Origin of the sequence: Candidatus Poriferisocius sp. (genome assembly GCF_965208475.1) — a bacterium.
Lineage (GTDB): Bacteria > Actinomycetota > Acidimicrobiia > Acidimicrobiales > Bin134 > Poriferisocius.
In genome coordinates this window covers 2,282,717-2,513,402 of sequence record NZ_OZ242338.1, presented here as the reverse complement: position 1 = coordinate 2,513,402, position 230,686 = coordinate 2,282,717, and the positions used below count along the sequence as shown (strand labels likewise).

Genomic DNA, 230,686 nt, shown 5'->3' with positions numbered 1-230,686 from the left:
AGGCTCTCAAAATATATGTGGTAACACATGTTCCTGGTCCGCGCTTTGTCCACGTTGTCGACGAGGTCCTCGTGGTTCGGATTCCAGGTGGTGTCCACCACCGCCACCGTCACCCCGGCCCCCATCGTCGTGGACCACACATCGCCGATGTTGATATCGATCCTCGGATCGCTGACTCGCACCGGCACCCAATACGGGGAAAACCGGTAGTCGCCCGACGCGTCCAGGTGCCACTGGCAGCTCGACAGCTCGTCGGGCCAGGGGTCGGTGTATGCGTTGCATCGGCTCCTCGCATCCGCCGTGTGCCAGGTACAGCCCTGGTAGGCGACCGAACAGTCTCCCGAGGCGACCGACGAGACCTGCCCCATCTCGAACGGCGTGAACGTGTTGGGAACCGCGGCCTCCACACCCGGCTCGGCCGACAACGCGTCGGCCAGACGCAGCGACTCCGCGTCAGAGACCGTCTTCACCAAGAACGCGTTGGGCAGCTCGCCCAGCGGCGACACCCGTTCCGGCGCGACGCCGTGGCGGCGCCACACCGCGTCGATTGCCGGCCCGCCCACATGCGGACCGAACAGCACGTTCACTCCGCCCACCAAAAGATGCGGCTGCCCGGTGTCGGACACGAACCAGGTGTCGGGCCTCGCGGCTGCTCCCGCTCCCGACGCTGAGGCCCCCGACGCGTTCCCAGCCGCTCCCGGCGCATAGGCGGTGGCCGCCGACGACGCGGCCAACGACCGGGCATCGCCCAGCTCCGCGACCTCCGACTCACCCAACAGGCGCAGCGGAACCGCGCGGCCACCGTCTTGCATGGTCCAAACACCGTCGGGGCCCACCAGATCCAAAACCCCCAACTCATGCACCGCCTCGCCCAGCCCCGGACCGCCCAACCCGTCCTCAGGCGCCAGCCCGTCGCCCAAACCGAACTCCCCATCATCCCCAGGGGCAGGCCCGTCGCCTGAGCCCAACTCCCCGCCATCGACCGCCGGCGACTCCACCCCCACCACAGCCCCGCCCCCAGCGGCGAACGCCGACTCGAACTGCGCCGGCTCGCCCACCGCCGGCGCGCTGTGGAGCGCCCCGCCCAAAAGCGCCAACACCAAACCCCCAGCCCCCAACCGCAGCACCAAAAGAGACCTGAGGCTCCGCCGACTCCTCACCGCAAACACCCTAGACCAGCCACAACACCCCTATCTCAAAGACTGCCTGGGTTCGCACCCACCTAGCGGCGTGTCGGGTACCCGGGGTGCCGAGCCAATGGGGGTTAGGGGGTGATGGTGGCTTTGGCTTTGGCGGTGTTGTTGGCGGCGCCGATCGGCGCGGTTCGCGACGCCTGTTGTCCGATGGTGTAGCCGTTGTCGGCCAGCACCTGTGCCGATACCGTTCCGTCCATATTCGCCCTCGACAAGTTGGCCGGGCGCGACCGCCCTGGGCCAGGGGCGGTTCGGGCTTTGCGGTTGCGGCGGGTTAGTCGTCGTCGATGATGGTCATGGTTCCCTGGGTTCTGCTTTCGAAGAACCTGCCAGGGAAGTGGGCCTCGACTGCGAAGTACTCGTCTGGTTCGTCGTGGCTGTCTTGTCGTAGCCATACTTCTGCGGTCTTGGTGGTTTCTCCTGGAGCGAACACCAGCGTGCCGCCCCCGTAGAAGTAGTCGGTCGAGTGGGCCCGGGCGTCCATAAGGTGCCATGCGGTCATGGAGACCCAGTTCACGGTTACCTCGTGGTTTGACGCCTCGGAGAGCGTCACCGTGAACTGCACTTCGCCGCCCTCGGTGCCCGAGGCGTCCTCGACCGTTATGGTGGCCGTGGTCTGGGGCGGCGGCGGGTCGTCGTCGTCGGCGATGTCGACGGTGGCGGTTTTGGCGGTTCCGAGGTCGTAGTCTGCGCCGTCGATGAGGGTGGCGGTTACCGTTCCGTCGGCCTCGTCGGTGTTGTCGTTGGTGGTGGGCACGGTGAACGTGGTGGTGCCGCCGGTGGGTATTGTGACTGTTCGGGTGCCGGTGGTGGCGCCGTAGTCGCCGGTCTGGGTTATTTTGACCTGCACCGAGAGGTTCGAGGCAGGCGGCGGGCTCGCGGTCACCGTGAACGACGCAGAACCGCCCTCAGTCACGCCGCCGCCGCCGGTTATCGACACCACCGGGATCACCGGCGGCGGATCGTCATCGTCGGCGATGTTGACCGTCGCCGTGGCAGTGCCAACGTCGTAGTCGGCGCCGTCGGCCACCGTCACCGACACCGAGCCGTCGGCCTCGTCGACCGAGTCGCCGACCGTCGCCACCGACAGGACCTTGCTGGTCGTGCCCGCGGCGATCGTCACAGTCCGAGAGCCCGTCACGACGCCGTAATCACCCGACGCAGCAACCGTGACGCTCACCGGCAGGTCCGCAGCCGGCGCCGCATCGGCGCTCACGGTGAATGACGCAGAACCGCCCTCGGTCACACCGCCGCCGCCGGTTATCGACACCACCGGGATCACCGGCGGCGGATCGTCGTTGTCGGCGACGTTGACGGTTGCGGTTTTGGTGGAGGCGAGGTCGTAGTCTGCGCCGTCGATGAGGGTGGCGGTGACAGAGCCGTCAGCTTCGTCGGTGTTGTCGTTGGTGGTGGGCACGGTGAACGTGGCTGTGCCGCCGACGGGTATTGTGACTGTTCGGGTGCCGGTGGCGGCGCCGTAGTCGCCGGTTTGGGTTATCTTGACCTGCACCGAGAGGTTCGAGGCAGGCGGCGGGCTCGCGGTCACCGTGAACGACGCAGAACCGCCCTCAGTCACACCGGCGCCGCCGGTGATCGACACCACCGGGATCACCGGCGGCGGGTCGTCATCGTCGAGCACCTGCACTGTTTGCGACGACAGCGAACCGACGGTGTAACCGCCGCCGCTGTTCAACGTCAGCGTCACCGAACCGTCAGCCTCATCGACCGAATCATCCGACGTCGACAAAGTCACCGTCTTGGAAGACTGCCCCGCCGGGATCGTCACCGTCCTCGTGCCAGACGACACGCCGAAATCGCCCGACACCGACACCGACACGCCCACCGCCAGATCCACAGCCGGCGGCGGAACCGCGCTCACCGTGAACGACACATCAGAACCCTCCGTACCACCAACAGAACCGGTGATGTTCACCTCCGGCACACTGACCGGCTGCGGCGCTGCCAACAACGCCTGCACCTTCGGCAGCGTCGTGACACCATCCTGCCAGCCATACCGCCGCGACCTCTCAAGCCACACAGCGATATCCGCATCGCTCATACCCGTCCGACCCTCAAGCCGATCCAAGATCAGATTCCAATCACGGACCCGTTCGCATGGTTCCGGCTCGTGAAATCCGCGATATGCGCATTCACCTCCGCAATCAACGCCGATTCGCCAAGCGGCGGGTCGTCGTCGTCAGCGACGCTGACCGACGCCGAGGCGGTGCCCACGTCGTAATCCGTGCCGTCGACCACCGTCACCGTTACCGACCCGTCAGCCTCGTCGGTGTTGTCGTTGGTGGTGGGCACGGTGAAGGTGGTGGTGCCGCCGGTGGGGACTGTGACTGTTCGGGTGCCGGTGGCGGCGCCGTAGTCGCCGGTCTGGGTTATTTTGACCTGCACCGAGAGGTTCGAGGCGGGCGGCGGGTTCGCGGTCACCGTGAACGACGCAGAGCCGCCCTCGGTCACACCGGCGCCGCCGGTTATCGACACCACCGGGATCACCGGCGGCGGGTCGTCGTCGTCGGTGATGTCGACGGTGGCGGTTTTGGCGGTTCCGAGGTCGTAGTCTGCGCCGTCGACGAGGGTGGCGGTGACAGAGCCGTCAGCCTCGTCGGTGTTGTCGTTGGTGGTGGGCACGGTGAAGGTGGTGGTGCCGCCGGTGGGGACTGTGACTGTTCGGGTGCCGGTGGTGGCGCCGTAGTCGCCGGTCTGGGTTATTTTGACCTGCACGGGGAGGTTCGAGGTGGGCGGCGGGTTCGCGGTCAGGGTGTATGAGGCGTTGCCGCCCTCGGTCACGCCGGCGCCGCCGGTGATCGACACCACCGGGATCACCGGCGGGTCGTCGTCGTCGGTGATGTCGACGGTGGCGGTTTTGGCGGTTCCGAGGTCGTAGTCTGCGCCGTCGATGAGGGTGGCGGTTACCGTTCCGTCAGCCTCGTCGGTGTTGTCGTTGGTGGTGGGCACGGTGAAGGTGGTGGTGCCGCCGGTGGGGACTGTGACTGTTCGGGTGCCGGTGGTGGCGCCGTAGTCGCCGGTCTGGGTTATTTTGACCTGCACGGGGAGGTTCGAGGTGGGCGGCGGGTTCGCGGTCAGGGTGTATGAGGCGTTGCCGCCCTCGGTCACACCACCGCCGCCGGTGATCGACACCACCGGGATAATGTCGTTGTCGGCGACCGTGACCGTCGCGGTGCTTGCGGTGGCTGAAAGCGTGTAGCCGCTGCCGGCCAGCACCTGTGCCGATACCGAGCCGTCAGCCTCGCTGATGTCGTCATCGACCGTGGGAACCGAGAACGACACCGACCTGAAACCATGAACGCTCGGTGCCATCGTTAGCGTTTTCAAACCTGTCCGCGTCGCGAATTCGCCCGACTGCGCGACCTTCACTTTTACCGTCAGCGGCGCGGCAGGTGCAGGTGATGCCGTCACCGTGAACACCGCGCCGCTGCCCTCGGTAACCGGTGGCCCGGCGGTGACCGACAGCTCCGGCACGTCGTTGTCGGTGACGCTGACCGACGCCGAAGGCGGTGTGCCGACCGTGTAGCCGGCGCCGTCGACCAGGGTCGCGGTGATGGAGCCGTCGGCCTCGTCGGCGCTGTCGTCGGTGGTGGTCACGGTGAACGACGTCGAGCCGCCGGTGGGGACTGTTACCGTTCGTGTTCCGGTCGCCGCGCCGTAATCGCCTGACTCCGCGACCTTCACCTTCACCGTCAGCGCCGAGGCAGGTGGCGGTGATGCCGTCACCGTGAACACCGCGCCGCTGCCCTCGGTAACCCCCGGCCCGGCGGTGACCGACACCGCCGGCGCATCCGGCGTCGACAAGATGTCGTCGTCGGTGACGCTCACCGATGCCGAAGGCGGTGTGCCGACCGTGTAGCCGGCGCCGTCGACCAGCGTCGCGGTGATGGAGCCGTCGGCTTCGTCGGCGCTGTCGTCGGTGGTGGCCACGGTGAACGACGTCGAGCCGCCGGTGGGGACTGTTACCGTTCGTGTTCCGGTCGCGGCGCCGTAATCGCCTGACTCCGCGACCTTCACCTTCACCGTTAGCGCTGAGGCAGGTGGCGGTGATGCCGTCACCGTGAACACCGCGCCGCTGCCCTCGGTAACCCCCGGCCCGGCGGTGACCGACACCACTGGGATCGGGTCGTCGTTGTCGAAGACTGGGACCGACGCCGAAGACGGCGTGCCGACCGTGTAGCCGTCGTCCGGCATCACCTGTGCCGATACCGAACCGTCAGCCTCGTCGATGCCGTCATCGATCGTGGGAATAATGAACGTCACTTGGTTATGGATGTCAGCGTGCCGCCATATCCTTACCGTCCTCAAACCTGTCCGAGTAGTGAAATCGCCCGACTGCCCCACCTTCACCTGAACCCGTATATATTCCCTCGGCCCAGGCGAAGCCCACAGCGTGAACCACGCGTACGCGCCCTCGGTTGTACCGCCCCTACCCGACAAAGTCACCACCGGCGGCGGGCTGTCGTTGTCGGTGACATTGACCGTCGCAGACTTGTTCGTGCCCAGGTCGTAGCCGGCGCCGTCGACCAGCGTCGCGGTGATCGAGCCGTCGGCTTCGTCGGCCCTGTCGTCGACGGTGGCCACGGTGAACGACGCCGAGCCGCCGGTAGGCACTGTCACCGACCGCGTGCCGGTCGCCGCGCCGAAATCGCCTGACTCCGCGACCTTGATCTGGACGGTCAGCACCGAGGCGGGTGTAGGCGATGCCGACACGGTGAACACCGCGCCGCCGCCCTCGGTCACCCCCGGCCCGGCCGTGATCGATACCGCGGGCACATCGTTGTCGGCGACGTTCACCGATGCCGTCGACGGTGCGCCGACTCGGTAGCCGCTGCCGGCCAGCACCTGCGCCGAAACCGAGCCGTCGTCTTCGTCGGCGCCGTCGTCAGCGGTGGGCACGGTGAACGACGCCGTGCCGCCAGTAGGCACTGTCACCGTTCGCGTGCCGGTCGCCGCGCCGTAATCGCCCGACTCATCAACGTTTATCTGGACGGTCAGCGCTGAGGTGGGTGTAGGCGATGCCGACACGGTGAACACCGCGTCGGCGCCCTCGGTCACCTGTGGCCCAGCCGACACAGACACCTTCGGCAGGTCGGGGTCGTCGTCGGCGACGTCCACCGATGCCGTCGACGGTGCGCCGACTCGGTAGCCGCTGCCGGCCAGCACCTGTGCCGTTACCGAGCCGTCGTCTTCGTCGGCGCTGTCGTTTGTGGTGGCCACGGTGAGCGACGCCGTGCCGCTCGGGGGGACTGTCACCGTTCTCGTGCCGGTCGTGGCGCCGTAATCGCCTGATGCTGCGACCTTGATTTGGACGGTCAGCGCTGAGGTGGGTGTAGGCGATGCCGTCACCGTGAACACCGCGCCGGCGCCCTCGGTCACCTGTGGCCCAGCCGACACAGACACCTTCGGCAGGTCGGGGTCGTCGTCGGCGACGTCCACCGATGCCGTCGACGGTACGCCCACCGTGTAGCCGCTGCCGGCCAGCACCTGCGCCGATACCGAGCCGTCGTCTTCGTCGGCGCTGTCGTCGACGGTGGGCACGGCGAACCACGTCGAGCCGCTGGTTGGCACTGTCACCGTTCGCGTGCCGGTCGCCGCCCCGAAGTCGCCCGACTGCGCCGCGACCTCAACGTTCACCGTCACCGCTGCGGCGGGTGCAGGCGATGCCGTCACCGAGAACACCGCGTCGTCGCCCTCGGTCACCCCTGGCCCGGTATGAATCGATACCGCGGGCACATCGTTGTCGGCAACGCTCACCGACGCTGACGACGCCGAGCCCACCGTGTAGCCGATGTCTGCCAGCACCTGCACCGTCACCGAGCCGTCGTCTTCGTCGACGGTGTCGTCGACAGTGGGCAGTTCGAGCAACACCGAGCCGCTCGGGGGGACTGTCACCGTTCGCGTGCCGGTCGCCGCCCCGAAGTCGCCCGACTGCGCCACGCTCACCTTCACTGTCACCGCCGCGGTGGGCGGGGGAGATGCCGTCACCGTGAACACCGCGTCGCTGCCCTCGGTCACCGGTGGCCCGGCGGTGACCGACACCTCCGGCGGCGTCACATCGTCATTGGTGATGGTGACGGTTGTGGCGACACCGAGTGCTTGGTAGCCGTCGGGCGGGGTGCCCAGCCCGACGGTGAAAGTCTCGTCGCCTTCGTCGTCTTCGTCGTCGGTGATGGCAATGAGCCCGATTCCGCTGGTGGACCCGGCTGGGATGGTCACCGTTGGCAGAGCGCTGTAGTCGGCGGCCGCGTCGGTGGGTCCTGAAGCCGAAATCGGCGTCACGCTGACGGGCACTACCAAGTCTTGTGTCAAGGCGCCGTTGTGGAGGGTGGCGGTCACTTGCAGCTTTCCGCCCTCGGGCACTGCTGTTTCGATCGAGTCACCGCCTGCGCTCAGCGTCAGCGACGGCGCCAGCACCGCCGCCTCCGAGGTGTGGCCGTACACGGTGATGCTCCACGACCTCAGCAGGGGAAGCGAAGCTGCCGTCGAGTTCTTGTCAATCGTGCCGCGGTATACCAGACGCAGCGTCCAAGTACCGGAGGGGTCCTCGCCCAGATGGCGGGCGGTGCCGAAAGTGAAACTCCCGTCCAGCCCGCATGCAATTTTGCAGGTCGGCGCGTAGGTGGTGATCACCGACTCTCGTCCCGTCGGCGAGACCAGCACGACGTCGAAGTCGCGGAACTTGTCGGCCCTCATGTCGATCTTGAAGTTCACGTGCTCGACGAAATCGATCGGGCTCTGCACGTCCAGCGTGAACTCGTTGTTCTTGGTGTTGATTGATGAGTCGAGGCTCGGCGACGACACCGTGGTGTTCTTTTCCGCCGGGAGCAGCGGCCACGAGAATGCCGCGTCCACCGCGGCCTGCGCGTCGACCACGCCGAACCCGTACTTGTGACTGAAGCTGTAGTTCTGGGTGCTGTTCGAGTACTTGGCCGCGCCCGGCAGCCACGAGCTGTCGCCGGCATCATTCTTGAACGCAGTGTCGGCCAGCAGCAGCTTTATGTCGCGCCACGTCAGATAGGGGTTCACACTGCGCACCAGCGCCGCGACCCCGCTGACCTGAGGCGCCGACCCGCTCGTCCCGCCAAAACCCAAGGTGTACTGGTCGTTGCTCTGCGGGGCGACGAGGCCCAAGCCGGAAGTGCCAGTCGACGGGGCGCACAGCCACAGGTTGGAGCCCTCGCTGGAATAGTGCGAACTGGTGCCGTCGGCCCCGACAGCGCAGACCACCATCAGGCCCCGGTGGTTAATCCGCTCCTGGAGCGTGGCCAGCCCGGAATACGGCATACGACTGAGATTCTTGGCGTTGCCCGCCGCTGCTACGAACACCGTGCCCAAGCCCCCGTAGCCGCTGCTCAAAGCGCCATCGACTGCGCTTACCCATGCGCTGTCCACCCGGCTGAGGCCTGGTCTGGCAGATTTGCCGTAACTGTGGTTCGACACTCCGACAACGTCGCTGTGGCGGGTCCAGGCCGCCAAGAAGTTCGCGGCAGTCTGACTATCAACGTAATCGAAATTGGTCAGCGCGGCGCGCGGTGCCACGCCCCGCCCGCCCACTAGGTTGTCGCGGGCCCCGACAATCCCCGCCACATTCGTTCCGTGCGGGATCGGTCCTGTAACAAGCCAAAGAATCGAACCAATCTGGATCGCGTTTGGCTCGCCGGACCACCGACTCCAGTTCGAATCGAGCGAGGTGTTGACGTTGTCTGCGAGGTCCTCATGGCCACCGTTCCAGTGACGGTCCACGATGGCCACCGTCACGCCTTGGCCCTTGGTCTTGTTCCACGCATCCCCGATATTGATATCGACCTGCGGGTCAGCCAGTGACGATCGGGCGCGATACGACGTATCCGCGTCGAGATGCCACGAGCAGGGCAACAATTCATCAGACGTCGAATCCGACGCATACGACTTGCACCAATTCACCTCCGCCTGGCTTACGTTTTCGACGACGTCGGGCGAGTGCCAATTGGGTGATGCCGAGTCCACCGCCGGGTCGCGGGGCAGAGCCGCGGCCAGCCGCAGCGAGTCGACAGCGGAGGCTGTGATCAAGTACCCGTTGTGAAAGCCGTCAATCGGAGCCGCGTCGGCGGCTGCGATGCCGTGGCGGGCCAGAGTGGCGCTGACCTCGGCCGCAGACGCCTCAGAGCGGAACACGACAACGACTCCGTCACTGAGATACAGCGTCTGGCCGGTGTCATCGACGAACTCGCGCGGCAGGTTTGCTTCGGTCAGCGCCGCCGACGAGCCCGCACCGGCAGACACCCCGTCAGCACCGACGACGACTGGGCGAATCTGCACCACGCGGTCCCCGTCGACCCAGTGGTACACGCCGTCGTCGTCGAACAAATCCGACACGCTGAACCCGTTATCGGGTGCCGGCCCGAGCGGTTGTCCCCCTAGGTCGGGGCCCCCGACAAGCCCAGGGCCCTCAAAAGGAACCGGCCCTGCGGGCTCTGCGGGAACCGGCTCAGCGCTCGGAAGGCCGGGAAGATCGCCGACGGTGCCACCACCAGCAGGCACCTCCGGCGCGGAGGGAGGAACCGGCGCTTCCGGGGCGGCGGTCGCCGGCGAGGCCGCCAACGCCGCTGCCAGCACCACAGCCGCCAACACCACAGCCGCCAAACTTTTGGCACCCACACCACCGATCCTCATAAACAACCTCTCAATGACTAGGGGGAAGCAGACTGCACCGCCACAGCCCCGCTGATGCTGCTACACTAGAACTGCCCACACCACCACTGCAAGGAACGCGAAACCGGCGCTACCTCGGCTTTTGCGCCCCTACGCGCAAAGTCCGCGGGCCGGGGGCCGGTGGCCGCCCTTGGCGAATTACCTCACTTCACTCGGGGAAACCCTGGTCTTGGAACTGCTTCCAAGTCGGCCAGGCGTGGGGAAGCTCGTGGGCCGTCAGGCCTTGGTCTTCGAAATCGATCCTCGTTCTGACGACCTCGTCCACCACCCCCCAACGGTTGTAGAGACGCCGAACGAAGTACCACCGTCCACCTCGCCGCTCGTAGGTATCCCAGTATTGAAGGTGTCCGACAATCCAATACCCGTCACGCTCCACCTCGTCGCGGCAGTAGACGACGCCGGTTGCATGGTCGGCGTCGCTGAAGCTCAAGATGTGATTGGCCACCAAATGGATGGTCCGACCGAGTTTGGCCAGGGTCGTGGTCATCCAGCGCTTGAGCTCGTCTCGCCCATAGAGCCGCTTTCCGACCCGGACGTCCTCCACGAAGAGCTCGGCCAAGGCGTCCATGTCGCGGCTGTCGATGGCAAGCGCGTAGCGCATCGGCAGCTGTTGGATCTGCTGGGCCGATCGCAAATGGTCCAGCTTCTCATCGGTGGTGGAGGGCTGCCATTCCTGATCACCAGCGCCTGGGAAGGTCGATGTCATGAGAGCTTCTCACCATCGGTAGCTTCCTGTTCTGAGGGCGCCGAAGACACGGCAATCGCATCGCCGAGCTGTTCTCGCACCCGGATCAGGGCATCGATGAATTCGGCGCCGCGCCCATCGCCGAGGCCTACCGTGGCGTGGGTCCCCCCGGCCTCAGCCCAGGCCTCGACCTCGTGGCCGAGGTCGCCGGCTTCGCCGAGGTTGGCCTGGAACCCGATTGTGCCGGGGTCGCGGCCGGCCTCGGCGGCCCTGGTCCTGATGAATTCGTTGCCCGCTCGCGACAGCCTGGTGTTGCCGGCCCACATGAATCCGTCGCCGATCCGAGCGCAGCGATCCTGCTGAACCCGAGCGAACCCGCCAAACCAAATGGGAACGGGCCGGTCGAGCAGGGGGTTTAAACCGGCGCGGTCGATCCGATGGTGGTCTCCAGCGAATTCAAGCACCGGCTCGCTCCAAAGGCGGCGCACAACCCTAACCTGTTCTTCCAGGCGAGGTCCCCGGGTGTGGTAGTCGGTGCCCAGGGTTTCGTACTCGATGTAATTCCAACCGCTGCCGACGCCCATCCGCAGCCGGTGATTGCTGAGAATGGCCAGCTCGGCCGCCTGCTTGGCGACCAGTGCGGTCTGGCGCTGGGGCAGGACCAGCACCGAGGTGACCAACTCGATGCGCGTTGTAACGGCAGCCCAGTAGGCGAACAGCGTGAAGGGTTCATGGAAGACGCTGTTCTCGTCGTAGATTCCGAGTTCGTGGAAGGGGGGATCCCGCCGGTCGTGCGGCGTGCCGAGAACGTGGTCCACGCACGTGATGTAGTCAAAGCCGAGCTCCTCGGCCACCACTGCGAAGTCTCGCACCACGCCGGGGTCAAAGCCGATCTGCTGCTCGGGCAGGTGGATGCCGATCTTCATGCGCTCGTTGCCTTGTGACGGGGGAAGCTCTCCAAATCAGGCCCTTCTGGCCGCCGCGGATCCTCGGGAAGGAGCTCTTCGACGAGGAATGTCGGAATGGGAAGTGCGTTCGGATCCAGAAACGTCATTCCCGCAATCTGGGCTGCCGGTCGGACACCATGTGGTGCCAGCTTGGCCACGGAATCAGCCAGGTTGGCCACGCGCAAACCCTGGGCATGGAACCGATTGCGGGCGATGTGGCTGCCCCAAACTTCCCGAGATGTGCCTTCGGGGGGCATCGGGAACAGCAATAGCAGGCAATCCTTCAGCGACACGATTGCGCCGATCTCGTCAACGGCGGCGTCCTCGGAAACTCTCAGCACCTCGGTAGCGAACAAGTCGGCCAGCCGGGCGGCCACTTGGGGAGGGTTGTCCACCACTGCGGTGACGAATGCGTATTGCAGAGCCGGAGTCAGCGGCGCCTTGATACCGGGCTTGAGCGGGTAGCCCCAGCGAGGATCGTCGTCGGTGTGCCGGCTGGCCCATTCAAGCAGCAGGCCAGCGGTCTGTTGGGGCTTGGAAAAGAAGATGTGGTCGTCGAGCCAGACTTGCGGGGTTGCGTGGTGTCGGGCAAGCCGCTCAGCGGTGGCCTTGGCGTCGTCGACTTGCACTGCGATGGAGTGCATCCCCCCGCCCCACTTTTCCACGAAGTTCCTGACCGGTGATTGCTCCCCCGCGGGGGCGCCCAGCTCAAGGGAGTTGTCGCCCAGCCATATCATCCCGCCGTGACGGCCGACCCCAGGCTCCACAGAAGTGGTCTCGTGCATCACTGTTGCCCCAAACAAGCGCTGAAGCGGTTCCAGGCATGTGCTGTAGTCGGCGACCATGGCCGTCGTGTGCCAAAGCATGCTGATTCCAGTCACGAGCAACGCTCCCTCGCGGTCACCCTTTGAACAGGCTCGACTCGATGGCGCCTAGAGCATCGTCGCTCGGACCCTCCCAGACCACTCGCCCGTGGTCGAGCACGACGATCCGATCGCAGAGGCTCAAGGCATGGGTGGCGTGTTGTTCAACCACCAGCAACGAGGTTCCGGCTTGGCGAATCGAATGGAGAACCTTGTACACCTCTTCGATGATGATGGGGGCGAGACCCAGGGAGAGTTCGTCGGCGATGAGCAGGCGGGGCTCTTCTACCATTACCCGGGCCAGCGATAACATTCGCTGCTCGCCGCCGGAGAGCGTGCCCGCGAGCTGACTCTTTCGCTCTCCCAGCCGGGGAAATATCTCGAAGGCACGGCTGAGGCCCGACTTGACTCCCGAGCGGCCCAAGGCTCTTCGGAATGACAGGGCAAGGTTCTCTTCCACCGTGAAGGTAGCGAACACTGATCGCCCTTCGGGGGCATGGGCCACGCCGGCGCGGGCAAATTTGTAGGCGTTCTCGCCGCCCATGTCCACGCCATCCACCACAACGGTTCCCGCCGTAGGGGGCAGCAGCCCGCCGGCAATCCGGGCCACTGCGGTCTTGCCCGCCCCGTTTGCGCCGAGGAGGCCGATGGCCTCGCCCGGGCCGATGCGGAAGGACACGTCGAACAGGGCGCGGAAGGGCCCATAGGAGGCTTCAACCTCGGTCATCGCGAGCACCGGGGGCGGGGAGACTTCGGCGCTCATGCTTCCAACTCGTAGGTGCCGAGGTATGCGGCGCGCACCGCGGGGGAGGCGAGCACCTCAGCGGTGGTTCCGGATGCAATCAAGGTGCCGAACTCGAGCACGTAGCTGCGCTCTGTGAACTCCGCGACAAGCTCTATGTCGTGCTCTACCAACAGCACAGAGAACCCGCGCTCGGCCTGAATTGCCTGAAGCGTTGCCGACAGTGAGGCAGTCTCCTCCAGATCCAGACCTGAACTCGGCTCATCTAGGAGCAAGAGGTCGGGGTTGGTCATGAGCGCCCGCCCCACCTCCACAAGCCGACCCTGGCCAAGGCTGAGCGTCTCAATGGGCTCATTGCCCAGGTGGAGCAGCCCAAGGAGTTCGAGCACCTCGTTGCACCTTTGAATCTCGGCAGGCCTTGGTCGCCCGAGTCCCAGCAAGTCCTTCCAGAATGCCCCAGAACCATTGCAGATCCGCTCGGCGATCAAGAGGTGTTCCATCACCGTGGTCTCGTCGAACAGCTCGATTCGCTGAAACGTCCTCCCTATGCCGGCGCGGGCGCGGCGACTCACGGGAAGCCCTTCAAGATTCTGGCCGTCGAACCACACCGCCCCCTTGTCGATCGGGAGGACGCCCAAGAGACAGTTGAAGAAGGTTGTCTTGCCGGCGCCGTTGGGGCCTATCAGCCCAACCCGTTCGTTCCGGTCCACGGTGATGTTCACGTCGCTTAGGGCTTGGATGCCGGCAAAAGCCTTGGAGATCCCCGTGGCCTCCAGCAAGGAGCTCACGAATCCGCCTCCAGCTTGTCGTCTGCGGCTTGTGGCGCAGAGTCTTCGGCGGCGTCTTGGCTGTTCTTCGGCGCAGGGTCTTCGGCGGTGAGGCCTTGTGATCCGCTTCGTTGGGCAAGCGGATATTTCTCGAAGAGACGGGCATCGAGTCGTGCCGTGGATCGCCGCTTGCCGAACTCAAGCAGCCCCTCTGGATGGCGGGCGAACTGAATGGAGGCCAGCCCAAACAGCACGAATCGCCATTTCGGGGAGATGGGGAAGAGCCCGGGGATGCGGTCCTCAGACCGCAAGATCCATCCGAGGAAGGTTCCTTGGAGGATGACCGGAGGAAATAGCGAGAACGCCGCGCCGGCTTGGATGGCCCCTTCAACGGTTCGAGCGCTCAAAGAGACCACCAGCACCAGCCAGAACAGCGCGGTGGCGGGCGCAAAGTTGTTCGAATAGTTGACGTTCTCCTGATGCATCGAAAGCATGGCGCCGCCGAGTCCGGCGATGAAGGCCGAAACAGCAAAGGCTGCGATCCTTGCCTTCGCCGAGGAAATGCCGATGGACTCTGCGGCGACCTCGCTTCCCCGCAGCACTCGCAGTGTACGCCCGATGGTTCCCTCGCGAAGTTGGATGACGAAGAACGACATGATGATCAACACGATGACCGCTAGCACGAGGAACGACTTGTCGTCGCCGAAGTCCCAGGGGCCGAGTTCGGGGCGGGGCACGCGGGTTCCCTGCAACAGCGACGTATCGCCGCCGCCCACCCACGAGAACTTGACGACCACCGAGTCGAAGAAATAGGCGAAGGCCAGCGTGGCGATGGCCAGCCATACCCCGGCCAGGCGCAACACTGGTATGGAGACGAGTACCCCCACCCCGCAGGCGATTAGCGCGCCGACAATGGCGGCCAATAGCACAGAGGTGTCCCAGCGGTCTGCCATCTGGAAGACGGTGAAGGCGCCGATAGCCGCGAATGTGCCCTGGCAAAGCGATATCTGCCCCGCGAATCCGGTGATGACGGTGATCGAGAGATAGATGGTGGACAAGATGACCGCTTGGGTGATGAGGAAGAGCCATCGAATGTCGGCCTGGGTGAAGGCCACCCAGCCAAAGAGAATGAGGAAGCACACGGCGAATGCCCGAACCCCGATGGTCAAGTAGGGGTGTCTGGCGTGGTTGGCGGGCACCGGCGGCGGTGGGTCTACCCCTGCCATCGGGTCGGGAACATCGCGGGCCCGCCGAATCTCGGGCCACAGCACCAATATCCCGAATAGCGCCACGAACGGTATCGCCGGTGTGAGGTTGTCTGAGAAGGGTTCTAGCCAGGTGAACGTCTCGGCCCAGTCGGGCACGAAGGTGTTGAACACCGCAGTGAACCAGCCCAATGCCAGTCCGCCGACAAGGGCGCGGGGCAGGCTCACAAGGCGGCCAATCGCAGCGGCGGCCATGGCCACAACCACCAGGTTGAAGAAGTCGGGGGCGATGAGGGTGTTGAAGCGGGGGGCGATCAGCACACCGGCCATGCCGGCGAAAGCGCTCGAGAGGGCCCAGGCGAATGCCGATACCCAGTCTGCCCTGATTCCTGCCATCTCGGTCATGCGGGGGCTCTCCACCACTGCTCGCATAGCCAAGCCGATGGATGTGTAGCGGAATAGGGCGCCCAAGAGCAGCACCCCTGCGAGTGCCACAGCCATCTGAGTCAGTTCGTCGCGACTGAAGGGGTAAACGCCAAAGGGGTCGTAGAAAACGCTGGCGCCGCCCGAGACGATGCCGGTCGGAGTGCGTCCCGCCACGGGCTCATACCCAACGACGAGTTCGAATATGGCGGGTAGAGCCACATTCAACCCGATGGCAACCACGAGTTTGGCAACTGCGCTAGCGGTGCGAAGGCTCCGGAAAATCGCCCGCTCCAGGATGAGGCCGATGAGCGGGGCGACCACGAAGACTGCTAGCAGCAACGCCGGAGCAGCGTGCCAACCCCATTCATTCTTGGCCTGGAAGTAGAGCGCGGCTGAGATGTAGGCCTGGGCGCCGAAAGCCAGGTTGAAGACTCCCGACGTTTTGTACGTCAGGACGAAGCCGAGCGCCACCAGGGCGAACACCGTTCCCGGAGGTGTGCCCTGGAGAATCGCCCTGAAGAAGTCCTCACCGGCTGAAGCAAGGATCACTTATGCATCCTTAGTCGGGAAGGGCACTGCTGCCAGGGTTCAAAATCAGCCGAAGTTGGTCGGCTCGGGCTCGGCCCAGTCAGATGTCGAATTGTCCCAGCACAGGAAGGGCGAGTCGGACTCTGTCGCCAATTCGAATGCACCCGACTGCATCCACACCATGGACACGCATTCTTGCGGTGGACCGTTGGTGAGACGATCCTCGGCAGTGGGGGCCAAGTGCTGGCGAGACCAATCGATGGGACTGACCAGGCCGCCGGCGGAATACGAAGTCAGCTGGGTGTTTGTGGCCTCAATCAACGACTCGCGATCGAATTCGGGCCCTGCGGCCTTCAAGCCCTGTACGAACAGGTCGGCGTTGACCCATCCGAATATTGTCTGTTCAGCTACTGGACCGCCGTGCCTCTCCGTCCACTCTAGAAAATCGTCCACTGCTGCTAAGCCACTGGTTTCCAATGGCGCGAAGGTTACGGAGACAAGGTCTCCGTCGAATATGTCTCCCGCTTCGGCCGCGAAGTTGTGGTCATAGCTGTTGGGATGGTGCATGGTAATCTGATCGCGTACGCCCTGTCTCACCAGTTCCTGGGCAATGGTCTTCATGGCGTTCAAGTCCAAGCATGAAGCGATGAAGTCAACACCAGCTTCAATCATCTCGGTGACTTGAGGCCCGACACCGTTTGGCACGCCGAATGCTATTTCGTCATTGATGTATACCGTCTCAGCCCCGATGTCGCCGCCGTAAAGGTCGATTGACGCTGCATAGGTGTTGGCGCAAACCTTGGAGTTCTCGGATATGCCGTACCCCAGTGCTGCCACCCGGGTAGCGCCGGAAATCTGTGCCATGTAGGGAATATGGCGAACGGTGCAGTTTGGGCATGAGGGAGCAGGAACAGGGAAATTAGACATCAGGCCGTTTGAGACAGAGGCGTGAATACCCCAGTTGTAGGCCGGCACTCGTGCTTCGTCGAGGCTTTCGAATCCGCTGGCCAACAGGGTGGACACGAATGCGGCCAGGGAGTCCTCTTCGGCGATTACCTCCAGGGAAGTGGCCTGGTTGTTGAACAGCTCATCGTCGAGATGTTCTCCGATCACCAGTTCACGGCCATAGAGCCCGCCTTGGCTGTTCATCATGTCGAAGTAGGCCTCGATGCCGGTGGTGTAGCAGTCAAGGATGCAGGTTCCCAGTGGGTTGTTGGACTTGGTGCCGATCACGGCCACGCTGATCTCATCGTCATTCACACCAGGCACACCCTCGATCGGGATGAACACATGGCTGTCATCCGGCTCTTCTACTTCGACTGGTTGTCCATCGGGGGTGTCGTCTGAGCTGTCGTCGGTTGACGGTGCGGGGGTGTCCTCTGCGGTGTTGTCGGTTGACGGTGCCGGCGCGTCGTCTGAGCTGTCGTCGGTTGACGGTGCGGGGGTGTCCTCTGCGGTGTTGTCGGTTGACGGTGCCGGCGCGTCGTCTGAGCTGTTGTCGGTTGACGGTGCCGGGGCGGTGGTGCTTTGTTCGTCACCGGAGTTGCCGCATGCGCCGGCGACAAGGGTGAAAACCAGCAGCAGCCCAAGCGTGTGGCGAATCCACTTCCCCATATTCATATTCTCCTCCCGCGACCATCTATAGAGCTTGCAAACCCTACTCAGGACTCGAAATTAATGTCAAAAAACACCAGGCCGTAACGGTTTTGGTATAGCCCCTGGCCCAAGCAGGCGACACGCCATTAGCGGGCCCCGGCCATTCTCTCCGCCAGCGTCACGGCTGTGACGATTCCGTCGTCGTGGAATTTCCCGGTGCCGTAGCTCACCAGGCTGATGTCGACGTCAGTGGCCTGGGCTCTAAGCGCCCCGACCGTGCAATCCTCCTGGGGGATGTGGGCAAACGGGTCGAACGAATAATTGCGCATCGCGTTGAGATGGGTGATGCGGTTGACATCGTCGTCGGGAAGGTTGGAGAGATAGCTCATCACTTCTTCGGGAGCATTCGGCCACGTAGAGTCAGAGTGCGGATAGTCGCACTCCCAGTGGATGTGGTTGAGATTGAGATGGTGGCGTATCTCCATGCCGACGGCATCGTCGATGAAACAGGTCAGAATCTGCTCGTTGAACACTTCGCTTGGTAGCTGATCGCCGAAATCCTGGTTGGTCCACCGTTTGTGATGGCGATACGTGTAGTCGATGCGTTCCAAGAAGTACGGGATCCACCCGATCCCGCCCTCTGAGAGGGCAAACCTCAGATCGCGGAACTTGCGCAGCACCGGCGACCACAAGAGGTCGGTCGCGCAGAGCACGATGTTCATCGGTTGCAGGGTAATCAAGGTGTCTATCGGAGCATCTGACGCCGTGCTGACCAGGGTGGAAGAGGAGCCGATGTGGAGGTTCACCACCGTGCCGGTGTCGCAGCAAGCGCTCCAGAATGGGTCCCAGTGGTCGGTGTGGAATGAGGGCAGGCCCAGCTTCTCGGGGTTCTCCGAGAAACTCACCGCGTGACATCCCTTGTCTGCGGCCCGGTGTACTTCGGCAGCCATCAAATCCGGGTCCCAAAGCGGGGTGATCACCATGGGAATCATCCGACCGGGATGGCGGCCACACCAGTCGTCGATGTGCCAATCGTTGTACGCTCGGACGAGCTCCAAAGCGATGTCTTTATCGGGACACGAGTAGAAGAGCTGGCCGCAAAATCCGGTGAGGCTCGGGAAATTGAGGGAGCTGAGCACACCGTTGACGTTCATGTCCCGTATGCGCTCATCGATGTCGTAGCAGCCGGCGCGCATCTGGTCGAACGAAGTGGCATCGAGTCCGTACTCCTCGGGAACTCGGCCCGCGACGGCGTTCAGTCCGACATTGGGGAGTGCCTGGCCTTCGAACATCCAAACGTCTCGCCCGCTTTCCATCTGGGTCACGAACGGAGCGCTTTCGCCGGCTCGTTTCGAGAGCCGGCCCTCGAAGAGATCAGGAGGCTCGACAACATGGTCGTCCACACTGATCAGGATTAGTTCGTCGATGTTCATTGTCCGCCCTCTGCGGGCTTGTCTGCGGTGGGCTTCACCACTCGCCCTCCATGTCTCACTTCCATGTCTCAAATGCCCCAGCGATGCCGAAACCCTAACATTGGAGCATCAGAGCCGCGCAGGGTGAACCATCTACAATCACGCCAGCACCACTAGAGCCTGCCCGGGATTGAGCAAGGAGAAATCATGTCCGACTACGACTTCATCACGTATGAGCAGCTCGATGGCGGGAGGGTCGTGCGGATATTGCTCGACCGTCCAGACACCCGAAATGCCCAGAACCGCGGGCTGCTCGTCGAGCTCGACGACGGGTTCCTTCGGGCCGAGCGGGATGACGATGTCCGAGTGGTGATTCTCGGCGGAAACGGGCCGATGTTCTCGTCTGGTCACGACATGGGCTCGTCCGTGGCCCGCGAGGAGTTCGCCTCCCACCCCACGCGGTTCATCCACGGCGGCAGTCGAGCCGGGGCCGAGCGAATGATGCTCCAAGAATGGCACTACTACTTCCAGAACACGTTGCGATGGCGAAACCTTCGCAAGATCACCATTGCCCAGGTCCATGGGCCAGTGTTCTCTGCGGGACTGATGCTGGCTTGGTGTTGCGACTTGATCGTGGCAGCCGACGATACGACCTTCGCCGACGTCGTCGGCACACGGCTCGGGATGGCCGGGGTCGAGTACTTCGCCCATCCCTGGGAATTCGGCCCCAGAAAGACCAAGGAGCTGATGCTCACCGGGGACTCGCTCGATGCCGATGAGGCCCACCGCCTCGGCATGGTCAGCAAGGTATTCCCACGCGACGAGCTCTTTGATCGAACCGTCGAGTTCGCCGAGCGAATCGCAGTTGTCCCCACCATGGCCGCGATGCTGGTCAAAGAGTCCGTCAACCAGACGATGGATTCAATGGGATTCACGAACGCGCTGCAATCCTGCTTCTCGATACACCAGCTCAATCACGCCCATTGGGCCTCGATGTCCAACGGCAAGCGGCAGGTCGGCTTCGCCGAGTTCGACGAGGGGATCCAGGATTGGCGCACGGCGCCGCCGGTGCAAGCAGCCCAGAAATCAGCGGTCGGCGGCGCAGCCCAGGGCTGAACAGCCTGCGGAGGCCGCGGTCGCCGGCATCGCCTCAGGTCTCCTGGTTGGTCGGGAGCGTGAACGCGGCCGGCGCATCGAGCAGCTCTCGCATTCGGGAGAAGACGTAGTGCTGGCCGATGATGTCCATGGTGATGTCGCTGGCGCTCTTCGCCTGGCGCAGCGCCACTGGATCTTTGGCGGCGACCTCCCGGGCGAAAGCGAAGGCCTCTTCGTGGAGTGTGTCGACGTCTGGGTAGATCCGATTGACCTGCCCCAGGGCGTGCAACCGCTGAGCGGGCAGCCGGCCGCCGCTGTAGATCATCTCCTTTGCCAGTCGGGGCCCGTAGAACCAGGTGTGCAGATGTGATTGGATTCCGCCGATCCCCATGTTCGCCGTCGGATCCATGAAGAATGCGTCTTCGGCGCAGAAGATGATGTCGCAGGGCCACACCATCCTCTGGCCTCCGCCGATGCAGCCGCCGTGTACTGCGGCGATGGTGGGCTTCATGGTTTCCTTTATCAGCCGCATCTCATCGGGAGGCGACAACTCGGCGGCGCCTTCGGACGCAGGCACCCGGTCGCCCATGTTGGCCCCAGCGCAGAAGTGCTTGCCCATGGCCCGCATGAGCACGGCTCTGGTCTGGTCGTCGCGGCGAGCAGCCTGCCACGCGTGTTGAAACTCCACCAGGAAAGCAGCGTCGTATACGTTCAGCGGCCTGCGGTCGAGCGTGATGATCGAGACGCCCTCACGGGCTTCGTAGGAAACGAGCTGGCCGCTTTCAGGAGAGGACATCAGGCCAGGCAGGGGGCAAGATAATCCTCCATGTTGTCCCTCATGATGCGGCGGGTGATGTCGTCGCTGAAGCTCGAGAGCTGCGAGCCCGCATACTCAGCCGGGCGAGCGAGACCCTCGCCGTGGGGGAAATCGGAGCCGAACACCAGCGACTCGACACCGATCTCGGAGGCGACACGCTCGACGTTTTCCTCTGGGAACGGGGCGACATAGAAGAACTGCTTGAAGATTTCCGACGGCCGGGCATCGAGCCGACCCGTCTCATGCCAGCGGGCCTTCCGGCCCATCATGAAGGCGTGGTCCATCTTGCGGAGGGTATAGGGAAGCCACACAGTGCCCTGTTCGGCCAAGAGCACCTTCATGTTCGGGAATCGACCGAAGAAGTTGTGGAGCACCAAGGCTGCCGTCAATTCGGCTGCTGGGCGGTCTCCCCAGTACATGACCCACTGAAACGCATCGAAATCGCCGAACGTGGTCTCGGGGTCGTATGACCAATCGGCCCCGTACTTCTGGTAGTCGGTACCGCCCAAATGGGCCGCATACCGGACCCCGGCCTCATTCGCCATCGACCAGAACCGGTCGAAGACGGGGTCGGCGACTGAACGACCGCCGAATGGGTTCTCGGCGCCGCCGTGAGCGTGTCCAGACTTGGTCTGGATCATCATGGCGCCTTGGCCGATAACGGTCTCGAGTTCTTTTACCGCCAAGTCGGGGTCGGCCAGCGGGATGTAGGGCGGAAGGAACATGCGGTTCTCCGCGTTGAAACCGGGCTCCTCGTGCATCCAGCGGTTGAAGGCCCTGGCATTGGCGTACAGGGCCGGGATGTTGTCGGCAAACTCGTATTCGATGTTGTGAGCAGCCGCTGGGAACATGACGGCCTTGTCGATCCCCTGCTCATCCATGAGCGCTAGGCGGAGATCGCGATTGCCGTAGGCCTCGGACTTGTTCTTGAACTCGGCCATGAACTCCTGGCGCTCTTGCTCTGAGAGGCCCTTCAGGGGATTCAGCCGGTTCAAAAGCATGCCTGGCATGATGTTGACCCCATCGCCCGCCTCGCCCTCGTCGGGCCGCGAGCTCGAAGCCTCAATCGCCGGCTCGTCCCCCAGCATCTTCTGGAGCTCGTCCTTGGAGAAGGTTATCTGATTGGTGTTGAACTTCGAGGGTGCCCCCGCGAACAACTCGATGCGCTCGCCGTCGGGGCCGGTCACGAGCCGGATGGCCAGATCCCGGTGCTCGGGATCGATGTAGCGCTCGAAGCAGTCCTTGGGCTCGTTGAAGTGGTTGTCGGCGTCGTTGATCGGATAGTCCAAGACACGAGGAGAAGGTGCGGTGGTCATGTTTGCCCCTTGCGGCCAATTTTCGCTATACAAAGTATAGTAAAACTACTATACGAAGTATAATAGACGCAGTGCAAGGTCGATTCCAGTGTCGCTGACCCGGGCGCGGCCCGCAGCAGCGGCAAGCCCCTCCTCCAACGGGTTGGCCGCCCTTCTGCTGGCCATACTTCTGCTCAGCGCGGGGCCGTCGATCCTGCGCAGCGCGGAGTCGGCTGGGCTGGCGTTTGCGGCGTGGCGGATGGTTCTCGGCGCGGCCGCCTACTTTGTCGTCTTGAAGATGCGAGGCGGAGGTCTGAGCCGCACCGCCCTGCGCAGCGGGTTTTGGGGCGGGGTGGCGTTCGGCGTCAGCATTGCCCTGGGATATTCCGCTATTGCCAACACCAGCATTGCCAACTCTCAGATCATCCTCGCGCTGAGACCAGCCGTGGTCCTATTGGTCGTGGGTCCGCTGTTCAGCGACAAGATCCGCATGACGTCGCTGGCCTGGACATGTCTTGCCATCGGCGGGGTAGCCATCATGGTGACTGGCGCGGGCGACAACAGCGGCAACTCCCTCTTCGGAGACATGCTGGCCCTGGGGGGCATGCTCGCGGGCACGGCTTTTTTGGTCTTCAGCAGGAAAGCGAGAGACCATCACGACGCGTTGACCTATAGCACGGCCATGACCATCGTGGCTGGGGCCGTGCTCCTGCCGGCGGCGGCGGTGGCGGAAAGCACGCTGGCGCCCCTGCCGGCGGCGTCGGACTGGCCGCGCGTTGCGTTGATGACCGCACTGCCCGGACTCGGCCACGTCCTCATTAACTACAGCGTCGGATATGTAAAGCTGCATGTGGTGAGCAATGTGAATCTGCTCCAGCCTGTGCTCACTGCGGTCGTGGCATGGCTGACGGTGGACGAGCCCCTGGTGGCCGCACAGATCATCGGTATGGCCGTAACCGTCGCCGCGCTGTTCCCGCTGGCCCGTGAAGAGCAGATGAGGCTGCGCCAATGACCCGAGGGGCCAAGTCAGCGCAAGGGGATTCGGCCACTGCGACACCCCCTCTGGCGGGAGTGCGAGTCTTTGATCTCAGCTCGCCGATCGGCCCCTACTGCGGGCGCCTGCTGGCCGATCTTGGGGCCAGCGTGACGCTTGTCGAGCCGTCCGAAGGCGATCCATATCGGCGCTTGGGCCCGTTTCGAGATGGCTTGGCCGACCCGGAGTCCAGCCTGGCGTTCGGGTACTACCACGCAGGCAAGACGAGCATGGTCCTGAACCTGGAATCAGAAGCCGAACAGTCGAGGCTGGTCGCCCTGGCCGCCGAGGCCGACGTCATCTTGATTTCTCCAAGCGCTCGACGGCCCCTGTGGGGCTTCAGTCCCGAGACATGTGATCTGGCATGGGCGCCGCAAGACGCAATCGTGTGCTCGATCACCCCTTTCGGCATCGGCGGGCCCTACTGGCACCGGCCCTTCACCCATGCCACATCGTTCGCCGCAGGCGGGCAGATGGGCGAGATGGGGGTGGCGGATTCGCCTCCCGCCGCCATTCCGGCGGAGATCCACTGGCATGGCGCGTCGGCTCACGCCGCGGTGGCGATCCTGGCTGCCCTGGCGGTGGACAAGGCCGCCCGAGGCCGGTTCCTCGACATCTCGGCCCAAGAGGTGGAGGCGTTCCAACTCTCCGCCATATGCGCGTATCACGCGCAAGGGATAATCCCGGGCCAACGCCATTCAGGCAAGGTCATCCCGCCCAGCGGATTGTGGGAATGCGCGGACGGGCGCATCGACATCGCGGCCTACGCTGACCACCACTGGCCGGCCTTCCTGGAGATGCTGGACCACCCTCCCGAGCTGTCCGAGCCCTCGCTGGCCGATATGGCAGTACGACGCCAGATCTTCGACGGCCTGATCCCGGTGATCGAGGGAATCGTGGCCGGCTGGGATCGTGAGGATCTGTTCGAGCGGGGCCAGCGGGCGGGCCTCCCCGTGTGCCTGCGCAACACCCCCTCGGAGTTTGTGGACGACCCTAATCTGGCCGAACGCGGCTTTTGGGCTGACAACTGCCGGGCCGGCGGTGCGCCATTCACCGCGCCGGGCGCGCCGATTCTCGCCGATCCCTGTTTGTTCCGACCCGCTGAACCGGCGGTGCCGCGAGCGGGGCAGGGCGCTGAAACGGCTGCCGGCGGGGCGACCGGGGTGGCCGCAGCCTCTTGTTCGGGCAACGGGCACGACAGGCCCCTCGAGGGCTTTAGGGTCCTGTCGCTGGGCGCCTACGTCGCTGGAAACGTGTGCGCTCAGATCCTCGCCGGAGTGGGAGCAGACGTGGTCAAGGTTGAAAACCCAAGTCGGCCAGAATCGCTGCGCGGCGGGGGGTACAACGACGGTGCGAATTTGGCGCAAGAGCCGTCGGGGTTCACCAACACCCCTTTGAACGCCTATCTGTCGAGGGGCATGAAGAACGTCGGCTTGGATCTGTTCAGCGAGGAGGGGCAGCAGACGCTGAAAGACCTGGCGGCCAACTGCGACGTGATCATCGAGAACTTCGGCGGCACCGTGATGGCGGAATGGGGTGCCACTTTCGATGAGCTGCGCAAGCTGAACCCGAAGCTGATCATGGTCTCCATGTCAGGGTACGGACGCACCGGGCCGAGGGGGTCCAGCAAGGCCTACGCCTCGAACATTGCCAGCCACACCGGCCTCAGCGAGGCCTGGTGGAACTCCGGCACCTTCACCGACTATGCCGCCGCCGTTCACGCAGCCCTCGCGGTGCTCGCCGCTCGAATCCATGTGGCGTCGTCTGGAGGGGCCGTTTATGTGGATGCCGCCCAAACCGAGATATTCGCGGCCATGGCAGCCCGCATCTACCTGGATCCCCTGGTCAACGGCGCAGAATCAGCCGTGCAGGCAAGCCCCGCCGAGGGAGCGCTGATGACCCGCCTGGTGCGTTGCGAGGGCGACGACCGATGGGCGATCGTCGAGATAGAGGACATCGACCAGTGGAACGCGGCGTGCTCAGTGGTGGGTCGCCAAGACCTGGAAAGGGACCCGTCGTCGAGTGCCGGATCAGACGCCGGGGAACTGGCCGAGGCGATCGACGAGTGGGCCCGGCGACGCACTCCCCGATCGGTGGGACATGTGATGGCCAGGGCGGGTGTGCCCGCGGCCAGCGTCGCCAACGGCGAGGAGGTCTATGACGACCCCCAGCTTCACAGCCGCGGCTTCTTCGAGGACGTCCACCACCCCGATCTCGGCCACCTAGTGCTGCCCGCCCCCCCGCAACGGCTGTCGGAGGCACCGGGAGCGTTCCTTGCTGCCCCGGCACGGCTCGGCGAGCACTCAAGCGAGATTCTCGGTGGATGGGCGGGTTTGTCCTCTAGCGAGATCGACGATTTGATCGCAACCGGGGCAGTGTTCGACGCGGGCGCCGTCCAGCGTTGAGCAGGGTATTCTGATCGCCGTGCCAGCTCCCTCAGAAGGCCAAAGGGCGCCGCTGTCGCGCCAGGCGATCGTCGAAGTGGCCATGCGGCTGGCGGCAACCGACGGCATAGACGGGGTCACAATGAGGTCGGTGGCCGCAGAACTCGGCGTCACGCCGATGGCGCTCTACTACTACGTGCAGAACAAGGAAGAGCTCATAGCCTTGATCGCCGCGGAAGCCAGTGCTCAGGAGCAGGCGCTCTGCCTAGGCGATGCCGGCTGGGAGGATGCCCTGCGCCGATACTTGACGTCGCGCTGGTCGAAGATGCGCTCATATCGCGGTCTCGGGGCGCATGTGATCTCGCTGCCCAACCTGGGAACAGAGCGGGAGACCTATATGCGGGGGGTGAGGTTCTTCGAGGAAGCCGGTTTCCCGCCGCGACTGGCCCGGTTGGCGTGGCCGTGGGCCCTCACATACCTTCATGGCCGCCTCAGCGTCGACGCCAACTTGGACCGGGAGGAGGCTCGCTCCATGGGGATCGGCGACATCTCCGCCAGCGAACATGTTGAGTTCGGCGTCGACGCCGTAGTGGCCGGCCTCCGCTCTATGCTTGATGGAGCGACGGCCAACGATACGCCGCCAGGGTCGGGCTGACGGCGCCGCCCCCGATCACACCAGCTTCGTCGAAGCGTCCACGCCCAGGAGTCCGGCCAGGTTGCCGCCCATGATCTTGGCGACCTCCTTGTCGTCGAATTCGGCGAGGTCGTCGACATAGCTGATCGGATCGGCCATGCCCTCCGGGTGGGGGAAGTCCGAGCCGAAAAGGACGTTGTCGACGCCCACCAGATCGGCCAGCTCCCTGGGATCCTCCTCGTGGAACGGATGCACATAGACGCATCGCTTGAACACGTCAATGGGATCCTCTTCGAACGATTGCGGATGGAGTTTGAAGGCGTTCTCAAGAGCAGCCAGCAGAGGGCGGACCCAGTTCGCCCCGTTCTCCACCGGCGCGATCCGAATCCTCGGAAATCGGCTGAGCATGCCGTGGCCGATCGCCGATGCGACGGTGTCGAATACCGGCCTCCCGGCCTCCTTGACGATGGCGGCGAACCCTGTTGACTCGGCGAAGGGAAGGAACTCCGAGCTTTTCTGGCCCTCCCAATCGTTGACATAGCGGGCATACCCGCTGTCGGAGGAGTGGAAGCCCACTAGGACCCCCGCTTCCTGCACCAGCTCCCAGAAAGGGTCGTATTCGGGCAGCGCGAATGAGCGGGGGCCTTGGAATCCGGGCACCGGCGCCGGTCGCACCAAGATGACCTTGGCACCCCGCTCAAGTACCCATTCCAGCTCGGCGATGGCCCGGTCTAGGATCGGCAGGGTGATGACCGGGGTGGGATATACCCGGTTGTCGAAGTTGAAGCTCCACGTCTCGTACATCCAGCGATTCAGCGCCTCAATGGTGGCGTGGGTGGCCAGCGGGTCGTCGCGAAGTCGCTCCTCGATGAGGCTGGCCAGCGTCGGCCACATGAGCGAGCGGTCGATCCCCAGTTCGTCCATGAGCTGCACGCGGGGCGCCGGTTCGCGGTATGCGGGCAGCGCGTCGATGGCCTTGCCCAGTATCTGACGGCGGGTCTTGTTGCCTGTGTTGCCGTTTCTGAACCATTCCTCTTGGGCGCCGGGCGCTGCGACCTTCTCGAAGGTGGGATTCGGGATGTAGTCGCTGATCTGGCCCTTGACCGCGATCTTGGTCCGACCCTTCACCTCAACGTATTGAATGACTCCGTCGTAGGCGGGGTCGAGGTGCTTGGTGAGGGAATCGGTCGTCTCGTAGAAGTGATTGTCGGCGTCGAACACGGGAAAATCAAGCTGTCGCGTTGGCATGATGGCACCTTGCTTTAGGCTGAAGGACTAGGCAACTATAACCGACGCAGGTGTGGATATCCGAGGGTGACTGAGGCGGCGAGGGGCCGAGCGGAGGAGCGTTCATGAGAATCGATTTGGTCGTGCCGAATCACGCCTCATTCGGGCCGGATGCCATCATGTCGGCGCCCGATCTCGAGGAGATGGGGTACGACGGGCTGTGGTTCACCGATCACGTCGTTGGCTACGAGTTCTTCAAGCCCGTATACGGCTCCTACTGGCTCGAGGTGTTGGCGGCGATGACCCATGCTGCTGCGATCACGGAGCGAGTCCGCATAGGCGCCGGGGTCCTTGTGCTTCCGTACCGCGACCCTGTATATGCCGCGAAGGTGCTCACCACCATCGACGTCTTGTCCGGTGGCCGGGTTGATCTCGGCGTGGGAACCGGCTGGTGTCGGGCGGAGTTCCAAGGCCTGGGGCGGGGTCACGCATTTGAGAGAAGAGGGGCGTATACCGACGAGGCGCTCGAGGTGATGCGCCTGTGCTGGGCCTGCGACCGCGACGAGGAACTGGCTTTCGAGGGCGAATTCTCCAACTTCCGAAAGCTGCGGTTCAACCCGGTGCCGGTGCAGGGCTCGCATATCCCGCTGTGGATCGGCTCACGAGGCCATGGCAGAGCGCCGCTCAGGCGGGCCGCGAAGCACGCCGACGTATGGCACCCGACCGGCCTCGACCCCGATGAGCTGAAGGAGGGCAGCGGCAAGCTCGACGAGATCGCCGGCCGGCACGTTCCCGTCAGCGCCCGACTGAGGAAGGCGGAGAGAGGAACCGCCGAGCTGGCCGAAGCAGTGGCCGCTTACGCCGATGCGGGGTGCATCCAGATCGCCATGGACCTCCAGAGCAAGGCTCTGCCGGATTTCATGAGCGACGCCGCGGAGTTCCTCGACTCCGTTGCCCACCTCCAAGGCGCCGCCTAGCCGGATTCGACGAAGAGGTCCTGAACCGCGGGCATGCTGACTTTCAGCGAGGAGGTGCGGGGGAGATCCTCCACGACGCGGAACTCTGCGGGGACCATGTAGGCGGCCAGCTCGGCGCGGCAGTGCGCCTCCAGTTCCCCGGCAGTCGGCGCTGCTTGCATGGAGTATGGAATCACTGCGGCCACGGGAACGGCGCCAAGCCTCTCGTCGGGGAGGCCCACGACCGAGGCCTCCTTGACTTTTCCGTGTTGCTCCAAAACCCTCACCACGTCGGTGGCCAAGATCTTGAACCCGCCGCGGATGATGGCCGAGTCGGCCCGGCCGGCAATCCACAAGAACTCATCCTCGTCGAGCCAGCCCAAATCGGCGGTGCGCTGCCAGTCGGGCTGCTCGCCGGGCGGTGTGGCGGGGGTGCGAGCGAGTATCTCCACCAGTCCGACCCCGCCTGCGGGGACAGGCTCGCCCGTGGACTGGTCGACGACGCGTATCCGCACTCCGGGCCGCGCTTTGCCCACGCTCCCGATCTTGGAGGCGCCGAAGCGCTCGTGGTCGGCAAGGGTCCACCCGGCGCCGTTGCCGGGAAACTCAGTGGCGCCGTAGGCCGGCAGCACCGGAATCCCGAAGGTCTCCTCGAACTCCCGCTCCAAGTCGACCGACAGCGGCGCGGTGCCCGCCGTGACACCCTTCAGGCTGGCGAGATCAACAGGGGTGACTTCTGAGTCGAGGAGCATGCGCATGGTGGTCGGCGCCAGCATCGCCATGCGAACGCCGTAGGTCTTTACGACCCGCGCCCATTCAGACGGCTCGAAGGTCTCGAGCAGGCACAGCCGGCGCCCCTCGGTCATGTGCTCGATGGCCCGCCACATTCCGCTCACGTGCTCGACCGGAGCCCAATTGGCGATGATGCCGCGGCGCAAAAGGAGCTCCGGCTCTTCCCCGGCTCGCCGGTTGGATGGACCAGCCATCAAACGGGCAGCACCCAAGACCGAGTCTTTGAGGCTCTGGGCGCCGAACGCGATTCGCTTCGGTGGACCCGTGGTCCCGCTGGTCAGCATCTTCACCGCGATGCCCCCGTCGCCGGTTGCCGCCGGAGGATCGAAGCTAGGGTTTGCGAAAGTGCTGAGTTCGGCCCGGTCGATGGCGATTCCAAGTGCCCCGCTCCGGCCGATTGCGGTCGCCAACTCGGGGCTGGCCAGATCGCTGCGGTCGACGATGACCGCGGGGAGGCGCAATTCGGCTATCTCGGCCTCGGTCCGCGCCGCCGGCTGCCGGGCGTTCATGGTGACGATGGTGCCGCTGCTGGCAAGAACGGCGGCCATGGCGTGGATGTGGTGGGGGCGGTTGCGAAGGAGCATGCCGAACTCGGTGCCCGGCCCAAGCCCCGATTGCCCGATGATCTCCTCGAGTTGACTGATGCTCGTCGCCATCTCCTGCCAGGTATGCCAGGCACCTCCTTGCTCTATCGCTTCGGCGTCCGGTTGGAGAGCCGCCACGGAGCGGATCCGCTCGGCCAGGGTGAGTGGTGGGCTCAATGGTCTTGTCTCCTTCACCTGCTTCTGAATGTTTCAGCTATACAGCATATAATGACGTGTGCGCGAGAAGGGCCAGGAGCCAAGCGGCGCTGGCATCACGACGATTCCCGAGTTGATTTCGCATGTCGTATACCGACATGGCGACACAGCGCTCATAGAGAGCTCGAGTCAGTCGTTGACCTACCGCGAAGTAGATACGATGTCGGCAGGCGTCGCCCGAGGTCTGCTGGCCGAGGGAGCAGGCAAGGGAACCAGAGTGGGGCTGCTGATGCCCAACTCGCCGGAATGGGTCGTGAGCTGGCTCGGCGCCCTCCGGGTTGGAGCTCTGGTATCGGGAGTAAGCACTTTCCTGAAGCCGCCAGAACTCGAGTGGGCCCTTCGCTATGGCGACATCGACACCCTGTTGATGGTTGAGGGCTTTCTTCGCCAGGATTTCGCGGCATCTCTTGAGCAGTCGTTTCCTGAGCTGCGAAGCCGGTCAGGGGCAAGGCCCCTCCGGATGGCCAGTGCTCCGTACCTCCGCTCCATCTGGGTCAACGGCAACAGGCGCCCATGCTGGAGTCGAGGATCAGTGGCAGAGCTGACCGACCGGGGCGATGCCCTCAACGATGCGGATGAACAGTTTCTGCGGAGTGTCGAGGCTGAGGTGAGTCCGGCGGATCAGGCCATCGTCATCTTCACCTCGGGGAGTTCGTCGCACCCCAAAGCGGTGGTTCACACCCAAGGATCAATGGTGCGGCACGCCGACGCGATCAAGTCGTACTGCACATGTGAGCCCGGCGAGCGGGTGGGCGTCATCTCTCCGTTTTTCTGGGTGGGCGGCATGCTCACCGGCTTGTTGAACACGATGCTCTCCGGCGGCACCGTGGTTCTTGCCGACGCTCCCGATCCCACCTCCGTGCTGGAAATGATCCGCACGCGAGACATCGACTACCTCATCTCCGCAGCCGGGGCAGTTCGGGCCATCGCCAGCCATCCCGAATTCCGGCCCGAGGACTTCCAGCGGCTGCGCCCCTCGCGGGCCCGTCAGGCCCGCCTGGCGTTTTTCGGACCGCAACCCGACCACTCCCTCGACCTGGTGCCCGATTCCCTCGGGATGACGGAGACATTTGGCCCTCACAGCGCGGAGCTGCCCGGCACGGTGCTCCCAGAATCGCTGGCCGGTTCCTTCGGCCGGCCCGTCGGGCTTGCCGGAGGGGGCATCGAGCGCCGAATCGTCTCACCGGAAACGGGTGAGGAGGTCCCGGCGGGCGAGCAAGGGGAGCTCTTGGTACGCGGGTACTGCATGATGCAGGGGTACTACAAGAAGGAGCGGGAGGAGACCTTCGACCGCGAGGGATTCCTCCACACCGGCGATCTGGCTTCGATAGACGCGGCCGGGCATCTTTTCTTCGCCGGGCGGCGCGATGAGGTGATCAAGACCTCCGACGCCAACGTGTCGTCCCTCGAAGTGGAGGCGGCGCTGGAGGAGCTGTCGGAAGTAAAGGAGGCCGCCGTTGTCGGCCGGCCCGACGAGATCGCCGGCGAGATCGTGGTGGCCTTCGTGGTCATGGCCTCCGAAGGCGCCATCGACGAAGGCGCGATGCGCGAAGCTCTGCGGGAGCGTCTCTCCAGCTACAAGGTTCCCCGCAGGATTTGTCGGATTCCAGCCGAGGAGGTTCCCCGAACCGATGCCGGCAAGATCGCCAAATCACAACTGGCTGAGCGCATGGGCGAGTTGCTTGAACCGGTCTCGGGTGAAGCCGCGCCTCGATCATGACTTGGCCTTCTCGGCCTCGAGCATGGCGGCAAGGCGGAGCCGATGGTCTCGAATGGTGCCATGGGTAACGGCCCCGAGGGTGACGCGCCGCAGGTAGAGGTGGAGATCGTGTTCGAAGGTGACGCCGAGTCCGCCGTGGATCTGGACGCAGTCCTGGCAGAGTTCGGCGCCATGGTGGGCGATGTAGGATTTCGCCGCGCTCACGAGCTCGGCGGCATCGGGCAGTTCGCGCTGAACGGCCCGGGTGGCCGCGTTGGCGAGCCCGTGGCTGGCTTCCAACCAGCACTTCATGTCGGCGAAGCGATGCTTCAGCTCTTGATACGACGCCAGAGGGCGACCGAACGAATACCGGTCAAAGGCCCATTCAAGCGTCATCTCGAAAGACCTCTCCATCGCCCCCACCATCTCGTTCAGCTGGATCGCCAGCGCGACCTGAAGCTGCCACTCGAGGTCGTCGCCGACGGCGCCGGGAGTCCCGACGACTCCTGAGCGCGGCACCGGGGTGTGGTCGAAAACGACTTCGGAGAAGCGCCGGGTCAGGTCGACGCTCTCAAGCGGCGTGACAGTAATCCCTCCCGCGTCCCTCGGCACCAGTACCTGGGTGATCCCGGCGTCGGCCCGAGCGGAGACCAGGAAGTGCTCGGCGTCGCAGCCGTGCTCCACGGGTGATTTCCGGCCGACCAGGGCAAAGCCACTGCGGTGAGGGACCAGCCGAGCGGCCACGGCGCTGAAGACATGGTTGGGGGCCGGCTCAGCATGGCACCATGTGGCAATCCCGCCGTTGAGAACTTCGGACACGACCGTGTCCCGTTGCTCGGTGGTGCCGCGGCGAGACAGCGCGGCGGCCACCACGTTGGCCGACAGGAGCGGCCCGGGCGACGCCTGTCGCCCGAACTCATGGGCGATCAAGGCGAGGTCGCTGAGGCCGTCGCCGCTGACGCTCCCGCCGCCTGCCGCCTCGTCGGCCAACAGCGCAGTCCAGCCCAGCTCGGTTCCTTTGCGCCAGTAGCCCGGGTCGTGGCCGCGAGGGTGGTGCCGCCATTGTCGAAGCTGGGCGGGCGCGGCCTGCTCGCTCAAGAAGCGGCGAGTGGTGTCCCTGAGGAGCTCCTGTTCATCACTGAGGGCCAGCTCCACGGGACTCCTACTGGGAGGTCTCGTTGCGGGGCACGTCGCGAAACGCGACGTCTCTGGCGATGCTCGGCTCACGGGGCATTCCCAAGACCCGCTCGCTTACCACGTTGCGGGCCATTTCGGTTGTTCCTCCGCCGATGCTGCCCCGCTGGCGCATCAAGAAGCCGACTCCGGGGCTTGTCGAAGCTGTGCCCGGCGGCCAAGTCGCCGCGGCGGCCCCCGCAATCTCGAAGGCGATGCTGGCCCGCCGCGACTCGACCACGCCGCCCATCAGTTTGACCAGAGACGCCCCCTGGTCATTTAGCGCTCCGCACGAGATGGCTTCAGCAACCCGTTGGCGCAGGTGATGGACCGCCAGCGCCAAGCTCTGGTCCTCACCGACCAGCTCCCGGGCGGCGCCGTCGTCGAGTAGCCCGACTTCTCGCGCCAGGTCCAGCAGCGTTGACCGTTGCAGCCCTCGGCGCGTGCCCGAGGGCCGGATGACATAAGGCGTCGACCCGAGGCTCCGCTCGTGGAACATCCACCGGCGACCCACGGTCCAGCCGTCGTCGATTTCGCCCACCCGGTTGGCGTCGGGAATCCTCACATCGGCCAGGAACTCCTGGCAGAACTCCCTGGAGCCGTTGAGCATCTCGATCCTGTGGATTTCAACACCGGGATGGCGGAGGGGGACGATGAACACGGTCAGCCCCCGATGCTTCGGCACATCCCAGTTGGTGCGGGCCAAGCAAAGGCCCCAGTCGGCGAACCAGGCGCCGGAAGTCCAGATCTTCGAGCCGTTCAGCACCCATTCGTCTCCGTCTCGGACCGCGGTGGTCAACGCGCCTGCGACGTCTGAGCCTCCGGACGGCTCTGACAGAAGCTGCATCCACACTTCCTCGCCCCTGAGCATGGCCGGGATGTGCCGGGCCTTTTGGGCCTCGGTCCCGAATTCCAAAAGAACGGTGGCGCAGGGGCTGAAGGTGGGAATCTGGATTCGGTTGGGATACTCATAGGCATCGAGTTCTTTAGTGAACGCCTCTGCGTGATCCGGGGTGAGGCCGAGCCCGCCGTACTCGACCGGAAAGCAGATGCCGGCAAAACCGCCGTCGAAGAGCCGGCGCTGAAGCTCGCGATGGTGATTCACCAGGGCCAGTTCCTCTTCGTCGGTGGGGTCGTGGCCGGCCGCCGACGGCTCAGGCCGGGGAGGCATGTTGTCGGCCAGCCAGGCCCGGGCGCGCATGGCGAAGCTCTCTACTCCCTCGCTGTCCATGGCGGTCATGGACCCTCCTCGGCATCGACTGCGGGTCGGCTCATCTGACCTCGAAGTCGCCTCCGCGTCCAGGTTCGAAGTCGGCCTGATCGTCGCGGGTGAGCTGGGCGTAGTGCAGAGGGATCGCCCGACTGGCGCTCACGCTCATCTCCAAGGAGTCCCAGATGGCCTTGACGGTGCCCTGGACGGCGAGCGGCGGCTTCGAGGCGAGACGCCGGCCGAGCTCGTGCGCCCGAGGCCATAGCGCGCTGCGCTCCACAACCTCGCTCACCAGCCCCATCTGGTGGGCGCGCGGCGCGCTCATCCGCTCGTCCAAGCCGAACAGCGCCATGCGCATCACCTCGCCGAATGGAAGGCGGCGAAGCAGCGCGGCGGGCTCGAGTGCGGCGATTTTGCCGTACGACGTGTGGGTGTCGAAGAATGTGGCGTCGTCCGAGCAGATAATCACATCCACCTCGTTGAGCCAATAAAAGGCGCCGGCGGCCGCCATCCCGTGTACGGCGGCGATCACCGGCTTCCAGACGCGGTTCTGTCGGGGACCGAGCGACAAACCGGGATCCTCCTCTGCCCACATATTCGGATGGCGCTCGCGGCCCGCCTTGCGGTCGACCCCGGTGGAGAAGGCGCGGTCGCCCGCGGCGCGCAGAACGACCGCTCGGATGGAGTCGTCGGTGCGACACCGATTCCAGATATCGGCAAATTCATCGAGCATCGTCTGGTTGAAGGCGTTGAGCGCATCGGGGCGATTCAGGGTGATCGTCGCGACGTGATCGTCGGCCACCTCGAACAGCACAGTCTTGAATTCGGCCCTCATCTTTATGGCTTCCCCGCGTTGCCCACTGGAGATTCCCACGGCACAGTCGCCCTTGTCCAGACCACAACTGTACAGTGTATAGTAACCGATGTGAAATGTGTTCTAGCCTTTCGCTCCGTCGCGCCGTAAGTATCCACATGACGTTCTCGCTCACCACCGAGCAAGAGGCCATTCAGGCATCTGCCCGTGCTGTTTTCAAGGACAAGTCCCGCACCCGCGACTGCTTCGACGGCGGTTCCTCCCTCGACCGCGACCTGTGGGATGCGCTGATCGCGGTGGGAGTGTCGGGGTTGGGCCTCGGAGAATTGGGGGGCGGACTAGAAGCAGGGCTCATCGAGATGGCCTTGGTTGCCGAGGAGAGCGGCCGTGTGGTTGCCGCGGTGCCGTTCCTGACCACAACGGTCATGAGCGGCACACTTCTAACCGAGGTGGCGAGCCCACCCGCGATGGAGTTGGCCCAGTCGATAGGTTCGGGAGACAAGATCGTTGCCACTGCGGTGTCGGGCCGCAGCGATGCCCCGAGTGCTTTGACCGCGGACCGGACACACGGCGGCCAGTGGACCCTCACCGGCGAGATTCCCTTCATCGTGGGCGCTGAGCTTGCCGATCAGCTCATCGTGCCCGCACCGGTGGACGACGTCCCTGCCCTGTACCTCGTTGATGCAGCGGCCGAGGGCGTTGTGGTCACTGAGCTCCCGACACTCGATCCCACCCGGCGGGCCGCCTCCGTCGCAATGGATGGCGCTGCGGCCCTGCGCCTCGATGAAGGCGTCGACATTGCCGAGCTGGCCGATCGGGTCGTCATGCGCGCCGAGGTGATCCTTGCGGCCGAGGCGTTGGGCGCCGCATCCGCGGCACTGGAGAGGAGCGCCGAGTACGCGCTCAACCGATCGCAATTCGGGAGGCCCATTGGGCAGTTCCAGGCGGTCAAGCACACTCTGGCCGACATGCTCGTCGATGTCGAGAACGCGCGGTCGGCGACCTACAACGCGGCGTGGGCGTTCGACGAGCTGGGCTCAGGGGCTGGTCTCGACGTGGCTATGGCCAAGGGATTGGCCACCGAGAACGCGGTATCGGTGATCAACCGCGCCATTCAGATCCACGGTGGCTTGGGGGTCACCTGGGAGGACGACTTGCACATCCTGCTGCGCCGGGCGAAATCGTGTTCTCTGCTGCTGGGCGATCCGGGGGAGCAGTTCGAGCGCATCGCGGCTGCCCTGTTGGACGGCGACGGCATCGCCGATGGCTCGCCATGACCCGCGAGATCTACTCCGAGCAAGACGAGGCTTTCCGACAGGAGATCCGCTCTTGGCTTGGGGCCAACCTTCCTGAGGGCTGGGGCACGAGAGACTTTCGCCTGCCGCGAGATCGCGTTGAGCGAAGGGAGTGGCTCCGGTGGTGGCAGGCCAAAATGGCGAAGGATCGCTGGGTCGCCATCCACTGGCCGGAGGAATTCGGCGGCCGCGACGCAACCCTGACGCAGCAGATCCTGTATCACACTGAGATGGCGGAACATCGCGTGCCGGCCATGATCGGCCGGCGGGGTTTGAACATGGCGGGCCCGACGCTGATCGTCCACGGGACCCAGGAGCAGCAAGAGCGATTTCTCGAGAGGATTCGGTTTGCCGAGGACTTGTGGTGTACCGGGTTTTCAGAGCCCGACGCCGGGTCTGACCTGGCCAGCCTCCGCACTCGCGGCGAACTCGACGGCGATTCGATCGTCGTCAACGGGCGCAAGATCTGGACTAGCGGCGCCCACTACGGTGATTTGCTGTACACGCTTGTGCGCACCGACTCAACCGGGGACAAGCATGAGGGAATAACCTGCGTGGTGATCCCGCTGTCGGCCGACGGCGTCGACGTGCAGCCGATCCGCAGGAACAATGGCACGTCGGAGTTCAACGAGATCACCTTCGACGACGTGCCGGTGCCGGTCGGCAATGTGATCGGGGAGATTGGAGACGGATGGCGCGTGGCCCGCACCTCGCTCGCGCACGAGCATTACACCCATTTCGTGCCGTCCCAGCTGAACTTCGCCAAAACGCTGGAGGAGATCATCAAGCTCGCCAAGTCGACGAAGGACGCAAGCGGGCGGCCCCGCAGCGAGCTTCCCTGGCTGCGAGAGCGCATCGCCCGCGCCTGGGTTGCCACCCGCCTGGTGCGCATCAACGGAATGCGCAACATCGCCAAGATCGTAGAGAGCGGCGTGCCGGGGCCTGAGGGCTCCATCATGAAGCTGTTCGGGCAGGAGGAGGAGAAGAAGCTCTACGAATTGGCCCTAGACGTGGCCGGCGAGCGAGGGATCTTCGACCGCGGCGCGCCGCTGGCTGCCGACCGCGGAAAATGGGGGTTCGGCTACCTGGGAAGCCGGGCGGCCACCATCGGCGGCGGGACGAGCGAGATGCAGCGCAACACGATCGCGGAGCGAGTGCTGGGCTTGCCCCACGATCCGTAGCTTCCCCGCGACCAGGAAAGGCAGGACACCATGGCTGAGCCCGGCAACGACGCTCAAGACCGGCCGGTATTCGGGAAGATAACCGACTATGACATCGAGCGCCTCCGCTCTGAGGTGGGGGTCCCCCGTCATGGCCGCACGACCCGCCACGACCCGAAGCCGACCGAGGCGGGCATCTCGCACTTTGCCTTCAGCTACGGGGACGATAACCCCCTCTGGCACGACCCCGCCTACGGCTCGCTCACTCGGTGGGGAGCGACGATCGCCCCGCCGACATACATGAGCATCACCGGCCAGTGCGACATACCCAAGCCGCCCAAGCACACGCGAACCGAGCCCGCTCCGCTCAAGGGTTGCGGCGAGTACGCGTCCGGGTTGAGCTGGGAGTGGTTTCGGCCCGTATACGCAGGCGACGAGATCTGGTACGAGCCCAGTATTTGCGGGGTGGAGGTCAAAGAGGGGAGCAGGTTCGCGGGAGGCAGGACCGTGGTCCGCACTGGCCGGGAGCATTACGTCGACCGGGCAGGGCAGACGATCTCCAGCCATGAGAACACCTTTGTCATTGCGGAGCGTGGCGGGTCGCAGAACAAGAACGAGCACCGCGACGTGGTCGCGGCCACCTACACCGACGAGGAGATCGCAGAGATCGACGCCCTGTATGCCGCCGAGGCCCCACGGGGAGCGGAGCCGCGCTGGTTTGAAGACGTGGAGGTCGGCGAGCGCCTTCAGCCGCTGGCCAAGGGACCGCTAACGGTCACCGACATCATCGCCGAGCACCTTGGGAGGGGCATGGGCCACTACGGGCACGGCCCTCTCAAGTACTGGTGGTTGGGACGCCAGAGGATGGCGGGGTTCTACACCAACAATTCCCAGGGCATCCCCGACGTGGTTCAGCGGCTGCATTGGGAGGATGAGCGCGCTCGGGAGATCGGCCTTCCGCTGGCCTACGACTACGGCGACATGAGGGTCAACTGGCTCTGCCACCTCGTAACCAACTGGATGGGCGACGATGCCTGGCTCTGGAAGCTCTCGTGCAACATCCGCCGATTCAACTTCCTCGGCGACTGGCACAAGATGGAGGGAAAGGTGACAGCCAAGCGGATGGAGGCCGGTCGGCCGGTGGTCGACTTGGAGCTCACCGGAACCAGCCAACGCGGCTGGGTGACGTGCTCTGGTCAGGCGACGGTGGTGTTGGCGTCAACCGGACACGGCCCGGTGAGGCTGCCGGACCCGCCTCGGCCGCTGTCTGAGCGGGCGGCGGCCGCCGCAGTTGAGCGCAGCGCCCGACGCAGGGCCGCGACGCCCTAGCGCGGCCAAAGCGCGGGCGGATACGGCTAGGTCGGGGCGTTCCAGGCGTCGATGATCGCCTGTGTGGTGGTGACGGTGGCGAGCATCTTGAGGGTGTTGCCCACCATCACATCGGTATAGCCGGCGGGTGTTCCGGCGATCGCGTCTTGCGGCACGACGACCTCGTAACTCCGGTTGACCAGGTCCATCACGGTATTGGGGATAGCGACGTTGGCGGATATGCCGACGACGATCACGTTCTCGACCCGCAGGGTGCGAAGAACCGGGTCGACTCCGCCGTCAAAGATGGCGCTCATTCCGTGTATGCGGGTGAAGGTCAGATCTCGGGGGTCCGGCCCGAGGGCGGGGATCAGCTCGGCGCCCTCCTGAAGCCGGTCATCAGGAGGCAGTGGAGCGTCGGGGACGACTCCTCTCAGCTTGTAGAGCGCCACATTCGTGTTTTGGCCCAGCAAATCCCGCCGGGCCAGCTTCAGGCAATGGGCTACGGGAACCTCAGCCCGGCGCGCCGCGGCAACGAGCCGCTCAATCTCCGGCAAGACCCGTTGGGCTGATTCGGCCAGCGGCCCTTTGGCCAAGTCGCCGACCCGGTTGCGTTGCAGTTCTATGGTGAGCAGGGCTGTAGATTCGGGATTGACAACGCGGCGAATGTCCATCGGCATGGCGGGTTCCTATCCGGGTGAAGTGGGCTGATCTGCTGAGTGCTCGTTGATGGCTGTCCACACCCGCTGGGGGGTGTAGGGGGGGTCGAGATGAACCACTCCGAACGGGGCCAATGCGTCGTTGACCGCGTTCTGAACGGCGGCCCAAGAACCGGTGGTGCCGACCTCGCCTATGCCCTTGGCGCCGAGTGGATTGTTGTCGGTGGGGGTCACGGTGTGGGCTGTTTGGAACGACGGGAACTCAGCCGCGCTGGGAAACGCATAGTCGGCGAACGTGGTGGTCAGAGGGTTGCCGTCATCGTCATACAGCATCTCTTCGAACAAGGCCTGGGCGATGCCGCCCAACATGCCGCCGTGGACCTGTCCTTCGGCCAGCATCGGATTCAGAATCGTTCCGCAGTCGTCCACCGCCACGATCTGGCGGAGGCCGACGGCGCCGGTTTCGGTGTCGATCTCGACCACTGCTATGTGGCTGCCGAACGACACCGTCCCATCTTTGGTTTGTTTGAAGCCCGGAGCGGCGGCGAGTCCGGGATTGCCGAGGCCGGGCCGGTTGGCGAACTCGGCCAGCTCTTTCCAGTTGACGGCCGAGGAAGGAGACCCGCGAAGGCACAGGCCCAGCCCGCTTCGGTCGGGGGTGATGTCTGCTGGGCTGGCTTCCAGCATCTCGGCGGCGAGCCCTGTGGCCTGGCTGAAGACTGCGTGGGCCGCATTCAGCACCGCGCTGCCGCCGATTTGGGCTGATCGCGAGCTTCCAGTGCCGCGCCCCCGGGCGACGCTGGCCGTGTCGGCGTCGACAACCGTCACGATGGCCGGCTCGATGCCGAAGACTTCCGACACGATCTGGGCATAGACGGTGTGGTGGCCCTGGCCGTGGGCGGCCGTCCCGACCCTGACTTGGAAGCGCCCGTCGAGGTCGATTTCCAGCGACGCATTGTCGGAGTTGAAGCCGGGGACTGAAGCCGACAACTCGATGTAGCAGGCGACGCCGATGCCGATTTGGCGGCGCGCGGAGCCCTCTCGACGGTGCTGTTGCTCCCTTCTCAGCGCCTCGTAGCCGATGAGGCTGGCCGCTTCATCGAGCGCGGCTACGTAGTTGCCCGTGTCGTAAATCGTTCCGACGAGATTGTCGTAGGGAAAGGCATCCATCTCGATCAGGTTGCGGCGCCGGAACTCGACCGGGTCGATGCCGAGGCGGTTGGCCAGCAAGTCGATGCTCCGCTCGATCAACCCGGCCGCTTCGGGGCGCCCTGCCCCGCGGAAAGCCCCAACCGGTGCGGTATTGGTGCAGACGCCGCGGTGCCGGTAATCGACATGGGGAATCTTGTAGGGGCCTGGAGACAGCCTTCTCGTGGTGGCCGCGATGCCGAGATTCACTCCTGGGTATGCGCCGAGATCAGCGAGGGCGTCAACGCCGAAACTGGTGATGCGTCCTTGGTCGTCGGCCGACAGGGAGATGTCGAACACCTGGCTCCGAGCGTGCATTTCGAGCAAGTTCTCGGTGCGGGACTGCACCCATCTGACGGGCCGTCTGAGCCTGAGCGCCGAAGCGGCGGCGATCACATATTCGGGAATGGCGGTTGTCTTGCCGCCGAAGCTGCCCCCGACGTTGGTCGACACAACCCGGATCTGCTCAGGTTCGAGCCCGAGGTGGCGGGCGAGGCCATCTCGGACCATATGGGGCATCTGCGTGGCTGCCCACAGGGTGAGCGTGTGCTCTCCGGCCACCTCGACGGTGACCGATGCTCCCTCCATCGGCGCGCCGGCCATGCGGTGGTTGCCGAGACGGGCCCTGACGGTGGTGTGCGTGCCCGACTCTTGGCCTGCGGCAAGGTGCTGGTCGATGACGATGTTCGTTCCCGCCTCGGGGTGTATTGCCAACGCGCCAGGGCGCGCCGCCTCCCCGGGATCGATGATGTGGGGGAGGGGCGCATAGTCAACCTCTATTAGGGCGGCGGCATCGATGGCGTTGGCCTGAGAGTCGGCAATGACGACCGCGACCGCCTCGCCCACGAAGCGGACGACATCTCGGGCCAGCGCGGGCCGGAGCCAAAATTCGCTCAACATCTGGTCCATCCCCGGAGGCGACACTGGGTCTAGGTCTAAGTCGCCGGCGCAGAAGACCGCGACCACCCCTGGAGATGCCGCGGCCCACGAGGTGTCTATGGCCGAGATCTGAGCGAAGGGATAGTGGGATCGGCAGAAGGCGGCATACAGCAGGCCTTCCACCGCAACATCGCCCGAGAACCGGGCCTCGCCGGTCAACAGCGCTTGGTCTTCCACCCGGCGAGGCGATCCCCCGATGCCCAAATCACGATCCTGGCCGGTCATTCAGGCACCATACAGCGACGGCACCGGGAACGAACTGCCTCGTCGGCGGCCGGAACTCACGCTTGCCGGCTGCCCTCGAGGGCGTTGAGCACCTTGTCGGGAGTGAAGGGAATGTCGCGGAGCCGGATGCACGCGGCGTTGTAGATGGCGTTGCCGATGGCGGCCGGAACTCCGACGATTCCGAGCTCGCCGATGCCCTTGGCGCCGGTGGTGCCGTACCAGGGATCGAACTCGTCGATCCAGATGGCCTCGATGCTGTGGATGTCGGCGTGGGCGGCAATGTGGTACCCGGCAAGGTCGCCGTTGACAATGTGCCCGTAACGGGTATCGAGGTACGCCTCTTCGAACAGAGCAGCTGAAATGCCCATCGTGGTGCCGCCGATCAACTGGCTGCGGGCGGTCAGGGGGTTGATGATCCGACCGGCAGCGTAAACGCCGAGCATCCGGTCAACCCTGACCTCGCCGGTGACGGTGCTGACCCGCACTTGGCTGAAGTGCGCTCCAAAGGCGTGGCGCGATTTCTTGCGCCCCCCTCGAGGGGCAAAGCCGGTGGCCTTGGCCCTGGCCCCGTCATTGGGGTTTGCCCCATGCTTGCTGCGGAATCTCCGTGCCGCCGCTTCGACGGCCGCCCCCCATTCGCTTGTGCCCATGCTTCCTCCCGCCGCGAACGCGAACGGTCGCTTCGAGTGGCCGATGTCGGCATCGACGATGTCGGCAGACACGCCAAGGGCATCAGCGGCGATCTGGGGCAGAACGGTCCACGCCCCTGTTCCGAGGTCGGCACCTTGGAGTTCCACGGTGTAGCGGCCGTTTCGATACTCGATGGCCGCCCGGGAGGGGATCAGATGGTGATTGGGATACGTCGCGCTGGCCACACCCATGCCCAAGAGCCACTCCCCGTCGCGCTTGCTGCCCGGTGAGAGCCGGGCACCCCAGCCGAACTCGTCGGCACCCTTCTGGAGGCAGGCAACCAGATTACGGGTGCTGAAAGGGCGACCGGTCTCGGGATCGACCTCAGGCTCGTTTCGAATGCGGAGCTCGATCGGGTCTTCGTCGACGGCAATGGCCAGCTCGTCCATTGCCGTCTCAAGGGCGAACATCCCCGTGAAATCGCCAGGCGCCCGCATGAACATGGGAACGCCCACGTCGAGCTTCACGGCATGGTGAACAGTCCGCCGGTTGGGGGTGGCGTACATCGAGCGCGTCGGCGTGACGGTCTGCTCGATGTATCTCCGGATTCTCGCCGTCGGCGCCCAGCTCTGGTGGTCGATGGCAGTGAGCTTGCCGTGCTCGTCGGCGGCGAGTTTGACGGACTGGTGGCTCGGCGGTCGATAGCCCACGGTGCGGAACATCTGCTGTCGGGTCAACGCGTACTTCACCGGTCGCCCCCGGAGCTTCTTTGCGGCCAGGGCGGCCAGCACAATGTGAGAGTGGGGCAATCCCTTGGTGCCGAAAGACCCGCCCACGTAGGGGCTGATGATCTCAAGCTGATTGGGCAGGAGTCCCAGCATGGGGGCGAGCGTGCCGATGTGGACGGGCGCCGCCCCCTGATTCGAGTCGTAGAGCGTGAGCCTAGGGGCGCGGGGGCTCAGCCGGCGCGGTCGATGCCAGATGGCGATTATCGGATGGGGCTCGATGGGGTTGTGGTAGTGGGCTGAGCTCGTGTACACGGCCTCATGGACGTGGGCAGCCTCGCTGACCGCAGTCTCGACATCGCCGATTTCCTCTTTTCCGGGGCCAACTGTGGGGAGGCGCCGGGGCACAAAAGTCTCAGGATGATCAGGGGAGAAGGCGGCGTCGAATGCAGCTTCTTCGTAGGCCACCTCCACGAGGCTCGCGGCGTGGCGGGCAATGGCGGGGGTCTCGGCCACCACTGCTCCGATGAACTGCCCCCAATAGTGGACTTTGCCGGATTGCAGTATCCACAGGGAGGGGTCTGTCCGCAATCGAAGCCGAGGGGCGTTCTCGTGGGTCATGACCATGAGCACCCCGGGAAGCGATTCGACTGCGGTGGTATCGAACGACTTCACTCGACCCTTGGCGATGGTGGCCGAGAGGGGAAACAGGTAGGCCGGGTTGTCCACGGGCTGTTCGTAGGCATACGGCGCAGTGCCGGTCACCTTCAACGGCCCGTCCACGCGGGCTCGCGCCTCGCCGCCAGGACCGCCGAATACTTGGTCGCGGGCTGGTTCGGACACGCCGGCGGACGGGGCGTTGACGGTCGCCGCTGGGGGGCGATCCTCGGTGAGCTCGGAGAGGACCGCAACGATGGTGTTGCGGAGTTGCGGAATCTTGTACGAGTTCTGGCGCCCGGGTCGGGCTGCCGCCAGTTCGGCGTCGGCCGCGGCCCGAAACGAGTCGGCGGTTGCGGGCGCGCCCCGCAGGGCCTCTTCGGCGACGCGGGCCCGGAACGGCCGATGCGACACCATGCCCAGCCCCAGGCGCACGTCTCGCACGATCCCGTCGGCAACGTCGATGGCGGCAGCCACCGACACCATGGCGAACGCGTAGGACGCTCGTTCTCTGACTTTTCGATACCGGGATCGAGTGGTGAAGGGCAGGGGAGCGATCTCCACCGCCACTATGAGCTCCCCCTGTCCCAGGTTGGTGTCCAGATGAGGGGTGTCGCCCGCCGGACGGTGGAAGTCGGCAAACGGAATCCTGCGCTCTGCGCCTGAGGAGACGGCGACCACGGTGGCGTCGAGCGCGACCAGCGCGGTGCAGAGATCTGATGGGTGGGCGGCCACGCAGTGTTCAGTTGTCTCGAATATGGCGTTGTGCTTCCCAAACCCCTGCACCGCGGCACAGCCGGTGCCCGGGCTCCGCTTGTTGCACGGGGTAGTGAGGTCTTGGAAGTAGACGCAGCGAGTGCCCTGCATGAGGTTTCCGGCCGTGGTCGCCATGTTCCGCAGCTGACCCGAGGCCCCCGCGGCAATCGCTTGGCTGAGAAAGGGGAACCGCGATCGGACGAGGGGGTGGGCCGCCATGTCGCTGTTGCGCGCCAACGCCCCCACGCTGATCGAGCCGTCGGGCAGTTCCGTTATCTCGTTTAGACCAAGACCGCCTATGTCGACCAGCTTCCCGACGGATCTGACTCCCAGCCGCAGGTGGTCAACGAGATTTGTTCCCCCGGCCAGGAAGACCCCGTCGTCGCCCACCAGCTCGAGAGCCTCCCCAATGCTCGCGGCCCTCTCGAACTGGATCGGCTTCAAGGCCGCATTCCCCCTTGGTCGGCCACCATGGCGATGGCGGCAGCGATGTTGGTGTACGCGCCGCAACGACACAGGTTCCCGCTCATTAGCTCGCGTATCTCGGCATCGGTGAGAAGAACCCCAGTTTCGGCCACGTCGATGGTGACGTGGCTTGGAGCACCTTGCCGAGCCTCTGAGAGCATGCCCTCTGCGGAGCAGATCTGCCCTGGCGTGCAGTAACCGCACTGGAGGCCGTCGCATTCGACGAATGCGGCCTGGAGGGGTGAGAGGTTACCGACCGCGCCGAGTCCCTCAGTTGTCGTCACCTCGGTGCCGTCGCAGGAGGCGGCGAGCGCCACACAGGAGAGGATCCGGCGCCCATCCACCAGTACCGTGCATGCTCCGCACTGACCGTGGTCGCACCCCCTCTTGGCCGAATTGACGCCCACTTCGTTGGTGAGCGCGTCCAGCAGGGAGGTGCGGGCATCGAGCGTCCCCTCCCACCTCTCGCCGTTTATGGTGAGACGGACATCCGCCGTCCATCGGGGCCTGTCCGCATCCTCCCCCATCTGAGATGCCGGCTGCGGGTGATGCATAAGGTGGAAGTGTAGTTTGAGCTGAGTTTGGGCCACGCTACGCGCGTTGTTCTGGGCAAAACTGTGCTTCGAGCACAGCGGTAACTTCGGCGCGGTTCACCTTGCCGCTTCCAATCCACGGAAGCTCGTCCAAGTCGTCGACGAAGAGAAGATGGCGGGGAACCTTGTAGCTGGAGAGTTCTCGCCGCGCGTGTTCCCCCAGGCTGGCATGCGACACTCCGCTCTCTGGGGCGCGCACAACGAGTGCAGCGACATCCTGGCCGCGCTCGGGGTGGGCCACGCCGTGAACGAGCGCCATCTGCACTCCTGGGTCGGACTCCAAAACGAGCTCCACCTCGCGAGGCGACACGTTCATGCCCGATGTCTTGATCATCGTCCCCAGCCGGCCCTGGAAGTAAATGTGTCCGTCGGCGTCGATCGAGGCGCGGTCACCGGTTGGGTACCACCCACCGGGCAGAAAGGTGGCCTCCCGCTCCACCTTGTACAGGCCCTGCATGACCCCATGGCCGCGAACCAACAGCTCGCCCCACTCGCCGGGACTGGCTTGGATACCGGTTTCGGGGTCGACAATTCTTCTCTCGAATCCCGGGACCGCCGGCCCATACGACCCCCGCTTTTCCGGGGGGAGCGCCTTTCCCTCCATGTCGAGCGAGTGGGGTCCAAGCGTTTCTGTCATGCCGAGCCCTTGGGCCTGAAACTCTGGCTGGGCGCGTTGGCGCTCCGGCGACAGCAGGCGCTTGTCGCCGACGCGGCGCAGCGGCGAAAGGTCGAAGCTCTCAGACTCGGGGGCCTCGGCCATGGCCGAGCTCACATGGGCGAATCCAAGCACATGGGTACAGCGTTCACGCTCCAGCGTGGCCAGGGCGGAGAGTGGGTCGAAGCGGTCTTCGAAAACCAGCGTGGCCCCGGCATGCATCGCCACGCCAAGCGAATAGACGAACCCCCCGACCCAGAACAGCGGCATCGACGTGTAGATCACATCTGAGCGACGCACATCCCGCCGCCCGGCGATGCGGTGGCCCTGGGTAACGATGGATCCCTGGGTGTGCAAGGCGCCTTTGGGCTCGGCCGTGGATCCAGACGTGTACAGCAGCACTCCGGGGTCCGCCGGGCATACTTCCCGCTCGACCGCGTCGAGGTGAGCATCAGAAGTCTCGTGTCGGAGGGCCAAGAGGTCGTCGACAGTCCCGGCCCAAGGGCGAGAAGTCTGGCCTAGAACCCAGACCGAGCGAAGGTAGGGGTGCGATTCCACCCTGATTCGAGCACCGGAGCCGCCGAGCTCTGGTGCTGATTCTTCGAGATAGTCAAGGTAGTTGTGGCCAAGGTGCTCATCGACGGTCAAAAGGACCTGAACGTCGGAATGCCGCAGAAGCGCTCCCAGCTCACGGGACTTCAGGTAGGTGTTGAGGAGAACCGCAATCGCGCCGACCCGGCTCGCCGCCAGCCAGCTCACCACCCACTTCGGAGAGCTGGAGGCCAAAAGCCCCACTCGGGAACCCTTGCCCACACCGGCTGAGATCAGGCTTCGCGCCAGTTCCCGGCTGGCCTGATCGGCCTCTGCGTAGGTGATGCGCTCATCGCCCAACACCACAAAAGCCTGGTCGGTGTGTTGGGACACGCAGTGCCCCAACAGAGACCCAACCGTTGGTCGAAAAGCCAGTTCGCCGGGCCGCTCCTCGGTCATCGGCGAGTCCTCCCCTCAGCCCCGCCTAGTCCCGCACCGCAGCACCCGCAGGGTCGCATCCATGTCTAGTTCCATTATCGTCCAACGGCTGTGCCTTCCCCTGAGGGCGTCGAGAACTACTCCACTGTCCGGTTCTCGGTCCAGTCGATGTTGAGCTCCCTGACGGCGAAGCGCCACCCCTCGTCGAGGCGGGTGAACTGGTCTAGGTAGCGGATGTACATGACAAGGTCGGTGGTGGAGCCGCCGTCATCGGGGACGCTCAAATGGTGGGCGATGCAGTAGGTCTCCCCGGTGGCCGAATCGCCGTTGACGGCCGTCTGCTGCTGGCCGATGAAGTGAAAGGTGGACTTGTACCGCAATCTGGAGATTGTGCGGGCAATCTGCTCGCGTCCGATCAGCTCTCCGCGGACATTGTCGCCAGCCGAGCGATCCACCATTCGAAGCACCCCGTTGGGCGCATAACAAGCGGCAACCCCGTCGGGATCCTTGCGATCGACGCATCGGGCGTACTCGGCAGCGAGGTGGGCCAGCGCATCCTGATCCCTCATGCCCGAAACCTACCACCCGCCACAGATCAACTGGACCCAAGAACGGGTCCGGCCACGAGAGCTTTGGCGCCGAGTTGATCGCCGCCCGACCAGTGCCGACAGATCAACGCAAAGGCACACCGGCCAGTCAAAAGCAGGGTCAGACACCAGCCGGACGACCCCCACATCATGCTCACAGTCCAAAGCGTTGCCGGTTCTTCCTGTGGACCGGGAGAAGAAGTTGAGGATTTCCTCTTTGGTGGCATCTGCCTCGGGCGGCGGATGGGGAGTCGCGGCCAGAGCCATCGCCTGATTCTCACGTTCTGCCGTTCACCTCGCCGAGTAGCGATGCTGGCCGCTGTGGCCTTTGGGGAGGCAGCAGTCCTTTCTTGAGCGAGGGCCGCGAAACCCGCAGATCGTTCCATCGGCGTTGTCTGACGCTCTGAACTGGGGCCGCGCCAGCCCGCCGTCGGGTCCCATTTGCCTGAGGCTGTCCACTAACTCGGGAACCGCAAATCGACGGTTCCGCGCTCCCCCCGTTCGATGCACGATACCTGCGCTCTCAAGAGAGCCAAGCGCCTCCCTTGCCGCCCGCTTGGCAACTCCCAGCCGCGTTGACACCATGTCGGCATCCAGCACTGGCATCGCAGGCAGAGCCTCTAGCAACTCCGCCGCCGCGCTTCCTCTCCTGAACCGCTTGGATTGCCGCCATCGGGAAACCATCATCTCGGCACTACGAGTCGCCGAGAGTGCCTGTCTGTGGGCTTCTCCGCAGGAATCAGACAGCACCTCCAGCCATCGACTCAAAGCGACGCTGCGAACAGCGTGTTCACCAATCCCGCAGACAACTCGTGTGTCGTTGAGCGCCTGGTAGTACCTCTGCCTGTCGTTGCTCAACGCCGTGCTGATCGGAACGGCGCCGTCCGCCGCGCCCGACGCGTTCAACACAGTCTGTATGAGTGCCCTTCCTGTCCTGCCGTTACCGTCCTCGAATGGGTGGATGGTCTCGAACTGGGCGTGGGCTACTGCCGCCTTCAGCACGGGGTGGTGGCCGCTTGCGTTCACATAATCCGCCAGGTCGTCCAACAGCGGTGGCACTTCCTCTGGCGGTGGCGGGACGAACGACGCATCCTCGATCAAGCAGCCGGGAGGGCCTATCCAGATGGGCGAGGTCCGCACAGCGCCGCCGATATCCCTCTCCCGGGTGCCCTCGAAGAGAAGATTGTGGAGGGCGAGAATGTCGTCTGCGGAGCAAGTGCCGCCTGTCCGCATTTTCGCCCCCAACTCGGCCGCCGCCGCTATCTGTTGGGCAGCTCCCAAAGTCAGTGCGTCGTTCTCGTCGGAGACTGGCTTGCCAGCTTGGACCATGTACCGCGCCCAGGCGAACCCCGATTCTGTAGCGTCCACCCCCTCAATCAAGCTAGACCTGATGCTCTCGTCACGTGCCATCATCCATTCGGCTATCGTGCTGCCGAGCGCGCTGGCCGGCAGGGTGCTTGTGGCGGACAGCGCCCTGTCGGCCGCTGTCACCGCACTCAGGTCGGCAGCGCTGAGGGCTGGCTCCCACCCCGACAGCGGATGCGGCACATAAGAGCGGTAGGCTCTGCGCCCGTAGCCTGTGGCAGTCGCCATCCAGCCTTCAGCCTCAACGTATCTCCCCACACCGCGAGCATAACGCGTCGCATGGGCTATAACTCTTGTGTTCAGGACGCGATACGCCCGCTAAAGCGTCGCATGGGCTACATGTTGGTCTCGCTCCCAAGCTTGTCCTCGAACACCGCTGGAGCCACGCGGCACGATGCCCGATTTACCGTTGGGCATGGACGAGACCGCAGATCCGGGCATTGAGGTTTCCTCAGGCGAGGCGGCCGACAGGGTGGCTGCCGACCTGAACGAGAGGTTCGGCGCTGGCATCGGCAAAGCTGATCGGCTGCACTTGGAGCAGCTGCTCCTCGACGCCATGGGCGATGACAGGATCGTCGCCGATGCCATCGCCTACCGCTTCGGCGACCATGAGGAGGACGACGACGGCTTCCACAGGTGGATGGCCACCTATCTGCGCGCGCTCTATGCACAGTACATAAGCACAGTACAACAGCCTGAGGTGGCAGAAACCCTCGTTACGCTGGGGATTTAGGGCACACTTGGGAACACCCGGCAAGGGCTAAGAACCTTGATTTGTACCCCCAACGGGATTCAAAGGCGAATTGTTTCCCCAGGTCAGTCGCCTGAAATGAGCCAATCTGCCTTTTCGTCCCACAATCGGTCCCACACGAGCAACGGCGGGCTAAGCCGGTCCAAGCGCGGTCCGCGACTGGCGGGGGCTTGTGTACTCTACCCGCGTGCTGGGTGGTCTGATCCATTTGTATTTACACGCATCGTCGGTTGCTGAGGCGGATCGAGTCGATTATCCGTGTCGAATCCCAGCGCTAGTGCCGCAAGAGGCGGTCAAGGGCTAGGCTGTGGGGTGAGCAGGCAGCGGCAGCCGCCAACAGGGAGACAGTCGGATATGGGCGTGAGGCACTCATCGGCGCAGCGGAAGCGCTTGGCGTTGAAGGCAAAAAAGCGCGGCGTTGAAGCCGTGGCCAAGCAGGCTGGCGTCGAGCCCGGCACTGTGCGGGGCTGGTGCGCCGAGTTCGGCGTGGGCATTGGAACCAGGGGCAGCAGCCAGGCTGCGACCGCTCCTGTTCGCGAGGTTGACTTGCTTGGGGCAGCGACTTCCGGCCTCGACGACTTCGCGGATTCCAGTAACATCCAAGAAATGGACGGTTTGGTCAAAAAGGCGGGGGACGCGCTGTCTTGTGAGCTGTCGGCTTGGCTTGGCGATGCCGGCAGCAGGGAGCTTGCCTCAAAGAGGCTGGGAGAAGTGATCTCCGACTGGGAGGCTGAGCACGGCACGATTACCGCCGAGGAGCTTGACGAGGCGCGAGCCCAACTCTTTGGATGACGGTCTTCGTATTGGACGCCGGTGAACTGATCGGACTCGAGAACGACAGCCGGGCTGCTTGGGCGAGGCTCCATGCGGCCCGCAGGAATTCCGATGGTCTCATTGTCCCGACCGGGGTGATCGGGCAAGTCTGGCGCGGCACTCCTCAGCAGGCACGGCTCAATCAGGCACTCAAGCAATGCAGGCCAATACCGCTGGACGAGGACACGGCACGCCTGGCCGGCTATCTGTGCGGGCGTACCGGTACCTCCGATGTGATTGATGCCGTCGTCGCTGTTGTTGCGCACAGTGCTGTGAGACACGGCGAGGCGTCGGTCCTAACCTCAGATCCCGAAGACATCGGCGCGCTGCTCGCGATTCTGAACTCAACGGTGAAAGTCGTGCCGGTCTGACGCGAAAGCGGACGGCCTACCAGACACGGGCGCTCAAGACGAGTCACAAGGGCCATCCAAGAACCTTGCGCCTGGCGATTCCAAGGCAGAATCAGGTGTCGTGGCGTGGGCCCGGTGGTTTGCTCCGGCGTTCCCCGCTCTTTTCCCCTGGGGGCCTCGGCGCTTCAGGCAGTGCGGGTCTAGTCGGCGCTTGGTTCTTCGGGTGTGCCGTGGGTGTGATCGCCCAGCTCCGGGGTCTGCTGGCACCGGGGATATTCGCTGGCGCGCTGGTTGTCGGAGGTGCGACGGTGGTCTGATGGGCAGGTGGTACACGTCCGATCACCATTTCGGGCACGACAACATCATCGGGTACTGCGGGCGCCCGTTCGCCGATGCCGGTGCCATGGACAAGGAGATGGTCGCCCGATGGAACGATGCGGTGGCCGACGAGGACGAGGTGTGGATCCTCGGTGACCTGGTGATGGGCGGCAAGGCGCAGGGCCTCGCCGGGCACGTCGCGCGCCTCAAGGGGCGCAAAATCCTCGTGCCCGGAAACCACGACCGGTGCTGGCAGGGCCACAGGGACCACCGCTGGGAGCGGGCCGACTACTACCGCATCGGCGGCGTAGACAAGATCATCGACAACCCCGAGCCCCACACCATCGCCGGGCACACCGCCCGCCTCAGCCACTTCCCCTATGTGCTCGACGCCCGCCACGACATGAAATACGACCAATGGCGCCCCAAAGACGACGGGGACTGGCTTCTTCACGGCCACGTCCACGAGAAGTGGCGCCAACAGCACCGGCAGATAAACGTCGGCGTCGACGCCTGGCGCTTCGCCCCCGTCGCCGAGCAAACCATCGCCGACCTCATCAAGGGTGGCCCCTCGAACACCCCCATCCCCGACCACACGTGAGATCGACGCCATCAGCGGCTTACCGATTGCACTTGAGCCGCCGACCGGCCGAACCCGAACTACCCCGCGAGATCAACGGTACAAGAGCCCCGGTCTGGCCGGCCGCCACGGCCCACAGCCCGCGATGGCATCGACGGGAAAGCAGACCGCCCGGCAGGCCTAGACGGACTGCCCTTCCCGGTCGAAGACGCGGTGGCCACCTGATCATCGCAGCCGCCCAAACAGGGGACACAAAGGGGCTGCGACCGCTAGCGGCCGGTGTTCGGGCGGTTGGCGACCGCTAGCGGCCGGTGTTCGGGTGGTTGGCGACCGGTTGCGACCGGCGGGGTGTCGCATAGTGGCGGGCATGGAAACCAACATTGGAGAACAGCACGACACTTTGTTGACCCGACCGCAGGTCGAGGCCCGTTGCGGGCTGTCCACGAGCTCGGTCTACCGGCTTATGCGCGAGGGGCTGTTCCCCGAGCCGATCCGCGTCGGCCGGCGCGCCGTGCGCTGGCCCGCGTCGGAGATCGACGAATGGCTAGCCACCCGGCCCCGGGCCACCGGCGACCGCCCTGCCGCCTAGACCGCCGGACAAACACACAAGGTCTCGCTTCCGACCGGCGGGCGCCTCCAAGACCATGGCATGGCTAGCCTCCTGCTAGTCGTGGAGAGGCTGGTCTTGAACCCTACGGGCCTGGGGCGGGAGCTGCTGGTCGATTTCGGCGCATCGTCGGAGGGCTTGTTGGGCTTGGGCGGGCCGGTGGCCGAGGGCTTGTTCGATGAGCGAGATGGCGGCGGCGGCGAGTCTCGCGGCGGCCTTGGCCATCTGCGCCGCGAATTGGGGGGTGGCTGTGTCGGGGTCGGCACCGGGCAGCGGGGTGGCGGGGTAGGTACTGGTGTGGCGCCATATTGATATCTGGTCGGGGGTGAGCGGCCCCAGGGCGGCTTCGATGGGGGCAACTTGGGCGGGGCCGAGCAGGTCGCGGGCCGCGTCGATGAGGCCGCGGATGTCGCGGGCGTTTTCGGGGTGGGGTGCTTGGCGGGCGCAGACGAGGGCTTGCAGCGAGGTTTCCATGGCGATCTGGGCGTGCTCGCACACGCCGAGCAGCCGGGCGCGGCGAAATCTGCGGGCGGTGGCGGTGTCGCCTTCGGCTGCGGCGTCGGCCTCATAGGACGACGGGGACAGGCTGGCGAAGATCGTGGTGAGCGAGTGGGCGGCGGCGGCGAGGGCGGCGGCGGCTTGCTGCTCGTCGGTTGCGGGTTTGCCGATCTTTTTGTCCCAGTCGATGGGCGTCTTGGGGGGCCGAGACGTGAGGGTGAGGGCACAGGAGGCGATATGGGCCTCGAAACTGGAGCGGCACCGAGTGGTCCGGACACACCACTCTGCCCGGTCGGTCACCCGCACATCGCACGGGAACCCGGTGGCCTGCTCCGCGGCGGTACGGGCCTGGTGTGCGAGGTAGCGGCGCTGTGTGTAGTCGCCGAGGTCGTCGAACACCACCACCAAGTCCACGTCTGAGCCGCCAGTCGAACAGCCGCGCGCCACCGAGCCGAACACGAGCACCTCCGCGGGATCCAAGTCCCGGCTGATGCGCTCGGCGGCCTTGCGGGCATCGCCGACAGAAGGCGATGGGTGATCGGGGGCAGCCACAGCGCCAGGCTACGCCGCCTAGAGACAGACTCAACGCTGGTTTCGGGGGCGATGCCGGCTGTTTTGGAGGCCAGACGACGACCAACGCGGCGGCGAGTCAGGTGGTTAGACCTGTGGCCGCGCTCGGCCACCTGTTGGGTCCGTGGGGCGGGGTCGATGCCGGGGTTTCAGGGGGCGGCCAGGTAGTCGGTGTCGTCGCGCACCCGGTCGAAGCAGGTTCGGTCGAGGTAGTGGTTCCACAGGCTGCGCTGTTTGATGCGCAGCGGGCCGCGGTTGTCGCCGGGGCCTTGCCAGGTGGCGGTCTCGACGCGCTTGCCGATGTCTGTCGCGGCCTCAAGCGCCGGCAGCAGGTCGGTGTCGGCTGAGAACACCACCGCGGTGTCGTAGGCGTCGGTGCGGGCCATGTCCACCACGTCCACCGCCAGCATCACATCGACGCCCTTCTCCTGAGCCCGCCAGGTGGTGTTCCCCCTCCTGGTCGTCTCGTGGTAGGCCAGCGGCCTGGTTTTGACCAATACGCCCTCCGAGCGCTCCCAGCCCGCGATCTGCCGGGTCACGAACCGCACAAGGACCGCGCCGCTTCTGATGTCAGGCAGGCCCTGGTACACCCGCACACCGAACAGCTCGCGGGCTGGGAGCGCAGACCTGCCCAGCTCGCACAACAGCTCCCCGATCCGGCGGGGATGGACATGGCCGAGGTTCTTGTCCGGGTCGCCCTCGAAGCCGAACGCGGCCCGCGCCAAGTGGTAGACGTTCTGGTAGTCGATGAACACCACGACCCGATGAGCGGACACGGCCCCAAAAAATAGCCCCGCCATGCCCTGTTGAACAGGACAGGCGGGGAAAAACAAGGCCACCCTACCCGCCCGAACCACCGGGCCACAACCCTTACAGTTCTCGACAAACGTCAACGGTGACAGCAGCGACCGGGCCCAACCGGCCAACAGGGCAGGTTCGACCGCGTCCGATCAGCCTTCGCCGGCGGTCGCGGCCCCTTGCGACCGCAAGCGACCGGTGTCGAGGGGGGTTGCGACCGGTTGCGACCGGCGGGGTTTCGCAGGATGGCCCCATGACTAAGAATCCTGCAATCTTTGAGAACAGGCCCTCAGCGCCGCCTGCGGCGGCGGGCGGGCTGTTGATGGCGCCGGAGGCGGTGCCCGACCAGAGGCTGGGGTGGTGCCGGCACCTGCCGCCGATGCCCGCCGCCTTCGGGCTGCCCGCGGTGCGCCAGCGCTGCGCGGGGTCGTCGCAGCCGCTGGTGGAGGTGCGCGGCATCGACGTGTTGGACGCCTATGAGCACCTGGGCATCTTGGGGGCGCGGCGCATGCTGGTGCGCTCAGATGTGGCCAAGCGCCTGCTGCTGGCCGAGCGGCTCTTGCCGAGCGGATTCTCGCTGGTGGTGCTCGACGCGTGGCGGTCTCCCGACGAGCAGCGGGCGCTGGTGTGCCACTACGGCGACGGCGCAGCCGAAGACGGGTTCGTCGCCCCGGTGTCAGACCACGGGTGCCGCCCGCCGCACACCACCGGCGGAACGGTCGATCTCACCTTGTCGTGGCTGGATCAGCCCCTGGCGCTGGGCACCGACTACGACGCGTTCGACGCCAACGCCGCCGTCCACGCCTTCGAGGCCCCTGGCGCCGATGCCCGTGTGCGCCTTTTGCGCCGCGGGTTCGCCTACGCCATGGCGACCGCGGGCTTCGTGCCCTACGAAAAGGAGTGGTGGCACTGGTCCCACGGCGACGACGTGTGGGCCCAAGCCACAGGACGCGCCGCCCTGTACGACATCGTGGAGCACCCGCCTCTCGACGGAACCCGCTCAGCGGGAATCTGCCTGGACTGAAGCCGCCCTGATGGGCGGCGCGCACCCCCTGCCGGGCACCCGCGCCTTGGCGCCGTCTGGGTGAGAGGTCGCTGGGCGTGGTGGCGGGCGGTGTGTCTGTGCTGGGCGCGCGGCGAGCCTGCCGTGTTGGAGATTTGGGGTGGTTCGGACGGTGTTCGGCGGGAATTGTCGCAGCCGGATGCGATTATGGAGGGTTCAGCCGCACTACGTTCGTGGGCAGCGGTGCTTTTTGGCGATTGGCCCGGAGGAGATGGCGTGAACGAGGTGTACCTCGACTACAACGGTTCCGCGCCGTTGGACCCGCGGGTGGCCGAGGCTATGGTGCCGGTGCTGCGCGATGGGGTCGGCAACGCTTCGTCGGCTCATCGCTTCGGCCAGCGTCAGGCGGGTTTGGTGGAAGCGGCCCGCGAGCAGGTGGCCGAGCTGGTGGGCACCGGCGCGTCGGGGGTGGTGTTCTGCTCGGGGGCGACTGAGGCCAACAATCTGGCTCTGGCCGGGTTGGTGGAGGGCGCGCCGGCGGACCGGAACAGGGTGGTGGTCTCGGCGGTGGAGCACGCGTCTGTGGCCGGCACGGCCCGGTGGCTGTTCGAGCAGGGCCGGGCGAAGGTGGATGTGGTCGGCGTCACCGAGGGCGGCTTCGTCGACCTTGAAGAGTTGGACCGGTTGCTGGGCCCTGACGTGCTGGCGGTGTCGGTGATGGCCGCCAACAGCGAGACGGGGGTCTTGAACCCCGTCGAGGAGATCGCGGAGCTGGCCCATTCCGCTGGGGCGGTGTTCCATTGCGACGCTGTGCAGATGGCGGGGCGTTTACCGGTGTCGGTGGGCGGGTCGGCTATCGACTTGTTGTCTTTGAGCGGCCACAAGATGTGCGGGCCGGCGGGGACGGGCGCGCTGGTGGGCACCCGCCGCGCCCTGTTGGCGCTGCGGCCTTTGGTGCATGGGGGCGGCCATGAGCGGGGGCTGCGGTCGGGATCTTTGAACGTTGCCGGGATCGCCGGGTTCGGGGTTGCGGCGAATTTGGCATTGCAGGAGCGCGGGAGCGAGTCGGCCAGGGTGGGGGTGCTGAGGGACCGGCTTGTCGAGGGACTGAGGGCCGGGCTCAGCGGCGTGTCTGAGAACGGCAATAGGGCCCGGCGGCTGCCGAACACGGCGAATGTGCGATTTGAGGGGGCGGACGCGGAGGCGGTGGTGTTCAACATGGATCCGGTGGCGGTCTCTGCGGGGTCGGCGTGCAGCTCTGGGGCTGTGGAGCCGTCGCGTGCGCTGTTGGCGATGGGGTTGTCGCGCGATGAGGCGTTCGAGTCGGTGCGCTTCAGTTTGGGCAGGTTCACCACCCGACACGAGGTGGATGTCGCCATCGCCAAGGCAATCGAGGCGGTGGAGCGCGTGAGGGCCTTGACTCAGGGCGGCGGCTGATGCGGCTTGTGGATGCGGCTGCGCCGGTGTTCGCCCGCCATGAGACGTTCCATCCCCGCTACGGGTGGTTCCGAAAGGCGTTCGACGCGGCTTGCGAGAACTCGGCGGCGTTCACCGACCCGAATGCCACTGTGGAGCTGGGCGTGGGCAAGAACATGGTCAAGGCCATCCGCTTTTGGGGTTTGGCGGCCAAGCTGATCCAAGACGACCCGGATTCGCCCAACCAGCGGTCGCCCGGTGTGGTTCCCACCACGTTCGGCAAGCTGCTGTTCGACCCCGAGGGCGGCTGGGACCGGTATATGGAGGATCCCGGCACGCTGTGGCTGTTGCACTGGAAGCTCTTGTCGCCGCGTTGTGTGCTGCCGGTGTGGTGGGCGACGTTCAACGAGTTCCACGCCGTGGAGTTCGACGCCGCAGAGCTGGAGTTGGCCTGCGCAGGGGGCATCGCAGTCGCCGCGGAGTGGCAGGCTCCGCATCATTCCTCGCTCAAAAAGGACGTGACGGCGCTATTGCGGACCTACGCTCCTGCTGACCGCTCTGCTCGGAGCAGCATCGACGACTTGTTGGACTGCCCTCTGCGGGAGCTGGGGCTGATTGCCCGGTCTCAGGCCACCGGCAGGTACCGGTTCGCGATGGGCGCAAAGCCCACATTGCCGTCGGCAATCGCCGCCTATGCGGTGCTGGACTACATCGCGTGCCGCGATCCGAAGGCCAGCACTGTGTTGTTGAGCCGCATCGCGGATGAGCCCGGAGCGCCGGGGCGGGCCTTCCGGCTCAGCGAATCGGAACTGGCCGACGCGCTTCGGCCCGCGGCGGAGTCCCTCTCCGGCGGCAAGCTGGCCTTGGCGTCGCCTGCGGGGGCCGCGCAGCTGGGGTGGAAGGGCAGCCCGAGAAGGCTGGCCGACAAGATACTGGCCGCCTACTACTTCGCCGATTTGGACACCGCGAGAGCCCAGATGGACGCCGGGCTCGTGGGCGCGGTGATGGCGCGGTGACGGTACTCGCCGACGTTGTCGCGGTCGCGGACCGGTTCGCCCGGTCGGCCAGCCTGGAGCGGGACGCCTCTTTGGCCGAGCCATTGGAGGGCTATGTGCTCACTGCCCGAGCCCTCGATGTCGTCCAGCGCATCGCCTCTGCGGCCGAGTCTGGGTCTGCGGGAGGGGCGTGGTCTCTCACCGGGCCATACGGCTCGGGCAAGTCGTCGCTGGGGCTGCTGCTTGACGCCGCCTTCGGCCCCGCGGGCGACACCCGCGACATCGCGCTGGGAATGCTCGGCGCGGCCCCGGACGCGGCCGAGCTGATGCGACAGGCACACAGCGCACATCAGACCGAGCAGCGCGGCTTCCACCGCGGGCTGGTGACCGCGGGCCGCGAGCCGCTGGCCCACACGGTGCTTCGGGCGCTGCACACAGCGGTTGTCCGCAGCTTCGGCACCATCCCCCCGGCGGACAGCTTCGCCGCGGCCGGAGTGCTCGAACAGGCGCTGGACGACGCCGAGGCGTCGGCCCGCGATCCCCGCCGCACCGGCCCGTCGCCGGCCGGGCTGTTGGAGATTGCCCGCTGCGTGGCCGACGACGGGCCGCTTCTGTTGCTGATCGACGAGTTCGGCAAGAACCTCGAAGCGGTAGCCGACGGGGCGTCGCCCGCCAGCGCCGACCCCTATCTTCTCCAGCAGCTCGCCGAGGCCGGCCAGGGCCAAGGCCTGCCGATCTTTCTGGTCACCCTCCAGCACCAGTCCTTCGACGACTACCTGAGTGGAGTGGACGCCACGAGGCGGCGCGAGTGGGCGAAAGTGCAGGGCCGGTTCGAGGACATCGCCTACGTGGAGTCCCCGGCGCAGACCCGCGCCCTCATCGGCTCGGTGTTCGCCGTGGGCGACGACAAGCTCCGGGCTCGCATCCAGCGCTGGGCCCGCCCCCAGGGCCAGGCCATGCACCAGCTGGGCGTGGCCGATCTCTCCGACCCGTCGGCCGTGGCGTCGTGCTGGCCGCTCCACCCGGTCACCGCGGTCGTTCTGTCTGAGCTGTGCCGGCGCTACGGTCAGCACGAGAGGACGCTGTTCTCGTTCTTGGCCGGCCAGGAGATGGCCGGCCAAGACGGGTTCTTGTCGACAGCGGTTCTGCCGGAGCGGGGGCCGGTCCCCGTTTTGGGACTGGACGCGGTGTACGACTACTTCGTCGGCACCGGCAGCCTGTCGTCGGTGACCGCCGCGTCGAACAGCCGGTGGATCGAGATCGCCACCCGCCTGCGCGACGCGCACGGCCTGTCACCGCAGCAGATGAGGATCGCCAAAGCGGTGGCCATGTTGAATCTGGTGTCCACATCGGGAGCGATCCGGGCGTCTGAGCACATGATCGAGCTCGCAGAGCCCGGCTCGACAGCCGCGCTAGGAGAGCTAGAGGATGCCGGGCTGGTCACCTACCGGTCGTTCGCCGACGAGTACCGCATCTGGCAGGGCACAGACGTGGACATCCGGCTGCTTCTGGAAGAAGCCCGAAAGCAGGTTCAACAGCAAGGCGACTTCGAGGTCGTGGCGTCGATGCCGGACCTGCATCCGGCGGTCGCAGCCCGCCACAGCGCCCAGCACGACTGCCTGCGGGTGTTCCGCCGGAGGTTCGCGAGCTGCAACGACAAGGCCGAGCCCCTCGACGCGTTCTCCCCATACGACGGGCAGGTGCTCCTCGTAGTCGACGGCGACGTGCCGCCCGCGATGGCCGGCGTTCCCGTGGGCGGGGCCAAACCCACCGCAGCCGCCATCGCGAGCCCCGAGCACCGCGACAAGATTGGCGCATCGGCGCGGGAACTGGTCGCGCTGCAAAAGGTGCTGCAAGACCCGTCGGTGAAGTCGGACTGGGTGGCCCGCCACGAGATGAGCGAGCGGCTGGCCGCAGCCCACGCTGCGTTCGAGCGGGCCGTTTTCGCGGCCTACGCCAGCAGCACGTGCCGATGGGTCCTGCTCGACGGAGACCGGCACATGGAACTGGCAGCGGGCCGCGGCAGCTCGGTGCTGTCGGATGCCGCGGATTGGGCCTACCCCGACACTCCCTCGGTGCCCAACGAGATGCTCAACCGCACTCACCTCACCTCGCAGGGCGCGAAAGCCCGGCGCGTCCTGATAGAGGCGATGACCGAGCACGCCGCCGAGTCGCAGCTGGGACTTGAGGGCAACGGGCCCGAAGTCGCCATGTACAAGGCCGTGCTGGCCCACCCCCGTCTGCATGTGCGCGACAAGGAGAGCGGGCACATGGTATTCGGCCCGCCCAAGGGCCCGGGAGCCGCCGCCAAGCTGCGCCCAGCCTGGAAGGCGCTGGAGGCAGAGTTCGAGCGGGCGAAGAAGCGCCGGGTGAGCCTGAGCGACATCTACGCCGCGCTCCAATCGCCGCCGCTGGGAATGAAGGCCGGGGTGGTGCCGGTGTTCGTCACAGCCGCGCTGTTGGCCTGCGAAGACGTGATCGCCATCTACGAGCACGGCACGTTCCGACCGCAGCTCACCGCCGACACCGCAGAGCGCATGGCCAAGAACCCCGGCTTCTACGAGATCAAGCACTTCGCCAGCACGAAAGGGGCTCGATCCCAAGTGATGAGCGCGCTCGCCGGGCAGATGGGCATTCACGAGTCGCCGGGCAGTCCCCGAAGGCCGGCTCTGCGGGTCGGGAACGTGCTGGGCGTGGTCGGCAATCTCGTGGCCCGGGTGCGGAGGCTGGATAACTTCACCCAGCAGACCCGGACCCTGGCCCCCGAAGTGCTCGCCGTAAGAGATGCCGTGCAGCGAGCCGTGGAGCCCGACGAGCTGGTCTTCGCGTCGCTCCCCGAGGCCCTGGACTTCCCGCAGGTCCCAAGCGGCACAGCCGACTACCCGAAGGCCGAGGAATTCGCCGCGCAAGTCGCATCGGCGATGGAGGCCCTTGAAGCCGCTGAGAGCCGGCTGATGTCCGACTCGCTCAGCCTGCTGGTCGCATCAAGCGGTGGCGCCAGCCGCCAATCGGTAGTCGAGCGCGCCGGCGCGGCGGATGCCGACGTGTTGGACCCGGCGGTTCGCCCGTTCATACTGGCGCTCGCCAACACCGGCACCGACGATGACCTCGCCTGGATGAGGACCGTCGCCACCGTGGTCGCGCAGAAGTCGCCCGCCGAGTGGGCCGACGAGGACGCCCGCCGTTTCCGCCGCGTCCTGGCAGGGCACATGGCCGCGTTCGAGCGTCTGCTGGCCCTGTACTCCGACCTCGCCGTAATCGGGCGCGCACCGCGGGCCGGCACCGACGAGGACTCCGCGGCCACCGGGCAAGCAGGCGGCTCCGAGGGGGCGGCCTGTGCGCTCAGGGTGACCGTGACCCGTCCCGACGGGCGAGAGCACGCCCGGCTCGTGGACCTAGACACCGCACACAGCGGCGGTCTGCCCGCTGTGCTGGACGAGGCCATCGCTAAGGCCCAGAAAGCAGCCGGCTCCAAAGAACAGGCCGAGCACTTGCTTCTGGCGCTGCTGGGCGACCGAGTGCTGGGAGAGACAGCCGATGAGTGAGCCTGCCAATTTCGAACAACTCGGCGTGCGCCACATCTGCGGCATCTCAGGGGGCAAGGACTCCAGCGCCCTGGCGGTGTACTTGAAGGACCGGGTGCCGGAGATGGAGTACTTCTTCTGCGACACCGGCGCCGAGCTGCCCGAGACCTACGAGTTCTTGACCCGCCTGGAGGTGATCTTGGCCAAGCCCATTGCCCGGCTGAACGCGGACCGGGGCTTCGACCACTGGTTCGAGATATTCAGGGGCGCGCTGCCGTCGCCGCAGATGCGCTGGTGCACCAAGAACATGAAGATCAAGCCGCTGGAGAAGTGGATCGGCGACGACCCGGCGGTGTCGTATGTGGCGATCCGCTCCGACGAGTCGAACCGCAAGGGCTACGTCTCCACCAAGGCGAACATCGAGAGCCGCTTCCCGTTCGTCGAGGAAGGCGTCGACCACGACGGGGTGATGCGGATACTCGAAGACGCCGGGATAGGCCTTCCCGCCTACTACGAGTGGCGTACGCGCTCGGGATGCTATTTCTGCTTCTACCAGCGCAAAGCGGAGTGGATCGGCCTCGCCGACCGCCACCCCGAGCTGTTCGAGCGGGCCGTCGCCATCGAGCAGAAAGTGCTCCAAGACGCCGGAGTGGGCGGCGACGCCGACTTCTCCGATCAGGCCATGAAGGGCCGCCAGTACACCTGGTCGGGCGGCGAGACCCTCGTGCAGCTCCGAGCCCGGCGCGACGAGATACTCGAGCGGCACGAAGCGGCCATGGCCCGCACCGCCCGAACCCGGCCGAACCTGCCCTTGGTCGAAGCCCTGGCCGGCGTGCTAGACGATGACGACGGTACCGAACCCTGCACCGTTTGCGCCCTATGACCCCACACGAGCCCGCCGAGCAGACGGGCACCAACAGCAACGGCGAAACCCCCCACCAGCCCGAAGCTTATCGCCAGCCGGCTGCGGCCCCGCTCGGCGCATCGCCCGGCCCGCTCGCGCCGTGGGGCAACCCTCCTACGCCGGTCCTTCCCCGCTGGCACTTCGAGACGCTGTACGCCGTCGAGCTTCCCGCTCCCCTCAGAAAGATCGCCCGCCCCGAAGCTGATCTGCGACTACTCGGCGACCTGGCCGACCTGTGGCAGCACCGCACACACCCCCTGGGCAAGGACGAGCACAGCGCCCTGGTCCGTATGGCCTACCGGATAGTCCGCCCGCCTGACGATTTCGTCGCGATCCCCGAAGGAATCGACACCGCCGATCTGTTCAAGTGCCCGCTGAGAGTGCGGACGCTGAACTGCCTCCGACAAGCGCTCAACGCCGACATGTATGGCCAACTCAAGCCGATGACCGTAGGCCAGCTCTTCAAGCTGAGGAACTTCGGCCTGGTATCCCTGCTCGATCTGATGTGCGTGGTCGAGGCCGCCCTCGACCGTGGGCTCATTCGAGATCCGGCCTTCACTCCTCCGCTCCACATGTCCCCGACAGGCGCTGCGGGGGCTTCGACCCTGCCGGAACCGGAGCCGCCAGACCCCTCATCGACAGCGTGGGGATCGGCTGTTCCCGTGCTCAAGAGGCTCTTGGCCGCATCGAGCGCAGCTGATGGGCGCGGGACGCTGGTCGACGGGCTCAACAGCAGTCTGGGAGCACTCGCGGTCGAGCTGGGAATGGGCGATTCGCTCGCGGACATCGCAATCTCCGACCTGTGCGGAAAGCAGCCGCTCGCGGAGGAAGTGCTCGCGTCGATGAGCGCGCTTTGGGAGTCGCTGGAACCACTTGACAAGGCCATCCTCAGAGAACGCCTCCTGTCACCGGAGCCGCAGACACTCGAACAACTGGGGCAGGCGGCAGGGTTGACACGCGAGCGAATCCGCCAGATCGAGAACATAGTCAAGAGCCGCCTCCGCCATCCCTCAGCGTCGGGGCCAGCAGTGTTGTGCTGGATAGCTGCTTTGGGGGTGCTGCTCCGCAACCAGCTCGGCCCGATCACCGACAAAGAAGCCCTCGAATCCCGTATCTCGGCAACATTCCCACTGGGCGAGCACAGCGACGAAAACGGGCGGGCGGCAGCGGAGATGGCCCGCCACCTGCTCCGAGAAGACTCCGGCTATTCGACTGCCGATGGCTCCTGCCTCAGCCAAACAGCAAGCGATGCAATCTCAGAGCTCAAAGCAGTAGCCCAAGACCTCGCCGACGAAGTGGGCCTCGTCGCCGAGTCCGATCTCATGGCCCGCCTGCCCGACGATTCGTGGCGGCGCCACTGGGACCAGTTGATCGCCCTGTGCGGTTTGCACCGCCTCTGCGGCCATCTAGCCCTTCGCGACACCGCAAAGGCCAAGGCCAAGGCCGCCGTGTTGTCCATCGGGCACCCAGCCACCAAAGAAGAGATCGGGGAGGTCTGCGGGCTGGAGCCGAACCGGCTCGGCGCGCGGCTGTCGGCCATACCCGGAGTGATCCGGGCCGACAAGAAGCGGTGGGGCCTCGCGGAGTGGATCGAAGACGAGTACGAGGGGATTCCCGCCGAGATCATCCAGCGCATCGAAGAAGACGGCGGCGCCACCCGCTTGGAGCGGCTCCTGGAGGAACTCCCCCGCTTGTTCGACGTTGCCGAGGGCAGCGTCGAAGCGTACGCCAAGTCCGCCCGGTTCCGGATTAGCGACGGCTACGTCAGCGTGGCAGACCCTTCCTCGATCACGCTGCGGGCCCTAGAGGATGTAATCCACGGCCGCACCTACGACGGACTGCCGTTTTGGAGCTTCAAGGTCGAAGATCGCTATTTCGAGGGCTACAGCCTCGCCGGCCTGCCCCCGGAGATCGCCGACGCCCTGGGCTGCGAGCCCGACGGCAGCCTGCGGGTGCCGGTGCTCGCGCCCGAGGGCTGCGGGACAGTTTCGGTGCGCTGGCCGCTCGCATCGCTGACCGGCGCGACGCTCGGCTACCTCGCCGAGCCGCTGAGCCTGCTCGAAGCCCGACAGGGCGAGCGCATCCACCTCGTCCTCGAATCCCCCGCCAGCGTCTCGCTTCGCCGCCCCGGCCCTCCCCAGCCCGACACCGCGACGGCTGCCCAGCGGGAAGGCAACGACGACTCGTCAGAGCGGGCCAAAGACCTGCTTGAGCGTATGAAGGAACGACGGCGGGGATTTTGAGGATGCTTGCCGACGAGTCCAGCCTCCAGCCCGGCCTTTACCGGCTCCCCGAAGCACCGATAGGCCCCAAAGTGCTCATCCCCGGGTTCCGGTCGGCCACATCGGTTCGAGGCGCTTTCGGCTGGTTCACCGCAGGATGGATCGAGCGGCTCGCCCCCGGCCTGGCCGAGTACCTCAGCCGCCCAGATACCGCCCCGATCCGCTTCACCGTCGCCCCAGTATTCTTCCCCGAAGAACGCCGCGCCGTTGAGCAAGGCTCGGCCATGACCGTCGAAGAAGCCGCGCAGCGGGTGGCCGACGTGTTCGTGGAGGGACGGGTGGACGCCACGGCCCTAGGACAACACGCCCTGGATTGCCTGGCCTGGATGGTCGCAGCCGACCGGCTCCGGTTGCGGGTCGCCGTGCCGAATCCCGACTCCAACTACCACCCCAAGATCTGGCTGTTCGACGACGGCTCCGATCAGGTGCTGGTCAGGGGCTCGGCGAACGCCACCGGGCGCGGGCTGAGCGGCGGGGTCGAGCACATGGACGTGGACGTGTCATGGAACGAGCCGGGACACAACCGCGTCGCCACCGGCATCGGCATCCTCGACGACTGGGAACAGGGGATCAGCATGGGAATCGAGCAAACAGTGGACCTGCCCGACGCGCTGCGAGACGACATCATCAAAACAGCCCCCGCTGCTGCCCCCACCCCAGACCACTACCTGCAAGCAGCCGGAAAATCTTCCGAGCCGCCATGGGCCGTCGAAGCCCGCGACCCCCTGGAGGAATTGCGAGATCGGTTCGCCCGCCGCCCAGCGGGCCAAGACCGGCCCCGGCTGGCCATCCCCGCATGGCTCGAATGGCAAACCGGCGACTACTCCCATCAAGCAGAAGCCGTCACCGCTTGGGAATCAGAACCCGATCCCGAAAGCGGCACCATCTCAATGGCCACCGGAGCCGGCAAGACCCTCACCGCTCTGGTCTGCGCCACCCGAGCGCAGGACCGACTCGGAGACACACCCCTGCTGATCGTGGTGTCGGCCCCTTCAGTTCCCCTCATCACCCAATGGGAACAAGAGATCAGGCGCTTCGGCGTCAACGCCGCGACCCCCACCCTGGCCCCTCATACCAACACCGCCATATCCCGCTTGTTGCAGTCCCTCAGCGGCGGCGGCACCCACATCGCAGTGGTCACCAACAATCTGCTCTGCGACGCCGCATTCCAGAACACCGTGGCCAGCCACATCGACAACGCCTCTAGGCCGCTAGCCACAATGCTGATCGGCGACGAAGCCCACACGCTGGGGGCTGCGAGCTTCATCGCAAACAAGCCCGAATTCTTCGAGCGCCGGCTCGCCCTGTCGGCAACGCCGGAGCGCCAGTACGACCCCGACGGCACCGAGGAAATATTCGAGTTCTTCGGCCCGCCGGTCTACGAGTTCGGCCTTGACAGGGCCATCGGCTTCTGCTTGGTGCCCTACGACTACTACGTACACGCCACCACCCTCGACGGCGACGAGCTCGAGCAGTTCAAAGAACTCACCGACCGAATCCGACGCCTAGCCTTCCGCCTGAACGACAAAGACGACGACCGCGACCTCACCAGCCTGCTCATCAGGCGGCGCCGGATCATCGAGACAGCCGAATCAAAGATCCCGCTGCTATCAGCAGTCCTGCGCCACCGCGGACCGCGGTCGCTTACTCAAGCCCTGGTCTACGCATCCGCCAAGAACCCCGAGCAATTCGACAACATCGGCGGCACGCTGACCGGGCTCGACGTGCGCTGGGCGCCAGTCACCCAGAAGACCACCGCCAGCACCGCACAGCTCGACAAGACTCTGGCCACGTTCGCCGTCGGCGGCTTTCAGGTGCTCTTGGCCAAGAAAGTCCTCGACGAAGGGGTGGACATACCCAGCATCCGAGAGGCGTTCCTGGTCGCGTCGTCCACCGTCGAGCGGGAGTGGGTGCAGCGGCGCGGCCGGGTGCTGCGCCGCCACCCCGGCAAGCCGTGGGCCGTTCTCCACGACTTCGTCGCGCTCCCACCTGCCGACCTGTTCAGAGACGCAGGGAGACCGGACGACGACCTAAAGAAGATCGTCCGGAGCGAGTTGTCAAGGGCCTACTCGTTCGCGGCCCACGCCAGAAACGCAACTGGCGCCGATGGCGTTCTCGCCCACCTCGACCGCGTCGAGAAGAGTTACTGGCCGACGAACGGGGCCGCTCCGGTCCTAGAGTCTGCGGGCGACCATATAATCGCGCCTGCAACACCGGAAGGAAGTCGATGGTAAGCAACTACGACAGAATCCTTGACGAGATCACCACCGAAGCCGTCCGTGTCGCCACCGAGAACGGCCTGCGCGCCGAACCGCTCATCGAGCTGGTCATGAAGATCGTCGACACCGAGGACCGCCACCGCATCAAGCCCATCGAGGTGAGGAAAGACATTGAGAACATGATCACAACTGCTGCACTGGACCTCTTGCGGAGCTAAGGAGCCTGCCGTGCTGATACTGCAACGCGTAGAGATCGAGAACTTCGTCTTGTTCGAAGACATCGTGGTCGAGCCGTCCACCGATCCCGAGCGCCCGCTGACCGTCATCCGAGCGGAGAACGGCTCGGGCAAGACGACGTTTCTTCGCGCACTGCGCTGGGGCATGTACGGAGAAAAGGGCCTGCCGGGTGAAGTACCGTCGCGTTTTCCGATCCACCCGGCATGGTGGCACCCCGATGTGAAGGGCATAGAGACTCGAGTGTCTATCGAGTTCGAGGCCGACGGCTCTAGTCGTTACTACACCAGCACCGACAACGACACCGCGCTGTACCGGCTGGACCGAATCGTCAAGACCATCGGAGTCGACACCGCCAAAGACGATGAGCAGGACTTTCGCCGCGTAGAGGAACACGCCAATCTCATGGTCAGAGAGCTTGACGGAACCTGGAATCCGCACGACAAGGGACCAGATGCCGTGATTGAAGAACTCCTGCCGTGGAGCCTTCGAGACTTCTTTGTGATGGACACCGACGAGGCGACCGACTTCGTGGGCGGCAGCGAGAACAAGACCATCCCCCGCCAACAAGTACAGGTAAAGACCACCGGTGCGATCACCAGCTTGCTTGGGATCGACGTTTTCAAGGGCGCGAGGAACCGCGTCGAGGATGCTGCCCGCAGATTCAGCAAGAGAGCAACCAAGGCAATCGGCGACCAAAGCCTCATAAACCTTCAAGATGAACTGAACCAAGCACATGCCGCAAAGACAGAGCTGGATTCGAAGATAAGAAATGAGACTGAACGAGAAACAGAACTGAACGACCTGTTTGAACAGCTAGAGGAGGAGCTCGTGGCGGAACTCCAGCGATCAGGCTCTCACGGCGACCTAAAGAAACGGCTCAAAGCGAGCAAAGACCAACACGACAACGCTGTCAAGAGCCGGAACGACTGCGCCGCCCAACTCGCCGAAGACCTGGAGTCAACCGATCTGCTGGCCTCACTTGCGACTACTGCGATCTCTTACACCCGCGGCATCCTCAAGCCCTTGCACGACGAGGGGAAGATCCCCGTTGCCCATCTCTCCTTCGTCCAAAGCCTCATGGAGTCCGGGCGCTGCGTCTGCGGGCAAACCCTCCTAGAAGACAACGAGCACGGGGTGAGAGTCCAAGAGAGTATCGACAAGGCGGCCGCCCAAGCGGAGCGGGCAGGCTTCTTGTATCAGCTCCACGAAGCCGCCCGGTCGCTTGAATTGTCGGCAGACAACTCCACATGGAACGACAGACGAGAGAAGAATGCGGCCAACCTGGCTCAACTCGCCATCAATATTTCAGACCTCAAGAACGAGGAAAAGGACATCAACGCCAAACTAGACAGCATCGACGACGACAAGATACAGCTAATCAGAGAAAAGCGAGACTCGGTGCAACAGCAGCTCAAAACCTGCACCGGGAACCTCCACCTCCACAGAAGCCGGCTTCCCGCCCTAGAACAGCAGATCAAATCGCTCGCCAACACCATCCACCAAAGACAGCGCAACGAGCGAGCGGCAGCCGACCTCCGGGCCTCCGAAGAAATAGCCGGGTACGTCATCGAAATCCTCGACAGCGGCTATTCAGCGATAGAGGACAAACAAGTCAACGAGCTGTCGGACAGAATGGACCGCCTGTTCCATCAGATAGCCGCCAACGTCTCCGACGACGACTTCACAGACTCCCAGCCCAACAAGGCCACCCTCCGCATGATTTCCCAAGTCGGAGTCCGCCCAGTAGACGGCAGCACAGACAAGTTCGAGATATTCGCCCTCAACAACCGCAACCGCTCAATGCAGCCCGTGCAGATCAACGGCGCGTCACGTCGAGTCATGGCACTGTCGTTCGTGCTCGCCCTGTGCATCGAATCGCAAACCCGCGCCCCGCTTATCGCCGACTCCCTGCTCAACTTCATGTCGGGAACAGTCCGGCGCAATACGTTGCAGGTCACCTCCGAGCACTCCAACCAGCCGATCCTGCTGCTCACCGGTTCCGACCTCGAAGCCTTCTCGGAGGTCGAGACCGTGGCCCAAAGCGCCGGTGCCACATACACCCTCACCGGCCAATGGGACGCCATCGAGGCCGGCGCCGGCGGCGATGTCGTGAACTGGACCCAACAGCGCCAAGTCTCCCTCCTTTGCCACTGCGGCCCACGCCAACACTGCAACGTCTGTGAGCGCACTGGACAGGCAGGAGCACCCGGATGGACACAGCGGGCCAACGGAAAGGAAGGCTGACGTGGCCTACTTCGCCCAGCTCCTAACCCAGAAGGCCCACACCCTGAGGCTGCCCAACAACTCGACAGACGACATACAGCGCCTCGTGCGAATGCACCAGTCCACCAGCGTCGAGCGGGCCCCGTTCCGCCGCCAGCTCGATTTCTGGGCCTTCAGCATCGCCACCGCCCTCACAGAAGACCTCGAACCCCTCGACGGGCCGTCCAGCAATTGGGGAAGGAAATTCGTGGACACCCGGGATGTCGAGATGCCAGAAGCGCTGTGCGACGTGCTCGCCGTCGCCGCCTTCCACCACCTCGGCTACAAGCACGACGGAATCGACGACCCCGCCCAGATCATCGAAGTCGGCAACTGTCTCGCCGGTGCAGGCTGCCCAGTAGTGCTGGATCAACTGAACAGCCGAGACCTGCGACTCAACCCCCTCGACAACGTGCTCAATTTCGCCGCCCGCCTCTACAACCACGCCCGACTCGCCCGCAACTAGCCTCTAGGAGCGTCGAATCTAGCTCGCTACTCGAAGGGGCTCTCCTAGAGCAGCTTGCACCATCTGCCGGATCTCGCTACTGGTCCGAGCAGATGTCGCCGGGGCGGTCAAGGGCGGCGGAGGGTGCTATGTGGGATTCGTCGAGGCGGTGGCGGATGTGTCGGGCGGTGTCGGCGATGTCGGCGGCCAGTGTTCGGGAGTCGTGGGCTGTGTGGAAGTGTCGGGCTAGGGCTTGGGCGGTGTCGCAGGCGATGCGCGCCGCCTCGGCGGCGGTGGCCTCGATCTGGTCCAAGGCGAACTGGGGCCGCTGCTCCATTCCGGGGCCGGCGCGGCTCCATAGCGAGATCTGCTCGGGCGCGGCGCTGTTGGGGGGTTTCATGGCCGGGCGCGCCACGTCTTGGTACCGGTCGGGGATGTTCGAGGCGAGCTCGGCCAGCGAGCAGGCCCGCTCGGAGCGCCCGCCTCCCAAGCAGACCACGGTCTTGAGGGCGCTCTCGATGGTCTTGTGGGAGTGAGAGCAGATGCCGGCCATCCGCTCATAGCGCGCCTGGCTGCGGCGCCGGTCGTCGCCCGCCGCTGCGGCCCGCTTCTCCCGGGCGCTGTCGACGAGGCAGTTCTCAACCTCGCCCAAGGCGTTGACGGCGTCTCGCAGCCTGCGAAGCGCCTCAGACCTGTTGTCTGGGGGCATCCCGATGGGCTTTTGCCAATCCACAACCGCTTCCGCGTGCCCGCCGCGTTCGGCCACCACGACCGCCTCGTCGGCGATGGCCGCCTCCAGCGACGAGGAGACCACCGTGGTGCGCCGGGCCCACTCGGCCCGGTCGGTGACCCACACGTCCACTTCGCATTCCGACAACTCGCCGGCCCGTCTCAGCAGGCGTCGCTGGATGTCTGGGCGGCACCGGTAGTCGCCCAAGTCGTCGAACACCGCAACCAGGTCGATATCGCTGCCGACCGACGCGTCGCCCCGCGCGACCGACCCGAACGCCAACACGCGCACCGCCTCCAGCTCAACGAACCCCGCGGCCACCAGGCGGGCGTCGTCGAGGTTCGGAGCCCCCGACCCCTGAGCGGCCGCCGAACCCACCTCGCAACCCTACCCCCGGCCCCGGAGCTTGATCACTCCGCGTTTTGTGGGGGCATGGCGGTCCCCGGGTTTCGCGCGGTTCGGGTGGGGTTAGGTGGAGATGAGTTGGGCCAGTCCTTCGAATGTGGTGTTCCAGATGACTTTCCGGGCTTGGTCTGTGTCTCCGGTTCTGGTGTCTCGGGGCACCAGCTTTATGGGCCGGTCGCTGGAATCGGCTGAGGCGGCGGCGTTCGCCCAGTCGGGGTCCACGTCGTATCCCTCGGTTCTGGCGGTTTCGGATCGGCCCAGTTTGTCTGCGATAGACGACAGCCGCCGCAAGCCGGCCCGCCAGCCGAGCGTGTTGGCCATCTCAACTACTTCGGCGGGACCGCACACGTCGAAGCGGTTGGCCAGCATGCGCCCGAGGTATTCCTCGTACCGGTGGTAGCGGTCCGGGTGCTGGGCGCATTCCAAGACCGCCCTCGCGGGGGTCGATACCCATGTGTGCTCGGTCAGCTGGAAAGCCCCGACGAAAAGGGTGCGGGGGCTCTCCCGCCTCGATGCGAACCCGAAGCCGGAGGTGTCTGCCGCGATGCGGGCCTCGACTGCGACTTCGGGCTCGCAGATCAACGCCGCTCCCGCCATCGCGAACGCGGCCAGCCCGGAGATGCGCCGGGGACAATCCCCGTAGACCGCTTCGAGCATCATCTCCCAATCGACTGACCACAGGTGAGACACCGCACCGGCCTCGACGAGCAACTCCGGCCTCGACGGCACATCAGCAGAGTACACAGGCAAACCCTACGGCCCCGCAGACCCTTTAGATCCCCATAGGCAACTCGGGCCGTGCGGTCATCTGCTCCCGACCGAGACGGGCTGGCCGCCCACGACGATGCTGGAGGCCAACAGCACATCGGAGTCCGAGACTTGCAGGCCGACCTGCTTGCAGCCCTCGCGGATCAAGTTCGCCAGGTCCACGACGTTCTCGGCGCAGAAATGGACCGGCACCGCCAAGGCGGTTACTTCGCCTTCTGGCATGGCGGCCGCCTCCTGATCACCTGACGGCTGGTATTCGGCGGGTTGGTGCCCGCCAGCCCTTTCCACACTATCGGCGTTGTGGGGAGCCTTTGGGGCGCGGGCGCGGCGCGGCCAGATGAGCGGGGTTTTCAGACCCAGGTGACGAACGAGGGCTGGTTCGGCAGCTTGGTGGTCCATCCCCAGCATTCGACGGTGCGGTCCTCGCGTATCCCGCACGAGAGGCCCTCTCCGGCTGAGATGGCGGTGAACCGGCCCTGGGGCGCATCGGTCTCGCCGAATCGGTCTTGTCCACAGCACGCGACGGTGCCGTTCTCGCGTATCCCGCACGAGTGGTAGTGCCCGGCTGAGATGGCGGTGAACCGTCCGTCGGGCGCGTCTAGGCGCGGGCTTCTGAGCGTGAAGCCCGGAGGAAGGAATGCTTCTAACCTGTTGTCGCCTTGCCAGCATTCGACGGTGCCGTCTTCGCGTGTCCCGCACGCATGGCCGACCTCGCCTGCTGAGATGGCGGTGAACCGCCCCTCGGGGACGCTCCACCAACCGAACGAGTAGCTGCCGCCAGTACGTCCCAAGCATTCCACGGCCCCACCGACGCGTATCCCGCACCAAAAGAAACCTCCCGTCGAGATCGCGGCATAGGCTCCTTGAGGCACTGTCACTGGAACACCGCGGTGGGCGGGGGTGCCGTATTCGAGGCTGCCCCAGCATTGGGCGCCGCCGTCTACGCGCAGCGCGCATGAGACCAACTCGTCTGTTGAGACGGCGGCGAACCGGCCCTCGGGGACGTCGTCTTGCAGTCCGGCCCCACCAATCCCTCGCCGGCCTCACCCCCGCCGCCTACGCTGACCACTGGACCCAACAACACAAACCAACACACCCATAACGCCTGGACTCACAACCGGGTCCCCCTCACCACCCACTTGCCGTCGTCGCGGCGGCGGGCCACAAGGTCAATTCCGACATCGACGGGAGGCGTGCCCTCGGGCATCACATCGTCTCGGTCGGGCCACTCAGACCAGCGCCAACAATCGCTGATATTCCAGTCCCGGATGTGGGGGGCGACTCTCGCAGTCAACTCCTCCAGCCATATTCCGTCTGTCTGCTCTGGGGCCTTTGCTTCGAGCTCTGCCCGCGCCTCGTCAAGAAGAGAACCACTCTCGCCGTTCGGCTCAGCGGTTGAGTTTTCGGCCACTGGTCCAGCCACTGGTTCGTCATCAGGCGAAGTCATGCCTCTCCTCGCTGGCATCCTGCCTAGTGACGGGGGCAGTGCCGCCGACAATACTGCCCCAACGCGACGAAGCAGGGCACCAGACAGGGCAAGGTGCAGACCAGCTGGCGGCCCGTCGATCCCCACTGCAAGCCAATCAGCGCCCTGGCCATGCTCGTGCTTGTCGTCAATTCTGTACTGGATGGCTGAAATCAGCTTGTCGTCATCCTTCGGCGTCAACTCGCCACCGATAAGCACGGTGGCTTTGATTCTGCCCTTCTCGCCGTCGTCTACGGCGTGGATATCGGTCACCCGCCAGCCCCGCCCCTGTCCCAGAGATGGTGTGCCGCCGCCGAGACGGGGTCCCTGCGAACGGGAACGCCCCGTTTTGGCCGGAGCAGTCCGAGTAGATGACCGAGGGCCGCTAGCAGGGCTGGTGCGCCTCCTACTTGAAGGTCTCATAGTCGGCCCGGACCCGTCGAGGCGAGTCCATCGGCGGGGACGGCGAATGGGACGTGCGAGTCGCGGACAACCGCGCGGCCAAGGAGTGGGATGAGTTGTCCTGGCAGTTTCGGGACAACGCTGAGAGGGCGCTGGTGGCGATCCAGGCAAACCCCCCACCGGCGCAGCAGCCGGCAGGGCAGGCTCATCGGGAGAAGCCTCGCGGCGAAGACCGTCAAGGGCAAAGTACTGGACCAGTGGCAGTACAAGGTCGGCGCCTCAGCCGGCATTTGGTACTGCATCGACGAAGAGGAAAAGACCGTCTGGGTGGCCTACGCATCCACCAGGCACCCCAAAGCCACCGAATAACCTGAAAGCGCCGAATCGGACAGGCTGGCCACCCCCACAACGAACCCGGCGATGCCTGCACACCGCCTGACAAGCTCCGACTTCATTTCTGGCCCCGACGCGTTGACAAGACCAGCCAGACGGCACCCCACATCATGCTCACAGTTGGTCTGCTCTCTGGTCGGGCGCTGAGGGAGACAGAATGAGCGAGCTTCGGGAGAGCACTCGGCCGGGACAACAGGCATGACGCGGCGTGTGTGAAGTCGAATGCGCTCACTCGTAGCCTGTTCAGCGGCCAAAACCCCAGGACGTACCGGCCGCGGCCGGTCTCAGGGGTTTGCGACCGGTTGCGACCGGTGGGGTGTCGCATAGTGGCGGGCATGGAAACCAACATTCGAGAACAGCACGACATCTTGTTGACCCGCCGGCAGGTGGAGGCCCGCTGCGGTCTGTCAACGAGCTCGATCTACCGGCTCATGCGCGAGGGCCTGTTCCCCGAGCCGGTCCGCGTCGGCCGGCGGGCCGTGCGCTGGCCCACATCGGAGATCGACGAATGGCTCGCCACCCGGCCCCGCGCCACCGGCGACCGCCCCGCCGCCTAGACCGCCGGTTGCGCGCGGCAGGTCGTTTGCCCGACCGCCGGGCATCTACAAGAATCCGCCACGGCGAGCCTTCTGCTAACCGCGGAGAGGATGCTCTCGACCCTCACGGCCCTGGGCCGGTAGCTGCTGTTCGATGCTGGCGCATCGTCGCAGCGCCTGTTGGGCTTGGGCGGGCTGGTGGCCGAGGGCTTGTTCGATGAGAGAGATGGCGGTGGCGGCGAGTTGGACGGCTGCTGCGGCCATCTGCGCGGCGAACTCGGGGGTGGCGGCGTTGGGGTCGGCACCGGGCAGCGGGGTAGCGGGGTAGGTGCTGGTGTGCCGCCATATTGAAATCTGGTCGGGGGTGAGCGGTCCCAAGGTGGCGTCGATGAGGGCGGCTTGGGCGGGGTCGAGATGGCGGCGGGCGGCGTCGATGAGGCCGCAGATGCTGCGGGCGCTTTCGGGATGGGGTGCTCGGCGGGGCAGATGAGGGCTTGCAGCGAGGTTTCCATGGCGATCTGGGCGTGCTCGCAGACGCTGAGCAGCCGGCTGTGTTGCATTTGGTGCGCGAGGTCGGTGTCGTCTTCGGCGAGGGCGTCGGCCTCAGAGGGAGACGGGCGCAGGTAGGCCAGGATTGTGATGAGCGAGTGAGTGGCCTTCGCGAGGATCGCGACCGCTTGCTGCTCGTCGGTTGCGGGCTTGCCGATCTTCTTGTCCCAGTCGATGGGCGACTTGGGTGGCCGGGACATGAGGGTGATGGCACAGGAGGCGATATGGGCCTCGAAGCTGGAGCGGCACTGTGTGGTACGGACGCGCCACTCGGCTCGGTCGGTCACCCGCACATCGCACGCGAACCCGGCTGCTTGCTCCGCGGCAGTGCGGGCCTGGTGGGCGAGCTCGCGGCGCTGCGTGTAGTCGCCGAGATCGTCGAACATCACCACCAAGTCCACGTCTGAGCCAGCCGTCGCACAGCCGCGCGCCACCGAGCCGAACACGAGCACCTCCGCTGGGTCCAAGACCCTGCTGATGCGCTCAGCGGCCCTGCGGGCGTCTCCCACAGAAGGCGACAGGTGATCGGGGGCAGTCACAGCGTCAGGCTACGCCGCCTGCCAGCGGGCCCGGCTCGGGTTTCAGGGGGCGGTCAGGCAGTCGGTGTCGTTGCGCACCTGGTCGAAGCGGGGCCGGTTTGAGGCCGGTGTGGTGTGGTCTGACATTGTTGGTTGGTGCGGGTAGGGTGTTTGCACCGCGTACCGCGCATGGAGGCTGGCAATGGGCACAAAGCACGCCCGAAAAGGAGCTGCGGCGTTCCGCTCCCAGACCGAGGAGTTCATCGAGTCGATGGACGGGCTGCGCTGGCTGGCCCACCTCGACGAGGACGACATTGACGCCATGCTCAACGAGGTGGGCGAAGCGCTCGCCGCCCACACCGGCGCTGAGTGCCGAGCGCAGTTGGCCTATGCGCTGTGGGACTGGAAGGCGACCGCCGAGGCCCAGGCCGATCCCGAGTTGCGCCGCCGCCTGAGCGAGCCCATTGCCGCGGTGTCGGGAGAGCCCGTTCCCATTCCCGCCGCCTGAGCGCGGATGGCAAAGCGCAAAGACCGGGTGGCCCCGCCCCCGGAGAAGGGCGGATGGGACATCCGCTTCGCCAGCAACCAGGCCGCCCGCGAGTGGGACGAGCTGTGCAACACCGCTTCGGCCAACACCCGGCGGGCGTGGAACGACATCACCCGCGACCCCCGCCGCCACAGCAGCCGCCAGGCCAGGCTCAGAAAAGAGTTCGGCGCCAAGCAACTGGAGGGCAAGGTGCTGGAGCAATGGCAGCACGAGGTCACCGCCGGCGGTCGCATCTGGTACTGCCCCGACGACGACGCCAAAACAGTGTGGGTGACCGCCGTCTACGTCGGCCACCCCAAATCAACCGAGTAGCGGCCCCCGACGAGTCCGACCCCACGATTCCCCACAAGACTCGAAGACCCCCCACGAGCAGCCTTCGCCAGCGGTCGCAGCCCCTTGCGACCGGTTGCGGCTCCGGTCGGGGCAGTTGCGACCGGTTGCGGCTCCGGTCGGGGCAGTTGCGACCGGTTGCGACCGGTGGGGTTTCACAGGATGGGCGCATGACGAAGAATGCTGTAGTCCATGAGAAGAAGCCCTCGACGCTGCCTGCGGCGGCGGGAGGGCTGTTGATGTCGCCGGAGGTGGTGCCCGAGCAGAGGCTGGGGTGGTGCCGGCATCTGCCGCTGATGCCCGCCGCGTTCGGGCTGCCCGCGGTGCGACAGCGCTGTGCGGGGTCGCCGCAGCCGCTGGTGGAGGTGCGCGGCATCGACGTGCTCGACGCCTATGAGCAGATGGGCATCTTGGGGGCGCGCCGGATGTTGGTGCGCTCTGATGTGGCCAAGCGACTGCTGTTGGCCGAGCGGCTTTTGCCGAGTGGGTTCTCGCTGGTCGTGCTGGACGCGTGGCGGTCTCCCGACGAGCAGCAGGCCTTGGTGTGCTTCTACGGCGACGGCGCTGCCGAAGACGGGTTCGAGGCCTCGGTGTCAGACGACGGGTGCCGCCCGCCGCACACCACCGGCGGAGCCGTCGATGTCACCTTGTCGTGGCTCGATCAGCCCCTGGCGCTGGGCACCGACTACGACTCGTTCGACGCAGAGGCCGCCGTCCACGCCTTCGAGGCCCCCGGCGCCGATGCCCGTGTGCGGCTGTTGCGCCGCGGGTTCGCCTACGCCATGTCGACCGCAGGCTTCGTGCCCTACGACAAGGAGTGGTGGCACTGGTCCCACGGCGACGACGTGTGGGCCCAGGCGATGGGACGGCCCGCGCTGTACGACATCGTGGAGCACCCGCCTCTCGAGCGGACCCGCTCAGCGGGAATCTGCCTGGACTGAAGCCGCCCTGATCGACGGCGCGCACCCCCCGCCGGGAACCCGCGCCTTCGCGCCGTTTGGGAGGGAGGTCGCTGCGTGTGATGGCGGGCGGTGTGCCTGTGCTGGGCGGGGGGGGCCTGCTGTGTTGGCGTTTTGGGGTGGTTCGGGCGGCGATCGGCGGGTTCTCGCCAGGGCGCGCGAGGCCTTTTCTGCGAGGCCGAGCTCTTCAGGGGTGCAATTTATGGCGACAGTGTTTCCGGGTTCAAACTCTGCTGTAAAATCGTGCTTTGCAAGCGAGCGTATCTTTTCGGCACTTGCGACGGCTATGCGCGATGCCTAGGTCAATGGGTGCCATGCATCGCCTCACCGCTGAAATATAAAGAGTTATTGCCGTACTTGCGAGCGAATGCTGAGGCAATTACAAGGGCGCTCTTGCAAGCGAGCGAAAAGCAGCTAGCATTTCGGGCGTTTGTGCGCAGAGTGTGCACAGAGGCAGGTGCCCAGTGAATTGGAGGTGGCGCTGGTGAGCCGCATTGACGTTGAGCACAAGGCCGATGGGATATCGCTCATTTTGGCGAGTCACGGGTTCTCGATGAGCGTGGAGCTGTCGCATTCCCAAGCTGACGACCTGCTGGAGCAACTGATCTCGCAGCAGTCGGCGTCGACCGGCCAGAGTACCGACTCGGAAGTTGACTGCCGGGAGTCCGCCCAACCGGCGCGGGAGGCGTTGGGGGTCGGCTGCCAGGAGGTTGGCGGCAAGTAGGCCGGGGGCTGAGGCGGGGTCGCCTTCTCCAGATCTGGGGCGCGGCGAGGGTCGGTTGCGGCAATGCGGCCCGGGATGACCGTAAGCGGCCCCACAGAAAGGCGCGAGCGGAATACCAACAGGAGGCATATGCGGTGTGTTGTCGGTATCGTGCTAGTACAGCGGTTTCGCGAAAATCCGGGAGTTGCTCTGTACACTGCAAGTATGGCAGGAACGCACTAGCCGCGCGGGTTTGAGGAGGAATGCTCTCCAAGTTGAACGGAGGTGGTGGTGAGCGGAGTCACCGTAAAGCAGGAGCCTGACGGCACATCGTTGGAATTCGACAGCGGAGGCATAACGGTGAGCGTGCGGCTGACCCCAAGGCAGGTGGACCAGCTTGTGACGAAGCTGGTCGGCCGCTCGGAGGGGGAAGTGGGAAGGCTGGTGGACTCGGGTCGGGTACTCAAGCAGACGGAGAAGACACGCGCCGCGACGAACAAGGGAGTTGCCGCGGTGCTCCCGCTGCTGGATGCCGGGATGCTCCGAGCGGGGGAAAGGCTGACGATGCGGTCGACAGGCGAGGAGCACTCCGCTGTGATCCTAGAAGATGGATCGTTCGACTTCGACGGCCACGTCGAGAGGTCGCCGACAGAGGCTGCTACTTACGCGGCCCAGGCACCGAGGTCGGGGTGGCGGATCTGGAAGAACGCCGCCGGGGAGACGCTCGAAGAACTGCGGTGGCGTCTTCGCGCGTCGGACTTCCGCGACACCGGGGGCCAGGCGAGCAAGACGGTCGAGGAGTGGGTCGACTTCTGCATCCGAAAGAGGCTCAAACCCAACAATGATCGGCCCGGCACCGTGGCCGCGTTCTTCAGCGACATGGGAGTCGAGGACACCGGCAACGCCCGAGCCGTCCTCGACCAGTGGTTCAAGTGGTGCGTCAACCAGAAATGGACCCGCGCCGTCGGCCGCGCTTGAGCCCGCGGCAGCCGACTTCTGCCCGAGCACCGGCAGGCGAGAGGCCCACGATGCAACATCGCCGAACCTTCTCCGATGCCTCGTCGCCGACGACATCGTGACGACTTTCAACTTCGGTTAGACAGCCCAGCTCTCGCTGTTAGGCCCGGTGCCCTCCTGTTGTGACACCGCATCGGGACGGTCGCGGCGAGGCGGCCCGCGTCGGCTGTCTTGGGCTCCGGCCTCAGATCACTTAAGTCGCCCAAAACTTCCGCTCGCTTGCAAACACTGAGGGAGCGCACTCGGCTGAATGACGATGCGGCCCGCTCGCTCTCTTGCCGTGCTGCGCCGCTGACCCGTTTGGTCGTCGGGGCGGGTGGGAAAGATGCTCTCCTGAGCGTGTGACGCAACATACCTGATAAACGGCAACTTCCAATGCTGTGACTATCTTGTCTCAGACCACGGGTACGCTGGTTCGGGCAGCTCTCCCACAGTGTTCCAAGGCTTCGAGCTGTAGCCACCAGAGGGGGCAGAGGATCCCGCACGACAACGGAAGCCGCGATGCGTTGATGATTGTTTCTTCGCTCGCTTGCAATATACTCTTGGAGGACCTTATGGGGATTCGTATTCGAACACTTGCGATCGCCGCGGCGATCGCAATCGCTTCGGCGGGCTGCGGCGTGGAGGACGCCGCCGAGCCGATCGCGGGAATCGCTGGCGAGCCCGGCCCGCCCGAAGCGACCCTCTCGCCCGCCGTCGAGCCGGCCCTACCCGGCGAGGCGGCAGAAGAGGCGGATGGCGGGACCGGCGCGGGCTCCAGCCCACCGGCCCGAGCTGAGCTGGTCCCGACATCTGCTGTCGCAGCGACGCCAACCCCGGCATCGCCCCCGCAGGAGCCGGTGGTGGTCGCCGCCGACCCGCTGGCGTGTGAGCCGGTCGTGGTCCACGGCGCGCCGCACGACACCGAGCCCGCCGACACCGACGGCGACGGGGCCGACGACGCCTGCGTCTATTTCGGCGACGCGGAGCACACCCACGACGCCGGGCCGGTGGTCGTCGTCTCGCAGCCTGAGCCTGAGCCGGTGGAGGCCGAAGTGCAGGTCCCGTCGAGGATCGGCCAGCCCGACGAGGGCTGCGTCGAGTTGGACTCGGGCGGCTGGGACTGCCCTGAGGACCAGACCGAGACCCCGGTGCTGCCCACCCCTGAGCCGACCGCGGAGGCGTGGGGCGGCGGCGGCACCGGCTGGCACTGGGACGGCCACGGCCGGCCGGTGGCCGAGCGGGTGTGGTCGCAGGCCGAGACGGCCAGCCCGTGGCCGCCCGCCGGGGAGGGCCAAGCCGAGCTGGACTGGATGACCCAGTGCATGCGCGAGCGCCACGAGCACGCGTCGGAGATGGTCCGCCGCGGCTGGGTTCCCGAGTCGGCGGCATCGCACGAGGCGGGCGCCAGGGACTGCTCCATCTACCTGTCCGAGGCGTGGGGGCCCGTCGTGCTCGACGGCAGGGACCGGGCCTGCGTGCTGGAGAGCCTTTTGGCCCGCAACGTCCGCACCATCTCGGGGGTCAACCGCTCCCACACCATGTGGGACTGCCCGACAGCACCAGAGGGCACCGACCCCGACCCGCTGCGCCCATTCGAGGCCCGATGCGACGAGTTGGTGGCAAGGCTGGCCGATGCCGGCCGCGACACAGAACAGGTCCGGCACTGGTGCGCCAGGCCAGCCTCGAACCCCTACGGCCAGCCGGGAGGCCCCCTGCCCGATCGCGACCCGGCCGACCCGTGCGACTCTCAGCGGTACGCCGCGAAGAACCTGCGCGAGATCTACTGGCTCGCTATAGGCGAGAACGGGCAGTCCACCCGCTATGACTGGAGGCCCTGCTAGATGAGCATCCGGGTTTGGTCCGGGGCGGGCCCGGTCCGCCGCGCCGTCTCGGCGGCCACGCTGCTGGGCCTTTTCGCCGGAATTCTACACCTCGCTGTCGGCGAGGGCGCTCCGGTCGCCGTCGCCCACCGATGCACCCCCCAAGGCTTCGACCCGGGCTGCTGGTACCACAACGCCCAGCACGACTCCGAGCCCGAGCCCGACCCCGACCCAGCACCCACGCCTGCCCCGACGCCTGTCCCGACGCCTGTCCCGACGCCTGTCCCGACGCCTGTCCCGACGCCGCAGCCCACGCCCCTACCACCCACTGAGGTCGCGGTGACCGACTGCTCGGGGCATCCGGCCATCGTCCACGGTGAGCCGCACCAGACGTTCCCGCACGACGGCAACGGAAACGGCATCCAAGAAACCTGCGCCTACCCCGGCCAGATCCCCCACACCCACCCGCCTGCGCTCGTGCGGCACACCCACACCTACTACCCCTATGACCGGGCAGGATCGGGCTGCACGCACTCCCACCAGGCCCCCACCGGCACAGCCCACTGGGCACCGGGATCATGCCAAGCCCAGGTGCGCCCGACCAGACCAGCCGACGCGTCGCCCCCGCCGTTCCCACCCTCGGGCGCGGGCTCCAGATCAACCCCCATCGAGACCCCCGCGTTCCACAGCCCAGAGTGCACATGGGCGATGTTCGCGGGCAATGGCTACGTGGCCTGCTACGAGGCCCGCTCCCCTCAGGCCGCAAGGGAGCACCACAACCTGTGGCGCAACGAAGAACTCATCGAGGGCGGCTGGGTGATCGTGTCGTGGGACATCAGCAGCTGTGGACTCGGACTGGGCGAGCCCAGCAACTGCGGCCACACCCCGAGCCCCGCAACCCTCGCCCGCCGACAGATCTGGAACACCCACGCCGACTCCGAAACCTGGGAGCGGCTGTGGGTGCGCGTCCAGCGGGACTGCCAGCCGCAGACCGGCGAGCACGACCACGGACCCAGGGTGTGCGAGCCCGACCACCCCCCGGTGCCGTCGTGCGTGCCCGGCCTGCCCGACACCCAAAGCGCCCAGTACACAACCCACGACTCGGCGGGCCAGAACACCACCGTGTCGGTCCCCGGCTGCGAGACGACCAACACCAGCTGCACGCCCCAGCCCGGCGAGCACAAACACGGCTCGGTCTGCGAGCGCGACCACCCGCCGGTGCCGGGCTGCGTGCCCGGCCTGCCCGACACCCAGACCCGCGCCTACACCAACCACGACTCGGCGGGCCAGAACACCACCGTGTCGGTCCCCGGCTGCGAGACGACCAACACCAGCTGCACGCCCCAGCCCGGCGAGCACAAACACGGCTCGGTCTGCGAGCGCGACCACCCGCCGGTGCCGGGCTGCGTGCCCGGCCTGCCCGACACCCAGACCCGCGCCTACACCAACCACGACTCGGCGGGCCAGAACACCACCGTGTCGGTCCCCGGCTGCGAGACGACCAACACCAGCTGCACGCCCCAGCCCGGCGAGCACAAACACGGCTCGGTCTGCGAGCCCGACCACCCGCCGGTGCCGGGCTGCGTGGCCGGGCTGCCCGACACCTTGTCGCGCGCCTACACTACCCACAACTCGTCGGGCCAGAACATCTCCGTCAGCGTCGTGGGCTGCGTGACGACCAACACCAGCTGCGTGCCCGACCCCGGCGAGCACAAACACGGCTCGGTCTGCGAGCCCGACCACCCGCCGGTGCCGGGCTGCGTGGCCGGGCTGCCCGACACCTTGTCGCGCGCCTACACTACCCACAACTCGTCGGGCCAGAACATCACGGTCTCGGTGCCGGGCTGCGTGCCCATCTCCGTCCCCCCGCCGCCGGTGACCCCCGACCCCGATGTGCCGGTGTGCGACTCGGGCTGGGGTGCGGGCGGGCTGGCGGCGCTGGCGGGCAGGGTGCGGTGGGAGTCGTATCTCGGCGCGGGCCACAGCCCGCCCACCCCCGAGATCGCGGGCGGGGGCACCTTCGCCCTCGCCGCGTCGGACGTGCAGGGCGGCACCCACCACCCGGCGTGGATGTGGCTGGCGCTGAACGGCACGAGGCTCAACCGGGGCACCCTCGACGTGAACGACCAGCGCGACGGCCACGAGTGCTACTGGGAGGCCACCGGCGTGCGCGTCGAGATGCGCGAGCTGATCCCGGCCCGCGGCGGCGACGCGGAGATGCGAGCGCTCGCCGCCCGCTCCGGCGTCGGCGCGGCCACTGCGCTGGCCACCGCGCTGGCCACCTGGGACCGCTGGACGGCCGGCGAGCAGGCCGATTGGGCCGCGGCGTTCGCCCCCGCCCGCCGGGTGGCGCCGGTGTGGTGCGACGACGACGACCTGCCGGTGTGGCGCGCCCTGGGCGACCGCGAGCCGACCGAGGAGGCCCGCCGGGCGGCGTGCCGCTGGGAAGTCCCCCGCAAGGGCATCTGGGAGTGGAAGCTCAACGTCGCCTACATCAGCGACCAGGGCGACACAGCCGTCGTGCAGCTAGACAGCGACGTGTCGTGGTTCCAGACCGCCATCGACCTTACCGAGGAGAGGGTGACGATCTGGTGATGTGGACCACATGGCCCGCGGGGCTTTTGGGCCCCGTGGCCGGCTGGATACGGCTCTCCATCGCCCTTCCCCTGCTGGCGGCCATGCTCGCGGCGGCTTCCGGCGCATGGGCCGACCCGGTGATGTGGTCGATCCTTGCGGGGTGCGCCGCGATCCTGCACGCCGCCCTCCGCAGGACGCGCCGCCGCCGGGCGATCTACGCCGCGGTCAACCTCGTGTACGCGTCGCTGCTGTTCGTGTGGGCGATGTATTGGAAGTCGCAGGCCGGAGACTGGTGGGCAGTGCTGACCGGGCTCACCGGCGGGCTCATCCTGCTCGTCTGGGACGGGCTGACCCGCTGGGGGCTCGCCCGCGCAGCTGTGGACAACCCTGGGGACCATACGGTGTCGGTGAGCATCGACATCGGAGCTCTCTGGGGGTTCGCAGAAGCCTCGACGCCGACGGTGCTGGGCCTCAAAGACGGCACCCATGTGGTGCTGCGGCCCGGCTACCGGTACGTGTGGTGGCTCAGAGCCGACCCCAAAGAGCCCTGCGAGCTGATCGTGCCCATCGACAACGGCCAAGACTTCAGTGCCAACTGACGGGTGCCCCGGCGCGGCCCTGGCCGGCGCGCTTCTGGCCGCGGCAGGCTGCGACCAGGGCGAACCCACAGGGCCCGCCGGCATCACAGGGAAATGGGCAGCGCCCGCGTACCCAACCCCCAGCCCAAGGCCGCCTCGTGGCCTCTGGCGGCTCTGCCCCCCTGCCCCATGACCGACATCAACCGCCGGCAACCGCCCCGAAGCGAACACGCCGCCGCGGTCTGCTCGATGCCCCACAGACGGCCCCAGGGCGCAGACTGCGAGAGCTGCGCGGCCAGGATGCACATGGCCGTCGAAAGCTGGCACTGCCCGGTGTGCGGCTGGCGTTGGACGATCGCCGCCACCCCTGACAACAGGATCGAAGCCCTCGGCACCCACACCAGCGTGAGACGGATCGCGGTGGTGGACATCACCCTCATGGCCGCCGCAGAGCCCAGCGCCGGCCAAACCGCCCCACACCGCCACACCCGCACCGGCACCGCGCCGTGACGCCGCCCCCGCCAGACCCCGCCGACGCCGACCAGCCGCGGCCCGAGTGGCTCTCCGACGGCATCAGCGTCATCGAACACGTCCGCAAAGCCTCCAACGAACTCGGCCCGCCCCCCGAGCTCGACCTGCCCGACACCGACTGGGACTGGGATCCCGGCGACCTCCTCGCCGAAGCGTGGAGAACCGGCTGCATCCCCGAAGCGCAACTCCGCAGAGCGCTAGGAGCCAAAGGAGTAGACAAGCCTTGGTGGTGGATCGAGCTGAGCACGGCCTCCGGCGACCCCATCTACGTCCGCGACCGCCCCGAGATCACCATGGCCGCAGCCTCCGGCCAACTAGGAGAGCGCGCCAAACAGACATACCACGAACTAGTCGATCTGGGGCTCATCGCCAACAGCGCACCCCGCCAGCCCAACAAGCCGACAAGAAAACACGCTGCCGCGACAACCCCCGCCCCCGGCGCCGACGCGCCCCCCAAAGCCACCTGGCAGCGGGTCGGCCAAAAGACCGTCGAAATCAGCCTGACCACCGCGGCCAAACGGCGCTACCGCGCCGACAGGGAGACCCTCGACGCTCTCCTGTCCGCCGCGGCGTCAATCGGCCGCCTCGGCGACCCCAAACGGCTAGACGCGGCACAAACCGACAACGACGTGGAGCTGACCACCCTGCCCAACGGCAACCGCCAAGCCGCCCGAGCCGACGGCACAGCAACCGCCACCGCAGAACCCATCGGAGCCAAAACAGCCGAGATCACCCTCACCGCCACCACCACCCGCCGCTACCGCGCAACCGACACCGAAGCCCCCCTCCTCTGCGCCGCCGCCGAGACACTCCAAGCCCTCCACGACCGAACCCGAATGCTCCCCGACCACACACGCCAGACACCCGAACTCGAAACCACCGAACACACCCCGGCGAGCGGCATCGACATAGAGCTGGGGCCTGTCAGATTTTCTGTGTAACCGGCCGTGATGTTTTTCATGTGATGTGGTCGGCGATCCTGTCGCCGTAGTGGACGGTCAGCGTGTTCAGTATGGCCTTCCAGCCGTTGGTCTTGCCGGTGAGGTTTTCGCGGCCTTTGCGCTTGGCGGTGGCGACTAGGTAGAGGATCTTCATGGCGGCCTGCTCGTTGGGGAAGTGCCCTCGGTGCCGTACGGCTCTTCGGAACCGGGCGTTGAGGCTCTCGACGGCGTTGGTGGTATAGACCACCCGGCGCAGCTCTGCGGGGAACTCCAAAAACGGTGTGAACTCGTCCCAGGACTGTCGCCAGGCTCGGATCATGGCCGGGTAGGTGCCCTCCCAGTCTTCGGCGAAGGCCTCGAAGAGCGCCTCGGCGGCCCCTGTGGTGGGGGCGGTGTAGATGGCCCGCATGGCCTTGGTGATCGGGCCCCAGTGCGTCTTGGAGGCGTATCTGAGGCTGTTGCGGACCATGTGCACCACGCAGGTCTGCACCACCGCGTCGGGCCAGGTGGCGCGGATCGACTCGGGCAGGCCTCTTAGGCCGTCGCAGCACACGATCAACGCGTCGGCCAGGCCCCGGTTGCGGAGCTCGCCCAGCATGGCCGCCCACTGCTTGGCCCCTTCGCCGCCCGTTGGGCCCAGCCACAGGCCCAAGACGTCGCGTTCGCCTTGGAGATCGACGCCGATGGCGACATAGACGGGCCGGTTGGCGACCTGGGAGTCGCGGACTTTGATGGTGATCGCGTCGATCAGCAGAACCGGGTACACCGCGTCGAGCGGGCGGTTCTGCCACGCCGCCATGTCGGCGACGATCTCGTCGGTGATCTTCGAGATCGTCTCCCGGCTCACCGAGGTGTCGTAGATCTCGGCCAGATGCGCCTGGATCTCCCCGGTGGTGAGCCCCTTCGCATACAGCGAGATCACGTTGCCCGACAGGCCGTCCAAGCGGCGCTGGTGCTTGGGCACCGTCACCGGCTCGAAGGTCCCCGCACGATCGCGGGGCACCCGAAGGTCGATCTCGCCGATCTCGGTGGTGACCCGCTTGGGCGACGAGCCGTTGCGCGAGTTCGGGGTCCCGCGGCCCTCCGGGGCGTGGCGCTCATAGCCCAGGTGGTCGGCCATCTCGACCTCCAACCCGGTCTGGAGGACCTGGCGGACCAGCCCCGTCAACAGCCCGCCGTCGCCGGTCAGCTCCACGCCCTCACAGCGGGCACGCTCGACCAAAAGCTCAGCCCAGTCTTGCATCGCCGCCTCATCGGCAGCCTCGTTGGCCGGCACCGCCGGCATATCCTGATCACCCATAGACATGATCCTTCCCGGTCCGCAGCACCAAACCGCGGACCCTCAGATCACGCCCGATACACAAAATTTCTGACAGTCCCTAGAGCTGTGACCAGCGCTTGACCGGACAGGGTCTGACAGACCCGCCTGGAGTTTGCCGCGACGGGGCTAGAACAGCGATTGTTCTTCTACTGTGTCTTGTTGGTCGGCGGCTTGGGTGGCTAGGCGGGTGGCTTGGTCGTGGGCGGGGTTGGCGGTGTTGGGTTTGGCCCGGTGGAAGGCGATGGGGCGGGTTTGGGTTTGTTCGATGATCTGGGCCCATAGGTCGCGGCGGTGATGGGTTTTTCGTCGCTGTTCCGCCAGCCCCGGCGTATCCAGCTTTCCCACCATTGCTCTTTGAAACAGTTGACCACGTAGTTGGAGTCGCAATGCACCTCGACTGGCCCGTGGAGTGTGTTGAGTGCCTGGTGTATGGCCATGAGCTCCATGCGGTTCTTGTCGGTTTGGGCTGCGCTGCCTGATGCTTGGGGCCCGTCGGGGACGACCCAGGCCCATCCTCCGGGGCCGGGGTCGCCGCGGCCTACGCCGTCGGTGTACACGATTGCGGGCTTGTTGTCGGCGCTCGAAGCGTTCACAGCAAGATATTTGTCACCGGCTGCTGTTGCGGCGGCGGATTTGGCCCGGGCGTAGCAGCAGGGGGCGTTTCCCCTGGTGTCGTGCCGGATTGCTGGCGATAGTGCCGCTTGCGGCCAGTTCGTGTCGCTGGGCGCTGGCTAGAGGCCGAGGTCGATGGGGGTTCCTCGGTGGGCGGCGGTTTCGGTGAGGGTGTCGGCGGTGGTGGTGTAGTCGAGGCAGGCGGCGGCGGTCTCGGGGTTTGAGATGGCGGCTTCTTGGCGTTTGAGCTCGTTGTAGGAGGCGATGGCCGCGCGTTGGCGGCGGGAGTAGAGGGGGTTGGTGTCGGGGTCGAGGGTTGGAGGGTTGTCGGCGTCGCAGATGCTGGCGTCGAGGGCGGCGAGGTCGATGGCGGCGTCGATGTCGGGGCCGGTCATGGCCATCATCGCGGTGTGGCCGCGGTCGGCGATCTGGATGCCGGGGAAGATGTCGCGCTGTTGGATGTGGCGGTGCCAGCTCGCGCTGACTTCGACGATGCGGGCCGGGGTGCGGCTGGTGGGGTTGCGGGCCACGGCGTGGCCAGCGGCGCCGGTGTGGGGGTGGTGGCCGGAGGTGACGGCCACGAGGTCGCCGGCTCGGAGCTTGAGCTCGGCGGTGTTGGCGGGGCCGGGGAATATCGCGGTTTGGCGGGCGATGCGGCGCAGGGCGCTGATGTGGACGGGCTGGCCGGCTTGCCGCCAGCCCACCAAGGCGTTGGGCAGGGCTAATTCGGCGGTGATGCCCAGCGCTTGGGTGTCGGCGGGCGCTGGTGTGGTGGCGAGCCGGTAGGACATCTTGAGGGTTTGGCCGCTGTGGTGTTCTTCTTGTTCGTCGGTCATGGGGCAGGTGTCGTGGTCTAAGCCGATGGGGTGGCCGGCTTCGATGTCGATGTGGGTGAGGGCCAGGGCGTTGATGAGGTCTTGGCGGGTCATGGCCACGTCGATGGTGCCGTCGATCTGTGGCGTTTGGCTGACAGGGTGGGCGACGGGGCAGCCGAGGCGGACGCCCCGGCTGGCGGCGGCGGCGAGCCAGCCGGTGAAGACGCGCACCACCACCGCTTCTGTGATGGCGGCTTCCATTCGGTCGGGTTCGGGGGAGGGGTGGGCGGTGCCGATCGGGGACGGGCCGATGTGCTTTCCGGTGGTGCGGGAGCCGCGGTGGTCGGGGTAGGACCACACCAGCACGGCGTCGCCGGGGCGCAGGTCGGGCTTGGAGACGACTTCGCCGGTGGCGGTGACGATCCGGCGGCAGTCGAACTCGGGTGCGGGGGCAGTGTGCTGGTCCATGGGGCGGTTCCTTCGTGAGGGGGGCTCAGAGGCTGAGGTCGCCGTACTCGGCCGTGTATTCGGCGGCGAATTCGGGGTCGTTGATCTGGGGCGCGATGTTGCGGATGTCGTCGTACTGGAATGCGAGGGCATCGAAGGCGGCTATCGCGTTGGCGCGTTGAGGGCCGGGCAGTGCGAAGTCTTTGCGGGCTTGGCCCATGGAGGACTCGAAGTCGTCGGCGGTCATGGCGACCAGCGCGGTGGCTTTGTCGGTGGTGACGAGGTGGGCGCCGAAGGCCGCGCCGCGGTCGTAGGCGCCGTGCCACCACTCATAGTCGATCTCGGCGACGTAGGCGGGGTGGCGGCTGTTCGCGCCGATGCCTGAGGCGTGGGCGGGTTGGCCGTTGGCGGTGTCGGCGCGGGTGTGGCAGTCGAGTTGGTCGCCGGGCCGGAGCATTCGGTGGAGGTCGTGGATCGCGGTGTTGTCGGGGTGGGGGGCGGTTCCGTGCAGTTCGGCGAGGCGCCGCAGGGTGCGGATGTGGAGCGGCACCCCCTTGCTGCGCCACAGCACCAGCTTCTCGGGCAGGTATTGGCCGGGCTGGTCGGGCAGGGCGTCGGCGCTCGGCGGCCATGCGACCGAGGAGATGTGGTAGCCGGCGTTGCGGGCAGCGTCGCCGAAGTGCTTGAGCTGCCCGCCGGCGAAGTCGCCGTCGCCGCCGCGGAGGCTGGGCGGGGCGCCGTTGTCGATGTCGATGAAGGCGAGCGAGTGGCCGTTGAGGAGGTCGGACCTGGACATGGCGACATCGACGGTGCCGTCGGGCCATACGGGCGGGCGGTCGCCGGCGGCCCATGTGGGCGAGCGTCCGCGGTCTTGGGGGCGGGTTGACACGATTGTTCCGAGAGTGATGCCCCGTCGGGCTGCTGTGGCGTGCCATTGCCGGTCGAAGCGGCAGACGACTGCTTCTTCCACCTTGTACTCAGCCCGGCGCGCCGGTGCCGGCCACCTGGTGTTGTAGGGGGCGACCGGCCCCCAGGTGGGCTTGGGGGCGTCGGGGCTGGCGTGGCTCCACACCAAGACGGTGTCGCCGGCGTTGATGGTCTCTGCGGTGACGACAGCGCCGGTGGGGGTGATGAACGGCTGGAGGCGGGTGCGAGTTGTTCGGGCCATGGGTTGTCCTTTCGTGGCTCGGCGGTCAGAGGCCGATGCCGCTGCTCGCGGGGGCGCGGGGCTGGCGGTAGGCGCAGTGGTCGTCGTCGGTGAGGGGGATGGGGGTGAATTGGCCGTTGGCGTCGGCGTTGAGGCAGCAGATGTCGTCGTATTGGTATTCGAGGGCGGCGAGGGCGGCGGCGGCATTGCCGAGCCCGGGGCACTGGAGGCTGTTGTCGTTTTGGGCGAGGGCGATGCAGGCTTGGAAGTCGTCGTCGGTCATGGCGGCGAGCACGGTGGCGTTGTCGGTGGTGGCGAGGTGGGTGCCGGCGGCTGCGCCGCGGTTGAAGGCGCTGTACCACCACTGCGAGTCGACCTCGGCGACGTGGGCGGGGTAGAAGCTACCTGCGCCGATGCCTGAGGCGTGGGCGGGCCTGCCGGTGGCGACGCCGGTGCGGGTGTAGCAGTCGAGCTGGTCGCCGGGTCGCAGCAGGTGCAGAAGGTCGTGGACGGCGGTGTCGTCGGGGTGGGGTACGGTGCCGTGCTCTTTGGCCAGCCGCCGGAGTGCGCGGATGTGGAGCGGCACCCCCTTGTCGCGCCACAGCACCAGCTTCTCGGGCAGGTATTGGCAGGGGCGGCCGGGAAGGGCGGATGCCGATGGCGGCCACGGGACCGTTGCGAGGTGGCGGCCGGCGAGGCGGGCGGCGTCGTTGAAGCGCTTGATCTGTTCGTCGGTGAGGTTCCACTCGTCGGTGTCGAGGTTGAACGGCGCGCTGTGCTCGATGTCGATGCAGGCCAGCGTGAGGCCGTCTGTGAGGTCGGCTCGGGGCACGGCGACATCTACGGTGCCGTCAGGCCATGCGGGCGTGCTGTCGCCGTGGTGGGGCCGAGACGACACCACCGTGCCCAGGGTGATGCCCCGGCGGGCCGACGTGGTGTGCCACTGCTGATCGAAACGGCAGATGACGGCCTCCGCTACCTGGAAGTCGTCCCGGTGGACCGGCGCCGGCCATCTCGAGTTCGAGGGGGCGACGGCACCCCAGGTGCGCTTGGGCGCTTCGGGGTTGGCGTGGGTCCACACTAGAACGGTGTCGCCGGTGCGGAGAGTCTCCGCGGTGGCCGCAGCGCCGGTGGGAGTGAGGAGCGGTTGGTGGTGGGTGCGTGCTGTTCGGGGCATGGGTTGTCCTTTCTGGTTTGTCGTTCAGAGGCCAATGTCGATTGCCCGCTCCGGCGGCGCGGTTTCCGCGGTGTGGGCGGGTGTTGGGAGGGCGTTGTCGATGAGTTGTTGGAGGTCCATGTCGGCGGCGATGGCGATGTGGTGGGCGGCGAGCACGGCTGCTGTGGGGTCGCCGGCGGTTCGTTGCACGGCTGTGCGGGCTGCTTTGGCGAGTTGGGTGTAGGAGCGGGTGCGGTCGAGTTGGGCGATATGGTTGATGGCCGACCAGGGGTGGGGCAGGGTTTGTTTGACGGCTCGGCGCAGCTCGTCGGGTTCGAGGTCGGCGGGGTCTTTGCCGTCGGGGAGTTGCACGGTGCGGGTGTGGATGCCTTGCCGGTCGGCGAGCTCGGCGATGGTGTGGGCGGCTTTTGTGCCGGCGGCGTCGGCGTCGAGGGCGATGGTGAGCAGTCCGGGTTGGCCGCATTGGGTGTGGAGGGTGTGGAGGTGGGCGGTGCCGAGGGCGGTGCCGCAGGCGGCGACGGTGTTGGCGATGCCGGCTTGGTGGGCGGCGATGACGTCGGTGTAGCCCTCGACGACGACGGCTTCTCCGGTGGCGGCGATGGAGGGGGCGGCCCGGTGGATGCCGTAGAGCGCTTCGGATTTGTTGTAGAGGCGGGTGTTGGGGGTGTTGAGGTATTTGGGGCCGTCGTCTGTGAGGGTTCTTCCGGCGAGCGCGATGGGGGTGCCGTGGGCGTCGCGGATGGGGAACACCACCCGGCCCCGCAAAAAGTCCCAGGCTCGGCCGCGGGTGCGGCCGAGCACGCCTGCTGCGATGCCGGCTTGTGTGCCGGTGCCGGTTTGGGCGAGGTGGCCGGCGAGGGCCTGCCATTGGTCCGGGGCCCAGCCGAGCTGCCATTGGGCCCAGAGGTCTTCTGTGATGCCCCGGCCGATGAGATAGGCGCGGGCCTCAGCCGCGTCGGGGCTGGAGACGAGCTGTTGGTGATACCACTCGGCGGCTTCTTGCACCGCGGCGTCGGGGCCGGTGCGGTCAGGAGCGGGTGCCGAGAGCGGCGTCGGAGCCGGGTCGGGTCGGCGGGCGGCCAGCGCTGCGACAGCCGGCACTGATGTCGGCGGGGGCGGCCCGGCGCGGCCTGCGTCGGTGTTGTCGCTGGGTTGTTGCGCTGTGTTTGCCGGGTTCTCGCCGGGCTCGGAGCTGGGGGCGGGGTGGTTGGCGGCGTCGAACAGGTCGCCGGCGATGTCGATGGCGGCCTGTTCCCACGCGGTGGCCAGGTGGCGGGGCGCGCTGCCGCTGTCGGCCCAGTCGTCGACGGCCGCCTGCCAGCGGCGCGCGTCTTCTTCGACGAGGTGGACCATGTCGGCGCCGCAGGCTTGGGCGATGCGAGCGGCTCGCTGGGCGGCGAGGTCGTCAAGAGCGCTCTTGTGCCGGGCCTTGCGGCGGGCGGCGACCGCGGCGCGCACGTCGGCAGCCCACACCGCGGCCTGCCCGGTGGGGGGCTCGCAGCCGGTGAGCGCCTCGATGCGCCGGCGGGCCGGGGGGTCGCAGATGGCGGCGACCACTGGGGCGAGCCGGTCGCGGCTGTGGGCGTCGGCCCGCTGGTACACAGCCCACAGCTCGATGAGCCACGGGTTGTCGAAGGCGCCGGCTTCTTGGTTGCCGCGTTTGATCTGGTCGAGGGCTTGGCGGCAGATGAACCGGAAGTCGTTGTGCAGAAGGCCGCGGGCTGAGCGGACCGCCCCCAGCGTGGGCCGGCGCCCGCCCAGAGCCGGGCCGGCGGACTCGGCTTCGGACAGGGCGGCGGAGGCGTCGAGCCGGTCGATGTGCGCGAGGAGGCGGTCTTCTGCCTCCATCATCTCCTGGTCGTGCAGCGCGGAGCTCTCGCCGTCGGGCTCGCAGAGTCCGGCGAGCCAGTCGTCGATCTCGTCTGCGATGTGGTCGTCGATGCCGTCGGCCCGGGCGCGCTGGCCGGCCAGGTCGCGGCGGGCGACCAGCGCGGCTGTGTCGAGCCCGCTGGCGGCCGGCAGGGCCCGCCCCGGAGCAGCGGCGATCCCGGCGAGGTGGGCTTTGGCTTCGTCGGCGCTCATGGCCGGGTTGGTGATGTCGGTCGCGGTGGCCCAGCCGTGGCGGCGGGCGAACACAGCGTCGATGACCTGTTCGGGCTCGGTGTGCTCGGGGGCGGTCTCGGGATCGGCGGCAGGCTGGTCGCAGATTATGTGGAGCCAGTTCTCCGCGCGTCCCCTCGACAGGCCGACATAGAGCTGGTCGCGCCCTGTCGAGCCTGCGATGAGGGTCAAAGACGCGTCGACGGTGGTGCTCTGCGCGCGGGTCTGGGTGATCGCATAGCCCAGATCGAGGTGTTTGGCGGCATAGGCGGCGGTGACGGTCGCCTCTGCGCCTCGTTCGACGTGCTCCAGCACCAGATCGCCGCTGCCGGTGGCGGCGGTCACAACCCACCGGTCGCCGTTGCGTATCGGCAGGCCGTCGTTGGCGCGGCGGCGCCGGTCATTGCGCCGGGTGGCCACGACATCGCCGATCCGGATGGCCCGGTCGCCCGTGCCGCTGACCGCCTCTGCGGTCTCTTGGGCATCGGCCCGGCGGCAGGCGATCTCGGCGTTGACGTGTCGGGCCAGCTCCAGGGTGGGGACGCTGATGATCGTGGCGCGGTCGCAGCGGCGCTCCCACCAGTCGGCCGCGGCCGTCGCCGCATCCGCGTGGGAGCCGCTGGTGATCCTGTCGCGCTCGCGGTGGTAGTCGAGCCCTTCTTTGAGACCGCGGTGGATTTCGGCGGTGGCGTGGGCCTCGGCGGGGTCGTCGAACCGCCAGAGCTGGTTGAGGGTCATCACCGGCAACACGCCGGACGCGGAGAGGGCGTCGAACATTCCGCCCGCCGACACCGAACCCTGCTGGGCGGGGTCGCCCACCAACACCATCCGCGCCCCGGCGGCTGCGGCCTTGCCGCACAAAGCGGCCAGGTCGCGAGTCGAGATCTGGCCGGCCTCGTCCACGATCACCCAGCCGCCCGCCGGGATCGGCCCGCCCGACGCGTTGATGAGCGCCACGGTGCTCGACGCAGTGCCCAGCGCGGCCCCCAAAGTGCCGGCTGCGACCGCGGTCGGAGCAGCCGCGATGATCCGGTCGCATCCGACCGCGTCAGCGATGGCGGCCAAAGCAGTCGTCTTGCCCGACCCGGCCGGGCCGATCAGAACGCTGCCCGCCCTGTCGGTGCCGATCAGCCCCGCGGCGGCTTCGGCCTGGTCTTCTCCCAGCCCCGACAACTCGATGCGCTCCACGGCGGCGGCGTCGACCGGCGCCGGCGACCCGAGCCACGCCGCGGCGGCCTGCTCGGCGGCGACGAGGCCCGGCGACCACCACCGGCCCTCGTGTCGCACCAGGCGCTGTTCCACCCGGTCGCGCAGCGCTCTGGCCGTCGCCGCGACAACCTCGTCGCCGCCGCGGCCGATAGCAGCGCAGCCGGGACCGGCGTTGACCGCCGCGTACACCACCGCGTCCAGGTCGACATCGGACAGGCTCGTCGCCGAGTCCTCGGCCACAGCCACCAGCAAGTCCAACATGTCGCCCTCCAGCGCGAGCTGGGGGCCGTCGATCACGAACTCGGGCCGGTCATAGACATCGCGCTCGACGCGCGAAGCGGCCTCATAGCCCGCCACCACCTGCTCGGCGTCGATGCCCAGCTCGACGGCCTCGGCCCGCCACCGCATATGAGGGTCGCCTTCTAGCGGCAGCAGCTTTTTGGACCGGCGCGACGCGACCGCCGCGCGGTTCCAGATCTCGAGGCGCTCCTCGGCGGTGGGCTCCCGTCCCGCGCGGGACTCGAAATCGCGCACCCTCTGCCCCGCTTCTTTGGCCACATCTCGGCGCCGAGACGACCACGCCTCGATCAGGTCTTCCGGGCTTCCGGCGACATCGGCGTGGAGCCGGCCGTCGATGCGGTCCCACGACCATCCCAGCCGCCGCGACACCTCGGCCCGCAGCACCGCCCCGCCGACCATGCTCGCGGCCTTCGCCGACGCGTAAATCCGCCGCCCGTCGAGCGTGCGCCACACGCCGTCGCCGCAAAGCACCCTGTTCGCCACCAGCAGATGCGAGTGCAGCTGCGGGTCGCCGGCCCGCGACGTGTAGTGGTCGAAGCGGGCGACGGCCGCCCCGTCGGGGACTTCCACGACATTCTTGCCTCCCGCGCCCGACCGGGACGACACTGCGTTGGCCTGCACATAGGAGATCACCGACTGCACCGACACCGACCACGCAGCCTCGATCTCGCGGCGCGCCGGCTCATCAGCGAGCGCCCATGCCGCAGACAGGCTCTTGGGAAGGCTGAAAGTCAAGTCGTAGGCCCCGACCGGTTTGCGGGTGCGGGTGATGCCGAGCTGGTCGACGAACGTGCCCCCCGGGTTGATCTTGCGGCCCAGCGACTCGCCGGTATCGGGATCGCGGCCCGCCAGCATCGCCTTTAGCTGCTGAGCGGCGACCCCCTCGCCGGCGACTACGCCCATCGCCCCCGCCGCAGCCCACACGCCGGGCCGCTCGCCCGAGTCGGCGTAATAGTCGGCCTGCCCGCCCGAGCCGACCGACACGACCCCCGCAGCAGAACGCGACAGGTAGTAGGCGGCGTGTGCGACTCCGACTTTTCCGATGGACAACATTGCGGCGGCCACCCTTTTCTGCCCGTCGATGGCCGCCCAGCGTCTCCGACGCGACCGGTCGCAACCGGTCGCAAACCCCCTCGGCGCGGATTCAGGTTCCGACCGGTCCCGCCAATGCTGCGGCATCGGGCGTCGCGACAGCGGGCCGAGTCACAGCCAAGGCCCCTGCACCCACTCAGATGAAGCTGAAACCGGCAACGCCGGATCGAGGACTGCGCCGAGAATCAGCGCTCACGCGCCGAGACAACACCGGCTGCTGGCGCGCCGCCACGGGCCGACGCCCCACACACATCGCCCCCACACCCAACGGGCCCCGGCAATCGCACTCGCTTCGCCGGCAAACCCCTTCGGCGACAAAGCCCCCCTGTCGGGGTTGCGAACCCGCGGTAACAACGCCTCAGGCGCTTGCCGAACCGCCGTGGAGGGGGCTGGCACAGCGCCGCTTCGGGCGCAGCTCGAAGCGGCCCCGCACTTCAGTGCAAACGTGTGGACCTGATTTCGCTCGCTGTTTGCTGTGGGTTGGGGTCTTGGGTGGTTGCTGCTGGTTGGCTCTTGGGTTTTCGGTTCCGGCTTGATCTTGAGGCTGGCTGCTTCTCGGTTCTTGGCCGTGGTTGGTGTGGGCTTTGGCTTCTCCTCTGGTTTCTGGCCCTTTCTTGCATCTGCTCGGATTGCATGTGCCTGCTTGCCGGTTCTGCTTGCTCTTCGCCCCTGGCACCCTGTTTGCCGGCGCTGCTCCGGCTCCCGCCCGGCCGGCGGCCCCGGGCGCTCCCAGCGGTCCGAGGGGGCCGGCTGGCCGGCAAGGCCTCCTGCGGATGCGACTGGGGCCCTCGATGCCGCCCATGGGCGGCTCATCGCAGGCCCCGACGGGTTGGCCCGCAGCAGCCGACCAGCTCGCCGTGCAGCGGGATTCTGCCGCTGCGACCAGCCCCCTTTAGCGGCTGCGACCGCTAGCGACCGCTAGCGACCGGTGGCGCGGGCGACAGTGTGGCCGTGATTTCGACGCCGCGGGCCGAGAGGCCCTCAACGGGGGCGGCCCCGGGGTGGTCGCTGTGAGCGGCGAACACGACCCTGGCTTTGACCGGTGGCCGCCGTCGGTGTGGGTGGAGCCGTGGAGCGACCCGGTCACCGAAGCGGCAGGGGTGCCGCTGCGTTCGGGCTATGTGGAGAAGTACTGGACGAGCGTTCTGGGCCCCACCCAGGTGCTGATGCTGCGCCTGGTGGCCGAACAGCTCGACACCCACCCCGACGGGTTCGAGATGAGCCTGGCCGACGCGTCGATCAGGCTCGGGGTCAGCCCCAACGGAGGCAGGGGCGCTCTGCGGGCCCTGTACCGGCTGGAGAGGTACCGGCTGGCCAGCGCTGGACACGCCCTGTGGGCGGTCCGCCGATCCGTGCCGGTCCTGTCGCGCCAGCAGCTGATCCGCCTGCCCCACGATCTGCGGGCCTGCCACAGCCGAGACGCCCGGGCCGCGGCGGCGGTGTGGGACGAACAAGCCGCCGACCGGGCCGCGCAGGCAGCGCTCGCCATGGCCGCCAAGGGCGAGTCGCGCGAGGCGATAGCCCGCCGCCTGGAAATGATGCGGGTACCGCCGGCAGCGTGCGCGGAGGCGTCGAAGATGGCCGTGGAGGCGATGGCCGGCCCGCAAACCGAACTGGACCAGCCCCACGCCCGGCGCGCAGCCGACGCCCCGGCGATGGCCGGCATGGGGGGAATCTGACGGCCCGCCCGCCAATGGCAGGGCCGACGCCGTTTGTTGTTTGACCGTCTTCGGAAAGGAGACCAGCCATGTTGTCCAGCATGTGGGCGCTCAAAGGAGGGCAAGGAACCAGCACCACCGCGGCGCTGGCCGCGATCGGAGTGTCCGTGGACCGGCCGGCGCTATTGGTCGATCTGTGCGGCGACCAGGCCAGCCTGTTCCGGGCGGACCGCCGCCGGGAGGGCATCGCGGAGTGGTCCCGGGGCGACCTAACAGCCAGGGCGCTTCGCCACAAAGAGGTCCACGTCACCGACACGCTGCGGCTCCTGCCCCGGGGCCGCGGCCCCATAGACCCCCGCCGGACACAAGAGCTCCTAGAGTGGCTCGTCGGCTCGGCCCAGGTTGAGACGGTCATCGCCGACGCCGGGACGCTCGACCCCGAATGCGGCGGCGAGGCCCTCGACTACCAGCTGCGCCGCACCGTCGCGCAAGTGGCCGGGGTGTCGGTGCTGATCACAAAGCCCTGCTATCTGGCGCTGCGCCGCTGCGAGCCCAACACCGTGGCCCCCACCGGAGTGGTCATGGTGAAAGACATGCGCCGCGCCCTGGGACCAGCCGCCGTCGAACAGGCCGCGGGCGCGCCGGTGCTGGCCACCATCGACCACGACTTAGAGATCGCCCTGGCCGCCGACGGCGGCAACATGGCACAAGAGGCGTGGACCCACACCGTCCAACACCTCCGCGGCCTCATCATCCCCGCAGAGAACCGGATCAAGCAACAAGACCTCGAGACAGCCGCGACAGAGCCCAAGCAGTGGTGCTCGTGGTGGGACTGCGACACCCGCCGCCAGTTCATGGCCGCGGCGAGCTGGGCCATCGAGTCCGAGTGGGGCGCACACGAGATCAACGAGGAAACCGGCGCTGTGTGGATATCAGGCGTCGACGACGACAAAGACCTCATCGCCACCGCCAAGGTCTGCAAGAACCTCAAACCCCGCGACTGGCGCTACTGGCTGCACCGAAACATCTACCGCCTCCTGGAGACCGACTTCGCCAACCAACTCCTCCACCCCGGTCTCCACCAAGCCGCCGAACCCCGCGACGGGCTGGGACTGTAAGCCGCCAGCCGGGCGCCGCCAGGCTGTCCTGCGGCTATCCGCGAGGTGCGGGGCCGGGCAGGGACCAATCCTTGGTTTGCAGGGTGTCGAGGTCCAAAAGGGCGACAGCCTGGTCGGTGCCGTCGCAGTCCAAGCCGACCACGGTGGTGTCGTCGCGTTTGATTGTGTAGGCGTGGTGCCAGTGGCCGTGGACGACGAGTTTGGGGCGGATCGCCTCGGCCACCTGGGCCAAGAGCGACTGCACCTGCGCGGATGCCCGGGCGTCGGCGTCGGGCAGGGTGCGGCCCCGCAGCTCATAGCCCAACGCCGGGTAGTCGTGGCACAGCATCACGTCGGCCGGCCCGGCGTCTACGGCCCGCAGGGCCTCTGCGGGTGAGGGGGCTTCTTCTGCGGGGAAGAGGTCGTAGCCCGGGGTGCGGGCGCGGTGGTCGATGCTGTAGGCGCCGCCCAGCGCCCGGAACCGAACCCCGTGCCACTCCCATGCGCAACCCCGCGGCAGATACCACAGACCGGGATACACCTCCACCGGATCGGCGGGGCCGCCTGGGGGATCTCGGAGCGAGGCCTGCAAGCGCAGGTGCTCGTGGTTCTCGTGGTTCCCGTCCAAAAAGCACACCGTCACCCCCGCGACCGCCGCGGCGTTGGACACATGCTCGGCGAACCCCTTCTGGGGCCACCATCCGAAGTCGCCGAGCTGCACGACCACGTCCACGCCCTCAGCGCCCAACGCCCGGATCACGCTGGCCGTCCACACCGCGTTGGCGTGCGTGTCGCCAACCACCCCGATCTGCCTGCCCGCCGGAGCGGGAAGAACACCAGAAACCACGATTCGCCCTTTCGACCTCCCCTCCACAACTACCAGCCCCGCGGGCGTCTCGGGCACCTGTTTTTCGGCGGGCTGTCGACATTCGGGCTGTCGTCTGTGCTCTTGTCCCGTTGCGCTCTCGCCTTCGCGCCGGTCGGCGGCGGTGCCGCATTGAGCGTGTGGGGCCCATGCGCGGGCGGGTAGTCGGGTGTTGATGCGAAATGTGTGCCCCTTCCTGTTGTGTGCAATAGTCCCTGGTCACGGGTTTGGCGCATGTGACAGCCGGTTTGAGTGTATCGGGTCACTACATGAGGTGAAACTGTTTTGGGCAAAAGGTGAAGCCTTGCCTTTCGCCTGCTTAAGGGCCCTTTTCGGCGAGAATCGGCGACCGTTCGTTGTGCTGTTTCGGTAGCCTCGCTGCCAGTCTGGGGATCTCAGCGGCGCATTAGGGATTTTTTTGTTGTTGCGAGCTCGCAGTCGTGTCATCTGTGCGCTGTAGGCACTACGGAAGCAACGACCGGATGAGCGTTTCGGAGTTCCCGGCAATTGTCTGGCTTTGCCGGGTTGTGGCCTCGTTCACGGCGTCAATCAGGTCTGATGATGCAGGGTCGTCTCTTATTACCAGCAGGCTGGGCTTTATCGGTTTGTAGACGGCATGGATGAGAACGTCGGGGGCTATCGGCAATACCGTTCCGGCAAGTTCGCCTCCTGCTGGGGCGGCGTCGAAGATGGTGATGCCGTGGCTTCCGATGACGAAGCGCTTGTCTGTCTCCCGTGCGACTGCGAACCGGATGTTTGTGTCGGCGATGAACTTCCGCTCTTCTTCGACCATGTGGGGATCGGTTCCCGCCGCGAACAAAGCGGCGTTGTTGCGGCGTATCCGCTCGGCGAATCCGCGCCATCGGTCGTCTTCGAAGAAGGCGTCCTTGGGGGGAAGGTCGGTATAGCCGATTTGGTCTGCGCGGCTGCTGACAATGGTGTAGAAGTCGTCGTCGGTGAGCGGGCGCGAGACGCGCCTCTGGGATTCCGGTGTCCTGCGGGCCATGGCGAGAGCGAATCTCTGCACGGCGGTTCTTTGCCGCTCTGACAGATCGGGAATCTCCCCCCGGCGCGCGCAGCCGACGACTTTGTCGATGGCTGGGGCGGCGTCGTTTTCAATTCGGCCGAGGATCTGCTCGTGTTCGGCGCTGGGCGGCGAGCGGTCGTAGGAGTGCCTGGTGTAGAGGTGGGTTTGGGCCAGCGCTTTCGCGGGGTTCTGCGCATAGATCTTGTTGCGGAGTTTGTCCCCTACCCACAGTCTTCCCTCGTCGTCGCAGAAGCGGCCAAGCAGCATCTTCGGGATGTAGTGCTGTCTCTTGGGGAACTCAGCTGGCATGGTCAGTTCGGGGATCAGCTCACTCTCGTCTTTGTATCCGCATGCCTAGCATTTTGAAGCCTGACGAGACACGAGTGGTGATCGGCAGTGTGAACCGGCCCTGGCGATTCTAGAAAGCCTGGGGCGAGGCTGGCGCGCAATTGAGCAGCCTGGGGCCTTGTTGGACCGCAAGATGGGGTTGCGTCGTTGTCCTGCTGATCTTGCAACGAGCGGCGCTTGTCCTAAGGCACGATCCTTGAACTTCGCCTGCTATTGCCCAGTCTGACTGAAGCCCGGCGAGGTTGAGCTGAAGCGCACTATTCCGGGGCGGCATGTCTAGCATGGGGCCACATTGTTCTGCTGCTGTCCGGCGGGTGTTCGACAAGACGGATTCGACTGTCGTCATTGCCGGCGGGCAGGCGATAGGCACCTCGTTTGGGGCTGGGGGCCGAATGAAGGCTGAGGAGTAGCGGTGGCTGGAAGAGGGTCGCATGCTGAGAGTGGTGCTGCGACGCCTGCTCCGGCGTACTCGACCGGCGGCGGTGGTGTCACGTTCGAGCGGAAGGCGGCTGTGAGGTACCTGTCGGCGATGCTTGCGGGGGCTTCGAGACAGGAGTTGGGCGACCGGCGCGTTGTCCGAGTCGCATTCCAGCATTGCCGGGGGTCGCCTTTCGACGACCTCCAGGTGTTGGCGGCACGCGAGGACGAGGACCGCGCCTCGCTCGAGGTGTGGGTCGCGGTTCGCCGCAAGACGAAGTTCACCAAGAGCGACGAGGACACCGGAAAGCTAATCGGCGCGCTGATCGAGGCAGCGGGCATGCCGGAGTCGCTTGGAAGGGAACGGGTACTGGTGCTGTGCGCTGCCGCAGGCCACAACGCTACAAACGAGGTGGCCGAACTCGCGCGTCTTGCCCGGGCACGAGCCTCTGAGGAGTCGTTTCGCGCCGAGGTGGCCGAAAGCGGGCGGGCAAGAAGCACTCTGCGCGGGCGGTTCCGCCACTTGGAAGACCTTGTGCGACGTTCAGGGCCGGAGGGCCATGGGTTGTCGGCGTGGGAGCTTCTCCGGCTGCTGCACGTCTCGCAGCTCCGGGTTGAGGGCAGCGAGGAGGGCGATTGGTCTGCTTTGCAGGATGAACTGAGAAGCTGGGCCCACGAGAGGACGCTCACTGGAGCCATGGGGTTGAGGAGCCGTTTGGCTGAACTCGCCGGCCAGTACGCTCCCGACGGGGCTGAGGTGGACCGGAGCCGGCTCTGCAGGGATACTCACTCGCTGCTGCACAGCGACCGCCGTCTCCTAGAGGAGGCGTGGGGGGAATTGCGGAGGCTCCAGCAGGACGCCCGTGATGCGGTCCGATCTGGTTGCGGCATCGAATCGCCCGTGACGCTCCCACGGGCGGAGACCCGCGACGACCTGGCCGACGCCCTGTTGTCAACGGAAGCGCTGGTTGTGTCGGGCGAGTCGGGCGTCGGCAAGAGCGCGCTGGTGTGCTCCGCCCTCGACCGCCTTGCCGCTCAAGACGGCGACTTCCAGTCGGTGTACTTGAATCTTCGCCATCTGCCTCCGAGACCGTCGGACCTGCGCAGCAGCCTGGGAGCGCCATTGGATCGGGTGCTCGGCGAGATGTCGGCTCCAAAGCGGCTGTTGGTAATAGATGCCGCCGACCAATGCGCCGAGACCCAGAACACGCCGCTCGCCGCCATTTTGGGGGACGCCTCGAGGGCCGGCGTCGCGGTGTGCGCTGTCTCGGCGGAGACGGGTATGAGCGCCGTTGAGAGCGTCGTCGCTTCCGCGGTGCCCGGGGCATTGCACCGGTTTGCCGTGACGGGCCTGTCCGATGCCGAAGTCATCGAGCTGGCAGGGCATTTCCCGTCGCTAGGGCAAGTCTCCGGCGACAGCAGGGCTAGGGAGCTGCTCCGCCGGCCGGTGGTCGCCGACCTCCTCGCTCGGGCCGGAGGCGGCGGCGTCCCTCTCAGCATGGGCGCCGCCATGGAGGAGATCTGGGCGGGGCTGGTCCGCGGGGAAGGTCGTCCCGGCGGGGGCTCTCCGGACTCGCGCGAGCAGACGATGCGCGGCCTCGCCCATTGGCATCTCAGCGGAGAAGACCCTGAGCAGGCGTTCGCCGAAATCGACGGTGAGGTGCTCGAATGCCTGCGGCGCGACGGGATCGTCCGCGCCGGCAGCAAGCCGTGGTCGCCAATGCCGGAGTTCTCTCACGACATCCTCCGGGCATTCGCTGTGGCGCGAGTTCTGGCCGCGGGCGGCGATCCGGCGGGGAGGCTGCTCGGTTTCGGCGCTCCGCGCTGGGCCCTTCCCGCGGCCCGCATGGCGCTCCAATCGCTGCTGCACGGGGGGGACCAGTCCGGGGCGACGCTCGAGTCGCTCCAAGATTCGTGCGACGCGCTGGTTGCGTCCGGTAAGGGTGCCCGGTGGGGCGATATCGCAGTCGAGGCCGCTCTAGAGCTGCCCGACTGGGACGACATCCTGGCAGAGTCGTGGGAGTGGCTGGCCGCCGACGGCGGCGGAGGCCTCAGCCGCGTGTTCCGCCTAGTGGCCCATCGGCACACCGACAGCCTGAGGTCCGACCCCTTGGTCGCCGGGCCGATCGCCGGACTACTCGTAGAGCGATGCTGGCCCGGTGAATTGCAGACCCAGGTGGAAACATTCTTACAGGCGTGGCTACGCGGCCTTATCTCCCATTGGGTTCCCGCCGGCAACAAGGCGCGGACCGGGCTTCGGGCGATGATCGAGCACCGGGTGGCCCTTGGCGACCTGCGGGAGTGCGAGCAGGAACAAGAGCGGGCTGCCCGGCTCGCGACTCGAACTGCTGAGCAGGCGGAAGAGCAAGAGGCCCGAATCCGGATAGGACTAGTGCATTCGGCCCTGGAGGGCCGGCGCCCGCAGAGGGGCAGCTTGCCGTTCGAGCTGACCAGCGAGGTGACGCTCCAGCTGTTGGTGCTGCTCGGCCCCGACCTCGGCGAAGCGGGGGAAGGGCTGCTGCGCCGTGTAGCCGCCGCTGACCCTGAGCGCCTGCAAGAGGCCCTCGAGGCTCTGCTTGCCGGCGAAGCGCTCGCCCAGTTCGACCACGGACTGCTCGTAGACCTAGTCGAGGCGTATTACATCGAAGAAGATCAGTCCTTGCACGACTCTTTCGCGTCGAGGGACGGCATCCGCCGCCACGCCTACGCCGGTTTCGGCGTTCCGCAGGCCGGGCCGTGGCGAGGACCGTTCTACTCGATGCTCCGCAACGACTTCCCGGCGGGTGTGGCCTGCTTGAACCGGATTCTGAACCACGCCGCCCGGTCCCAGATGCGGCCCAGTCGCAGCGGACTCCGGGGCGGCGCCATTCCCGACGACGCGGACCCTTCGGGCGAGGTGCTGTCCATTTCCGGCGAGCCCCGCAAATACGCAGGGAACGCTGCGACGTGGCTGTGGTACCGGGTAATCGGCACCGGCGCGTATCCATGTACCAGCGCCCTCCAAGCCCTGGAGCGTGCCTGCGACCAGATACTCGAAGGGAGACAGCTGCCCCCACAAATGCTGCTCGACGTGCTGCTGGACGGCTGCGAGAACCTCGCTGTGCCAGCGCTGGCTTTTGGGCTCGCTGTCCGCCATATCGAACGCTTCGACTGCCTAGTCGACCCTTTCCTAGTCGAGCCGTTCGTCTGGGAGGCCGATGCCCGACGAGCCGGACAAGAGGACCCGAAGCCCGCCGGGGAATCGCCTGGGGTCGCATTCGCCGAGCGGCGCGAGTGGGAACCGCTGATGTTCGTCATGTCTCTCGTCTTGGTCGCCGGGGAAGACCGCCGCCGGGAGCTCAAGGAATTGGGCTCTGCCTTTTTCGAGCGTGCGGAAGCGAGCCTCGACGGACATCCGAGACAAGCCGAGGAATTGGCGATCGCGCGCAGGCGGGCTATGGCGTTCGACATCGAGCAATACGAAAGCGAAGTCGTCGAGTCCGGCGATGCGATCAGTATCGGCCTTCGAGAAGACGAGGAGGTTCAAGCAGCCCTTGCTGAATCAAACGCAGACCTACTCCGCAGCACGGAAGCCATCTCCTTGCAGCTCAGATACGCCGCCCGGCCAGGCAGCACCCCCAATGCCGAACCGGTGGACGACGAGCAGCTCAAACGCGACATCACCACAGCGAAGAACCTGCTGGCGGACCCGCCGCCACGCGGAGCCTTCGGCAGCGACGGCGCGCCGGCCGCGGTAGCCGCCGCGGTGCTAGAGGGGTTCTTCCTCGGCGAATCGGCCCTGGAAACCGAAGACTTGGCCTGGGCGGCACGAACGCTGGCGGGCGTAGCCCAAGCCCACGAGCAGCAATCCGCCGGCGAGTCTCAGGACTTGTCCTATTACGAGGCCATCTTCTGGATGGGGGCCGACCGGTCAGCGGCACGCGGCTTGCCCCTTCTGCTGCGCCCAGACGCCCGAACGCTGCTGGACAGGCTCGCCGCCGACGGGCTGGACCAGGACGGATTCCGCCTGATTCTCCTCTGGCTGTTCACCGGCTCGCCGAACGAGACTCGGAACGCCGCAAGCCGCGCCCTGGACTCTGTTTGGAGATCGTCGTGCAGCGTCGAATCAGGAAAGTGCTTCCACCAAACAGCGCTCGACCTCGTCGAGCAGTCGGCCCGCCACTCCACTGCCCCATGGCGGCACCACGACGACGACCAAGAGCCCGGACCGCTCGACGGCCCGATACTCGACGCTCTCGAATCCGCAAACAACTTGGTGATCTGCTGGCTGAACCCCGCCCTTCGTGCGCTCGGAGCACTGGCCCTGACTCCGACAGCCTGCGTGCGAGAACAGGCCGCCGAGATGCTCGACGCCGTCCTCGAAGCCCACCGCCGCACCAGAAGCGCACTCGAAATCGGATTCCATCACAGCGACAGGGACGCGCTGTTCGCCGCGAGAGCAGCCCTAGCCTGCGCCGCGGCCGGACACCCCACCGCCCTGCAAGACCACGTCCGGGGCTTTGCCGCCAATTCCGACGCGCTGAGCGAGTGCCTCATGGCTCTCGCCGCCGCTGCGGAGGAGTCGCCCGAAGCCGCTACAGCAGCACGCGAAGCCTGGCCGCAGCTGATGCGCGACGGGCTCCGCCTCCTCTCCGAAAACGCCGCCGACGAACAGCAACGGGACCGCTTGGGCAACCGGGCCCGCGCCTTTTCGGCCATCCTGCCCGCCCGGGCGATCAAAGAAATGTACGCGTACCGTGAAATCCCCGACGGTCCGAACACATGGATCGACCCGGAGACATGGAAACCCGAGATCGACCTGTGGGTGCAAACCGCAGTCGAGAGCCGAACAGCAGCCAACAGCGCAGCGCTCCCCGCAGGCGGGCTGTTCGGCACCATCGGCGCCATGGTCAGCATGCTCCACTCGCTCCCAACCGAACACCAGGCCAGAACCGGTATCCACTGGATCGAGCAGCTCGTCGCCTCAGCCGGCAGCGAGGCAGCCAACACCTTCGCCCTCCCAGAATGGCTCCAAGATGTGAGGCCGCACTGCAGGGACGAAGAACTCGATTCGTGGCAGCGGATCGCTGACCTCCTCTACGTCCATGGCGACCCGAGAGCCAGCGACATCGCCGACTGAGCCCCCAAGGAATGACCGGCTGGCCCGGCCGACCGGGCGCGGGCCGGACATGTGCAATGGCCGACGCGGAGAGGCCGGGCACGCGACGATGGTCAGAGGCGCGGAGTCGGGTTCTGGTTGAGTCCATAATGGGATGATGAGCACTGGCGAGCGGAGCTTCGCTGATCTCAGCGTAGGCAACCCGCTTTTGGGAGGACGCCGTGGTGGAACCTGGGCAGGGAGGTCACGTTGAGCGCTCCGGGCAAATGGGGGGTACCGGGTTTCCCGAAGAGCGGCTGGGAGATCGTCGACGTTGAAGACCTGGGCGACGTGGACGCGGTGTGCCAGATGTGTGAGGTGAAGGAAATCAGGTATGTGCACACCATGGAGCATCCGGATGGACACAGGCTAGGAGCAGGCTGTGTGTGCGCTGGCAAGATGGAAGGGTCCCCGGACGCTCCAGTGCGCCGTGAACGGTCGCTAAGAAACCGTGAGAAGCGGCTGGCTAACTGGATGAGTCACACATGGAAAGTCCATCCGAGCGGGACTCTCACTCGGAAAAAGAATGGTTGCAGGTGCGTGCTCATTCCGAAATCGGGCGGTCTGTGGGCTGGGCTGGTGGAATATCCCAACGGAAGAGAACGGTGGGCAAAGCAACGCCGCTCGCTCGCTGACCAGAAGCGCAGAATGTTCTTAGTCGTGGATTCCGTTTCTTGATGGCCTCCTTCATTGATGCGGTCAAAGCTGCCCTAGGGAGGGCCTGTGGACGATCCGCTCCCCAACAGGGGCTGGCGCACAATTGCGTTTCTCCTGGTTCTGGGATCAGGTGATATGCCCGTTGCAACGCGTATCCAGAACGCCCCCGACGCGATCGGGAGAGGTGCAGCCCCGCTGGGGAATCTGCGGCTGTGTCGGCGGCGCTCTGGATGCACTGCTTCGAGTGCCCTTTGGGAGCGCAGTGCGCGTAGGTGCCGGTATGGGTGCTGATGGCGGGGCAGCGCCCGGAGCCCCGCCGCTGTTGCGGCTCGGCGCCGCGTATGAGATGTGGCGGGGCGGGGCTTTGGGCGCGCCCCACAGTCGGGGAGAGGAAGGGAGTTGTCGCTGCCGGTGGATAGTGTGCGGGCTTGCTATGGAATGGACTTTTGTTCGAGGGGAGGACTGATGGGCGCAGCGGGCCGCTACGGGCAAAGGCTGAGGGAACATGAGCGGCGACCCGCAGGGCGTCTCGCCGCTGGTTTCGCGTGCCGGGTCGGGGCGGCAGTTGCTCGCCCCCGCGTGGACGCTGCCGGTTCGGGTGCGCCAGACGGCTGGAGGTCAGGCCCGCGTCAGGCACCGGCTGCGGTGGCCATTGCGCCGGATGTGCGCTCCCGCCAGCGGGGCTGGGATCCAGTCGGCGGCCCGGGACCCGAGTCGGGGGTGGGGTGCTGTGCGGGCTAGCGACCAGGAGCAGATCGATGCTCGCGGGATGAGCGCGGTGTGCGGGGATTTCCAGGCGATCGGCTGGGGGCCGGTGCGCAACCAGGAGCACGATTTGGGAACTGATCTTCTGGTGCAGGCTCGCGACCGGCGCCGGTTCCATCGGGGCCTTGTTGTGGGAGTGCAGGTGAAGACCGGCCCGCACTACTTCAAGCGGGAAAAGCGCGGCGAGGACGGGCAGGTTTTGGGGTGGTGGTACTACGAGTCGGACGCGGACCATTTCGACGACTGGGCGACCCACGGCCTGCCCCACTTACTGGTCCTGCACTGCCTCGAGGAGGGCAAGTCGTATTGGGCTCACGTCACCTCAAAGCAGATCTGCTCCACCGGGAAGGGCTGCAAGATCCTGGTGCCGGCGCACCAGACGATCGGCGACGAGCAGGCCGGCGATCTGTTCGAAGTGGCCTGCATGCAGAAAGCCGCCCCCGTGCTGGAGGGCACCGCGCTCGCCGGACTGCCCGGCGGCGTCCCGCCCGGGCGGCGGCTCCGGTACGCCCTGATCGCGCCAAGGCTGGTGGCACCCCACCCCAACGCATCCCAAGACGACCCGGTGGACCCGGTCGAGGCGGCCGCGCTGCTGGCACAGGGCCGCTTCCGCGACCTCAAGAGCCTCTCCGAGAAGCACACGGTCGTCCCGGACCCCCGGCAGCCCTATGCGGGGCGGGAATGGGGCTGGCGGTTCGTCGCCGCTTTCTGGCACTGGGGGACGACCGACTCCGCAGAGAAGTTGGAAGAAGTGCTCACCGAGGCCCGCACCGCCCCGGAGGAAGCGGCGAGCGGGGTGCTTTTGGCGTGCGCCCTTCACCGCAACGAGCGCTGCGACCGAGCGCTAGAAGTGCTGGACGGACTGGCCGACGGCGACCGGCTGTCGCCTGCGGACCACGGGTGGGTTCTCGTGCATCGGGCAAGGTTCAAAGCCGAGACCGGCTACTTCGCCGGCGCCCAGGTCGACGCCGCGGAGGCGCAGCGCTGCTTCGCGGGCGACCAGGACGACGTCACCGTGTCCGCTTTGGCCGCGGCCGCAGCATGGCAGCTGTACTCCGCCGCGTTCATGGCTGGCCCGGACTTCGAGAACTGGGACCGGGACTTCGAAGCGATGATCTCGGCGGCGGACACAACAGTGTCGTGGTGGCGGGCCCAGACGATGGCCGCCGGGCTCGCCGGCGTGGAAAAGAGCAGGTTCGAGGCGTGGGCCGACCCGCATGCCCGGTATCTGCTCAAATGGGACGGAACGACGTCTCCGCAACTGTTCTCAGCCGAGTTCACCGCCGACATCGCCGGCGATCACAGCAGATGGAAACACGCCTGCGCCCTATACGGGAGGCACCGGCTCACAAGCGCCGCCGACTCCCAAGATGAGGCCGCCGAGCTGGGGGAGGGGCTCAGCGCCCTGCGGCGAAGCGGCGACAGCCAATCGCTGAAAATGGCGATCAGCGGTCTCCACAATGGCGGGCCGCTCGGACCGCTCGCCGCCGCGGTGAACAGCATCCAGGTGGGCGGTTGGACCATCACCACCGCCGACAGCAACTTCGCAGCCCTCGCCCAAGCCGGCGACCTCGTCGACGAGCCGGCCGCCACCGAGCTGGTCCGCTGGAGCGCCGACGCCTTGGAGGACCCCACAGAGCTCAACGACCGGCTCAAGCCGTCGCGCACCGTGCCGATGGCCGCAATGGAAGCCGCAGCCGGGCTGCTCTGCGCCGCAGCCGGGCCCGCCCACAGCCAGATCGCACACATCGTCGCAGCCATGCCCGACCAGCCGCCCCACATGACGACCCAGTGCGTCGCCGAAGCCATATTCCAGCTCGACTACAGCAAAGTCGACGATCACAGCCGACAAGCCCTGTGGGAAAAAGCGCGAGCAGAGCGCGGGCGGACCGGCGTGGCCGCGCTCCGCTGGCTCACAGCCAACAACCATCCAGGAGCCGAAACCGAGGCGATCAGCCGGACCGCCAGCGGCGACCTGACAGCACTCGAAGCCGTCGCCGACCTGTCAGCGCTCAACCCAGCAGACGCCACAGCCATTGCCGGGCTTTTGGCCGACGCCGCCGCCCAGAACCTCGCCGACGCCCGCAGCGGCACACACGGCGGCGACAGGATCGACGCCGCCCACTGGCTGGTCCGCCTGAACGCAGCCCACCCCGACCTGGACCGCTGGGACGAAGCCCTCGAGCTGCTGTTAGACCCCGCAACCGCAGGCCACGACAATATCCCCGCCTGTCTGCGCATCGCCGGGAATCCCGGGGCGATTCCCGAACCGGTCCGCAACACCGTGGCCGACAACATCGCCTCCATAGGCCAGGCCCAACCCCGCATCGGTTTCGAAGCCGACATCGGCGGAATCGAAACCATCCTCGCGTTATCGCTGGGACTGCTGACTGGGGGCGACGCCGCAGCCGCTATGGCCGAGCTCGCCTCCGGCACCGCCGAGCAACGCCGCGGCGCGGCCATGCTGCTGGGCTGGGGACAGCAGCCCGCCCAGCAGCCGATGCTCGCCGCCCTCATCGCAGACCACCACCCACTGGTCAGACACGAGGCGGCCATCGCCGTCGGCCTGCTCGCCGCCGCCGACCCCGCACCGCCCAACCACACACTGGCCTGGACACTGGCCCGAAAAGACGGGATCCTCCTCCCAGCCGGAGTGCTGTCCGGCCTAGCCCGAAACAGCGAACCTGCCAGCCCCCTCGCCGCCGACATCGCCCGCCACCTCCGACAGCACCCATCGGCCATCATCCGCCGATGGGCAAGCAGAATCCTCAAATAGCAGCCCGCACACCACCCCTCCCGCCAGCTTCGGCCAACACCCCGGACCCAGCGGCTACCTCATCTGCGGGAGGCGTGAGAACCGCAGCGGCTATCAAGCGGGCGGACAATACGCCGGCGCTGTGGTCCCCGGGGACAGGTCCTCATCAACCCAACAGGGCGGTGCAAGCAGATGGGTGCTGATTCCCTGCGCGTGCACTGCACGATCGGAGGCCGACGGGCATTCCCGCCCGGGCCTGCTGGGATTTTCACGCAATCCCGTTCGACCTGATCAGCAGTTGTTTTCCGAAATCTCCCAGGAGGTGCAGGGGAGAAGTTGTCATAGGGCGCGCCCATACTTCCGGGCCCTATGACACACCCCCAACCGAAGAACACAACGGCAACCGGCCTCGGCGGGGTCCACATCGGGCTGACCGACCCCGCACCGAACGGCTCGGCTTCCGACGCCGATGCTACCAGCAGCGGCGACACCCCATGGACTGCCCGCGGTGCCCTCGGGAGGCAGGCCGGCGTTGGTGGCCGGCGGACTGTGTTGTGCGGCGGGGTGCGCGGCGTGTTCGCCCGGTGGGGTTGGGGCGCTGCGACCGGTTGCGACCGGTGGGGTTGGGGCGCTGCGACCGGTTGCGACCGGTGGGGAGGTGCAGGGTGGCGGGCATGGAAACTTCGATTTGTGCTTGGGCTCCGTGGTGGTCTGCCGATGATCGTCGGCGGTTCTTGTCGGAGGTGGAGGGGGTGGTGGGCGCCCGGTTCGGCGAGTACGAGCTCGACGAGGCTGCGGGCACCGTCACCGTGTCGGACTTGGATTGCGTGCTGGGCCTGTCGAATCTGGCCCAGGCGTGCCGGATGGCCGATGCCGAGGATTGGCGGCTGTTGATCTATTCGCACATGACCCGCCTAGACGACTTCGCCCCTGAGGCCCTTTCGGAGCTTTTGGGGGACTACGAGAGGGTCAAGGGCGATCTGCGGGTGCGGGTGGTGTCTCACAACCACATCGAGCACATCGACCCGGTGGGCGACCCGTTGCCTTTGGGCATGTTCTCGTGCTTGTCGGTCGCTTTGGACGGCGCGACGATGCCGGTGGACCGCAGCCACTTCGACGAATGGGGCGAAGACCAGGACGAGGTGATGGCGGCGGCTCTGGCGAACACGCTGGCGGCCGAGGAGGTCGTGGCCGCCGAGATCGACGAGCTGAAGGGGCGGTTCACCGCTCTGTCGGGCGATTCTTTGTTCACGTCGGCGCTGCTGCTGGGCCCGGCGGACGCGATGCCCGATGTGGGCGAGATGGGAGCGGTGGTGGCGGTGCCGACGGCCCGCGACTTGCTGGTGTGCCCGATTAGCGCCACCGAGGAGTTCGTCGACGACTCGGCGACGATGCTGGCCGCGGGCTACGTCCGCTTTCTGTCCGGGCCGAACTCGGTGAGCCCGAACGCCTTGTGGTGGCGGCCCGGGGAGCCGCTGGAGGCGTTCGCCCGCCTCGACAGCGCCTCTTTCGAGCTGGCCGCCCCCCCGGAGCTGCGGTACTACCTCCAAGGCGTTCTCGACGCCGGGATCGGGCGCTCGGAGTCCGGGGCCGAGGGCCTCGACATCTAGGGCGCTGTGGGTGCGTGAAGGAGCGGTGCGCCAGCGGCTGTCGCTCGCCGGCGTTGTGGCGGGAGGGTTGCGGTGAGCTGGGCCGCGGCGGACTTGGCCCGTGTGTGCGGAGTCTTGGAGCGGTCCGGGCAGACGGCCGGTGATCTGGCCGAGGCGGAAGCCGAGGCGTCGGCGGCGGCATCCGACTGGATGGCGACCGCCGCAGAGAGGGCCTCTGAGTGGGCAGCGGACCCGGCCAGGGACCAGGAGTGGGAACGGGCGGTGGAAAGGCTGGCCCGCATCAAGCCGCCCCCCATCTGGCAGACGCTCTGCGACGGGCTGTGGGTGTACCGGGCCAAGGTTGAGAGGTGCTCCGGCGCGATTGTGGCCGAGGAGGCGCTCAACAGGCCGCTTCGCACAAGGGGCGCCTCGGTGGCGCTGCTGGCGGCGGCGGTGGCCAAGGTGGGCGCGGCGGCCAACCAGGCGCTGATCCGCGGCCCGCTCCCGGCCCCGTTCAACCAGCTGCCCGTGCTGCGAAAAGCGCTGGTGGCCCCGCCGGGCTCAGAGCTGGCGGGCCGTCTGGCCGCCGAGGACCGGCTCGCGCCCGATGTGGCCGGGGTCAGGGCAGAGATGGCGGTGTCGGCCACAGTGCAGGCCGCGCAGCTCATGTGGTCCGCCGCGATGGCGCTCCACCAGGGCATGGAAACCGGGACCGCCTTGGAGCAGGCCAACGCCGCCCTGCGCCACGCCGAGCTCATAGGGCTGCTGGACCGGCTGATCGAGCCTCCTGCGATCCAGCCTCCCCTGTTCGACTGCGGAATGTGACGGCGCACAGGCGGTTGCGACCGGTTGCGACCGGCGGGGCGGGCGACACTGCGACCGAAATTGACCCAGACCGGCTGCGGGCCGGGGAGGGGGAGTTGAGATGCTGATTTCAATGTGGTCGCTCAAAGGCGGCCAGGGAACGTCGGTCACCGCCGCGCTGGCCGCCGTGCGGGCGGCTAAGGACCACAGCCAAACGGTGCGGCTGGTGGACTTGGGACGCGACCAGCCGGCGATCTTCGGCACGGCCGAGCCCTCGGATTCCTGGTTGAGCCGCTGGACCCACAGCGACCTGGACGCCGGTGCGCTGGACCGCGCGCAGGTGGAGCTGACGCCTAACCTGTCGCTTCTGCCCCGAGGCGGCGGGCCGCTCAACCCGAAGCGGGCCGGCGAGCTCGTAGAGTGGCTCAAAGCCGACGGTGCCACAACCGTCGTCGATGTCGGCACCTTGCGCCGCGGCCAAGCCGAGAGCTTCGCCGACAGCGTCCACCACAAGATCATCGCCGAGTCCGACCAGTCGATAATGGTGACCCGGGCCTGCTATCTGGCGCTGCGCCGCGCCGTGAACCCGCCGGTGCGGCCCACCGGGGTGGTGCTGGTGGCCGAGGCGGGCCATGTGCTGACCCGCAGCGACTGCGAGCGGTTCATCGAAACTCCGGTGGTCGCCTCCGTCGCCATCGACCCCGACATCGCCCGTGCAGTGGACAGCGGGATGCTGCTCACCAGGGCTCCCAACCAGGCCCTGGGGCCGCTGGGCGTGCTGGCAGGAGACGAACAGCCCCGCGCCAGCGACCGCGCTCGGGGCGTCGAGCTGGACTGAACAGGCCCCAGGCCGCGGCCCCACACAGTTGCGACCGGTGGGGCGGGCGGTGCGACCGGTAGCGACCGGTGGGGCGGGCGGCCCCGCACAGTTGCGACCGGTGGGGCGGGCGGTGCGACCGGTAGCGACCGGTGGGGCGGGCGACAGTGTGGCCGATTGTTGGCTTCGACCGGCTGCGGGCCGGGGAAGGAGAGTTGAGATGTTGATTTCAATGTGGTCGCTCAAAGGCGGCCAGGGAACGTCGGTCACTGCCGCGCTGGCCGCTTTGCGGGCGTCCCACGACCGCGGCGTGCCGGTGCGGCTGGTGGATTTGGGCCGGGACCAGCCGGCGATCTTCGGCACCAGCGAGGTAGGCGACGCCGGGCTGGCCCGGTGGACCCAAAGCGATCTCGGCGCCGAGGCGCTGGACCGGGCGCTGGTGGAGCTGTCGCCGAACCTGTCTCTTCTGCCCAGGGGCAGTTTGCAGTTGAGCCCGAGGCGCGCCGGCGAGCTCGTAGAGTGGCTCAAGGCCGACGGCACTACGACTGTGGTCGATGCGGGCACCTTGGACCGGGACCATGCCGAGAGTTTCGCCGACAGCGTCCACCACAAGATCATCGCCGAGTCCGACCAGTCGATCTTGGTGACGCGGGCCTGCTATCTGGCGCTGCGCCGCACGGTGAGCCCGCCGGTGCGGCCCACCGGGGTGGTGCTGGTGGCCGAGGCAGGCCGGGCGCTGACCCGCTCCGACTGCGAGCGGGCCATCGGCGCGCCGGTGGTGGCGACCGTCGCCATCGACCCCGACACCGCCCGGGCGGTCGACGCCGGGATGCTGCGCACCAGGGTTCCCAACCAGGCCCTGAGGTCGCTGAGCGTGCTGGTGGAAAACGACCTGTCCCGCGCCCGCGACAACGCTCCGGGCGTCGAGTTGGACTGAGCAGGCAAAAGGCCGCGGCCCCACACGGTTGCGACCGGTCGCCAGCGGGGTCCGACCGGTTGCGACCGGTGGGCTGAGAGAAGGTGAGTGCCATGAAGAGCGCATCTGTGAACCACAACCCTCCGGCGGCTTCCCGCCGGGTTTCCCACCTCCATGTGGTGCCCGGCACGGGCGCAGCGGTCGCCACCGGCGACGCGGTGCGGCTGCGGCCCGCGGGCAGCCCGCTAGCCGACGGGTGGCGGTCGGTGACCGTGGCCGCCGAGGGCGACGAGCACGGCGCCCACCAGCCCAGCTGGGAGGTGCACTTCGACACCGAGGTCGTCGCCCGGCTGGTGCGGGGCGGGCCGGTGTCCGACGAGGTGGCCGGGGCCATGGCCGACGACGACTGGGAAGAAGTGCTGTTGGACCGGCCCCAGGGCGCACCATGCCACGGCACGTTCTGGGCGCAGCGCACCGACGCACCGTCGCTGGTCGCAGAGCGCGAGCGGTCGCGTCTCATGCACCCCTCCAACGCCGTCGACATAGAAATCGGCTTTTGAGCGAACCCGCACAACGCCCCGCCACCCCCGCGGGCGACACAGAGGGGGCCGCACCTGGGTGTGGCCCCCTCTCTCGCGTCCCGGCGAAGCGCCGCCCGCGGGACGATCGCCGGCCGACAGGCGCTGGAACCGCTCGCTGGCAGTGAAGGCGAAGCGGGCATCGCCGGGCCTCAGGGTCGCCTTGTTGCTCGGGGCGGGTTGCGGTGGGCTTCAGATATCGACAATCCGCGCCAGATACAGCGTGCCCGGTGCGTCTGGTCGTCCGGGGTCGCTGGCGTGGAAGTAGATGGCGGCTGCGGGAGTGCGGATCACCCGCAGCGTGCTGGTCTTGGAGAAAGGGACGACATCGCCGGGATCGGCGGCGCTTGTAGCCTCGAACATCGCCTCATAGACCACTTGGGCGGTGCGGCTGTCCTTGCCGGCGTCCCAGTCATCGAGCACCTGGAGCCCGGCCCATTTCCACTGCGCCATCGCTAGGCGGTGAACTCCTGTCGGCCCAGCTTCTCGTTGAAGTACTCGGCCAGCTCGGACTTGTCTTTGGCGTCGGCGTCGGCTGTGCCGTCGGCGATCCGCTTCGCCGTCTCGAGCTCGGCCTGCTGGATCTGCTTGATGACCCGCCGCGGGTGCTCCAAGGTCTCCTGCGCCGGCAAGCTCTCTGGTTTTTGCTTCGGGGTGGCGGTGTGGCGGGCCCGCTGGAACAGCCGGCCCAAGTGCAGCCTCTCTGCGCCCATAGCAGTGGTTCCCTCCGGAGTCTGGTTGGCGATCACGAGTGTAAGCCGAACAGACGCGCCCGGCTCGCATCGCCGGCGAATCCGCTGGCGGTCGGAATCCGAGAGTGCCAGCCGCAGCCGCAGCGGGCCCGCGCCCCGACGCCGATGCCCCGACCACAACAGCAGCCGGCGGCACGGGCGGCGGTCGAGATGGCCTCAGCGGCTCGTCTGCACGAGGTCGAGCATCTCGGCTCGGTAGGCGGCGAGGTCTTGGGCCATGCCCAAAGCCGGGGAGCTGGCGGTGATGTTGGCCGGGTCGATGCCGGCGGCTCCGGCGGCGGCTTTGATGCGGCGGGTGGCGGTGTTGGCCGAGAAGTCGAAGACGCGTTGGCCGGGGTCGGCGTCGGGGGGCCGTATGCGGGCCAGGGCTTGGTCGGTGAACTCGGATATGGGGGCGGTGGCTGGTTGGGCGGCGGTGGGGTGCGGGACGTGGATTTGGCCGAGCCCGTCGTGTTGGGGGGCGTCCACGTCCTTCCAGCGGAGCGCGAGGATTTGGGAGCAGCGCAGGGAGGCGTCGTGGGCGACGGCGATCAAGGCGATTTCGATGCCGCCGCGGCGGCGGGCTCGGGTGGCGGTCTCCAAGCGCCCTCCGGGCTGGTTGCGGCGGGGCTGGTGGGCGGTGTCGGCGATCTGTCGGATTTGGCTCCACCGCAGCGGGTCGGGTCCTTCGTTGGCTCTGCCTTGGGCGGCGGCTTGGCGGGCCAGGCTGTCCAGCAGTCGGAGCACCTCGGGATCGCGGGCCGGGTTGGGGCCGGTCAAGCCGCGGTGCCAATGGGCCACCGCGGCGTGATAGGTGCGAAGGGTGTCGGGCCTCTTGCCCTGGGCGGCCAGCGCGGCCAGCCACCGCTGTAGGTCGCCGGGGCGGGCGGGGAACTCCGGGAGGCCCCGCCCGGACGCCCACGAGCGCCAGTTCCTTTGGCCGGTGCGGTAGGCCCTGCGGGTGTTCGCCGAGAGCTCGGCGGCTCCGCTTGGTCCCATCAGCGGGCCCCGGGCCGCCGGGCTGCGGGCGCGCCACCGCCGCCGTCACAGCGGGCCCGGCCGCGTGCAGCGCCCCCGGTCGGGCTCGGCGCGGCGGGGCTGGCGGCTCGCGGGTCCCCGGCTGTTGATGTAGCGGATGGGCTCACGGCTGTTGGTGTAGCGGAGGGGCGCGGCGCGGGCCGAATTGGAGCCTGAGGGCGCTACAGCGGCCGGCTGGTTGCGCGTGCGGTTTGCTCGTTTGGCGCGGTGCGTCCTCGGGGGGACCGGTCGCTTCGGGGCGGGGTTTCGACCGGTTTTGGGGGTTTGCGACCGGTGGGGCGGGGGGTTTGCGACCGGTTGCGACCGGTGGGGTTGGGGATTGTGGCGGCCGTGACTGCGAAGCCCGTGTTCCGTGCGTCTTTCGGCGATCTGCTGCGGCAGGCGTCGGAGGTGAAGCAGAGCCTTTCGCGCCCGGACGTGGAGCCGCCTGTTTTGGTGGAGCGTCCGGGGCGGGTGGGGGCTGATCCGTTCAGCTTGGGCGGGGTGGTCGGGCTGGCGGCTGCGGCGGCTGTCGCGGCCGGCGGGTCGATCGGCGTGGCCGACTGGCGCCTCGACGTGGAGGTTCCCGCGGCGGCGCGCCGTCGGCGGCTGCGCCGGGCGGGGGGCTGCGAGGGGTGGTCGTTCGACGGCGACCGCCTGGTGCAGGACCCGTTGGGCCCGGGCTTGGCGGGCACTGACACTTGGAAGGGAGATTTCGATGTTTGAGGACATTGGCACCTGGCTGACCCAGATCCGGATTCTGGCGGCGCTGGCGTTTTTGGCGGTGATCGCGACTTTGGCGGTGGTGACGGCGTGGAAGACCAAGTCGACGCCGGCGACCATCGGGGTGATCGTGGCCGGCGCGGTGGCGCTGGCGATGCTGGCGCAGCTCGATGTGATCTCGGGCAAGGTCAGCGACGAGATCGACGGGACGAACAAGACCACTGTCGACACCGGCGGGATGGAGATCATCTCGGAGTTCGGGGGCGGCTGATGTCGGACCGGCAGACCATCAAGTCGTTCACCGGGCCGCGGCGGCGGCCGACGGAGATCGGGCGGATACCGGGGTTGACGCTGCCGTGGCAGTTCACGCTGGCGCAGTTCGCGGTGGGCGCGTTCGGCCTGTTGTTGGCGGTGGTGATGCTGAGCGCGGGCGCGCCGGTGTGGACCGCTGTTCCGGTGGTGGCCTTGACGCTGGTGGCGGGCCGGGCGATTCGCAGGGTCCGCATCGACGACCGGCCCCTGTTGGCCGGGCTGGCCGGGTGGGCGCGCTTCGTGTCGGGCCGCGCTACCAGGGACCGGCTGGTGCCCCGCACTGCCGACGCGGTGGTCGACAACGCCTTGGTGGGGTCGGACCACTCGCAGTGGCTGTTGTTCAGCGTGGCCCCGGCGCCGTATGGGGCGCTGGACAGCACGCAGGACAAGCTCGCCGCGTTGGGCGCGGTGCAGCGTCTGGTGGCGTCGGTGGGAGCGGACCGGTTCCGCCTGTTTTCCACGGTGGACGCTCTGGGGGCCGATGATGTGATCGAGCAGATGGCAAAGGTGTCCCCGTCCGGGACGTGGGACCGGGAGCTGGCCGCGGAGCACGACCGGCTCAGCGGCATGGAGCTGGCCGACCGGGCGTTCTGGCTGATGGTGCTGTGCGGGGAGGCGTCGGCGGCGAAGGACGAGGGAGGCTGGATGGCCGGTTTGGCGGCGATGGCCGGTTGGCGCCCGCCGGCGCGGGCGAGCTGGGTGGACCGCGCCGCGATGGCCGACCGCTGCGAGGCGATAGTCGCCCGGGCGGACTCGGCGGTGGCGCTTCGCCCCGCCACGGCCGCCGAGGCCCGGTGGCTGTTGGACCGCATCGCGGTGGGGGCGGCGCACCGCCCCAGCGTGCGCGCCGAGGACGACTACCCGCACCTGGTGTTGGAGCCGCACCCCGATGCGGTGACGGTGGGCCGCGGCTTCACCGAGGGCGCATCGGCGTGGCGGGCGGGCGACGCGGAGTGGTCAGAGCCGCTGCAGCGGGTGGCGGTGGCCCGCACCGGCACCCAGACCGTGGCCCACCTCTCGGCGGCGGTGTCGCAGTTGCCGGACTCCTGGAGGGTGCCCGGCGGCGGCGAGCTGTTGTGGGCGGTGGACTCTTTGGCCGAGCCGTGGGAGTGGCTGATCGACGTGGAGGTGGTGCCCAACCAGGTGGCGGTGACCAAGACCCGCAACCAGCACCGCAGGCTTCAGAACCAATACGACGAGTACGGCGGCGACCCCGCGGGGGCGCCGCCCGATTTGCAGGCGGCGTCCGAGCAGATCGAGGCGCAGCGCCAGGCGCTGGTGGAGACCCGCAGCGACGAGTTCGTGGTCACCGTGGTGCTCACCACCGCGCTGGCGGCCGGCGGCGACACCGACGACGACATCGAGCGGGCCGCGGAGCAGCTCAATGCCCGCCTGGAGCGCCTCTGCGGCCTCGCCGCCCGGGGCGATGTGAGGATCGCGGCCCCGTCGGGCGACCAGCTCTCTGCCCGGCGGCTGTGGCTGCCCCGCCGCCACCGCGCCCCGGTCAGCCGCGACTACCGGCAGTACCTTTTGAGCGACGGGCTGGCCGGTCTGGGCCCGTGCCTGCACTCGGCGGTCGGCGACCCGCAGGGGATGATGTTGGGCTGGGCCGACGACAAGGGCAGCAACGTGCCGGTGCTGTTCGACCCGACTCTGGGGCCGAGGGGCCAGGCGGTCGGCGCTCAGCCGCGGTCGCCGTCGATAGGCATCGCGGGGCAGCTGGGAGCGGGCAAGTCGGTGTTCGCGAAGCGGCTCATGTGGTCGGCTCTGATGGCCGACGGGGCCCTCGTGGCGGTGGACCGCTCGGAGATGGGCGAGTACGCGGCCTACGCCGAAGCGGTGCGGGCCGCCGCGCCCGAGCTCGACGTGGAGATCATCGACGTGCGAGACCCCGGCTGCGGGTCGCTGGACCCGATGCGGGCCATCGCCGACGGCCGCCTCGCCGCGGACACCGCCACGCTTTTGCTGGGGTTTCTGGGCCGGATCGACCCGCACGGGGCCGCCGCGGCCCGCCTCGTGCTGGCCGCGGCGGACAATCCGGGCATGCCGCTGGGCGAGCTGGCCCGCACCGCGGCGTCCGGCGACGACCGCGCCGCAGGCGAGCTGGCCGTGCTCGAAGCGCAGGCCGCCGCTTTGGCCCAGCACCCGGTGGGCGGCGTGCTGTTCGACGCCGAGCGTCCCCCGGCCAACCTCAGCGCCGACCTGGTGGTGCTCTGGGCGCCGGGGCTGGCTTTGAACCCGCAGCCCGACACGCCCGCCGAGGTGGCCGCCAGCGCCGCGGTGCTGGGCATGATGCTGACCGGCCGGGCGATCACCTTCGCTTCCGCCGACCGGTTCGCCGCGCTGTTGCTGGACGAGGCGTGGTCTTTGCTGGGGGACCACCGGGCCCGCTCGGTGGTCGTGGAGGGGCTGAGGGACGGGCGCAAGCACAATGCCGGGATCTGGCTGGCGTCGCAGTCGCCTTCGGACTTCGCCGCCTCGCCCGAGCTGAGCGAGCTTTTGGGCTATGTGGCCTGCTTCGGCGTGGCCAACGAGGAAGCGGCCGCGGCTGCGGCCCGCCTCGCCGGGGTGGACCCGGCGCTGGCCGCCCGGCTGCTGATGGGCCTGCCGACCGGGACCATGCTGTGGCGAGACCTGCTCGGCCGGGCCGGCCTGGTCGAGGTCGCGCTGCCCGCCGACCCGCTGGCCGCCGCGGCCATCGACACGACCCCCACGGGCCGGCACGGACCAGAGCCCGCCCTGGCGGCCGGGTAGGGCGATGGCGGGTCTGCGACAGGGCTCGGCTCTAGCCGCCGCAGTGGTCGCCGCGTCGGTGCTGCTGTGGGCCGCGGCGGGCACCGCCGCCGCCCAAGACGCCGCAGACGCGGGCGCAGACGCCGAGGCTTATGACGCGCCGTGGCGGCAGTGGCAGGCGGCGCTTCGGGGGGCCGCCCCGGAGCTGGAGGGGCTCGTCGCCGAGTGCGCCGACCTGCTGGCCGCCAACGACCCCGACTGGGCCACCAAGGGGTGCGAGAGCGCGTCGGAGCACTGGGTCGGCGCGCAGTCGGTGACCGAGACGTGGTTCAGCGGCGACAGCACGTCTGCGCAGACCACCCTGGGCGTGCCCATCACCAACTACAACATCTACTTCGACGGCGGCGGGACCTTCAGCGTCCACCGCAAGTTCTTGGGCCAGGCCATCTCCTGGGTTTGGTCGGGCGGCATCGTCGCGCTGCGGTTCGCGACGTGGGCGTTCGACTGGGTGTCCGAGGGCCGCCTCACCCAGGTCATCCAAGCGGTGCCGAGGCTGGTGGCCGACACGCTCAACACCTCGCTGGTCCACGGCCTGCGGCTGAGGGAGGTCGCTATGACCACGCTGGCCATCGCCACGGGCTGGTCGGTGATCCGAGGCCGACACGCCCAGGCCGCGGGCAACGCCGCGTTCGCCATCTTGGCGATGGCGGTGTGCGGCCTCATCTTGGCGAACTTCGACGGCTACTACTCCGGCGCGCAGGACACCAAGAACAAGCTCACAGCCGCCGTGCTGGAGGGCGCCCACCAGCAGACCCCCGGCGGGTCGGACACGGTGGCGCTCACCTCCCCGCTGATGGACTCGGTGGTGCACCGGCCCTGGCAGCGCCTCAACTTCGGCCGCGAGCTGCAAGGCCCGTGCGAGATCGCAGTCGGCGCCGGCACGCTGCACCGCGCCGCAGGCTCGGGCGACCACTACCCCCGCAAGCAGATCAAGAAATGCGACCCCGACGGGCCGCTGCTCGACGCGTTCAACCGAAAGCCGACCACGGACCGCCTCTTCGGCGGCACGGCCGTGCTCGTCGGCCATCTCGCCCTGGCGTTTCTGATCCTGTCTACCGCGCTGTTGGCGCTGTCGTCGGAGCTGCTGTTGGCCGGGGCGTTCGGATTCCTGCCGGTGGTCGCCGCCGCGGTCGCGTTCCCCGGCGGCAGGAGGCTGGTGGAGGGCTGGGTGTCGATGCTGCTGAAGGGCATCACCGGGCTGGCCGCGGGCGTCCTGTTCCTGCGCCTCGCCGTCGAGGTGCTCGACGCCATCAGCGCCGCCAACGCCGATCTGGGCATGCTCGACCTGTTCGCGGTGATGGTGCTGGTCGCCATCGCGGCCATCAAGCTCCGCAAGGCGCTGCCCGAGGCGGCATCGAAGATCTCGGGCAACATCGGCGCGAGGCTCTCATCGGCTGGCAGCGGCACCGGAAGCGGGGGCGGGGCCGCGCTGGCCGGAGCGGGGGGCGCAGCCGCGGGCCTGCTCGCCGGCGGCTACCTCTCCGCGCACCTGCTCGGCGGCCAGCCGCCCGCCCGGGCGGCCCGCCACGCCGCGTCCAAGGCCCGCGCCATCGGATCGGGCGTCGCAGCCGCGGGGGCCACGGGCGTCGCCGCCTTCTCCGGCCAGCACGGCGGGGGCAGGCTGTCGTCGATCACCTCCAAGACCAAAGCCGGCGGCGGCTCAGGGCTTGCGGCCGCCGGCGCGACCGGCGGGCTCGCCGCGCTGGGCCAAAAGGCCCATGCCCGCCGCCACGCCCAGCAGGCGCTGGCGGCGCGCGACCCCAACAAGATGAGCGAGGCCGAACAGACCGCGGTGGCCGACAGGATGGACCAGGCCGCCCACAGCAACCGCCGAGGCGACCAGCTCATGGCCGCGCAGAGCAAGCTGACCCGCCAAGACGCCCTCGACCATCTCGCCCAGTCGAAGCGCAAAGACATCAGAGAGGCCATCGCGGCGCGCGCCGACAACACCCGGTCGCGCGCCGACGAACTCGCCATGGACCCGTCGCGGCGGGTGCGCGCCTCAGCAGTGGCCACCGGGGCGGTGTCCGCGGACGCCGCGCTGGCCCAGCGGCGCACCAGCGGCGCGACGCGCCGAGCATCCGGCAAGCTCGCTGCCGACCAGCCCCGACACCGGCCCGCAGCCGACAGCGGCCCGCCGACCGCCGCACAGCCGGACCACCCCAGAACAGGCCGCCGCGGCACCCACGACGCCCAGGCCCGGCCCCTCAGCGAGCACGCCGCGCCCCGAACACAGCACACCGACCGGGCAACCGCCGAACGCGGTGGCGAGGGCGGGCCCGCACCCCAGCCCGGCGAGCACCCCGCCGCAGCCAACGAGCAGGCCAGGACAGACCGCCAAAGCGGCGACAAGGACCCCCGCAGCAGCCCGCGGGAACAACGAAACGCCAGCGGGGACCGCCTATCAGACACCGAAACAGGCACCGGGACAGGCACAGACACCGACACAGGCACCGGGACAGGCGCAGACCCCGGAAAGGGCGAGGGGCCGGGGCGATGAGCGCGAAGAAGGCGTCGAAGCTGATCGGCAGGGCCCTGCCCCCCAACGCCCAGGTCGCGCTGCGCGGCGTTCGGGCGGCTGGGCGCATCGGGCGGGTCGTCCGCCGCCGGTGGCCGTGGTTCGCCGCGGCGGCGGCGCTGTTGGCGCTCATGGCCGGCGCGGCCTTGGACACCGCCGGGTCGGGCGTTGCGGCCAGCACAGCCGAGCAGGCCCGCCGAGGCGGGGTGCCCGCCCAGCTGTGGGCCGCGTACCAGCACTCGTCGCGGCTGTGGTGCCATCCGGCGTCCGGCGCGGTGTGGATGGCGGACGCCGACGGCGATCCGCAGGGGCGCGGCGAAGACGGCGGCGGCTGGCACCGGGCGGACTGGCGGCTGGTGGCGGCCGTAGGCAAGATCGAGTCGCGCCACGCAGCCGCAGCGGACATCAACGCGTTCGGGGATGTGTCGCCGTGGATCGTCGGGCCGGCGCTCGACGGCACGAACCCGCAGTACGAAGTGGTCGCCGACACCGACGCGGGCACATGGGACCTCGACGTGTCCGGCGACCGGGCTGCGGGGCCGATGCAGATCCTCCCCTCGACGATGGCCCGACTCGGCGCAGACGCCAACCGCGACGGAATAGCCGATCCGCACAACGCATGGGACGCAGCGCTGACCGCGGCCCGCCTTTTGTGCCTGGCCGGCCCCGATACGCGCCACGCGATCCTGGCCTACAACCGCTCCGAGCAGTACGCCACCGACGTGACCGCCGAGTACGTGGCGCTGGTCGCGGAATTCGACGAGGACGAGGCGGCGCTTTTGCCCGATGGGCTGCCGCTGGGACACGCCGCGGTGCCCGAGGGGTCGCCGCTGGAGCAGGCGCAGCCGATGATGGCGTCGGTGGTGGCCCGCTGGGCGGCGCTGAGCGGCTTCCGCGCCGACGTGGAGCCCCACTGCGTCGAGGGCCGGTGCGCGTGGGCGGTGGACGAGGCCCCAGAGATCGTCGGCGCCTGGCAGGACGCCCTGGCCGGCATCGGCTCTGAGGGGCCGATCGTCGCCGAGGGCAAAGTGCTGTTCGCCGGAGACACGGCGCGCTGGGCGCAGCTGCCCCAACTCGCCGCCGGCGCCGGGCTGGGCTGGCCGCTGGCCGTGAACCCGCCGCCGTTGGCGGCGTCGCCCGACATCGAAGGGGCGGCGCCCGAGCACACGGTCGCCCCCCGGTGGTGGCCCTACCACCTGGCTGCCGGCGATCCGGCATGGTCGGCCCCGGCGCCGGTGCTGGCGCTGCCCGCCGTCGCGGGCGCAGTGGTCGCGTCGCCGGCTGACGGCAACGCCGCTGCGATGGCGCAAGACTGCGTGAGCGTCGCCGACGAAGACGGCTGGGCGTGGCAGCTGTGCGGCATCGAGCCCCGCCGGATCGCCGGCGGCCCGGTGCGGGCCGGGCAGATGATCGGGACCGCCGCGGGCGGCGAGGTGGCGGTGGCGCTGCTGGCGCCCGGCGGGCGCCCGGCGTGCCCCGGAGCGGTGTTCGCCCACTGGGCGGGCGGAAAGCCCTGGTCGCCGCAGGCAATCGACGACGCCTACGCCGCCTCAGACGGCGGGGCGGCCGAGCCCGCCGGGCCTCCCGCGGGGTTCCCCCCCGAGCCGACCGCCGCGAATGCCGGCCCCACCGCCGCGGCCCAAGCCGAAGCTGGCCAGGCGGACCAAGCCGGCCAGGCGAGCGAAGCAGACGAGGCGACCGAGGGCGGGCGGGAATCCGAGTCCGATCCGAATCCGATCAGGGAGTGCGCCCATGGGTGAGCAGGAAACCCGGCCGGCCGCGGGAGGGGCGGGGCGCGAGTGGTGGTTCGAGTCGCCGAACATGTGGTGGCTGGCGGTGCCGGCCATCGGGGTGCCGGTGCTGTGGTGGTCGATGGGCGTGTCGTTCGTGTTGGGCACGTGGGCTGCGGGCCGCTCGATGGGCTGGCCCGCCACCACGGTGCTGCTGCGGGCGGTGTGGGGTCTGGCCCAGGGCCGGCGCTTGGACGAGGCGTGGCTGATGGCCGGCGGCGGCGTCACGGCGATTGCGACCGCGTGGTGGCTGGCGGTGTTCGCCGTTTTGGCGGTGGCGGTGCCGGTGGCGCTGGGCGCGCTGGCGGTGGAGTGGCGGGCGGCGGGCTGGCCGATGCCGTCGATGCCCGCCGGGGTGCCCGCGGGGCTGCTGGCGGGGCGCAAGAACCCGGAGCGGCCCGAGCGGGACTTCATCCGGCGCCGGTGGCCGGTGCCCGCCCCCTACGACTACCGGTGCCCGGGCCCGGGCGTGCTCATCGGACGCTACCGGCGGCGCCATCTGGTGGCCGCGGACGGCCTGCCGGTGCTGGTGGTGGGGTCTACGGGCTCGGGCAAGACCCGCCGGTTCCTGGGGCCGAACACGGCGCACTACCCCGGCCCGGTTGTGGCCACCAGCGTGAAGCAGGACTTGGCCGAGCTGGCGCTTGAGCACCGCAAAGCCAAGGGCAGGGTGTACGGGTTCGAGCCGACCGGGCGGCTGCACGGCTGGATGGCCGCCAACGGGATCACCCCGGTGTCGTGGGACCCGGTGCGCTACATGGCCGCCGACCCGACCCGCGAGAACGCCGACATGCTGGCGCAGTTCCTCGCCGGCCAGGCCAGCGCGGCGGGCCAGGGAAGCCAGGCGGTGTGGCCGAACCTGGTGCAGGCCGCGCTGAGCGACATGCTTTTGATCGCCTCGGAGATCGGCGCGCCGTTGTCGACGGTGGTCGGCTGGATGACGAAGCTGTCGGTGTTCGCCGAGATCGCCGAGGACACGGCGCTGCGCAGGAAGCTGTCGCCGGAGGCCAAAGAGGCCCTCGACCAGCTCGCCAGCGACGCGAAGAAGGACTCCCGCATCGCGGGGTCCATCGAGGCGACCGCGCACGAGCTGACCCGCAGCCTGAAGTGGACGGCGAAAGCCGGCGCCAAAGTGGTGCCGGTGCCGGTGGACGTGACCGTCAACGGCGGGTCGGACACGCTGTTTCTGATCGCCGACCACTCGTCGCAGTCCACCCACGAGGCGCTGTTCGGGGCGGTGCTGCGCCATCTGTTCCACGTCGCTGAGACCGCGGCGCTCGACCCCGACGTGTCCCACACCCGCCCGCTGTTCGCCCTCGACGAGTTCGCCAATCTCGCCCGCTTGAACGACATGCCGAAGCTGATCTCGACGATCCGGTCCCGCGCGCAGGTCATCATCGGCATACAGACCCCCGCGCAGCTCGCCGCGAGCTGGGGCAGGGAGCACGCCACGACGATCATGGACAACTGCGCGGTGAAGGTCGTTCTGCCCGGATCGTCGGACTCGGCGGCGCTGCAGACGTTCGTGACCCTCACCGACGAAGATGACGACGAGTCGGCGTTGGCGACCGCGGCGGGCTGGCGGATGATCGAGGACGGCTACGCGATGGCGGTTGCCGGCAACCGCAAGCCCTTCAAGTTCCAGCTCGCCGACGCCGACCGCTGGCTCGGCGGCCCCGGCGGCGGTCCCGCAGAAGCGGGCGATCCGCGGCCGGAGGCGGAAGGCCCGCCGGAGCCTACCGACGACGGGCCCGACGAGGCGCCCGGCGAGTTGGAGCCTTTCGAGGCCCCGGGCATCGCGGAGGCCGTGGCGGGAGACGGCGGCGGGCAGCCCGTCTCCGAGGGCCCCGGGCGGCTGTTCGACTACCCCCCGGAGGCGCCGGATGTGCCGCCCTACGAGGTGCTCTATGAGACCCCCGACGTAGACGCCCTCGACAGGTTCGCGGGCGCGAGCCTGCTCGCCGGCATCGACCGCGGCGAACTGGCCGAGGCCCACGAGAACATCAGGGCCCGACTGACCCAGGCCGTCCCCTTCGCCGACGCCGCGGAACCCGCCGTACCCGGCGGCGAGCCCAGCGACGAGGGCGCCGGCAGTGCCGGCGGGTGGCTGCCGCCTCCGGTGCTGGGGGCGGACGACGCGCTGGGGATCAGCGTGGAGGGCGTCAAGGCGGGGCGGCCCGAGGCCGCCCCGCGATACGAGATGTTGACGTTCGAGGACGCGGACGGCGCGTTCGGCCTGCACCCGTCGGGCTGCGTGGTCGACCTTTCGGGAACACAGCAGGAGGAGGTGCGCCATGGGCACGAGCTCTGCGGTGTATAAGACGGAGCGGGCCGCCAGCGTCGCCGCGCACATCGCGGCGGCGCTGGCGGCCAGCGCGGAGCGGTCCCATGCGGACGAGCGCTGGACCGGGTGCTGGGACGCCATCGGGCCGGCCCAGCCGCACGACCCGGTCAACAACACGGTGTGGTCGGGCATCAACCGGTACGCGCTGGTGGCAGGCCGCACCGCCATCGGCGGGGCGCCCACCGGCGCGTGGGCGACCGAGGAGTCCTGGCAGGGCTCCGGGCGCCGCCTGCGGGCAGGGGAGCCGGGAATCGTCACGCTGCACGCCGGTCCCGGCGGGCTGCGGGCGGTGACGGTGTACAACGCCTGCCAGCTTGCCGAGCCCGCAGCCCCCGACGAGCGGTTCGCGGCCCCGCCGACGCTGGAGGCCGCCGACATCGACCGCCTCTTCGCCGGAGGCGGGGTGGCGAGCACCGAGGAGGTCCCGGAGCGCCGGGCGTCGCAGCTCGCGGAGGTCGCCGTCGCGCAGACCGGAGCGGCGCTGGGCCGCCCGTCGGGCTGGCAGGACGCCCGGGAGAGCCTCGTGGGAGTGCTGGCGTCGCAGGTGGCGACCAACGCGCTGGGATTCCCGTACTGGCCCGACCGCCCGGCCCCCGACGTGGTCGAGGAGTGGTCGGAGCTGTTGCGCGGCCCCGGCGGCGGCGGGGCCGTGTTGGCGGTCACCGCGGACGCGGCCCGGCTGGCCGCCGCAGTGGTCGAGCAGGTCGCCGCCCGCCAGCTCGAAGCCCCGCATCAAGGCGCGCCCGCCCCCGGCGCCAGCTATTCGCACCCGTTCATCGACTGAAGGAGAACCCCATGGGCAACAACAGCATCGACACCACCCGGCTCCGCAGGGCGCTCGCGGCCGCGGCCGCGCTGCTGGCGATCGTCGCAGCCGCCGTCGTGGCGGCCAAGTGCTCGTCGCCGTCGCGAGTCGTCACCGCCCCGGCGCAGGGCCCCTCGGCGCAGGACGCGTCGGCGCCGGTGAACGCGGCGGCGGCGGCGCAGGCCCGCCTCGACGATTGGGCCGGCCAGCGCGTCGCGGTGGCCGGCGTGGAGTGGCTCGACGCCGACGCGGCGGTGGTGACCGCCGCGCTGGCCGGCGGCGAGCACGTCGCGATCACCGTGGTCCGCACCCCCGCGGGATGGCAAACCCCGTGGCCCCCGGCCGCAGTGGCGGCAGCCCCGGTCGTCCCGGTCGAGGCGTACGGCGACATCCCGCCCGCGGCCGCCGGCGACGTGCGGTGGCAGACCGCGGTGGGCTTCTTGGGGGCGTGGCTGGCCGGCGACGACCCGTGGCGGTGGACCCATGCCGGGTTCCGCCCCGACCCGCCCGCGGTCGCCTACCCCGAGTGGTCGATCACCGGGGCCGGCCAGCCCCTGGCGGTGCCCGGAGCGCCGATAGCGGTGCTGCCCGTAGACGTGGACGCCGCCGCGGCGGGCGGCGCGCAGCGCCGGTACCGGTTCTGGGTGGCCGTGCGGGCCGATGCCGACGGGCAGATCGGCGTCACCGCCCTGGCGCACCGGCCCCCGCCCGCCGCGCCTCGGGCCGAATAAGTCGCAGGCGCCGCTAAAATGGCCCGCAGAGACCGCACCAGTCCCGACCAGCTCTGCCTGTTCGGCCCCGACCAGGAGGCCCCCGATGATCCAGCTGACGCTCCCAGCGCCGGAGGTGGCCCCGCTGCGCCACCTGGAGCCGGTGCCGGCGCTGGAGGAATGGGCGCTGGCGGCGTGGGAGTGGCAGGCGATGTGGACGCCGTACAGCCTGGGCAAGCTGATGCGCCGCACCCCGGCCGGCACGGCGACGCAGGACCACGTGACCGCGCACTTCAACGAGGTCGGGGACCGGTGCTGGGCGATGTGGGCCCAGATCAAAGACCACCAGACGCGAGCCCTGCCGCCGGGGCTGGGCGACCAGCAGATGCGCCACGCGGAGCGGGAGATCGACCGGCAGGCCGCGCAGATGGTGCGGGCCGAGTGGGTCCAGATCCCCAAGGAAGTGGACTACCCGGCCTACGACCCGGCCCTGGACTGCGAGATGTTCGAGATCTCGGGCCTGGAGTACCTGGGCCGGGCCGAGCTGGCCGAAGGGGTGATCTGGGCGGCGACGCAGGCGACCGGACCGCACCAGCGGACCCCCGCGCAGATGACGGTGGCCGACCTCCAGCACACCCTGGACCACAGGATCAGCCGGGCGGAGCGCCACCTGGTGTTCACCCAGGCGGCCCAGTGGGCCCGCAGGGCCACCAAGAGCGCCCAGACCGCCCCGGAGGGGCTGCGGGGCCTTCTGGCCTATCCGATACCGGCGTACTGACCCGCCTTGGGGGCGGGGACTACGCCCCGCCCAGCGGGGACATAGGGAGGATCAACGCCAACCTCCGCGCCATCGAGATCGCCAAGGCGGGAGGGCCTAAAAACGACGAGGAGCTGCGCGAGCTGGCGCGGTGGTCGGGGTGGGGGGCGGTGCCCAGCCTGTTCGAGCCCGGCTCGGAGCTGGCCGAGCGGTTCGGGCCGAGGCTGGCCGAGCTGTTGGACGGCGAGGAGATGGCCCTGGCGTCGGCCACCACCCCCAACGCCCACTACACCTCCCCTGAGGCCGCAGAGGCCATTTGGCGGCTGGCCCGAAAGCTCGGCTTCGAGCGGGGCTGCGCCATCGAGCCGGGCTGCGGGCCGGGCGTGTTCATGGCCACCGCCCCCGACGGCGCCCGCATAACCGGCGTCGAGAAAGACCCGACCACCGCGGCGATCTGCCGGGCCGCCCACCCCGGCCACACCGTCATCACCGCCGATCTGGCCGACGTGGCCCTCCCCGGCCGCTTCGAGCTGGCGATGGGCAACGTGCCGTTCTCGGGGATCGTCAAGCCGTACGACCCGGTGGTCTCCGCGGACCGGGGCCTGAACCTGCCCAACTACGCGCTGGCCAAGGCGCTGTGGACGCTGCGGCCCGGAGGGCTCCTCATCGCGATCACCTCCACCGGGACGCTCGACGCCCTCAACCCCTCCCAGCGCCAACGGCTCGGCGAGCTGGGCTGCTTCCTCGGCGCGATACGCCTGCCGGGATCGGCGTTCGAGCGCCAGTCCGGCACCGGGGTGACCACCGACATCGTGGTGTTCCAGCGCCGCGGCCACGACGGCGAGGGCGCCGCGCCCACCAGCGCCGAGATCGAGGCCGACACCAGCCTGCTCATGGCCCCGTGGAAGGACACGGTGGAGGCCGTCCGCCCCGACGGCGGGCCGTTCATGAAACCGGCCCGGACCGCAGACGACGGCACCAGGATCCCCGCCGAGGCGCACTGGCACAACCGGTGGTACGCAGACCACCCCGATTTGGTGCTGGGCCGCTGGGAGTCCGGCGGCCTCTACGCCGCCGACCAGCTCTCCGTCCGCTACGACGGCGACGAACTGCAAGGCGACCTGGAGGCGGCCGTGGACCGGCTGGCCGAAAGGATCGAGCTGGCCCGCCCCCTCCCCGCCCCCGCCCTCGAGGCCGAAGCAGACCACGCCGAGGCGTGCGAGCCGCCGCCGGGCTGGCAGCGGCCGGCGTGGGCGCAGGAGGGGAGCATCTTCGCCTGGAAGACCCAGAGCGGAACCCGCACCAAAAAGCCCCGGTACCGGTTCGCCCGCATCAAACAGGGGCGGCTCGCGGAGCACGCCGGCCCCGCCGAGTCGAACATCGGCGCCCGCATGGAGCTAGCCCTGGTGTGCGCCGTGCGCGACGCCCACCGCGACCTCACCGCGGCTGAGGCCGCCAACCTCCCAGACGCCGACCTGCGCCGGCTGCGGCAAACGCTTGCGGCGCGCCGCCGGTCGTTCATCGCGCACACCGGCAGGCCGCTGAGCCACTACAAGGTCCAAGCGCCAAGCCGCGCCGGCGGCGACACCGAGGAGCCCGCCGCGTCGGGCGGGCTGCGCCGCGTGTACCCCAAGCTCGGCGGGTTCGCCGGGTGGGCCGGGTCGCCCGCCGACCCCGACTACCTGCGGGTGATCGCCTTGGACGACTACAGCCACGAGACCGGCGAGTGCGCCGAGGCCGACATCTTGTCGCGGCGGGTCAACACGCCGCCCGAGGCCGCGGTCGAGGCCGCCACCCTGGCCGACGCCGCGGCCGCGTCGATGGGGCGGCGCGGCCGCCTCGACTTGGAGTACATGGCCGAAATCACCTCGTTCGAGTGGTCGCCCGACGACCTCGCCGAACAGGGCGTCGCCTACCTGGACCCGTTCCCCGACGGGGGCGGCCCGCCCCGGTGGGAGGCCGCGCCCCGCTATCTGAGCGGCGACGTGCGGGCCAAGCTGCGCCTGGCCCGGCGGGCCGCAGCCGAAGACGGCGGCGGCAAGTACGCCCCCAACGCGGAGGCGCTGGCCGCGGCGGTGCCCGCCGACATCGCGCCGTCCGACATCGCGCTGGGCTGCGGCGCGCCGTGGCTGCCCGCCGAGGACGTGGCCGAGTTCATCTGCGACACCCTGGACATACAGAGCTGCGACGTGGAGGTGTCCTACTCGCCCGACAGCGGCTGGGCCATCGGGTTCGCCGGCACCCTGGCCACCCAGGGGGAGGACATGGTCTCGGTGTGGGGGACCTCCGAGCGGCCCGCCCCCAAGCTGTTGCAGGCCGCGTGGGCCAACAAGAAGATCGAGATCACCCAGACCGCCCCCGACGGCTCCCGCGAGCCCAACCACGCCGCCATCGCCGCGGCCCGCGCCAAAATCGACAAGTGGAACGCCGAGCTGCGCCGGTGGGCGTTCGACACCGACCCCGAGCGCTGCGACCGCCTCGCCGCCTTGTACAACGACACCTACAACTGCTTCGTCGCCCCCCAGTACCCGCCGGAGTGGCTCGGCCACCCCGCCGGGCTGATCGACTCGTTCACCCTGCGCGACCACCAGGCCTCCGCGGTGTGCCGGATACTGCACGAAGGCGACGTCTTGCTGGCCCACACCGTGGGGGCGGGCAAGACCGCGGTCATGGCCACCGCGGCGATGGAAATGCGCCGGCTGGGGATCTGCGCCAAACCGCTCATCGCCGTCCCCAACCACCTCGTCGCCCAGTTCTGCCGGGAGATGCAGACCCTGTACCCGAACGCGTCGATCCTCATGCCCGACGGCGGGGCCACCCCGACCGGCCAGCGCCGGCGCAAGGAGTTCATCGCCAGGGCCATGAACGGCGACTGGGACGCCATCGTCATCCCCCTGTCGTTCTTCAACCGGCTGCCCGCATCGCCCAGCGCCGTCGCCGCTTTCAACGCGCAGCGCATCGCAGACCTCGAGGCCCAGCTGCGTGGGGAGGACGACGGCGGACCCGCCGCCGGCGCGGCCAAGGCCCGCCAGAAGGTCATCGAGCAGGTGCTGGAGAACCGCCGCCAGGAGAACAAAGACCTCGCCCACCGCCAGATGGCGCTGTGGCACCAACAAGGCGTCGCCTTCGAGGAGCTCGGCGTGGATTACGTCATGGTCGACGAGGCGCACTGCTTCAAGAACCTGCCGCTGGTCAGCCAGAACCGCGACTTCGCGCAGTCCAGCCCGTCGATCTGGGCGCAGGCCATGGAGGTCAAGGCGTCCGCGCTGCGCGCCCGCAACCGCGAGCTCGGCGTCCACCGGGGCGCGCTGACGTTCGCGACGGGCACGCCGGTCACCAACGCGCCCTGGGAGATATACGTGATGCAGCGCTTCTTGCAGCCCGGGCTGCTGCGCCAGCGCCGGCTGTGGTCGTTCGACTCCTGGGCCGCCGAGTTCGCGGAGTCCGTCCTGCGCGCCGAGCCGTCGCCGCGGGGCACGGACTGGAAGGTCAAGAGCCGGCTGCGGGCCTACAAGAACCTGCCCGAGCTGGCCGGGCTCCTGTCGCTGTGCTGCGACATCAAGACCGCCGCCGACCTGGACCTCGACCGGCCCGCGATCGCCGGCGGCGCACCCGAGACGGTGCTGGTGCACGGCTCTCCGCGGATGGTCGCGTACCAGGAGTGGCTCCAGCGGCGCTCCGAGAACCTGGGCGAGAACCCCCAGTGGGACAACATGCTCAGCATCTGCAACGACGGGCGCAAAGCCACCCTCGACATGCGCCTCGTCGGCGTCGACCAGCCCAGCCCCTCCAAGGTCCAAGCCTGCGCCGAGCGCGTCGCCCGAATCAGGGACGCCCACGCGCAGCGGCGGTTCCTGGACCCCGCCGCCGGCACCGAGCACCCTGCGCCCGGCGCGTGCCAGATCGTGTTCTGCGACCTCGGCACGCCCGGCCAGCACAAGGCGTTCACCGTGTACGACGCGCTGGCCGGCGAGCTGGAGGCCCGCGGGGTGCCCCGCGCCGAGATCGAGTTCGTCCACGACCACGACAGCCCCGCCGCCAAAGACGCCCTGTTCCGCCGGTGCCGCCAGGGCGACGTGTCCGTGCTGGTCGCCTCCACCGCCAAGGCCGGCACCGGCGTGAACATCCAGACCCGGCTCGCCGCTTTGCACCACCTCGACCCGGCCTGGACGCCGGCGAACATGGAGCAGCGCGAGGGGCGCATCGTGCGGTCGGGCAACCAGTTCGACGAGGTGCAGATCATCAGGTACTGCCAAGAGAGCAGCTTCGACACCTTCATGTACTCGACGCTGGACTCCAAGGCGCAGTTCATCGCCCAGTTCCTGTCGGGGCGCCACCACGGGCGCACCATCGAATACGAGGACAGCGGCGAGGCGATGGGCACCGACGACTTCGCCGCGGCCATGGCCGTGTCCTCCGGCGACCCCAGGGTGGTCCGGCGCGCCGAGCTGACCCACGACATACGCGAGCTCGAGCTGCTCCAAGAGGCCCACGACATCGAGCGGTGGCGCACCTCGAACCGGCTCAAGTTCTGGCACCAGTCCCTGCCGGCGAAGCGCGCCAAGCTCGAAGCCCTAAAACCCCTCACCGTTCCCCCGCAGACAGCCGGGTCGGTCCGGGTCGCCCCGGGCCGCAGCCCGGACGCCGACATCGGCAACTCGCCCGACGAGCAGCTCCGCTACGAACTCGAAGCCGTCTACCACCGATGGGAGGACGCCGACACCCGAGTCGCCGAGATCGCCGGCCTCGAAGTGGCCGCCCGCCACGTCGTCAACGACGACATGCGAGCAGTCGAGGTGCGCATCGGCCCGCCAGAGGCAGGCATCGGCTTCACCATAGAGGGCCGCGACATCGCCGCGGGCCGGCTGCGGCCCGCCACCCGCGTCGCCAACACCGTCAACAAGATCCCCGACACAGCCGCCGACACCGCCGCCGACATCGACCGCATCACCCAGTCCATCCCCATAGCCGAGAAGCGCATCCACCAGGACTGGCCCCACGCCCAAGAGCTGAGAGACAAAAAGACCGAGCTCAAAAAAGTCGAGGCCGACCTCTACGCCAACCCCATCGAGCGCGAAAAGGACGAGGGCTTCTACAAAGCCCTCCTCGCCCAGCCCGAAAAGCGCAAGTCGGCCAGCACCCTCGTCAACCTCGGAGAGTTCGCCCACCAGCCCGCACCCCCGCCCCAACGCGGCGACAACGGCCCCGGCGCACACAGCCCCGGCGACAACGGCCTAGGCGCAGACGGCCCCGCCGCCGCCGAGGGCCTGCCAGCTGCTAGCCGCGGCCGCGGGGTCTCCACGGGCGGGGCGGGCATCGGGCTGTGAACCGCCCGGGCAGCCCAGCTCCGCGGCTCCGGAAGCGAGCGGAAGACCTCAAAAAGTCCGCTCGCTTGCAGTATTCGAGCGATGTGCGAGACAGAAAAGCCTTTGACCTGCCTAGATGTCGGGAACATGGTTTCCGCTCGGTGCGGTCGACGATTTTGCATATCTCCGCTCGCTTGCAATATGTTTTCTCCGCTCGCTTGCAAGGGGCGGGCGGGCCCGTCGCCCCGGCGGGCCTTTGAACCCAGTCTGAGACAAGGAAGGTGCCTCCTGTGACCACGTGGCCGACACCCGCTGGAACTGTCCGATGAACGACTGGCCTCTCCCGTTCAAGCTGCGGCTCGCCGGGGCCGCAGGCGTGCTGGTGGCGGTCGTCGTCGTGCTGGTCGCAACCGGCGGCGGGGGCGGCGTGCAGCGCGCGCCGGTGCCCGTCACGACCGAGGAATGGCAGGCCGGCCGGGAAGCCGGCGGGTGGGTGCCCGTCGAGGTCCCCTCCGAGGCGGCGGCTTTCGCCGCGGCCCCCGCCGAGATGGGCGGCGACAGGATCGCCGCCTTCGACTTGCCCGCCGGGACGATCGTCACCGCCGAGATGCTGCACCCGCCGGGCGCCAGGATCGCCGACGACACCGCGACCACGGTCTGGGTGGCCGCGGACACCGGGCGGTGGCACGGCGGTCCCACAGCGGGAGAGTTGGCCGTGTTCGCGGCCGAGCCCGCCGGCTGCGCCGCCCTGGAGCTGGAGCTGGTCGACGTAGAGACCGGCCAGGTCGCCGTCGAGGCCGGCCCCGACCTGTTCGCCGCGCTGGTCGAGGGCGAGCCGTGGACCGTGTGGGCCTCCCCCGCGGCGGGCTGGGAAGACCGGTGCCCCGCCGAAGCAGCAGACCCCGATGAAGCAGACCCCGAAGATGAAGCTGACCCCGCAGCAGGCCCGAATACCGGTGAGGCAGGAGCCGCGGGGGGCAGCGCCGGGCCCCGGAGCGATTCCGAGGCGACTGAGGGGGCGGGCTGATGCTGTTGCTGGTTCGGGACCACAAGATCGACGACGAGGTCGCGGAGTGGGTGACGGCGGCTCTGTTCGAGGGGGTTACCTCCACAGCGCCGACCGCGGTGATCGCGGCGAACGCCGTCGAGACCGACCAGGCAGCCCGCTCGGGGCGCCCGGTTGTGCTGTCGCTGCGCACCGACGAGCCCGCCGTGCGCCTGGAGGCCGCGGCGGCGTCTGCGGCTGCGGTCGTGTGGGTGTCGACCACCGCCGGGGCGGGCGTGCGGTCGAGGCTGCGGCTCGACGCGGTGGGCCGGTGGGCGATCCCGGTGACGGTGGTGACCCTGGCCGACGCCGAGCCCGACGCCAAGGAGGCGGCCAGCGGAGGCGTCAAGGTGGTCTGGGTGTCGCCGGTGTCGGGCCCCAAGCCGCTGAAGACGCTCAAGAAGCTCGGCCGGTCCCACAGCTCGGCCGCGTCGCGGCCGAGGCGGCTGGACCAGCTCGACAAGGAGACGCACCGGCTGTCGGCCGCGCACGCCGCGATGTCTCGCATCGAGGACTTGTTGGCCGACACCGGCGTGGAGGAGTACCAGATACGCGGCGGCGAGTTCATGCTGGTGCAAAAGACCAGCGGCCGGTTCGAGAGGCGGCACTCGCCGTTCACCTCCGACGACGAGCTCATCGAGACCACCCGGCACCTGGCCAGCTTCTCCGGGGGGATGCCCCAGCGGTTCGACAAGCTCGACTACCGGCTCGACATCAGGGTCGGCGAGCGGTGGAGGCTGCACGCCGAGGCGTTCATGTGCCAGCCGCCCACCATGGTCCTGCGCTCGAACATGGCCGGCATGGCCAGCCTCGAATCGCTCGGCGTGGCCGACCCGCAGCTCCAGGCGATCCTCGTGGAGTCGGTGTCGGGGGCGGTGCGGGCCAACGCTGTCGTCGCCGCGGCGATGGGCGGCGGCAAGACCACTCTGGTGCAGTCGCTTCTGTCGCACGTCGACGCGAACGAGCGGATCGACACCATCGAGGACACCCCGGAGCTGCGCCTGTCCCAATACGGCATCCACGCCAACACCTACGAGCGCCTCACCCGCGACGAGAACGCCGACGGGGTGGGCAAGGTGAGCATGGGCGACCACATCCGCGACGCCAAGCGGGCCAACTCCACCAAGCTCGTGATCGGCGAGACCCGGGGCGAGGGAACCCTCGACGTGCTCGACGCCATGACCTCCGGGCTCGACGGCTGCCTCGTCACCCTCCACTCACGGCCCGGCGCCGGCGTGATGGCCAAGCTGACCGCCTACGCCTGCATGGAGGGCGCCGACCCGCGCTACGCCCGCCAGCAGATCGCCATGGCCGTCCACCTGCTGGTATGGATGGGCCGAAACGACGAGGGCGAGCGGGTCATAGCCGACGTGACCCAGCTGACCGGCTACGACGAGCGCAGCGACACAGTGTCCACCCTGCGGCTTTGGACGCTCCAGCCCGGCCAGCGGTGGGCGCGGCCCGTCAACGAGCCGGTCGGCCTCATCGCCGACGTGTACCGCTCAGCCGGCGTAGCCGCCGAAACCGGCGCCGGGGCCGGCTGATGGGCGCCTACGCTGCAACCGTCGCCGCCGGCGGGCTCGCGCTCGCCGCGGTGCTGCTGTGGCCCGCGCGGCCCCGCGTCGCCCGCCGCTTCGCTAGACGGGGCGCCGCCGCTGTGGCCGAACGGGTGTCGCCGGGCAGCCTGGCCCGGGCCGCGGCCCCCGCAGCCGCCTTCGGCGCGGGCACGGCAGTCTGGGGGGCGGGCATCGGCCTCGCCGCGGCCATCATCGCCGCGCTGGCCGGATGGTCGCTGGCGATCAGGGCCCGCTCCGCGCTGAACGTGGCCGAGGCCACGCAGATCGCCCAGTTCACCAGCGGGCTGGCCAACCAGGCCGCCGTCGCCCCGACCGTGGTGGAGGCCATCAAGGACGCGGCGCCGCTGGTGCCGGGCCGGGTGGGGCAGGCGGCCCGGACGATGGCCGAGGAAGTGTGGATCGGCAGCCTTCCCGAGGCCGCCGACCGCTTCGCCGCCACCGTGGGACGGCCGCTGGCCGCGATGTGCGCCAACGTCCTGGTAGAGGCCCACTCCGGGGGCATCCAGTGGGCGCAGCTCGTCCACATCCTCGACACCGAGGCGGCAGAGGCCGCGGAGACCGCCCGGCACTTCCACCGCCATGTGGGGCGGATGATGGGCCAGATCGTCTCGACGCTCGTCATGGCAGTCGGCGTGGTGGCGATCACCGCAAGGCTGGCCGGGACCGCCGGGGCCTGGCTGGTCTCCGGCGACGGCCAGACGATCCTGCTGGCAGCCGCGGCCCTGCTGGGGCTGCTGCACGTGTGGGTGCTGGGCCGGGCGCAAAGGGAGCTCAGGTGACCCCGCTCGTCGCCCTGTCCGGAGCGGTGTGCGCGGCGCTGCTGCTGTTGACCAGCCCCCGCGGCCCGGCCGCGGCGGTGGACGCAGCCGCGATGGGATGGTCGCCGCGGCGGGTGGCCGCGGCCGGATGGGCGGGCTCGGCGGGCGGAGCGGCGCTGTGCGGGACGGTGGCCTCGATCTTCGCCGGCGCCGCCGCGGGGGTCGCCGCGGCGGCGCTGGCGGCCATGTGGCTTCCCTGGCTGGCGCCCGGCGCGCTGCGCGCCGCGGTCTTGAACTCCTACAGCCTAGAGCGCGACATGAACCTGCTCGAGTGGTTCCGCCGCATGCGGCTCCTGTCCGCCACCGGCCTCCCCATCAACGCCGCGGCCGTCGATGCGTCGATGTCGGTCACCGGGCGGGGATTCACTCCCGCCCAGGGCCGCATCAGCGCCGCGCTCGCCGCGGGCGCAGACCCCCTCGCCGTCGTCGTCGACACCATCTCTGGGTCCCCGGCCGAGCCGCTTTTGAAGGCCGTGATCTCCGCGGAGCGCTCCGGGGCCGCGTCCACCGGCCTGTTGGACCGCACCCTGGCCCGCACAGTGCGCGCCTTCGAGGCCGACCGCCGCCAAGCCGTCGACGGCATCGCCCGATCCGTCGGGATCACCGCCACGCTCACCTCCGTGGTCACCGGCCTCGTCGTGATGCTGGCCGTCATGTCGAGCCTCTGACCCGGGAAATGAACCCCGAACAAGACAAACAAGAAACCCGAAAGGAAAAAACCGTGCAAAGCGCCATAGTCCAAATGATCCTCATCGTGGTCGGCATCGCAGTGGCGGCCATCGTGAGCATCGTCGTCTACAACCAGGTCACCGACCGGGCCGAGACAGTCAACGAGCAGACCGACGTCATCTACGACTACGACACCATCACCAACCAGACCCTGTGCGAAGCCGTCGGCGGCACCTGGGACTCCGCGAAAAAGACGTGCGCGGAATAGGGCGGCCCCCCGCGGCCGCCAGGACGCCCGGGGCGGTGACCCCGCGTGGTTGAGGCCATCATCGAGATCCGGTTCCTGGCCGTGATGATCGCGGTCGCCGCCTTGGTGTCGATGGCCGCGTTCAGCGTGGCCCGAGTCGGGGCCGAGCGCGCCGGCAGGACAGGAGAGCTGACCGACACCCAGTGGGCGCTCATCTCCACCGCCGGCCTCTGCGACGCCGCCGGCGGGCAGTGGACGCCGCCGAAGGGCCTGCAAGGCCTCAGCGCCGGAGCCTGCACCCCCGCGGGCCGATAGGGAGAGGCGATGGAGACGCCGATCATCGTGCTGCGCACATCAGTGCTGTTCCTCGTCGCCTTCTTGCTGGTGGTGTGGCAATACGCCAGCCACACCACCCGCCTCGCCGCGGACGCCGCCGCCCAGTCCGCGGCGGCCGCCGCCGCCGCCGAAGTGCCCAACGACTGGGGCTGCGACCCCGACCACCCAAGCCTTTCGGGCGCGGGCCAAAACCAGGCGTACCGGGCGGTCGCAGCCCGCCTCGGCCAAGGCGGCGTCAAGCCCAAGTCCGTCACCGTGACCGCAGCGGGCTGCAACATCGCGGCCACCGTCACCGTCGGCGGCCTTTCGGCCCGCTGGTCCGCCCTCGAGCACACCGCCGTCGCCTGCTCGGCCCCCAGCGCAAGCGGCCCGCTGGTCGCAGCCGGCAGATGCTGAGGAGCAGGCGATGAGCGACGCGGTGACCCTGCTTTTGATCCTGCCCGGCCTGCTGCTGGCCATGATCTTCGCCGACGCCGCCGGCGACCGCGGCACGGCCAGCTACCGCGCCTCCAACTACGCCGCGCTAGCAGCCGACCACGCCGCCGACCAGATCGCCGCCGACCCCCTAAACGCCGCCCTGTGGGCCCAGACCGCCCAAGCCGTCGAAGCCAACGGGCGGCTCTCGGTCTGGGGCGACTGCGTGCAATCAGACCCCCGGTTCGACATCGGCCTCCACGCCCAGCCCGAACCGCCCGCCCCGCCCTCATCGGTCGCGGTGCTGGTCACCTGCCCCATCCACACCAGCGCGGTGCTGGCCGACGACACCGTCACCGCGATGTCGGTGCGCCGCATCCGCTAGGACCCGCCGTGTACACCGCCATCGTGTACCTGTCATTAATCTGGGCGTGCGGATTCACCGCGACGGCCATCGGCGACCAGGCCGAGCTCATATCGGCCCGCAACCTCGCCGCCATCCGAGCCGAGCAGACCACCGACGCCTACACCGCGAGCTGCGCCACCGGCACCTGCGACAACGCAGTGCTCGCCACCACCGACGACGACGCCCCCGGCACCGCCATCCAAGCCTGCCTCGCCGGCAACGCCCTCATCGTCGAAGTGTCCATCCCCGTCAAACCCCGGCTGTGGATCGCCCACAAAACCGGCACAGCACGCATAGCCGAAGTCCTCAACGAAGGCGCCGCCGCCAACCTGCCCGCCTGCCCGACGTGACGCAGAAATGACCGGCATCGAGGCCACCAGAGCCGTCTACTACACCCGGCGCAAAGCCACCCCCACCGGCCGCCGCGAAATACGCAAATGGGCCCGCTCGGTCGTCTGGCTGGCCGGATTCTGCGCCTACGCCGCCTGGGCCGCGCACAACGGGCTGCTCGAAACCGACCCCGAAACATGGACCGCCGCCTACCACCAGATCACCCAAAACGACCTCGGCAAACAAGCCGCCAGATGCGCGGCCACGACCGCCGCCGCCACCTGGGCGATAGTCGCCGCACCCGCCCTGTCCTGGATCATCCGGCGAAGGCCCTGGAGGCCCCACAGCGGCGGACTGCACCTGTTCTCCCCGGTGTGGGACCTGCCCCGCCCCCGCCACCAGCCCATCCCGCCCCCATACTTCCCGCCCCTCCAACCCGACACCGACACCGACCGCGACACCGCAACCGCCCAGCCCGCCGCGACCGCCGATCCCTCAGAGCCGCCCGCAACCGCCCAGCCCGCCGCGACCGCCGACCCCTCAGAGCCGCCCGCACCGGCCCAGCCCGCCGCAGACCACCCGGGCGGACCCCCACAGCCCGAACACCGCGCCGAAACCCCCGCCCAACCCCCCGCAACCCGCGAAGAGCTGCTCGCCCGAGCCGACGGCCTCAAAGCCCGCTGCGGAAAGGTGTTCAACCTGTACTGCTCCAACAGGCCCATGCGCAAAGCCCGCGAGTCGCTGCTCGCCGTGCTCGTCGCCGCCGGCGCCAATCGGGCCAAAACCGACGAGGTGGCCGGCATCCTCCGCTCCACCCAAGAGAACGTCCGCAGCCTCATGAGACGAGCCGAAAAAGACGGCTGGGTCATCCGCGAGAGCCCCGCCGACTGGGCCCTCGCCCCACAAGTCAAAACCGACATCGCCCTGCTCGTCGACGCCGTGGACCAAAACGACGAACAAACCGCCGAAGCCATCGCCGCCACCATCGGACCACCCCTGCCCACCGTCACCGACGAATGGCTCGACCAGCTCATAGCCGACCCCACCCCCCGAAAAGAACTACGCCTCGCCGCCGCAGAAATCCTCACCGCCGCCGCCGAGCAATGGCCCCAAAACCCCGCCTGGCTCGCCGCCACCGACCGCCTCTACGGCGATGCCTGAACACCGCGGCAACCGCCCCCCACCAAGCGGGACTCCCAACGGCCCGCCGCACAATGTGACCGAGCCCCACAACAGCGTCGCCGCGAACACCCGGACCCCCGACTGCGTGATCGCAGTGGGCATCCAAACCGGGTTCATCGCCCCGCCGACCCAGCACATCCCAGCCGCAGTAGAGAGCTTCCTCGCCCGCGCCCGCGTCGAGCACCGGTTCTTCACACGCTTCATCAACCCCGGCCCCGGCGGGCCGTTCGCCAAGCTGCTGGGCTGGCACAAGCTCCAAAACCCCAAAGAGACAGCCCTGGCCCCAGAGGTAGAGGCGCTGGCCACCTCAGTGGTCGAAAAAAACGGGTACTCGCCTTTCTCCGGCACCGGCCTCGCCGCCGAACTGGAACGGATCGGCGCCAACACGGTGCTGGTATGCGGCATCGACACCGATGTCTGCGTCCTCTCAACCGCCGCCGGGCTGTTCGAGCTGGGACTCCACCCAGTCGTGGTCGCCGACCTGTGCGCCAGCACCGGCGGAACAGCCGCCCACACCGCGGCCCTGACCATCCTCCCCCGCTACACAGGAGCCCACAACATCATCACCACAACCGACCTCCAAACCCACAACTGAGCCAGCCGCACCCATCAGACGCCGACAGCGCAGCATCTTTGCCGCCGCCGCAGAACAACGACCACAAGACCCCGCCCGGCTCGCCGCCACCGACCGCTTCTGCGGCCACCAGTAACGGGCCTCCTTAGCCAGGCCCTCGAACACACCCGCTAGAAGCGAACAAGCCGATACCGGTTAGATTCTGCAGTTTTCGCGGACGGGTTTGATGGCCTCGGGTAAACCGGCCAGGTCGAACGACGCGACTGGTGAGATGGCCGATCCGTCGTTGGCCTGGAGTTTGATGCTTCTTCGGTGTGGATGGGCGTGTGCGCGAAATGGCGAACTCCCTGCTTGAGGGTTCGCGGAGATCGTGCTTTGGAACGCGTTTTGCTCGATTTTGGCGCGTTCTCTCTATTTCCCCAGTTCAGGAGGTTGTGGATTTACTTTGAAGCATTGGTGGCCAGCGCTTTGATTTCGTAGCCGCGACCGGCTTGTCCGATGATTTTCGCAAGTTTGCTCACCCGTTGTGGCCGCAGCCTCGCCTCATGGTGCGCTCTGCTCCCGCCATGTAAACCGCCTCCGGCATTGGTGGCTCGATGGCTGTTGGTGTTGGCTGGCTGCTCTCAGGCAAGGGCCATGTAGCGAGAGCCTCGCGGCGTGAGACGAATCACATTCAAGGGAAGCTCGGAATGGGGGGTGCCTTCTCTTGCCCTCAGGCTCTTCCATACGAGCCACACCTCTTCAAAGTGCCGCCGGTCGATCAACGAGGCGAACGCAATCCATGAAGGGGGATGTCTCAAGAGTTTCTCCATGCCCAAGCCCACTGCAATGGCATAGTTCGGGTCGAGGTGCATGACCAACCACTTCTGGCCTGGCAGCGCACCTGCCTGGTTCCTTGCCGCCTTGCGAGTGATCTCCCGGTTGGTCGACTCCGCGGCCTTGGTCGAGCCGACTGACGAGAGGTCTACCGAATAGCCGTCGTAGGAGACCCTCAAGCCGCCGATGCCACCGCTTGGTGCTCGCTGCGCCCGGAAAAAGGGGAATATTAGCAGCTCCCCTCCTGGTTTGAGCCGACCGTCGATGTGTTGGTTTGCGAGGTTCACAGCCCCCTCGATGGTTCCCATTTGGCTCTCTGCCCTAGCCAGGAACTCCAACAGAATCCCGTCGATCTTTTCGCCGCTCCTTTTCCGCTGCCTCCTGTCCTTGTCCAGGTTGCCCCATGCTGGATTGCTGTGGGTATCCCCCATGTTCAACGAGGCGTGCCACTGATATCTGAGCTTGCCGTCTGCACCTTCAACGACACGCGGCTCACCACGATCCCCCTTCCCCCACTGCTCGCCTGTCTCGCTGGTCAACTCGGTTATCTCAACACGCACTGGAGGCGCTTCAGAGCCGGGCAAGGCCATGTCTACATCGTGGGTGCCGTCCGAAGCCGAGGAGTCACGCCATTGAGGTTCGCTTCCGACCACGACCCGCTCTAGAACGCTGAAGCAAACCAGTTCGCTCTCACGACGCAAAGACCTGAACGCTGGCCTGGGCTTGCGGCTCGCAGCGTCGAATCGTCGGTCCAAATGCGGCTCGGGAAACGGGGTGATCTCCAGACTTAGTTCACACTTGCCCTCACTGGACTGTCCCCATAGCGCCAAGCCAGAGTCTTGGCTGCCTCCCGCACTGGACCGAATCGCTAGTTCCTGTTCGATCTGCTCGACGGCCAATTCGCCGAGAGCGACCATCGTCTCAACGTGTTCAAACACGCCATCGAACACCGAATCGGCTGAACGGGCGATCTCGGCTGGAGACCTGTTGAATCTGAAGTGAGCCTTCAGCCAAGAGACTCGGGCAAAGGAAGAGTGTCGGCCAAGAGGCTCCGAATGCCTGTAGTAGTCCTGACCGTCTACAACTCGCCCTTCTCGCCATCTGGCCTCGGCTCGCAAATGGCTTGCAACTCGCTCCCACGCTTCTCGAATCACACCCGAAGGTCTCCCGCTTCCCGCCAAATCCTCCCCTGCGTGCCCTCTTTTCGTCTCATTGCGGCACGATAGCTGCCCACGGGCCGGATACCGCTCAGCACACTCTGACGTTCACTCAAGGAAACGAGCCGATTTGCCTCCGCGCAAAGGTCTCGCCTGATACGAAATCGACGCTGGCCAACTGCCTCGCCAAATTCGGTCTCGGTGGTCTTATAGCCGTCGGCCTGCGTCCATGACTTCGAGCACGTCGGCCAGGACCCGAGCCTGGTGCAGCTTGAGCGTGACGCTGAATCCTCTGTTCGTCTCCTTGTCTGCAAAGGAGAGGCTGAACCGACGATCTGACGGGTGGATGGTGATGTCCGGTAGTGCTTCTCCTGCGGGGTCGTGCTTGGGCGACGACGCGTAGATCGCGCGGTCGGAGCCGTTGTCGAGTCGGTGTCGGATGGCCTCCGCGACCGCCGAGTTCGTGAGCGTCAGTTCGCTTCTTATGCAGTTGGAAAACGCGCATGTCGCGAGCACGCGTCTTCCTTGGCGTAGGCACATCTCAGAGGAGAACCAAGCATGAAGCGATTCCTCTCCCAGGATGGTTGCTCCCCGCGGCCTCAGCTCAAGGGTTCCGTAGCGCACTTCCTTGGGGCCGTTGGGCTTGTACCGCACACGCAGCGATACCCCCTTGGCCAGCTTGCGGCGAGACTTCGCGCGCCACCACTCCCAACAGCGCTCCACAATGAACGCGCCAACAATGCCAATAGCAACCGACAGCTCTGGCGCAGTTCTGGTCGCTAGTCCAACCGCGGTGACCACAATGACGGCCAAAGCAGCCCAGAAGCCCGCCCGGAGCTTCAGCGCGTAGGCGCGGCACTGCAAATCGAGGATTTCCCGCCACAGATGCACGAAGGGCTTGGCGAGCGGACACAGCGCCCTGTGCCAAAGCGCGTCTTCTCGCTGCCACAACCTCAGGCTGTCTGAGATGTCGGTTCCGGTCAGGTCGAAGAACCAAGGCCCGACGGGCACCGCGGGATTCGTGACCCGCTCGACCTTGCGCTTGGGTGACAGGAGAAACCATTTTTTCACCCCCTCAGAATCGACCAGCGTCACCTCTCTGCGGCGGTTCGGTGCCAGCAGACGACCACGGTTCTCATTGCTGATAACTCGATAGTGGGGAGCTGGGAACGCGTAGTGGAGCAGGTCGCCTTCACGCAGCGACCCAACATCGGTGGTCTCGGTTGTGATTGTCAGTGTCGGCTCGGCGTAAACAGACATTCGGCAGCTCCTTGAAAAGGGCTGTTCAGCTTGCGAACAGCGGGTAGAGGGTTCGGTTTGTTGTCATGGGATTGGTTTTGCCATCCCCGACGGATCGTACCGACGGCCAATGACAGTTCTGTCTCGCTATGAGATGCCGAGATCACCCGTTGTCCAAACAGGGCTACTTTGACAACTGTGCGTCATCTGCTCGCTGCTCTGTTGGCCATCGCAGTCGGCTGCGGCAACGCAACCGAGACCGCCCATCAGGCTGAACCCATCCCCTCTCCGACCCCGGCGCACACGATTCCGGCCACTCCACCCCCTGCCCCGACGGCTTCTTCATCGCCGACGGCGACCGAAACGGCGGTCTACGAGACAGCTTCGGGACTTGAGTGCTACACCAAACTGTCCGCCGACGTTCAATACGAGCACGGCATGGCGGTCGCCGAGGAAGACGTCGAGGGGTTCTCCACGCTGGGAGAGGCCGTGTCGGACTGGTGGGAGAACAGGCCCGACAGGTACAGAGACCCCGATGATCCCCTGACCCGATCCCCCGAAGAGGCCAACACGGTCGCTTTCCGCGATGAACGCGGCAACGCCCAACTGCTACTGCACGGCGAGCAGTTCAGCAAAGGCGTGTGGGCAGTCGGCAGAGCCGAATTCTGCTCCTCCTCGATTGGAAAAATCCGATGAGATACCGCAGCCACCGCCTATGCCCAGGATGCTCGGTCTTCTCTATTGATACTCAACAGCTAACGACCTGGAGCCACTTCCCCGTTTCACATGTCGGGCACACCGAACCCGTGACTGGAAGCGTCTCGCATTGGAGGCACATAACGCGGAACTCGCCGCCATCTCCGGCGCTGTCCTCAACGAAGTCGAATCGGTGCCGAAGCCGCAACGCGATCATCTCGTACTCGTCCATCATCGCCTGCTGTTGGTCCGTGGGACCGTCGGCCCACAGCTCCCTCAACCTTCCGGCCAACTCCGCCTTGCTGGCCTGCAACTCGTCTGCCTGCTCGTCGCTCAGCATCCTCACCGCATCCCACAACACGGTGCGCGTGGCCAACATCTGTCCTACCAAACCTTCGCCGGTGGACACTCGCCCACCCACAGGCACCGGCTCACCATCCATAAGAACCCCTCCTCCGCTCCCCAACAGCCAACTTCGGAAGACACCTGCGGCTATCCCAGCAGCAGCGCATCGAACAGCATCATGGGCCGCAGCCGACATCCCCACGCAAACCGGACAACCGCCCGAGATTCCGGCCACAGCCGTCCAATCCGGCCGGCTTTGGATCACACATCCCGCCAGACAGCAACCAGCCCAACCAGCCCTCTGCGGCATCGCCTCAAACTGTCATCCTGATCCATACCATGTCGATGCAGGGCAGTTGGCCGCCTGCACCCAGTTCACCACCGAGCAAGAGCGAGGAGTCGGACAATTGGACAGAGGGCCGATGGCTGCCGCAGGTACCCCTTCGGCAATAGGAGTCAGAGAGCATGACAAGCGATGAATTCGGCCCGATGAAGCCAAGCAGCCGCGTCCGGAGAGCTGTTTCCGGGTCCCTCCGCTGGTGGTCGCAATGGCGGCCGAAGAATACGGAAAAGCGGATGAGCGACGAGGCCCGGCAATGGCAGATGCTCGGCCCCCACGAGACGAAGATCATGGGGTTCCTAACAGCATGGCTGGCAGTCGTCGCGGTATTGGGGCGGGACAAGGTTGAGCACGCTCTGGAGGTGTCGCTAGCGCCACTTGCGGTGATGGTCACGGTTGGCCTGTTCATCATCTTGTTCGCTGGGGGCGAGTCCGGGTCCTCGGCACCGCGTCTATCAAGACATGTTGGATACGCGGGGGCGCTGATGGCGCTCTTCCTGTACTCGCCCTTGGCTGTGGTCGTCTACTACACGGTGCCCGACGGTGCCGGATGGGATGTGTTCAAGACGATTCTCGGGCTTGGCATCCTCACGGTAATCCTCCTCATGTTCGCCGCGGTGCCACGCGCATTCTTCGAGTCCATACGCGACTCAGGCAAGGCCCGCGAGAACGCCGAGGACTAGGTGGGGCTAGCGCTGTGGATGAAGGGCTGTTCACGAACCGGGAGATCGCCTCGATGGTCTGGCTCGGGGTGCTGCTGGCAGGCTTCTTGTGGGCTGGCCGGAGACAAGGCGGCACTATGGATTTGCTCAAGCCGGTTCTCGCGATCTTCCGCTTCTGGTTCGTGTGGGCGTATGTGGGATTGATGCTGGGAATTCTGGTTCCTGCTTCCATGCTGGGAATCTGGGAGTCGGGTCTTTGGAAAACGACAGTCCTCTGGCTTCTGCTGGCAGGGTTCGGCCTGTTCTCCAAGTTCACCGAGGCCATCGAGGAGCCGGGGTTCTTCAAACGGGAGATTCTCCGTTCGATTGGTGTTGTGGTCTTCGTTGAGTTCGTAGCGAACCTGGCCTCGTTCTCGCTGTGGGTCGAGCTACTTGCCCAGCCGGTCTTGTTCACCTGCATTGTTGTAGTCGGATTGCCCGAGAGATTCCCGAAACAAGCTCAACCCGCCAAGATGGCGAACAGATGCCTGAGCATCTACGGGTTAGGGGCGCTGGCCTGGGGGATCATGCGCCTAATGAGCGACTGGGCAGACATCGACCAGAGTGACCTAGCGAGAGAGTTCTTGCTGCCTGTCTGGCTGACGGCCATAGCGCTGATCTATGTGTACCTGCTAGCGGTGTACTCGACCTACCAGCGCGCATTCAAGCAGATGCGCTCCGCCGCCAAAGGGCAGCCGGTTCACTCCCGCTTCCTTGCTGTGGTGCTGCTGGCAGGGAGACACCCCAATCGCCTGCGAGTCCTTCGCCGTGCAGGGGGATGGCGCTTCGCCCACACATCCGGGTTCAAGGATGCCTGGAACGAAGTCGGGCAGATCATTGACGAAGACCGTAAGCGCGTCGCCGCCGAGGAGGTTGCTGAACGCCGACTCGTCGATAACTCCGGTGTCGCCGGTGTCGATTCCGACGGCAATCAGCTCGACCAAAGAGAGCACAGCGAAACGATGGAAGCTCTGAGAAGCCTGGCCTTCGACCAGATGGGCGAGCATCGCAGAATAGGCAGATACCAGAACGAGAGCATGTCTCCGTCTCTGGAGAGGCGTTCAGAACAGAACTGCTTGCCCACCCCGAACGGCATCCGAATCCACGTCAGCAGCGACGGGCAGAGCTGGTGCGCGGAACGCCAGACCATCACAGGCCACTGGTTCGCCGTCGGAGCTGCCGGGCCGCCACCAGACATCTGGTACTACGACGGCCCTGAGCGTCCCAGCGGCTATCCAAATGAACTCGAATGGGACCAATGGCTCGGCGGCCACCACGCCGTCAACTGGAGTTAGCCAGCAGGGAAAGAACCACTATGAGGTTGCCAACGCGGGGTCCCTTTGGAGGGGCTGGTGCCAGCACCAACTGAGCTGACATGAAGTTGTACCCTCCCACTTGTGCATAGGAAATTGAAGTACCGCTCATGGGCGGCGATGGCCGCTGCTGTTGCCCTCGCCGCGACGCTGCTCGCTCCCGTCGCCTCGGCTCAGACCGTCGCGGACATCGAGACCAGGGACCAGTTGATCGCCAACCAGGAGAACCTGCTGAACACCTACCGCTGCCTGTTCGGCGTGGACACCGACGTGGTGCCAGGCGGCTGTCCCACCCCTGATGTGATCGCTCCTGGACCCGCTCCCGCGAATCCCACACAGAACGACATCGACGTGCGGGACGGGCTGATCCAGAACCAAGAGGCCCTGCTGAACGTCTACCGATGCCAGTTCGACGTTGACACCCAGCTCGTGCCCGGTGGATGTACCGCAGACGGCGGCGAAGTCGACCCGCAGGTAGGCGGAGGCACTGAGACAACTGTGATGGACGTGCTCAGCGCGTTGACCGTCGAAGCAGAGTACGGGGGTTCAGGATATGTGAGAGCCGACTTCGAGCATGACCGGGGCTACCTGTGCGACCACGCTGGGATCGACCCCTACACCGGCATCTCGTTCGATCCTTCTACCTGTGATGTGGACCACATCGTCGCCGCTCAGGAAGCGTTCGAGTCCGGCGCGTGGGCTTGGGACACGGCACGGCGGCGGGCCTTCGGGAACGAAGCTGAGAATCTGATCGCGACTCGTGATTGCGTCAACCGATCCAAAGGCGCGCGTGACATGGCCGAATGGTCGGGGCGGATTGGAAGCGGCGTGTGCGAAGGCACCGAGCTGATCGTCGAAGGGCGGTGCCTCCTCGCAACCAAGACCGTGCAGGTCAAGACCGCCTACTCCCTGTCAGTGGACACCGACGAGAAGAACGCGCTGGCCCGAGCACTCGAAGGCTGCGCAGGCCACAGCCTGCCAAGCACCACAACAGAACCAATCGCAGGGACAATCGAAACCGAATCCGACTGCCATCCCGCCTACAGCCCGTGCCTGCCGAACCTGCCAGGGGACGCTCTGAACTGCGGCGACCTGACTGCCAGCCAAAAGCCCGTCACCGTGTTAGTGCCAGGAGTAGACCCCTACCGACTCGATAGGGATGGGGATGGAAGGGGCTGCACGTCCTAACCATCGGCATAGACCCCTACCGCCTTAAACGCGACTGCGACGGATGGGGCTGTGAGCAGCAAGGGTAGAGTGATCCGTTTCGGCGATCTCAGCCTGTTTGCTACGACCTCATCGCCGAACAGAAACTCGTCTCCGCTCTGGTATCAAGAGCTGGCCCTTTCTGGCTCGACTGAGACTGAGAAGGGCGAGGTCCCACGTCTTGTACGGGATTCCGGTTGCAACGGTCATCTTGCTAAGCAGCCGCACCGGCTCGACACTTTTCGCCACTCCCGTGAGACTGCTTAGAAATCAGGAGCATTTGCGAGTTGCGACTTACTGACCGTTGCCTTCGACTTAGACGTATGGACGATAGACTCCACAAGATCAACGAACCATCCTTTTGCATATGGAGCTACCACTACTTCTTTAACAAGCACACCAATATCAACAGGGACAGGGATGCCTTTTACGTCAGGATAATCACCATGTTTGTAGGCGCGTACCTCCTTTTCGTGCTCAAACTCTATTTGTTTTGACAGATACGGCGGCGCGATTTCGTGCTCATAGGGAAACTTGTTGTAGTCTCTATAACTAATCTTGTCATAGAGTACCAAGTGTTCAATTTCGATACTGGTCTTCAGAGATTGAAAATCCGTCTTTATGGCAACGCCATCGTATTGTCCCGAATAAAGGCTCCACATTGCCGCCGATTCTCTTGAATCTGAATGCCAGCAATTTACGTATACAGTTTCGCGAGTTAGCTTATACAATTCAGATAGCGTATTTCTATAATCTTCCCATTCCGGTTCTTCTTTATTCATCAGGTATTCGTATTCTATTCTTGTAATGTTCCCCTCAAAGGGATCATCGAGTTGATCTACCCTACAAAAGAATAGAGACTGATCCAAGAATAGTGATACAAACCTTGTGAAATCCATATACCGCCACAGCGTTGTCTCAGGTGCAAGCGATTCAGACATATAATTCTCCCGGTTTCTATAGATATGATGTTTTGCTCGATGAAGCGCTGCCAAAATGCTCTTGCACGGAGTACGGCAATATGTGGTCGAACAAAAATGGCAAGCAACCGACAGAGCTTATACGGCAGTTTGACTTCTTGAACGGTGCAGTCGTCGGTCGCTCTTGATGATTCTCGTGTTCTGTGGTTTCCGTTGATGTCCCCGCCTACAAGAATTACTAACTCGCACGACACTGTTGTTGCCCCTTCCATCCTCTTTGAGGAACGATTATTTTGATTATCCTTCATATCTGGCTAGGCGAGCCATCTTCCAACGCGTTTCCTCCATTTGTGCCCTCAGTCGTTCTACAGCAGATGTCAACTCGCTTATTTGTCGGGCCAGGTCATCTTGTTCGGTTTCTTCTTTGCTTCTGGTGAACCAGGCTGCGAGGTTCGCGGTGATGACTCCAAGGACGGTTATCCCTGCGAGCATAAGGATGATTGCTACTGCTTTGCCCCCGCCCGTTGTCGGTGAGATGTCGCCGTAGCCGACGGTGGTCATGGTCACGATTGCCCACCAGATCGTCTCTCCCCAAGAGTCGATGTCGCCGTAGCCGACGGTGGTCATGGTCACGATTGCCCACCAGATCGTCTCTCCCCAAGAGTCGATGTCGCCGCCGCCATCGTCCTCGAAGAACCAGACCCCGGCCGCCGAGGCTGCAATCAGCACGACGGCAGCGGCCAGGACGTAGCGACCCGACGTGCCAGCCCATATCCGCTTGGCGGTGTGCCAGCCCCTCTCGGCGAACGCCACCAACCTGAGAATCTTCAGAACCTTCAGAACCCGCACCGAACGCAAAGCACGCAACGGCATCAGCACGGGCATCACCGTCAAAGCGACTATGGCGAAGTCGTACGACTTTCTGGCCGCGTACCGTCTGCGGCCTGGTCCGTGAAGAACCATCCTCACCCCAAGCTCGACGGCGAACGCCCCTGTGATCGCCCAGTTCAACGGCACGGCTATTGACTCCACCCACGAAACCGACCGCTCAAACACCAAGAGCGGGATGCTGCCCAACGCCAAGACCAGCATCGGCCAATCCGCAGCGTCCTCCCACCGGGCAACAGCGTCAGAGCGTTGGGGAGAACTCATATCAGCGGTGAGTTTGCCACATGAGGCAGCCTCTCTTTCACAGCTCTTTGACCTGCGGCGACACCCAATTCCGCTCCTGATCCCAGCTCTATCATTTCCCAATCTTAGGTTTGACGCTTCGGCCGCCCTCTCGGGTGGGCCGCTGACCTGCCGGTATGCCCAGTCCTCGCTCTTGCCGAGACCTGGGAAATCGTGCAGCCATCAGTCATTGCCCATGCCAGACTGTCGGAGTGTGCCAACCGTTAAATTGCCTCAGTGTGCAGGAGATTCCCCTCTCCGACGGACTCCGCGAATCGCAGTTGCGCGTATGCCCCACAGGAGCTTGAGCAAAATGCCTGACGATCAAGACCTATCCGAACAGATTGCGCGGCTTGCTGCCCGATCTACCCCACATATCCACCTAGCGTCCTCGGCATGGCAGTCGCAACTTGCGACAGGCTGGCTGCAATCGTCCTTCGCGAATATCCAAACGAGTATTGACCTCTATCAGGAGCACATAACCGGCTCTACGCGTTGAAGCTGGGACGTCGGGTTCTGATTTTTGTGACGGGTTGAGTTTCGCGTGGTTTTTGTCCGGCTGCCAGCAGGATTCTGAGCCGGTAGTTGGTGAAGTTGCGGAAGCCTCTGGCTGAGCGTTTTATGTCTTTGATTTTGGCGTTGGCTGCTTCGGTTCGCCCGTTGTGGGCTCGGGTTGCGATGCTGGTGTGGATTTCTGTTTGCCAGCTTTTGAGGGTGCGGGCGAGGCGGTGCAGCTCGGGGGCCGCTTCGGGGGCTTGGCACCAGGAGATTGCGTCATCTAGCCGGGCGGCGGCTTGGTCGGGGCCGGCGGTTTTGAACACGGCCCGGACTTTTTCTTTGGCCTCCCAGCAGTCGGCGACCTCGTCGTAGGGGTCGCCCGCGTCGAGGGCTGCTCGCAGCCGGTCCCAGCCGGTGGCATCGAGGCGCTCTTGGCCCGTCAACAGCAGTTTGCGGGCCCCGTAGAGGGGGTCGCCTTTGCGGCCCCGGTGGCCGGTTGTGTCGTTTTGGGTGCGGCGGCGGCACCGGTCAACAGCCTGGTTCGCCAAGCGCACGACGTGGAACGGATCCACCGCGATCTGGGTGCCGGCCCGCAGGCGATCACCGCGCAGCGACCTGATGGCGCTGCGGTAGCCCTCGTGGGGGTCGATGCAAACCACCTCGACGGCCCGTACCCATTCCCGCGCCTGCTTGGACACCCATTTACGGAGGTCAGCGGAGTCTCGGCCCTCGAACACGTCGACGACCCGCCCGGTGTCGGCATCAACCGCGGCGGTGATGAACCGGCGGCGGCGGCGCCGCGAGGCCGAGGCCATCACCGTCTCGTCGAATCCGAGCTTGGCAACCGGCCCAACCCGTCTGCTGCTGGCCGCAGCCTGCTCGGCGGCAGAGGCGATGTGGGACCACATCGTGTGCCAGGCGACACCGAGCTGGCGGGCCAAAGACGCCACCGACCCCTCCACAGCTGCCAGCCTGCCCACAGCCCACCTCGCGGCTCTTTCGGTCAATACCCGCCGCGGCCCCGCCAGCTCGGACCGCTCGGTCCAAGACCCCTTCGCGCAGTGGGCGTCGGGGCACACCCAGACCCGCTTGTTCCACACCACCTGCTGCGGGCGCCCGCCGCTGAAAGGAGCGTCCCTCAACACCACCTCCCGCCGCCCCTTGGAGCGGGCCCGGCGCCCGCAACCATCGCAGAACACCGCCTGGCCTCCCGGGGACTGGACCCGCACAACCACCTCGCCGCCCACCTCTTCAACGCCGGTCACCTCCAACCCGAGCGCGCCGAACTCAACCGCTGAACTATCTTGAACCACCAGGGGCCTCCTGACTCTTGGACTGTGTCAGTCACAAGAATCGGCGAGGCCCCCTACCCAGTGGCGGACCCCCACAAACACCCCAGTCCCCGCTTCCACGCGAAGAGCCACATAACCGCCCAGGCCAACGCCATGAAGCTTTATTCGGAAGCTATGGCAGCCAGCAACGCTGTCTTCACAGACAAAGACAACATTCGCGTGTTCATGGAGCATGGATGGGTCATGCCGCTGCACACGCTTGCCGACGACGTTGAGCGGATTGTGAGCCTCTTTGAGGGTAATCCAGATGTCGCCGATGAGGAAATGTGCGCCATCTTTCAGGGAATGACCGATTACATCAAGAGCGGACTAATCAGAAGGTTCCATTCCCGCGCCCACATATTCAGTGAAGCCTTCGAGGCTCACGAAGCTGGGAAATACAATCTCTCCGTTCCTGTATTTCTGGCGCAGGCAGACGGAATATGGAATGAGCGAGGTGGAAATCATATCTTTCGAGGGAAGAGGGAAAAAGCGGTTGAGAAACATGCCGACGAATTCGTGAAAGACAGCCTCACCCGCAGTTTCATCCTTGCACTGAAAAGTCGCTCTTTTCCACTCTTCCAGTCCATGAGGCCGCATCCCGGTAGTTCCTACCCACTCAACAGGAACCTCGTCCTTCATGGAGACTCATTGGACTATGGGACACGGAAAAACAGCTTTCAGGCTATGGCGTTCCTTGACTACTGCGGAATTATCTTGCCTGACCTGCCCGACGAATAGCTTTGCCTCCGGCAGTTAGAACGCGCCTTCAGACTTAGCTTCTAAGCACTCGTAAGGACTTCATCGTACATTTGTTGCTTCTTCTCCTTCGCAGCCTCATTTGCCTCTACCTCGATCCAGCTTTCGACTGCCAATGTCAGGTCTGCCCGGCAATAGGGACAGCATTCCCTGTCCAGCCAGAAATCAGGGCGAACGATCACTCTCTCCCGACCACATTCCGGGCATGAACCCCGTAGGTGTGCAAGCCCCCATAGTTTGAACATGGGGCCAGGATATCCAAGTTTTACTGGAGCACCGTGTCTTTCATAGACACCCGCGCACTTGCCCCAACTGGTGCTTCCGGTTTCCAGCATTGGAACAGGTGTGGGTGCCAGTCCTCTAGCCCGTCTTGTCCATCCCGTATGATTTTGCCCTCATTGATCTCTTGAAACAAGAAATGCCGTGAGGCCACCGACTGCCGCACCGTCCTTGTGACCGAATCATCAGGGCCTAGGTTGCGTTGACCTCAACTCCGACCAGGAACCCGTCCTGGTGCGTGTACCTGGAGCCGACCCCTACCGGGTGGACCGTGGCGGGGACTTGTATGGCTGCACGTCCTGACCTTCCAGTCGGGTGGTCATCGGCGGTTGATATTGATGTGCGTTGGTGAGTTCCAGGTCACAGAAGAGTGGTGCTCTTTGGGACCGTCGGCTTTTTCGTCGCTTTGGCTGTGACGGGAATGACCCCGGGGTCTTCGAGGTCTGCTGTGGAGATCAGCGGACCAGAGAGCACGTTGTCGAGCAGGTTCTTCTGTCTGGTCTCTAGGTCTGCGAGCATTGTCAGCAAGTTGATGAGCTGGAGCAGTTCTGTTGTGAATTCCGCCGTCCAAGTTCTCTGTGTGATCTTGTCGAGGTCGGAGGATGGGTTTCCCTCTGGTTCTCGTTTGCGTGAGCGGAACCAGTGTCTTAGGGCGTTCATGCCCGACACTTCATAGGCCCAGGCTGATTCTTCGACGGGGCCTATGATGCCCTCGCCGACGATGAGTTCTCTTTTGAGGGGGTCGTAGTCGATTTCGTTCGGCATCTCTTGTTCTGAGGTTGGTATGGACTTGAGCACCTTGGGTCTGCGCGGAGGCTCCAGCAGCGGTGGCCCGTGGGGTCTGGTGTCGGTGTCATCAGCGAATCGCTCGCCGTAGGTGTGGAGCCAGATGACTTCAGCGCCGATCCTCACTGCCTCTTCGTATAGCGCTCGGTCCCCTGTGAGGGGAACTCTTAGGCCAGGGGTTTGGAGGCCGACAAGTAGCTGCTCTGTGTAGGCGGGCGCACCAGCGATTGCTGCGACATAGGCGAACAGTTCCCGCGCCGAGGTTGTCTCGTTGTGGATCGTAGCGATGAAGTCGAGTAGCCCAGGTGCAATGTTCGGAGACGACGCGTCGGGATCGCGCCAAAGGGGGAACACCCTGCCGCCGCGACCGTGATAGTGGTCAAGGTCTGGTACCAGGCCGGAGAACGTGATCGCCGGGCCAGACTTGGGAACCGTGCGGTGGAGAGCGGTCAGATATACCTGGTTGTCGCCGCGCACATACCAGAGGGACGGGTTGGGCCGGTTGATTACCCGCTTGTCAGCCACCAGATGTTGGCGGTCGAACGACCGGAACGCTATTCGTTCGGTCGGGCACACCTGTGTTTTCTCGTGTCCAATCGAAGTCTTGGGCGGGTCGTACCCCCACAGGTTGTCCTCCAACCTCGTGTCCAGGTTCCTGTCTCGGGGGTGGGGGTCGAGAAGTTGGGATTTTTCCTCGCGGTCCGGCTCCCGGATGAGTTTTGACCAGCGCGCGTTGAGGACTTCGCTGTTGGGTCCGATCACCCATCTTCGACCGGGCATCGTCCCGGAACCAGACCAGGGGAAGAAGTCATCCAGCGATGGGTAGGAAGCCCAATCAGAAGACCCTTCGGGCGTGAGTGGTGCCTTCCACTTGGTCGGCGCGAGGGACCACTGGGAGTCGTCGTCCAGGTCTAGTGATGCCAGCTCTTGGAACTTGGCCGAACGGTGGCCGGGTTTGAGCTGTCTGAAGCGGACGGTAGCGGGAGTGTCCGAGTCGGTTGTCCCGTCTTTGAGAGCTATGACAATGCAAATCGGCTGCTGGACCCCTTGAAATACCCTCGTCGGAACATCTGGCTGGTGGCCTTCGGGGGTCGTGTCGATGACCCAAAGTTCGTCGGCTGTGCGCCTCAGGTAGTCGCGCATCTTGGCGAAGCCCGGCCCGCCCAAGAACCCCGAAGCGGTGACAAAGGAAACAATGCCGTGGGGGCTGTCCTCGTGGCGGTCAAACACCTTCCAAGTAGCCCAGCGCCAGAAGTAGACGTAGGGGTTGTACAGGTGCTTGACATGTGGCGAGAGTTCCCACTCCGCGGGTGGTAGAAAGTCCTTGAGCGGCGGCTCGTTTGCCGATTCGTCGCCGGATTCGATCCACCTTCCCTTTCCCTTCGATTTCTCCTTGTAGGGGGGATTGCCGATGACCACGACGACGGGCTCGTCGGCCTTCACTTTGTTGGCGTTGCGGCGCGATTGGGCGATGGGTTCGTATACCGAGCCGAGCCGAGTCACTTCCACGAAGGGGTCGTCGAGGGTGTTCGCAACGTAGATTCGCAAGTCCTCCTCGGGCACTTTGGCTCCACGTCTGCGGTACTCCTCCGAGAGCCTGAGTTCCGCGACGCTATACGGGCCGGTCTGCAACTCGAAGCCGATGAGCCTCTTCGCGGCTGTTTCGAGCTGCGGTCCCACAGCGCCCAGTCCTTCTGAATCCTCGACTGTTCGTGCTATCCGGTCGATGACCCGGAACAGGAAAGTGCCGGTTCCACAGGCTGGATCGACCACCGTGACGCCTGGCGATGCAAGCCCTTGTCGATTCTTGAGGCGTGAGCGCACGAGGCTGTCGGTGATCTTCACCATGAAGTCGACCACCTCTACCGGGGTGTAGTAGCTCCCGGACTTCTTGCGCTGATCGTTGTCGTATTCGGCCAGGAAGTCCTCGTAGAACAACAGCCATTTGTCTGGGTCGCCGTCGGACAGCCGGTCCCATTCAACGACCGACAGCACCCGAACAAGTGCCCAGACCGAAGTGGCAAGGCTGTCGAGAATTGTCTGGTCCGTGAGGAGCGAAAGGGCCGTGCCGATAAGCCCGTGCCTGGTGTTGAGCTGCTTCGCTATCGAATTGAAGTTTGGATTCTCCCCGTTCAGGGTGGCGGCGTTCAGGTCGATCCCCTCGACTCGCGCGAGGAGCAGGGCGAAAGTGATTGTTTGGGCATATTGGTCCGCAAACTGCTTGTCGGTCGCCTCGGGATAGAGCATGTCCCGCCAATCTGCCTGCAAGCTCTTCAATCCCGAGGAGCCGCCAATCATCTCCAGTACCTCCAGTCTCAGGAGTCGGCAAAGGCGCGCCGTCGTCTCGGCCAGCTGCCGCACAGAAACAGGCGCAACGGGTTCCCACCCGAGAAAATTGGAGAGCAGGAGTGCTAGCTCGGCATCATCAGCGCTCAGGTCCGGGCCTGACCGATCCACGTCACCCTGCAACCTCACGAGACCGCCGACTCGCTCACCTGCCCGGTACAGGCCCCACTCGTTCCCGTCGGTATACAAGATGTTCGGAAGCGCCGACAGGCGTTTCCACTGCTCCTTGTCATGCGCTTCTCGGAACCGCCTCGTGTCCGCCCCCTTGCCCGGAGCCTTCACCTCGATATGGCCCACAAGCAGTTGATCCACAAGCACGGCAAAGTCAGGCTTGACCCCCAGATCGCTAAGAGCGCTCTCACCCGCCAGCACTGGCACATCAATCCCGAGGGCCACCGCTATCCCAGTTACCAGGACTTCGACTGGAGCACGAAGCTGGTCCTCCGGCTCGCCCAGCCCACTTTCTGACTTCTCTGTGACAGCGCGTCCGAATTCCGAGACGAGAGGCTGAAGTTCTGAAAGAGAGATCAATTCATCGGCCTTTCGGGTCAGGGAAGTCGACAGCCGACCACATCCAAGATCGTTATGGGCGGCCTACGAAGACTAGTCGGGTGTCCAAACGGCCCTAAGCAGGTCCCTGAACTCCTGCACTTGCTTCCAAGGCACTGCCGTAGTCGGTCATCGTCGCAGAATTCCTCTTTTCCTCGTCGGCACTGGGCAGGCCGGATCACTAGCGGTGTGTTCGTTACCCCAGAGGTCGGCGTAGAGGGCCTTTTCAGTCAGGCAACGATGTCGATATCAGGCCAGGTGAAGCCGGGGAACAAGCTGGCCGTCGGTCGGAGCGGACCTGCGGCTTCCATCACCTTGTCTCCGCTCGACTTCCTCACCACCGGAGCGATCTTGCCTGGGTGCGACCACATCAGCGTGAGGTCGAAGAAACTGTGCCTTCGCAGGCAGCACCCCGACGTGAACCACCGCTACTAACGCTGTAGGCGCAGGTTGCGATTCTCAAAGAGGTGCGCCATTGGGGAGGCGCAGGCCAATGCAAATGATGTTGCCAAGTTGTCAACACCCTTGTGTGTTGTGTGTGTGGCAGGTAGCAGTGTGGCTGATGTTCTCCGCAGCGTCAGGGAAGCCACGGGCCAGTCCTTGCGAAGCGCTGCGAAAGAACTCGGCGTGGACCCGTCGTACCTCTCTCGGGTAGAGACGGGGGAGCGGCAGCCGTCGGCTGACCTATGCCAGCGCGCCGGGAGCCTCTACGAGATTGACGGCGATTCCCTTGCATTGTCCGCTGGCGACATACCTGCCGACATAGTGGAAATCCTCAGACGGCATCCAGAGCTTCTCGTTGAAATTCGTATGCGGTATGGCCAATCCCGCTAATGCCTATCTCAACCAGACCCTCGCCGGAACCTACCGGCTCGTTGCCCATATCGGCGACGGCAACTTCTCGCATGTTGTTCAAAGCCACCGACCAGCAAACCGGCACCCTGGTGGCGGTGAAGAAACTGCTCCCTGACGCTGCTAACAGCCCAGCCTCGGGAATCGAGTTCAGAACTGCAACCGGCACGGCAGGTCAAGAAGGGTTCCGCGGGCTGTGGCTGCTTCCTCGACTGGAGTGCCACCGAAGATGCCGGGCCGCGCCGCTTTTGGTCGGCCGGGTGTTGGCTGCGGAGCCGCGGAGCACCCGCCGTTGACAGCACTGGAGGCGGTTCTAGGCGGGGGGCGGAAGACACGGGCGAGTACGTTTTTCGCGTTTTTCGCGGCCTGAGCAAACTTTTTTTCAACTTGTTTGCCCAGCTCAGGGTAGACGGGTCCAAGTTTTTTCCTCTCGGAACGGGACTCCTAGGGACAGTGCGTATCCCACTGTGTGTTGCCTGCCGAAGGTGGGCATACATAGCGCACCGGGGTGCCCCATTTGTCGTCACGGACTGTGGGCACCCCGGTGCAGAAACCTCAAGGAGGTCTATCTCGTGGGAGGTGATATCACGATTGCTGCCTGGGAACGCCAGGCGATCCAGGTACAACTGTCGCTGTTCCCGCCGGGTGTCTCCCTGTTCGTCCCGCCGGGCGGGCCGGGGATGCGGACGCAGCGCATAGGCACGTCAGCTTCCTCCGAGTGTCCGGCAGCTGAGACCACCCCGTCGGCGGCCGCCGACCAATTGTCAAGCGTGGGATCGTACCCGTTCCAGCACGACCGGGCCGGGGCGTTGTCCCACTCGGGGCCCGGTGCCAGTCCTCGCAAGATGCGACAGGTGCGCCGGCGGCCATCGGGGCCGCATCTGGCGAATAACGGCACGAGTTAGTCGACCTGGAACACACATTGCACGGCTGTGGCCAGCGGAGCGCACTCACCATGTACCTGTCGGCTTCAGCTGGTAGCACTGGCTTCACGGTGTTGATGAAGGTCGCCGCGGCTGGGAACAGGCAATAGGACTCGGCAGCCTCTACAGCTACTGATGGCCGTTGCCTTCCGGCAATCTCCCGAAATTAATCCAGCGGCCCGGCGACGCCCCCTTCACGGCCACCAGCAGAACCGGCCCCCCACACCCGCCTATTTGAGCTCCAAGAACTGTGCCCACTGGTCCATGAGCTTGCGGCGCTTGGCGAACGCGTCGCCGCGGATGTACGCCTGTTGCACCGAGTCGCCCAGGCTGTGGGCCAACGCGGCCTCGCACACCGCCCAGGGGGTGTCGGTCTCCTCCAGCGCCCACGTCCTGAAACTAGCCCGGAAGCCGTGGACGGTGGCCCGGTCGGCGAGCCCGATATCGCGAAGGAGCTTCGTCAGGGTCATGTCGCTGAGCGGATGTCCCGGCTTGAGCGGCGACGGGAAGATCAAATCGGAGCCGTCGTGGTGGTCCTTGGCCTGATCCAGCACGGCCATTACGGCCTCTGACAGCGGCACCCGGTGCTCGCTCGCGGCCTTCATTCTCTCTGCCGGTATCCGCCACTCGCAGGCTCCGAACTCGATCTCGTCCCAAGTTGCGTTCCGGGCCTCGCCGGAGCGGGCCGCGGTCAACACCAAAAACCGCAAGCACAGCTTCGCCGAAGGCGACGCCTTGGTCTGGTCCACGACGGTGAGCGCGTCGGCGACCTCGGCATAGGGCAGCGACCGGAAATGCGATTGCACCTTGGGCATCGGGGGCAGAGCCCCGTCGATGACCTCTCCGGCGACGTTGAACTGTACGTAGCCGTGGGCCATCGCCCAGCGCAAGATGGTGCGGATTCGCTGGCGGGTCTTTCTTGCCACCTCGGGGCGGGTGGTCCAGATCGGGGTCAGGACGCGGAGAACGTCGGACTGGGTGATGCGGTCCACCCTCATGTCTCCGATCTCCTTGAAGACGTGGTTCTCCAGCGACGCCCACCAGTTAGTGGCGTGCCGCTCGCTTCGCCACCGCGGCCGGTTCGTGTCAAACACCGCTTGGGCTGCCTCTCTGAAGTCAGGAGCTTCGCGCCGGCGATTGTCGGCAACAGGGTCGCGGCCGTCGACTACGGCTGTGCGGTGCTCCAATGCTTTTCTGCGGGCGTCAACGAGGCTCACCTCCGGCCAGCCGCCCAATCCCATGTCGCGGCGGCGTCCGTCCACGGTGAGGCGCAGGAACCAAGACTTGGACCCGCCGTTGGTGACGCGCAGGTGCAGGCCCTGCCCGTCGTGGTATTTCCCCGGCCCGGCTGCTTTGACTCTCGCGGCGGTGAGAAGTCCCATCGTGTCCTCCAGTCTGTCCCACAATCTGTCCCACACTTTTTGTGGGACTGTGCGGCAAAAGCTAGGCACAGTATAACAGCCTGAAGTGACAGAAACCCTTGTTGCGCTGGGGATTTAGGGCACACTTGGGAACACCCGGCAAGGGCGAAGAACCGTGGTTTGTACCCCCAACGGGATTCGAACCCGTGTTACCGCCTTGAAAGGGCGGCGTCCTAGGCCGCTGGACGATGGGGGCTCTCAACCCGCTTGGGCCGCTTGACGATAGCAGCCCGGTATGTCGGAACCTCATTGAAAAAGAGATACGATGACCTCTACCAGATTCCCGGGATGGGGCGGAGGAGGCAAGAGCGTGGAGAACGAGGTCTGGCGCTGGCTTTGGACATGCTCCGCGGTGGTCTTCTCGCTGGCCGAGGTGTTCACCGCCGGGTTCTTCCTGTTGCCCTTCGCCATCGGAGCGGCCGCGGCCGCGGTCTTGGCCTGGACAGACGTCCACATCCTCTGGCAGTGGCTGGTTTTCTTTGTGGGCAGCGCGACCAGCTTCGTCTACCTGCGCCGGTTCGTTCGCCGTCTGGACAACGATGAGCAGCCCCGAGTCGGCGCCTATCGGCTTATCGACGCCCATGGCAAGATCATCGAGCGGGTGGACGATGACGCGCAGACCGGCATGGTGCGAATCGGGGGCGAGGAGTGGCGGGCCTCAGCCACCGAACCCATCGAGGTCGACACGAGGGTAATGGTCACCGAGATCGACGGCACCCGCCTGGTGGTAGTGCCCACTCCCGAAGAGCAAACAACTGATAACGCAGAAAGCTAGGTAGCAGTCATGGAACCAGTTATCGCCCTATTCGTCATCATCGCGCTGGCGCTCATCCTCATCGCCGCGCTGGGCATTCGCATCATCCGCCCCTATGAGCGGGGCCTCATCGAGATGCTGGGCCGCTACCAGCACACGGTGGACTCGGGCCTTCGCTGGATACTCCCGTTTGTGCAGCGCATCAGCAAGGTGGACATGCGCGAGCGGGTCATCGACGTGCCCCCCCAGGAGGTAATCACCAAGGACAACGTGGTGGTCACGGTGGACGCGGTGATCTTCTTCGAGGCCACCGACCCGGTGAAGCTCAAGTACAACGTGGGCAACTTCCAACTGGCGGTCACCAAACTGGCCCAGACCAACCTGCGCAACGTGATCGGCGACCTCGACCTCGACGCCGCCCTCACCTCCCGGGAGCTCATCAACGGCAAGCTGCGCCAGATCCTCGACGACGCCACCGACAAGTGGGGGACCCGGGTGGTGCGAGTAGAGATCCAGCGCATCGAGCCGCCGCCCGACGTCACCGAGGCCATGCACCGCCAGATGAAGGCCGAGCGCGACCGCCGGGCCATCGTCACCGAGGCCGAGGGCGACAAGCGGTCGGCCATCTTGCGCTCCGAGGGTCTCAAGCAGAGCCAAATCCTCGAAGCCGAGGGCGAGGCCGAGGCCATCAAGCGGGTGGCCGACGCCGACCGCTATCAGAAGGAGACCGTGGCCCAAGGCGAGGCCAACGCCATCGAGTCGGTGTTCGGCGCCATCCACAACGGCGACCCCACCCCCGACCTGATCGCCATCCGCTATCTCGAAGCCCTCCAAGAGGTGGCCGACGGCCAGGCCACCAAGATCTTCCTGCCCCTCGACACCAGCGGCTTCACCAACGCGGTGGCCTCTCTGACGGAAATCGCACGAGCCGGCCAGGGCGAACCGGCCTCTCGACCAATCGAGGAAGACGAAGAGTCATAACTCGGAGGCCGACACCTCCACCAGATGCTCGAGCAGCCAGCCCAGATACCAGTAAGCCGATCGGGCAACTGATTCGGGGGTGTCCTCACCTTCTTCGTCGAAGTCGACTTCGTCTTCCTCGCTGACCTCTAGTCGGGTGCCGAGCACCAACCGGATGTCGTTGACCGCTCCCATCCATGCGGCTAGCTGCTCTTGAGTGAGATCAGTGGCCTCGGCTAACCCGCCCACCATGTCGAGGCGGTCCAGCCGTTTTGACACCAGTTCGTCTCTTACCAGCTCTCGGAATTCGGCCTCGGCCTCGGGGTCGTCGGGCCGCGCGGTGGGAAAGAGCCGGGTCAGCATCTCGTCGCCGGGGTCGTCGGCCAGCAATGCCCGCAGGTCGGGAACGATGGCGGCGATCAGCGCTCGCTCCTCCTCCCGCAGGTTCAGGCTGTATGTCCCGTCCCCGTTGGGGGACACCGGACGTCGAGGAGCCATCAGCTACCTGCAATCCAGATGCCGGTCGATGTCTTGTGTACTCGTCCTCACCAGCATGTTCAGTCAGTCGTCGTGCTCCATGGTGGCCCACAGCCCGTGCTCGTGGAGGCGGAACACGTCCATTTCCGCCCTTTCCTGGGGACCGTCCGACACCACGGCCCGTCCCTTGTAGTGGACATCCAGCATCAACTGGGTGGCCTTCTCCTTGCTGTAGCCGAACAGCTTTTGGAAGACGAAGGTCACATACGACATCAAATTGATGGGATCGTTCCACACGATCACCTTCCACGGTCGGTCGAGCCGCACATCGGTGTCGCCAATCGGCTGCTTGATCTCCGACGGGGCAACCTCAACGGGAGCAGGGGGCGTCATGTCGTCACGGCCTGTTCGACGCCGGCCTCGGCCGGTACGAGCGGGCCCCTCACGTTGAGCCAGAAGAACACGGTGGCTATCCACAGTAGGGCGGCGCCGGCGATGTGCGCGCCCACCAGCAGAACCGGCACTCCGGTGAAGTACTGAACGTACCCGATGAGTCCTTGAGCCAGAGCCACGCCCAACAAGGTCCGCCCCCACATCTGGGCCTGGTCGGGGGCCCGACGATGCCGCAGCCACCACACCAGCCCGGCCAACACCACCAGCAGGGCGACCACCGTGGACCCGTGGATCTGCGCAACGTCTCTCACGGCGACGTCGATGCGCTCGGCGTCCTCGTCGCCGCCGTGGGGCCCGGCGCCGGTGACGATGGTTCCGGTGGCGATCACCACCGACGTGAGCAGCACCACTGCATTCCCCACCCGATGGGGACGGGCCCTCGGCTGGCCTAGGCGCTCTTCGCCTTCTGAGGCCCGCCAGAGCAGCACCGCCGCATTCCACAGCAGCACCATCGACAGCAGGAAGTGGCCGATCACCAGAACCGGGGGCAGCTCGTACAGCACGACGAGGCCGCCCAGCACGATTTGGGCCAGCACTCCCGCTACCAAGCCCCACGACAGCCACACCAGATCAGCCCGCCGCGGTAACCGCCAGTGGGAGCCCAACACGGCAGCGATGACTATGGCCGACACCAGACCGGTGATGAGCCGGTTGATGAACTCGATCATGGCGTGGGTCTCCAGCGGCGCAACCAGCTGGTCGTTCTCGCACGCGGGCCAGTCGGAGCAGCCCAGCCCCGAGCCGGTGAGCCGAACCGCGCCCCCGCTCACGATGATCAGCGCCAGAAGGCTCAGCGCCCCAACGGTGATCTTGCGGTAGGCAGTGGGGGAAACCCGAGGCTGGATCACGTCTGAATTGTACGGGCCGCCTATGACAGCCGGTCACCTCAAGCAGGTGTTTCGCGGGGTCTTCAGCAAAGCGCCGGCGCACTCCCGATACCTTGGCCTGCTCAGCGCTGAAACCGTACTCTGGACAAGTCATGGGTTTCACCCGCTTGTCTTCTCGCAGCCGCACGCGCGCTGCCGAACCGCCCACAAGCTCAGGGGTCAGCCCTACCTGTCCGCCTCCCCGCAGCCGCACTCGCCCGGTGCGGGCATATGTCGCCCTCACCAAGCCCCGCATCATCGAGCTGCTGCTGGTCACCACATTGCCCACCATGGTGGTGGCCGATCGGGGCATCCCCTCGGTGTGGCTAATGGCGGCCACCGTCATCGGCGGCACTTTGGCCGCCGGTGGGGCCAATGCCATCAACATGTACGCAGACCGCGACATCGACCGGCTGATGGAGCGCACCAAGAACCGCCCCCTGGTGACCGGCGAAGTCGCCCCGGGGCGAGCGCTGGCGTTCGCCATCGCCCTGGAGGTGCTGGCCTTCGCGTGGCTATGGGGATTCGTGAACCTGCTCAGCGCGGTGCTGGCGGTGTCGGCCACCGCCTTTTACGTGTTCGTTTACACGCTGTGGCTCAAGCGCACCTCTACCCGCAACATCATCATCGGCGGCGCCGCCGGGGCGGTGCCGGTGCTGGTGGGCTGGTCGGCGGTGACCAATGGCCTCGGCTGGGCGCCGCTGGTGCTGTTCGGCCTCATTTTCTACTGGACCCCGCCCCACTTCTGGGCCCTGGCCATCCGTTACCGGGACGACTATCGAGCGGCCAATGTGCCCATGCTTCCCGCGGTGGCCAGCACCCGCACCACCGCGGTGCGGATCATCGGCTACACCGTGGTGCTCTGGGGGTTGTCGGTGCTGTTCAGCGCAGTGGGTGAGATGGGCCTGGTGTACACGGTCAGCGCGGTGGTTCTGGGCGCCGTTTTCCTGCTTTTCGCGGTGCAGGTGCTGCGCACCCAGGCGACCGCGGCGGCCATGCGGCTGTTCTCCTACTCCATTACCTACATCACCCTGCTGTTTGGAGCGATGGCGATCGACCAGGTGGTTCGCACTGGTGTTTGATGAAAAAACCCGATTCAAGCTGCTAGTTCGGCAATCCTGTCTGATGAGAGAAATGACACAGGCGATGTGTAAAGTTCCGAGCCACACCCGCCTTAGTGGAGCACGATGACCCTCACCGAGACGAGGCCAGAACCAGACGCGGTCACGGCAGGCGACGACTCGGGGCCGATGGCCCAGTCGTCGCCCGGCCAATGGACCCCGCCCACCGGTTTGGCTGGCATCCTCAGCACTGGCGATCACCGGGTAATCGGGCGACTCTACGTCTCCTTTGCCCTGCTCCTGTCGGGTTTGGCGCTCGCCCTCGGGGCCCTGATCGGCATTGAGCAGGCCGACATCGACGGGGGCTTCGGTATTTTCGGCCAGGCCAACGAGCTTTTCCAGGTATTCGGCCTCTATCGAACCACGCTGATTCTCTGCGGGTTGGTGCCCCTGTTCTTGGGCCTGGCCACCGCGGTCATTCCCCGCCAGCTCGGCGCCTCCTCGGTGGCCTTCCCCCGAGCGGCGGCGGCCGCCTTCTGGACCTGGCTGGTGGGGGCCATCGCCCACATCGCGGCCACCTTCTCTTACGGCGGCCTGGGCTCGCTCCAGGCCGGGGCGGCCCGCGAGCAGTCGGTAGAGCTCACCGTTCTGTCGCTGGGCATGATCGGGCTGGGCTTGCTGGCCGGCGCCGGCGTGATCTTCGCCACCATTGTCACCCAGCGCCCTATGGGGATGGACATGCTCCAGGTGCCTGCCTTTGCTTGGTCGATGCTGGTGGCCACTGGGGTGTGGCTGTTCTCCCTGCCGGTGCTGCTGGCCAATCTGGTCATCTCCTGGGTGGACATGCGGGGTGCCAACGCTCTGCGCTTCGGCGGGGGAGACGCTCCGTTCGAGCAGGTTGCCTGGGCGTTCGACGCCCCCCAGGTGTACGCCTGGACGATCCCGATGCTCGGAATCGTGGCCGAGGTGTTCACCGCTGCTCATCGCAGCCGCCCCCGGATGTTCGAGCCCATGGCCTTCGTTGTGGGCGTATTCGGTTTCTTTTCCTTCGGAGCCTGGGTGCAGAGTTTCTTCGACAGCGCCGACCCATCGGCCAGCGACGCCCACATCGTCACCAATGAGGTGGTGTTCACGGCATTCGGCTTGGCCATCGCCCCGGTGGTGTTGGCCTACGGCGGCTGGTTGGCGTTCAACGCTTTTTCCGCGGGTCAGCGCCCGCAGATCACCCCCCAGTTCGCTCTGGTCACCGTCTCTGGGGCTCTTCTGACCGGCGCGGTGGTCGCCGGGGTGCTTCGGGTGGCCGAACCCGCATTGGGCGTGCTGCGGGAGTTCGACGCTGACGTGTGGCGGGGGTTCTTCGACGCCATGGACGATCTGGAGGGCTCCAGTCTGGTCACCGGGATGATGAACTTCGCAGTGCTGGGCGGGCTGTTGGCCGCGGTGGGTGGCCTCCAGCACTGGGCACCGGGCCTTCTGGGCCGCCCCCTCAATATGCCGCTGAGCTATTTGTCGGTATTGCCATTGGCCGGGGGCGCGATATTGATCGGGTTCACCGATGTGCTCGGCGGCTTTTTCGACCAGCCGGCCCGGCCCTACCTAACCAGCAGGATTGTCGATATCGACTCCCTGGGATTCGTGGAGGCCCTCAACGTGATAGGGCTGGTCGGTTATGTCGCGGTCTTGGGCGGGTTGGCGCTGGTGGCGCTGAACGTGGCCCGCAGCCTGGCCTTGCCCGCTGAGGCTGAGGCCGACCGAGGAGGCGAGGGCTGATGGCCGATATCCCCGTCGGCATGCCTCTGGCCGCTCCGCTGCCCCGTCAGCGCACCCTGTTGGTGGGCACGGTGTTCGGCACCGCGGCCGCGCTCATGTACTTCGCCGCCTTGCTGGGGGTGTACCTCCGGGAGCGGTCCGACGCTTTGGCCGATGGCGGAAGCTGGATCCCGACCGGTGCCGACATCCAGTTGGCCCAGCCCACAGTGGCGGCGTGGACCATGCTCATGTCGGTGGTCACCATGCAGTGGGCGGTGTACTCCATCGCCCGGGACGACCGAACCCATGCCGTATTGGCCACCACGCTGACCACCCTGTTCGGGTTCTCCGTGATCATCACCACCTCATTCCAGTACACCCAGATGGGTTTGGTGGCCGACGAGTCCATCGCCGCCGCGTTGATCTACACCATCTCGGGGTCGCATCTGGCCATGATCGCCATCGGTCTGGTGTTCCTGCTCCTCATGGCCTTTCGGGCGCTGGGCGGCCAGTACAGCAGTCGCCAGACCGACGGGTTCGTGGCCGCGTCCATCTTCTGGTACGCCGTTGTATTCGTCTATGTCGTCATCTGGACGGCGATCTTCGTGCTGAAGTAGGCGCTCCGTGTTAGTCGTCGGATCCACATCCCATCACCCAAGCCGGGGAGGCCGCTAGTGCTTACCCCCGGCTTCCGTTTGTTCTTCGGCTTCTTCGTCGCCGCAGTGGGCGCCGCCGCGGTCTACGGGGTGGCCAGCGGCAGCGCGGGCGAAACCGAGTACTTCGCGGTGCTCAACGTGGAGACTTGGGTGGGCGTGCTCAGCCTGGGCTACAAGGGCGGCATCGGCGACCACGTCGGCTATGTGGTGCTGATGGGCTTCGCGTTCCTGTCGGCGTTGGTGGCCGTGTTCTTGGTGGCCTTCCGCGACGCCGATGCCGAGTCGGTGGGCGAGTTGGCCGCCGACGGCCAGGTTCCTGAGAGCCAGACCGACCTGGAGGCCAACTACTGGCCGGCGGTGGCCGCCTTCGGGGTGGGGGCGATGATTGTGGGGCTGGTAACCCACGCCACCATTTTCGTGATCGGCCTGGTGGTCGTGGGGGCCTCGATATTCGAGTGGATGCTCGCGGCGTGGGCCGACCGGGCCACCGCCGACCCGGTGGTAAACCGCAATCTCCGCAACCGCATAATGCGGCCGGTCGAGTATCCGGTGACCGCGGCGCTCGGCGTGGCGGTGCTGGTGCTGGCCCTGTCCCGGGTGTTTCTGACGGTTTCCGAGTTCAGCGCGGTGATCGTGGCCGGTGTGGTGGCCACCGTGATCTTCTTCATCGCGGTGGTGTTTGCGGTGGCTCCCAGGATCAGCCGGTCGGTGATCGCGGGCACGGTGGCTGTGATATGCGTTGGCGTCTTGGTGGCCGGGGTAATCACCGCGGCGATGGGCTCGCGCGACTTCCACCACGAGGCGCCGGCATCCGAGCATGGACAGCCCGCGGGCGATCACGGGGAGGCCGAGTGATGGCCGCGATGCCGTCGAGGGGCGGTGCCCGATGAGCAGACGTCTCAGGGCGCTTGTCTGGTTGTCGAGCCTGCTGGTGATCGCCGGCACCATCGCCCTCATCGTGGTGGGCATAGTGGTCACCGACGACCATCCGCTGTCCACCCTGTCGCCGGTGGGCCGCCAAGGCCGCGACATCGCCCGGCTCATCAACCCCATCTTCATCGTGGCCGGTGTGGTGTTCTTCCTGGTTCAGGGGGCGGTGCTGGCGCTGTGGTGGCGTTACCGGGTGGGCGGCTCCGAAACCGGCGACGGCGAGCACGGCTACTACGAGGACGACGAGTTCCCCGACCAAACCCACGGCAACGACCGCCTCGAGATCGCCTGGACCATCGTCCCGACCGTGCTTTTGGCGGTCATCTCGGTGTTCACCCTGGTGGGTTTGTTCGCCCTCGACGACGTGGAGGCCTCCGAGGAGGACATGGTGGTCACGGTGATCGGCCAGCAGTGGTGGTGGGAGTACCAGTACCACCTCGACGGCGACACCACGACCGCGCCCGATTTCGTGACCGCCAACGAACTGGTCATCCCCGCTGGGGTGGATGTGGCCCTCGACATCAAATCGCGCGACGTGATCCACTCCTTTTGGATCCCCAAGCTGAACGGCAAGCGCGACGCCGTGCCCGGCCGCAGCCACGACTGGGTGATCCAGGCCGACAACCCCGGTCGCTATCGGGGACAATGCACCGAGTTCTGCGGCCTGTCGCACGGCTACATGAAGATGGTGGCCGTGGCTCTTGCCCCTTCAGAATTCGCCCAGTGGAGAGACAACCAGATGGCCCCGGCGGGCGCTCCCGAGGAGGGCACCGCCGCGGCGGCGGGCTGGGACACCTTCAGCCAGCAGTGCGCAAGCTGCCATGTGGTAAACGGGCTCACCTCCGCGGCCAACCGCGGCGGCGAGCCCGGATCATCGCCCGATGACTGGAGCATCTACGGCGAGTTCAACGGCGGCAATGCCGGTCCTGCCATCACAGAGGAGCTGGTGGCCGGCGCCGCCCCCAACCTGACCCACTTGATGACCCGGGGCACGTTCGCCGGATCGGTTTTCGATCTCTATTTGGGGGCCGGCGACCACATCCCCTACCTGGAGCTGCCCGACCAGGGGACGCTAAACCGGGGCGATCTCGAGGCTTGGATATACAACGCCCCCCAGCGCAAGCCTGCCGATGCCGACGACCTCCGGGGAATGCCCGCCCGCACCGGTTTGAGCCCCGCCGACATCGACAACGTCGTTGCCTTCCTGTCCACCCTCGACTGATTGTGATTGCATGACCGTCCCCGACCGCACGACCGCCGCCCCAGAGGAGACCTTGGCGCTGCCTGCGGGCCCTGCCGTTGCCCACCGCCCCCTCGGCGTGTTCACCCGGCCTCAAGGCAGCGAGGGCTGGACGAGCTGGCTGTTCACCGTCGACCACAAGCGCATCGGCATCATGTACGGCGCGGCCGCCATGTTCTTCTTCCTGGTGGGCGGGGCCGAAGCCCTGTTCATCCGCCTCCAGTTGGCCACCCCCAACGGCTCGGTGATCGGCGCCGGCACCTACAACGGCGTGTTCACCATGCACGGCGTGACCATGGTGTTCCTGGTGATCATGCCCATGGCCGCGGCCTTCGCCAACTACCTGCTCCCCTTGCAAGTGGGGGCCCGGGACGTGGCCTTCCCCCGCCTCAATGCCTTCAGCTTCTGGTGCTTTTTGGCCGGCGGCCTGCTGCTCGTCTCCTCGATCTTCATCGGCGGCTGGTTTCAGAACGCCCCCGACGGCGGCTGGTTCAACTACGCCCCCAACAGCGGGCTGCCCTTCTCGCCGTCCAAGGGGATCGACTTCTACGCCGTCGGCTTGCAGATAACCGGTATCGCGTCGCTGGTCAGCTCCATCAACCTGATCGTCACCGTGTTGAACATGCGCACCAAGGGCATGAGCTTCTTCCGAATGCCCGTGCTCACCTGGATGCTGCTCATCACCCAGTTCCTGCTGCTTTTCGCCATTCCGGTGATCACCGTGGCCCTGTTCCTTTTGATGTTCGACCGGCTGTGGGACGCCAACTTCTTCAACGTGGCCGCCGGGGCCGATCCGCTGCTGTGGCAGCACCTGTTCTGGATATTCGGCCATCCCGAGGTGTACATCCTGATCCTCCCCGCCTTCGGGATCGTGTCGGAGATCATCCCCACGTTCTCCCGCAAGCCCCTGTTCGGCTACCACTTCATGGTGGCCTCCGGCATCGCCATCGGGTTCATGGGCTGGGGGGTGTGGGCCCACCACATGTTCACCTCGGGCATCGGGCCGCTGGCGGTGGCCGCGTTCTCGGTGTCCACCATGTTCATCGCCGTGCCCACCGGGGTGAAGATCCTCAACTGGCTGGCCACCATGTACCGGGGCCGACTGCGATTCACCACCCCCATGCTCTACGCCGTGGGCGTGGTGTCGATGTTCACCATCGGCGGGCTGTCGGGGGTGACCCACGCCATCGCGCCGTCCGATACCCAGCAGACCGACACCTATTACATCGTGGCCCACTTCCACTACGTGATCTTCGGCGGTGCGCTGCTCGGGCTGTTCGGGGGCTTCTACTTCTGGTGGCCCAAGGCGTTCGGATACAAGCTCAGCGAGGCGTGGGGCAAGGCCAGCTTCTGGGTGATGCTCGTCGGCTTCAACTTCACCTTCGGACCCATGCACATTCTGGGCTTGCAGGGCATGTCCCGGCGCATCGCCACCTACCGGGCTGACGAGGGCTTTGCGCTGTGGAACATGGTGGCCACCATCGGGTCGTTTGTGATCGCCATCGGGGTGGCCATGTTCTTGTGGAACGTGTACGCCAGCACCCGGAAATGGCAGCGAGCCGGCCGCCCTGATGTGGGCCCCGACCCGTGGGATGCCCGGGGCCTGGAATGGATGACCGCCTCCCCGGTGCCCGAGCACAACTTCGACTCGGAGATAGAGGTGGAGCGTCTCGACGACTTCTGGCACCGTAAGTACGGGGTCGATAAGAACCACCGGGTGGTGAGGACCGCCACCGCAGAAGAGATCGCCCACGACGGCAGCAACACCAGCGTACACTTGCCGTCGCCGTCGTACTGGCCCATCGTTTTGAGCGCAGGCATCCTGCTGGTGGGCTATGGCCTCATCTACAACCTGTGGCTGGCCGCCGCCGGGCTTGTGCTGCTGGTGGGCGCCATCTACGGCTGGGTCCTGGAACCGGCCGACGACCCCGACGCCGCCGGCCACCACGACGACGGTGAAGACCACGGCGACCATCACGAGGATGAGGAGGCTGTGATCGATGGCTGACACCATGGCCGCTGAGACGGCTGCTCATTCCGATCATTCCGAGGAGCACCACACCAGCACCGGCATCTCCAATGAGAAGCTGGCCATGTGGGTGTTCCTGGGTTCGGAGTGCCTGCTGTTCGGCGGGCTTATCTCCACCTACATGTTCAACAAGGGCCGCATCGGCCCCAACGACATCGGCCCCAACGACGTGTTCGACATCCCGTTCACGTCGGTCAGCTCATTCGTGCTTTTGATGAGTTCGCTGACCATGGTGTTCGCGGTGTCGGCGGTCGCCAAGGGCGATCTTCGGGGCAACCGCATCTGGCTGGCCGCCACCGCCGCGCTGGGGGCCACTTTCGTGGCCGGACAGGTGTACGAGTTCACCGCGTTCTACAGCGAGGGCTTGGGCTTCACCACCAACCTCTTCGGCTCTGCCTTCTATGCCCTAACCGGCTTCCACGGGGCTCACGTCACCATCGGCATCATCATGCTGATGTCGCTGTTCGTGATGTCGATGCGGGGCAACCTCGGGCCCGAACGGGCCGAGACCGTGGAGATCATCGGCTTGTACTGGCACTTCGTCGACGTCGTATGGATCGTGATCTTCACGATCGTGTACCTCTTCCCGCAGTAGGAGCCGCCATGGCCACCGTTACCCCTGAGTCTCCGGAAACCGCCCACTCTTCAGACGAGCACGCCCACCCGTCGAACTGGCTTTATGTCAAGGTGGCCATAGCCCTCGCGCTGCTCACCGCGTTCGAGGTGTTCACCTATTTCGAGTCGGTCCATGGGTGGGGCGACACCACCATCATCATCATGTTGGTGGCGATGATGCTGGTGAAGTTCTTCTTGGTGGTGGCTTTCTTCATGCACCTCAAGTTCGACTCGCCGATCTTCTGGCGATTATTCGTGTTCGGGCTGATTCTGGCCATGGCGGTGTACATGGTCATGTTGACCGCATTTCGATTCTGGTAAGTCGTGTTGATCAGGCGACGTGATACAGCTCACCGACTTGGGCTCACCGCGTTCCGCTTCAGGTAGGCGGACCGACCCTCGTGGTCTTCGCAGCTGACACCGAAATCTGGCGGTACCAGCCCCACGCGGAGGTGTGGATCATCCTGCTGGCCGGGATTGCCATGGCCTGGTACGCGGCCCGGATCATCGCCCCAAAAGCCGCCCCGACGGGTGAAGCCCCGTTTGCCCGCTACCACAAGCTGGCCTTCGTCGGGGCCATGGTGCTGCTGTGGGTGGCCAGCGACTGGCCGATGCACGACATCTCTGAGGAATACCTGTACTCGGTACACATGATCCAGCACCTGCTAATCACCTTTGTGGTGCCCCCGCTGCTGTGGGCGGCCATGCCCGAGTGGCTGGCCCGGCTGATGCTCAGCGGCGACGGCAGCGTCGGGGTGTGGGTGCGCCGGCTGGCTCGGCCGGTGGTGGCCGGGGTTCTGTTCAACTTCATGGTGGCGGTGAGCCACATCCCCTGGGTGGTCAACAATTCGGTAGAAAGCGGCTCCCTGCACTACTTCGTACACCTGCTGCTGTTCGGCTCCGCCATCGTGATGTGGCTGCCGGTGTGCGGCCCGATCCCCGAGCTGCGCATGGGCGCCCCCGGAAAGATGATCTATCTGTTCTTGATGTCGGTTGTGCCCACCGTGCCCGGTGCGTTCTTGACCTTTGCCCAGGGCGCGGTGTACAGCGTCTACGACCACGACGTCCGGCTTTGGGGCATCGGGGTGCGGGCCGACCAGCAAGCCGCCGGGCTCATCATGAAGCTGGTGGGCGGCATGTACCTGTGGATGTGGATCGGGGTGCTGTTCTTTCGCTGGGCCGGCGTCCAACAGCAGGCCAACAACCAGATGCGCGTTGTGACCACCGTCCCGTCGGGGCCTATCGCCGCCGATACTCGGGTTCCCGCCACGTCTGGTTCCAACGGCTCCCGCACAACGAACGGTTCTTGATGATCGATCTGCGCTTGGTGCGCGCCGACTACGACGCAGTTAGGGCTAGTTTGGCCCGCCGGGGGATCGACCTGTCTGAGTTGGAGCAGGCGGCTGCCCTCGATGAGCGCCACCGCAACCTCACCACCGAGAGGGATGCCCTGCGCCATGAGGTCAAGGAGCTGTCTAAGCAGGTCGGCCTGTTCAAGCGCGAAGGCCGCGACAGCGAGGCCGACGCTGCTGCGGCTGAGAGCCGCAAGTTGGGCGAACAGGGTAAGGCCCTGGCCGCCGAGGCCGATGCAATTGCCGACGAAATTCACGAGTTGTTGCTGCACATCCCCAACCTGCCCGCCGCCGACGCCCCCGACGGCGCGGACGAAACCGACAATCCAGTTTTGCGGGTGGAGAACTTCGACCCCGATGCCTACGGCGGGCACCAGCGGGTGCCCCACTGGGAGTTCGCCGTTGAAGCCGGCTGGTTGGACATGGAGCGGGCCGCCAAGCTGTCGGGGTCGATGTTCGCCATGCTCCGGGGACCGGGGGCGTCCCTGGCCCGGGCCATGGTCCAATTCGGGCTCGACCGCAACGCCGACCGCTATGAGGAGATCCGCCCGCCCACCCTGGTCCACAGCCAGGTCATGGTGAGCACCGGCCAGCTTCCCAAGTTCGCCGACGACGCCTATTGGCTGGAGCGAGACGATCTGTGGGCTATTCCCACCGCCGAGGTGCCGCTCACCTCGCTGGCCTCTGGCGAGATTCTCGACGAGGCCGACCTGCCCATGAGGATGATGGCCCACACCTCCTGTTATCGCCGAGAGGCCGGCGCCGCGGGCCGCGACACTCGGGGCTTGCTGCGAGTTCACGAGTTCGACAAGGTGGAGGTATTGGCCTACGCCACCCCTGAACAAGCCCCGGCTGTCCATGCCGAGATCCTCGAGCGCGCCGAGGGTGCAGTGGCCGATCTGGGTTTGGCCTATCGAATTGTGGACATCTGCGCCGGCGACCTGGGGCAGTCGCACCACCGCTCCTGGGATGTGGAGGTTTACTCTCCGGGCGCCGGCCAGTGGCTGGAGGTGTCGTCGGTGTCCTGGTACTCCGACTACCAGGCCCGCCGGGCCAACCTGCGCTACCGGCCCACCGGCGAGAAGGGCACCCGCATTCTCCACACCCTCAACGGCTCCGCCCTCGCCGTCCCCCGGGTATGGGCCGCCATAGTCGAGACCTACCGCCAACCCGACGGCTCGGTAACCGTCCCCGAGGCTCTGCGTCCATACCTGGGCCGCGACGTCCTCTGAGTCCACTCAGCTAGGCAATTTCGCCCTGCCACAGTCGGTGGGCGAATTCGGTGGCCGGCAAGATGTCGATGCCGTCTTCGGTGCGGCGCGGGCGGGGTTCGAGGCAAACCACCATTTTGCGGACTTTGGGATGCTCTTCGGCCAGGGTGCGGAGGCCCTTGAGGTGCTTGCGGGTAACCGTTGAGGTGGCTTTTGCCTCGATGGCCAGGCGCATGTCTCCGATCACGAAGTCGACCTCAATGCCGCTGGGAAGCCGCCAATAGCAGAGTTGCTCGTCGAGGTCACGGTAGGAGACGAAGGTGGAGAGTTCGTGGAAGACCCAATTCTCGAACGCCTTGCCATAGCGGTCCGACCTTCGTTCGAGTTCCCCTCGGCGAGCTAGGCGGTTCACGACGCCCACATCCTCGAAATACAGCTTTGGCGCCCCGGAAAGACGGCGCTTGGCCCTTCTCTGCCAGCGGGGCAGCCATCGGGCGAGCAGCGTGTCGGTGAGTATGCCGAAATACGCCTTGACAGTTGGACCGGACACGCCGCACTCGCGGGCGATGTTCGAGTAGTTGACGGGGTCGCCATCGCTCAGCGCGGCCGCGTCCAAGAAATCCGAGAAGGCAGGCAGATTGCGCACCAGGCCCTCGGCTGCTACCTCGTCTCGCAAGTAGTCGGCGATATAGGAATCGAGCAACTGCCGAGGCCGTGCCGACTCGTAGATTCTGGGCAAGTAGCCGTGATTGAGGGCTTGGTCGAGGTCGAAGTCATCTCCGATCTCTCCTGCGGTCAGGCCCCGCAACTCATAGCGAACGGCTCGTCCTCCGAGCAGGTTGGCTGCGCCTCGCCGCACTTTTCTGGCGCTCGACCCGCAGAGCGCGAAGTGCAGTCCGCGATTCTCCATCAACCAGTGCACTTCGTCGAGCAGTGCGGGAACCTTTTGAACCTCGTCGATGACCACCTGCCGGGACGGATCAGGCCCCGATGCTTCCAACTCCTCACGGAGCAGCTCGGGATGTGCCACATAGCGCCGGAATTCGTCTGCTTTCAGCAGATCGACCCACATGCCATCAGGATAAAGCTGTTTGAGCAGGGTGCTCTTGCCTGCCTGCCGCGGCCCCCACAGAAAGAAAGTCTCCGTCCCCGGAGCTGGCAGCGATAACAGTCGTTGAAACATAAACTTTAGAATATCATGATATATTAAAGAGTAACTTCCAATAAACGACATTCCACGGTGACTAGCCTGAGATTGCCAGGCCGCCAGCGGCTGCGGCGAGGCCGAGGGTGAGGCTGACGGCGAGGTAGGCGGCGGCCCGCTTGCGGCCCAAGGTGGCCAGCTCCACGGCGAAGGTGCTCAGCGTGGTCAGCGATCCCAGGGCGCCCACGCCCACTGCGGTCATCACCGGGTTACCGCTGCCGGCCAGCAGGCCTAAAGCGAAGCTGCCGGCCACGTTCACTCCCAGCGTCCCCCAGGGCCAGGTTGGCGCATTGAACCTCTGAGCAGCCGCAGCTCGAACCATCGCTCCGGCCACGGCCAGCAATGCAAACCCCAGAGCGGTCATTGGTCTTCCTTGATCTGGACCCTGCGCAACGTGGCGCCGACCACGGCCAACGCCACTCCGCCCGCCACCGAGACGGCCAGATAACCGGTGGCATATCCCCAATCGCTGTCTTGAGCCATCTGGGCCACGTCCACGGCCAGCGCCGAGAATGTGGTGAGGCTGCCGCAGAACCCGGTGCCGAGTCCGAGGCTCACCGGCAGATGGGCCCGGGCCGACCAGGCGGCCGCGGCCAGATAGCCGAGAAGCAGACAGCCGGCCAGGTTGACGGCCAGCACCCCCCACGGCCAGACATCGGTGGCGGGCATAATCTCGACCAGCGCCCAGCGTGCGCCGGCGCCCGCCAGCCCGCCTGTTCCGACCGCGACCGCGGCCTCCGGTTTCACGGGCAGGCTGCTAACCGCCCAAGCCCTCAACCGCGGGCGGGCCCGGCCCGCGCCGGGTTCGCAGGCTCACCCACAGCACCAGGCCGACGAGCACCGCGGCCAGCACCTCCCAGAGCACCGGCCAGCGGGCGGGATCGGCGAACCAATTTCCGACGCGCTCAGGAATGTGGGCGATGGTCCGCAGAATCGGCAGTATCAGCAGATCGCCCTGGTACTGGAACACCTCAGAAACGCCATAGCCCACCGCCACAACCCCGGAGGCCGCCGAGTGCCAGGGCTGGGGGATGCTCCGGCGCAACAGCCACAGCAGCACGGCCAAGAGCATGATTGCGGTGGTCAGGCCGAAACGGTTGCCGCCCACGTCGACGATCCAGTTCTCTAGTCGGCTTGAAACCCGGTTGGAGGCCTCGACAAACGGGTTGTTGGCCTCGAAGTCGTTGCGCAGCAGCACCTGGACCTCCCACCAGCCGTAGAAGCCGAGCACCACGCCGGCCACCACCAAGAAACCACCAGAGATCTTGTTTATGTGGGGCAGCAGGCGGCGCATGTGGGCGGTTACCCCCGAGCGCCCCATGGCCACTGCCACGGTCAAGAACGTGATCACCAGCCCCATGCCCAAGGCGTAGGCCAAGAACCGCAGAGTGCCCTCCCACACGCCGTCGGTGCTGAACGAGCCGCTGACGCTCCCGAAAAAGACCGGGCTAGCGCACCCCAGCGATACCACCGCATAGGACACCCCGAACAAGAACATGGAAATCAGCCCCCGGCTGTCACCGCCTTTGGACAGACGGGGGATGGAGATCTTGGGCTCGAATCCGGCCAACATGGCGATGCCCAGCACCACCATGAGCCCGCTTACCACCAGAGTGATCCACGGACCCCGGTCGGCGATGGTGGAGGTGGAGATGAGCGACGAGGTGAGCGCGCCGATGATTCCGAAGAAGGCCACGAAACCGGCGGTGAGGGTGAGCCCGACAAACAGCCCCCGAAGCACGTTTCGGCCAGTGTCGGCCGCTTGGTCACCGCTGCCGATACCCAAGAAGTAGGCCAGATAGGCCGGGAGCATGGCGAATCCGCATGGATTGACGGCGGCGACCAGACCGGCCCCGAAGGGAACCGCGAGATCAAAGTCGAACACAGGTGGAAGGTTACGAGATGAGGTGAGTGCTTAGGTGGTCGGCGATCTGCTCACTGGTCAGGCCGCCGGTGTGCTGATAGGCGACCTCGCCGTCGGTGGTGATGAACAACGTGGTGGGCATGCCCAGAATCCCGAAGGAGTTCCCGATGGAGGAGTCGGGATCCAACCCGGTGATGTAGGTGACTCCCGTATTGGCCACGATCTCTCGGGCCCGGGTTTCGGTGTCGTTGAAAGCGAGGCCGACGAAGGCGATGTCTGGCCGCTGTCGGTGGGCGGCCTCCAACGCCGGCATTTCCGCCACGCACGGAGTACACCATGAAGCAAAGAAGTTGAGCACCAAAGGCCGGTCGAGAAGGTCGCCCACCGTGGCGGTGCCCCCGTTGAGCAGGTCAAACTCGATTTCGGTCGCTTGGACATCGTCGCCGGCGCCCGAATCACAGGCGCCGGCGACGATGGCGAACAGCGCCGCGGCCACGGCCAGCGCCGCCCGGCGGTACCGCCCGGCCATCAAGCCAACCAGGCCATCAGGCCGAGCGGAGCCGCTCGCGGAGATGCTCAGGCACCGGAACCTGGACGAACTCGTCCTCGGGGCGGGGCACCTTGGCCGGACGACCTCGCCGCCGCTTGCTGGTCAGAACCTTGCCGTTGCGGAACAGCTGGCCTCCCCACACTCCCCACGGCTCGCGGCGGGCGATGGCGCCCTCCAAGCACGGGGCCATCACCGGGCACTGGGCGCAGATGGCCTTGGCCTGGGAGATGTGCTGGAGTTCGTCGGAGAAGAAGATCTCCCCGAGTGAGGCTTCGTCGGTTCGGCACGCGGCGTCTGAGCGCCACGGTGCATTTTCAAAGAGCAGAGCCTCCATGTTTTTCTCCTTTCGGGGGTCTTCGGTTGGGTTGTTCCAATCGATGGTTTGATGGTGGGCAGAAACTGAAAAGGCCGCCGGATTTTTCCGGCGGCCTCGGTGGATATTTGATCCGTGTAGGTGCTCTACGTGGATCCTCCCCGAGGCCTTGTGCCGGCAGTCTTGTGACCAAACACACACGGTGTGGGGTTGGCCGGCCAATAGCTCTGGTGAATTTGGGCCATATCAGCAGTTGCCACGCGCGAAACACGTTTTGAGCCGCCGACGGCGAGGTAGCTCCTGCTGAACATGGTCACTACTCAACAGCTTATCTACCGCAATGTCAATTCATTTCCCGATCAATTTTCCTGGATACGCCGTGACGGCCCGGCTAGAACCCCGGCTTGATCTCGAATGTTGCCAGGCCGTCGGGAGTGGCATCTTGGCGGGCTTCGCCGATCACCTTGAGGTGCACGAGATGGGCGAACGTTTCGCTGGCCGCCATGTCGCCCCAGGCCCGCTCGCTGAACAGCACCCGCATGTATTCCTCCACAGTGGCGCGGCCCAGCTTGTCGCTGGCTTGCCGCAGCACGTTCAGGCGCTCGTGGTGGTGGTCGCCGATGTCGTCGGCTCTGGCCCCGATATCTGAGAACGGATGCCCGTGGGCCGGCAGGGCCACCGTGGCCCCCTCCAGCGTTTTCATGCGCTCGAGAGAGTCGAAGAACTCAGCTAGCGAGTCATCGGTGTCGCTGCGGCCGGCTATATGGGGAGTGATGGTGGGCAGCACGTGATCACCGGAGAACACGGCGCCGTGCTCGGGGTCGTAGAGGCACAGGTGGTCGCCGGTGTGGCCGGGGGTGTGAAGCGCTACCCACTCCCGTCGGGCGAACCGGACCACCTGGCTGTCCACCACCTTCACCGTCGGCTTGGGAGTCTGGAACCAGCGGGCGTGGAAGTTGTCTCTGGCCCGGAACCGCTGGATGTGTTCCCGACTGGGCGGCGTGCGCTTGGTGCCCCACGGGGTGAGCTGCCGGAAGCTGTTCTCGATCCGCTCCAAAACCTCCTCTTCGGTGGCATTGCCCTCGGCGTCGTGGGTTTCGGTTGCGTCACTGCGATCCCATATCGGGCGAAAACTCTGGTGGGTCAAGACATCGGCCCCGGACTCCTCCCGGAGCCGCTCAGCACCGCCGAAGTGGTCGAAGTGGGAGTGGGTGATGATGGCGGTATGGACATCGCCGATCTTGTAGCCGGCTCGGTCCAGTCGGTCGACCAGCGCGTTCCAGGAGTCAGGACCGGGCAGGCCCGGGTCCACCACCGCCACTCCCCGCTCGTCTTCCATCAGATAGCAGTTCACGTGGCCCAGCCCTGGAAGGTTTATCGGCAACATGGTACGAAGCACTCCGGGCACGACCTCGGTGATCTCGGCGGTGGCCTGCTCCTGCTCTTGCTTTCGAGGTCGTTCGGTCATGTCCCGCCTTCGGCAGGGAGGCTGAAGAAGCTGTCCCGGTAGTGGCGCAGTTCGCCGAGGCTCTCAAGGATGTCGTCGAGGGCCCGATGCCCCTTGGCTTTCTTGGGGGCGCTTCGATAGGCCGCGGGATGCCACCGTCGGGCCAGCTCTTTGACAGTGGAAACGTCGATGGAGCGATAGTGCAGAAAGTTCTCCACTTTGGGGAGCTGGGCGGCCAAGAAGCGGCGGTCCACCCCGATGGAGTTGCCGCACAGCGGCACGGTGCGGGGCTTGTCGATGTGCTGGCTGAGGAAGGCCAGGGTCATCTCGCCGGCGGCCTCCAAGCTGAGCGTGGACGCCCTGATCTCATCCAGCAGCCCGCTTTTGGCATGCATCTCCACCACGACGGGCTGCATCGATGCCAGGGCTTCTGGAGAGGCCGAAACCACCAGGTCAGGCCCTTCTGCTATCAACTCAAGATTGTCATCGGTGATGAGGGTGGCGATTTCCACGATCACGTCGCCGACCGGATCTAGCCCCGTCATCTCCAAGTCCATCCAAGCCAGCATGTTGAATTGACCCTAGAGCCTTGTGGGAAGAAAACCTGAGTTGGCGGGCAATCGGCGCCGATCGGGGGAAGCGTCTGCCCAGGCCATGTAGTCTCACCGCCGTGTTGGAGATTCCCATTGTCCGAAGCCGTCCTGACCTGCCTTTTCCCCGCTATGCCACTGAGGGCGATGCCGGTGCCGATCTGGTGGCCAGCGAAGATGTGGAGCTGCCGCCCGGCGGCGGCCGAGGGCTCGTGCCCACCGGCACATACATCGCCATCCCCGAGGGTTATGCCGGTTTCGTCCAGCCCCGCAGCGGTCTGGCCCTGCGCCACGGTGTCACTTGCTTGAACACGCCGGGGCTGATCGACTCCGGTTATCGCGGAGAGCTGAAAGTGCTGCTGGTGAACACCGATCCGGTTGAGCCGTTCCTTGTCCGCCGGGGCGAGCGGGTCGCCCAGCTCGTGCTGCAAAGGGTTGAGCAAGCCGACTTCGTCGAGGTGGAGGAGCTGCCTCCGTCTTCCCGGGGGACGGGTGGGTTTGGCTCCACGGGCCGATGAAGAAGGCTCAAACCTGTACTAATTCACACCGACTTCTGCAACCAGACGCGGTGCTCGTCGGGGTCTAGTTTCCACGAGTCGACCAGCGATCCGGCGGTTGACTCAAACCGGTCGATCCTGTGATAGGGGATCGGCTTTTCGCCCCGGGGCTCAGCCTGGGCTTCGACTGTCACGATTCCGGCCTTGCTCTGAAGGCCGAGGGCCAAAGATCCGCCGGGATGATCGGGGTCCAGCAACAACAGCACAGCTTCTTTGATGGCCAGGCTGATTTTGGCGATGTCATGGGGCGGGAACCCCTGGTGGGTGGCGGCGTGGATGACGGCAATGTCGGCCATGCGGCCGTACTCTGGGGCCGCCGGCAACCTGACTCGCACGTCACCGTTCACGCTTTCCAGCTTGCCACGTTTCCGGGTGCCACGCGCCCCATGGCGAGAAGGCGCCAACCGAAGGTGAACAGGGAGGTGGGAGAGCGGTTGGCCCCAACCGGTATTCTGGCTCGATGCTTCGAGTCGGTCTGATCGGCTGCGGTGCCATCGGCTCGGTGGTGGCTCGGGAACTGTCGGGGGGAGCAGTCGACGGGGCGGAGTTGGCCGCGGTCTTCGACCTCGTTGTCGACCATCCCCTCGGGGTGCAAGATCGAGATTCGCTGTTGTCCCGATCAGATGTGGTGGTTGAGGCTGCCGGCCATGGAGCCCTCCGAGAGCACGGAGTGGCGGTGAGAGAAGCGGGCACCGACTTGTTGGTCGTGAGCATCGGCGCCTTGGCCGATGAAGAGCTTGAATCTACTCTGCGAGATGCCCAGGGCGGGCGCCTGTTGCTTTGCACGGGGGCTATCGGCGGTTTCGACATCTTGAGGGCCGCCATGCTTTTCGGGCCGTTGGAGGAGGTGGCCATCAACAGCACCAAGCCCGCGGCCGCCCTGCGCCGGCCGTGGATGGACGAGGCGCTGCTGGATGCCCTGGCCTACGGGTCCGAGCCGGTTACCGTGTTCGACGGCCGGGCCCGAGAGGCCTGTGTCCGCTTTCCGGAATCGGCCAACGTGACCGCCACCTTGTCGCTGGCCACCGTCGGGTTCGATGGGGTGCGGGTGCGGCTGGTGGGTGATCCCGAAGCCATCGGGGTGCGACACGTGGTGTGCGCCTCGGGAGCAGCCGGCGCCTACGAGCTGTCGTTCGAGAACGCCGCTTCTCCCGACAACCCCCGTACCAGCGCAGTCACTGCCTATTCGGTGCTTCGGGCTCTCACCGATATTCAACGACCGCCAGTGTCGGTTCTTTGAGCTCCGCCAAGAACCTTGTCAGGTTTGCCGCCGCTTTGTAACGTAGGCCAGCAGAAACTCGTTGCCGCCAACCAGGCAAGCGCAGCGATAGGGGGATGTCATGGTTGAGCTGCCGGATCAGTTCGTCTTCAACACTTTTGCGTTCTTGATCTGGGGTGCGCTGGTGATGTGGATGTGCGCGGGCTTCACGATGCTGGAGTCCGGCGCGGTGCGCACCAAGAACGCCTCCATGATCTGCCTTAAGAACATCGGCATCTACTCGATAGCCGGCCTGGCCTTCTTCTTCATCGGGTACAACCTCATGTACACCGATGTTGGGAATTTCATCGGCTCCTTCGAGTTCCTATACGGGCCGTCAGGCGACGAGAAGGCCCTGCTCGACGGAGACTTGGGTGCTGTGGGCAGCGTGGTGGAGAGCGGATACGCCAAAATGTCCGACTGGTTCTTCCAGATGGTGTTCGTGGCCACTGCCGCATCCATCGTGTCGGGTGCCATAGCCGAGCGGATCAAGTTGTGGTCGTTCTTCGCGTTCACCATCATCTTGACCGCATTCATCTACCCCATCGTGGGCTCTTGGACGTGGGGAGGGGGCTGGCTCGCCGAGGAGGGCTTCCAGGATTTCGCCGGCTCCACCATCGTCCACGGCACCGGCGGTTGGGCGGCGCTGGCCGGAGTGCTGGTTGTGGGCCCCCGCCTGGGCAAGTTCAAAAAGGACGGCAGCGTCAAGGCGACCCCGCCCTCCAACGTGCTGGTGGTGACGTTGGGCGTGTTTATTCTGTGGTTCGGCTGGTTCGGGTTCAATGGCGGGTCCCAGCTGGCTTTGGGCACTCCGGCCGATGCAGTGGCGATGACCATCGTGTTGGTCAACACCAATCTGGCCGCGGCGGCCGGGGTGCTGGCCGCATTGGCAGTCTCGCGATCGGTCTTGGGCCGTATCGACTTATTCGCCGGTTTGAACGGCGCCATTGCCGGCCTCGTCTCCATCACCGCCGGCCCCACCATGGTGGATCACTGGTGGGCGGTGGTCATCGGCGCCATCGGCGGCATGGTGTGTACCGTCAGCATCAAGGTATTGGAGAAGGTCAAGATCGACGATGTGGTCGGCGCCATTCCCGCCCACCTTGTCGCCGGCATCTGGGGAACCCTGGCGGTAACCATTGCCGCCGGCGGCCGGTTCCACATTCAGCTTCTGGGCATCGTGTCCATCGGCGCCTTCGTGTTCATCGTCTCGTTCGTGGTTTGGAAGTTGCTGGACGCGTTGATGGGACTGCGGGTGTCGGCCGACGTTGAGCGCATGGGCCAAGACGTCGGGGAACTCGGTCTAGAGGCTTACCCCGAGTTTGTGCTCATGCCCGAGGAGTACGACGAGTAAAGCGCGGAGCAGATCGAGCAGAGCGCGGAGCAGACCAGGTAAAGCGCGGAGCAGATCAGGTGCAGGGCTCGGTCGGCGCCACGGCGGGAAGCCGTCCGGCCCGCATGGAGGTCACTACGGCGCCGTCGGTCTCAAAGATCACCCGGTAGTCGACGTCCGATTCGTCAACCGGGACATATTGGATCGAATTTCCGCTGCCGTCGGCATAGGGGGAGACCACCAGCCGGGCCCCGAACAACTCGTGGAGTTGGGCCTCGGTGCTGCCCACGTTGGCGCCCGACCGCGTTGCGATGGCCGCGTTGGTGATGTCCACCCGCTCGACGGAGCTGTTGTAGATCGTGACCACCACGCCCGAGGGCCCATTGGCCGGGGCGAGCAGGTAGCAGCGGGGAGTGCCGTCCTCGGGGCCGCCGGTCCACAAGGTGGGGAGCGCCTGGCTTGCCGCGTCGGGGGTCATGCCGAAGAACATCGACCCGAGGCCCGCGGTGGTGAGCTTGTCCGCGCTGCTGAACGCCGGATCGCTGAAGTCGAGAGGCTCGGGCCGTACCAGCGGTTCTCCCGTGGGTTCGGGGGCCGGCGTGGGCTCATCGTCGGGGGCCGGCGTGGGCTCATCGTCGGGGGCCGGCGTGGGCTCATCGTCGACGGGCTCATTCCCGGTGGAGGTTTCGCCCGCCGGCGCCGGGGTGGCAGCCGGGGTGGGCTCCTCCGCGGCGACGGTGGCAGTTGGGTCGGTTTCAGCGTTCGATTCGTCGTCATCGTTGCCGCAAGCTGCGAGCAACAGAACGAAGATGGCGAACAGAGCAATCAGACGATGCATGCCCTCAGCGTAGTACCAAGAGCGGCATAAGTGGGTAGGCCGCCTGGGACTCGAACCCAGCACCTTGAGATTAAAAGTCTCCTGCTCTACCTGATGAGCTAGCGGCCCGGTGCAACTGTATCGCCCTGAACCGTTGGTGGGGCCGGTAATATGCCCCGCGGTGGAAGCCTGGGAGTCGCTGCTGGGCGACGTGGAGAGCGATCTGATCGACGTGGAAGCGGTGCTTGCCGACCTAGACGATCTCGACACCCTGCGCCTTCGTGTCGAAGCGGCTGTGGCCGACGGCAGCATCGACCGACGCCCGGTGCTCCAGCGCTGCGCGGGGCTCCTGGAGCCTTGGTCTGGCTAGAGCAGATCAGAAGACGGGGTTTGGATTTCCACGCTCTCGAGGGGGTGGATCCGCTCTCCGGCTACCAGTCGACCGCCGGCCACAGTCACCCATCGGCCGCTCATGTTGGTGACCCGGCTGGGAGGGCAGCCCAGATGGGCCTCTAACGAGTAGATCACCCCGCCGTGGGTGACCACCACCGCAGTTCGGTCGCCGACCAGCCCGGCCAATCGGTTGAGGCCGGCCAAGACCCGGGCCAGCAAGGCGTCGTCTTGCTCCCAGCCCGGCGGCCGCCGGCCGTCTTCCAAAAAGCCCGGATACCTCTCTTCAATCTGAACTCGGGTCAGCCCGGAGAATTCCCGTACATCCCGCTCGATCAGCTCGGGAACCGGCACCGGGGGATCGCAGCCCATTGCCTGGGCAATGATCTCCGCGCTGGTTAGCGAGCGTTGCAGGGTAGATGAGGCCACGACCTCAACCGGTTCGAGCCGGGCTGCCGCGGCGGCCGCCTGCCGGCGTCCCAGTTCCGAAAGCGGGGGATCGGCTTGGCCCTGCCAGCGCCCCAACGCGTTCCATTCCGATTGCCCGTGGCGCAAGAGCAACAGATGGGGCACGGCTCAAACGGTAATGCCCACCACTTTTCGGACCATGGCACAGGGGAAGGTTTCCCATACACTTTCGTCATGGCCACGCTGCGCCTGTTCGCCCATGTCAGGGAGGCGGCTGGAACCGGGCAAGACGAAGTGCCCGGAGCCACCGTAGACCAAGTTCTGGCCACCGCTGCCGACCGCTACGGGGCCGCGTTCGCCGATCAGCTTCAGATTTGCCGAGTGTGGCTCAACGGCGAGCCGGTCACCGGATCTGAGCCGGTGGTCGATGGTGACGAGGTGGCGGTGTTGCCCCCGGTATCTGGGGGGTAGCCTTCTCTGGTCATGCCAGTTCTTTGTTTTCTGTGCTGTTTCGCCACGGTCCGAAGCGTGGGGCCATGACCAATAGCGTGGCGATCCTGTCGCTGCACACCTCGCCCCTGTCTCAACCTGGTGTTGGCGATAGCGGGGGGATGAACGTCTACGTCCGAGAGATGGCCGCGGCACTGGCCCACTCCGGCAGCGAGTGCCGGGTGTATGTGCGCCGAGGGCAGAAAGGTCTGCCCTATGAGGTGGCCATTGAACCGGGCGTCACCGTCGTCCATATTGACGCGGGGCCCGCTGATTTGGGCAAGGAAGACCTTGTCGGTGTGGTGGACGAGTTCGCCGACGGTGTTCTGGCCGACATGCGGCGGCGAGGTCGCCCCGACATAATCCACGCCAATTACTGGTTGTCAGGGGTGGCCGGTCACCGGGTCAAGCACGCGGTGGAGGTCCCGTTGGCCGTGACATTCCACACGCTGGCTCGGGTAAAGGCAGCCGCCGGCGATCCCGAGTCAGAGCACCGGGCCCGGGCCGAGACCGAGGTAATCGGCTGTGCTGATGTGGTCATCGCATCGTGCGAACCAGAGGCCCAACAGCTTCAGAGCTTTTACAATGCCCCGCCCGAGCGAATTGCTCTGGCCCCTCCCGGCGTGGAACACGCGCTGTTCTCCCCGGGCAACCAGGACGGTGCCCGCGGGGCCCTGGGTTTGGGTCGTGGGCCGCTCTTGCTCTTTGTGGGCCGGATACAGCCGCTCAAGCGGCCCCTCGTGGCGGTGGAGACGATGGCCTGTCTGGCTCGTGCCGATGCGCGTCTGCTGGTGGTAGGCGGGCCCAGTGGCCCCGAAGGCGAGGTTGAGTACCAGCGCCTGCAATCCCGCATCCAGGATGTGGGATTGGCCGATCGGGTGACGCTGGTTCCGCCTCGTCCCCACCACTGGCTTTCCACGTACTACCGGGCCGCCGACGTCGTGCTGGTGCCCAGCCGGAGCGAGTCCTTCGGATTGGTCGCCCTTGAGGCTGCGGCCAGCGGCACCCCTGTGGTGGCTGCCCCTGTGGGGGGCCTGCGCTCGGTGGTCGACCACGGTCGTACCGGTTTCCTGGTGGACGATGCCACGCCCGAGGCGTTCGCCGCTCAGGTGGCCGCGTTGATCGACAACCCGCTCCTCGCCGCCGAGATGGCCTTGGATGCGGCTGAACGGGCTCGATCGTTCTCTTGGGCCGCCATGGCCCTTTCGCTGCGAGACACCTATCGAAAAGCCCAGTCCCGAGTGCCCGTCGATTGCACATGACCCGCCCTGCTATTGCTGAGGGTGATTGCAGATGACCCGCCCTGCTATTGCTGAGGGTGATTGCAGATGACCCGCCCTGCTATTGCTGAGGGTGATTGCAGATGACCCAGCATCTCGGCCGGGGCAGTGAAGGCGCGCCGTTGTCGGTGGGAGAGCTGGCTGGGTTGGAGGCAGACATCGATGCCTGGCTGGACGATCAGCTTCGCACCAACCCCTCCGTGCTGACCGTGGACCGGGGTGAGCCCGGTCACCGCCGTTGGTATGTGAGGATGGTCGGGGAGGAGAAGGCGGTGTCCACCGTGTGGTTCACTCTCGGCCAGCGCCTCTTGCACTGCGAGTGCCACTTCATGCCCGCACCCGAGGAGAACGAAGGCCGGTTGTACGAATATCTGCTGCGACGAAACCGCGAGCTGACCGGGCTGCGGTTCGCAATCGGCATCGAAGATGCTGTGTTCCTGGTTGCCGAGTTGCCGGTGCATGCGGTGACGGAGGTTGAGGTCGATCGCCTTCTGGGCTCGTTTTACGCCTATGGGGAGCGTTGGTTCCGTTCGTGTATGCGAATCGGGTATGAAACTATCTTCAAAAAATAATCTATTTCAATATTTCTCAGTTGTTTTTCATATAACTGAGACGTAGAGTCTTCTTCGCAATGCACCTGGCCGGTGGGCGGGATCGGGGAAGTCCTCCCACCGGCCGGCATCTTCTTCTGGTGGAGAAGCCGCCCGCCCTCTCTATGAGTCTGCTATAGCAGTGAGGTGGCACTTCGACTGCAACTGATCGGTGGGGGCCGCATGGGCGAGGCCCTGCTCGGCGGTCTTTTGGCCGGCGGTTGGGCTCAGCCTGGCGAGCTGGCCGTGGTGGAGAAGATCTCAGATCGGCGAGCCGAACTGGCCAACCGCTTCCCCGGCGTCGAGGTGGTCGAGCACGCCGTCGAATGGGCTGATGCCGTGCTGGCGGTAAAACCCGACGATGCTTCGGCTGCTGGCGCCCGTCTCCGAGAGGCCGGGGTGGCGCGCGTGCTCAGCATCGCGGCAGGCATCACCACCGCGGCTCTTCAAGCTGTTTTGGACGACGGTGCCCGGGTAGTCAGGGCCATGCCCAACACGCCGGCGCTGGTGGGCGCGGGCGCGGCGGCCATCGCGGCGGGCAGTCATGCCACCGCTGAGGATCTGGTGTGGGCCACCGGCATTCTCGAGGCGGTAGGCACGGTGGTCGTATGTGACGAGCCGACGCTGGATGCGGTCACTGGGCTGTCGGGGTCGGGGCCGGCCTATGTGTTCTGGCTGGCTGAGAGCCTGATGGCCGCAGGGGTGGAGGTCGGCTTGTCCGCCGACATGGCCGACGCCCTCACCCGCCAGACCATTTTGGGGGCTGCCCGTCTGCTGGTTGAGTCAGGCGAGCTACCCGCCGACCTGAGGGCCGCAGTTACCTCCCCGGGCGGTACCACAGCCCGAGGTATCGCGGAGTTGGAATCCCGCGGGACCGCGGACGCGTTCGTCGCTGCGGTACGCGCCGCCACCGAACGGAGCCGTGAACTGGGGAAATCCCGATGATTTCTCCACTTGCCAAGCGGGGTGGCACTCAACTGGCAGTGCCGCGTAAGGTGAGCAACGCACAGCGGAGTGAGGGGTGTTTAGGCATGGCGAAGCCAGACGGGCGGGAAAGACTCATGACCGTGGCAGAAGTTGCCGCCCTCATGAGAGTCTCAACTATGACGGTCTATCGACTGATCAAGGCCCGAGATTTGCCGGCTGTGAGGATTGGCAAGTCGTACCGATTGCGAGAGGGCGACGTCGACCGCTATCTGGCCAGCCGCTACACCCAGGCAGGCTGACACTGCCTAGGGGTTTCTCCGCAGCGCTGGGCATGCAATGACGCTGCGCTACGACACCATCTCGTTTCTGTCGGACTACGGCTTGGCCGATGAGTTCGTCGGGGTGGTGAAGTCGGTCATCCGCTCGGTGGCTCCCGAGGTGGTGGTGGTGGACATCACCCACAACATCTCGCCCCACGATGTCCGGGCCGGAGGTCTGGCCTTGGCCCGCAGCGCCCAGTACCTGATGCCCGGCGTGGTTCTGGCTGTGGTCGACCCCGGTGTGGGCGGCAATCGGCGGGCGGTGGCGATAGAAGTTGGCGATGGCACCTCGGTGCTGGTTGGTCCAGACAACGGCTTGCTGGCCCCGGCGGTGGCCATGGTCGGCGGGGCGTCTCGAGCAGTCGAGCTCACCGCCCAGCACTATCACCTCGCTTCTCTCGGCCCCACGTTCGCCGGCCGCGATGTGTTCGCCCCCGTGGCTGCCCACCTGTGTATGGGTGCTGACCTCGCTGATGTGGGGGAGCTGATTCCGGTGCATTCCCTCACACCGGGGATCGTGCCGGTCAGCCGAGTCGACGGCGACCGGGTGTTTGCCGAGGTGATGTGGATCGACCGATACGGCAACTTGCAGCTCAATCTCGATCCCCACGATATCGAGCGGCTGGGCGATGAGTTGCGGCTCACTGCCGGCGATGTGGGGCGCAACGCCCGCCGGGTCGGCAGTTTCAGCGACCTGGGCAGTGGCGAACTCGGGGTGCTGGTAGACTCGTACGGCTTGGTGGCCGTTGCCGCGAACCGGGGTTCGTCCGCACTGGAGTTGAATTGCGTGGAGGGAGACGCCATCACTGTGGAGTCCGGCGGGTCTGCTCCGGCCACCCCGGTACAACTGCAACCCAGACAACCAGAGGCACTGGCATGAGACCAGGAACAACTATTGCAATCGCCATCTTGTTGTCGGCGATCCTCCTCGCCGGGGTAATCCAGCTGTTTGTGCTGGTTCGCTGACCTGTCGTTGGCCATGCCCATCGAAGAGACCCTGTACCCGGTTAATCTGCGGGTTGACGGCCGCCGCTGCCTGGTGGTGGGCGGTGGCCGGGTGGCCTTGGCCAAGACTGAAGGCCTGTTGGAAGCCGGGGCGCTGGTGGATGTGATAGCTCCCGACGTGGTTCCCGATCTGGAGGCCCGTCCCGGCGTGACCGTGCATCGCCGTCCCTATCGGATCGGCGATGTTGCGGGCTACCGGCTGGTGGTGGCGGCCACGGGCCGCAAAGAGGTCAACGCCGAGGTTTATCGCGACGGCGAAGAGGCCGGAGTGTGGGTGAACAGCGCCGACGACCCCGAGAGCTGCTCGTTCACCCTCCCGAGCAAGCTGCGGCGCGGTCCGCTCATGGTGACCTGCTCCACCGGCGGCCAGAGTCCGGCTCTATCGCGCTGGCTGCGCCAGCGTTTGGAAGACGAGATCGGCCCCGAATTTGAGACCCTGTTATGCCTGCTCAGCGGGGCACGCGAGCAGATTCGGGCCGCAGGCGTGCATACCGAGGGCCTGGCTTGGCAAGATGTACTGGATTCGGGGATGCTGGAGTTGATCCGCTCCGGCGAAACCGGACAAGCGCAAGCGAAGATCGACCGCCTGGTCGACAACACCCTGATGTAGGCGAAAACGGACAGCGATGGCAAGCATCGATTTTGAAACCGGAAGCCTCCGGTAGAGACGGGTCAGGCTGACCAGTGTCTGTACTCGCGATAGGCCTCAATCACCGATCGGCGCCGCTCGGGCTCTTGGAGCGGATGACCATTGATGAGTCCAGTCTCCCCAAGGCGTTGGGCGACCTCATCGGACGCGAGCACGTCTCCGAGGCAGTAGTGCTGTCTACCTGCAACCGCATCGAGGTCTACGTGTTCGCTGAGACCTTCCACGGGGCCTTCCAGAATGTGCGGGACTTCCTGTGCGAGACGGGCCATGTTCCCCCCGAGCAGTTCAGCGACGCCCTCTACTCCCACTACGAGGCCGATGCCGCGGCCCACCTGTTCTCGGTGGCCTGCGGACTCGATTCCGCCGTGCTCGGCGAGCACGAAATCCAAGGGCAGGTGAAGAGCGCGTGGGAGACGGCTCGGCTGGAGGGCACTTGCGGCACCACCCTGAACGCTGTCTTCCGTCACGCGGTGGAAGTAGGCAAGCGGGCTCGCACCGAGACGGGGATCTCCCGGCACATAACTTCGGTGTCCCACGCCGCAGTGGCTTTGGCCGCCGAGCAGTTGAACGGGCTGAACGGCCGCCGCTTGATGGTGCTCGGGGCGGGCGACATGGGCGAGGGCATGGCCGCCAGCCTGGCCAAGAGCGGGACGGCCGAAGTTGTTGTGGCCAATCGCACCACCGGGCGGGCCGAGGAGTTGGCCCAGCGCATCGGTGGCCGGGCGGTGGGCCTTGACGAGATGTCGGCCGACTTGGCGGCTGTGGATGTCCTGTTGACTTCCACCGGCGCCTCTTCGCTGATTCTGGAGCATTGCGACGTGGCCGAGATCATGGCGCAGCGGGGCAACCGCCCGCTGCTGATCGTGGATGTGGCGGTGCCCCGGGACGTGGATCCCGCCGCCGGCGAGTTGGACGGGGTGACGCTGCTTGATATGGACGATCTGCGGACCTTCGCCGATCGGGGCCTGCGCGAGCGCCGCGCCGAGTTGGACCGGGTGCGCAGCATCATCGACGACGAGGTGAACCGCTACTTGGATTACAGCTCGGCCCGGGAGGCGGCACCGCTGATTGCGGCATTCCGAACTCGGGCGGAGGTATTGCGCAAGGAGGAGGCGGATCGCCACGCTGCCGGTCTTTCTCCAGCCGAGCGGGATGCCGTCGAGGCCGCCACTCGGGGGCTGGTGGGCAAGCTCTTGCATGAGCCCACCGTGAGGCTGAAAGACGCTGCTGGATCCCCCCGGGGCGACCGGCTGTCCGAAGCACTCCGGGACCTGTTCGATCTCTAGAATCAACCCCATGCTGCGTGCCGCCACCCGAGGCAGCGCCTTGGCCCGCTGGCAAACCGCCCACATCGCCGAATTGCTGGGCCGCGCCGCCGACGTCCAACCTCTGCTGGTTACCACGACGGGCGACCGCTTGGCCGAAGAGCCGATTTCGGCCATCGGCGGCAAGGGGGTGTTCGTCAAGGAGGTGCAGGCCGCGGTGCTCGACGGCCGAGCCGATCTGGCGGTTCATTCGGCCAAGGATCTGCCCGCGGCCACACCTGACGGCCTGGTGCTGGCCGCCGTGCCCGGCCGTGGCGACCCTCGAGACGTGCTGGTGGGCTGCCGGTTGGCTGACCTGCCCGAGGGGGCAGTGGTGGCCACCGGTTCAGCCCGCCGCCGGGCCCAATTGAGAGAACTTCGCGGCGATCTGAGGTTTTCCGAGCTTCGGGGCAACATCGCCACCCGTCTGGCCAAGGCCCAGGACTTCGACGCGGTAATCGTGGCCAAAGCAGCCTTGGACCGCTTGGACGAACACCCGCCGGTTGCCGACGTGCTGGGCTGTGACGTCATGGTTCCCCAAGTTGGCCAGGGTGCGTTGGCGGTGGAGTGTCGAGAGGGCGACCAGCGGGTCCGCTCGTTGCTGGCTGCTATCCAAGACCCTCTCGCCCGCCGCGTCGTGGATGCCGAGCGGGCCTTTTTGGGCACACTGGGCGGCGACTGCACGCTGCCCGCCGGGGCCCACGCCCACATACGGGGCGACACGCTCGTCATGCGGGCAGTGCTGGCCGACGGGCCCAGCGGCCGCTGTCATGTTGTGGTCGGCGAAGGAGCAGACGGGGAGGCGTTGGGCCGGGATTTGGCCCGCAAGCTGTTGCAGGCGACGGCCCGATGACGGTCTACCTGGTCGGTGCCGGCCCGGGTGATCCCTCCCTGTTTACCCTGAGGGGCGCCGAAGTGCTGGCTGGTGCTGATGTGGTGGTCTACGACCGGTTGTCGGTGGCCTCCCTGCTTGACCTAGCACCCGCGGATGCCGAGTGCATCTCGGTGGGCAAACAACCCGGTGGGCCCCGAACCTCTCAAGCAGACATCAACGCCCTGTTGGTGGAGCGAGGCCGGACCGGGCAACAAGTGGTGCGCCTCAAAGGTGGCGACCCCTTTGTGTTCGCCCGAGGCGGCGAAGAGGCCGCCGCGCTGGCCGCGGCTGGGATCGCCTTTGAGGTCGTTCCCGGCATCACCTCGGCAGTGGCAGTGCCCGCTTACGCCGGGATCCCCGTGACCATGCGGTATTCCTCTACTTCGTTCACCGTGGTCACCGGCCATGAGGACCCGGCCAAAGGGGAGGGATCAGTCAACTGGGAGGCGGTTGCCGCCCTTGGGGGCACGGTGGTGGTGCTCATGGGCGCGGCCCGTTGCCGCGCCATCTGCGTGCGGCTGATCGCCGCGGGCCTGGCCTCCGACACGCCAGCAGCCGCGGTGCAGTGGGGCACCCGCCCCAATCAGCGCACGCTGCGGGCCACCCTGGCCACTCTGGCCGACTTGGATCCACAGCCTCCCACCACCATCGTGATCGGTGAAGTGGCCGCCTCGGATCTGGCCTGGTTTGAGAACCGGCCCCTGTTCGGCCGCCGCATCGTCGTGACCCGGGCTCAAACCCAAGCCGCCGAAATGGCTGTTGTGCTGCGTCGAAGGGGGGCGGAGGCCATCGAGTTGCCGGTCATCGCCTTTGAGCCCCCTTCCGACATCGACCGCCTGGCCCTAGCCGCGGCCGAGGTTGGAAGTTATGACTGGGTTGTGCTCACCTCGCCGACCGGGGTGGCCCGATTCTTCGAGCAGATGCGAGATGCCCGCAGTCTTGGGGGCGTGAAGGTGGCTGCCATCGGGCCGGGCACCGCGGCGGCGTTGGCCGCCCGCAACGTGATCGCCGACCTGGTTCCCGAGCAGTACGTAGCCGAATCGCTGCTGGAAGCCCTGGGCGATGAGGTTGGACCCGATGGTGCGGGCCGAGTGCTCATCCCCCGAGCCGATGCCGCCCGCGACGTGTTGCCCGACGGGCTAGCCGCCGCGGGCTGGGACGTCGACGTGGTTCCTGCCTACCGCACCGTGGCGCCGGCCCCTGATCCCGACGCGGCGGACCTGCTGGCCACCGCCGAGGCAATCGCCTTCACCTCATCGTCCACCGTCGCCAACTTTGTGGACGCCTACGGCGCCGACGCCGTGCCCGACGCAGTAGCCACCATAGGCCCTGTCACATCCGCTACCGCCCGCCACCGGGGTCTAGAGGTTGCGGTGGAGGCCGCCGAGCACACCGTCGATGGCCTGATTGCCGCTCTGGAGGACTTCTTCACTCGCTGAGGGCCCGCCGCCGGTGGCACCTCTATGCTCGCAGGCATGGTCACCAACCGGGGTTTGTTCGAGCGGGCGAAGCGGGTCATTCCCGGCGGGGTCAACTCTCCGGTGCGCTCATTCCGGTCGGTCGGGGGAACTCCGTACTTCGTGGCCCGGGCCGCAGGACCCTATGTATGGGATGTGGAGGGGCGCCGCTACATCGACTACGTGCAGAGCTATGGCCCCGGCATCTTGGGCCATGCTCATCCTGTTGTGACCGAAGCAGTTATTGAGGCCGCGGCAGGCGGCACTAGTTACGGGGCACCCACCGAGCGCGAGGTGTTGCTGGCCGAGATGCTGTGCGACCGGGTGCCCGGAATGGACTGGACTCGGCTCACTTCCAGCGGCACCGAGGCGGCTATGGCTGCCGTCCGGCTGGCTCGAGGCGCCACCGGTCGCAACAAGATCATCAAGTTCGCCGGCTGCTACCACGGTCACAGCGACGGACTGCTGGCCGCCGGGGGCAGCGGCGTTGCCAATCAGGGCTTGGCCGACTCGGCGGGAGTCACGCCGGGAGCGGTGGCTGACACCGTGGTGGCCCCGTTCAACCAGATCCCCGCGGTGGACGACGAGGTAGCCGCGGTGGTGGTGGAGCCGGTGGCGGCCAACATGGGGGTGGTGGCCCCAGCACCCGGGTTTCTGGAGGGGCTGCGAGCTGCCTGCGACCAGACTGGCGCCCTGCTGGTGTTCGACGAGGTGATCACCGGCTTCCGCCTGGCCCCCGGCGGGGCCACCGAATGGTTCGGGGTGACCCCCGACCTGTGGTGCTTTGGCAAGGTGGTGGGCGGTGGGCTGCCCATCGGCGTATTCGGCGGACGGGCAGACTTCATGGAGTGCCTAGCCCCGCTAGGCGGCGTCTACCAGGCTGGCACGCTGTCGGGGAACCCGCTGGCCACCGCGGCCGGCTTGGCCACTCTGGAGCAGCTCAGCCCGGACGCCTACCGCACCCTGACTGGCACTGCGGCCCGGCTGGGCGACGGCATGGCTGCGGCCGCCGCGGCTGCCGGGGTCGCCTGCACCGTGCCCCGAGTGGGGTCGCTGCTGGGGGTGTTCTTCTGCGATCAGGCGCCGACCGATTTCGAGCAGGCCAAAGCCGCCGCGGAAAACGGCGTCTATTCCCAGGTGTTTCACGCCCTGCTCGAGGCTGGAGTGGCGTTGGCCCCCGGTCCCTATGAGGCTCTGTTCCCCAGCCTGGCTCACACCGACGACCACATTGACACCTCGGTGGAGGCCTTCGCGGCTGCTTTGCCGAAGTAGTCGATCTATGGCGATGCCGCCATCGAGACCCGGGCGACCGCCTTGTAGATGTACTCGGCTGCTCCGGGGTGGTCGGGGTCCATGAGGTTGGCCATGATCCGCAGAGCCCACTCCATGGCCGGGCGCGACTGCATGCCGATCCGGGTGAGTTCTCGCAACAGCGCCGGTTTGCCGATCAGCCGGGCGAAAAGCCGGGCCACGCGGAAGTACGTCCCGTAGTTCTCCTCCAGCAGCGCCGGGTACCGCCAGATCGCCCCGCCGTCGCCGGTGGCTATCGCCTCGGCCACCAAATCGGCGGCCATCTTCCCGGTCTCATAGGCGTAGTCGATTCCCTCGCCGTTGAACGGGTTCACCGACCCGGCCGCGTCCCCCACTACCAGGTAGTTCGGCCCCACTTTGGGGCTTACCGACCCGGCCATGGGCAGACGGCCACCCACAGGGTCGATGAGCGGCCGGTGGGGGTCGATCTCCCAGTAGGCGGGCAGGGTGGCCGCGAACTCTGTCATCAAGTGCGAGGTGTTCACCGAGGTGTAATCCCGGAAAGTGGACAGCAGCCCGACGCCCACATTCACGCACCCGTCGCCCAGTGGGAAGATCCAGCCGTACCCGGGCAGCGAGTTGCCGTTGCGGTCTCGCATGTCCAGAGCGCTCTCGATCCACGGGGTGTCGTGCAGCGGACTCTCGAAATAGGTGCGGATGGCCATGCCCTGGGGGTAGGCCCGGTCGCGGGCTGTTCCCAGAGCCCGACCGAACCGGGAGTTGGCCCCGTCGGCCACCGCCACATAGCGGGCCCGGATCTGACAGGTGTCGCCGGTGGCCTTAACCGCCACCTCCGCGCCGTCCAATAGCCCGTTGACAAGGACCGGACGAGTGGCTTCGGCGCCGAGGAGCAATTCGGCCCCGGCAGCCACCGCGCGGTCGGCCACAAGTTGGTCGAGCTCCCGCCGCCGCACCACATAGCCGTAGTCGGGGAACACCGGGTGTTGGGGCCACGCCAACTCCATCGTCCGCCGGTGGGCCACCGCCCGCAGGCCCCCGTAGCGGTGATAACGGGCCAGCTCTTCGCCGAGCCCCATGTCGGCGAGTGATTTGACCGCCCGCGGGGTCAGCCCGTCGCCGCACGTCTTGTCGCGGGGGAACTGCTTGCGCTCCACCACCACTACGTCGAGGCCGTGTTGGGCAGCCCAGTAGGCGGTGGCTGCTCCCGCCGGACCGCCGCCCACCACCAGCAAATCCCGACGCGAGCTCATCGACAGGCCACGCAGTTTCTCATGCCGCCAGCTTGACCCGGGAGTGGATCAGCCTGCTCCGATCCCGGCGCTGGACAGCAGGCCGCGCAGCGTGCTGGGGAAGGTCTGCCCGATCGGGAATTTCAGCCCCTCGGAAACGACTTCTTCGGCCTCAAACAGCTCTTCGAGGTCGTGCAGTTCGGCTTCGTCGGCGCCGCCCAATTCGACCCGCTCGAAGTAGACCACGGCCAGAATCTCCCGAGCGCTCAGTTTTTCGCCGTTGGCGGGCATGCCGTTGGCTGCACCCAGGGACACATCCCCGTCATCGCCGTAAAGGGTGCCGGGTTCGGCCGGTGACCCATTGATGACCCAGATCACATGGTCTTCCCAGTCGCTGAACGTGGCCATGACCTGGCCATCGCTCAGCGCGGGGCCGACCCCGCCACCGCCTTCGGCGCCGTGGCAGCCCGCGCATCCGCCAACACCCTCGTAGACCTCCCGGCCCATGGCAATGATCTCGCTGTCGCGCTCCGGCGACTCCAGAGTGCCGGCAAAGATTATGGCCCAGAAAGGCAGGAAGATCAGGACCGGCACGGCCCACACGGGGATCTTCTTGCGGGTCAGAGCGGCCTGAATCCATGGCTTGACTGGCACCGGCTGCGGCTCGGGTTCCGGTTCCAGATCGGGAAGCTCGGGCAAAGAGGGCGCCGCCGCGGCCGCAGGAGCCTGCGTTTGCGCCACCGCAGGAGCGGCGGTGGTCTCCGAAGGCGGAACGTCTGCGGCTGGTTCGTCGCCGGTGGTCGCGCCGAGGTCCTTGCGCCGATCCAGCGATCGTTGCAGCAAATGCTCGGGTACTTCTACCAACGCTCCTCCGTTGTGGCTTGCGGCCAGCACAGCCTCCGGCCCCTCGCCACATTAGGCCCACCCGACGCTAGCGGCCTAACCAGCGCGAACAGTGACTTTGAGCAGATGCTGCGGGGCGTGGGTAGCAGCCAGTTTGATGTGTAGGAATACGGGTTGGGGCTACTACTATCTGTCGCGGACCCGCACCCACGAGGGGAGGAACGTGGCCGCTCAGAGGCCCATAGACAGCGCCGTCACCAAGTTCTACATGGCCCTCGGGGGAGTTTTCGTGCTCTACCTGGCCCTGTGGGCGTTCATCACCGTCCACCAGTACGACGAGGGACTGGGCGCGCCCTACTTCAATGTGGCCCTCACCGCCTCCTCAGTGGTGGCCGTGCTAGGCATCGTGGCCTTTTTGGAGTACGCCCGCCGTCGTCCAGTGGGCACCTACCACACGTGGGGCGAGGCCATGTTCGCGGCGGCGTGCGTCTTCTTCCTGCTGTTCTGGATCTATGGGGTGGTGCCCCACCAGTGGCTGGTGTATGCCGACAGCGAGCTCGGCTGGCGCAAGGACCGCCTCATCGAGGGCTATTACGTGGGCAACCAGGGCATAATCTCCTGGGCCCTGCCGTTTGACCTTCCCTATTTGGTATTGCGCGATGTGGTTGCGGTGTTGATCTACGGTTTGGCCTTGGCCGGGAACGTGGCCGGCTGGATGGTGTGGCAGAGCCGGGGCAAGACTGCTCCGGCAGAGGTGGAGAAGTCTGAATATGGACGACCAATTGTGAGAGAGGGGGCGAGTGTCTGATGGCCAGCGGCGATGCCAATCCCCCCATGCCGGAGTTCCGCGACGACTACGTGCTGGTAGAGGTGGACAACGACTATCTGCAAAGCAAGGTGAAGCCCAAGCAGTTCATCCACATCGATCAGTCTGAGTGCATCATGTGCGAAGGCTGCGTGGACATCTGCCCGTGGAAGTGCATCCACATGGTGGCCCCGGACGCGGTCGACTTGGCGGTAGGCGCCGAGCAGCCCGGTGTCGACCCCAGTGACCATGTGATCTTCACCATCGACGAGGACGCCTGCACCCGGTGTGCCCTGTGCGTGGACCGGTGTCCCACCGGCGTGATCACCCTGGGCCGACTGGGCGATCCCGGAGGCGATGGCGACCCGCATCAGCGAATGACCAGCTACGGCTACGGCTACGGCATGCGGTTGACCTAGAACTAGGGCCCGGAACGGACGGAAAAGGACTCAGGGAGAAAAGTGGCAAGACAGCCCAGACCACCGGCAAGCGAGCGGGCCAAGCAGGCTATGAGCGGCATGATGAGCGGTGTCCAGGGATCGCAGGCCTGGTCGTCCATCTTCCGCCCGGGATCCATATTCCGCAAGGGCTACAGCGACAGCCCCCGGAATCGCAGCTACGTGATCATGAACAGCGTGCTGTACCACCTTCACCCGGTGAAGGTGAAGCGCCACGCGGTGAAGGTCAGCTACACACTGTGCCTGGGCGGCCTCAGCTTCTTCTTGTTTATCTTGCTCACCGTGACCGGCATCTTCTTGATGTTCTTCTACCGGCCCACCGCGACTCAGGCTTGGGATGACATCTACACCCTTCAGACGTCGGTCGCCTTCGGGCTGCTGGTGCGCAACATGCATCGATGGGCCGCCCACCTCATGGTCATCACCGTGTTCTTGCACATGGCCCGGGTCTTCTACCACGGGGCCTACAAGCCGCCCCGAGAGTTCAACTGGGTCATTGGCGTCATTCTCTTGACCCTCACCCTGTTGCTGTCGTTCACCGGCTACCTGCTCCCCTGGGACCAGCTGGCGCTCTGGGCGGTGACGGTGGGAACCAACATGATGGGCTTCACCCCGGTATTCGGCGACCAAGTGCGATTCGCGCTGCTTGGCGGGGCGGAGATCGGCACCGACACGCTGCTGCGATGGTATGTGCTGCACGTGCTCATGCTGCCCTTTGTGATCGTCATATTCATGGCCATCCACTTCTGGCGAGTTAGAAAGGACGGAGGTATTTCCGGGCCTCTGTAGAAGCGTTGCAATGACGCTTCTGGCCCGTCTTGAAAGCCCATGGCTGAAGTCCCCGAACACCTCCTGAAGCGAGCCCAAGAGGCCCGTGAGCGCGCCGAGGCCCAAAAGGGCGGCGGCGGAGCGGACGCGCCTGAATCCTCTGGACCGGAATCCTCCGACGCCTCTGCCCAAGAGGCTCCGGGTGGGGCCAAGATCCCCGATCACCTGCTGGACCGATCCAAGTCGGCTCGCGAGCAAGCCGCCTCGGGTGGCGCCGCCCCTGCGGTGGCGGCCGCGGCGGGCACCGCTCCGGTGCCGGCCAGCCCGGCCCAGCCCGAGCCCACCGGTCCGGGCGGGGGCACGCAGCGACTGCTCACGGTGGTCAAGTCGGGCTCCATCCAAGATGTCAAGGCCACCCCCACCGACAAAGTCCATGTCTGGCCCCACTTGCTGGTGGTGGAGTTCGTGGCCGCCCTGATCTTTACCGCCTTCACCCTGATCTTCTCGATCTTCGTGAACGCCCCGCTGCTGGAGCTGGCCAACGTCAACGAGACGCCCAACCCGTCCAAGGCCCCGTGGTACTTCCTGGGCCTCCAAGAGTTGCTGACCATGTTCCACCCGATGGTGGCCGGCGTGACCATCCCCGGCATTGCGCTGTTCCTGCTGATCCTGGCGCCATACGTAGACCGCAACCCCAGCAAGAAGCCTGAGGATCGCAAGTTCGCTATTTCGCTTATGACCATCCACCTGATGTTCTGGTCAATCCTGGTTCTGATCGGCTCGTTCTTCCGAGGTCCTGGCTTCAACTTCGTCTTCCCGTGGGAAGTCGGCCTCTTCTTCGATCTATAAGGGCTGATCTATGGGCGTCGCACTCTCCATTGCCATACCGATCATCGTGGTTGCCGCGGTGATCGTGCTGGTAGGCGCGTCCCGCCGCCGGGAGACCATGGCGGCTGAAGGGCGCCTGTCCCGGGAGACCCGCCGACGAGACCGGGGCCGGGTGGATGTCGATGACGCCGCTGGGGTGCCCGACGCCCCCACTGGCCGAGAGGTGGAGAGGGCCGCGGTGCTGGCCCGCCGCAGTGCCAGTACCGAGTTGGTGGAGGCGGCCGATGCCTCGGTGGAGGAGTGGACTCCTCCCGATCCCGAGGCCGTAGGGGTAAGCCGCCGCCAATTCCTCAATCGCAGCACGGTGGCCATGATGGGCTTCAGCATCAGCGGTTTCGGCGCGGCCTGCGTGGCCTTTCTGTGGCCGCCGTTCGTCACCGGCTTCGGCGCCGACGTGAACGCCGGTCTGGTCGACGACGTGAAGTCCCGCATCAGAGACGAGAACGGCTTCCTGTATCTCCCCGAGGGCCGCGCCTGGGTGACCGAGTACCCGGCGGCGGCCTTGCAGAAGGCACAAGCCACCTACAGCGACCCGGAGCTGGCCGGTATGGAATCGGGGCTTGTCGCCCTGTTCCAGAAGTGCCCGCATCTGGGGTGTCGGGTGCCGTCGTGTTTGACCTCGCAGTGGTTCGAGTGCCCTTGCCACGGTTCTCGCTACAACCAGGTGGGCGAGAAGCGGGGCGGACCGGCGCCTCGGGGCATGGACCGGTTCGCCATGACGGTGAACACCAGGGGCGAGTTCATCATCCGCACCGGCACCGTTATCCAAGGCCCACCCATCGGGGTGAACACCACCGGCCAGGAACCTGAGGGGCCGAGCTGTCTAGGGGGGGCATCGCACTGATGCACCTGCTTGCCGCCTCAACCCAGCGCAATCTGGGCATGGCCATCGCGGTCGTGGCCATCGTGGGGTTTGCCATCTACCTGATCTACAACGTGCTGTGGGCGGGGCGCGGCGAAAAGGGCTCAGAGCTGGAGCTGGCCCCCAACCGCAAGCCCTATTTGAGCGATGATGAGTTGGAGACCTCAAAGCTGGATCTAGCCCTGGTAAGCGGGCTGGTCACCCTGGTGATCATCGGCGTGGCCCTGCCCCTGTACTGGCTGGGCGAGCCGGGGCGGCAGCAAGGCTACGTGGAGTTCTCCCGGGGCCAGTTCACCAGCCGGGGCGGCGAGCAGTTCGAGGAACGGTGCGCAAGCTGCCATGGCGGCGGCGGATTGGGCGGCACCACCGCCACGTCGATTACCGATGACGCCGGCAACTTCATTGCCGCCATCGAGTGGGAGGTCCCCGCGCTCACCACCGCTTTGTATCGGTTCTCCGAGGAAGAGGTGCGCCATATCCTCAACTACGGGCGGCCTCCTACCCCCATGCAGGCGTGGGGCGCCCCCGGCGGCGGCCCCCTCACCACCCAGCAGGTGGACGAGCTCATCCAGTACATCCAGAGCATCCAGCTCTCCCCCGAAGAGGTGCAAGGCGAGGTGCTGGGCGGACTCGTCCTCCAAGTGCGAGACGACGTGTTGGCCGCTCGCCCCGATCTGCGCGACCGGTTGGAGCAGGCCAATGCCGCGGTGGGCGCCGCGGGGGCCGATGAAGCTGCGGCTGAAGCGGCCGCCCGAGAAGTGGCCGCACTGGAACAAGAGCTCCGCGAGACCAGCGAGCAGTACATACGAAATCTGAACCCCCCTGAGCAGGGCGAGCTGTTATTCAACAACGGGGTCTATGGCTGCGCCCGCTGTCACACCCCCCGGGATTCGTGGCGATTTACCGGACCGGAGGAAAAGCCCGGTGAGGGACCGGTGGTGCTGGCTCGGGGAACTGAGCAAGAAGCCCAAGAAGTTGCCCGGCTCGGGAGCTTGATACCCGCGTACGTCCCGGGCGGCGGGGCCTTCGGACCCAACCTCACCAACGGTTCCACCCTCCGCCAGTTCGACACTGCGGAGGGCCATGCCGGCTTCGTCACCATCGGCGCGCAGGAGGGAGTGGGCTACGGCAACTTCGGCCAGGGCGACGGTGGCGGCCAGATGCCGGCCTTTGGGGTATGCGTCGGCGATCGAGACTCTGGTGAGCGCAGCCCGTTATTCGGGTTCTGCATGCTGGAAGACGGCAGCGACCGACCAGGGATGCTGACCGCTGATCAGATCGCCGCCATCGTGGCCTACGAGCGGGGGTTGTGAGCATGGGCTCGGTTCTCACCTCTATAGGCCCGTTGGCCGCCATCTCGTTTGACAACGAGGTTCGCGGCCTGCTGACAGTGCTGTTGGGCTCGGCCATCCTCATGGGATCGGTGTGGCTCATCATCTCCACCAACACCGGCTTCCGCCTGGGGAGCCTTATCGCCATTTCGGCCATATTCGGCTGGACGGCGATGATGGCGCTCATCTGGGCCCTGTACGGCATAGGTCTGCAAGGGGCCCGCCCCACCTGGGAGGTCCAGGCCATCCACATCGGCAATCCGTCGGTTTCGGACAACGAGGCCAATCCGCCTCCGGAGATTCTCGACAATCTGCCCAACCCTGCGACCTGCGCCACGCTGGGCGACCAGGACTGCCTGCCCAAAGCCATCCAAATTGTCCGCGTCCTGGGCGACAGCAGTCAGCGAGTTGAGCTGGACTCCATCAACGCCAGTGCCATCCGTGGCGAGGTGACCGCCTTCCACGATGAATTGGCCGCCAACGATCCCAACGATCCCCGCATAAGCACCGGCGATGAAATCGAGGCCGAGGTGCAGCGCCTGGCCAGCGAGCAGCGCATCCGCAACGAAGACCTGACCCTGAGCGAGTTGAAGGGCATCGCCCCCGAGCTAACCGATGAGGCCGAGCGCCGGGGCTGGCTGGAGTTGGGCGACTGGAACTTGGAGACCACCCAGGCCGCCGGCGAGGCCGTCACCGCGGCCAGCGACTACCTCGTCCAAGCCGACTTGGGGTTCGGCGCCACCGACGAGCAGAGCAACACCTTCGTCGTGCTGGATGCCTTCCAGAAGGGGGGCAAGCCTGAACGGCTCAACAACGGGGTTTGGGAGCGGGTCAGCAACAAAGTCATCACCAGCGCCATGCCCCGCCATCCCACCAACTACACGGTGGTGCAGGTCCAGCGGTCGCTGTACCACGAGACGAAGGCCGGCCAGGCCCCGCCCCCGGCTGAGATCGACTCCGACGAGCCGGTCATCTCCGTGCTCTTGCGCCGCAACCTGGGCCGGTTCCGCCTACCCGGTATTCTGGTGGCCATCGGCTCTGGACTGTTGTTCCTGGTGTCACTGCTCATGCTCCACACCCGCGACCTGGAAGTCCGCCGTCGCCTAGAGGGCGAGGGCGAGGGCGCGGCCCCATGATCGATCCGGGGTAGATCGCAGTGACCGGCCAATACCTGCCGATCTTCGCCCTTGGAGTGTTGGCCGTCCTGTTCGCCGCTTTGAGCTTCGGTGCCTCCCGACTGCTGGCCCCCCGCCGGCACACCAAAGCCAAGCTGGCCCCCTATGAGTGCGGGGTAGACGAGAGCACGGACGCCCCGGAGCGGTTCGGGGTCCGGTTCTTCCTCATCGCCATGATCTTCATCGTCTTCGACATTGAGATCATCTTCTTGTACCCCTGGGCAGTGTCCTACCGGGGCCTGGGCCTTTTCGGCCTGGTGGCCATGGGTGTGTTCGCTCTGGCCGTGTTCGAGTCGTTCGTGTACCTCATCGGCAACGGCGCCCTCGATTGGGGGCCGTCTCGCCCGATTTGGCGGCGCGACCCCCAGGTGTCGGCTCGCCGCACCAGCGACACCACCATCCGCCGCGTGGGCTTGGAAGGTCGAGCAGTCCCAGAGGAGGCGGCATGACGAACTGGGGATGGTGTCATCGAGACGGAGGGGCCCTTGTCCGACGAGAAATGCGGGTTGCAGCATGAAGCTGCCGTTGCTGGGCGACCCTGAAGCAATCCTCGACCGCGGGCTGGAGGGGGTTGACCACAACTTTGTGACCGGCAAGCTCGAAGAGTTGGTGAAGTGGTCTCGGGCCCGGAGTTGTTGGCCGGCCACATTCGGGTTGGCCTGTTGCGCCATCGAGATGATGGCCACCGGCGGGGCCCACTACGACTTGGCCCGCTACGGCATGGAAGTGTTCCGGGCTTCTCCCCGCCAAGCCGACCTGATGATCGTGGCCGGCCGGGTTTCCCAGAAGATGGCGCCCATCCTGCGGCGCATCTACGACCAGATGATGGAGCCCAAGTGGGTGATCTCGATGGGGGTGTGCGCCTCCAGCGGCGGCATGTTCAACAACTACGCCATCGTGCAGGGCGTAGACCAGATCGTGCCGGTAGACGTCTACGCCCCCGGCTGCCCGCCCGGTCCGGAAACCCTGATGCATGCCATCTTGACCCTCCACGACAAGATCATCAGCGGCGAGATCACCCGTCGCCGAGATGAAACCGGTGCCGGTGCCAACCTCGCGGTGAGCCAGCAAGACGGCCAGAGCACAACTGGCGTGGTCATCCGCACATGAGCGATTCGGTGCTGCACGTGCCCCGTGAGCAGCTAATCGAAACGGTGAGCGGCCTGCGAGACGACGGCTACGTGTCGGCCCTGGATGTGACCGCGGTGGACTACCTGGAACACCCTGGCCGCGACGACTTGCCGTCTGAGGTGTCGCCCGAGCGCTTCGAACTGGTGGTCACCCTCATCTCCCACGCCGCGCCCGGCCGGGTCAGGCTCCGGGTCCAGGTACCGGCCGACGACCCCACGGTGCCCACCTTGTTCGACCTCTTCCCCGGAACCGAGGCCCTGGAGCGGGAGGTGGCCGACATGTTCGGCATCGTCTTCGAGGGCCACCCCGATCCCACCCGCATCCTCATGCCCCCCGACTGGGAAGGCCACCCATTGCGGAAGGACTTCTCGGTCGGCCGAATACCGGTCCAGTTCAAGGCCACCCGATGAGCCGGCCATCACCGTTGGCAGGGGTCATTTCCCCGCTCATTCCGAGGCCGGCCGATGAGCGCTGCGGAGACCTCAGCAGAGACCGCCACCGCCGAGGCCGTCTGCCGACGGGAGAACAGCGCGGTGCTTCGCATCGGCGAGGACGATGGAGAGCGCTTGGAGGCCGAGGCCGGTACCAGCGACACCAGCATGGTTATGAACATGGGGCCTCAGCACCCCAGCACCCACGGTGTGCTGCGGCTCATGCTGGAGATGGAGGGGGAGACGGTGATGCGGTCGAAGCCGGTCATCGGCTACCTCCACACCGGCATGGAGAAGACCGCCGAGACCCTCTCCTACCTCCAGGGCCCCACCAACGTAACCCGCATGGACTACGCCTCCCCGCTGTTCAGCGAATTGGCCTTCTCGATGGCCACCGAGGCGCTGCTGGGACTAGAGCTTCCCCCTCGGGCCATCTGGATCAGGATGCTGATGTGCGAGTTGAACCGCATCAGCTCCCATCTGCTGTTCCAGGCCACCAACGGGATGGACATCGGGGCGGTGTCGATGATGCTCTACGGCTGGAGGGAGCGAGAGGAGGCCCTTCGGCTGCTGGAGACGATCACCGGGCTGCGGATGAACCACAACTACATCCGACCCGGAGGGGTGGCTGCCGACCTGCCCGACGGCTGGCGCGACGACGTGCTCACCCTGCTCGATACGCTCCCTGCTCGGCTCGACGAGTTCGACACCTTGCTCACTGGCCAACCCATTTACCGGGAGCGGCTCCAGGGAGTGGGCGTCATAAACACCGCCGAGTGCCTGGCCTTGGGGGTGACCGGGCCCATACTGCGATCCACCGGCTATGTCTGGGACCTGCGCCGGGACATGCCCTATCTGGCGTATGACCAGGTTGACTTCGACGTGGTGGTGGGCACCTACGGCGACTGCTTCGACCGCTATGCCATCAGGCTCAACGAAATCAGGGAGTCCATTCGCATTCTGGCCCAGATACTCGACCAGATGCCGTCGGGGGATTACCGGGTACAGGACAAGAAGGTGACCCCGCCGCCCCGGGCCCGCATCGACGAGTCGATGGAGGCCCTCATCCACCACTTCAAGATCTTCACCGAGGGGTTCAAGGTGCCTGCGGGCGAGGTGTACGCCGCGGTGGAGTCGCCTCGGGGGGAGTTGGGCTGCTACATGGTGTCGGACGGCTCCGCGGTGCCCTATCGCATGCACATCCGCGGCCCCAGCTTCGTGAACCTGCAAACCCTGCCCCATCTGATGCAGGGGGGCATGGTGGCCGACGCGGTGGCCGTCATCTCCTCGGTCGACCCCATCATGGGGGAGGTGGACCGATGAAGCTCGGTCTGATCGGCTGCAACCCCATAGGGGAGGTGGACCGCTAGTGGCCCGCCTCAACCCCGCCAACCTGTCGGTTGCCCAAGACATCATCGGCCGCTATCCGGTTCGGAGGTCGGCCCTGATCCCGCTACTGCATTTGGCCCAAGAGCAGGACGGCTATGTTGCCGAGGACGCCATGGCCCATATCGCCGAACTGGTCGGTGTCACCCCCGCCGAGGTGATGGGTACGTGCAGCTTCTATGAGATGCTCAAGCGGGCGCCGGTGGGCGACTACATGGTCAACATCTGCCACGGCATCTCATGTCACCTGTTGGGCGCGTCCGATCTGATCCACCACGCTGAAGACACCCTGGGAGTCAAGCCCGGCGGGACCACCGATGATGGAAAGATCACCCTCGAAGCCGTCGAGTGCATTGCCGCTTGCACCGAGGCCCCCTGCCTCCAGGTCAACTACCGCTACCGCAACCGGGTCACTTCCGAGGACTTTGACCGGTTGGTGGGCGAACTGCGGGCCGACACTGCCGGGGTGGCGCCCCACGGCAAACTGGCCCAGGTCCGCCAGCACATCGGCGACGCCCGCCGGGCCGGGGTGTCGCCGCCCGACGGCCAGGGCGAACCCGCGTGGCTGGCCCGCAACCCCTCCGATGCCGGAGACCGCTCATGACCGAGCGGATCATCACCTCCCGCTTCGACATCGAAGACGGCCACACCCTGGCCGGCTACCAGCGCACCGGTGGATATGCCGGGTTGCGCCGGGCACTGGAGATGGCGCCGGACGAGGTCCACGGCGAGGTTCGCACCGCCAGCCTGCTGGGCCGGGGCGGGGCCGGTTTCCCCGCCGGCGTCAAATGGGGGTTCTGCCCGCCGGGGGTGTGGCCCCGCTATCTGGTGGTGAACGGCGACGAGTCCGAGCCCGGAACCTACAAGGATCGCCTCCTCATGGAGCGCGACCCCCATCAGCTCATCGAGGGCTGCCTGATCGCCTGTTATGCCCTCGGCCTATCCCAGTGCTTCCTGTATGTGCGAGGCGAGATGGCCCACGCCCAGGAACGATTGGCCGCCGCGCTCAACGAGGCCTACGAGGCCGGCTTTGTGGGCCGCAACGTGCTGGGCGCCGACGACTTCTCGGTGGACATCACCCTCCACTGGGGGGCCGGGGCCTACATCGTGGGGGAGGAGACCGCCCTCATCGAGAGCCTGGAGGGCAACCGGGGGATGCCTCGGCTGAAGCCGCCCTACTTCCCGGCGTCCATCGGCCTCTACGGCAAGCCCACCATCGTCAACAACGTGGAGACCCTGGCCAACCTGCCGTGGATCGTGTCCAACGGCGGGGCGGCCTTCGCGGCCATGGGGGCAGACAGTTCCACCGGCACCCGAGTGTTCGCGGTGTCCGGCCATGTGGTCACCCCCGGTGTGTTCGAGGTGCCCTTTGGCACCACCACCTTCCGCGACATCATCTTCGACCCCCGCTATGCCGGCGGCCTGCACCCCGGCCGCACCCTCAAGACGTTCATCCCCGGCGGGGCGTCGGCCCCGTGGTTCTTCGAGGAGCACCTCGACATTCCCCTGGAGAAGGCCACCGTGGACAAGGCCGGCTCCATGCTCGGTTCGGGGGCCATCGTGGTGATGGACGAGACCACCGACGTGGTCAAGGCCTGCCACAACGTGGTGCGGTTCTTCGCCCGAGAGTCATGTGGCAAATGCACCCCCTGTCGGGAGGGCACCTCCTGGCTGGAGAAGATCCTCAGCCGCATCCTGGCCGGCCAGGGCCGCCCCCAAGACTTGGATCTGTTGATGGATGTGTGCGACAACATCAGCCCCGGCATTCATTGGCCGCCCCGCCAGACCACCATATGCCCGCTGGGGCCGTCGGCCGTCTCGCCCATCGCCTCGGCCCTGGAGCGGTTCCGCGGCGAATTCGAGGCCTACCTGCCCGCCACCCCGGTATCGGTCTCCACTGCTTCGGGGGTCGCGTCATGAGCGAGTCCGAAGCCGTGGTGAACATAACCGTCAACGGCCAACCGGTGGAGGCCAAACCCGGCGAGTGGGTCATCGCTGCCGCCGAGCGGGCCGGGGTGTACATCCCCCACTTCTGCTACCACCCCCGGATGGAATCGGTGGGCATGTGCCGCATGTGCATCGTGGACATCGACGCCGGGCGCGGCCCGGCTCTGCAACCCTCCTGCATGGTGGCGGTCAGCGAGGGCATGGTGGTGGACACCACCTCCGAGCAGACCCGCAAAGCCCAAGACGGGGTGCTGGAGTTCTTGCTGCTGAACCACCCGCTCGACTGCCCGGTGTGCGACAAGGGAGGGGAATGCCCCCTTCAAGACCAGACCATGGCCTACGGGCCGGGGGAGAGCCGGTTCGTCGAGGAGAAGCGCCACTTCGAAAAGCCCATTCCGGTGAACGATCTGGTGTATCTGGACCGAGAGCGCTGCATTCTGTGCGACCGCTGCACCCGCTTCGCCGACGATGTGGCTGGCGACCCGCTCATCACCTTCCAAGACCGGGGCGACCAAACCCAGGTGAACACCTTCCCCGACCTGCCCTTCTCCTCCTATTTCAGCGGCAACACCGTGCAGATCTGCCCGGTGGGGGCCCTCACCGCGGTGCCCTATCGGTTCAAAGCCCGTCCCTGGGACCTCACCGAGGCAGAGTCCACCTACCCCAACCCGATGGGTGACCGGGTGGTGGTACAGGCCTCCCGCGACCAGGTGCTGCGCTACCAGGGAGTGGACAGCGACGCGGTCAACTGGGGATGGCTCACCGATAAGGATCGCTTCGCGTTCGAAGCCCTTGCCAGCGAACTGCGGCTGCGGTCGCCGCTGGTGCGGGGCACTCCGCTGGGACGGCCCGACCCCGATGGCAGCGAGCTGGTTGAGACCTCCTGGCACCAGGCCCTCGACCAGGCCGCCGACGCCATCCGGGCCGCAGTAGAGAACAAGGGGCCCCAATCGGTGGCCGTTTTGGGCGGGGCCCGCCTGACCAACGAGGATCAGTACGCTTGGGCTCGGTTGGCCAAAGGGGTTGTCGGCACCGACAACGTCGACGCCCAACTCGACGACGGTCTGCCTGGCGGTGTGGTGCTCGGCCTGCCCCGGGCCACCATCAATCGGGCTTGCACTCCGGGCGGCACCGTGATCCTGATGGCCCCTGATCCCAAAGAAGAGCAGGGCACTCTATATCTGAGGCTCCGTCACGCCGTGGTCAACGACGGCGTGCAGCTCATCGAGCTCACCCCCCGGGCGACAGGGTTGAGCCATCTGGCCGCCCACCGCCTGCACCACCGCCCTGGCGAGGTCGCCGCCGTTGCCGCTGCCCTGGTGGGCGGCGACATCGACGCCGGACCCGTCGGTGAGGCCGGCGGGGTTTCGGCCGAGTTTCTTGGCGCGGCCGCGGCTGCGCTGGCCGACCGGACCGACCGGCCGATCACCGTGATCCTGGGCCGCACCTCTCTGGCCGAGGCGGCCGGCCCCACGGTGGAGGCCGCGGCCGAGTTCATGAGGCTGGCCAAGCTGCTGGCCGCCGGCAGCCGACCGGGCATTGCCTTTTTGCCCGCACTGCACCGGGGCAACGTGCTGGGCGCCCTGGACATGGGCTTGGCCCCTGGTCTGCTGCCCGGCCGGGTAGCCCTGGGCGACGGCGGCACCGCCCTGGCCGAAACGTGGGGTTCGGTACCCGCATCTTCCGGCGCTGACGCCCGGGGGATCCTGAGAGCGGCTGCCGATGGAAGCATCGACGTGCTGATCTTGCTGGGCGCCGATCCTCTGGGCGACTTCCCCGACCGCAAAGCGGCCGAGTCCGCCCTGGACAGCGTGGGCACGGTCATTGCCTCCGACCTGTTTCTGCACCCCTCTGCGGCCCGGGCCGACATCGTGTTTCCCTCGGCCGGGTTCGGCGAGCGCCGGGGTACTCACACCAACATGGAGGGTCGAATCACGCGGGAGCGCCAGGTCGTCACCTCACCGGGTACGGCGCGGGCCGATTGGGCCATCGCTTCTGAGCTCGCCCGGCGGTTGGGCGCCGACTTCGGTTTCGCCGGCCCCGAGGATGTGTGGGACGAGATCATCCGGTTGGCGCCATCGCACCAAGACCTCTCCTTGGAGGCCATCGATCACGAGACCGACGGCGTGGTGGTTGGAGGCACATCAATCGTGTACTCCCCGCCCGAAGCAGTCGTTCCGGTACCCAACGTCGACTCCTACAGTCTGCGCCTGGTGTCATCACGGCGGATGTACGACCGAGGGACGCTCGTCCAGCACTCCCCCTCGCTGAGCGGGCTGGCTCCCGACGCGGTGCTCGGCCTGAACCCGTCTGATTTCCAGCGAGCCGGGGTTGATCCCGGCGCCGAGGTGCAGGTCATTTCCCATGTGGGCGAAATGAGCGTGCCGGTGGTCGCTGACCCCGGCGTGCCTCGGGGCACAGCGGCGTTTGGGTTCAATCACCCCGACTTGGACGTGCGAGATCTGATCGACCCCGACGCTGTGGTCACCGACCTGAGGATCCAAACCGGATGACCGCGGTTCTCGGTCCGAGTGTTCTCGGCCTCGATCCGCTGTACACCGGCGGGGTGGGCCTGGCCGAGGTGCTCATCACTTTGCTCAAGGTGGGGGTGGCCTTTGCCTTGCTGCTGGTGGCCGTCATGTTGATGATCTGGTTTGAGCGCAAGGTCATCAGCGACATGCAGAACCGCATCGGGCCCAACCTGGCCGGGCCGTTCGGCATCTTCCAGACACTGGCCGACGGCATCAAGCTGTTCTTCAAGGAAGACCTGATTCCCGAGCAATCCGATCGGTTCGTGTTCAAGCTGGCCCCTTACCTGTCGCTGGTGCCCGCCTTCTTGGTGTTCGCGGTGGTCCCCGTGGGGGGCAACTTCAGCGGCGGCAACGGCCAGGTCAGCTTGTTCGGCCACGAGACCTTCCTCCAAGTGTCCGACCCGCCGGTGGGGATCCTGCTGGTGCTGGCCATGTCGTCGGTAGCGGTCTACGGGGTCATGCTGGCCGGCTGGTCGTCGGGCTCCAAGTATCCGCTGCTGGCGTCGGTGCGGGCCTCGGCCCAGATGGTGTCCTATGAGGCTGCGCTGGGGTTGTCGCTGGCTGCGGTGCTGTTGAAGTCGGGCAGCCTGTCCACCCATCAGATCGTGTCTGAGCAATCGGTGTGGAACTGGAACCTGTGGGTCACCTGGGTGGTGCCCATGGTCATCTTCTTGATCGCGGCCACCGCTGAGTTGAACCGGCCCCCGTTCGATTTGGTGGAGGCCGAACAGGAACTGGTCGGCGGCTTCCACACCGAGTACAGCTCCATCCGGTTCGCCCTGTTCTTTCTGGCCGAGTTCATGAACATGATCACCATGTCGGCCATCGTGGTGACCCTTTTCCTGGGCGGTCCCAACGGCCCCGACATCACCACCGTGGGCTGGCTGTCGGGCGTTCTGTGGTTCTTCGTCAAGCTGATGCTGTTCCTGTTCGCCTTCGTGTGGCTGCGGGCCACGCTGCCCCGATTCCGCTACGACCAACTCATGGACTTGGGCTGGAAGCTGCTCATCCCGCTGTCGTTGGGGTGGCTTTTGGTGCTGGCCTCCTATGACGTGGCCGGCGACCGGGGATGGAACCGATTCGCCACCATGCTGGTGGTCGTGGCCATCATGGCCGCCTTGGCCGGGCTGTTGGCCCTGGCCCTGCGCAGCGCCCGACAACGGCGAGAGCTCGATCCCCAAGGGGGCTTCGCCTGATGGGTTACTTCCAGGGGTTCGCAGTCACTATCTGCAAGATGTTCCAAGGAGGCTTCGCCTAATGGGATACCTCCAAGGGTTTGCGGTCACGCTCCGCAAGATGTTCAAGGGCACCGAGACGGGTCGGGTGGTTACCACTCAATACCCCGACGAGAAGCGGCCCAAGCCCGAGCGCTTCCATGGCCGTCATGTGCTGAATCGCTACGAGGACGGCATGGAGAAGTGCATCGGCTGCGAGCTGTGCGCCGGAGTCTGTCCGGCCCGTTGCATCTATGTACGGGGTGCCGACAACCCGCCCGACGATCCGGTGTCACCCGGTGAGCGCTACGGCTACGTCTACGAGATCAACTACCTGCGGTGCATCCACTGCGATCTGTGCGTGGAGGCCTGCCCTACCGAGGCCATCACCGAGTCGAAGCTGTTCGAGTTCTCGTTCACCAACCGCTCCGACGCCATCTACACCAAAGACGAGCTGGTGGTGGGCGACGACGGGCGGCCCCAGCAACTCCCCTGGGAGGACTGGAAGCCCGGCGATGACGAGCATACCTCGGCGTGGGTGAGGGCCACATCCCCGTCGGGTCGGGCCGACTACGAGGGCCAGGTGGCATGGTCGGGAGAGCTGGGTTACGGCATCCGCTCTCCTGAGCGGGGTCAGTCGGAGGAGGATTCAGCCGACGCCGACGCTACCGACGATGACCATGACGACCAGGGGGGCCACCACTGATGGAGACCGCAGTCTTCATTGTGTGCGCGGTCATCGTGTTGGCCGGGGCGCTAGGCGTGGTCCTGGCCCGCAACCCGGTACACGCTGCGTTGAGCCTGGTGGGGACCCTGTTCGGCATGGCCGTTCTGTTCCTCAACCTGGAGGCTCACTTCTTGGCCGCGGTGCAGATCATCGTTTATGCCGGCGCCATCGTGGTGCTGTTCTTGTTCGTGATCATGCTGTTGGGCGTCGACCGGCTCGAAGATTTGTCGGTGGAGCCCATCACCGGGCAACGGGCTCTGGCTGCGGTGGTGGGCGCCGGGACTTTCGGCCTGGCCGTGGCCTTCTTGGTGACCAGCGACATCGGCCTGCCGGGCCGAGAGGCGTTGACTGGAGAAATCACCGATGAGTCCTCCAACTTGCGCCAGATCGCCGATGTGTTGTTCACCGATTACGTCTACGCCTTTGAGGCCACCGCCGCCCTGCTCACCATCTCGGTGGTGGGTGCGGTGGTCATGTCCCGCCGCATGGGCCGCAGCGATGAAGCCCAGAAATCCACAGGAGACGACTGATGGTCACCGCCTCCTGGTATCTGATCCTGGCCGCCGGGCTTTTCACCATCGGCGCGGTCGGGCTGCTGGTGCGGCGCAATCCGCTGATCATGTTCATGTGCGTGGAGCTGATGCTCAACGCGGTCAACCTCACCTTCATCACCTTCGGTCGTGAGCTGGACGACATCGGAGGGCAGGTGTCGGTGTTCTTCGTGCTGGTGGTGGCGGCCGCCGAGGTTGTGGTGGGGCTGGCCATTGTGGTGGCCATCAATCGCCGCCGCCCCCAGGCCACCGCCGACGACTTGTCGGCGCTGAAGGGATGAGGCCGGGAGTGGCTTCATGAACACGCTCGTCGATCTGGTATGGCTGATCCCCGCCTTCCCGCTGGCCGGGGTGCTGATCTTGATGGCGCTGGGCCGACGCCTGGGCGAGCCTCGGGCCGGCTGGCTGGCCACCGCCATGATGGGCGGCTCGTTCACCGCCACGGTCTTGGTGTTCGTCGGGCTATTGGGCCATGAGGGCGACGAGCGGGAGACGGTGTTCACCCTGTTCGAGTGGGTGCCCGCGGGCAAGCTGGCGGTGGACATCGGCTTTCTGGCCGACCCGCTGTCGGTCACCATGGCCCTGTTCGTGACCGGGGTGGGGGCCCTCATCCACCTCTATTCCATCGGCTACATGCACGGCGACGAGGGCTTCTCCAAGTTCTTCATCTACCTAAACCTGTTCGCCTTCTCCATGCTCATGCTGGTGCTGGGCGACAACATGCTGCTCACCTTCTTGGGCTGGGAGGGAGTGGGAGCCTGCTCGTATCTGCTGATCTCGTTCTGGTTCACCGACGAGGCCAACGCCTCGGCGGGCAAGAAGGCGTTCGTCACCAACCGGGTGGGCGACTGGGGCTTTCTGGTGGCCATGTTCCTGGCGTTTTTGACCTTCGGGTCGCTCCAGTACGGGGAGATCTTCTTCGACCTCGAACAAGACGGGGTGGCCGCTGGTACCGCGTCGGCCATTGTCGTGCTGCTGCTGGTGGGCGCGGCGGGCAAGTCGGCCCAGTTCCCCCTGCACATCTGGCTGCCCGACGCCATGGCCGGCCCCACGCCGGTGTCGGCCCTCATCCACGCCGCCACCATGGTCACCGCCGGGGTTTATCTGCTCACCCGGATGAGCCCGGTCATCGCCGAGGCCCACGGCTGGGTGCCCGACCTCATCATGTGGGTGGGCCTGGGCACCGCGCTTATGGCCGCCACCATCGCGGTGGCCCAAAACGACATCAAAAAAGTGCTGGCCTACTCCACCGTGAGCCAGCTCGGGTTCATGTTCGTGGCCGTGGGCTCGGGGGCCTATGTGGCCGCCATCTTCCACATGGTCACCCACGCCTTCTTCAAGGCCCTGCTGTTCTTGGGAGCCGGGTCGGTGATCCACGGCATGGACGGCGACCAGGACATTCGCCGCTACGGCGGCCTCGCCCGGCTGCTGCCCATCACCTCGATGACCTTCGTGGCCGGCTGGCTGGCCATCGCCGGGGTGCCGCCGTTCTCCGGCTTCTGGTCGAAGGACGAGATCCTGGCCTATGCCTACGGCGAGAACAAGGTTCTGTGGCTGCTGCTGCTGATCACCGCCATCCTCACCGCCTTCTACATGACCCGGCTGGTGCTCATGACCTTCTTCGGCCCGCCCCGCTGGACGGATGAAGAAGTCAAGGCTGAGGCTGGCGAAGAGGCCGAGCATGCCCTGCCCCACCGCCACCCCCACGAGTCGCCCTGGACCATGACCGTTCCGCTGGTGTTGCTGGCTGGCCTGGCCATTGTGGCCGGGGTATTGAATCTGCCGTTCACCTCTGATGTCCATTTCCTGGGCAACTGGTTGAAGCCGTCCCTGTTCGGCAGCGAGGGCCATCTCTCATTTGGCGGTGGCACCCAGTGGGTGCTGGCCATTGTGGCCATCATCGGCAGCTTGGGCGGGGTGTCGGCCGGGGCCGCGGTGTACATCCGCCGCCGGATCGACCCGGCCCGGATCGAGCACCCCTTCTTGGCTCGGGCCTGGCGTGTCGACGAGATCGTCGCCCACTTCATGGGCGGCCCCGGTCGCCGGGCCTTCGAGCGCACCACCCAATTCGATGAGCAGGTGGTGGACGGCGCGGTAAACGCCACCGGAACCCTGATCCGCCGCACCGGCACCAAGCTGAGGGCGTCGCAAACCGGCCTGGTCCGCAGTTATGCCCTGGGTATCGCGGTGGGCGCGGTGGCCCTGTTGGTGTGGTTCATCACGAGGGCAGGGTTCTGATGCCTGCTATGGCAATCCCTGTGGCGTTGTCGGCCAGAGCTCTCTTGGGGACGTGGCAGTAATGGACGGCTCGATGGTACTGCCGGTCATCATCTTCCTGCCCTTGGTGGGCGCGGTGGCCATTGCGCTCATAGCCCCCTCTCGCTCGACGGTGCTCAAGCCGGTGGCGGTAGCCACCTCGGCGGCCACCGGCGCCCTCACCCTGTGGCTGATGGCCGCCTTCGACAAGAACGACGGCGATTTCCAGTTCACCCAGCTCACCGAGTGGGTGGGCTCGGCCGGCATCTCTTGGCACGTCGGGGTGGACGGCATCTCGCTGTTCTTGGTGGTGCTCACCGGGGTGCTGTTCCCCCTCGCCATAGTGGCCTGCGATCCGCCCCACGACGCCAAGGCGTATTACATCTGGCTGCTGGTGCTGGAAACCGGCTGCCTCGGGGTGTTCCTGTCGCTCGATTTGGTGCTGTTCTTCTTGTTCTTCGAGGTCGTGCTGATCCCCATGTACTTCCTCATCGGCTCGTGGGGCCACGAGAACCGCAAGTACGCGGCCACCAAGTTCTTCTTGTTCACCATGCTGGGCTCGGCCCTCATGCTGGTGGGGATGCTTGCTCTGGCGCTGCTCACCGCCCGAGAGACCGGCGAGGCCGTGACGTTCAACCTGCTGGAGTTGGCTGAGGACGCCGGCGCCCTGCCCACCATCACCGCCCGCTGGATCTTCCTGTCGTTCGCCCTGGCCTTCGCGGTGAAAGTACCGATGTTCCCGGTACACACCTGGCTGCCCGACGCCCACACCGAGGCCCCCACCGCCGGGTCGGTGATATTGGCCGGGGTGATGCTCAAGCTGGGCACTTACGGGCTGGTCCGCTTCGGCCTGTACCTGTTTCCCGAGGCATCCCGCTACTTCGCCCCGCTGCTGTTCACCCTGGGGGTGATCGGCATCTTGTACGGCGCGGTGGTGGCCACCATGCAGCGCGACCTGAAGCGCCTGGTGGCCTATTCCTCGGTGGCCCACCTGGGCTTCATCGTGTTGGGCATCTTCTCCATCAACACCGAGGGCATCGAGGGCGGACTGCTTCAGATGGTCAACCACGGATTGTCCACCGGGGCGCTGTTCTTGTTGGTGGGGTTCATCTATGAGCGCCGCCACACTCGCCAGATCTCCGAGATGATCGGCCTCCAAAAGGCGGCCCCGGTGCTGGCCGCGGTGTTCACCGTGGTGATGCTGTCGTCGGTGGGCCTGCCCGGCCTCAACGGCTTCGTGGGCGAATTCTTGATCTTGGCCGGTGCCTTCGTGGCCCACCGCTGGTGGGCGGTGGTGGCCGCCGCTGGGGTCATCCTGGCCGCGCTCTATCTGCTGTGGGCCTACCAGCGGGTGTTCCACGGCACACCGGACGACGCCAGCCGGTCGATGCCCGATCTTAATTGGCAGGAAAAGCTGGTGATGCTGCCGCTGGTGGGGCTCATCGTGTTCTTGGGGGTGTACCCCAAGCCGGTGATCGAGCGGATGGAGCCCGCCGTCAATGCGCTCATCGAGCACATGGAGGCGGTCGAGGACTTCGAGTCGCCCACCGTGGGTGACCGGCCCGAGGGCAGCTTCGACGAGCTCCGCTCCCTCATGGATGGTTACGGCAGCGACGAAGGGGAGGGCCACTGATGCTCTCGGTGCTCGCCCAAGCAGACATCCCCGACATCCAGTGGCTGGCGCTCACCCCTCATCTGGTGATGGCCGGGGCCGCGGTGCTGCTGCTGACCATCGTGTCTGTGGCCGGCCGCCTGTTGCCGGCTTGGTTTGCATCGGCTTGGACGGTGGCTGCTGGGTTGGCCGTCTTCGCCACCGCGGTGCCGGTGTGGTTGCAAGTGGACGAAAAGGGGGCGTCCTTAGCGGTGGCCGAGGCAATCTCGGTGGACAAGTTCTCAGTGTTTGTGATCGTGCTGCTGGCCGGCACGGTGGTGCTGACCACGTTGGTGGCCGAGGGCTTCTTGCATCGGGAACACCTGGACGGCCCGGCCTTTTATGTGCTGCTCATGCTGTCGGCCGCCGGCGGCATGACCATGGCTTCGGCCAACAACCTGATCGTTCTGTTCCTTGGCCTAGAGATCCTCTCGCTGGCGGTATACGTGCTGGTGGCGATGCACCTTCGCCGAAATGAGTCGCAGGAAGCAGGCATCAAGTACTTCGTTTTGGGGGCGTTCGCGTCGGCTTTTCTGCTCTATGGCATCGCGCTGGTGTACGGGGCCACCGGATCGCTCAATCTGGCCGACATCGGGGAGTTCTTGGCCGGCAACCAGCTGACTGACGACGGGCTGCTGCTGGCCGGGCTGGCCATGCTGCTGGTGGGGTTCGGGTTCAAGGTGGCTGCCGTGCCGTTCCACGCTTGGACCCCAGACGTTTATCAGGGGGCACCCTCGCCGGTGGTTTCCTACATGGCCGCCGGGGTGAAGGCCGCTGGGTTCGCCGCCTTGACTCGGGTGTTCGTGGCTGGTTTCGGGGAAGTTGCCGACGACTGGCAGCCGGTGCTGTTCGGCTTGGCCATCGCCAGCCTGGCGGTTGGCTCGCTGATGGCCATCGTCCAGACCGACGTCAAGCGCATCCTGGCCTATTCGTCGATAAGCCATGCCGGGTTCATCCTCGTCGGCGTGCAGGCCGCCAGCCACGACGGCGTGGCCAGCGTGCTGTTCTACCTGGCCGCCTACGCCGCCATGGCCATAGGCAGCTTTGCGGTGGTCACCGTGGTGAGCGGCCCCGGCGACGAGGGCACCGGCATCGACAACTTGCGGGGCCTCGCCGCCCGCCGCCCGCTGCTGGCCGCAGCCTTCACCGTGCTTTTGCTGTCGCAGGCCGGCATTCCGTTCACCATCGGATTCTGGGCCAAGTTCGAGGTGATCTCCGCGGCGGTGGACGCCCGCTCCTTCTGGCTGGCGGTCATCGCCATGCTGGCCGCAGTGGTAGCCGCCTTCTTGTACCTGCGGATCGTGGTGGCCATGTTCCTAGACGCCCCCGACCCCGACGCCCCCCGCCTGCACATCCCAAGAGGCCCCGCTCTAGCCATCACCATCGTGGTGATATTCACCCTCGCATTCGGCATCTACCCCGAACCCCTCCTAAACCTCGCCGACGACGCCTGGCTTAACCTAAGGATCTACGCCCACTAACCCCGAGCCACAGCCGGTATAACCAGGGTGATTACGCTACTGATTAGAATTACTCAATAGCGGAACGTCTTTGCTTCAGGGACTCTTCTACTTGGAGGGCTCGGGATTTCAGGTAGGAGACGACTTGGTCACGGGAGTCGTCGAACAGCGGGTCGGCGTCTCTTGCCGATGGGAATCTCAGCCTGAACACCATCTGATCCAAGGCTGCGTTGTCCCACTGCAACCCGAACTTCTGCTGCCAGTAGGCCAGGCCGTCTTCGAGGGGGTGACTGCTGAGCTGGTCGATGGCGGCGAGGTCGATCAGGTCGCGCAGCGTGCTTCGCCAGCGGATCAGATCCAGCTTGAGGGCCAGCAAGTCCTCCAGCGACGCTACCGGCATTGCGTCGATTGTTGGGCCCTCCTGCAAGGTCGCGACGTCTTCGGTGCGGGAGTCGGCATTGGGATCTTCGAATACGTGAACGCTCACCCCGTCTACTAGGGCGTGAACCTCGTGGGAGCTGAGGCCGATCACGGCGAAGGACACCTCGGCTTCAGATTCCAACAGCGATCTCACCCCGGTGGCGTCAAGCGGGCTGGGGGCCAAGATGTCGATGTCCTCGCTGATCCGGTGCTTCAGGTGGACGGTGACCGCGGTGCCCCCGACTAGCACGCCTTGGCAGGCAATAGCGGCTTTGGCCGCTTTGGGCCACACGGTTCGCTGGCGGTGGCCGATCACCTCCTGCCACTGGTCAATCTGGTTCATCTGGCTTCGACCGCTTCCTGGGGACGAGTGTTGCCTGATTCCTGCGCGACTAGCTCAGCGACATACATCTCCACGCTCTCGGGGCATCCCGGTATTCCGGTTTGGGCCACTAGGGCATCTAGCGGCAAGCACCGCAGGGCCCAGCGTCGGGCATCGAAGTCCAGCAGTCGCCCGTTCAGCAGGCGATTGGCCACCACCAGCGCGTCGCGGGGCAGCCGGATGTCGACAGGATCGGGACCAGACCAGAACAGGTGCCAGAAGTCGGCCGGCAGCGTCTCTGGGCACGGTGCCCGTCGGCGCCAACGCATCAGCGGCAGATAGGGGAGCAGATCACCGGTGAGACCACACAGCACCAGCCTCCATCTCAAGATGCGCCGAGTTCGGTGCTTCCAGGGCACCTCGGCGACATCAGAGGCGACGTACCCGTCTGCTTCCAAGCCGCGCAGCACCCGTTGAACGCTGCGGCGGGTGATCCCTGCGGCGTTGGCCACCGTGGCCGAGTCGGCCCCGCCCAGATAGGAGCGCAACACGGTCAGCACCAGCACCTCGCACTCGGTGATTTCCGGGCGGGGGTGGGGGGCCAACTCCACCGCCAACTGCTCAGGCGGAGTTGGCGGAGTCAGCCACCGGTCGACGCCATCGGGAACCACAGCCCGATGATCGGACAACCCGTCGATCCAGCTCAACGGCTCTCGGTGGGATTCGCCTCGACTCGCTGTTCTGTTATCGCCCAGGGCTTCCGTGATCTTGGCGGCAAGCTGCTCGGGCCGGTCATAGGGGCTTACCCGGCTTCCACACACTGAGCGAATCCCATCGGCCACCGCCGCGGCCGCTCCCGGTGGAATCCCGCCAACCTGGCTCAGCGCACCAGGTCTGACGGCAAACGGGCCGTTGGCCGTAAGGGCCACGCCCATGGCCCACGTCCACAGCGGGGCATGCCCTTTGGCCAGCATGGTCCCAGTGCGAACGCTGTAGCGCCGACGGCACCCACCACACCACCTCCTGCCCGAGGCGTCAGGCAACCGGGTCTTGGCCTCAACCCCACAACGGGGACAAGCCGGACCTCCCGGCCACCTGGCCCCCTCGAAAAAGGAAATGGCTGCCATCTCGTCCCCAAAGTGGCGGCACACCTCCTCGGTCGGAACCGCACTGGGATAACGCAACGAGACAGCCGCCACGACGCTCACCCTACCCCCGCGCAGCGACACGTTTGCGCCGCAAACTGAAGATCATGTCACCAAATATCTTGGCGGGCGAGATCAATCAATCTTGGGGATGGGCCCAGGGCAGTTTGGGCACATGCTCGATCTGCTTGGGGCGGGTCAGTGGGATGTGGGCGATGGGGACGTCGATGATGACGGGTGCTTGCTGTTCGAGCGCGGTGGGGATAATGGTTTCGAGGTCTAGGGGGTCGTTGGCCCTCATGGCGATGGCGCCGAACGACTGGGCGAACTTAACGAAATCGGGGTTGGCCAAGTCGGTGCCGTAAGTGCCGGCAAAGAAGTCGTCGAGGTCGCGCGCCACGTTGCCGTAGGCGTCGTCTCTGAAGACCACGGTGACCACGTTGATTCCGTACTTGAGCGCGGTCGACAGCTCAGAGGAGTTGAACATGAAGCTGCCGTCGCCGGTGACGCACACTGCCGGGCGATCCGGTTGGGCCATCTTTGCTCCCAGTGCGGTCGGGAAGGCGTAGCCCAGGTTGAACGAGTACCCGGAGTCGATATAGGTGTTCGGGTGGTTCACCTGCCAGTGGGTACGGGCGTAGAAGCCGAACTGGGTGACGTCCCACACGGTGAATGCGTCATCGGGAGTGCCCCGTTGCAGTGCCTCCAAGATGGGGTACTGCGGCTCCTTGTCTCTGATGTCGTAGTAAGAAATCAGCCGGCGGGCCGCGGCCACGGCGTCCGCGGGCGACGAACGATCTTTGCATCCGGCATCAACTAGCAGCGGCAGCAAAGCTCCGATGGTCGCCCTGGCGTCGCCGTGCAGGGGAATGGTGTTGGCTTGAATCCGGTTGAGGTCGAAGTCGTCGATGTTGATGTTCACCAGGGTGGACGCTTCCCCGGCGGGGTTGCCCAGAGAAAAGCGTGTCCCGATGCCGATCACCACGTCGGCGGATTTCATCACGTCGAGCAACTGGTTCATCTCGTGGCGCTCACCGCCGGGGCTGACGCATGAGCCGTAGCACAACCGATGGCTGTCGGGAATGGCCCCTTTGCCGCCCCCCGACGTCACCACCGGGATGTTTGAGGCTTCGACCAACTCCAGGAGTGCTTGCTCGGCGCCGGATAGGCCTATTCCGCCACCGGCGACTATCACCGGTAAACGGGATTGCGCGATGGCAGAAGCCGCTTCTTCCAACTGTTCAGAGCTGGGCATGATTCGTGAGATGGGAGCAGGCCCCCGCAATTCGACGTCGTCTCGCTCCACCCCGGCATCGGGAGGGACTTCGATATAAACCGGGCGGGGACGACCAGTTCGCATCTGTCGGAACGCCTCGGTGACGGCCCCCGGCATCGCTTGCGGTGTGAGGGCTTGCTGTCGCCATTTGGTGATGGGGCGCACGATGTCGATCTGGTCTTCGATCTCGTGGACGCCGCCGAGGTTCTTTCCCATCTGGCCTCGGGGAATCTGCCCCGCAATCAGAAGCACCGGGCACGAGCGGGCATAGGCGGTGGCCAACCCCGCCGCCGCGTTGTAGATGCCCACACCGGGAACCACCAAGGCCACACCGGGTTTGCCCGACGCTCGGGCGTATCCGTAGGCCATGTAGGTGGCGGCCTGTTCGTGACGGGTGGTAACCATCTCGATGCCGGGCTCGTCTCGCAAGGCGGCCACAATCCCATAGAGCTGGATGCCGGGGATACCGAACACAACCTCGACGCCCTCGCCCACCAGCGATTTGACTAAGGCCTCGCCCCCGCTCATTCTCATAAGAACATGATGGCTCATAGTGTGGTTACTCGCCGGAGTCGGGCGATCATCGCTGTAGTGGCGTTGTTGCTGTTGTTAGGCCAGGCGGCCGCGGCGTGCGGCAGCGATGACGATGGCACAACAGCACCGCCCCCCAAGACCGAGCCGGACGCATACACCAAGTGGTATGTGCAGCAGGCATTGGATCGGTACGAGGAGATCGGCCGGCAAGCCACCATCGACTACTACAACAACGAGGCCGGCGCCGACGACCAGTGGTATCTGTTCATCATGGATGCCGACACGGGCGTTCTTGCGGCCCACGCCACCATTCCCTCCCGGGTAGGTACCAACTCGGGCGACAATGTGGACATAACCGGCCACGTCTACGGCCCGCTGTTGAAGGCTGCGCCCGAGTCGGGCCACTGGGTGGACTACGTGTTCTACAACCCGCAAACCGACACCGGCGGCACCAAGCACGCCTGGGCTATCCGCCGAGACGACTTGGTTTTCGTATCAGGCTGGTACGAGGACTCCTATCCCATCCCCCGTCCCACCAAAGCCGAACCCGGCTCGTACACCCGCACATTCGTCGAAGACGCGGTGTGGTTCTATGAGAGCAACGGGCGCGGTGCCCTGATCGACCATTTGAATTCCCCCGACAGCACTGATCCCCCCAGCGTGGACGGCCAGTGGTATGGGTTCGTCGTCGACCTCGACGGGGTGGTGCTGGCCCATCCCACCGTCCCCGAGAACGTGGGTATGACCCTCATCGAGATTCTCGGCGCCACCCCTGAGGGCCGGTTGGCCGCCGATGAGATGGTTACCGCCACCGAGACGGGCAAGTGGGTGGAATACATCTATCTCAACCCCCAAAGCGGCAACCAGGAAACCAAGCACACCTGGATCTTGAAGCGAGACGACATCTTGATCGCCTCCGGCTGGTACGAATCCGGCTAGCGGCTAGGAGGCAAGCTCCAGGCGGTACACGGTGTCGTCGAAGCTGAGCACGTAGATCTCGCCGGAGGCGTCCTCGCCGAATGAGACCAGCGTTACTTGTGGGACGGAGATTTCTAGCTCCACTCGGGCGTCCATTCCCTGGTCGTCAATGGTCAGCGCCCAAAGGCGACCGGCGCAGTAGTCGCCGAACACGTAAGCACCCGCCAAGTGGGCAATGGCCGAGCCCCGGTACACATGGCCGCCGGTGACCGAGCAGCCCAGGTCGTGGCCGTAAACGTGGACGGGGAACACCAGATCGTCGGGGGTGGCAGAACCGGAGAACCGCTCGTTGCCCTCGTAAAGCGGCCAGCCCAAGTTGGCCCCCGGCGCCCAGCCGTCGGCGGCCCGCAGAACGTGGATCTCCTCCCAGTCGTTCTGGCCCACATCGGCGATCCACAGGTCGCCGGTGGTCCGGTCGAATGAGAACCGCCACGGGTTGCGGGCTCCGTAGGCCCAGATCTCAGGTCGCGCCCCTCCGGCGGCAAACGGGTTGCCGGCGGGAACGGCGTAGTCGGCCTCGTCGTCGGGCTCAGGATCGATGCGGACGATTGTGGCCAACAGGCTGTCCAAATTCTGCCCGTGGCCGAACTGGTCGTTGGCCCCACCTCCGTCGCCGAAGCCAAGCCACAGGTAGCCGTCGGGTCCAAAGGCGATATGGCCACCATTGTGGTTGCAGAACGGCTGGTCCACGCTCAGGACCACCCGGCCTTGGTCGCCCTGCACACGGTGCCCGCTCATCGGGTACTCCACGATCTGGTTCCTGCCGCTCAGGTCCGTGTAGTGGACGTAGAGGCTCGAGCCGTCGGGGGAGAAAGCAACGCCCAGCAGCCCGTCCTCACAATTGGTGATGGTGGTGAGCTCGCCGATGTCCAGCACCATTTCCGGAGGCTCGTCGTCGTCAGCACTGAGCAACCACACCATTCCAGCCCGGGTGGCCACGTATAGATCTCCCCTGCCGCTGCCAGTACCCGGTCGGGCCACCAGGGCTATGGGGTCGGGCAACGACACCACCGGAGTCAGCACTAGTGACGGCTCGGGCTGGGTGTCGATGTCATTCCCGTTCTGTTCGGGGATGGGTTCGGCTGTGGGAGCAACATCGGCGCGCTCCGCGGGCGTGGGGGGAGTCGTGGGGTTGGGCGTGGGGCGTTCGGGGTCCGAGCCGGAGGTGGAACTGCCTGAGGCCGTCGCCGTGCCTGACGGCGTGAGAACGCGTACGTCGTCGCCTGTGTCGCCCCCGCAGGCAGTGGCCAGTAGGAAGACCGCGGCGATCACCGCCAGCAGTCGCCCAACAATGCTCATGGCTGCTTTCGCAGCGGCCGGATCAAGCCCTCCTGCACCACCGAGGCCACCAACTCGCCAGTGCGGTTCCACGCCGTGCCCCAAGCCAAACCACGGGCGTTGGAGGCCGAGTTCGACACCTGGTCCAAGAAGATCCAGTCGTCCATGCGCAGCGGGCGGTGGAACCACATGGCGTGGTCAAGGCTGGCCGCTTGGATGTCGATCTCGTTGCCCTGCACTGGAAGGGCCTTGGTGGCGGTGTCCAGCACCGTCATGTCGCTGGCGTAGGTGAACATGCAAGTGTGCAGCACCGGGTCGACGGGCAGGGTTCCGGTGGCCCTCAACCACACCTGCAAGCGAGGCTCTCGGCTCTGCCCCCGCTGCTCGGGCGAGCCCGATACATAGCGAAGTTCGATCGGGCGAATCATTCGGCCCTGGTCGTCTACCGGAAAGTCTGGCCATACGAACGGCTCCAGATCTTCAGGGTCGGGGATTCCTCTTGGGAGCTCGGTTTGATGCTCAAAACCCTCTTCATGGCGCTGGAACGAGGCCGACATGGCGAAGATGGGCTGGCCGTGCTGGATGGCGGTCACCCGCCGGGTGGTGAAGGAGCGACCGTCTCGCACCCGTTCCACCAGGTACAACAAGGGGGCGGAAACGTCGCCGGGCCGAATGAAGTAGGCCTGAAGGCTGTGGACCGTTCGGTCTTCCACCGTGCGAGTGGCGGCCACCAGGGCTTGTCCGGCCACTTGGCCGCCGAACACCCGTTGGCGGTCTTCTTGGGGGCTGACTCCGCGGAAGATGTCCTTCTCGATGGGTTCCAGATCCAGCAGTTTGATGAGACCGTCTACCTCTGCCTGCATGACCGCCTGATCCTACTCCCCGCGTTAGGCAGCCCTTATAGCGCCCGCAACTGCGGTAGTTCGATCTGAGGGCGCCTCGGCTACGCTTATTGGTCCCCATGTCGCTCTTGGTCTTGGTTCGCGCTCATGTCATGGACAACTGGCCGCGTCTGCTGCGCTATAGCGGCACATCGGCGGTAGGGATAGTGCTGGGGCAGACCATCTTGCGCGTCTGCTACGACCTGTTCGGCTGGTCGGGACTGGCATCCAACTTGGTGGCGTTCTTGATTGCCAACATCCCCGTGTACCACCTGAACCGGTTGTGGGTGTGGGATCGCTACGGCCGCAGTCAGTGGGGCCGCGAGGTGCTGCCCTTCTGGTTGGTCTCCCTGGCCGGGCTGGCCCTGTCGTCGCTCACCGTGGGATTGGTAGACGCGGTTACCAACAACGGCTGGTTCATATCTGCGGCGTCGATTGGGGCCTTTGGCGCGGTCTGGCTGGTGAAGTACGCCGTGTGCGACCGATACCTGTTTGGCCCCCCGTCGGAGGACGACGGCCCTTCCGAGCAAGTCCGGGAGATGGCAGAAGATGGATCCCAGTCGGCGGGCATTCGCTGAGGCCGCCCGGGGGTTCATGCCCCCCGACGAGGGGCTGGCCCTCTATCAAGCAGCGTGCGATCTAGAGGTAGCTGGCCCGCTGCTCGAAGTGGGCAGCTATTGCGGCAAGTCCTCGGTGTATCTGGGCGACGCCGCCCAAACCCAGGGCCGGGTGCTGTTTTCCCTCGACCACCACCGGGGGTCGGAGGAGAACCAGCCCGGCTGGGAATGGCACGAGCCCGACCTGGTGGACCCCGAGGTGGGCCTGATCGATACCCTGCCCCACTTCCGCCGCACCGTCTACCAGGCCGGGCTAGAGCAGAGCGTGGTGGCGTTGGTGGGCGACTCGGTGCCCATCGCCCAAAACTGGTCCACCCCGCTGGCCTTTTTGTTCATCGACGGAGGCCACGGCACCGAGCCGGCCCACGCCGACTACGAGAACTGGGTGCCGCACTTAGCCGTTGAAGGCCGCCTGGCCATCCACGACGTGTTTCCCAACCCCGCCGACGGCGGCCGCCCCCCCTATGAGGTCTACTGCCGGGCCATGGACTCCGGCGCGTTCAGCGAACTCCCCGCCACCGGCTCCCTGCGAGTCCTCACCCGCCACGCCCCCGGCATTTGATCTGACAACCCGTCGGACAAGCGTCAACTAGCTTCGTCGGCGTGGATAACGAGCAAAAGTTGGTATCGGGCGAGGCGTGGCGGGAGTTTTGCGACCGGTTGAAAATGGCGGGGGACCGGCTGTTGGAAGACGACTTTCCGGCGGGGGCGGCTGATCGGGCCGAGGGCTATCGGCACCTGGGTAGGCTCCTCATGCAGGGCTGGCTTGAGCAGGTGGAGTTCTGCGGCCGGGACTTTCCGGTGATGTACCGCCACAACGATGATGTCATGCGCTGGGGCGGCCCCAACGTGGACAACACCTATTGGCGGGCTCATGTGAGCGCCGAGCACTCCTATCAGGTGACCGGGTGGCTGCCGCCAGGGTCGATGTTCGTGGTTCAAAGCGCCCATGGGGAGATGCACCAGAACCGGCTGGGCATCACCGCCGAGCGCTCCAGCGACGATTTTGCCGTCGAGCCGGACGGCAGCTTCAGCTTCATCGCCAGTGCCATCCCCCACGACGGCAACTGGCTGCCCATCGACGAGCACACCGACCACATCTCGGTGCGGGAGTACAACGTGGACTGGGGAGTCGACGAGCCGGGGCGGTTCTCCATACAGCGGCTGGGCAGCGAGGGCCAGCACCCTTCGCCTCTCGATCCTGGTGATCTGTCCGATGGTTTGGACCGGGCGATGACCTGGGCCGACGACGCCTTGGGGTTCTGGAACCAGTGGATGGAGCGAAGCCGCAAGGCTGCCCCGCCCAACGAGTTCTATGGCCCTCGCTCGGTGCCCGGCGGGGCCGATGCCATCGGCTACGGCGGCTGCTCCTATGAACTCGCCCCCGACGAGGCCATGATCGTTACCTGCGACGTTCCCGACGCCCAGTACTGGTCGTTCATGATTTACAGCTATGCCTGGTTTGAGTCGCTGGACTTCGCCAACCGCACCGTGAGCCTCAACAACGCCCAAATCGCGGTCGATCCCGACGGCCGGTTCCGCATCGTGGTGGCCCACCACGACCCCGGCGTGCAGAACTGGCTCGACACCGAAGGCCGCCTCGAAGCCCTCATCACCTTCCGTTGGGTGCTCAGCTCAACGATGCCCACCCCCGAGGCCCAAGTGGTGCCATTCTCCGAACTCGACCGCCACCTCCCTGATTTCGTCACCCGCCTCACCCCCGACCAACGCGCCGCCCAGATCACCACCCGCCGCCAATCCCGAGCCCTCCGCTTCCGCTGTTAAGAACGGCCCAGGGCGGCTCGTACCGACCGCTCAACCGCGTCAGCGACGCGTTCCGGCTCCTCGTGCTCCCAGAAGCGCATAACCGTCCAGCCCGCATCGGCGAGGTGGGCGTCGGTGTCTTTGTCGCGGGCGATGTTGCCGGTGATCTTGGTTGACCAGTACTCGGGGTTGGTGGCTCACTGCGGTTCGCTTGCCTGAGCGATCATGTGGGCAATGTTGCAGGCGGTCTGAGCGCCGGTGCTGGCCGTCTCTGGGCTTCGGGTCACCAGGAACCGCCGGTGGGCTCCGATCAGATCGGCCGTCTCGTTCAAGCGGGCCATGTCAGATCGGCTGGGATTGGTGGTGAGCTT

At 66.4% G+C, this 230,686-nt stretch carries 198 protein-coding genes, 2 tRNA genes and 4 pseudogenes (2 of these 204 cut by a window edge); 126 read left to right on the top strand and 78 right to left on the bottom strand.

The features are described from left to right. From ACOGXA_RS11730 to ACOGXA_RS11675, 12 genes are all read right to left on the bottom strand, one after another. Window positions 1–1,160 carry the beginning of a S8 family serine peptidase gene (locus ACOGXA_RS11730; RefSeq protein WP_419924057.1) on the bottom strand. 5,677 nt of this gene lie to the left of the window's left edge, so 1,160 of the gene's 6,837 nt are visible here — the first part of the coding sequence; its start codon is at window positions 1,158–1,160; its stop codon lies beyond the left edge, outside the window. 104 nt (window positions 1,161–1,264) lie between these two features. Beyond that, entirely contained in the window at window positions 1,265–1,393 is a 129-nt protein-coding gene (locus tag ACOGXA_RS11725; protein ID WP_419924056.1) for a hypothetical protein, read from the bottom strand. Between the two features lie 74 nt (window positions 1,394–1,467). Beyond that, window positions 1,468–3,252 carry a Calx-beta domain-containing protein gene (locus ACOGXA_RS11720; protein ID WP_419924055.1) on the bottom strand — a complete coding sequence of 595 codons (1,785 nt, stop codon included), beginning with the start codon at window positions 3,250–3,252 and terminating at the stop codon, window positions 1,468–1,470. 29 nt (window positions 3,253–3,281) lie between these two features. Further along, the gene (locus ACOGXA_RS11715; protein WP_419924054.1) at window positions 3,282–9,851 is read right to left on the bottom strand and encodes a S8 family serine peptidase; all 6,570 of its coding nucleotides are present in this window, start codon (window positions 9,849–9,851) and stop codon (window positions 3,282–3,284) included. Window positions 9,852–10,053: 202 nt separating this feature from the next. Next, the gene (locus tag ACOGXA_RS11710; protein ID WP_419924053.1) at window positions 10,054–10,611 is read right to left on the bottom strand and encodes a nuclear transport factor 2 family protein; all 558 of its coding nucleotides are present in this window, start codon (window positions 10,609–10,611) and stop codon (window positions 10,054–10,056) included. Continuing rightward, entirely contained in the window at window positions 10,608–11,516 is a 909-nt protein-coding gene (locus ACOGXA_RS11705) for an LLM class F420-dependent oxidoreductase (protein WP_419924052.1), read from the bottom strand. The genes ACOGXA_RS11710 and ACOGXA_RS11705 overlap by 4 nt, the downstream gene beginning before the upstream one ends. Further along, a complete protein-coding gene (locus ACOGXA_RS11700; RefSeq protein ID WP_419924051.1) occupies window positions 11,513–12,418 on the bottom strand; it encodes a hypothetical protein in 906 nt (301 codons plus the stop codon). Before ACOGXA_RS11700 ends, ACOGXA_RS11705 begins: the two co-directional genes overlap by 4 nt. 19 nt (window positions 12,419–12,437) lie before the next feature. After that, window positions 12,438–13,163 carry an ABC transporter ATP-binding protein gene (locus tag ACOGXA_RS11695; RefSeq protein WP_419924050.1) on the bottom strand — a complete coding sequence of 242 codons (726 nt, stop codon included), beginning with the start codon at window positions 13,161–13,163 and terminating at the stop codon, window positions 12,438–12,440. Next, window positions 13,160–13,930, bottom strand: coding sequence for an ABC transporter ATP-binding protein (locus ACOGXA_RS11690; RefSeq protein WP_419924049.1), 771 nt, complete (start codon window positions 13,928–13,930; stop codon window positions 13,160–13,162). Before ACOGXA_RS11690 ends, ACOGXA_RS11695 begins: the two co-directional genes overlap by 4 nt. After that, a complete protein-coding gene (locus ACOGXA_RS11685; protein ID WP_419924048.1) occupies window positions 13,927–16,089 on the bottom strand; it encodes an ABC transporter permease in 2,163 nt (720 codons plus the stop codon). Before ACOGXA_RS11685 ends, ACOGXA_RS11690 begins: the two co-directional genes overlap by 4 nt. Window positions 16,090–16,134: 45 nt before the next feature. Continuing rightward, window positions 16,135–17,682, bottom strand: a complete 1,548-nt coding sequence (locus ACOGXA_RS11680; protein ID WP_419924047.1) for an ABC transporter substrate-binding protein — start codon at window positions 17,680–17,682, stop codon at window positions 16,135–16,137. 128 nt (window positions 17,683–17,810) lie between these two features. Continuing rightward, on the bottom strand, window positions 17,811–19,097 hold the full coding sequence (locus ACOGXA_RS11675) for an amidohydrolase family protein (protein ID WP_419924046.1): 1,287 nt from the start codon (window positions 19,095–19,097) through the stop codon (window positions 17,811–17,813). Between the two features lie 186 nt (window positions 19,098–19,283). On the opposite strand from ACOGXA_RS11675, the gene ACOGXA_RS11670 reads away from it, so the two are divergent. Beyond that, on the top strand, window positions 19,284–20,192 hold the full coding sequence (locus ACOGXA_RS11670; RefSeq protein ID WP_419924045.1) for an enoyl-CoA hydratase: 909 nt from the start codon (window positions 19,284–19,286) through the stop codon (window positions 20,190–20,192). Window positions 20,193–20,226: 34 nt separating this feature from the next. Here ACOGXA_RS11670 and ACOGXA_RS11665 read toward each other — a convergent pair whose 3' ends face one another. Continuing rightward, window positions 20,227–20,967 carry an enoyl-CoA hydratase-related protein gene (locus ACOGXA_RS11665; protein ID WP_419924044.1) on the bottom strand — a complete coding sequence of 247 codons (741 nt, stop codon included), beginning with the start codon at window positions 20,965–20,967 and terminating at the stop codon, window positions 20,227–20,229. After that, entirely contained in the window at window positions 20,967–22,304 is a 1,338-nt protein-coding gene (locus tag ACOGXA_RS11660; RefSeq protein WP_419924043.1) for an amidohydrolase family protein, read from the bottom strand. Before ACOGXA_RS11660 ends, ACOGXA_RS11665 begins: the two co-directional genes overlap by 1 nt. A gap of 88 nt (window positions 22,305–22,392) precedes the next feature. Between ACOGXA_RS11660 and ACOGXA_RS11655 the strand changes: the two genes are divergently transcribed. Genes ACOGXA_RS11655 through ACOGXA_RS11645 form a run of 3 tightly spaced genes read left to right on the top strand, consistent with a single transcriptional unit; the run spans window position 22,393 to window position 26,355 of the window. Further along, complete coding sequence (locus ACOGXA_RS11655; RefSeq protein WP_419924042.1) at window positions 22,393–23,295, top strand: DMT family transporter; 903 nt, start codon at window positions 22,393–22,395, stop codon at window positions 23,293–23,295. Further along, a complete protein-coding gene (locus ACOGXA_RS11650) occupies window positions 23,292–25,721 on the top strand; it encodes a CoA transferase (protein WP_419924041.1) in 2,430 nt (809 codons plus the stop codon). Before ACOGXA_RS11655 ends, ACOGXA_RS11650 begins: the two co-directional genes overlap by 4 nt. A gap of 19 nt (window positions 25,722–25,740) precedes the next feature. Beyond that, entirely contained in the window at window positions 25,741–26,355 is a 615-nt protein-coding gene (locus ACOGXA_RS11645) for a TetR/AcrR family transcriptional regulator (RefSeq protein ID WP_419924040.1), read from the top strand. A gap of 15 nt (window positions 26,356–26,370) precedes the next feature. Here ACOGXA_RS11645 and ACOGXA_RS11640 read toward each other — a convergent pair whose 3' ends face one another. After that, window positions 26,371–27,582 (bottom strand): amidohydrolase family protein, encoded by a 1,212-nt coding sequence (locus tag ACOGXA_RS11640; protein WP_419924039.1) that lies wholly within the window; start codon window positions 27,580–27,582, stop codon window positions 26,371–26,373. 104 nt (window positions 27,583–27,686) lie between these two features. Between ACOGXA_RS11640 and ACOGXA_RS11635 the strand changes: the two genes are divergently transcribed. Then, window positions 27,687–28,538 (top strand): TIGR03619 family F420-dependent LLM class oxidoreductase, encoded by an 852-nt coding sequence (locus tag ACOGXA_RS11635; protein ID WP_419924038.1) that lies wholly within the window; start codon window positions 27,687–27,689, stop codon window positions 28,536–28,538. Here ACOGXA_RS11635 and ACOGXA_RS11630 read toward each other — a convergent pair. Next, window positions 28,535–30,070, bottom strand: coding sequence for a class I adenylate-forming enzyme family protein (locus tag ACOGXA_RS11630; RefSeq protein ID WP_419924037.1), 1,536 nt, complete (start codon window positions 30,068–30,070; stop codon window positions 28,535–28,537). The genes ACOGXA_RS11635 and ACOGXA_RS11630 overlap by 4 nt on opposite strands. A 58-nt stretch (window positions 30,071–30,128) precedes the next feature. Between ACOGXA_RS11630 and ACOGXA_RS11625 the strand changes: the two genes are divergently transcribed. After that, window positions 30,129–31,829, top strand: a complete 1,701-nt coding sequence (locus tag ACOGXA_RS11625) for a class I adenylate-forming enzyme family protein (protein ID WP_419924036.1) — start codon at window positions 30,129–30,131, stop codon at window positions 31,827–31,829. Here ACOGXA_RS11625 and ACOGXA_RS11620 read toward each other — a convergent pair. Genes ACOGXA_RS11620 through ACOGXA_RS11610 form a run of 3 tightly spaced genes read right to left on the bottom strand, consistent with a single transcriptional unit; the run spans window position 31,824 to window position 35,026 of the window. Next, a complete protein-coding gene (locus ACOGXA_RS11620) occupies window positions 31,824–32,963 on the bottom strand; it encodes an acyl-CoA dehydrogenase family protein (protein WP_419924035.1) in 1,140 nt (379 codons plus the stop codon). The genes ACOGXA_RS11625 and ACOGXA_RS11620 overlap by 6 nt on opposite strands. A 7-nt stretch (window positions 32,964–32,970) precedes the next feature. After that, window positions 32,971–34,221 carry an acyl-CoA dehydrogenase family protein gene (locus tag ACOGXA_RS11615; RefSeq protein WP_419924034.1) on the bottom strand — a complete coding sequence of 417 codons (1,251 nt, stop codon included), beginning with the start codon at window positions 34,219–34,221 and terminating at the stop codon, window positions 32,971–32,973. A gap of 31 nt (window positions 34,222–34,252) precedes the next feature. Beyond that, complete coding sequence (locus ACOGXA_RS11610; protein WP_419924033.1) at window positions 34,253–35,026, bottom strand: enoyl-CoA hydratase/isomerase family protein; 774 nt, start codon at window positions 35,024–35,026, stop codon at window positions 34,253–34,255. A 137-nt stretch (window positions 35,027–35,163) separates the two neighbouring features. Between ACOGXA_RS11610 and ACOGXA_RS11605 the strand changes: the two genes are divergently transcribed. From ACOGXA_RS11605 to ACOGXA_RS11595, 3 genes are read left to right on the top strand one after another with little or no spacing between them, the layout of a single operon-like run. Beyond that, on the top strand, window positions 35,164–36,282 hold the full coding sequence (locus ACOGXA_RS11605) for an acyl-CoA dehydrogenase family protein (RefSeq protein WP_419924032.1): 1,119 nt from the start codon (window positions 35,164–35,166) through the stop codon (window positions 36,280–36,282). Then, complete coding sequence (locus ACOGXA_RS11600) at window positions 36,279–37,481, top strand: acyl-CoA dehydrogenase family protein (protein WP_419924031.1); 1,203 nt, start codon at window positions 36,279–36,281, stop codon at window positions 37,479–37,481. Before ACOGXA_RS11605 ends, ACOGXA_RS11600 begins: the two co-directional genes overlap by 4 nt. 30 nt (window positions 37,482–37,511) lie before the next feature. Next, window positions 37,512–38,789, top strand: coding sequence for an FAS1-like dehydratase domain-containing protein (locus ACOGXA_RS11595; RefSeq protein WP_419924030.1), 1,278 nt, complete (start codon window positions 37,512–37,514; stop codon window positions 38,787–38,789). 26 nt (window positions 38,790–38,815) lie between these two features. Here ACOGXA_RS11595 and ACOGXA_RS11590 read toward each other — a convergent pair whose 3' ends face one another. The 7 genes from ACOGXA_RS11590 to ACOGXA_RS11560 all read right to left on the bottom strand — a co-directional run bounded on the left by ACOGXA_RS11590 (window position 38,816) and on the right by ACOGXA_RS11560 (window position 49,439). Continuing rightward, complete coding sequence (locus ACOGXA_RS11590) at window positions 38,816–39,448, bottom strand: cysteine hydrolase (RefSeq protein WP_419924029.1); 633 nt, start codon at window positions 39,446–39,448, stop codon at window positions 38,816–38,818. A gap of 9 nt (window positions 39,449–39,457) precedes the next feature. Then, entirely contained in the window at window positions 39,458–41,779 is a 2,322-nt protein-coding gene (locus tag ACOGXA_RS11585) for a xanthine dehydrogenase family protein molybdopterin-binding subunit (protein WP_419924028.1), read from the bottom strand. A 56-nt stretch (window positions 41,780–41,835) separates the two neighbouring features. After that, window positions 41,836–44,991, bottom strand: a complete 3,156-nt coding sequence (locus ACOGXA_RS11580; protein WP_419924027.1) for a molybdopterin cofactor-binding domain-containing protein — start codon at window positions 44,989–44,991, stop codon at window positions 41,836–41,838. Continuing rightward, window positions 44,988–45,566 (bottom strand): 2Fe-2S iron-sulfur cluster-binding protein, encoded by a 579-nt coding sequence (locus ACOGXA_RS11575; protein ID WP_419924026.1) that lies wholly within the window; start codon window positions 45,564–45,566, stop codon window positions 44,988–44,990. Before ACOGXA_RS11575 ends, ACOGXA_RS11580 begins: the two co-directional genes overlap by 4 nt. Window positions 45,567–45,603: 37 nt before the next feature. Continuing rightward, window positions 45,604–47,250: a class I adenylate-forming enzyme family protein gene (locus tag ACOGXA_RS11570; protein ID WP_419924025.1), complete on the bottom strand. Its 1,647-nt coding sequence runs from the start codon at window positions 47,248–47,250 to the stop codon at window positions 45,604–45,606. 116 nt (window positions 47,251–47,366) lie between these two features. Next, on the bottom strand, window positions 47,367–47,798 hold the full coding sequence (locus ACOGXA_RS11565; protein WP_419924024.1) for a nuclear transport factor 2 family protein: 432 nt from the start codon (window positions 47,796–47,798) through the stop codon (window positions 47,367–47,369). 309 nt (window positions 47,799–48,107) lie between these two features. Then, window positions 48,108–49,439: a Fic family protein gene (locus ACOGXA_RS11560; RefSeq protein ID WP_419924023.1), complete on the bottom strand. Its 1,332-nt coding sequence runs from the start codon at window positions 49,437–49,439 to the stop codon at window positions 48,108–48,110. Between the two features lie 157 nt (window positions 49,440–49,596). Between ACOGXA_RS11560 and ACOGXA_RS11555 the strand changes: the two genes are divergently transcribed. From ACOGXA_RS11555 to ACOGXA_RS11535, 5 genes are all read left to right on the top strand, one after another. Beyond that, window positions 49,597–49,914 (top strand): hypothetical protein, encoded by a 318-nt coding sequence (locus tag ACOGXA_RS11555; protein WP_419924022.1) that lies wholly within the window; start codon window positions 49,597–49,599, stop codon window positions 49,912–49,914. A gap of 378 nt (window positions 49,915–50,292) precedes the next feature. Continuing rightward, complete coding sequence (locus ACOGXA_RS11550; RefSeq protein WP_419924021.1) at window positions 50,293–50,724, top strand: hypothetical protein; 432 nt, start codon at window positions 50,293–50,295, stop codon at window positions 50,722–50,724. Next, entirely contained in the window at window positions 50,721–51,116 is a 396-nt protein-coding gene (locus ACOGXA_RS11545) for a twitching motility protein PilT (protein WP_419924020.1), read from the top strand. Before ACOGXA_RS11550 ends, ACOGXA_RS11545 begins: the two co-directional genes overlap by 4 nt. A gap of 295 nt (window positions 51,117–51,411) precedes the next feature. Further along, a complete protein-coding gene (locus ACOGXA_RS11540) occupies window positions 51,412–52,014 on the top strand; it encodes a metallophosphoesterase (protein WP_419924019.1) in 603 nt (200 codons plus the stop codon). Window positions 52,015–52,360: 346 nt separating this feature from the next. Next, window positions 52,361–52,582, top strand: coding sequence for a helix-turn-helix transcriptional regulator (locus ACOGXA_RS11535; RefSeq protein ID WP_419924018.1), 222 nt, complete (start codon window positions 52,361–52,363; stop codon window positions 52,580–52,582). A 75-nt stretch (window positions 52,583–52,657) separates the two neighbouring features. Here the strand turns inward: ACOGXA_RS11535 and ACOGXA_RS11530 are convergent, their stop codons facing one another. Further along, window positions 52,658–53,650 (bottom strand): nucleotidyltransferase domain-containing protein, encoded by a 993-nt coding sequence (locus tag ACOGXA_RS11530; protein WP_419924017.1) that lies wholly within the window; start codon window positions 53,648–53,650, stop codon window positions 52,658–52,660. 167 nt (window positions 53,651–53,817) lie between these two features. Then, window positions 53,818–54,444 (bottom strand): NYN domain-containing protein, encoded by a 627-nt coding sequence (locus tag ACOGXA_RS11525; RefSeq protein ID WP_419924016.1) that lies wholly within the window; start codon window positions 54,442–54,444, stop codon window positions 53,818–53,820. A gap of 275 nt (window positions 54,445–54,719) precedes the next feature. On the opposite strand from ACOGXA_RS11525, the gene ACOGXA_RS11520 reads away from it, so the two are divergent. The 10 genes from ACOGXA_RS11520 to ACOGXA_RS11475 all read left to right on the top strand — a co-directional run bounded on the left by ACOGXA_RS11520 (window position 54,720) and on the right by ACOGXA_RS11475 (window position 69,774). Then, window positions 54,720–55,490 carry a M15 family metallopeptidase gene (locus ACOGXA_RS11520; protein WP_419924015.1) on the top strand — a complete coding sequence of 257 codons (771 nt, stop codon included), beginning with the start codon at window positions 54,720–54,722 and terminating at the stop codon, window positions 55,488–55,490. Window positions 55,491–55,745: 255 nt separating this feature from the next. Further along, window positions 55,746–56,906, top strand: a complete 1,161-nt coding sequence (locus ACOGXA_RS11515; protein ID WP_419924014.1) for a cysteine desulfurase family protein — start codon at window positions 55,746–55,748, stop codon at window positions 56,904–56,906. Next, on the top strand, window positions 56,906–57,901 hold the full coding sequence (locus ACOGXA_RS11510; RefSeq protein ID WP_419924013.1) for a DUF4007 family protein: 996 nt from the start codon (window positions 56,906–56,908) through the stop codon (window positions 57,899–57,901). The genes ACOGXA_RS11515 and ACOGXA_RS11510 overlap by 1 nt, the downstream gene beginning before the upstream one ends. Continuing rightward, window positions 57,898–61,425 (top strand): hypothetical protein, encoded by a 3,528-nt coding sequence (locus ACOGXA_RS11505; protein WP_419924012.1) that lies wholly within the window; start codon window positions 57,898–57,900, stop codon window positions 61,423–61,425. Before ACOGXA_RS11510 ends, ACOGXA_RS11505 begins: the two co-directional genes overlap by 4 nt. Next, window positions 61,418–62,287 carry a phosphoadenosine phosphosulfate reductase family protein gene (locus ACOGXA_RS11500; RefSeq protein ID WP_419924011.1) on the top strand — a complete coding sequence of 290 codons (870 nt, stop codon included), beginning with the start codon at window positions 61,418–61,420 and terminating at the stop codon, window positions 62,285–62,287. Before ACOGXA_RS11505 ends, ACOGXA_RS11500 begins: the two co-directional genes overlap by 8 nt. Beyond that, entirely contained in the window at window positions 62,284–64,551 is a 2,268-nt protein-coding gene (locus ACOGXA_RS11495; RefSeq protein WP_419924010.1) for a sigma factor-like helix-turn-helix DNA-binding protein, read from the top strand. Before ACOGXA_RS11500 ends, ACOGXA_RS11495 begins: the two co-directional genes overlap by 4 nt. Window positions 64,552–64,553: 2 nt before the next feature. Beyond that, on the top strand, window positions 64,554–66,824 hold the full coding sequence (locus tag ACOGXA_RS11490) for a DEAD/DEAH box helicase family protein (protein ID WP_419924009.1): 2,271 nt from the start codon (window positions 64,554–64,556) through the stop codon (window positions 66,822–66,824). After that, window positions 66,818–67,027, top strand: a complete 210-nt coding sequence (locus ACOGXA_RS11485) for a hypothetical protein (RefSeq protein ID WP_419924008.1) — start codon at window positions 66,818–66,820, stop codon at window positions 67,025–67,027. The genes ACOGXA_RS11490 and ACOGXA_RS11485 overlap by 7 nt, the downstream gene beginning before the upstream one ends. A gap of 10 nt (window positions 67,028–67,037) precedes the next feature. Next, window positions 67,038–69,290: an AAA family ATPase gene (locus tag ACOGXA_RS11480; protein WP_419924007.1), complete on the top strand. Its 2,253-nt coding sequence runs from the start codon at window positions 67,038–67,040 to the stop codon at window positions 69,288–69,290. Between the two features lies 1 nt (window position 69,291). Then, window positions 69,292–69,774 carry a hypothetical protein gene (locus ACOGXA_RS11475; protein ID WP_419924006.1) on the top strand — a complete coding sequence of 161 codons (483 nt, stop codon included), beginning with the start codon at window positions 69,292–69,294 and terminating at the stop codon, window positions 69,772–69,774. Window positions 69,775–69,850: 76 nt separating this feature from the next. On the opposite strand, the gene ACOGXA_RS11470 is transcribed toward ACOGXA_RS11475, so the two are convergent. Both ACOGXA_RS11470 and ACOGXA_RS11465 read right to left on the bottom strand, forming a co-directional pair. Then, window positions 69,851–70,861, bottom strand: coding sequence for a nucleotidyltransferase domain-containing protein (locus ACOGXA_RS11470; RefSeq protein ID WP_419924005.1), 1,011 nt, complete (start codon window positions 70,859–70,861; stop codon window positions 69,851–69,853). A gap of 90 nt (window positions 70,862–70,951) precedes the next feature. After that, window positions 70,952–71,632 (bottom strand): hypothetical protein, encoded by a 681-nt coding sequence (locus ACOGXA_RS11465; RefSeq protein ID WP_419924004.1) that lies wholly within the window; start codon window positions 71,630–71,632, stop codon window positions 70,952–70,954. 54 nt (window positions 71,633–71,686) lie between these two features. On the opposite strand from ACOGXA_RS11465, the gene ACOGXA_RS11460 reads away from it, so the two are divergent. After that, window positions 71,687–71,902 (top strand): hypothetical protein, encoded by a 216-nt coding sequence (locus tag ACOGXA_RS11460; protein ID WP_419924003.1) that lies wholly within the window; start codon window positions 71,687–71,689, stop codon window positions 71,900–71,902. Window positions 71,903–72,006: 104 nt separating this feature from the next. Here ACOGXA_RS11460 and ACOGXA_RS11455 read toward each other — a convergent pair whose 3' ends face one another. Further along, the gene (locus ACOGXA_RS11455) at window positions 72,007–72,447 is read right to left on the bottom strand and encodes a hypothetical protein (protein ID WP_419924002.1); all 441 of its coding nucleotides are present in this window, start codon (window positions 72,445–72,447) and stop codon (window positions 72,007–72,009) included. 320 nt (window positions 72,448–72,767) lie between these two features. After that, window positions 72,768–73,103 (bottom strand): hypothetical protein, encoded by a 336-nt coding sequence (locus ACOGXA_RS11450; protein ID WP_419924001.1) that lies wholly within the window; start codon window positions 73,101–73,103, stop codon window positions 72,768–72,770. 531 nt (window positions 73,104–73,634) lie between these two features. Between ACOGXA_RS11450 and ACOGXA_RS11445 the strand changes: the two genes are divergently transcribed. Further along, window positions 73,635–73,892: a hypothetical protein gene (locus ACOGXA_RS11445; RefSeq protein ID WP_419924000.1), complete on the top strand. Its 258-nt coding sequence runs from the start codon at window positions 73,635–73,637 to the stop codon at window positions 73,890–73,892. A 359-nt stretch (window positions 73,893–74,251) separates the two neighbouring features. Next, window positions 74,252–74,473 carry a helix-turn-helix transcriptional regulator gene (locus tag ACOGXA_RS11440; protein ID WP_419923999.1) on the top strand — a complete coding sequence of 74 codons (222 nt, stop codon included), beginning with the start codon at window positions 74,252–74,254 and terminating at the stop codon, window positions 74,471–74,473. On the opposite strand, the gene ACOGXA_RS11435 is transcribed toward ACOGXA_RS11440, so the two are convergent. Next, on the bottom strand, window positions 74,470–75,540 hold the full coding sequence (locus tag ACOGXA_RS11435; protein ID WP_419923998.1) for a nucleotidyltransferase domain-containing protein: 1,071 nt from the start codon (window positions 75,538–75,540) through the stop codon (window positions 74,470–74,472). The two genes, ACOGXA_RS11440 and ACOGXA_RS11435, sit on opposite strands and share 4 nt — an antisense overlap. A 181-nt stretch (window positions 75,541–75,721) precedes the next feature. On the opposite strand from ACOGXA_RS11435, the gene ACOGXA_RS11430 reads away from it, so the two are divergent. The 10 genes from ACOGXA_RS11430 (at window position 75,722) to ACOGXA_RS11385 (ending at window position 85,504) form a co-directional block, all read left to right on the top strand. After that, complete coding sequence (locus tag ACOGXA_RS11430; RefSeq protein WP_419923997.1) at window positions 75,722–76,027, top strand: hypothetical protein; 306 nt, start codon at window positions 75,722–75,724, stop codon at window positions 76,025–76,027. 6 nt (window positions 76,028–76,033) lie between these two features. Next, window positions 76,034–76,378 carry a type II toxin-antitoxin system RelE family toxin gene (locus ACOGXA_RS11425; protein ID WP_419923996.1) on the top strand — a complete coding sequence of 115 codons (345 nt, stop codon included), beginning with the start codon at window positions 76,034–76,036 and terminating at the stop codon, window positions 76,376–76,378. Window positions 76,379–76,566: 188 nt separating this feature from the next. Next, window positions 76,567–77,337, top strand: a complete 771-nt coding sequence (locus ACOGXA_RS11420; RefSeq protein WP_419923995.1) for a M15 family metallopeptidase — start codon at window positions 76,567–76,569, stop codon at window positions 77,335–77,337. Between the two features lie 475 nt (window positions 77,338–77,812). After that, the gene (locus ACOGXA_RS11415) at window positions 77,813–78,079 is read left to right on the top strand and encodes a hypothetical protein (RefSeq protein ID WP_419923994.1); all 267 of its coding nucleotides are present in this window, start codon (window positions 77,813–77,815) and stop codon (window positions 78,077–78,079) included. A gap of 270 nt (window positions 78,080–78,349) precedes the next feature. After that, on the top strand, window positions 78,350–79,036 hold the full coding sequence (locus tag ACOGXA_RS11410; protein ID WP_419923993.1) for a hypothetical protein: 687 nt from the start codon (window positions 78,350–78,352) through the stop codon (window positions 79,034–79,036). A gap of 593 nt (window positions 79,037–79,629) precedes the next feature. Continuing rightward, window positions 79,630–80,898: a hypothetical protein gene (locus ACOGXA_RS11405; protein ID WP_419923992.1), complete on the top strand. Its 1,269-nt coding sequence runs from the start codon at window positions 79,630–79,632 to the stop codon at window positions 80,896–80,898. Further along, window positions 80,899–83,472, top strand: a complete 2,574-nt coding sequence (locus ACOGXA_RS11400) for a hypothetical protein (RefSeq protein WP_419923991.1) — start codon at window positions 80,899–80,901, stop codon at window positions 83,470–83,472. Continuing rightward, complete coding sequence (locus ACOGXA_RS11395; RefSeq protein WP_419923990.1) at window positions 83,472–84,053, top strand: hypothetical protein; 582 nt, start codon at window positions 83,472–83,474, stop codon at window positions 84,051–84,053. Before ACOGXA_RS11400 ends, ACOGXA_RS11395 begins: the two co-directional genes overlap by 1 nt. 93 nt (window positions 84,054–84,146) lie before the next feature. Next, entirely contained in the window at window positions 84,147–84,542 is a 396-nt protein-coding gene (locus tag ACOGXA_RS11390; RefSeq protein WP_419923989.1) for a hypothetical protein, read from the top strand. Then, on the top strand, window positions 84,539–85,504 hold the full coding sequence (locus tag ACOGXA_RS11385; RefSeq protein WP_419923988.1) for a hypothetical protein: 966 nt from the start codon (window positions 84,539–84,541) through the stop codon (window positions 85,502–85,504). The genes ACOGXA_RS11390 and ACOGXA_RS11385 overlap by 4 nt, the downstream gene beginning before the upstream one ends. 16 nt (window positions 85,505–85,520) lie before the next feature. Here ACOGXA_RS11385 and ACOGXA_RS11380 read toward each other — a convergent pair whose 3' ends face one another. From ACOGXA_RS11380 to mobF, 7 genes and pseudogenes are all read right to left on the bottom strand, one after another. Next, window positions 85,521–86,789: an IS256 family transposase gene (locus ACOGXA_RS11380; protein WP_419926974.1), complete on the bottom strand. Its 1,269-nt coding sequence runs from the start codon at window positions 86,787–86,789 to the stop codon at window positions 85,521–85,523. Window positions 86,790–86,951: 162 nt separating this feature from the next. Then, a complete protein-coding gene (locus ACOGXA_RS11375; RefSeq protein ID WP_419927057.1) occupies window positions 86,952–87,170 on the bottom strand; it encodes a hypothetical protein in 219 nt (72 codons plus the stop codon). Between the two features lie 2 nt (window positions 87,171–87,172). Beyond that, a pseudogene (locus ACOGXA_RS11370) lies at window positions 87,173–87,382 on the bottom strand (ribonuclease HI); the annotation flags it as partial. Between the two features lie 174 nt (window positions 87,383–87,556). After that, the gene (locus ACOGXA_RS11365) at window positions 87,557–88,720 is read right to left on the bottom strand and encodes a hypothetical protein (RefSeq protein ID WP_419923987.1); all 1,164 of its coding nucleotides are present in this window, start codon (window positions 88,718–88,720) and stop codon (window positions 87,557–87,559) included. A gap of 25 nt (window positions 88,721–88,745) precedes the next feature. Beyond that, window positions 88,746–89,867 carry a hypothetical protein gene (locus tag ACOGXA_RS11360; RefSeq protein WP_419923986.1) on the bottom strand — a complete coding sequence of 374 codons (1,122 nt, stop codon included), beginning with the start codon at window positions 89,865–89,867 and terminating at the stop codon, window positions 88,746–88,748. A gap of 25 nt (window positions 89,868–89,892) precedes the next feature. After that, window positions 89,893–91,023, bottom strand: coding sequence for a hypothetical protein (locus tag ACOGXA_RS11355; RefSeq protein WP_419923985.1), 1,131 nt, complete (start codon window positions 91,021–91,023; stop codon window positions 89,893–89,895). Window positions 91,024–91,047: 24 nt separating this feature from the next. Beyond that, the gene (mobF, locus tag ACOGXA_RS11350) at window positions 91,048–95,685 is read right to left on the bottom strand and encodes a MobF family relaxase (RefSeq protein WP_419923984.1); all 4,638 of its coding nucleotides are present in this window, start codon (window positions 95,683–95,685) and stop codon (window positions 91,048–91,050) included. A 1,049-nt stretch (window positions 95,686–96,734) separates the two neighbouring features. On the opposite strand from mobF, the gene ACOGXA_RS11345 reads away from it, so the two are divergent. Beyond that, window positions 96,735–97,403, top strand: coding sequence for a hypothetical protein (locus ACOGXA_RS11345; protein ID WP_419923983.1), 669 nt, complete (start codon window positions 96,735–96,737; stop codon window positions 97,401–97,403). 68 nt (window positions 97,404–97,471) lie between these two features. Next, complete coding sequence (locus tag ACOGXA_RS11340) at window positions 97,472–98,500, top strand: cellulose synthase operon protein YhjQ/BcsQ (protein ID WP_419923982.1); 1,029 nt, start codon at window positions 97,472–97,474, stop codon at window positions 98,498–98,500. 34 nt (window positions 98,501–98,534) lie between these two features. Here ACOGXA_RS11340 and ACOGXA_RS11335 read toward each other — a convergent pair whose 3' ends face one another. After that, window positions 98,535–99,281, bottom strand: a complete 747-nt coding sequence (locus ACOGXA_RS11335) for a metallophosphoesterase family protein (RefSeq protein ID WP_419923981.1) — start codon at window positions 99,279–99,281, stop codon at window positions 98,535–98,537. A gap of 526 nt (window positions 99,282–99,807) precedes the next feature. Then, on the bottom strand, window positions 99,808–100,680 hold the full coding sequence (locus ACOGXA_RS11330) for a DUF4238 domain-containing protein (protein ID WP_419923980.1): 873 nt from the start codon (window positions 100,678–100,680) through the stop codon (window positions 99,808–99,810). A 568-nt stretch (window positions 100,681–101,248) separates the two neighbouring features. Here ACOGXA_RS11330 and ACOGXA_RS11325 point away from each other — a divergent pair. The 7 genes from ACOGXA_RS11325 to ACOGXA_RS11295 all read left to right on the top strand — a co-directional run bounded on the left by ACOGXA_RS11325 (window position 101,249) and on the right by ACOGXA_RS11295 (window position 115,136). Next, window positions 101,249–106,255 (top strand): hypothetical protein, encoded by a 5,007-nt coding sequence (locus ACOGXA_RS11325; RefSeq protein WP_419923979.1) that lies wholly within the window; start codon window positions 101,249–101,251, stop codon window positions 106,253–106,255. Window positions 106,256–107,435: 1,180 nt separating this feature from the next. Beyond that, window positions 107,436–110,471, top strand: coding sequence for a DUF4365 domain-containing protein (locus ACOGXA_RS11320; protein ID WP_419923978.1), 3,036 nt, complete (start codon window positions 107,436–107,438; stop codon window positions 110,469–110,471). Between the two features lie 653 nt (window positions 110,472–111,124). Beyond that, window positions 111,125–112,060, top strand: coding sequence for a hypothetical protein (locus ACOGXA_RS11315; protein ID WP_419923977.1), 936 nt, complete (start codon window positions 111,125–111,127; stop codon window positions 112,058–112,060). Between the two features lie 72 nt (window positions 112,061–112,132). Next, complete coding sequence (locus tag ACOGXA_RS11310; RefSeq protein ID WP_419923976.1) at window positions 112,133–112,864, top strand: hypothetical protein; 732 nt, start codon at window positions 112,133–112,135, stop codon at window positions 112,862–112,864. Between the two features lie 100 nt (window positions 112,865–112,964). Then, a complete protein-coding gene (locus ACOGXA_RS11305) occupies window positions 112,965–113,681 on the top strand; it encodes a hypothetical protein (RefSeq protein ID WP_419923975.1) in 717 nt (238 codons plus the stop codon). Between the two features lie 199 nt (window positions 113,682–113,880). Then, complete coding sequence (locus ACOGXA_RS11300; protein WP_419923974.1) at window positions 113,881–114,597, top strand: hypothetical protein; 717 nt, start codon at window positions 113,881–113,883, stop codon at window positions 114,595–114,597. A 92-nt stretch (window positions 114,598–114,689) separates the two neighbouring features. After that, window positions 114,690–115,136, top strand: coding sequence for a hypothetical protein (locus tag ACOGXA_RS11295; RefSeq protein WP_419923973.1), 447 nt, complete (start codon window positions 114,690–114,692; stop codon window positions 115,134–115,136). 210 nt (window positions 115,137–115,346) lie between these two features. On the opposite strand, the gene ACOGXA_RS11290 is transcribed toward ACOGXA_RS11295, so the two are convergent. From ACOGXA_RS11290 to ACOGXA_RS11280, 3 genes are all read right to left on the bottom strand, one after another. Then, window positions 115,347–115,607, bottom strand: a complete 261-nt coding sequence (locus ACOGXA_RS11290) for a hypothetical protein (RefSeq protein ID WP_419923972.1) — start codon at window positions 115,605–115,607, stop codon at window positions 115,347–115,349. Window positions 115,608–115,609: 2 nt separating this feature from the next. Next, the gene (locus ACOGXA_RS11285) at window positions 115,610–115,903 is read right to left on the bottom strand and encodes a hypothetical protein (RefSeq protein WP_419923971.1); all 294 of its coding nucleotides are present in this window, start codon (window positions 115,901–115,903) and stop codon (window positions 115,610–115,612) included. A 159-nt stretch (window positions 115,904–116,062) separates the two neighbouring features. After that, window positions 116,063–116,884, bottom strand: a complete 822-nt coding sequence (locus tag ACOGXA_RS11280) for a site-specific integrase (protein ID WP_419923970.1) — start codon at window positions 116,882–116,884, stop codon at window positions 116,063–116,065. 369 nt (window positions 116,885–117,253) lie between these two features. On the opposite strand from ACOGXA_RS11280, the gene ACOGXA_RS11275 reads away from it, so the two are divergent. The 21 genes from ACOGXA_RS11275 (at window position 117,254) to ACOGXA_RS11175 (ending at window position 142,579) form a co-directional block, all read left to right on the top strand. Continuing rightward, complete coding sequence (locus ACOGXA_RS11275) at window positions 117,254–117,628, top strand: hypothetical protein (protein ID WP_419923969.1); 375 nt, start codon at window positions 117,254–117,256, stop codon at window positions 117,626–117,628. Further along, window positions 117,621–117,896, top strand: coding sequence for a hypothetical protein (locus ACOGXA_RS11270; protein WP_419923968.1), 276 nt, complete (start codon window positions 117,621–117,623; stop codon window positions 117,894–117,896). Before ACOGXA_RS11275 ends, ACOGXA_RS11270 begins: the two co-directional genes overlap by 8 nt. Then, on the top strand, window positions 117,896–120,691 hold the full coding sequence (locus ACOGXA_RS11265; protein ID WP_419923967.1) for an ATP-binding protein: 2,796 nt from the start codon (window positions 117,896–117,898) through the stop codon (window positions 120,689–120,691). Before ACOGXA_RS11270 ends, ACOGXA_RS11265 begins: the two co-directional genes overlap by 1 nt. Window positions 120,692–120,695: 4 nt before the next feature. Continuing rightward, window positions 120,696–123,230, top strand: coding sequence for a hypothetical protein (locus ACOGXA_RS11260; RefSeq protein WP_419923966.1), 2,535 nt, complete (start codon window positions 120,696–120,698; stop codon window positions 123,228–123,230). Continuing rightward, window positions 123,227–125,008, top strand: coding sequence for a hypothetical protein (locus ACOGXA_RS11255; protein WP_419923965.1), 1,782 nt, complete (start codon window positions 123,227–123,229; stop codon window positions 125,006–125,008). Before ACOGXA_RS11260 ends, ACOGXA_RS11255 begins: the two co-directional genes overlap by 4 nt. Continuing rightward, window positions 125,001–127,358, top strand: coding sequence for a type IV secretory system conjugative DNA transfer family protein (locus ACOGXA_RS11250; protein ID WP_419923964.1), 2,358 nt, complete (start codon window positions 125,001–125,003; stop codon window positions 127,356–127,358). Before ACOGXA_RS11255 ends, ACOGXA_RS11250 begins: the two co-directional genes overlap by 8 nt. Beyond that, a complete protein-coding gene (locus ACOGXA_RS11245; protein ID WP_419923963.1) occupies window positions 127,333–128,166 on the top strand; it encodes a hypothetical protein in 834 nt (277 codons plus the stop codon). The genes ACOGXA_RS11250 and ACOGXA_RS11245 overlap by 26 nt, the downstream gene beginning before the upstream one ends. A gap of 11 nt (window positions 128,167–128,177) precedes the next feature. After that, window positions 128,178–128,918 (top strand): hypothetical protein, encoded by a 741-nt coding sequence (locus ACOGXA_RS11240; protein ID WP_419923962.1) that lies wholly within the window; start codon window positions 128,178–128,180, stop codon window positions 128,916–128,918. An 85-nt stretch (window positions 128,919–129,003) separates the two neighbouring features. Next, complete coding sequence (locus ACOGXA_RS11235; RefSeq protein ID WP_419923961.1) at window positions 129,004–129,675, top strand: hypothetical protein; 672 nt, start codon at window positions 129,004–129,006, stop codon at window positions 129,673–129,675. After that, entirely contained in the window at window positions 129,591–134,981 is a 5,391-nt protein-coding gene (locus ACOGXA_RS11230) for a helicase-related protein (RefSeq protein WP_419923960.1), read from the top strand. Before ACOGXA_RS11235 ends, ACOGXA_RS11230 begins: the two co-directional genes overlap by 85 nt. Before the next feature lie 277 nt (window positions 134,982–135,258). Further along, entirely contained in the window at window positions 135,259–135,987 is a 729-nt protein-coding gene (locus tag ACOGXA_RS11225; protein WP_419923959.1) for a hypothetical protein, read from the top strand. Beyond that, on the top strand, window positions 135,987–137,549 hold the full coding sequence (locus ACOGXA_RS11220; protein ID WP_419923958.1) for an ATPase, T2SS/T4P/T4SS family: 1,563 nt from the start codon (window positions 135,987–135,989) through the stop codon (window positions 137,547–137,549). Before ACOGXA_RS11225 ends, ACOGXA_RS11220 begins: the two co-directional genes overlap by 1 nt. Continuing rightward, window positions 137,549–138,361, top strand: a complete 813-nt coding sequence (locus ACOGXA_RS11215; protein WP_419923957.1) for a hypothetical protein — start codon at window positions 137,549–137,551, stop codon at window positions 138,359–138,361. The genes ACOGXA_RS11220 and ACOGXA_RS11215 overlap by 1 nt, the downstream gene beginning before the upstream one ends. Next, a complete protein-coding gene (locus tag ACOGXA_RS11210; RefSeq protein ID WP_419923956.1) occupies window positions 138,358–139,068 on the top strand; it encodes a type II secretion system F family protein in 711 nt (236 codons plus the stop codon). Before ACOGXA_RS11215 ends, ACOGXA_RS11210 begins: the two co-directional genes overlap by 4 nt. A gap of 53 nt (window positions 139,069–139,121) precedes the next feature. After that, window positions 139,122–139,337, top strand: coding sequence for a hypothetical protein (locus ACOGXA_RS11205; protein ID WP_419923955.1), 216 nt, complete (start codon window positions 139,122–139,124; stop codon window positions 139,335–139,337). A 45-nt stretch (window positions 139,338–139,382) separates the two neighbouring features. Next, entirely contained in the window at window positions 139,383–139,631 is a 249-nt protein-coding gene (locus ACOGXA_RS11200) for a hypothetical protein (protein ID WP_419923954.1), read from the top strand. 9 nt (window positions 139,632–139,640) lie between these two features. Next, on the top strand, window positions 139,641–140,048 hold the full coding sequence (locus tag ACOGXA_RS11195; RefSeq protein ID WP_419923953.1) for a hypothetical protein: 408 nt from the start codon (window positions 139,641–139,643) through the stop codon (window positions 140,046–140,048). Window positions 140,049–140,058: 10 nt separating this feature from the next. Further along, a complete protein-coding gene (locus ACOGXA_RS11190; RefSeq protein WP_419923952.1) occupies window positions 140,059–140,451 on the top strand; it encodes a hypothetical protein in 393 nt (130 codons plus the stop codon). Window positions 140,452–140,474: 23 nt separating this feature from the next. Then, window positions 140,475–140,822, top strand: a complete 348-nt coding sequence (locus ACOGXA_RS11185) for a hypothetical protein (RefSeq protein ID WP_419923951.1) — start codon at window positions 140,475–140,477, stop codon at window positions 140,820–140,822. 7 nt (window positions 140,823–140,829) lie between these two features. Beyond that, a complete protein-coding gene (locus ACOGXA_RS11180) occupies window positions 140,830–141,963 on the top strand; it encodes a hypothetical protein (protein ID WP_419923950.1) in 1,134 nt (377 codons plus the stop codon). After that, window positions 141,956–142,579, top strand: coding sequence for a cysteine hydrolase family protein (locus tag ACOGXA_RS11175; protein WP_419923949.1), 624 nt, complete (start codon window positions 141,956–141,958; stop codon window positions 142,577–142,579). The genes ACOGXA_RS11180 and ACOGXA_RS11175 overlap by 8 nt, the downstream gene beginning before the upstream one ends. A gap of 602 nt (window positions 142,580–143,181) precedes the next feature. Here the strand turns inward: ACOGXA_RS11175 and ACOGXA_RS11170 are convergent. Both ACOGXA_RS11170 and ACOGXA_RS11165 read right to left on the bottom strand, forming a co-directional pair. After that, on the bottom strand, window positions 143,182–143,964 hold the full coding sequence (locus tag ACOGXA_RS11170) for a hypothetical protein (protein ID WP_419923948.1): 783 nt from the start codon (window positions 143,962–143,964) through the stop codon (window positions 143,182–143,184). Between the two features lie 774 nt (window positions 143,965–144,738). Next, complete coding sequence (locus ACOGXA_RS11165; protein ID WP_419923947.1) at window positions 144,739–145,791, bottom strand: hypothetical protein; 1,053 nt, start codon at window positions 145,789–145,791, stop codon at window positions 144,739–144,741. A 177-nt stretch (window positions 145,792–145,968) separates the two neighbouring features. Here ACOGXA_RS11165 and ACOGXA_RS11160 point away from each other — a divergent pair, with 177 nt between their 5' ends. Continuing rightward, a complete protein-coding gene (locus ACOGXA_RS11160; RefSeq protein ID WP_419923946.1) occupies window positions 145,969–146,466 on the top strand; it encodes a hypothetical protein in 498 nt (165 codons plus the stop codon). A gap of 52 nt (window positions 146,467–146,518) precedes the next feature. Here the strand turns inward: ACOGXA_RS11160 and ACOGXA_RS11155 are convergent, their stop codons facing one another. Continuing rightward, window positions 146,519–146,845 carry a hypothetical protein gene (locus ACOGXA_RS11155; RefSeq protein WP_419923945.1) on the bottom strand — a complete coding sequence of 109 codons (327 nt, stop codon included), beginning with the start codon at window positions 146,843–146,845 and terminating at the stop codon, window positions 146,519–146,521. Window positions 146,846–147,387: 542 nt separating this feature from the next. On the opposite strand from ACOGXA_RS11155, the gene ACOGXA_RS11150 reads away from it, so the two are divergent. The 3 genes from ACOGXA_RS11150 (at window position 147,388) to ACOGXA_RS11140 (ending at window position 150,353) form a co-directional block, all read left to right on the top strand. Further along, the gene (locus ACOGXA_RS11150; protein WP_419923944.1) at window positions 147,388–147,834 is read left to right on the top strand and encodes a hypothetical protein; all 447 of its coding nucleotides are present in this window, start codon (window positions 147,388–147,390) and stop codon (window positions 147,832–147,834) included. A gap of 14 nt (window positions 147,835–147,848) precedes the next feature. Next, complete coding sequence (locus ACOGXA_RS11145) at window positions 147,849–149,147, top strand: hypothetical protein (protein ID WP_419923943.1); 1,299 nt, start codon at window positions 147,849–147,851, stop codon at window positions 149,145–149,147. Between the two features lie 102 nt (window positions 149,148–149,249). After that, window positions 149,250–150,353, top strand: a complete 1,104-nt coding sequence (locus tag ACOGXA_RS11140; protein WP_419923942.1) for a GmrSD restriction endonuclease domain-containing protein — start codon at window positions 149,250–149,252, stop codon at window positions 150,351–150,353. Between the two features lie 281 nt (window positions 150,354–150,634). On the opposite strand, the gene ACOGXA_RS11135 is transcribed toward ACOGXA_RS11140, so the two are convergent. From ACOGXA_RS11135 to ACOGXA_RS11125, 3 genes are all read right to left on the bottom strand, one after another. Beyond that, a complete protein-coding gene (locus ACOGXA_RS11135; RefSeq protein WP_419923941.1) occupies window positions 150,635–151,312 on the bottom strand; it encodes a DUF2971 domain-containing protein in 678 nt (225 codons plus the stop codon). 276 nt (window positions 151,313–151,588) lie between these two features. Then, window positions 151,589–152,383: a potassium channel family protein gene (locus ACOGXA_RS11130; protein WP_419923940.1), complete on the bottom strand. Its 795-nt coding sequence runs from the start codon at window positions 152,381–152,383 to the stop codon at window positions 151,589–151,591. Window positions 152,384–152,949: 566 nt separating this feature from the next. Next, complete coding sequence (locus tag ACOGXA_RS11125) at window positions 152,950–154,272, bottom strand: ISL3 family transposase (protein ID WP_419923939.1); 1,323 nt, start codon at window positions 154,270–154,272, stop codon at window positions 152,950–152,952. Between the two features lie 24 nt (window positions 154,273–154,296). On the opposite strand from ACOGXA_RS11125, the gene ACOGXA_RS11120 reads away from it, so the two are divergent. Then, window positions 154,297–155,031 (top strand): hypothetical protein, encoded by a 735-nt coding sequence (locus ACOGXA_RS11120; RefSeq protein WP_419923938.1) that lies wholly within the window; start codon window positions 154,297–154,299, stop codon window positions 155,029–155,031. Between the two features lie 657 nt (window positions 155,032–155,688). Here the strand turns inward: ACOGXA_RS11120 and ACOGXA_RS11115 are convergent. Then, a complete protein-coding gene (locus ACOGXA_RS11115) occupies window positions 155,689–158,991 on the bottom strand; it encodes a type ISP restriction/modification enzyme (protein WP_419923937.1) in 3,303 nt (1,100 codons plus the stop codon). A 258-nt stretch (window positions 158,992–159,249) separates the two neighbouring features. On the opposite strand from ACOGXA_RS11115, the gene ACOGXA_RS11110 reads away from it, so the two are divergent. After that, window positions 159,250–159,444, top strand: a complete 195-nt coding sequence (locus ACOGXA_RS11110; protein ID WP_419923936.1) for a hypothetical protein — start codon at window positions 159,250–159,252, stop codon at window positions 159,442–159,444. Between the two features lie 99 nt (window positions 159,445–159,543). Further along, window positions 159,544–159,843 (top strand): helix-turn-helix domain-containing protein, encoded by a 300-nt coding sequence (locus tag ACOGXA_RS11105; RefSeq protein ID WP_419923935.1) that lies wholly within the window; start codon window positions 159,544–159,546, stop codon window positions 159,841–159,843. Between the two features lie 1,171 nt (window positions 159,844–161,014). On the opposite strand, the gene ACOGXA_RS11100 is transcribed toward ACOGXA_RS11105, so the two are convergent. Both ACOGXA_RS11100 and ACOGXA_RS11095 read right to left on the bottom strand, forming a co-directional pair. Beyond that, window positions 161,015–162,166 (bottom strand): tyrosine-type recombinase/integrase, encoded by a 1,152-nt coding sequence (locus ACOGXA_RS11100; protein ID WP_419923934.1) that lies wholly within the window; start codon window positions 162,164–162,166, stop codon window positions 161,015–161,017. A gap of 162 nt (window positions 162,167–162,328) precedes the next feature. Then, a tRNA-Glu gene (locus ACOGXA_RS11095) sits at window positions 162,329–162,401 on the bottom strand. Between the two features lie 69 nt (window positions 162,402–162,470). Here ACOGXA_RS11095 and ACOGXA_RS11090 point away from each other — a divergent pair. Further along, window positions 162,471–162,980, top strand: coding sequence for an NfeD family protein (locus ACOGXA_RS11090; RefSeq protein ID WP_419923933.1), 510 nt, complete (start codon window positions 162,471–162,473; stop codon window positions 162,978–162,980). Window positions 162,981–162,989: 9 nt separating this feature from the next. Next, window positions 162,990–163,940 carry an SPFH domain-containing protein gene (locus ACOGXA_RS11085; protein ID WP_419923932.1) on the top strand — a complete coding sequence of 317 codons (951 nt, stop codon included), beginning with the start codon at window positions 162,990–162,992 and terminating at the stop codon, window positions 163,938–163,940. Here the strand turns inward: ACOGXA_RS11085 and ACOGXA_RS11080 are convergent. The 3 genes from ACOGXA_RS11080 to ACOGXA_RS11070 form a co-directional block, all read right to left on the bottom strand. Continuing rightward, on the bottom strand, window positions 163,935–164,417 hold the full coding sequence (locus ACOGXA_RS11080) for a DUF2017 family protein (RefSeq protein WP_419923931.1): 483 nt from the start codon (window positions 164,415–164,417) through the stop codon (window positions 163,935–163,937). The genes ACOGXA_RS11085 and ACOGXA_RS11080 overlap by 6 nt on opposite strands. Window positions 164,418–164,480: 63 nt before the next feature. After that, window positions 164,481–164,789, bottom strand: a complete 309-nt coding sequence (gene clpS, locus ACOGXA_RS11075) for an ATP-dependent Clp protease adapter ClpS (RefSeq protein ID WP_419923930.1) — start codon at window positions 164,787–164,789, stop codon at window positions 164,481–164,483. Beyond that, complete coding sequence (locus ACOGXA_RS11070) at window positions 164,786–165,697, bottom strand: COX15/CtaA family protein (RefSeq protein WP_419923929.1); 912 nt, start codon at window positions 165,695–165,697, stop codon at window positions 164,786–164,788. Before ACOGXA_RS11070 ends, clpS begins: the two co-directional genes overlap by 4 nt. Before the next feature lie 131 nt (window positions 165,698–165,828). Here ACOGXA_RS11070 and ACOGXA_RS11065 point away from each other — a divergent pair, with 131 nt between their 5' ends. The 10 genes from ACOGXA_RS11065 (at window position 165,829) to serS (ending at window position 176,579) form a co-directional block, all read left to right on the top strand. Next, the gene (locus tag ACOGXA_RS11065; RefSeq protein WP_419923928.1) at window positions 165,829–166,797 is read left to right on the top strand and encodes a heme o synthase; all 969 of its coding nucleotides are present in this window, start codon (window positions 165,829–165,831) and stop codon (window positions 166,795–166,797) included. A 105-nt stretch (window positions 166,798–166,902) separates the two neighbouring features. Next, window positions 166,903–168,546 (top strand): cbb3-type cytochrome c oxidase subunit I, encoded by a 1,644-nt coding sequence (locus tag ACOGXA_RS11060; RefSeq protein WP_419923927.1) that lies wholly within the window; start codon window positions 166,903–166,905, stop codon window positions 168,544–168,546. Next, entirely contained in the window at window positions 168,546–169,142 is a 597-nt protein-coding gene (locus tag ACOGXA_RS11055; protein WP_419923926.1) for a cytochrome c oxidase subunit 3, read from the top strand. Before ACOGXA_RS11060 ends, ACOGXA_RS11055 begins: the two co-directional genes overlap by 1 nt. 57 nt (window positions 169,143–169,199) lie before the next feature. Further along, on the top strand, window positions 169,200–170,036 hold the full coding sequence (locus ACOGXA_RS11050) for a hypothetical protein (RefSeq protein ID WP_419923925.1): 837 nt from the start codon (window positions 169,200–169,202) through the stop codon (window positions 170,034–170,036). Window positions 170,037–170,067: 31 nt separating this feature from the next. After that, entirely contained in the window at window positions 170,068–171,333 is a 1,266-nt protein-coding gene (coxB, locus tag ACOGXA_RS11045) for a cytochrome c oxidase subunit II (protein ID WP_419923924.1), read from the top strand. 10 nt (window positions 171,334–171,343) lie between these two features. After that, window positions 171,344–173,359 carry a cytochrome c oxidase subunit I gene (gene ctaD / locus ACOGXA_RS11040; protein WP_419923923.1) on the top strand — a complete coding sequence of 672 codons (2,016 nt, stop codon included), beginning with the start codon at window positions 171,344–171,346 and terminating at the stop codon, window positions 173,357–173,359. After that, window positions 173,352–173,975 carry a cytochrome c oxidase subunit 3 gene (locus ACOGXA_RS11035; RefSeq protein WP_419923922.1) on the top strand — a complete coding sequence of 208 codons (624 nt, stop codon included), beginning with the start codon at window positions 173,352–173,354 and terminating at the stop codon, window positions 173,973–173,975. Before ctaD ends, ACOGXA_RS11035 begins: the two co-directional genes overlap by 8 nt. Before the next feature lie 8 nt (window positions 173,976–173,983). Further along, window positions 173,984–174,316, top strand: coding sequence for a cytochrome C oxidase subunit IV family protein (locus ACOGXA_RS11030; RefSeq protein ID WP_419923921.1), 333 nt, complete (start codon window positions 173,984–173,986; stop codon window positions 174,314–174,316). Between the two features lie 80 nt (window positions 174,317–174,396). Then, the gene (locus tag ACOGXA_RS11025; RefSeq protein ID WP_419923920.1) at window positions 174,397–175,305 is read left to right on the top strand and encodes a cytochrome c oxidase assembly protein; all 909 of its coding nucleotides are present in this window, start codon (window positions 174,397–174,399) and stop codon (window positions 175,303–175,305) included. After that, a complete protein-coding gene (gene serS, locus ACOGXA_RS11020; RefSeq protein WP_419923919.1) occupies window positions 175,305–176,579 on the top strand; it encodes a serine--tRNA ligase in 1,275 nt (424 codons plus the stop codon). Before ACOGXA_RS11025 ends, serS begins: the two co-directional genes overlap by 1 nt. A gap of 10 nt (window positions 176,580–176,589) precedes the next feature. Here the strand turns inward: serS and ACOGXA_RS11015 are convergent, their stop codons facing one another. The 8 genes from ACOGXA_RS11015 to orn all read right to left on the bottom strand — a co-directional run bounded on the left by ACOGXA_RS11015 (window position 176,590) and on the right by orn (window position 182,505). Further along, entirely contained in the window at window positions 176,590–177,741 is a 1,152-nt protein-coding gene (locus tag ACOGXA_RS11015; protein ID WP_419923918.1) for an ATP-binding protein, read from the bottom strand. Between the two features lie 61 nt (window positions 177,742–177,802). Further along, window positions 177,803–178,126, bottom strand: a complete 324-nt coding sequence (locus tag ACOGXA_RS11010) for a fluoride efflux transporter FluC (protein ID WP_419923917.1) — start codon at window positions 178,124–178,126, stop codon at window positions 177,803–177,805. Continuing rightward, the gene (locus ACOGXA_RS11005; RefSeq protein WP_419923916.1) at window positions 178,123–178,509 is read right to left on the bottom strand and encodes a FluC/FEX family fluoride channel; all 387 of its coding nucleotides are present in this window, start codon (window positions 178,507–178,509) and stop codon (window positions 178,123–178,125) included. Before ACOGXA_RS11005 ends, ACOGXA_RS11010 begins: the two co-directional genes overlap by 4 nt. Window positions 178,510–178,519: 10 nt before the next feature. After that, on the bottom strand, window positions 178,520–179,647 hold the full coding sequence (locus ACOGXA_RS11000) for a cytochrome c biogenesis CcdA family protein (protein WP_419923915.1): 1,128 nt from the start codon (window positions 179,645–179,647) through the stop codon (window positions 178,520–178,522). Between the two features lie 10 nt (window positions 179,648–179,657). Next, window positions 179,658–180,155 (bottom strand): TlpA family protein disulfide reductase, encoded by a 498-nt coding sequence (locus tag ACOGXA_RS10995; protein WP_419923914.1) that lies wholly within the window; start codon window positions 180,153–180,155, stop codon window positions 179,658–179,660. Window positions 180,156–180,171: 16 nt separating this feature from the next. Continuing rightward, window positions 180,172–180,510 (bottom strand): WhiB family transcriptional regulator, encoded by a 339-nt coding sequence (locus ACOGXA_RS10990; protein WP_419923913.1) that lies wholly within the window; start codon window positions 180,508–180,510, stop codon window positions 180,172–180,174. Window positions 180,511–180,880: 370 nt separating this feature from the next. Continuing rightward, window positions 180,881–181,957 (bottom strand): MBL fold metallo-hydrolase, encoded by a 1,077-nt coding sequence (locus tag ACOGXA_RS10985; RefSeq protein ID WP_419923912.1) that lies wholly within the window; start codon window positions 181,955–181,957, stop codon window positions 180,881–180,883. Then, window positions 181,954–182,505: an oligoribonuclease gene (gene orn / locus ACOGXA_RS10980; protein ID WP_419923911.1), complete on the bottom strand. Its 552-nt coding sequence runs from the start codon at window positions 182,503–182,505 to the stop codon at window positions 181,954–181,956. The genes ACOGXA_RS10985 and orn overlap by 4 nt, the downstream gene beginning before the upstream one ends. Before the next feature lie 101 nt (window positions 182,506–182,606). On the opposite strand from orn, the gene dut reads away from it, so the two are divergent. Next, a complete protein-coding gene (gene dut, locus ACOGXA_RS10975) occupies window positions 182,607–183,044 on the top strand; it encodes a dUTP diphosphatase (protein WP_419923910.1) in 438 nt (145 codons plus the stop codon). A 23-nt stretch (window positions 183,045–183,067) separates the two neighbouring features. On the opposite strand, the gene ACOGXA_RS10970 is transcribed toward dut, so the two are convergent. Then, window positions 183,068–183,379, bottom strand: coding sequence for a hypothetical protein (locus ACOGXA_RS10970; protein WP_419923909.1), 312 nt, complete (start codon window positions 183,377–183,379; stop codon window positions 183,068–183,070). A 164-nt stretch (window positions 183,380–183,543) separates the two neighbouring features. Here ACOGXA_RS10970 and ACOGXA_RS10965 point away from each other — a divergent pair, with 164 nt between their 5' ends. Next, window positions 183,544–184,323, top strand: a complete 780-nt coding sequence (locus tag ACOGXA_RS10965; RefSeq protein ID WP_419923908.1) for an aspartate dehydrogenase — start codon at window positions 183,544–183,546, stop codon at window positions 184,321–184,323. 100 nt (window positions 184,324–184,423) lie between these two features. Next, window positions 184,424–185,695, top strand: a complete 1,272-nt coding sequence (locus tag ACOGXA_RS10960; protein WP_419923907.1) for an ammonium transporter — start codon at window positions 184,424–184,426, stop codon at window positions 185,693–185,695. 55 nt (window positions 185,696–185,750) lie between these two features. On the opposite strand, the gene ACOGXA_RS10955 is transcribed toward ACOGXA_RS10960, so the two are convergent. Next, complete coding sequence (locus tag ACOGXA_RS10955; protein WP_419923906.1) at window positions 185,751–186,512, bottom strand: hypothetical protein; 762 nt, start codon at window positions 186,510–186,512, stop codon at window positions 185,751–185,753. 35 nt (window positions 186,513–186,547) lie between these two features. Then, window positions 186,548–186,620 (bottom strand) — tRNA-Lys (locus tag ACOGXA_RS10950). Window positions 186,621–186,672: 52 nt separating this feature from the next. On the opposite strand from ACOGXA_RS10950, the gene ACOGXA_RS10945 reads away from it, so the two are divergent. Beyond that, complete coding sequence (locus ACOGXA_RS10945) at window positions 186,673–186,861, top strand: hypothetical protein (protein ID WP_419923905.1); 189 nt, start codon at window positions 186,673–186,675, stop codon at window positions 186,859–186,861. Here the strand turns inward: ACOGXA_RS10945 and ACOGXA_RS10940 are convergent. Beyond that, window positions 186,858–187,454, bottom strand: coding sequence for a histidine phosphatase family protein (locus ACOGXA_RS10940; RefSeq protein ID WP_419923904.1), 597 nt, complete (start codon window positions 187,452–187,454; stop codon window positions 186,858–186,860). The two genes, ACOGXA_RS10945 and ACOGXA_RS10940, sit on opposite strands and share 4 nt — an antisense overlap. 69 nt (window positions 187,455–187,523) lie before the next feature. Between ACOGXA_RS10940 and ACOGXA_RS10935 the strand changes: the two genes are divergently transcribed. From ACOGXA_RS10935 to hemL, 11 genes are all read left to right on the top strand, one after another. Further along, a complete protein-coding gene (locus tag ACOGXA_RS10935) occupies window positions 187,524–187,760 on the top strand; it encodes a MoaD/ThiS family protein (protein WP_419923903.1) in 237 nt (78 codons plus the stop codon). Window positions 187,761–187,825: 65 nt separating this feature from the next. Beyond that, entirely contained in the window at window positions 187,826–189,040 is a 1,215-nt protein-coding gene (locus ACOGXA_RS10930) for a glycosyltransferase (protein WP_419923902.1), read from the top strand. 101 nt (window positions 189,041–189,141) lie between these two features. Beyond that, window positions 189,142–189,630 (top strand): YbjN domain-containing protein, encoded by a 489-nt coding sequence (locus ACOGXA_RS10925; RefSeq protein ID WP_419923901.1) that lies wholly within the window; start codon window positions 189,142–189,144, stop codon window positions 189,628–189,630. A 165-nt stretch (window positions 189,631–189,795) separates the two neighbouring features. After that, window positions 189,796–190,593 (top strand): pyrroline-5-carboxylate reductase, encoded by a 798-nt coding sequence (gene proC, locus ACOGXA_RS10920; protein WP_419923900.1) that lies wholly within the window; start codon window positions 189,796–189,798, stop codon window positions 190,591–190,593. Then, window positions 190,590–190,874, top strand: coding sequence for a helix-turn-helix domain-containing protein (locus tag ACOGXA_RS10915; RefSeq protein WP_419923899.1), 285 nt, complete (start codon window positions 190,590–190,592; stop codon window positions 190,872–190,874). The genes proC and ACOGXA_RS10915 overlap by 4 nt, the downstream gene beginning before the upstream one ends. Before the next feature lie 37 nt (window positions 190,875–190,911). Next, window positions 190,912–191,775 carry an SAM hydrolase/SAM-dependent halogenase family protein gene (locus ACOGXA_RS10910; RefSeq protein ID WP_419923898.1) on the top strand — a complete coding sequence of 288 codons (864 nt, stop codon included), beginning with the start codon at window positions 190,912–190,914 and terminating at the stop codon, window positions 191,773–191,775. Window positions 191,776–191,874: 99 nt separating this feature from the next. After that, the gene (locus ACOGXA_RS10905; RefSeq protein ID WP_419923897.1) at window positions 191,875–192,510 is read left to right on the top strand and encodes a precorrin-2 dehydrogenase/sirohydrochlorin ferrochelatase family protein; all 636 of its coding nucleotides are present in this window, start codon (window positions 191,875–191,877) and stop codon (window positions 192,508–192,510) included. Window positions 192,511–192,584: 74 nt separating this feature from the next. After that, a complete protein-coding gene (locus ACOGXA_RS10900) occupies window positions 192,585–193,835 on the top strand; it encodes a glutamyl-tRNA reductase (RefSeq protein ID WP_419923896.1) in 1,251 nt (416 codons plus the stop codon). A gap of 10 nt (window positions 193,836–193,845) precedes the next feature. Continuing rightward, window positions 193,846–194,706: a hydroxymethylbilane synthase gene (gene hemC / locus ACOGXA_RS10895; RefSeq protein ID WP_419923895.1), complete on the top strand. Its 861-nt coding sequence runs from the start codon at window positions 193,846–193,848 to the stop codon at window positions 194,704–194,706. After that, window positions 194,703–196,166, top strand: coding sequence for a uroporphyrinogen-III C-methyltransferase (gene cobA, locus ACOGXA_RS10890; protein ID WP_419923894.1), 1,464 nt, complete (start codon window positions 194,703–194,705; stop codon window positions 196,164–196,166). The genes hemC and cobA overlap by 4 nt, the downstream gene beginning before the upstream one ends. A gap of 36 nt (window positions 196,167–196,202) precedes the next feature. After that, window positions 196,203–197,456, top strand: coding sequence for a glutamate-1-semialdehyde 2,1-aminomutase (gene hemL, locus ACOGXA_RS10885; protein WP_419923893.1), 1,254 nt, complete (start codon window positions 196,203–196,205; stop codon window positions 197,454–197,456). 5 nt (window positions 197,457–197,461) lie between these two features. Here hemL and ACOGXA_RS10880 read toward each other — a convergent pair whose 3' ends face one another. After that, window positions 197,462–198,706, bottom strand: coding sequence for a geranylgeranyl reductase family protein (locus ACOGXA_RS10880; protein WP_419923892.1), 1,245 nt, complete (start codon window positions 198,704–198,706; stop codon window positions 197,462–197,464). Window positions 198,707–198,754: 48 nt separating this feature from the next. Next, entirely contained in the window at window positions 198,755–199,579 is an 825-nt protein-coding gene (locus ACOGXA_RS10875; RefSeq protein WP_419923891.1) for a c-type cytochrome, read from the bottom strand. A 106-nt stretch (window positions 199,580–199,685) separates the two neighbouring features. Between ACOGXA_RS10875 and ACOGXA_RS10870 the strand changes: the two genes are divergently transcribed. The 21 genes and pseudogenes from ACOGXA_RS10870 to ACOGXA_RS10770 all read left to right on the top strand — a co-directional run bounded on the left by ACOGXA_RS10870 (window position 199,686) and on the right by ACOGXA_RS10770 (window position 221,121). After that, window positions 199,686–200,336 carry a hypothetical protein gene (locus tag ACOGXA_RS10870; RefSeq protein ID WP_419923890.1) on the top strand — a complete coding sequence of 217 codons (651 nt, stop codon included), beginning with the start codon at window positions 199,686–199,688 and terminating at the stop codon, window positions 200,334–200,336. Continuing rightward, complete coding sequence (locus tag ACOGXA_RS10865) at window positions 200,336–200,752, top strand: NADH-quinone oxidoreductase subunit I (protein ID WP_419923889.1); 417 nt, start codon at window positions 200,336–200,338, stop codon at window positions 200,750–200,752. The genes ACOGXA_RS10870 and ACOGXA_RS10865 overlap by 1 nt, the downstream gene beginning before the upstream one ends. Window positions 200,753–200,854: 102 nt before the next feature. After that, a complete protein-coding gene (gene extP / locus ACOGXA_RS10860) occupies window positions 200,855–201,580 on the top strand; it encodes a selenite/tellurite reduction operon b-type cytochrome ExtP (protein WP_419923888.1) in 726 nt (241 codons plus the stop codon). Window positions 201,581–201,619: 39 nt separating this feature from the next. Further along, window positions 201,620–202,408 (top strand): menaquinol-cytochrome c reductase cytochrome b subunit, encoded by a 789-nt coding sequence (locus ACOGXA_RS10855; protein ID WP_419923887.1) that lies wholly within the window; start codon window positions 201,620–201,622, stop codon window positions 202,406–202,408. 10 nt (window positions 202,409–202,418) lie between these two features. Beyond that, window positions 202,419–203,291: a Rieske 2Fe-2S domain-containing protein gene (locus tag ACOGXA_RS10850; protein WP_419923886.1), complete on the top strand. Its 873-nt coding sequence runs from the start codon at window positions 202,419–202,421 to the stop codon at window positions 203,289–203,291. Then, on the top strand, window positions 203,291–204,622 hold the full coding sequence (locus tag ACOGXA_RS10845; protein ID WP_419923885.1) for a c-type cytochrome: 1,332 nt from the start codon (window positions 203,291–203,293) through the stop codon (window positions 204,620–204,622). Before ACOGXA_RS10850 ends, ACOGXA_RS10845 begins: the two co-directional genes overlap by 1 nt. 2 nt (window positions 204,623–204,624) lie before the next feature. After that, window positions 204,625–205,776, top strand: coding sequence for a hypothetical protein (locus ACOGXA_RS10840; RefSeq protein ID WP_419923884.1), 1,152 nt, complete (start codon window positions 204,625–204,627; stop codon window positions 205,774–205,776). Window positions 205,777–205,796: 20 nt separating this feature from the next. Beyond that, window positions 205,797–206,147: pseudogene (locus ACOGXA_RS10835) on the top strand (NADH-quinone oxidoreductase subunit A); the annotation flags it as partial. A gap of 229 nt (window positions 206,148–206,376) precedes the next feature. Then, window positions 206,377–206,865: pseudogene (locus ACOGXA_RS10830) on the top strand (NADH-quinone oxidoreductase subunit B); the annotation flags it as partial. A gap of 56 nt (window positions 206,866–206,921) precedes the next feature. Then, window positions 206,922–207,356, top strand: a complete 435-nt coding sequence (locus tag ACOGXA_RS10825) for an NADH-quinone oxidoreductase subunit C (RefSeq protein WP_419923883.1) — start codon at window positions 206,922–206,924, stop codon at window positions 207,354–207,356. A 54-nt stretch (window positions 207,357–207,410) separates the two neighbouring features. Then, window positions 207,411–208,700, top strand: a complete 1,290-nt coding sequence (locus ACOGXA_RS10820; RefSeq protein ID WP_419923882.1) for an NADH-quinone oxidoreductase subunit D — start codon at window positions 207,411–207,413, stop codon at window positions 208,698–208,700. A 46-nt stretch (window positions 208,701–208,746) separates the two neighbouring features. After that, entirely contained in the window at window positions 208,747–209,367 is a 621-nt protein-coding gene (nuoE, locus tag ACOGXA_RS10815) for an NADH-quinone oxidoreductase subunit NuoE (protein WP_419923881.1), read from the top strand. Continuing rightward, a complete protein-coding gene (gene nuoF, locus ACOGXA_RS10810) occupies window positions 209,364–210,683 on the top strand; it encodes an NADH-quinone oxidoreductase subunit NuoF (RefSeq protein WP_419923880.1) in 1,320 nt (439 codons plus the stop codon). The genes nuoE and nuoF overlap by 4 nt, the downstream gene beginning before the upstream one ends. After that, window positions 210,680–213,223 carry a molybdopterin-dependent oxidoreductase gene (locus ACOGXA_RS10805; RefSeq protein ID WP_419923879.1) on the top strand — a complete coding sequence of 848 codons (2,544 nt, stop codon included), beginning with the start codon at window positions 210,680–210,682 and terminating at the stop codon, window positions 213,221–213,223. The genes nuoF and ACOGXA_RS10805 overlap by 4 nt, the downstream gene beginning before the upstream one ends. Next, complete coding sequence (gene nuoH / locus ACOGXA_RS10800) at window positions 213,220–214,437, top strand: NADH-quinone oxidoreductase subunit NuoH (RefSeq protein ID WP_419923878.1); 1,218 nt, start codon at window positions 213,220–213,222, stop codon at window positions 214,435–214,437. The genes ACOGXA_RS10805 and nuoH overlap by 4 nt, the downstream gene beginning before the upstream one ends. A gap of 61 nt (window positions 214,438–214,498) precedes the next feature. Beyond that, complete coding sequence (gene nuoI / locus ACOGXA_RS10795; RefSeq protein WP_419923877.1) at window positions 214,499–215,161, top strand: NADH-quinone oxidoreductase subunit NuoI; 663 nt, start codon at window positions 214,499–214,501, stop codon at window positions 215,159–215,161. Continuing rightward, complete coding sequence (locus tag ACOGXA_RS10790) at window positions 215,161–215,712, top strand: NADH-quinone oxidoreductase subunit J (RefSeq protein ID WP_419923876.1); 552 nt, start codon at window positions 215,161–215,163, stop codon at window positions 215,710–215,712. Before nuoI ends, ACOGXA_RS10790 begins: the two co-directional genes overlap by 1 nt. Continuing rightward, window positions 215,712–216,014, top strand: coding sequence for an NADH-quinone oxidoreductase subunit NuoK (nuoK, locus tag ACOGXA_RS10785; RefSeq protein WP_419923875.1), 303 nt, complete (start codon window positions 215,712–215,714; stop codon window positions 216,012–216,014). The genes ACOGXA_RS10790 and nuoK overlap by 1 nt, the downstream gene beginning before the upstream one ends. A 16-nt stretch (window positions 216,015–216,030) precedes the next feature. Then, entirely contained in the window at window positions 216,031–217,971 is a 1,941-nt protein-coding gene (nuoL, locus tag ACOGXA_RS10780) for an NADH-quinone oxidoreductase subunit L (protein WP_419923874.1), read from the top strand. 61 nt (window positions 217,972–218,032) lie between these two features. After that, entirely contained in the window at window positions 218,033–219,622 is a 1,590-nt protein-coding gene (locus ACOGXA_RS10775; protein WP_419926973.1) for an NADH-quinone oxidoreductase subunit M, read from the top strand. Further along, entirely contained in the window at window positions 219,622–221,121 is a 1,500-nt protein-coding gene (locus tag ACOGXA_RS10770; RefSeq protein ID WP_419923873.1) for an NADH-quinone oxidoreductase subunit N, read from the top strand. The genes ACOGXA_RS10775 and ACOGXA_RS10770 overlap by 1 nt, the downstream gene beginning before the upstream one ends. Window positions 221,122–221,170: 49 nt before the next feature. Here the strand turns inward: ACOGXA_RS10770 and ACOGXA_RS10765 are convergent, their stop codons facing one another. The 4 genes and pseudogenes from ACOGXA_RS10765 to ACOGXA_RS10750 form a co-directional block, all read right to left on the bottom strand. Further along, window positions 221,171–221,863, bottom strand: coding sequence for a nucleotidyl transferase AbiEii/AbiGii toxin family protein (locus ACOGXA_RS10765; RefSeq protein ID WP_419923872.1), 693 nt, complete (start codon window positions 221,861–221,863; stop codon window positions 221,171–221,173). After that, window positions 221,860–222,816: a hypothetical protein gene (locus ACOGXA_RS10760; protein WP_419927056.1), complete on the bottom strand. Its 957-nt coding sequence runs from the start codon at window positions 222,814–222,816 to the stop codon at window positions 221,860–221,862. The genes ACOGXA_RS10765 and ACOGXA_RS10760 overlap by 4 nt, the downstream gene beginning before the upstream one ends. Before the next feature lie 36 nt (window positions 222,817–222,852). Continuing rightward, window positions 222,853–222,969, bottom strand: a pseudogene (locus ACOGXA_RS10755) (transposase); the annotation flags it as partial. 157 nt (window positions 222,970–223,126) lie between these two features. Beyond that, window positions 223,127–224,797 (bottom strand): thiamine pyrophosphate-binding protein, encoded by a 1,671-nt coding sequence (locus ACOGXA_RS10750; RefSeq protein ID WP_419923871.1) that lies wholly within the window; start codon window positions 224,795–224,797, stop codon window positions 223,127–223,129. A 6-nt stretch (window positions 224,798–224,803) separates the two neighbouring features. Between ACOGXA_RS10750 and ACOGXA_RS10745 the strand changes: the two genes are divergently transcribed. Then, window positions 224,804–225,736 carry a cache domain-containing protein gene (locus ACOGXA_RS10745; RefSeq protein ID WP_419923870.1) on the top strand — a complete coding sequence of 311 codons (933 nt, stop codon included), beginning with the start codon at window positions 224,804–224,806 and terminating at the stop codon, window positions 225,734–225,736. Window positions 225,737–225,739: 3 nt separating this feature from the next. On the opposite strand, the gene ACOGXA_RS10740 is transcribed toward ACOGXA_RS10745, so the two are convergent. Further along, window positions 225,740–227,074, bottom strand: a complete 1,335-nt coding sequence (locus tag ACOGXA_RS10740) for a PQQ-dependent sugar dehydrogenase (RefSeq protein ID WP_419923869.1) — start codon at window positions 227,072–227,074, stop codon at window positions 225,740–225,742. Beyond that, a complete protein-coding gene (locus ACOGXA_RS10735; protein ID WP_419923868.1) occupies window positions 227,071–227,916 on the bottom strand; it encodes an acyl-CoA thioesterase in 846 nt (281 codons plus the stop codon). Before ACOGXA_RS10735 ends, ACOGXA_RS10740 begins: the two co-directional genes overlap by 4 nt. 98 nt (window positions 227,917–228,014) lie before the next feature. Here ACOGXA_RS10735 and ACOGXA_RS10730 point away from each other — a divergent pair, with 98 nt between their 5' ends. The 3 genes from ACOGXA_RS10730 to ACOGXA_RS10720 are packed head-to-tail and all read left to right on the top strand — an operon-like array spanning window position 228,015 to window position 230,336. Then, window positions 228,015–228,512 carry a GtrA family protein gene (locus ACOGXA_RS10730; RefSeq protein ID WP_419923867.1) on the top strand — a complete coding sequence of 166 codons (498 nt, stop codon included), beginning with the start codon at window positions 228,015–228,017 and terminating at the stop codon, window positions 228,510–228,512. After that, a complete protein-coding gene (locus ACOGXA_RS10725) occupies window positions 228,484–229,113 on the top strand; it encodes a class I SAM-dependent methyltransferase (RefSeq protein ID WP_419923866.1) in 630 nt (209 codons plus the stop codon). The genes ACOGXA_RS10730 and ACOGXA_RS10725 overlap by 29 nt, the downstream gene beginning before the upstream one ends. Before the next feature lie 41 nt (window positions 229,114–229,154). Then, window positions 229,155–230,336, top strand: coding sequence for a DUF1214 domain-containing protein (locus tag ACOGXA_RS10720; protein WP_419923865.1), 1,182 nt, complete (start codon window positions 229,155–229,157; stop codon window positions 230,334–230,336). A gap of 176 nt (window positions 230,337–230,512) precedes the next feature. Here ACOGXA_RS10720 and ACOGXA_RS10715 read toward each other — a convergent pair whose 3' ends face one another. Continuing rightward, window positions 230,513–230,686, bottom strand: the end of a protein-coding gene (locus tag ACOGXA_RS10715) for an ATP-binding protein (protein WP_419923864.1). Its footprint extends 996 nt past the window's final position; the window shows 174 of its 1,170 coding nt (coding positions 997–1,170); its start codon lies off the right edge, out of view; the stop codon is at window positions 230,513–230,515.

Excerpts from the sequence above, each read along its gene's own strand:
- ACOGXA_RS11725 (WP_419924056.1), bottom strand. The coding sequence starts at position 1,393 with ATGGACGGAACGGTATCGGCACAGGTGCTGGCCGACAACGGCTACACC.
- ACOGXA_RS11720 (WP_419924055.1), bottom strand. The coding sequence starts at position 3,252 with ATGAGCGATGCGGATATCGCTGTGTGGCTTGAGAGGTCGCGGCGGTAT.
- ACOGXA_RS11710 (WP_419924053.1), bottom strand. The coding sequence starts at position 10,611 with ATGACATCGACCTTCCCAGGCGCTGGTGATCAGGAATGGCAGCCCTCC.
- ACOGXA_RS11705 (WP_419924052.1), bottom strand. The coding sequence starts at position 11,516 with ATGAAGATCGGCATCCACCTGCCCGAGCAGCAGATCGGCTTTGACCCC.
- ACOGXA_RS11695 (WP_419924050.1), bottom strand. The coding sequence starts at position 13,163 with ATGAGCGCCGAAGTCTCCCCGCCCCCGGTGCTCGCGATGACCGAGGTT.
- ACOGXA_RS11680 (WP_419924047.1), bottom strand. The coding sequence starts at position 17,682 with ATGGGGAAGTGGATTCGCCACACGCTTGGGCTGCTGCTGGTTTTCACC.
- ACOGXA_RS11675 (WP_419924046.1), bottom strand. The coding sequence starts at position 19,097 with ATGAACATCGACGAACTAATCCTGATCAGTGTGGACGACCATGTTGTC.
- ACOGXA_RS11670 (WP_419924045.1), top strand. The coding sequence starts at position 19,284 with ATGTCCGACTACGACTTCATCACGTATGAGCAGCTCGATGGCGGGAGG.
- ACOGXA_RS11665 (WP_419924044.1), bottom strand. The coding sequence starts at position 20,967 with ATGTCCTCTCCTGAAAGCGGCCAGCTCGTTTCCTACGAAGCCCGTGAG.
- ACOGXA_RS11660 (WP_419924043.1), bottom strand. The coding sequence starts at position 22,304 with ATGACCACCGCACCTTCTCCTCGTGTCTTGGACTATCCGATCAACGAC.
- ACOGXA_RS11650 (WP_419924041.1), top strand. The coding sequence starts at position 23,292 with ATGACCCGAGGGGCCAAGTCAGCGCAAGGGGATTCGGCCACTGCGACA.
- ACOGXA_RS11640 (WP_419924039.1), bottom strand. The coding sequence starts at position 27,582 with ATGCCAACGCGACAGCTTGATTTTCCCGTGTTCGACGCCGACAATCAC.
- ACOGXA_RS11635 (WP_419924038.1), top strand. The coding sequence starts at position 27,687 with ATGAGAATCGATTTGGTCGTGCCGAATCACGCCTCATTCGGGCCGGAT.
- ACOGXA_RS11615 (WP_419924034.1), bottom strand. The coding sequence starts at position 34,221 with ATGACCGCCATGGACAGCGAGGGAGTAGAGAGCTTCGCCATGCGCGCC.
- ACOGXA_RS11610 (WP_419924033.1), bottom strand. The coding sequence starts at position 35,026 with ATGAGGGCCGAATTCAAGACTGTGCTGTTCGAGGTGGCCGACGATCAC.
- ACOGXA_RS11605 (WP_419924032.1), top strand. The coding sequence starts at position 35,164 with ATGACGTTCTCGCTCACCACCGAGCAAGAGGCCATTCAGGCATCTGCC.
- ACOGXA_RS11600 (WP_419924031.1), top strand. The coding sequence starts at position 36,279 with ATGACCCGCGAGATCTACTCCGAGCAAGACGAGGCTTTCCGACAGGAG.
- ACOGXA_RS11595 (WP_419924030.1), top strand. The coding sequence starts at position 37,512 with ATGGCTGAGCCCGGCAACGACGCTCAAGACCGGCCGGTATTCGGGAAG.
- ACOGXA_RS11590 (WP_419924029.1), bottom strand. The coding sequence starts at position 39,448 with ATGCCGATGGACATTCGCCGCGTTGTCAATCCCGAATCTACAGCCCTG.
- ACOGXA_RS11585 (WP_419924028.1), bottom strand. The coding sequence starts at position 41,779 with ATGACCGGCCAGGATCGTGATTTGGGCATCGGGGGATCGCCTCGCCGG.
- ACOGXA_RS11575 (WP_419924026.1), bottom strand. The coding sequence starts at position 45,566 with ATGCATCACCCGCAGCCGGCATCTCAGATGGGGGAGGATGCGGACAGG.
- ACOGXA_RS11570 (WP_419924025.1), bottom strand. The coding sequence starts at position 47,250 with ATGACCGAGGAGCGGCCCGGCGAACTGGCTTTTCGACCAACGGTTGGG.
- ACOGXA_RS11565 (WP_419924024.1), bottom strand. The coding sequence starts at position 47,798 with ATGAGGGATCAGGATGCGCTGGCCCACCTCGCTGCCGAGTACGCCCGA.
- ACOGXA_RS11555 (WP_419924022.1), top strand. The coding sequence starts at position 49,597 with ATGGACGAGACCGCAGATCCGGGCATTGAGGTTTCCTCAGGCGAGGCG.
- ACOGXA_RS11545 (WP_419924020.1), top strand. The coding sequence starts at position 50,721 with ATGACGGTCTTCGTATTGGACGCCGGTGAACTGATCGGACTCGAGAAC.
- ACOGXA_RS11540 (WP_419924019.1), top strand. The coding sequence starts at position 51,412 with ATGGGCAGGTGGTACACGTCCGATCACCATTTCGGGCACGACAACATC.
- ACOGXA_RS11535 (WP_419924018.1), top strand. The coding sequence starts at position 52,361 with ATGGAAACCAACATTGGAGAACAGCACGACACTTTGTTGACCCGACCG.
- ACOGXA_RS11520 (WP_419924015.1), top strand. The coding sequence starts at position 54,720 with ATGACTAAGAATCCTGCAATCTTTGAGAACAGGCCCTCAGCGCCGCCT.
- ACOGXA_RS11510 (WP_419924013.1), top strand. The coding sequence starts at position 56,906 with ATGCGGCTTGTGGATGCGGCTGCGCCGGTGTTCGCCCGCCATGAGACG.
- ACOGXA_RS11500 (WP_419924011.1), top strand. The coding sequence starts at position 61,418 with ATGAGTGAGCCTGCCAATTTCGAACAACTCGGCGTGCGCCACATCTGC.
- ACOGXA_RS11495 (WP_419924010.1), top strand. The coding sequence starts at position 62,284 with ATGACCCCACACGAGCCCGCCGAGCAGACGGGCACCAACAGCAACGGC.
- ACOGXA_RS11490 (WP_419924009.1), top strand. The coding sequence starts at position 64,554 with ATGCTTGCCGACGAGTCCAGCCTCCAGCCCGGCCTTTACCGGCTCCCC.
- ACOGXA_RS11485 (WP_419924008.1), top strand. The coding sequence starts at position 66,818 with ATGGTAAGCAACTACGACAGAATCCTTGACGAGATCACCACCGAAGCC.
- ACOGXA_RS11450 (WP_419924001.1), bottom strand. The coding sequence starts at position 73,103 with ATGACTTCGCCTGATGACGAACCAGTGGCTGGACCAGTGGCCGAAAAC.
- ACOGXA_RS11445 (WP_419924000.1), top strand. The coding sequence starts at position 73,635 with ATGAGTTGTCCTGGCAGTTTCGGGACAACGCTGAGAGGGCGCTGGTGG.
- ACOGXA_RS11440 (WP_419923999.1), top strand. The coding sequence starts at position 74,252 with ATGGAAACCAACATTCGAGAACAGCACGACATCTTGTTGACCCGCCGG.
- ACOGXA_RS11430 (WP_419923997.1), top strand. The coding sequence starts at position 75,722 with ATGGGCACAAAGCACGCCCGAAAAGGAGCTGCGGCGTTCCGCTCCCAG.
- ACOGXA_RS11425 (WP_419923996.1), top strand. The coding sequence starts at position 76,034 with ATGGCAAAGCGCAAAGACCGGGTGGCCCCGCCCCCGGAGAAGGGCGGA.
- ACOGXA_RS11420 (WP_419923995.1), top strand. The coding sequence starts at position 76,567 with ATGACGAAGAATGCTGTAGTCCATGAGAAGAAGCCCTCGACGCTGCCT.
- ACOGXA_RS11405 (WP_419923992.1), top strand. The coding sequence starts at position 79,630 with ATGGGGATTCGTATTCGAACACTTGCGATCGCCGCGGCGATCGCAATC.
- ACOGXA_RS11400 (WP_419923991.1), top strand. The coding sequence starts at position 80,899 with ATGAGCATCCGGGTTTGGTCCGGGGCGGGCCCGGTCCGCCGCGCCGTC.
- ACOGXA_RS11395 (WP_419923990.1), top strand. The coding sequence starts at position 83,472 with ATGTGGACCACATGGCCCGCGGGGCTTTTGGGCCCCGTGGCCGGCTGG.
- ACOGXA_RS11390 (WP_419923989.1), top strand. The coding sequence starts at position 84,147 with ATGGGCAGCGCCCGCGTACCCAACCCCCAGCCCAAGGCCGCCTCGTGG.
- ACOGXA_RS11380 (WP_419926974.1), bottom strand. The coding sequence starts at position 86,789 with ATGCCGGCGGTGCCGGCCAACGAGGCTGCCGATGAGGCGGCGATGCAA.
- ACOGXA_RS11365 (WP_419923987.1), bottom strand. The coding sequence starts at position 88,720 with ATGGACCAGCACACTGCCCCCGCACCCGAGTTCGACTGCCGCCGGATC.
- ACOGXA_RS11360 (WP_419923986.1), bottom strand. The coding sequence starts at position 89,867 with ATGGCCCGAACAACTCGCACCCGCCTCCAGCCGTTCATCACCCCCACC.
- ACOGXA_RS11355 (WP_419923985.1), bottom strand. The coding sequence starts at position 91,023 with ATGCCCCGAACAGCACGCACCCACCACCAACCGCTCCTCACTCCCACC.
- mobF (WP_419923984.1), bottom strand. The coding sequence starts at position 95,685 with ATGTTGTCCATCGGAAAAGTCGGAGTCGCACACGCCGCCTACTACCTG.
- ACOGXA_RS11340 (WP_419923982.1), top strand. The coding sequence starts at position 97,472 with ATGTTGTCCAGCATGTGGGCGCTCAAAGGAGGGCAAGGAACCAGCACC.
- ACOGXA_RS11330 (WP_419923980.1), bottom strand. The coding sequence starts at position 100,680 with ATGCCAGCTGAGTTCCCCAAGAGACAGCACTACATCCCGAAGATGCTG.
- ACOGXA_RS11325 (WP_419923979.1), top strand. The coding sequence starts at position 101,249 with ATGCTTGCGGGGGCTTCGAGACAGGAGTTGGGCGACCGGCGCGTTGTC.
- ACOGXA_RS11320 (WP_419923978.1), top strand. The coding sequence starts at position 107,436 with ATGAGCGGCGACCCGCAGGGCGTCTCGCCGCTGGTTTCGCGTGCCGGG.
- ACOGXA_RS11315 (WP_419923977.1), top strand. The coding sequence starts at position 111,125 with ATGGAAACTTCGATTTGTGCTTGGGCTCCGTGGTGGTCTGCCGATGAT.
- ACOGXA_RS11305 (WP_419923975.1), top strand. The coding sequence starts at position 112,965 with ATGCTGATTTCAATGTGGTCGCTCAAAGGCGGCCAGGGAACGTCGGTC.
- ACOGXA_RS11300 (WP_419923974.1), top strand. The coding sequence starts at position 113,881 with ATGTTGATTTCAATGTGGTCGCTCAAAGGCGGCCAGGGAACGTCGGTC.
- ACOGXA_RS11295 (WP_419923973.1), top strand. The coding sequence starts at position 114,690 with ATGAAGAGCGCATCTGTGAACCACAACCCTCCGGCGGCTTCCCGCCGG.
- ACOGXA_RS11290 (WP_419923972.1), bottom strand. The coding sequence starts at position 115,607 with ATGGCGCAGTGGAAATGGGCCGGGCTCCAGGTGCTCGATGACTGGGAC.
- ACOGXA_RS11280 (WP_419923970.1), bottom strand. The coding sequence starts at position 116,884 with ATGGGACCAAGCGGAGCCGCCGAGCTCTCGGCGAACACCCGCAGGGCC.
- ACOGXA_RS11270 (WP_419923968.1), top strand. The coding sequence starts at position 117,621 with ATGTTTGAGGACATTGGCACCTGGCTGACCCAGATCCGGATTCTGGCG.
- ACOGXA_RS11265 (WP_419923967.1), top strand. The coding sequence starts at position 117,896 with ATGTCGGACCGGCAGACCATCAAGTCGTTCACCGGGCCGCGGCGGCGG.
- ACOGXA_RS11260 (WP_419923966.1), top strand. The coding sequence starts at position 120,696 with ATGGCGGGTCTGCGACAGGGCTCGGCTCTAGCCGCCGCAGTGGTCGCC.
- ACOGXA_RS11255 (WP_419923965.1), top strand. The coding sequence starts at position 123,227 with ATGAGCGCGAAGAAGGCGTCGAAGCTGATCGGCAGGGCCCTGCCCCCC.
- ACOGXA_RS11250 (WP_419923964.1), top strand. The coding sequence starts at position 125,001 with ATGGGTGAGCAGGAAACCCGGCCGGCCGCGGGAGGGGCGGGGCGCGAG.
- ACOGXA_RS11245 (WP_419923963.1), top strand. The coding sequence starts at position 127,333 with ATGGGCACGAGCTCTGCGGTGTATAAGACGGAGCGGGCCGCCAGCGTC.
- ACOGXA_RS11240 (WP_419923962.1), top strand. The coding sequence starts at position 128,178 with ATGGGCAACAACAGCATCGACACCACCCGGCTCCGCAGGGCGCTCGCG.
- ACOGXA_RS11235 (WP_419923961.1), top strand. The coding sequence starts at position 129,004 with ATGATCCAGCTGACGCTCCCAGCGCCGGAGGTGGCCCCGCTGCGCCAC.
- ACOGXA_RS11220 (WP_419923958.1), top strand. The coding sequence starts at position 135,987 with ATGCTGTTGCTGGTTCGGGACCACAAGATCGACGACGAGGTCGCGGAG.
- ACOGXA_RS11215 (WP_419923957.1), top strand. The coding sequence starts at position 137,549 with ATGGGCGCCTACGCTGCAACCGTCGCCGCCGGCGGGCTCGCGCTCGCC.
- ACOGXA_RS11195 (WP_419923953.1), top strand. The coding sequence starts at position 139,641 with ATGGAGACGCCGATCATCGTGCTGCGCACATCAGTGCTGTTCCTCGTC.
- ACOGXA_RS11190 (WP_419923952.1), top strand. The coding sequence starts at position 140,059 with ATGAGCGACGCGGTGACCCTGCTTTTGATCCTGCCCGGCCTGCTGCTG.
- ACOGXA_RS11180 (WP_419923950.1), top strand. The coding sequence starts at position 140,830 with ATGACCGGCATCGAGGCCACCAGAGCCGTCTACTACACCCGGCGCAAA.
- ACOGXA_RS11175 (WP_419923949.1), top strand. The coding sequence starts at position 141,956 with ATGCCTGAACACCGCGGCAACCGCCCCCCACCAAGCGGGACTCCCAAC.
- ACOGXA_RS11170 (WP_419923948.1), bottom strand. The coding sequence starts at position 143,964 with ATGGCCTTGCCCGGCTCTGAAGCGCCTCCAGTGCGTGTTGAGATAACC.
- ACOGXA_RS11165 (WP_419923947.1), bottom strand. The coding sequence starts at position 145,791 with ATGTCTGTTTACGCCGAGCCGACACTGACAATCACAACCGAGACCACC.
- ACOGXA_RS11155 (WP_419923945.1), bottom strand. The coding sequence starts at position 146,845 with ATGTTGGCCACGCGCACCGTGTTGTGGGATGCGGTGAGGATGCTGAGC.
- ACOGXA_RS11150 (WP_419923944.1), top strand. The coding sequence starts at position 147,388 with ATGAGCGACGAGGCCCGGCAATGGCAGATGCTCGGCCCCCACGAGACG.
- ACOGXA_RS11135 (WP_419923941.1), bottom strand. The coding sequence starts at position 151,312 with ATGTCTGAATCGCTTGCACCTGAGACAACGCTGTGGCGGTATATGGAT.
- ACOGXA_RS11130 (WP_419923940.1), bottom strand. The coding sequence starts at position 152,383 with ATGCTGGTCTTGGCGTTGGGCAGCATCCCGCTCTTGGTGTTTGAGCGG.
- ACOGXA_RS11110 (WP_419923936.1), top strand. The coding sequence starts at position 159,250 with ATGTCGATATCAGGCCAGGTGAAGCCGGGGAACAAGCTGGCCGTCGGT.
- ACOGXA_RS11100 (WP_419923934.1), bottom strand. The coding sequence starts at position 162,166 with ATGGGACTTCTCACCGCCGCGAGAGTCAAAGCAGCCGGGCCGGGGAAA.
- ACOGXA_RS11090 (WP_419923933.1), top strand. The coding sequence starts at position 162,471 with ATGACCTCTACCAGATTCCCGGGATGGGGCGGAGGAGGCAAGAGCGTG.
- ACOGXA_RS11085 (WP_419923932.1), top strand. The coding sequence starts at position 162,990 with ATGGAACCAGTTATCGCCCTATTCGTCATCATCGCGCTGGCGCTCATC.
- ACOGXA_RS11080 (WP_419923931.1), bottom strand. The coding sequence starts at position 164,417 with ATGGCTCCTCGACGTCCGGTGTCCCCCAACGGGGACGGGACATACAGC.
- clpS (WP_419923930.1), bottom strand. The coding sequence starts at position 164,789 with ATGACGCCCCCTGCTCCCGTTGAGGTTGCCCCGTCGGAGATCAAGCAG.
- ACOGXA_RS11065 (WP_419923928.1), top strand. The coding sequence starts at position 165,829 with ATGGGTTTCACCCGCTTGTCTTCTCGCAGCCGCACGCGCGCTGCCGAA.
- ACOGXA_RS11060 (WP_419923927.1), top strand. The coding sequence starts at position 166,903 with ATGACCCTCACCGAGACGAGGCCAGAACCAGACGCGGTCACGGCAGGC.
- ACOGXA_RS11055 (WP_419923926.1), top strand. The coding sequence starts at position 168,546 with ATGGCCGATATCCCCGTCGGCATGCCTCTGGCCGCTCCGCTGCCCCGT.
- coxB (WP_419923924.1), top strand. The coding sequence starts at position 170,068 with ATGAGCAGACGTCTCAGGGCGCTTGTCTGGTTGTCGAGCCTGCTGGTG.
- ctaD (WP_419923923.1), top strand. The coding sequence starts at position 171,344 with ATGACCGTCCCCGACCGCACGACCGCCGCCCCAGAGGAGACCTTGGCG.
- ACOGXA_RS11035 (WP_419923922.1), top strand. The coding sequence starts at position 173,352 with ATGGCTGACACCATGGCCGCTGAGACGGCTGCTCATTCCGATCATTCC.
- ACOGXA_RS11030 (WP_419923921.1), top strand. The coding sequence starts at position 173,984 with ATGGCCACCGTTACCCCTGAGTCTCCGGAAACCGCCCACTCTTCAGAC.
- serS (WP_419923919.1), top strand. The coding sequence starts at position 175,305 with ATGATCGATCTGCGCTTGGTGCGCGCCGACTACGACGCAGTTAGGGCT.
- ACOGXA_RS11015 (WP_419923918.1), bottom strand. The coding sequence starts at position 177,741 with ATGTTTCAACGACTGTTATCGCTGCCAGCTCCGGGGACGGAGACTTTC.
- ACOGXA_RS11010 (WP_419923917.1), bottom strand. The coding sequence starts at position 178,126 with ATGACCGCTCTGGGGTTTGCATTGCTGGCCGTGGCCGGAGCGATGGTT.
- ACOGXA_RS10995 (WP_419923914.1), bottom strand. The coding sequence starts at position 180,155 with ATGGCCGGGCGGTACCGCCGGGCGGCGCTGGCCGTGGCCGCGGCGCTG.
- ACOGXA_RS10990 (WP_419923913.1), bottom strand. The coding sequence starts at position 180,510 with ATGGAGGCTCTGCTCTTTGAAAATGCACCGTGGCGCTCAGACGCCGCG.
- ACOGXA_RS10985 (WP_419923912.1), bottom strand. The coding sequence starts at position 181,957 with ATGACCGAACGACCTCGAAAGCAAGAGCAGGAGCAGGCCACCGCCGAG.
- orn (WP_419923911.1), bottom strand. The coding sequence starts at position 182,505 with ATGCTGGCTTGGATGGACTTGGAGATGACGGGGCTAGATCCGGTCGGC.
- ACOGXA_RS10970 (WP_419923909.1), bottom strand. The coding sequence starts at position 183,379 with ATGGCCGACATTGCCGTCATCCACGCCGCCACCCACCAGGGGTTCCCG.
- ACOGXA_RS10965 (WP_419923908.1), top strand. The coding sequence starts at position 183,544 with ATGCTTCGAGTCGGTCTGATCGGCTGCGGTGCCATCGGCTCGGTGGTG.
- ACOGXA_RS10960 (WP_419923907.1), top strand. The coding sequence starts at position 184,424 with ATGGTTGAGCTGCCGGATCAGTTCGTCTTCAACACTTTTGCGTTCTTG.
- ACOGXA_RS10955 (WP_419923906.1), bottom strand. The coding sequence starts at position 186,512 with ATGCATCGTCTGATTGCTCTGTTCGCCATCTTCGTTCTGTTGCTCGCA.
- ACOGXA_RS10935 (WP_419923903.1), top strand. The coding sequence starts at position 187,524 with ATGGCCACGCTGCGCCTGTTCGCCCATGTCAGGGAGGCGGCTGGAACC.
- ACOGXA_RS10930 (WP_419923902.1), top strand. The coding sequence starts at position 187,826 with ATGACCAATAGCGTGGCGATCCTGTCGCTGCACACCTCGCCCCTGTCT.
- ACOGXA_RS10925 (WP_419923901.1), top strand. The coding sequence starts at position 189,142 with ATGACCCAGCATCTCGGCCGGGGCAGTGAAGGCGCGCCGTTGTCGGTG.
- ACOGXA_RS10915 (WP_419923899.1), top strand. The coding sequence starts at position 190,590 with ATGATTTCTCCACTTGCCAAGCGGGGTGGCACTCAACTGGCAGTGCCG.
- ACOGXA_RS10910 (WP_419923898.1), top strand. The coding sequence starts at position 190,912 with ATGACGCTGCGCTACGACACCATCTCGTTTCTGTCGGACTACGGCTTG.
- ACOGXA_RS10905 (WP_419923897.1), top strand. The coding sequence starts at position 191,875 with ATGCCCATCGAAGAGACCCTGTACCCGGTTAATCTGCGGGTTGACGGC.
- hemC (WP_419923895.1), top strand. The coding sequence starts at position 193,846 with ATGCTGCGTGCCGCCACCCGAGGCAGCGCCTTGGCCCGCTGGCAAACC.
- cobA (WP_419923894.1), top strand. The coding sequence starts at position 194,703 with ATGACGGTCTACCTGGTCGGTGCCGGCCCGGGTGATCCCTCCCTGTTT.
- hemL (WP_419923893.1), top strand. The coding sequence starts at position 196,203 with ATGGTCACCAACCGGGGTTTGTTCGAGCGGGCGAAGCGGGTCATTCCC.
- ACOGXA_RS10880 (WP_419923892.1), bottom strand. The coding sequence starts at position 198,706 with ATGAGCTCGCGTCGGGATTTGCTGGTGGTGGGCGGCGGTCCGGCGGGA.
- ACOGXA_RS10870 (WP_419923890.1), top strand. The coding sequence starts at position 199,686 with ATGTGTAGGAATACGGGTTGGGGCTACTACTATCTGTCGCGGACCCGC.
- ACOGXA_RS10865 (WP_419923889.1), top strand. The coding sequence starts at position 200,336 with ATGGCCAGCGGCGATGCCAATCCCCCCATGCCGGAGTTCCGCGACGAC.
- extP (WP_419923888.1), top strand. The coding sequence starts at position 200,855 with ATGAGCGGTGTCCAGGGATCGCAGGCCTGGTCGTCCATCTTCCGCCCG.
- ACOGXA_RS10855 (WP_419923887.1), top strand. The coding sequence starts at position 201,620 with ATGGCTGAAGTCCCCGAACACCTCCTGAAGCGAGCCCAAGAGGCCCGT.
- ACOGXA_RS10850 (WP_419923886.1), top strand. The coding sequence starts at position 202,419 with ATGGGCGTCGCACTCTCCATTGCCATACCGATCATCGTGGTTGCCGCG.
- ACOGXA_RS10845 (WP_419923885.1), top strand. The coding sequence starts at position 203,291 with ATGCACCTGCTTGCCGCCTCAACCCAGCGCAATCTGGGCATGGCCATC.
- ACOGXA_RS10840 (WP_419923884.1), top strand. The coding sequence starts at position 204,625 with ATGGGCTCGGTTCTCACCTCTATAGGCCCGTTGGCCGCCATCTCGTTT.
- ACOGXA_RS10825 (WP_419923883.1), top strand. The coding sequence starts at position 206,922 with ATGAGCGATTCGGTGCTGCACGTGCCCCGTGAGCAGCTAATCGAAACG.
- ACOGXA_RS10820 (WP_419923882.1), top strand. The coding sequence starts at position 207,411 with ATGAGCGCTGCGGAGACCTCAGCAGAGACCGCCACCGCCGAGGCCGTC.
- nuoF (WP_419923880.1), top strand. The coding sequence starts at position 209,364 with ATGACCGAGCGGATCATCACCTCCCGCTTCGACATCGAAGACGGCCAC.
- ACOGXA_RS10805 (WP_419923879.1), top strand. The coding sequence starts at position 210,680 with ATGAGCGAGTCCGAAGCCGTGGTGAACATAACCGTCAACGGCCAACCG.
- nuoH (WP_419923878.1), top strand. The coding sequence starts at position 213,220 with ATGACCGCGGTTCTCGGTCCGAGTGTTCTCGGCCTCGATCCGCTGTAC.
- nuoI (WP_419923877.1), top strand. The coding sequence starts at position 214,499 with ATGGGATACCTCCAAGGGTTTGCGGTCACGCTCCGCAAGATGTTCAAG.
- ACOGXA_RS10790 (WP_419923876.1), top strand. The coding sequence starts at position 215,161 with ATGGAGACCGCAGTCTTCATTGTGTGCGCGGTCATCGTGTTGGCCGGG.
- nuoK (WP_419923875.1), top strand. The coding sequence starts at position 215,712 with ATGGTCACCGCCTCCTGGTATCTGATCCTGGCCGCCGGGCTTTTCACC.
- nuoL (WP_419923874.1), top strand. The coding sequence starts at position 216,031 with ATGAACACGCTCGTCGATCTGGTATGGCTGATCCCCGCCTTCCCGCTG.
- ACOGXA_RS10775 (WP_419926973.1), top strand. The coding sequence starts at position 218,033 with ATGGACGGCTCGATGGTACTGCCGGTCATCATCTTCCTGCCCTTGGTG.
- ACOGXA_RS10770 (WP_419923873.1), top strand. The coding sequence starts at position 219,622 with ATGCTCTCGGTGCTCGCCCAAGCAGACATCCCCGACATCCAGTGGCTG.
- ACOGXA_RS10765 (WP_419923872.1), bottom strand. The coding sequence starts at position 221,863 with ATGAACCAGATTGACCAGTGGCAGGAGGTGATCGGCCACCGCCAGCGA.
- ACOGXA_RS10760 (WP_419927056.1), bottom strand. The coding sequence starts at position 222,816 with ATGCTGGCCAAAGGGCATGCCCCGCTGTGGACGTGGGCCATGGGCGTG.
- ACOGXA_RS10750 (WP_419923871.1), bottom strand. The coding sequence starts at position 224,797 with ATGAGAATGAGCGGGGGCGAGGCCTTAGTCAAATCGCTGGTGGGCGAG.
- ACOGXA_RS10745 (WP_419923870.1), top strand. The coding sequence starts at position 224,804 with ATGATGGCTCATAGTGTGGTTACTCGCCGGAGTCGGGCGATCATCGCT.
- ACOGXA_RS10740 (WP_419923869.1), bottom strand. The coding sequence starts at position 227,074 with ATGAGCATTGTTGGGCGACTGCTGGCGGTGATCGCCGCGGTCTTCCTA.
- ACOGXA_RS10735 (WP_419923868.1), bottom strand. The coding sequence starts at position 227,916 with ATGCAGGCAGAGGTAGACGGTCTCATCAAACTGCTGGATCTGGAACCC.
- ACOGXA_RS10730 (WP_419923867.1), top strand. The coding sequence starts at position 228,015 with ATGTCGCTCTTGGTCTTGGTTCGCGCTCATGTCATGGACAACTGGCCG.
- ACOGXA_RS10725 (WP_419923866.1), top strand. The coding sequence starts at position 228,484 with ATGGATCCCAGTCGGCGGGCATTCGCTGAGGCCGCCCGGGGGTTCATG.